This is a genomic window from Lysinibacillus sp. NPDC093190, assembly GCF_050280425.1.
Classification (GTDB): Bacteria; Bacillota; Bacilli; order Bacillales_A; family Planococcaceae; genus Lysinibacillus.
Genome location: NZ_JBNNVG010000006.1, coordinates 1 through 187,286, shown reverse-complemented (window position 1 = coordinate 187,286; position 187,286 = coordinate 1). Strand labels below are relative to the sequence as shown.

Below are 187,286 nucleotides of genomic sequence, written 5' to 3'. Positions count from 1 at the left end.
TTGAAGGATATGTAGTTTTAACTCGAGCGGATGTTTGCTTCGCCCCATAAAAAATACTCCCCTTAGATAAACAGATTTTATTTTTTAATCTGTCTGCCTAATAGGGAGCATATCATTTTTATACTGGTCTTCTTTGATTGTAAACGAAGAATTTATTGAAAATTGTTATTCTTTAAATAATAAAAGTTTAATGAATATATATATTATCGAATGTCAAATAATATGTGGTAAAAGTATTGGAATTGATATTTTAGTTGTAGTTGTAATATTAATAGCCGCCAAAAAAACGGCGGTTTAATTGGCGTGAATTGGCGTTATTTGCTGAAAATACATGAAATACGCCAAAAAAATGACGGTATGACCGCCAGGAAAATGGCGTTAATTCTCCTTTGAATTTGGTTATTGGTAATGGTAGGATAGTAATGACTCGAGAGTAATGGAATGTTATAACATTTTAAATTTATTTAGAATAATGGAGGATATTAATTTTGAAGAATAACATAATTAAAAATATTATAGGATTGATTTGTTTTACATTAATTTTCAGTATCATTTCCCCAAGTCTCGCTAAGGCAAGTGAGCCACAGGGTTTGCAAATAAATGATTCTTTTAGTCAAGAAGTAATTAATGAACAAGAAATAGTTAATGAAACAGATGGTATAAATCAAGATTTAGGTGGCCCAAGAATTAATTTAGAAGATGAAATTCAAATCGAACCACGTATTGCTCCTCTTATTCCATTATTAGCTGGTGTTGCGATTAGATCTGGAATTTCATTTATTGCAAGAACTTCTACGGGAGCTGTAGTTAAAGTATCAGAACATGCTGCTAAACGCGCAGTAGAGCGCAAGATTACTGGGAAAATGATTGATGATGCCTTGACTAATGGTACGAAATATGTTGATTTATTAAGCGGAGAACGTGTTGCTTGGAATGAAAATGGCAACAATGTTGCAGTCTTACTTAATAAAAATTCAGATGAGATTGATACTGTTTATGACGAAGATGGTAAGAAATTGAAATGGTGGAAAAGTTCTTGGAAATATGTAGGGAATTTTAAAAAATAAATATAATACAATAATAATTAGGGCTGAATTCAATTCTAATTCAGAAAATCTATAGAAAATTCATATAGGCCGACAACAATCCATAGTATAATGACTGTGGATTGTTGTCATGTATTTAGTTATACTTTATTGCTAAAAGTAAAAAGGAGTTTTTTATGGCCATATTAAAAGATTATTCTAGTGTACCTAGTAATTGTGAAGTTGAAATAAATTTAAAGTTAGTTAATGAAGAAAGTGTAGAATTTTTTATTGATTTCCGCTCTGGTCCTGCTTTTCCAGATGTGCATATGGAAATAGCTTGTTTAAAGAGGGACTTCTTAAAGTTATTAGATGATTTACAACAAATTAATAATGCACACTTAAGTATGCTAGAGACCCAAGACCCAGGGCTGTGTGTTTATCATATTCCTCAATTTGGAGAATATTATTACCCTGATTATGGTATTCTTCAAATACCTGAAAATGAGAGGGACGAATGGGAGCCTAGTTATAAATTAATTTTTGTATTAGATGCAGGCTTTAAAAATCACCTTCGCGCAACAGGGTGTGGTCCTTCATTATGTCTAATAGTTAAAATGGAACAAATTAATGAATTCGTAACCAGTTTAAAATCTGAGGTAAATAGTTTTTTGAGTTTATAAAGAATTCACTGGTGTTCATAATTTAACTATAGTAAAGCCCAGGTACTCAATTATGAACTGCACCCCGTCAAGTAGACAGTAGAAATAATAAAAAATGCATTAAGCGGCTTGAGCCCTGAATTCTAAAGGGCTCAAGCCGTTTAATCGTTTCTGATAGCGATAGTGATTATAAAAATGAATATAGTCATCAATCGCTAGTTTTAACGCTTCATATGAATCGTACTTATGTAAATAATATTTCTCACACTTCAATGTGCCCCAGAATGCTTCAATCGGTCCATTATCAATACATCGACCTACACGTGACATACTTTGTGTCAGTTTTGCTTTATCGATGATTCGCTTAAATCCGTGTGATGTATATTGAAAGCCTCGATCGCTATGAATTAATGGCTGCTCACCTTCTTTTAATGAACGAATTGCTAATTTTATCGTGTTAAATACCAATGGATTATTATTTGAATATCCTAACACGTAGCTCACAATTGAACCATCATATAAATCGATAATTGCGCTTAAATAAGCTTTCTTCCCATTTCCATACTTGAACTCGGTGACATCTGTACACCATTTCTCATTTGGCTTTTCCGCTTTAAATGCCCGATTTAACACATTTTCCGCCACATGATGCGCTGGGGATTTACGATAAGGCTTTCGCTTTCGCCGAATAACAGACTTCAACCCACTCACTTGCATCAAACGATAAATTCGCTTCTCATTAACTACCGCTTGATTATTTTCTTTTCGCTGACGATTGATTGTCAGCGCCATACGACGATAGCCGTAAATGCCATCTACTTGTTGGTAAAGAAGATGAATATCCTTTAATGCAAAAAGAAAGGAATCACTTACTCCAGCTACCAACTGAACCAGTAAGAGATTCCTATCGAATCAACCATACGCTTGTGAAAGTCAATGCATCGAGCATGATTTCCTACAAGTCCAATCAATACTCCGTACCATCGGGGTATCAAGGCAAAAAAGTAGGGCTACAAGTGTACGATAATCAATTATGGATTTATTATAACATGGAACTAATCGCGCAACACAAAATAAGTGCAGTAAAACTAAATTATCAAGAGGCACATTATCGTGAACTGATGACAAAGGCAATGCCCGAATACCCTGATATTAACGATTTAGCGAAACGGAATTTAGCAGCGATTGGAGAAATGTATAAATGAATTCAATAATGAGTACAAACTATCAGCAACTACAACAAAACTTAGCGTATTTAAAATTAAAGCAAATGGGCATCCATTTGAATGAAGTCATCGATTTTAGCATTAAAAATGAGCTTTCTTTTATCGATACACTTATTAAATTGACAAGCTATGAAATCGATGTCCGTGAGCAAAATATGATTCATGCGATGGTGAAAGTCGCTGCATTTCCACATTTAAAGGAAATAAAGGATTTTAATTTTGATTTCCAACCAAGCATTAACCAGCAACAAATACTCGATTTTAATCATCGATGAGATTGGTTACTTACCTATTGATCCAGAGGATGCGAAACTGTTTTTCCAACTCATTGATGCCCGTTATGAGAAACGTAGTACGATTTTCACAACGAATGTGAACTTCAAATCATGGGATGAAATTTTCCCTGAACCGAAGTTAGCTAATGCGATATTAGATCGTATTTTACATCACGCAAGCGTTGTCACAATCGTCGGTGATTCATACCGATTAAAGCATCATTTAACCTCGGAAAACGAGTAATTTTGTACATCCTTAAACGAGCGAAAATGTACATATTGGTGTTGACATTTATACTAATTTTAACTCTTTTGAATAGAATTTACATGAAGTCGCTTCTTGTAATCCATCACGTCCTCCTGCTTCATATTTCATTCTCCATCTATATAAAGTTTGATCATTTACTGAAAACTTTTCACACAATTCGCTTATAGAATATTGACCTTCTTCAAACAATTGAAGGATATGTAGTTTTAACTCGAGCGGATGTTTGCTTCGCCCCATAAAAAATACTCCCCTTAGATAAACAGATTTTATTTTTTAATCTGTCTGCCTAATAGGGAGCATATCAAAATGAGTTCCTGGTCATTTTGTGTTTAATATTCTCTTACTTCAAATGAAGAAATTTTATCGTGTACGATATATTTAGTTAGCATTTTCATCTCCTGAACAAAAACAGAGGCAAATTAATTACTATTCTAAATATGGTTTTCAAATTGATGAAAAATTTAACTTGAAATTAATACTTTAATAATTTAAACCTTCCACGGATTGTGGATGTTTCCTAAGCAATGCACTGTGCCGAGCAGTGCTATTTTTTATGTAAGTAATAGCTTTCTTATTATTGAGCAACAAAAAAGATTGAAGCAATTAGCCTCAATCTTTTTTTGCTCACACATTCCTGTACACACGCCTGCCTAGTATTATTAATAGCCCCAAAAACATGCTGTAATATACATTAACATGCTTGTTCGCAAGAGAGACTATTATCATAAAACGTTGATATACCAACGTTTTGTCAGCTTAGTGTGTTTTCACCTTGCACTTAGGTCACTTTACATTTGGATAAATCATCGTCGCAGGGTCCACGTATTCATCGAACTGTTCCTCTGTTAGTAAACCTGTTGCAATCGCTGCTTCTTTCAATGTTGTGCCTTCTTTATGGGCTTTCTTCGCGATTTTTGCCGCATTTTCATAACCGATGTAAGGGTTTAATGCTGTTACAAGCATTAATGAATTTTGTAAATTGTGGTCAAGCACTTCTTTATTCGGCTCGATACCGACAGCACAATGATCATTAAAGGATTTCATTGTGTCTGCTAATAGGCGAGTTGATTGTAAGAAGTTATAGATAATGACTGGCTTGAAGACATTGAGCTCAAAATTACCTTGGGAAGCAGCAAAGGCAATTGTTGCGTCGTTCCCAACGACTTGTGTGACAACCATTGTCATCGCTTCACTTTGTGTTGGGTTCACTTTACCTGGCATAATGGATGAGCCTGGCTCGTTTTCTGGGATCGTAATTTCACCAATACCAGAACGAGGGCCACTTGCTAACCAGCGAACATCATTGGCAATTTTCATTAAGTCGGCTGCAAGAGCTTTTAATGCGCCATGTGCGACAACGGCTTCATCATGACTTGTTAGTGCATGGAATTTATTTGCTGCAGAAGTAAAATGTTTGTCTGTAATTTCACTAATTTCCGCTGCTACACGCTCTCCAAATTCAGGATGTGCGTTAATACCCGTACCTACCGCTGTTCCACCAATTGCTAGTTCCTTCATATATTCAATGTTTTGATTAATCATATGCTCAGATTTAGCAAGCATTGCTGCCCAACCGCTAATTTCTTGACCTAAAGTCAGTGGTGTTGCGTCTTGTAAATGTGTACGACCAACTTTAATTATATCTTTAAATTTCTCTGCTTTGTCATCAAGTGTTGCTTTTAGTAAGCGTAGACGAGGGAGTAAATAATCTTCAACTTTTAGCACTGCCGCAATATGCAAAGCTGTAGGGAAAGTATCGTTTGAGCTTTGAGATTTGTTGACATCATCGTTAGGATGAATGCGATCAGCTTCACCAGCATTTTGTAAAATTTGGTTTGCTCGGTGCGCAATTACTTCGTTGACGTTCATATTTGACTGTGTACCACTACCAGTCTGCCAAACTACAAGAGGGAATTGATCGTCCCATTGACCATTTAAAATTTCATCCGCTGCTTGCACAATCGCATTTGCTTTTATATCTGAAAGCTTACCTAGCTTGTTATTGGCGATAGCAGCACTTTTCTTTAAAATGGCCATAGCTTGAATCAGCTCTATCGGCATTTGTTCTGTACCGATTTGGAAATTCTCTTTACTGCGTTGCGTTTGAGCACCCCAAATTTTATCTGCAGGTACTTGAATTTCACCCATAGTGTCTTTTTCAATACGATAATCCATGTAAAACAGCTCCTTTATTTATGTAAATCTCTCCAACTAATTAAAGTGAAACTTTAATCAATGGGGTATTCTTCATCCTCGACTGATTATTAGTTTTACTGCCCGTTAAATGCGGGATAAAGTTAAAAAACGGATATTCTTAGTCTGATGTAAGAATATCCGTTTGATACATGCTTATTTCAAAAAAGAGGGGGATTCTGAATTAAGCAATTTGGAGTAAAGAAATAATCTACTGATAATGATAATTGTTATCAATTAAAAAGTCAAATGCTTTTCTTGAAGACATTTTTATCATTGAGAATAATTCGCAATGGATTTTTCTCTTAGAGTTCGATTCCCGCTTTTTTTAAAGTTAAAACGCTATCATTAATTGATAGCGTCGGAAGGTAAATAGGGAAGAGCTATCTCTTTTTCTTGCCAATTTCTTTTAATGGTTGTTTTTTGGGTATTTTTTCAAAAATGATACTTACCTGATAGTTGTTGTCGTCTATTTGAACAATCTGAACAACTTTTGCTTTACGTCCTTTAATTTTAATGTTCTCTTCGACAGTAGGTAAATTTACAAGCAGTTGACTTAAAATGGACGTCTTGTTTTCATAAAAATGAGTTACAAACATAATTCTTCTCCTTATAACTTTTTTATTGAACCTAGAAAAAAAGCCCTTCATTAGTTGCTCTACGAGGATAATTAGCAGGGGGAAGGTTTTACTCAATGTATGTGAAGAGCTTAAAATCTAGAACATTTTACATAATGTTAATTGGGGTAGATCGTAGAGAAAAGATTTTAATCCTGAAGATTGAAATGGATAATAGACCACTAAATTGTTGCATTGCTATTTTTAGTTCTCCTAAGATAGAGGTAAGTCTCTTGGCATTAAATTTATAGGACGGAAGTGTTAAGTCCAAACTACCAAAAATTAAAGCTATCAAAAGTATTTTAAGTATTTTGAGTATATTCAGAATTATTTATATTTTACCAATTTTTAATATTTTATCTTTATTTTTCCTTTGGATACTATTAAACTATAAATAGACTTAAACCAAAAGGAGGAGTAAAATGAAAAAAATTACTATTAGGTTATTCTTTATGCTTATTTTTTTATTAGTACCAATGAATGTTTTTGCAGAAGAGTCTTTAGGTGAATTTTCATTTGATTCAAGTAAAATGTCACATCCTTATGACATGGTAAACTCGAAAGGTGAAATCATTAAATATGAGGAGTTTAATGTCAGCAATTCGCAATTAATTAATGAAATACCAAGTGTTCAAGGTTCGGGAGAAATTTCGCCCGTCCAGATTGATTCAATAATGGAAGGTCACTCGTTTATCGATATCACACCACCACCAGTTGTTATTAATGATTCTACTGCTAGAGGACCATTACAAATATCACCACGGATTGTCATCGGTGACGATAGTAGAAAAAAAGTAGAGAACACTAAAGAATTTCCCTATAGTGCAATTACGTATATTGAAATAAATTGGCCTGATGGGAAAGGTGGTTCTTGTACAGGTTCTTTAATAGGCAAAAATAAAGTACTAACAAATGGACATTGTGTAATAAATCCAGAAACAAAAGAAACTATAACTAGTGCAAAGGTTTACCCTGGCGTAAGTAATAGTGTTGGATTATTTGGTTCTTATAATGTTAATGATTATTATGTAGCTGCTAATTGGGCTTCAACTGGTTCGAGTTCTGAAGACTTCGCTATTCTTGTTTTAGATGTATCAAAGGACAATAAACAGGCGGGAGACGTTGCAGGTACTTTTGGAATCAAACAGGTGAATAATGTTCTTAATCAAAATATCGGTATTTATGGTTATCCGGGAGATTTAATGCAGGCAAGTGGTGAAATTTCTCAATTTGGTACGAGAGGAAATATTACTAGAGAGGATGCATCTGTAGCCTTTTATACAATTGATACTGCACCAGGACAATCAGGTTCAGCATTAATAAATACTGATAATCAAATTGTAGGTGTTCATAGAGGTTCATTCGTTATTAATGGGAACCCTATGAATGGAGGACCTAAGATGAACTCTTATATGTTTAATTTTATTTCCAAAGCTTTAGAGTAAAATTACTAATAATGTAGACAAACTGAGAATTTCGGTTTGTCTATTTTTTTGACATAAGAGTTGACTGAATTGGGCATCCCAAACCATAAGGTGGTATATTTATTTGGGAAATTGATGTAGACAATTTTCAACGGTCATTATCTCAGCTTTTTCAAGGAATAACTCTTATATCACCTGTTTTACACCAGGGGGTAAAAAAATGGGGAGTTGTAATAAAGATTCAAAAACAATATATACGGAATCTAAGGGAAGCTATTTTCGAGATTAACAGATTATGTTATAGGCACATTTATTGCAAGTACTAAATTAATATTAGCTATAGCGGGAAAAATAGCAGTTTAAAATGGGCTGTTTTTATGTTTAAAGATTGAGTGAGTCTGATTATGCTATTTCATTGTTTTTTGTAAATCGCTATATTATGGCATAATTTTATTATTTTTCATTGCAACTTTCGACATGTTTTTTATTTATTTCTCGGGAAATATTTCATAGATATTTGTAGTTACAGCAGTGTTTTTAATGCTCGTAATATAGTTTTGTAGCTAGGGATTAGGTATTGTTATTGATCAAGTTCAATGATGAGTTTATGATTTGTTCTCATGTTTTGATTTTTCGACCTTTGATTTTTTATTATCATTGATTTCCTTTAAAGCCATGCGTGGCTTATGTTTGGAAAAAAGCGTAGGCACGTTATAATAGTAGTAAGGGAGGAAACGAAATGTATTTAAAATCATGTAAGGTAATACAGGGAGATATTGTTGATAAAGACCAGTATCCCTTTAATATACCAAGTTTACAGGATTTACAGGAGCTAGAGTTTCCTACGAACGTGACCTTCTTCGTAGGGGAAAATGGCTCTGGGAAATCAACGCTATTGGAGGCTATAGCTGATCGCTGTGATTTTAATACAGCGGGTGGCGGCCGTCAAAATTTATTTGAGGTACATAAAGCGGAATCTGCACTCGGGGAATTCATCCGTTTATCCTGGTGGCCAAAGGTTTCAAATGGTTTTTTTCTACGTTCGGAAACGTTTTATCAATTTGCGAGTCATATTGATTTGTTGGATAATCATCCTAATAAGTATGCCGCTTTTGGTGGTAAGTCGTTACATCATCAATCACATGGTGAGTCCTTTTTATCGCTATTTATGCATCGCTTTAAAGGGAAGGCGATTTATATTTTGGATGAGCCTGAAGCGGCGTTGTCGCCAACGAGGCAGCTAAGCCTACTCAAAATTATCAAAGATTTAGAGCATGAGGCACAATTTATTATCGCCACGCATTCACCTATTTTGCTGGGCTATCCAAATGCTACAATCTATAGTTTTGATAATGGGGAGATTGAGTCTATCCGTTATGAGGATACTATACATTACATTGTTACGAAGCGCTTTTTAAATGCACCGGAAACCATTTTTTCAGAGTTATTTGATGAGGAGAGGGAATCATGAATCAACGTAAAGGCTTAGTTATGCGAGAAATCCGATTAGATGAAATGGCACAATCAATAGATTTGCTTAATTATGTTTTCCAAATGTCCATGTCCATTCATAAGGATCGTCGCTTTGTGAATGCTAAAAGTAAGCAATTTAATGAGGGGCATGCAATTGGTTGGTTCGATGGTTCACATCTTGTATCTCAAATTTTAAGCTTACCTTTTGAGGTAAATGTTCATGGTAGGATTTATGAAATGGGAGGCATTACTGCGGTTGGAACGTACCCTGAATATTCTGGGCATGGTTTGATGGAGAGCCTTATTATTGAGAGCCTAGAGCGAATGCGCAATGAAGGACAATGTATATCCTATTTATTCCCATATTCTATCCCTTATTACCGAAAAAGGGGCTGGGAAATTATGAGTGATATTGTGGAATTTCAGGTCAAGGATACGCAGCTTCCTCACTATAAAGGCTTAAACGGTAAAATCCGCCGTGTCGATCCGAAACATGAAGATGTTGTGACCATTTATGCGCGCTATGCCAAGAAGACGCACGGTGTCATGGTACGTAATAGCATTGCTTGGAATGAAAAGTTTCAGGAAGATTTTTGGGAAGAAAAATTTATTGATAGTGATGTGAACCTCCAGGCAGCCGTGTATTATGATGAGGATGATATGCCACAGGGTTATATGTTTTACCGTATTATGGAAGAAAATTATTACATTGATGAGATTGTCTATTTGCAGGAAGAGGCGCGTAAAGGATTATGGAATTTTGTCTCAGCACATAGCTCGATGATTTACAATGTCTATGGTAAAACAACTGGCAATGAAGCCGTTGCCTTTTTGTTAGAGGATAGTGAAATTATTCAAAAGGTATCCCCTTATTTTATGGCACGAATTGTAGACGTAAAAGAATTTCTGTTACAATACCCATTCGCGGGAAATGATTTTCAACTTCGACTCGCTGTTAGTGATCGCATTGTAGCATGGAATAATGGCACATTTGTCATAACGAAGCAGAATGAAAAAGTTGCCGTTGAAAAGGTGAGTGAGACACAGTCTGAAAATGCTATTCAGCTAACGGTTCAAACACTTGCCACGATGTTACTAGGCTATAAACGACCGAGCTATTTAGAAAAAATCGAACGTTTACACGGCAACGCCATTGAAATTGCACTACTAGAGACAGTACTACCAGTAGGCATTCCAACGTTTATTGATTATTTTTAACAAAATTATGGGAATTTGTACAGAGGCAGGCTGTGCAGATTCTTTTTTATGGGGTCAAAAGAAAACTGATCGGGTTAAAAGAGTAGCCATAACCATTGTAGTTATGGCTTATTATTCTGTGATCCAGGCTTTTTTAAGCAGTTGTACACCGAGGATGATTTCCTCCATTTTTAATTTACTAAAGCCTAATTGTATAATGGGTACAGAGCTTGGCTGTTGTAGAAAATATTGGCTCGTAGGGTAGACCTTGACTCCGTATTGTTGTGCATTTTGAATGAGCTGCTCTTCTGAAAATGGGGTATGCACCTTGACCAATATATAAAGCCCCGATTGCTCTCCAAGTATCGTAATTTTTTCTCCGAATTGCTTGTTAAGTGCCTCTACAAGAGCATTTATTTTATGTTTATAAGTAATACGCATTCTTTTAATATGTCGTGTCCATTCACCTTGTTCCATGAATTTCGCCATTGTTAATTGATGTAAGGATGAAGCATTATGTTCAAAATGAGCAAAGCGTTCTTTATATGGCTGAACAAGTGCTTTCGGTAGCACCAAATAGCTTAAACGAATAGCTGGTAAAAATGATTTTGAAAATGTTCCTATATAAATAACACGTGACTTGTCGATTGAGGCGAGAGCTGGAAATGGTTGTTGCGTATAACGGAATTCCCCATCATAATCATCCTCAAGTATATAGCCATCAACATTTTTGGCCCACTGAATTAAAGTATGCCGTTGCTGTATACTCATGGAAACACCATATGGGAAATGATGAGAAGGTGTGACATAGAGTAGGCGCGAATGTAAATGCGCTAAATGGTCAAGTTGCGCACCGTTTTCCAATACAGGTAATGTCTCTATCTGAAAGTCATGCAGCTTGAACGCTTCTCGTGCACCGTTGTAGCCAGGGTCTTCTAAAATAACACTTGGGAAATCTTGCTTTAATAGAAAGCCTAGATAAATTAACATTTGTTGCGTACTGCTACCGATAATAATGCCCTCTTTATTTACATGAACGCCACGAGCTTGAAGCAAATAATGCACAAGCTGTTCCTTTAAAAGTGGCTCACCGAAAGGATCGCCATATTCATAGCACTTTTTTAAAGGTAACACTTGATTTGCCATTTGACGCCATACTTTTAGAGGGAAATGCTGTTGATCGACAGTACCAGCCCGAAAGTCAATGATGATATCTCTACTGTTATTATTCGTTTTCGGAGTAAGGCTTGGTCGTTCTTCCTCATGTAGAAAAACTTGTTCAAATTCATTGACGAAATAACCCTTTCGTCCCTCACCACGTATGTATCCTTCTGCTACGAGCTGCTCATAGGCAGTCAAAGTTGTATTCCGACTGACATGTAAAGTTTCAGCTAGCCTTCGAATAGAGGGAAGAGAATCATTCGTTTTCAATTTCCTTTGTTTGATTAACCATTTGATTTGCTGATAAATTTGTTTATATTTTGCCTCTTCATCTGTGAATAAGAAAATAAAATCCTTCATAAAGTCCCTCCTTGACATGTTGAAATGTCTAGAACTGTTTCTTTTTAAATGTCAGTTTGTTTTTTATCATAATACAAGAATTATATATTAAAAGAAATGGGGAGAAACGATAATGGAGATTTGTACAGTAACCTTAGCAACAGTTGGAGACGTAGTGCCATTATTTAATGCCTATCGAGAATTTTATGGTCAACCATCAGACTTAGAGCAGGTTGAGCAGTTTCTCATGGAGCGTTTAAATAAGGAGGAGTCGGTAATTTTTCTAGCATATTTGGATACGCAGCCAGTTGGTTTTGTCCAGCTCTATCCTATTTTTTCATCTGTTGCAATGAAAAAGGCCTTTATTTTAAACGATTTATTTGTGGCTGAGCATGCCAGAAAACAAGGTGTAGCGCAGGATCTAATTGAACAGTGTTATTCATACTGTTTACAGAATGATGCACGTTATATAGGTTTAGAAACAGCGACAGACAACGTTCGTGCTCAAAAACTTTATGAGAAGCTTGGGATGAAAATAGACGATGGAGTATTTCATTATATTAAATATTGGTAAAAGGAGGTTCGAAAAATGACAGTAACAATTAAACAATTAACAACGCAGCAGGAATGGATGGAAGCATATGCTGTTATGGCGCAGCTTCGTACGGAATTGACATTAGAAAAGTACCTTCTATTATTAAAGGAAATGATCCAAGACGGCTATATGTTATTTGCTTTATACGAAAATATGAAACTGGTGGCAGTCGCTGGTTTAAGTTGGAGAGTCAACTTCTACAGTGAACGCCACATTTTTGTCTATGATTTAGTAACGGATGAGTCCTATCGTTCAAGAGGCTATGGTGAAAAATTATTGCATTATCTTCACCAATGGGGAAAAGAAAATGGCGCGCACTATATTGCTTTAGAGTCTGGTATTCAAAGGACTAGTGCGCATCGTTTTTATGAAGATCGATTAGGATATGAAAAATGGTGCTATTCTTTTCGAAAAGCATTGTGATGAAATATTGAACGAAATCCGAATAAAGAATGAAAGCGACAGTGTTTTTCTAGTCGCATTTTTTTGTGTGTCTATTGATTAACATTTAATATTTAGTTATAAGAGATAATTATTTAACGATTATCGTTAAAAATATCTTGATTTTAAATCTGCTGTTTAATATGCTTAACACGAAGAAGGACGCAATCTAGAGTACCGGCTAGTTCACATCAAGCGGCGGAAAAGTAGAAGTTACCGGCGAACTTCAAACATCAACCAGCGATTTCCGAAAACACCCCACCATCGCTCGTCATTCTTCATGTAAAACATTTTGAACAGGGGGAAAAATTATGGTTTTGGAAAGTGCAATAAGTGCAATTATTCAAGTCATTTTAGTATCAGTTATACCGTTTATTTGGTGGTTTTTCTCAGCAAGAAAGGAACAATCATTTTTAAGATGGCTCGGCCTTCAAAAGCCTGTTATTGAAAATAAAGGGAATTATTTTGTATGGTTTTTATTCATTAGTTTTTTATTATTCGTACCGCTTACTACAATCACTTATTTCTACCTAGACAGTTCAATCTTAGCGTCTAATCGTTTTACAGGACTTGGTTTTTCAGCGCTCATACCAGCCTTTTTCTATGCTATGGTACAAACAGGATTGTCAGAGGAGCTGTTGTTCCGAGGCTTTTTAATGAAAAGATTCAAGCATAAGTTTGGTTTTCAAATAGGAAATATTATGCAAAGTCTACTTTTTGGAATTTTACATGGATGGATGTTTTATTCTTTTGTTCCTTTTGGAGTTGTAGTATTAGTTGTTATGGCAACCGCGTTTGCAGGTTATTTAATGGGGTGGATAAATGAACGAAAATCCAATGGTTCCATCATAACAAGCTGGGGCATACATGGTATTGGCAATCTGATTGCCTCCTACGTGGTAATGTTTAATGTGCTCTAAAGACCTAGCTCATTTGCATTTCATCATGTTCGATTGCATAATAAAGCAGAGAGGTGATAGAAATGCAATTCATCGAGCAGGTAGTAAAAGGATGCTTGATTGTCGGTTTTATATTATTGGGAGGGCGTATGATCACTACAATATGCCATTATTATAATATAGCTTTTACGACTTTTTTCGTTGATTATCATGTTACCTCACTAGTTATACTATTAATAGGTATTTTAGGAACTGAGATACTTAATAGACGAAAAAGGAAGGGACGAGCATAAATGACGGAATGGCCAAAGGGAGTAGCGAAGCCTGCTATACGGGCATTGAATGCGGCAGGCTATACACAATTAGAGCAATTGGAAAAGGTCGATTTATCAACGTTGAAAAATTTACACGGGATGGGACCGAAAGCGCTGGCGGCCATTGAAGTAGCACTGAATGAAGGTAGGAAGCACAGTGAATAAACTGACATTATTTTTACTGGCTATGGTGGTCTATTATATTTTTGTTGTTTTCGTGATTAGCAAGTTATTTATTATTCCTCTCATGAAGTTTATGGCGCTCGTATTCTTCCTTGGAGCAGGCTTTATTTTTTCTCGGAAAATGCGGAAGAAACTACAGTAGGAGGAATTATGAAAATTACAAAACTAGCCATATTTTATTTGTTCATTTTTATTTTAACAATAGTACTATCACTAGCAGGAGTTCGCCTATCCATTACAATCGGCATCATTGCCCTTATTGTGATCGCAATGATTTATAGACATATACATATTTTATTTAGGACAAATAATATGAAGATGGTAGATAAACTAGTAAAAGATCGTAAAAATGATCCGTTTTTTGCCTATCTTTACGCTGTTACTTATGGTACAAGGGAAGACCAACTTCACTCATTAGAAACAGCCATCGTAAAATATAAGCAGCCAGCAATGAAGTATAACTGTAAATTTATAAAGGCAATCATGGAAGAGAATTTAGAGGAAGCAAAGGATGCGGCTAATAAAATAAATAAAGAGCCTTTAACTAGCTATGCAAAATGTTATATCGCTGCATTTGAAGGACGAACAACTGACATGCGAAGCGATCAGCTTACACAGCCGTGGATGCAGCCAGCAATTGAAGCGGTTTATGCATACAAAATGAAGAATGAAACAGCCCTTCATCATTATGCCCAGGAAAGCATTGAAATGGCTCGTGGTGTACAAAAATATGTGTTAATACATACATTTGAAAAAATGAAAACGGATCTGTAAAAAATAGGCTACTTGATACTTTTGGGTGTCAGGTAGCCTATTTTTTACTGTTATTTATCATACATTAGTACAGCGTTAAGGGTATGCTTTATTCCTTCTTACTCAATAAAATCCCACGAACGACTCCCATTATAAATATAGTACACAGTACAAATAAAAATAAATAAGCATGCCACTGCTGTAAAATACGATTATGGCCTAAAGCCACCGTTAAGTCATTGAAAAGTGAATATGTAAAGTACAGTAGTATACTATTTTTGATGAAACAAAAAGTAATGATCCCATTTTGTCTCTGTACATGTGAGAGAGTAGGCTTATTTTTACGTAAGATAGGATAAGCTGCTCTAATCTCTAAGTATTGTAAAAGTAAAAATAGCATGAAAGCAATAAAGGGTAAATAAAAAATAGCGATTTTCGGGCCAAATTGTGCATGCTCACTTGAAAAGCTTTGCAAAACGGGTATAGATGCGGGGAGCTTATTGTATTGAATAAGCGTTGCCGTAATGCCAGCTAAAAAAATGGTCGTGACAATAAGCGTTAATGACTTACAAAAACGCGGTGTAGGTGTTTTTTGTTGTTCAAGCATTCGTTCACCTCATAGTTTATCTTATCATCAATTATGCCTCGGCATAATTCCGTGACATCCGCCGGAGGCTTTAACTTCTGTAGCTGACGCTTCGCTTTCGCTACAAAAGACATTTGCTGAAAGAAGTTAAATAGCAGTCTGTTATACTGTATCATATGAATACCATCATGTGTGTCATAGAAAGAAGGATTAGATGGAATACTTGTTGTTTTTACTAATAGGCATCACTGGCAACGTCATTGGAACATTAGTTGGAGGTGGGGGGTTAATTACATTACCGACCATGATGTTAATGGGGGTACCGGTCCATTCAGCGATAGGTGCGAATAAAGTTTCTAATATGGTCAGTGCCTTTTCAAGTTTCTACACGATTTATAAAAGAAAAGAATTGTCATGGTCGGAAATGCGTTCAGTATTACTTGTTTCCCTAGTAGGTGGTACCCTTGGAGGGCTGTTTGCATCGTTTATGAGCAGTCAAACATTGACGTTTATCGCTATAATTTTATTAGGCTTTGCACTTGTTATGTCCTTTATAGGTGGGGCTGAATTTGGAGAAAAAGACACTTTTACAATGAATCGCAAAAACGGTCCAATACTTCTTGGTGTTGGTTTTTATGATGGGATGTTCGGTCCTGGGAGCAGTACGCTGGCACTTTATACATATGCTCATGAGAAAATCTCTTATATGAAAGCTGTAGGTCTGTCACGTGTAGGTGTTTTTGCGATGTGCTCAGGAGCCGCAATTACGTATATTGCCACGGGTAAAATTGATTGGTCATTGACCATCGTTTTAATGGTTGGTTCTGTCATTGGTGCGCAAATAGGAATTATCCTTGCAAGAAAGGTTAAGGCAAATCAAGTAAAGCTATTGCTACGTATTGTAACCATTGTGCTAATAGTACAGCTCGTATACGATTTTATCAAACAAATTTAGGGAGGCGATATCCATATTTGAAATCACACCTTATCCATCTTTTTCGTGGTCACTGTCACGTCATAAAACGTTAACAAGTTGTGCACGAAAATATGGCTATGAATATTATTTTTCTCATAATGGCTGGCTAAGTTACAATGTGGAGCCATATCATCAACATGTCTATCGCTTAAAAAAGATCCAATCCATGCCGATTTTATTTGGTCAAATTGTCCATCATTTAATAGAGCAATCGCTCAATGATTATTTGCAAACCGGCAAGGCGCCGACTGTTGCTGAACTAGTAAATCGTGCACGTGGCCAGCTTAATGCCGCTTTTATCGATTCTACACGCCATGTAGATTTATGGAGACATAAGCCTAATAAATTTTATATGATGCAGGAAATTTATTACGAAGGGCAGTTAAATCCTGAACTTGTACAGGACTATAAGGAGCGAATGACGGCTGTCTTTGACAACTTTCTTAACAGTGAAACGTTCCAGCAAATTACTGGACACAAAGGATCCCTAAGAATCGGTGAGCCTGAACAATTTCGTTCCATGAAAATCGAGGGGATACAAGTTTTCGTCGTAATGGATTTTCATTATTATGACGAGATGGCAGACAAATGGATTATTATCGACTGGAAAACAGGCAGAGAGTCCGATGATGATCGCCAGCAATTAGCGCTCTATGCATACTATATTCAGCAGAAATATAGCGTATCTCTTGACCGAATTGATGTCTATAACGAATATTTATTGACTGGCAAACGAAAAAAATATGCCTTTACAACATTTGATATGGACAATATTTTACATACGTTTCAGCGAAGTGTGCTGGAAATGAAAAAGTATCAGGCTGATATTTTCTCCAATGAACCCGTGGATTTCGAGGAATTTGAGCAAACCCTTGAAAAATGGCACTGTAAAGGGTGTAATTTTAAAGAATTATGTGTGCAGAATTGAGTAGAAGATGGAGCGAGTGATCAAAAAAGTGACCAACTAAATTAATTCATCGAAATAGTCACTAGCTTTATTTATATCTTTACTAGTTAAATGTCTTTAAATGTAAACCGTCATTTTCATATCAGAGTGCCTAGAGATGAGAAGTTATTTTGAGGAAAAACACTCTAATTTTGTTAAATTACTTACATTATCACATTTTTATTGGTAGGATATGGATTGTTAGTATATTATACTAAGAAATTGTGTTTTCTAAAATAAAGCTGAGTAGGGGAGAATAATGAAAAAATTATTTATTGTGTTACTAGCAGCATTTGTTTTTGCAGTAGTACATCCAACAAAATCAGAAGCGAAAGTGATGTATGATGGAGCAGAGGTTGTAAAAGACCAAACTGGAAAAATGACCTTTAAAAAAGACATCAAGGTGTACAAGAAAAATCCAGATGGTACGTTTGATTCGTTAGTGGTTAAGCGAAATAATTTCTTTAGAACGTATGATATTGAAAAATATGATGGCAAAACATTCTACCAGATGGGGCAATATCGAGTACAAGCAACGGATTTGGTAGTTTTCAAAGAAGTACCAATAAAAATTCGTTCATCTTTCTATAACAATCCAACTTATATCTTTATTAATCGTAATAGTAATATCGCAACTTACGGAATGTGGTTCAATGAAAGTACCAACCCAGGCTTTTCTTTTACAAATAATGGACAAATACTTTCTTACTGCGGTCCCAATGATGTTAGTTCTAAAGAGTGTATACAGTATCCTGGTACAGATCTTAAAATCGGTGAGTCGAAAAGAAGCGAAATAGGCGTGCGTTTTGAGCTAACAAAAGCTGCAGATTTTAAACTCGATCCAATAAAAGCATCTGCAACTATAAGTACATTGAAAAAGGGAAGCATTTTAGTTTCAGAAGGTCTTGAAATTAATGGTTATCTAAATGTAACTTGGAAAAGAGATGACAACAACGAGTCCACACATTGGATTCCAGTGAATTTATTAAAATCAGTTGGAGATAAGTGACGGATTAGGAACTAAATAGCTCTCTTAATAAATATTTGTTAAGGGGGCTATTTTATATGGTTGATTGACATGCGGATAGGATGTTTGTCGATGTCTTGGGCTGTTTTGAGGAATTTGAGCAAAACCCTGATAAATGGCACTGTAGAGGGTGTAATTTTAAAGAATTATGTGTGCAGAGTTAAGTAGAAGATGGAGCATATAGAATGTCATACCTAACTAGGTGTGGCATTTTATTATGTTTCATATTTTTTGTAATTACAACCCATTATATAAGTAGATGGGAGGTGTTGATTTATGGAGTATGAATATAAAGTAAAGTTTTACTTTGACGAAGGCCGTGAAGAGGAATATAAAATCAAGAATAATATTGAACAAGAAACATTTACAGAAGAACTTTCTAATGGGTTAAATGAGAAGTCTTGGTATTCATTTACTGAAACAGAACATTATAAAACGATTTTAATTAGTACTAAAGAGGTTTATCAAGTAGTAGTAGAAAAAAATATTTTAGAATTTGATTAATCAAATGTATTAAGTCACATCTAACTCGGTGTGGCTTTTTAGCTTTAAAAAAGGTTGTTTTCTAAAAGTATGTTGCTGTTAAAAAATTAAGACAGGATAAATCTACAAATTCTTGTAGAATCAATTCTGTCTTTATTTTGATTTTTCGTAAATTGAAGCGCACGCTGTAAAGGATAGTATTATTAAAGATTCACACTTGGAGGTTTTACAAAGTGGAGTAATGACAACAGATCGTTTAGTTGGGGTGTATATTACGATTCAACAACGAGAAAAAATAAACAAAATGAAGTCCAGTTACTCAATTAATATTGAGCCCGGACTTTAGTTTATGGTATGTAAGATCCCGTACAGAATTACTACCTTCTTGCTTGAATCAAGGTGAACCATATATTCCCATTGAATTCCCCGGAAACTCTGTATATAGGCTGATAAAAGCCCTTCGTGTCATACATATACGAAAGTTCAATTGTTTCTATTTCAAGACGGTCCCTTTTTTTTATAACAAGCTGTTCTTCTGTTATCAGAGCATTAATTTTTATTTGGGGAAATTCCCCTTTCTTTATTCGCTCATACACTTCTGCAGGAGATAGTATATTAACTTCACGTATGAATTGATATTTATTAAGATTATTTGTTAACGAATAAACACTGCCATCTTGTTTAAGACCAAGCGTTAAATTTCCAGCCCAATAATCTATGTTAAGGTCATGATTATCCGGAAGATTCCATTCAAATTCGCCATTTTCCAATACAGTAAATTCAGCTTCTTGGGGTAGTATAGAAAGTTCGCTCATTATTTCCTTCGCCTTTTCGATCATTGGCTTGTGCCCTGCAGATGAAGTTTGCTCCGGCGTATAATTGTTCGCTGTTAACGACCAATTTCCCTCTGAACTTATAAACAATGTGTATTGGACTCCTGCTTTGTCTTCCAATAGAAGCTCACGATCGTCATTAAAAACCTGTGTATTCAACTCTGATAATCCTAATTTTTGTTGCAACAGAGCTTCCACTCCATCATTATTAACGATTTTCTTATAGACTGGGGCAGCTGTGGGTAATGAGCTTAATTCCAATGAAGTTGATAAATGAACATCTGACATATTCGATTTTGTATAGAAGTTTATTGCTAAATTACCAAACTCCTGCTGGGCGTAGACAATATTTATACCAACAAAAATCAAACCCATCGATAGAGGTATTGCAAGGTTTCCAACTAGACTTTTTATTTTTACTTTTTTGTTATGAGCAATGGAAGCCACTAGTCTATATAACTGATATCCAATAATACCGCCGAGTGAGTTGTTAATTATATCATCAAGCTCAAAAATCCCTGCTCCTGAAAGTGTCTGATACGTTTCAATAGATACCGTAGCACTTACAACTACAAGAAGAAGCCACTTAAACACTTTGAATTTTTGGCTAATTAAAGGCAACATAAATCCTAGTGGAATGAACATTAATATATTAAAAATACAATTTTGAAGATCACGTAAAGAGTATTTATTCCACGCTTCAATATAACTACTGAACGGCTGAAGGTTCATCTGCAAGTAATGTGAAGTGCCACGGCCAAAAATAGTTAGCTCAAACACAAAAACAATATACCCGATGAAGACTGCACAAATAAGAAGCTTATTTATGTGAATCTGTTTTTTTCGATCTGAATGTTGTTTTCTATAATAAAAGAAATAATATAGTGCAATAAGCATGAACTCTATTCCAATAATAATTATTACTGGCAACATTAATTGTCGAATATAACTAGAAATTTCTGTAATATCCAAGGTATATTCTCCCTACTTATTTTATTTTGGATGATTTTCACACATTTCTAGCGGTCTACACATGATTAGAAAATCACCCAGATTTTCTATTGGTTTATATTTCATTGATTCCTTTGCTTTATTCTTATTGTAAATGGAAATTATTAATAATTAATGAGGTTATTTATGAAGATTTCTTAAGAACTTGCACTATTTAAATAGTGTTTTATTTGTTGTAGGGCAATGCAACGGACTGTTTATTTATAAACAAACGTAATTATTTTAAGAAGTGTGAATGATGAATGGGGAACTAATTAAGGTTATGAGGCGAAATCAATTGGTGAGAATGATGTATGTATCTAAGTCGGGAGAAGTAAAAAAAGATATATATAAATCAACATTGAAGATTCATTTCAATCGTTCTGTTTTGCAAAACATGAATCATACAAGCAGGATAGTTCAATAAGGACATAAACACTAATAGATGAGAGATTTATTAATGTAAAATAGAAAGGAGTGTTTAATTTTGGAACTTTTCCCTTGATTTTACGTATATCTATAAATAGTATTTAATGGAGGGAGGGGATTACATGGCTAAAAAACAACATCATATTCCATTTTTGAAAAGACCTTGGGTATCTTCTATTGGTGTATTCGTATTGTCACAAATCATCTTTATTACATTTGAAGTAACAGGGTGGATACCTAATTATCGAGATATTAGTGGAACGTTATTTGGCAGAATTACTGAAGCCTCAATTTTCAGAGAGTGGTTTACTTTTTATGAAACACAACATTTTAATTTACTTACTATCTTTTTTGGTGTCGTATTTCTCGTGCCTGGAATAATTGGTGCGATAAAAAACGTTTTTTCACCAAGACCTACATAAGTAAAGGCTAGTGACAATATAAATAGAGCATTCACCCATTAAAGGGGCTGTCGGTAGACAGCCCCTTCTATAAACTATGTTGAAAGCCTCCAATTCTCAGCAGCTTGTCGAATATTAATAAAATGACGATAAACACCTTCTTCTTTAATAAGTGAATGATGCGTCCCTTTTTGGATAACTTTACCGTCTTCAATGACAATAATTTGATTGGCATTTTGTATCGTGGATAGACGGTGAGCGATGATGATTGTTGTTTTTCCTTGAATTAATTCATCTAGTGCAGCTTGAAGGAGCGTTTCGTTTTCAGGATCAAGACTTGCAGTCGCTTCATCTAATATAATAATGGGTGCATTTTTCAAAATAGCACGTGCAATAGAGATTCGTTGTTTCTCACCCCCTGATAGAGAAGAGCCACCGTCAGTGAGAACTGTATCATAACCGTTTTCAAGTGACATAATAAAGTCGTGGCATTGTGCTTTTGTCGCTGCATCAATGATTTCGTCTTTCGAAGCATTTGGATTTCCGAAAAGAATATTATTATAAATGGTATCGTTGAACAAATATACCTTTTGGAATACCATGCTGATGGATGATAATAGGTTATTTAGCTTTATCGTTTGAATGTTGATACCATCAATAGATATAGAACCTTTATTCACATCATAAAAACGAGCAATCAAATTGCACAAAGTCGTTTTACCTGAGCCTGATGGGCCGACAATCGCAGTGGTTGTCCCTTCTTTAATAGTAAAAGTTACATCTTGAATGATGGGTCTTTCATCGTATGCGAAGGAAACTTTATCAAACTGAATATTATAGTGTTTAAGATTGATATTTTCTCCTTTCTCGTCAATGAATGTCGTGTTTTCAATTGTTTCAAGTTTATCAAGTGTATTGTCTATTGTTTCTAGAACATGTATAGCATCGCTTATTGGTTCAATGCTATCAAACATCACAAATGAAAACAGTGTAATTAAAAACATATCAGCTAGAACCATTTCCCCATTTGTAACCAAGTAGGCTCCAACAAATACGAGAAGTACGGAAGAAAACTTCAGAGCCATTCGATGTCCAACGTTGAAAGTGCCAAAGCCTTTCTGAATCGTCAAATTGATTTGTTTGCTATTGCGAAAGGCGTCCTGTACATTACGAGATGCAATTCCTTCTTGATTAAAGTTTTTAATGACTGCCATCCCACGTAAATATTCTAATGTAGCGCTCACAAGTTGATGTTGACTTTTTTGATGATAAACAGCATTTTTTCTACTATGATTTTGAATTAGTCTTAAGAAGAGAGAAGAGACGGCAACACCGCTAATAGCAACTAAAGCCATAATTGGTTGATAAAGTAGTAAGAAAAGAATCATCGTGAATGTCATAATATATCCATTCACTACAACATCGATCATTTTGATGCCCATCATTTCAAAAAATGATAGGTCCGTTGTAACCGCACTATTAATGTCACCTGTCCGATGTTTATGAAAAAATCCTAGAGAAACTCTCTTCAATGTATTTCCCATTTTAATACGATGGTCGGCTGTTATCTCATATCCGATACTTTCCTGGTAAATAGCTTTTATATAGGCGAAGATAAATCGACCTATAATTGCTATAATTAAAAAAGATAAAAGGAACCAAATAGTGTTTATTTCTAACGGCTTTATTCCGTAATAATCATTAAGCATAAATTGCAAACCAGTAGCGGTGATGACGATAGGAAGGGCAATACAAATAGAATGGAAAAATGAGAAAACAAAACCTAAATATAAACGTTTTTTATATGGACCAACCCAATGAATGATTCGCTTTATAATTTTAATCATTTGGTGATACCTCCTGCGAGTGAACCGATTCAGATAGGAGCCCATTCTCTTTAGAACCGATATGTGCCTTCCATAATTTTTGATAAAGTTCATTATTTGAGAGCAGTTCCTCATGAGTACCAATACTTTGGATACTACCATCTTGTAAGACAACAATTTGATCAGCATGCTTTATAGTTGATAATCTGTGAGCAATAACGATAAGCGTTTTATCTTTCGCAAGCTCATTAAAAGCTTTTTGAATTTCTGATTCGTTTTCAGGATCTGTAAAAGCTGTTGCTTCATCAAGTATAATAATAGGTGCGTCTTTTAAGATAGCTCGGGCAATAGCAATACGCTGTTTTTCACCGCCAGACAGTTTATTGCCAGCTTCACCGGAATCAGTATGATAGCCATTTTCTAAACGAGAAATAAATGTATCACATTTTGCTAGGCGTGCTGCTCTGTAAACTTCTTCATCACTAGCATGCGGATTGCCCATTCGAATATTCTCTAAAAGGCTTGTTTTAAATAAAAAGTTATCCTGAGCAACATAGCTAATCAGTGTTGAAAGGTTATTTGGATGAATATCTTTAATGTTTTTATTTCCAATGGTAATACCGCCATCTTTCACATCCCAGAAGCGTGCAAGCAGTTTGGCGATGGTTGATTTACCACTTCCTGACGGGCCGACAAGTGCGGTGTAACTTCTTTCAGGTATAGTTAATGACAGGTTTTCAATCACTTTCCGCTTATTATCGTACGCAAATGATACATGGTTAATCGCAATATCATAATTTGTTGGAGTTGCAGCAAGTTCCTTATCAACAATAGGAAGCGATTCTAGATTTAAATATGCTTTTGTGTCATCGATCGCATATTCAATTGCTTTGAAATCATTGACGAAAACGGTAAACTTCATAAGCGGGTAAATAAGTCCCATTGATAAAATAAGACAAATAATTAACTGTGCTGGGTCAATGGCATTGCTATGATAAAGCCATAAACCGATTGGTAGAGTTCCGACAAGGGTAGAAGGTAAAATAGCATTACCTAATGTCATCCATGGCCATGTACTGTGGAACCATTTCATCGTATAATTTTTAAAGTCTATAATGGTATTGGAAAACTTTTCATAAGAAGCATTTGTCTGATTAAATGTTTTGATAACCTCGATTCCTTCAACGTATTCTACAATGATACTATTCATATGATTGCTAGCATCCATATAATGTTGATATTGCGTGTTGAAGTTCCTCATCATGAAGGCGTAAACGATAAAAGCAATTGGAACTGTTACTAGTGACGCTAGTGCTAGCCGATAATCGATTGTTAGCATATAGATGAAGACACCAATTGGCAATAATAAGTTTGAGATGCCTTCTGGAATAATATGAGCAAGTGGCAATTCCAGTGTTTCAACCCGGTCGATGATGACATTTTTGGTCTTTCCGACGGATTGGTTAAGGATATCGCCAAGGGGTGCTCGTAATAATTTTTCAGCAAGCTGTAGACGTATTTCTTCAAGGATATTATAAGCGGCTCGATGTGAGAAATAACTTGATATTGCATGAAATAATGTTTGAGCAAAGTAACCTATTGTTGCAATCGCAATCCAGAAGAAAATGACTTGCATCGTTTGTGTCCCATCAATTAAATGTGTAAGTATTTGATAAACAGCTACATATGGAACAAGCCCGCCAATTACACTAATAATAGCTAATATCACAGATTGGGTCAGGGGCGTTTTGGAACTACCTGCAAATTGAATGATTGACTTTATCCAATGTTCTTTTTTTTCATTATGTTCCAAGGTTTCACATCCTTTGTTCGTTGAATATTGTTATTTTCTTGATAGTGCCATGAGCCAATTCAATTGTTCCATCACAACAGAGCGAAATCATCTCAGGGTCATGGGTTATAAGGAATACTTGCTTGTTTTGATTTCGTAAAACGTTCATGCAATCAGCAAATTGTTTCATATGATGATAATCGAGTCCACTTGTCGGTTCATCCATAATAATCAGTTGTTTATCTGCTGCAATTGCTGAAAGTATGGCTACACGCTGTTTTTCACCACCGGATAGCGACATAGGATGAGCATCTTTAAATTGAATGACATCCAGTAGAGACAACAGCTCAAGCGCCTGGCTTTCATTAGGTTCAGGCATGGAAAGAAGGATTTCTGATAAAACACTTTCTGTAAATAATTGATGATGTACATCCTGCATCACAATACTACTTGCTTTAAAGCACTGTTTTTTCTTATATATCATTTTGTTTATTTGAAATCTAGGAGAGGATTTCTTGTAGAGGCCTGTTAAAGATTTAGCAAACGTTGATTTACCTGCTCCATTGTGACCAGTAACAGCAAATATTGTTGGAAACGGAAGATCGAACTCTTTTATATTAAGTTGAAAATCATGATTGAAGTGAGTGAGTGCATCAGCTTTAAAATGTGAGCTCTGATTGAAAGGGGAAGTCTGTTGAGATACCAATTCTTCTAGATGAATAGCTCGAAGACCAAGCTGATAAAGCACCTCATTAGACATATTGAGCAACTCGTTTTGTAGAAAGATATGTTTAATTTTACCTTCTTCCATTAGAACAAATCGGTCAGCGAGTGTCTTTAAGTAATGAAGTCGATGTTCAGATATAATAATGGTCTTACCTTGACGTTTCCAAAAAACAATCATCTCTCTTAGTTTTGTTGTTGCTTCATCATCCAAATTCGCTGAGGGTTCATCAAGGATGATAACTGGGGGATCATGAATAGCAACAGATGCACATGCTATAAGCTGTTTTTCACCACCTGATAGATGAAACAAATTCCGTTTTAAAAGAGGATGTAGGCCAAGCTGTTCAACGATTGCAGCTTTTCTATCGAGTATTTTCTCTGACGGCAATCCAAAGTTTTCTACCGTAAAGACAAGCTCACTATCGGTATCGATGTTATAAAATTGTGTTTTAGGATTTTGAAAGACTGAACCGGTGCGTTTAGCAATTTCATGAATCTCCAAATCTTGAATGATTTCATTATCCAAAAGTATTGAACCTTCCAAATGTCCACCTATGTAATGGGGGATAAGACCGTTCAATAATCTTGTAATTGTTGTTTTTCCGCAACCGGATTTACCACATAGTACAATTACTTCGCCTTGTGAGATATTTAAATTAATATCTCGTAATGTCATTTTTGTTTGATTGCTATATTGAAATGAAACATTCTTGAGTCGAATCATAAAAGGACCTCCCAAAAGAATACTAACCATATTAAAATACTTATGAAGATCAACAAAAAATCTTGCGCGTAAAAATGAAGCTGGCATACATTTGTTCTCATTACTGGCGCGGATAATCCACGTGTTAATGATGTCATCGTTAATTCATTCCCAATCTTTGAGGCGGACACCATGAGCGGAATTAGACGATATTCCATTGCTTTTATGGGACGAAATAAAACGGAGGGTCCTGTCAGCCCACGGAATGCCATTGCCTGCTGAATATATAGATACTCATAACTGAGTGTGGGGAAAAAGCGAAACATAACAGATAGTGCAATAATTAAACCTTTAGGGAAATGTAATGTCTCCATCGCTGCAATAAGCTCACTTATAGACGTAGTAGACAATAAAAAATAGCCCATCATGATACCGGGAAGTAATCGTAAGGAAATGGAGATTATCCCTAGTGACAGATAAAAAATAAAACCATGTAAATAAGGAGCTATAGTAAACTGAAAGATTGATACAGACAACAGTAAAATCAGATAATAAGATGCTGCCTTATATTTTTGATAAATGAACAATAAAATAACTGGAATAAACCATAAGATTGGAAGTATGTATTGGAACCAACCGCTTTGGGGAGCACTCACTGTGACAATGTTGATAGTAAGTGTCAACAATAATTTGGTCCTTGGATCTATCTGAAAGTTGCTTCGTTCCATTTACACAATCCCCGATTTCATAAAATGCTTTGATAAAAGTCTCGTACCAATTGCGCCTCCTATAAGACTTGCAATAAATGTCACAAAAATGAAAAGAAATAATGTCCAATCGGGAATGTAACTGTTTAATGTATTTGCATACTCAACACCATATTGAGCGGTAATATTAGAAAAATAAGTTGTTCTATGAATGTAAATAGGAAGGTACATGCCAATTGTCCATAAACTAAACACAGCATATGAGAGAGATATAGTGAAAGAATTTGATCTAAGCTTTATAAAAAGTACGTCAGCAATAAGGCCACAGATCAGCCCAGCTAGAAGAGGATAGAAACCATTTCCACCCATCAACATCATAATTAATCCACATATAACCCCACTTAAGGTAATCATGCCGAACTTTTCAGATTTTGCTAAAAACAAAATAAATGGAACTCCACCAAAAATGCCAATTAGAACAGGTAAGATAGCATTAAAAATGGGCATGTAACCTAGTAACGAGATTACAAATAGAATAACGAAATAAATACTCGTATAAATTCCAACTGTCATAAAGTCTTCTGTCCGTAATGCAATTTTTTTTTGCATAGTAGTTACTCCTTTCAAAATAAGAAATAAAAATTGATTTGTCATTTGGAATATTTAGGGTATATCCAAATCGAGTATATTTGATAATGATTATCAATGTCAACTAATAATTAAAAATGGAAAATAGTTAATAAAAATAACTAATATATACTATTGTAATTATTTTTAGAATATTTTAGTATTTAATATAAACGAGTGAAAATGATATTCATTATCAATTAGTTCGTTAAGTTTACCATATTCTAAAATATATTAGAAAGTGTGGAATTTATTTGTTAAAAATCAGTCATATCCAATGCAGAGTGAACAATATTAAAAAGGCTGTTAGTAATTTCGAAAAGGCTGGATTTCAAGTTGAGTGGGGGAGGAACCCCAAAAATTCACTTAATGCTTTTATATGGTTTGAACAAGGTCCTTTTATTGAATTGTTTGAAATGAAATGGTTTATGTCACCTATTAGTGTTCCTCTAGGTATCATTTATGGAAATTCGATGCACGAGCGTTGGATGAAATGGATGGATCAACGGGAAGGCTTAATAGATTTTGCTTTAGAAGGATATAAAGAAGATATAGCTAAGCAAGATAATTTACAGGTAGTTAGGAAAGAAATAAATAATTTAGGAATTAGAACTTCTAAAGTGCTGAACGGTAGGAGGAAGAAGCCGACAGGAGAAATTGTAACTTACGGATTTTTCTCAATGTCTCCTAGGGAATTACCTTTTGTTGTTTCAGCGTATAGTACACCTCAAAGGCCTAAACATATCCATCATTCAAATGGGTCTAAATATATCCACTCGATGTCGATTAGTTGCACAAAAGATTCATCGGAAGTGTTAAATGCAATTTTGAAAGACAATGTAAAGTTGAATGTCAATGTGGATACTGTATTCAAAATAGACAGCATTACAATCGAAGGATTATTAGAAAAGATTGACCCCCAGTTACTACATGGGGCAAATTTGATGAACAAAGAATACATATTACTTGAGAAAAAAGGTGAGGTTTTAAGTGAGCAAAACGTTGAAAAACTTAAAAAATGAAATATACAAATTAAACGCACAAGGGATAGAACTATGGACTAGCGATGGTAAGTTAAATTTCAAGGCAGGAAAAGATCAATTAACAGAAGAAATCATGACGTTTCTTAAAACTTATAAAGAAAAGTTAATCGATGTGTTAGAACACGAGGGAAAAGACAATACGTTTCCATTAACGCCTATTCAATCAGCTTATTTAGTAGGGAGTATGGATAGTTTCGAATATGGAGGAGTATCTAGTCATATTTATATGGAGCTCGATTATCCACATCTAGATAAGGAAAAAGTCGAGCATGTGTGGATGTCATTGATAAGTCGTCATGAGATGTTAAGAACTACAATGAATCAAAGCGGATACCAAAGTGTATTGGAAGAAATACCGAGATTAGAAATATATCATGAAGACTTGACTACTAATGGTATTGATGACTGTAATCGTCTAAATACAATCAGACAAGAGTTGGGCAATAAAAGATATTCTCCAGAATGTTGGCCGCTATTTGATATTGCATTGAGTAAAAGATTGCAGGGGACAACTATGCATGTGTCTTTTGATTTTTTAATTGTTGATTGGGCAAGTATTTGGATATTGATTCAAGAGTTTGAAGTACTTTATTTTAATGAAAACGTAACATTACCTGAAAATGATTTTACTTTTAAAGAGTATGTGAAGTTAGAAGAAGCTAGGAGATATCAAAATAAATATAAAGAAGATAGTGATTATTGGCTTAACAGAGTAATGGATTTCCCGACTTCACCAACATTACCTAAATTACCATTAGTACAAGACGAGAAATCCTTTGAACGTTATTTTATCCAATTAAAAAAAGGCGATTGGGATAAATTAAAAGTCTCTATTTCTAATAAGGGTAAAACGGCTACGAGTGTGTTGTTCACCTTATATAGTCAATGTTTAGCTAAATGGAGTGTAAACAAGCATTTTATCATCAATCTTATTCTTTTAAATAGATTACCTGTCCATCCAGATGTTAACCGTATTGTTGGTGATTTTACATCCATTAATTTAACAGAGGTTGACTTTAGCAATACACGCACGTCGTTTATGAGTGATGTGAATGACGTACAACAACAATTGTTTCGTGATTTAGATCATAGTAGCTTTTCGGGAGTAGAGGTGTTGAGGGAACTTACAAGAAAGAAAGGTCAAGCTCACGCTTTTATGCCATTTGTTTTTACGAGTGCCATTAACCTAGTTGATTCACAAGGTCAAATAGGGAAAATGAATGAATACGGTATTAGTCAAACACCACAAGTATTTATTGATTGCCAAGTTATGAATGATGACAATGGCTTACGGGTGAACTGGGATGTGAGAAAAGGCGTTTTTCCTCCTAATTTAATTCATGATATGTTTTCATCATTTGAAACAGCCTTATTAAGATTAGTGCATGATGATAAAGCGTGGGAATCGACGTCATTAATTACATTGCCAAATGAACAAATTAAAGTCAGGGAAAGAGTAAATAAAACTACAAATAGTAACGTACCAAAGCGGCTGTTACACCAAGGATTTTTTGAACAAACATCGCTACAGCCAAATAAAATAGCGATTATCGATGGTGATCATCATTATACATATCAAGAACTGCGCGACATGGTGTATAAATTGGGAGCCTTACTTAAACAGTATCAGGTGAAAGAAGGCACTAAAGTAGCGATCATCTCCGATAAATCTGTATATCAAGTTACTAGTGTGTTAGCACTATTATCTTTAGGCGCAGTCTATGTTCCAATTGACAAGGCACAGCCGATTAGGCGAATAAAAAAAATAATCGATCAAAGTCAAGTAACGGCCATTTTAGTTGATGGACTTGATCCAATATATGACAGCTTAAAGGAACAACTAATACTCTACAATCAATTAGAAGAAGTTGAAACATCATTATATGACGTTTATGAAGGGGATTCAGACGCTCTCGCTTACATTATTTTCACTTCTGGTTCAACCGGAGAACCAAAAGGTGTAGCCATGTCCCATGCCTCAGCAATGAATACAATTGAAGATATTAATAGACGATTTTGTATTACGAGTAATGATAGTGTTCTGGCATTATCAAAACTCAATTTTGACCTCTCAGTCTATGACATTTTTGGTTTATTATCCGTTGGTGGTACGATTGTTTATCCTGAACAAGGACACCTATATGATGCTGATCACTGGCTAGAGTGTATCAAAACAAAGAAGATAACACTGTGGAATACAGTACCAGCACTTATGAAAATGCTTCTAAATGTTGATGAAATAGAGCAGATAAATATCAATACAATGAAAACCATTTTGTTATCTGGTGATTGGGTACCACCTAAAATGATTAAACAGTGTTCATCTGTTTTTCCGAAAAGTGGCATCATTGCCTTGGGCGGCGCAACAGAAGCGGGCATCTGGTCAAACTATCACGTATGTTGTGAAGAAGACTTTGATAAAGAATCAATACCTTATGGATACCCATTAGCTAATCAACGGTTTTATATTTTGGATGAAAATGATGATGATTGTCCGAATTGGGTCCGTGGAGAATTATATATTGGCGGCGAAAGCCTTGCACAAGGATACTACAATAATCCTGAAATAACGAAGGAGCGTTTTATTACAAATGTTAAACAAGAAAGATTATATAAAACAGGTGACTTTGGAAGATATATTGATAATGGGGAAATAGAATTTATAGGGCGTCTTGATAATCAAGTGAAGCTACAAGGAAATCTCGTTAATTTGGGGGAAATAGAATCATTATTAAATAAAAATGAGCTAATTGATACCTCATGTGTTGTCGTACTTGATGATAAACATCTTTATGCGGTTGTTAAATTGGATTCCGATAGCTATAAAAACGTTCATAGTAATGATGTAATAAACTATCTTGCAAATTTATTACCACAATATATGGTGCCAGTAAAAATATTTATTGTTTCCGATCTTCAATTAAATGCTAACGCTAAATTAGACCGCCAGTACATTAAAAATCAAGTACAACTACTAGTTGCGGAAAGTACAAAAGATGATGAAATAGAAGTTGAACAAACTGGAATGCGAAATCAATTCGAAGAAATACTCATTCATTTAGCAAGTGAAGTGTTAGATGTAGATCACATTCAAGTGAGTAAAAATTTATACGATTATGGTGCAGATTCTTTAACATTATCTCAATTAGCAGGAAAAATAAAAAAAAACATTGAGAATGATAATCAATTTAGAGATGTAACATTTGATTTTATTCTCAGACAACTTCTAAATGAGCCGATAATGGAATCACTTGCTCAGAAATTACTTCAATATTCTGTTAGAGAAACGGATGATTCAGACCTATTTGTAGAAATAAACAATTCTAAATCGATAGGCTTATTAAAAGAAGAATCGTCTTCACATGGAGATCCTTTACGTATTGTCGTACATGCAGGGTTAGGGACGATGAATGCTTTCAAATATTTGAACAAACATTTAGCAAAACAAACTATTGGTACAGTTGTAAGTATCTCCGTTCAAGACATAAATCAATATTTAGCTATTGATTCTTCAATACTAATTGAGAGTTTAGCAGACGATTATGTCTTACAAATAGTAAATAGAGAACCAAGTCAAGTTCAATTGATAGGCTATTGTATGGGTGGACTTATAGCACTTGAAATCGCAAGAAGATTAATGGAAAGAGGTATTGAAATTCTTGACTTTACATTAATTGATAGTGCTCCTGTTTTGTATGATATTGAAGATTCAATACCTTTAGAATTAATTTTTATTACAAACTTCTACATTACTGTTGAAGACGTATACGAAGGAGCAACAAATAAAGAATTAATGGATGCTATTATATATGTTTTTTATAAAAACAATGAAAGTCTAAGTGCATCAAGTCTTGAAGAGCTAAAAAATGATACAAAATATAAAACGGTCTACCAATTTATAAAGAAATTATCGCAATTAAGTAGAAAACAACGATTTAAAGATTATAGGGCAGCAATTGAACAGAGGACTGGTGAAATAGTTCCGGATGAAATGTTGGAAGGATACTACAACATTTATTTACAAAGTTTTAAAGGATCAAATGTACGACCAATGGCTTATTTTGGTGATATTCGTTATTTAGCTGCAAAAGAAGAAATGGACTTCATCTTCACGAATCAACAAGATACATTGAATTTTTGGAAAGAACTATGCATTGGGGAATTTGAAGAAATACCAATTGAAGGGAACCATATTACATGTATTGAAGAGGAAGATAATGCATGTAAAGTTGCTGAAAGACTACTAGATCCAATCAATAAACGAATTGGGAGTATAAATCATCATGAATAAAAAATCGATAGGAATTGTTGGTGCAACAGGTCAAGTAGGTGTAGGAGTTGTCGAAACGTTATTAAAAAGCAGTCAATATCAATTATTACTTGGAAGTAGAAAGATAGACAAGCTAATAGAGAAGTATGGTCAAGAGTCAGAAGCTATTGTATATAAAGTTGTCGATGTTTTTGATGAAGAAAATATAGTTTCATTTTGCAATCGCTGTGATTTAGTCATTAATGCAGTTGGACCTTCTTCCATTGTCCTTGATCGTGTAGCAAATGCTTGTATGCAAACGAACACGAACTATATCGATGTATCTGGGGATAAGACGATGAAAAAGGCGATAGAGGAAGCTTTTATTAAGCATGACAGCGCCACAACACTTGCTCTTTCAGCTGGTGTGTATCCAGGTTTGACTGAAATGTTTGTAGCATTTTTGCTACAACAAAGCAAGGAAACCGTTGATCATATTAGTTGTTATTTTGCTGGTAAAGGTACCTTTTCTGAAACAGGGGCTTATGACATTGTATCAAGCCTAGAAAAAGATGAAGGCTATGGAATGTCCTATTACAGTAACGATGAAATAAAGAAATTAACTTCGGAGATAGGTAGCCAAAAACAATTACCAACACCGTTTAATCAAGTATATACCTTACCGATTATGAGTGAAGAATTTATTGCCTGTTTAAAAGAGTACAAGATTGCCGATGCCTATTTTTATAATACCTTCCCAACAACGAAAATACTTAGTGATTTCATTATGATAAAGGCCATGCAGCAATTTAAGACCGAAGATGAAAAGCGAGCTTCTGCTAATCGATTGATTAATTCCTTCAATTTACAAGATGAAAATGAAGGATTCATTATTTATGTTGTATTGGAGGAAAAAGGGAAGAGGCTAACAACTTGGTTAATGAGTAATACCAATTGGAACTATTGCTCTGGTGTTGTGGCTGCTTGTGTAGCTATGCAAATGCTAGAAATAGGCCTAGCAAATAAAAAAGGGTGCCACTTCGCACAATCAATTGTAAATATTGAAGAGCTCTTTAATCAACTATTAAGAACGGAATATATCTCAATTACAGGGGAGAATTAATGTGGATGTAGAGGAAATGAAAATCATTAACATGATACAAGGCTATTCACAATCGTATGTCGTATATAGCGCGGTGGAATTAGGCATATTTAATGCATTGTATAAAAAAAGCATGACGAGTCATCAACTGGCTACAAAACTACAACTTTCTCATTCGTTATTAGAGCGATTTATGAAGGTACTTGTAGCAATGGAATTTGTTAAACAGGTGGATGCTCAATATTCTTCAACGTCTTTAGGGGATAAATTATCTCAAGATAGCGAAGAATCAATGGCAGCAATGATTCTATTTAATGGACGCATTTGTATGAAAGCATGGGGTTATTTTTATGATGCATTAAAAAGAAATAGCTCTCCCATTGAGCTCATGGAGGGAGAAGCATTTTTTGAAGTAAATGCGATGAGTCATGATCGATTAAGTACGTTTAATCAAATGATGCGTCAAGCAAGTATGCAGTTAAATTTAAATCTATTATGCGAAACAAGAAATATCGATGAAATTAAGAAAATTATTGATATAGGAGGTGGTGCTGGAGATGTAATGGTGCAACTTTTAGAGGGGTTTCCTTATGCTGAGGGCATCATTCTTGACAAGGACTATATAAGGGAAGAAGCCGAACAAACAATTCACACTCATCGTTTAAAAGAACGTTGTCGATTTGTTGAAGGAGACTTCTTTTTACCAATTGAACATCAATCGGATGTTTATGTATTATCTAGGATTCTACATGATTGGGATGATCATAAAGTAAGTTTAATACTACGAAATATTGCGGACGTTATGACAGATGAAAATGTCTTGTTTATTATAGAAAAATTACTTCCTGAAAAAGTGACTAAACAAACACTACCCGCATTTTTAGGTGATATGCATATCTGGGCATTATGTAATGGCAAGGAGAGAACTGAAAAAGAATATGAAGAACTACTCCATCAAGAACATTTATATATTGCCAAGAAGCATTTACTAAATTCAGATATTGTCGTACTGGAGGTTAAAAAAAATGTACAAAATACAAACAGAAGATATGATTACGAAGTTTGTGGAGCACTATGAAAATGCTGGCTACCTTGAACAATTATCTTTAGCAGATGCATTAAAAAATTGGGCCGATGAATACAAAGGTAAAGTTGCTCTAGTAGACCAAACTGGATCTTTAACTTATGAGGAATTGTATCAATCAGCGAATTTACTAGGACAAGGGTTAATAGCTAAAGGCATTAAAAAAGGAGACAATGTACTCGTACAATTACCGAACAATATGTATTTTGTAAAGGTATGTTTTTCCTTATTTATTATTGGTGCAAGGCCAATCCTGTTATTGCCGACACATAGAGAAAAAGACATTACGAATATCTCTAAATTAACGGAACCAGTAGCGATGATTATTCCATCATCTTTTCTTGGTCATGATTATAAATCCATGGCTATGAAAGTAGCAAAAGAACAGTCGAGTATTTCCCTAATTATTACGGATGAATCTAATGAAACATTTATTTCTTTACAAGATATAGAGTCTGAGATGCGCGAACAAAATAATGATTTGATGGAACATCAATCCTCTTATAAAGAAATCGCTCTATTTTTACTTTCAGGTGGCACTACAGGTACACCAAAAGTCATCCCAAAATTGCATACTGCCTACTTATATAATGCTAAAGCTGCAGCAGACCATTGTCGTGTGACTCAAAAAAGTACTTATCTCGCTGTATTATCCATTGCACATGATTATCCTCTTTGTTCACCCGGAGTAATGGGGACTTTATGTAAAGGAGGTAAAGTTGTTCTAAGTTCAACGAGTACATTTGACGAAGTACTCGACTGGATAGAAAAAGAGCGAGTCACTTTTACGTCAATCGTACCTGTCATTGCAAATTTATGGGTGGAATCTTTAGCTTTGGAAGAACATGCTGATTTATCGTCCATTGACTATATTTTATTAGGAGCGGCTAAGTTAGAAAAACAATTAGCACTACAATTGATTAAACAGTTTGAATGTAAGTTAATACAAGGTTATGGACTTGGTGAGGGAATTACCTGCTTTACTTCCCCAAATGATGATATTGAGACGATTATTTCATGTCAAGGGAGACCGATTTCTAAGGGAGATCAATTCAAAATAGTTGACGAGAATAATAATGAAGTTTCTCCAGGTGAGCCAGGTGAACTTATTCAAAAAGGGCCGTATACATTCTTAGGCTATTTTAAATCTCCTGAAATTAATAGGATGAGCTTTACAGAAGATGGTTTTTTAAAAACAGGAGATAAGGCGCGCGTAACGAGTAAAGGAAATATTCAAATTCTTGGAAGGGTAAAGGAGCAGATTAATAGGGCTGGAGAAAACGTAATACCTAGTGAAGTGGAAAGCTATCTTCTAGAACATGATGAAATTATAGATGCTTCCGTAGTAGGCGTTGCCGATATGGAGTTAAGTGAACGAATATGTGCATTTGTTGTTAAAAAAGACAGGGAACTGTCCTTGATTGAACTGTGTAAATTTTTGATAGATATTGGTGTTACACATTATAAACTCCCGGATCAATTAGTATATGTAGACGCTATACCCTATATAAATGTAGGAAAGTCTGACAAGAAAAAATTAGTCGCACAATATTTAGAGTAGGAGGAACTTCAATGAATCAAGCAGAGGCCTTATTAAAATGGCAAACATTTAAAGACGCAGTATGTAGTATGTTGAATCATGGGTCGGAAATAGAAGAGGATGAAAATTTGCTTCATATGGGATTATCGTCCATTCAATTGATGAAACTGATTAATGTAAGTAAAAAATTAGGATATCGATTAACTTTTGAACAATTGATAAAAAATCCTTATTTAAAAGATTGGAAACAATTATTTATAGAGCATTCACTAACTGGAGAACACCTACAACGTAAAGTTGAAATAGAAAATGTAGATATGTATCAACCTTTCTCATTAACAGAAGTTCAACATGCTTATTTTGTAGGACGCTACGACGGCCAGTACCTTGGTAATGTAGGTTGTCATGGATACTTAGAGATTAATGTTCGAGATATAGATACAGAAAAACTAGCTACCTCTTGGATGAGACTACAAGAGCATCATCCTATGCTAAGATCCGTATTTACGCCAGATGGTAAACAGTATATTTCGCCAAAAACACAAGTAAGGTCTTTAATTATTCATGACTACCGAATAGCAGATGAATATCAAATTAAACAACATTTAGAGGAGATGCGGAATGAAACATCTCATAGATTGTTAAAAATTGAAGAAGGGCAAGTAGCAGAATTACAAATCACTTTATTACCTGAAAATAAAGGACGATTGTTTTTCGATATCGATCTTTTAATAGCAGATGTTCAAAGTTATCAAATTATATTAAGAGATTTAGTAGCCTTATACAATAGAAATATTCAACCACAAGCACCTCTTGAATGGAACTTTGCAACATATTTGGTTGAAAAAAATGAAGAAAATAAAAAAGAGATATCAGAGGCAAAGGCTTATTGGTCAAAAAGATTAGCAACATTACCAACTAAACCACTATTACCTGTTTCAAATAAGTCAGAAATAAATTCTAAATTTAATCGACGATCTTACTTTTTAAATGCGGAGTTATGGAAAAAGTTACAATATGTTTCTTCAAAAGCTGGTGTAACACCGGCTATGGCATTGTTAACTATTTATAGTCATATTCTAAATAGATGGAGTGAAAATGATCATTTTTTAATAAATGTTCCGTTATTCAATCGAAAACCATCTGAAACATTAAATATCGAAGAAGTAGTAGCCGACTTTACTACTCTACTGTTATTAGAAGTCGATTTAAAGAAACAAAGATCATTTTTACATGACGTGCAAACTATTCAAACACAATTTCATACAGATATGCAATATACGTCTTACTCAGGTGTTGATGTTCAAAGAGATTTTGTTCGTCTGCATTCCAGTGAACAACAAATTGCACCGGTTGTTTTTTCATGCAATATCGGTTCACCTTTATTGAATGAAGAATTTGTCGAAATATTTGGTGATATCCATTATATGATTTCACAAACACCACAAGTTTGGTTAGATTTTCAAGTTTTTGAGCAAGACAATGGCCTATTATTAATTTGGGATAGTTTAGATGACGTTTTTAGACCCCACATATTAAATGAGATGTTTGAAAGTTTTAAACAGAGTGTTGAACACGTATCAAATACTGAGGATTGGTCAATTCCTTTACATATTCCTATAGCAAAACAACAAAACATAAGGAAAAATGTGATAACAGAAATGGAGATTGAACCAACTTGTTTGCATGCTCCATTTTTTGAGCATGCTCAACGATCTCCAGATGATATTGCATTGATTTCTCCTCCTACTAATATGTCGTTATCTTATGGTGCTTTGAAAGAAAAAGCACTTAGATTCGCACAATACTTAAAAAATAACGGTATAGAAAAAGGCGATGTAGTAGGTGTACTGATGGAACGAGGCATGGATCAAATAGCTGCAATCTTTGGAATTTTAGCCGCTGGTGCAGTATATGTTCCAATTGGTCTGAAGCAACCATTGTCTCGAAGAAATAAGATTTATCAAGCAGCAAATATACGTGTTGTTTTGACAGATCATCTTCAATTGGACGATAACTGCGGCATTACCTTTTTATCTTTTGCTGATGCTGAAAAGTGTCCACAGAGTACTGAAGTAATATACGATCCAACTTCAACCGCCTATATCATTTTTACTTCAGGTTCTACAGGAGTGCCAAAAGGTGTAGAAATGACTCATGAAGCTGCATGGAATACGATTCATGCGGTTAATCAATTAAATCGAATTGATTCTTCAGATAGCGTGTTAGCAGTTTCTGCAAATGAATTTGACTTATCCGTTTACGATATGTTTGGATTACTTGCTGTTGGTGGTCAACTCATTTTACTTAGTGAACATGAAGTTCGTAGTGCAGATAAGTGGGTATCATATATTGAAGAATTTAATGTAACGCTGTGGAATTCTGTGCCTATTCTATTTGAAATATTGTGTGCAGAACTAGAAGAAAAAGAGAAAAACCTACCATCAATTAAATTTGTTTACCTTTCAGGGGATTGGATTAAACCGGATTTAGTAAAGCAAATGAAAGCTAAAACTCCTAATGGCACACTAATAGCTATGGGGGGAGCTACTGAGGGAGGAATTTGGTCCAATTATTATCAAGTAAAAAAAGATGAAACATGTGAGTTATCTAGTATTCCATACGGATATCCATTACCAAATCAAAAATATCGTGTTGTCAACGAAAGAGGAGAAGATTGTCCAAATCAAGTAGTCGGTGAATTATGGATAGGTGGCAAAAGTATTGCAGCAGGTTATAAAGGAAATGAGGAACAAACCAAAAATCAGTTTGTATACGTCAACGGGGAAAGGTGGTATCGGACTGGAGATTATGGCAGGTATTCAGAAGACGGTATTTTAGAATTTTTAGGTCGTAAGGATGAACAAATCAAAGTAAGTGGACATCGCATTGAACTAGGTGAGATTGAGAGAAACTTGAAAAGTAATAAAAGTATTAAAGATGCTGTTGTATTGGCAACTAAAAAGAAGAACGGAAATAGTCTTCATGCTTTTATCACTGCTAAAGGTTATGATGATCTTTTTGATATCCATTCAACTTCTTCAGACATACCTAAGCTTGTACGAAAGATGATGGAATCTGTTTCAAAAAGGTTTAGTGCCCATGATATAAATCAGTCAGAAGCAATGCGATCATTTATAACAGAAATGGATCAGTTAACATGTTATGGTATTACATTCATCCTAAAACAAGTAGGTTTTCCTATTAAAAAAGGAGATGTTTATCATTTAAAACAGACATTAGATGAACGAAATATAGATGCTAAGAATTATGAACTTATTAATCAGTGGTTTAGGTTTTTACATAAGTTAAATTTAGTATCTACAACAGATAAAAAAACATATGAAAACGTATGTGATTTATTTGATTGCGAGATGCCATCAATATTAAATTACCCTAGCATTAAAAAATTCAGCATTCCTTTTATAGAGGGTGGCCAAGCCATTATTAAGGGAGAATTGTCACCAACAGAATTATTATTTTCAGAAGATACGTTAACACCGATGGAAGTTATTTGTGAAGAACCAGGTGCTATGGAAAGTAATCAAGTGATTACAACAATGATTCATATGATTGGTACTGCTAATAAAGAATTGAAACGACCGTTGCAAATTTTAGAATTAGGTGCAAGGAGTAGTTCATTTACAGAAGCAATAGTGAATCAATTGACAGGACTAAATTATCACTACACCATTACTGATTCTTCCATGTATTTTAAAAACAAGTTCGAAAAAATTCTATCAGAAAATGTTGAATTTACTATTTTAGATCCTGAAATGGATCCTGTATTGCAAGGGTATCAATGCAATAAATATGACATCATTATTGCTAACAATGCATTACACAGAATGAAAAATTTGCAAGAAGGACTACGGTTTATTGAACAGTTATTAGATGTGGATGGTTTAATTATTTCTACAGAAAATACGTTGAATAATAGTCTGCAACTTATTACAACGGGATTTGAAGCACGCGGTTTTACACAATTTGAAGATGTAAGAAAAGATGTCTGTCAACCATTATTATCTGATACTCAATGGGTAGACGTTCTTATCGAATCAGGCTATTCGAATGTTAAAGTTATCAATGATCCACAGCTTTATTCTCATCATATTTTTATAGCTCAATCATCACCAGTGAAGGTTCAACTAAATCAAAAAAAAGTAGAGAACTACTTAAGAGAGCAATTGCCAGATTATATGATACCTAAAAATGTAACGATGTTACTTAAAATGCCTGTCACGAAGAATGGAAAATTAAATCGAAAGCTTTTAAAAGCAAGCACCCATATAGGCGTAAATGAACAGAGCGAGCCTACTCGTCCAATGAATTTTTTAGAGCAGGAAATCGCGAACCTTTGGAAAGTAGTTTTAGATAAGCACCATATTTCTCTAGAAGATAATTTCTATCATCTTGGTGGTGATTCTTTAATTGCGACCCAACTTAATAGCCAATTACAGAAAAAATTTAATATGCCGACTTCATTGGAAGCTATTTTTAAACATCCTAAGTTTAGTGATTTTACAAATTATATATCTAGAGAACTAAAAATTGTAGAAACAAATAAAGAGCAAATTGATGCAGCGCCATTTGCTAGTATCCAAAGCGATTCAATCCATCTCTATGATCCATTCCCGTTAACGGATATTCAGCAATCGTATTGGTTGGGAAGAAGTGGTGTATATGACTTAAGTGATGTTTCTGCGCATTGCTATTTTGAACTTGAGTGTGACGAACTGGATATGGAGGCAGTTACTGTTGCATGGAATCAACTAATTCGTCGTCATGACATCATGCGGGCTGTTGTTCTAAAAAATGGACTTTCTCAGCAAATATTAAAAGAAGTGCCAGAATATCGAATTATGATAAATGATTACAGATATCAAGACAAAGTAGCATTTGAAAAAGGTGTGCTATTGACAAGAAATAAGATGTCTCAGCGTCAGTTCAATGTATGTAAATGGCCTTTATTTGAAATTGAAGCAAGCTTGAATCCAGACCAAAAGACACGATTACATGTTAGCTTCGATAATACAGTATTTGATGGCTATAGCATTTTTCTATTATTTGATGAGTGGTACAAACTATACAATACACCAACCCATAACTTACCAAACATCAATATTAGCTTTAGAGACTATGCCATTGCACTCGCAGATTTGAAAAAATCGACTCAGTACGAAAAGGACATGAACTACTGGGAAAAACGCATTAAAAAGTTGCCCCCTGCACCTGAATTACCATTAGAAAAACAACCAAATGAAATAGTAGAACAAAAATTCACTCGATATCAAGCGGTTTTAACGGTGGAAAAATGGAAGGTTATAAAGCAAATTGCCCATCAGCTTAAATTGACGCCGTCAACTGTTATTATGACAGCCTATGCGGAAGTATTAGGGAGGTATAGTAGACATCAACATTTTACGCTAAACTTAACTCATTTTAATCGTCTGCCTTTACACGAAGATGTGGATAAATTAGTTGGAGACTTTACATCGTTAGTATTAATTAAAATGGATCATCGTCATGAAAGCAATTTTATTATGCGTTGTCAGGATAATCAAAAACAATTACTACAAGATCTTGAACATACACTCGTTAGCGGTGTAGAAGTAGAAAGGATATTGAGAAAAGAAAGAAATCGTTTTAATGATATTATGATGCCAATTGTTTTTACAAGTGGCATCGGTGTAAACAAAGATCATTTAGAAGATATCTCCTATTTAGGGAAAATTGTTTATGGTGCATCTCAAACACCTCAAGTTTGGTTAGATCATCAAGTGTTCGAGCAAGATGGTGAACTCATCCTATCTTGGGATGGTGTTGAAGAACTATTCCCTAAAGGTTTACTTAACGAAATGTTTAATGCTTATAATCAAATATTAGATAAACTGAGCAAAGGTATTGGTGCGTGGCAACAATCATCTTCCTTAATAGTGTTACCAGACGCAAAACAGAGAGAGACGATTCATCAAGCAGCCATCATACCGACCTCAGAAGAAACATTAGTTAGTCTAATAGAAAAACAGTGTATTGAAAATGGGAAAAATACGGCTATTATTGATACTTCTGTTACGCTCTCATATGAAGAATTGGATATTATGTCAAAAAATATAGCTTATTCAGTTAGTCTAATACAATCACAGGTAGTCCTCGTAATAATGGAGAAAGGTTGGAAGCAAATCGTTGCAGCCCTCGGCATTATGAGAGCAGGCGCAGCATACTTACCTGTAGATGTAGATACTCCAATTGATCGATTACATCAAATTATGAAACAAGCACATATCGACGGTATAGTAACTACTCAGACATTGTATAGTCGATATAGTAACTTAGGTAGTAACGTTTATATTGTTGAAGATCTTATTGTTGCTAGTAAGGAAAAAACATTACCGTTTAGAAATGTAAAACCAGATGATTTAGCTTATATTATTTTCACTTCAGGTTCTACAGGTAAACCTAAAGGTGTTGAAATAACGCATCGAAGTGTCGTCAATACGATTCAAGATATAAATAAACGTCTTAATGTGACAACCTCTGACCGAAGTATTGCATTATCGAATTTTACATTTGACTTATCTGTTTACGATGCCTTTGGTTTACTGAGTGCTGGAGGGGCAGTGGTCATTCCAGAAGTTCAGAGACTGAAAGACCCAGAGCATTGGTTAGATTTATTGCATAAACACCGCATTACGATATGGAATACTGTACCAACCTTTATGGAAATGCTAGTCGATTACCATAAAACAGCTGCTGCAATTGCTGGTCAGGATCATTATTTAAAAACAGTTCTTTTAAGCGGAGATTGGATTCCATTAACCCTACCAGAAAAAGTAACGGACATTTTTGAAGGGGTAAATGTTATAAGTTTAGGTGGAGCCACAGAATGTTCCATTTGGTCTAACTATTTTATGGTGGATTCACTAGATGCCAACTGGAAGAGCATACCATATGGTAAATCGCTGTCACATCAACAATTATATGTGTTAAATAAGAAGTATGAGGATAGTCCTGTCTGGGTGAAGGGGGACTTATATATTGGCGGTATAGGTTTATCAACAGGGTATTGTAATGATTCTGAAAGAACGAAAGAGCATTATTTTAACCATCCGATAACGGGGGAACGAATTTACAAAACAGGTGACCTTGCTAAGTATCTTCCTGATGGCAATATTGAATTTTTAGGTCGTGAAGATCAACAAATTAAAATAAGTGGTCATAGAGTAGAGCTAGGAGATATAGAAGCTAACTTATGTAAGTTCCCTATCGTACAACAAGCTGTCGTAACAATCCAAGATAATAAGCTAATTGGCCATCTTAAGCTCCATGAGCACATACAAAATGAACTTATTCAAACGAAAACAACAGATATTAATATAACGGAAAGTATCGAGACAATCAAAAGTGAAATAGAGCAATCTGTGTCAACGTTTAATATCAACGAGCTCTCAGACTATACAGAATCTATTGAATGGATTAGTGTCGGGATGATGTTTTTAGACTTATATGCTTTAAATATCTTTAAAGCAGAAGGGCATATATTTACGAAAGAGGATTTAATGAAATCAGTTGTTAGTGTGTACGATTCTTTAATGGGGCATTGGCTAGACTATCTTGTAATTTATGGTTTTGTTGAGGAGAAACATTCTAGTTACAGTGTCAAATTCAGTAAAGATGGCGCTATGAACTATATGAATCATAAGCTGAATGAATTTAATCTTGGTGAAACAGAACCAATCTTCCATCAGTTGAAGGAGCAACTTATCGCGTCGCAATTTGTGCGTCTTGCAATTTTAAAAGGTGAGCAATTAGCGAAAGGTTATTTACTAGATTCTCATGGATTCTTAACGCCTGAACAATTAGGGCAGTTTAATTTATGGAGTCAGTATACAGAAGGATTAGTTGAGAAGATACTAGAAACGTTCACAAAATCCTATCCAAATCGAAATTTGAATGTGTTAGAGCTTGGAACAAGAACTGGACAAGGTACAGACAATTTTGCCACGGTAATGAAGGATTCTGGGCAGTATACCTATAGCGATGAATCAAGAGACTTTATTAATAGAAAAAAGGCAACGACAACTCAAAAACATTTGAAATTCACGCAATTTGATTTCAATGCGCCACCAGATAATCAGGATATTGTACTTCATGATTATGATGTTATCATTGCTGAAAACACATTGCATAGAAGTCATCATTTGAATGATACAATGACTTATTTAAAACGTCTTTTAAAGCCTGGCGGTCATATTTTTCTAACAGAAAATGTAAAGAATAATGCCCTTCTATTAATCACTGTGGTATTTTTTGAAGAAGGTTATAACCACTTCGAGGACTTTAGACGTTCTGAAAAATTGCCATTACTTAATCGTGAAGCGTGGCAAAATTTATTGAAAGAAGAAGGTTTTAATTGCCTATTGGCATGGCCTGGAAATGACGTAAAATGGCTAGGGGAACACATAATGATGGTGGAAGGACCAACGCAGATCAAATCAGTTGCGCTTGAACCGTTTTCAGAAAAAGTTAAGAATACTATTCCTAAGTACATGTGTCCAGATCATTATTTTGTTCATGAAGCGTTCCCAATAACAGCTAACGGCAAGGTTGACCGTAAGAAACTAACCAAATATAAAGCTTATAGTCTCCCTAAAGTTGTTGAGCCAGGAAGACAAGCGGTCACAATAGAAGAACAGGCTGTTGTAAAGGTCTGGAATGAAATATTAGAAACTGAATATAGTAGCGTGAAAGATAATTTCTTTGAACAAGGTGGAGACTCGCTAAAAGCAATCAGATTAATTAATTTACTCGATGAACAGGGCTATGCTTTAACATTAGAAAAATTATTCATGCAACCTACCATTGAAGGTTTGGCTGCGAATCTTGAAGAAAAGAATAATCATCAAAATGAAGAAACTCAAGTTATAGGTTCACTATAATTCAGGGGAATAGCGGGCATGAAAACACCTAACCATGTACAGATTAAGCTGTAATTTCATGCTCGCAAGTCTCCATTGGGAGCTAGAAATTAATGGTTTGATATAAATTTTTAGAAACAGGTGAAGGGATGAGAAGAGAATTGACCCGAAAGTTACGTGTACTTGTATGTGGCACAAGATTTGGCCAATTTTATCTAGAAGCCATAAAAAACTCCCATCAATATGAACTTGTTGGTATTTTAGCGCAAGGAAGCCAAAGATCTCATACTTGTACAGGCGTTTATGAAACCGACTTATATGGTGATATAAAGGACATTCCCAAAGATATTGATATTGCTTGCATAGTTGTACCTACAAGTATAATGGGAGGTTCTGGAACAGAGCTCGCTATTGCATTAATGGAAAAGGGAATTCATGTTTTAATAGAACAGCCCGTACATTATCAGAATTTAATAGAATGTTACCGTGTGGCAAGACAATATAATGTAAAGTTTGTTGTAGGTGACTTATATGTAAATTTACCTTATGTAAAAAAATTTATTGGAATTGCTCAAAAAATTATGGAAAAAGAAGATTTGTTATACCTTAATGTTGATATGGCAACTCAAGTTTCATTTCCATTAGCTCATATATTAACAAAGCTGTTCGGAAATCTACAACCTTGGAGCGTTAAAAATACAATTTTAGACAATATACCGTTTCAAATGCTTTCATTAATGATAAAAGGTGTTCCGACAACAATTAGAGCACAAAATCAAGTTGAGGTAGTTGTCTCGGATAGTTATATGCATTTAATGCATCAAATAACATTAGGGTTTGATAGCGGTAAATTAACTCTTTTTGATACCAATGGACCAGTCGTTTGGACACCTAGAATGCAAATACCAAACACTACTCTTGTTCCAAGAGACTTAGAACAAGAAACTTCACATTCATTAACAACACCAGTTATTGAGGTTTTTGAACCAAATAACAACGCTACTTATAAAGAGATTCTGACAATGATTTGGCCATCTGCTATTTTAAAAGATATCGAAAGATTAAGTCATCTTATTACGAATGATAGTAATGCGATAGAGATGAGGAGAGAAGGTCAACATATTATTCAAGCAGCACAACTGTGGAGTGATATAACTAGTGCATTGGGCTATCCCAATGACTATAAGAGAAAGGATCATCAGTTTTTAACAATCGAAGAAGTAAAAGTACAGCTGAGTAAAGAAACGCCTATCGACGTTCGATATGAACAATTAACAGTGGATAGTGTTCAACATGCAGTAATGAAGTTTAACGAAGTTTGTTTAAAATCTATTTTATTTGAACTACAAAAGAATAGTACGTTAAACACGAAAGGAAAAGTGTATCGATTTGACGAAATATTGCGCTCAATCAAAATAGCTGAAAACTTTCAATTTGTCCTTCAAAGATGGTTAACAGCACTAGTAAATCATGGCTATATTATCTGTCTTAATACTGGTTATGTTTTAAATTATCCAGTCCGGACTTCTGAAGAATTGAAACGTGATTGGGGAGAGATAAAATCACTTTGGTCATATCGATTAATACCAGAAAAAGTAATGGACTATTTTTATAGTCACGCTCAATTATTAGGTGATTTATTAAGTGGGAAGCAGTCTGCAGTCCAACTGTTATTCCAGAACGGTGAGCAGGATATAGCAACGCAATTATATAAGGATACAATAATCGCCCATTATCTTAATAATGAAGTATCTGACATTGTTGTAGATAAGGTAGCAATGAATAATGAGGTGCAATTATTAGAAATTGGTGCTGGAACTGGCGCCACCTCTACAGTAGTCATAGATAGCATTATAAAGAATCACCTACAGAAAAAAATAAAACGCTATTTATTTAGTGATATTTCAAATTATTTTATCAATGAAGCGAAAAAAACGTTCAAAAACATTAACTGGATGGATTATATGAAATTAGATATTGAAAATGATAAGGATATGTCATGTATTGAGAATGGTTCTCAAGATATTATTCTAGCAGCAGGAGTTTTGAATAATGTGCAAAATACGCGAGAGGTTTTATTAAGGCTGAAATTATTATTAAAAAATGATGGTATTGTCCTAATAACAGAAGCAGATGGTGAATCGTTACAAATGTTAATTTCACAAGTATTTATGATGAAGCCTGCTAATGATTTAAGAGAAAAGACATCATCTACCTTTTTAACTACATCACAGTGGTTAGAAATATTTAGTGAAGTAGGATTCAAATGTAATTCTATTCAACCTGATAAAGCACATAAATTATATCCGCTAGGACAACGTTTATTTGTGTTAGAAAAAATATAAGGAGGATGCTGTAATGGATATGAAAATTTGGTTTCCATTTTCTCGTGACAATCTTACTAACGTTAACTTATTTTGCTTTCATCATGCTGGTGGATCAGCTGCTAATTATAAAGAATGGGTGTCGGAAAGTAAGGAAGCAAATATATATAGTGTAGAACTACCAGGGAAAGGAACACGGAGAAACGAAGAACCTATTTTAAACGTGGACGATTTAGGTGTAGAAATAGCAAAAGCCATTGAAAGTATTTCGAAAGACAGAAAGGTAGTATTATTTGGACATAGTATGGGTGCAGCAATTGCATTTAAGGTCGCTTACTATCTTGAAAAAAATACAGACATACAAATGCAGCTATTAATAGTTGCAAGCCGCCAAGCACCCCATTATAAAGGTAAGGATAAATATCACTCAACGATGGCTGATAATTCTTTAATACAGGAATTATATCGTCTAGGTGGTACACCAAAACATTTATTAGAAAATCAAGAGTTTCTTAATTTTGTTATACCTTCTATAAAAAATGATTATATTTTACATGAGTCGTTTTCCTATAATGGTGAGGAATTGAACACGCCGATTATTGCTCATTATAGTGAAGATGATGTTGACCTTACCGAGTTAGATTTATTACGTTGGCAAGAAGTTACGAGTAATGAATATGCTATTAAAAAATTTCAAGGTGGACACTTTTTCTTTTACGAATTAGGTAACACTTATTTGAAAATAATAGAAGACACTATCATCCATTACAATGCCAACATGTGATGACAAACCTTTTGCAACTTATAAATGTCTATTTATATAGAACAAATAATACTAGTAACACTTATTCTGATTTTTTTAAACGCTATATTCTATTTAAGGAAACAGGATTAACAGGAATTCAATTTGAATATAGTCCATATGGAAAGCCATATGTTAATATTCCTGGCTACAAAAATCTTCATTTTAATGTATCCCACACGGGACATTATATTGTAGGTACTGTCTCATTAGGATGTTTTATTGGAATTGATATTGAATGCATAAAGCCAATTGAGTTTGATTGTATTGAATATTTTATGAGTGAAACCGAAACAGCACAGTTTAATAGGCTCAATTTAAAGGAAGATAAACTAGATTATTTTTACTCTATTTGGACTCTAAAAGAAGCTTATTCCAAAATGATAGGTATGGGATTAAATATGAATCTAACAGAAGTAAGTTTTTCTCTCGAGAATCAGCAATTTAGATCAGCATTAGGCGATGTATTTTGTCATTCAATGATCGTTGATGAGCATTACCGTCTATCCCTGATTAGTAGTAAAAAGGTGAACATAAATGTTGTGGATATTGAATCGAATCTAGTAATAGAAGAATTTAACATTTAATAATGACTAATTAGTGAGGTGAAGACAATGAAGAAAATACTACTATCTAACATCCTAAAAAATTTTAGTAATAATGATACCTTATTTAAAACACCTGAGAAACTGTTGTTATGTAAGGGGAGTCATAAAAGATTTAAGATAGAATTTAGCAATTCTTCAAAGTTGAAAGAAGAAATTACAGCACTACAAGAGCAATATAAGGGACAAATGATTATTGGAGCAATTCCATTTGACCAACATACAAAAGCAACTATTATTGTTCCAGATAAGCATGAGTATTATCAGGAGTCTGATTTGATAGATGACTTGCATATTGATCCTCAGTCATTGACCATAGAACATAGTATAGATAAACCTAATAGGCAACAATTTAACGAAATGGTTCAAAATGCCATTGATTATATTAATGATAAGCAATTCAAAAAAGTAGTTCTAGCAAGAACATTAAACTTTCGATTAGAAGCTGATCCACAGATCTCTTCGTGGCTAACAAACTTGATGCACAAAAATAAACAGGGTTATATTTTTTCAATTGAAACGGGCCACTTACAAAATTTAATTGGAGCAAGTCCAGAGTTACTAGTGAAGAAGGAAGGGAATATTGTTACAATCAATCCATTAGCTGGTTCACGTAAACAAACTTTTAATGAGGTGAAAGATGCTGATTTAGAAAAAGAATTGCTTAACTCAGAAAAAGATTTGCATGAGCATAAAATAGTAGTGGACTATATGTGTGAGAAATTACAACCCTATTTAAGTGATATCGAGTTCAATAAAAAGCCAATGATTCTTTATACAGATACAATGATTCATTTATCTACAGTCATCACAGGAAAACTTAAAAATGATACTATGAACGCATTGGATTTAGCTGAGTTGTTACACCCTACACCAGCAATATGTGGAGAGCCACAAAAACAAGCATTAGCCTTTATACAGGAAACAGAGCCATTTAAAAGGGGATTATATACAGGTTTGGTAGGGTATATGGACAGTAATGGTGATGGGGAATGGGTTATCACCATTCGTTGTGCAGAGATAAATAATAAAGATATTACATTATTTGCGGGAGCGGGAATTGTTAATAGTTCATTACAGGATAGTGAATTCAATGAGATCTCTGCTAAATTCACAACAATGTTAGATGCAATGGGGCTAAAAGAGAATTAAAATGATGCAAATAAAGTATTCTAAAAAAGCACAACAAGATTTTGTTTATAGTAAGAGCTTATGAAAAAAATAGATAAAATTTGTAAGAATCCAAGCATAGAAATTGTAAAAGACCTGAATTGGTGAATTTAATAATGAGCACTCTATAATCACATAAATAGTAAAAGATGCTGCTCCATAGTCCAAAAACTACAGCGACAGCACCAAGTCATTTATTAGTGGAAATATTTATCGACACGTTGAAGTACTTCGTCAGCAGAAAGACCATCAGCGTCAATAACAGGTCCTGCCATGATAGGATCGCTAATTCCCATAATATCTCTGTCTTGCCCAGTGATTACACAGGCATCACATTTTTTTGCATCTTCTTCAGTACGAAGTTGAATAACTTCATAACCTTTTGCCTTTAAAGTGTCTTCAACGTTTGTTAATGATTGTTCCACACCAATTATTTTAGACATTACTCTTCCACCTCCTATATGTAATGTGTCATATAGGCTTGCTAATTATTCACTTAATTCATTTTTTTGTTATACACAATTTAAAGGACGGTTAGTAAAATTTAATTTCCACTGCAATGAAATGATATTAGCAGTCATATATGCTGGATAGGAGAGATTTTAAATGAGAAGTCTAAAGATAATTAGCATGTTATTTATTATCGCATTTATCTGGATGATTATATTACTTAATGCTGGACCACCAAAGCCTGTTGTAATGTCGGAAGGCAAAGAGGTACCGTTTGTACAAGGTACATATTGTTGGCAAAATATTATTAATAATGAATGTGTTGATAAAATTTCACCGCCTGAAATTATTGCTAATAAAAAAATTGTTCCGTTTTCTGTTTCACCACAAAGTGAAATTAAAATTAGTTTTAAGAAACCACCGATTGATGGGATAGAAGTAGATAAATGGTTGAGCAGCGATGAGATTAAGCTAGTAAAGGTAAAAGATAATGTTTTCTCTGTACCGAAAAAGAAGGGGACTTATATATATAGTATTTCTGGAAGATGGGACAAAGGAGGTTCTTCTTATATTTTTGCTATAGAGGTAAAATGAATAGGTTGATTTTAAATAATAAAAGACACATTGAAGGTTAATTTCCAATGTGTCTTTGAATAATAAATTACTTAACTATACGATTGATTGCATAAATTGGATAACTTGATCCTCTTGAATGGAATCAACAGCTATTTTATTTCGACTAATCTTTTGACATTTTGTACATTGATGGATAAGTAGAAAGCCTTTTTTTCCTGTATAATCGACTCCAATTGGTCTCATCAAACCTTTACAAGTACTCGCTCTGTCTCCAGGAACATGATCCATATGTTTAGAAAATAAACAGTTTGGACAATGATTTCTGAAACTTCCGTTGGTTAATGGTTCAACCATCGTACTGCAATTTTCACATTTAAATGCTGTATTCTCATTTTTTCTACTCAATTGCTCTTCCTCCAATATATTATTTCAACATTGGAGAAAGGGTTCCGTTTTCTTTTTCTACAATAGTAGTATCAGGCTTTTATAGGGAATGAACCAATTCACCGTCTTGTTCTTCAAAACGATTACTTCTAGTTCCTGCTTCACAAAGACTTATTTCATCCTTTGATCCGGACCACGATTGATTTTGTATATTTGTGCCAACCACTGTAAGAAGGACAGCTCCATCTTCCACTAGTAGGTGTTCTCCTATAATCACTGACTTCGGCATTCGTCCCCTAACGAGCAATTGTTTTGGCTAGATAAAATGTCAATTCATCACTCCTTATCATATAAGCATTCGTATTAATCATTTAAAGGTCATCAAATTTATTGAATTATTTAAATAGTTTATTTTTGCGACAAAGTTTTCTTTGAGTCTAAAGAAAGGGGAATCCACCAATCATTTTCAATGATTGGTGAGACACCCTCGAAGATGGGCAAAAGGAGGTACTTTTTATATTTTTTCTATAGAATTAAACTTATTGCACGATGGAATAGACTTTTGAAAAAATCTCGAAAAATTATTGTGGAATTAACAAAAAGAGGAATCCCAACAATCGTTGAGACACCTCGATTTTTTTACTTATTGTGGAGTATATTCTTGGCCGTTAATTATTACTTTAGAAGCAGAGATTAGAATTTCCTTATTTGCTTTAAAATAGGGCTCTAAAATATTGTTAAATGCTCCCCATTTCTCTTCAATTTTTGCTTTGTCTTCTTTTTTATCTAGCTTTAAGATTTCTTCATAAAGCTGTTTTAATTGCTTGTTATCCTCTTCGCTAACTTTGAATTCATAGTCAGCCATGAATTCTTCAAATGTTTGAGGCGTTATGAATTGATCAATGATGTAATAGAAATCCTCCCATAGTTTTTCAGACAAATCAGCATTGTCATCTTTTTCTGCTTTTTGAGCATTATCATAAATATTTTTTAGTTTTGCTAAAGTTTCAGCAGGGATATTTAACTCATATCTTTCCATGATTTCTTCAAATGTTGGAGTTGGATAAAGTTTATCTAAATATGGTTGAAGGGTTTTGTAAAATTCATCCATTTTTTCGATAGCCTTTTCCTCTTGACCATCTTTTTCAAGTTTTACCCATTCTTCGTAAATACCTTTAAGCTGTTTATTATCATTTTCTTCAATAACTATATTTTTTTCACTAAATCCGAAATCTGCTATATACTCTTCAAATGTTTGAGGTTGCCATATAGCTAATATATATGGTTTTGTGATTTTATCCATTTCTTTATAAATTTTATCAATTTCTTCAAATTTCTTTTCAAGTTCTTCTTCTGTCATTTCATTTGACAATTCTTTTTGCAGCTTTTTCATTTCATTAAACAATTTTTCTAATTTTGCTAGCTCTTCTTTCGTTACCTCTTTAGGCAATTCTTTTTTATAAGCTTCGAATGTGTATAAATCTGAATAATCCTCTGCTACGCTACCTTCAACTGTGATTTCCTGTCCTTCTACGAAGTTCATTTTTTCTAGTTGTTCATCAGAAAATTTATAGAAGCTGATATAGTAGTTTTTACCATCTCTACTTTTTAGATCAATCCCATCTCCGTAGATGTTTTTAATCGTTCCTGTAACTTGTTGTTCGATTTGAACAGTAACACCATTTGTTGGGTCTACTGCAGTAGCTCCTGCCTGAAGTGGTGTCAGAACAGCCATTCCTATTGTTAATGCTGAAGCAATCATCCAAGTTTTTTTAATCGGTTTTTTCATGATCATTTCTCCTTTTTATTTACTCTGGAACTCAAAGTTTCCAATATTTAGACGAATTACCAAGTGGAAAGGTTCATCATTTCTTTGAAAAAGTTAAAAAGTTTCAAACATTCCATGTTAAGTGTTTAAATAGTTGTATAACTATAAAGTTTGAGAAAAGACTCCAGTAAAACAAGCCACAATTGTCTTTGTAGGATTAAAGCTAACGGATGTTATCACATGGTCTTGAAGTTGATAGCTGTGGTGGCAGAGAATAAACGCAAAAGGTTGTAAGATGAAGGGGATGCAAACTAATGATTCAAGCGGTGATTTTTGATTTAGATGGAACATTGTTAGATCGTGATAGTTCGGTTCTTTCATTTATAGAACAGCAATACGAGCGATTAAAGCCAAATCTATCACACATTTTAAAGGAGAACTATGTTCAACGCTTTATTGAGCTAGATAATCATGGCTATGTATGGAAAGATAAAGTCTATCAACAATTAATCGAAGAATTATCGATTGAGTTATCTCCAAAAGCCATGTTAGAGGATTACCTGCAGGAATTTAAGCATTCTTGTATTCCATTTATTAACTTACATAGCATGTTGCACAATTTGAAGAAGCAAGGCTTAAAACTTGGCATGATTACAAATGGATATGGGCAATTTCAATTAGATAATATACGAGCGTTAGGAATTGAAGATGAATTTGACGTGATTCTTATCTCAGAATGGGAAGGCATCAAAAAGCCGAATGCAGAAATATTTGATCGAGCGTTATCTAAGCTAGAAGTGTCAGCTAATGAAAGTATTTACGTTGGAGATCATCCTTTTAATGATGTGGAAGCTGCTAAAAAAGTAGGGATGATGGCTATTTGGAAAAGAAATGATGCATGGCAAAGTGTTGAAGCGGATTACATCATTGAAAATTTAATAGAAATTCAAGATATCTTAAAGGTTTTGCAAAAGACATGAAAAGTCTAAAATTCATACACCTTCTGATTTTAGGAGATATTAAAAGGAAAATAAAATCAGGAGGATAAAATAACATTTGAAGAAAATGAGTGTATGTCTTTTACTACTTCTATATTTTCAAATCAATCATGTGGAAGCAATTACTACTGATTTAGAAAAAATCTATTTAGAAGGTGGAGAGTATACAGAAGTTAATGAAGCAATTCAAGAAAGTGAAGCGTTTTTTAAACGTAATATACCTTTACCCACACGACTTCCACCTATTATTTTCACTCATGTTTTTGGATCATTTAATCATAAACATCCTCAACTATCCATCGAATATTTAGTAGAGGACGCAGGTCGTACACATTATACGATAGTAATAACTGACAGTGAGTATGGACGCTCATATACTAAGCGTGCGAAGAAAGTGAAATTACCTGATGGAAATGAAATGGTTTATTTTAAAAGCTCAGATTTTGTCATTTTTAATATCGTGAAAAATGATTTTCACTACATTTTTATTGTTGATGAAGTTAGTGCCGACACAATTACGGTAGATGGAATGGTGAAAATAATTAATTCTATGAAATAATGGGGAAGGCCAGTGATTTAAAAATGTTGAATACTGGCCTTTTCGTTATTAACTTATTTACTTAACTGATATCTTTTAACTGCAAGGAATTTAGTGGAGGAAAAAACAACTTATTAAAGTTAACTTACATTTTTCATTACATCTCTATTATACTTATATTTAAAAATTATCGCGAAAGCTATTGCAAGAACGAGTGTATACGCTCCAAAAACCAACCAAATATTTTGCCAATTTCTCACACTATCTACAGTGGAAAAATCTACTACCTTTCCACTAATAATAGCTCCTGCATAGGCACCAACACCATTTACCATAGTGCTGAATAAGCCTTGAGCGCTTGCACGTATTCGATGATCTACTTCGTTTTCTACAAAAATGGCACCCGAAATGTTAAAGAAATCAAACGCACAACCATAAACAATCATAGATAGTATTAACAAGAGGAATCCTACACCGGATGGATTTCCGAATCCGAAAAATACAAATCGTAACGTCCATGCGAGCATACTAATTAGAATTACTTTCTTTATTCCAAATCTACGTAAGAAAAATGGAATGGTAAGAATAAAGAATACTTCTGACATCTGTGACACTGATAATAAAATAGCTGGATATTTAACGGCAAAGCTCTTTATAGTCAGGATTCAGCGCAAAGTCATGTAAAAATGGATCGCCAAATGTATTCGTAATTTGTAATGCAGCACCTAATAGCATTGCAAAAACGAAAAACATTGCCATTTTCTTTTGTTTAAAAAGGACAAAGGCATCTAATCCTAACTGACTTACCAGCGACTTGTCCTTTTTTATCTTTGATGTTGGGCAGTCGGGAAGTGTAACTGAATACAGTGCAAGCAACAATGAGGCACCTCCAGCTATATATAGCTGCATGTTGCTCAATTCAATTTTTGCTAGACTAATAATCCACATCGCAAGAATAACCAATTGTCCCGAAAACACGAATAGGCGGGAAGTTCTTCATTATATCAAGCCCTTTGTTTTCTAAGGAAACATTAGAAATCGTATTAGATAAAGCAAGCGTTGGCATATAAACTAGTGAATTAAAAAACATTACCCAAAACATAATAGAAGGATCTGAAATTTGAGCAGCTGTAAATAATGCAATTGCTCCGAGGAAATGTAATATTCCATATAAAATATTTGCTTTTACCCAACGATCAGCCACAATACCTATAAGACTTGGCATTAAGATTGCAGCAAGACCTTTTGAACTATAAACGACTCCAACTTGTGTGCCAGTAAAATTCAACGTGTTGATCATGTAAGCGCCAAGTGTAACAAGCCAAGAACCCCCAAATAAAAAACTGAAGAAAAATCATTAATCTAAGACGTGATTTGATTCCCATTTTTTTACCCCTCCTGATTAAGGTGATGAAGCCCATTTTAAGTTTTGACTTTAATTAACTTCTTATCATTTAGATAAAAAGGGTAGCATAAAAAGGCTCATCACCATAATGTGGGGTGATTTCCGTTCCAGCAGGGATTTTAGGAGACCTAAACTTCGAGTAGTCGCCCAATTTCCACTCCAATCAACTTCTTTTCATGACAAACGTTTTAAACTTTGGTGATGAATCAAAAAAGTATAAGAACTACATTCTTGAAATAGTTTCTTTTACTAATTTGATAAATTTGTCTCTTACTAAAGCTGCCACTTCAATGACTTCATCATGACTTAATGGTTGATCTAAAATTCCACACGCCATATTTGTTAAACAGGAAATGCCAAGTACTTTCATGTTTCCGTGAATTGCTACGATTGCTTCCGGTACTGTTGACATCCCTACAGCATCTGCGCCTAATGTACGTATCATACGAATTTCTGCTGGAGTTTCATATGCTGGCCCACTCCACCAAGCATAAACACCTTCTTGTAGGTTAATGTTTTGTTCCTTAGCTACCGTAGAAGCAATATTACGTAAATCAAGATTATATACTTGAGAAACATCAGGGAAACGAGTTCCCAATTCATCATTATTTGGCCCAATTAATGGATTTGTACCGACTAAATTAATATGATCAGTAATTAACATTAAATCACCTGGGGAAAAGCTTGTATTAATGGCGCCACAGGCATTCGTAATAATCAGATTTTCTACCCCAAGCGCTTTCATTACACGTACTGGGAAAGTGACTTCATCTAAAGTAAAACCTTCATAATAATGGAAGCGGCCTTTCATTGCCACTACTGTCTGTCCCATTAATTCTCCGATTATTAATTCGTTCGCATGACCGATTGCGTTAGATTTTGCAAAGTGAGGAATTTCACTATAAGGAATTTTGTAAGGGTTTACAATTTCATCTGCAAGAGCTCCTAACCCTGAACCTAAAATCAAACCGATTGTTGGACGATAGTCAGTTTGACTCATGATAAAATCTCTAGTTTCTGAAATATTCTGTGAATTGTGCATTTAATATTCCTCCTTAGATAAACTTCTTTATAAACTGTTACTAATCTTCCATTTAGAATAACAATCTATTAAACACAGTGTAATCGATAAAATAGCTAATGTAAATAACTTAAAATCATTTTGAAAAAAAGTATTAAGTAATTCAGTTGGAATATAAGGTAAATAAACGACGTGTCCAGCTCTTTTTATATATAATGAAAAAAGACCGGATAATCTAACTTCTTCTTTAGTAAGAAATCATATAAAATATAGGTAATTGATAAATTCATTTTTGGAGGACTATATGTTAAAGCAATTTGTAGGTTTATCATCACCGAAAACAAAAAGTCTAAAACTTTTATATAGCTTAGTTCGCAAGTTAGGGCCAGTTAGAATAAACACACTAACTGAATTAACTGGATACAAACACGTAACGTGTGCACGATTATTAGATGAGCTTGTACAGGAAGGCCTTATATATGACAGTGGAATTGGTGAGTCGAGTGGTGGACGTAAACCATTAATGTACGTCATTAATCCTGATAAATACTGTTTGATTGGAGTAGAAATAACTAGTTTATACACCACGGTGTTGCTCCTAGATTTAAAAATAAATATCATAGATGTCGAAAAATTAAAGATGGAATCACACTGTACGGGAGAGTACACGTTGAATTTTGTAACTCGATGCGTTAATGAGTTATTAGATAAACACAACATTCCAAAAGATAAACTTCTAGGAATTGGAGTAGGGGTTATTGATTCAATTGACAAAGAGAGCGGAGCTATTATAAATTCTCATTTGTTTCCCGCTGGAGGGTGGGATCATCTAAACATTGTCGACTATTTACAACAACAAAATGCTACTCATGTATTTTTAGATAATGGGACAAATTTGGCAGCATTAGCTGAATACCGTAATAACTATTGGAATAAAACAGATAATTTGATTTTTGTCTCAAGTGATATGGGGATTCGCTGCGGTACAATATTACAGGGGAGGTTGGTTAGTAATAAAAACGAAATGGCTGACGCTTTTGGACATGTTATCGTTGATGTACATGGGAGACTTTGTTCGTGTGGGTCATATGGCTGTTTACAAGCATATAGCAGTTTGCCAGCCATTCGTAATGAAGTAGTACATCGTTTGAAGCGTGGTAATTTTTCATCTCTTCAAGAAAAGGTTAATGATGTAGAAGATATCGATTTTCACCATATATTAAATGCCTTAGAGCAAGAAGATCCACTTTGTTTAGAGGTAGTGAAGGATGCAGCTTATTATTTTGGCATCGGACTTAGCAATTTAATTTTCTTAATGCGTCCAGATATAGTCATCTGTGGAGGAACCTTAGTACCAAAACCGCTTTTTTACGAAGTGGCTTATGAAACAGCACTAAATCGATTAATGCACTATCCTAACAGTAATGTCCAGATTATTAAATCAACAACAGCCTACAATATCGTTGCTCAAGGTGCAGGATGTATGGTATTGGATTATTTCACTGAAGAGCTACTGACTTAAATAGTGGAAGTGCTAGTTGGAGTTCTAAAAATCACCTCTTTAGTTTTTCTTAGAGGTCAAGATAAAGATTAGTAAGAAATGTACGAACGGGGGATTTTAAATTGAAATATTTCACTCAAAATTGGTATCGTGAAATGCAAGTCGATGGTTTTTTAACTTTTCCTGACTCTAAAGAAGATTGGGAAGAAAGTTTAAATTGGAAAAACGAAGATGGGACGAGCTATATTGAAATGTTACAAGCAGAGTTGGAATGGCGAAAAGATGATTTATTAACATTTCTTCCAGCGCCATTTCATCCATATATTTTAGATGGCTCTCTAAAAACTGAATATCCATCTAAAGAATTACGAAAAATGACTGAAGAGTGGAATGAAAATTATCAAAGTCGTAGTCACGATTTAAGTAAACAGTATATGGAACAATTTGAAGAAATAAAAGAGCAGCTCCCATCTCAAGTTCTTGAAATACATACAAAATCATTGCACGATGGAGAAGTATTATCTTTCTCTTCAACTGAATCTACAATTACGCTTATTATAGCTGGAACAGGAGTAGGTTGGTATGGCACAAATGTAAAACTAACTTTTAGTGATGTCGAGAAATGTTTGATTCCAGAACAATTAGAAGGTTCTTGGTGGCTATATGATGAAATCTATAAAACTGAAACAGGGTTTGAATTACACATATTATTTGACTGTCCACTCTGTGAATTAATGATACAGGCTAGGGAATTAAAGATTGAGACAGTATAAGAAAATTTTTTATTAGGCTGTTTTCTTAAAGATTGTTGCTATTCAACTAAACCAGCTAATAGATTGTCAATACGCACAACTCAAATAACCCTCCGAATTTAATTTTGGGGGGTATATGAAAAACAGCTGAATTCATATGTTCAGCTGTTTTTGAATATGTAAGATAATAGATAAATCCAATCCAATATCCTAAATTTATTCATTTACTCGTTTGATATGTTTTAACTGCAGGTGGAACATAGGCTGCACATTTATCTAATAGCGCTGCAACATCTTCATCTACAAGTAGGGCATTTCGAGATTGGGCTTGTAAAAATTGTTCGTTTTGCATATGGTCAAATAACCCAATGAGTAAATTGTAATAATGATTGATATTTAAAATCCCACAAGGCTTTTGCAGAAGGCCGATTTGATTCCAAGTGAATACTTCAAAAAATTCTTCTAACGTACCAGGGCCTCCAGGTAAAGCGATAAAGCCATCAGCTAGTTCCATCATTTTGCTTTTGCGTTCATGCATAGAATTGACGACGATTAGCTCTGTTAAATGCTTATGAGAAATTTCACGTTCCTCTAACAACGTCGGAATAACCCCAATCACCTTGCCACCTTCACGAAGAACCGTGTCTGCAACTGTTCCCATCACACCTACACTCGCTCCGCCATAAATTAAGGTAATATTACGTTTTGCTAATTCTTTTCCTAGAAGAATAGCTCCTTCTTTATATGCCTCAGAAGCACCGATGCTTGATCCGCAAAATACTGCAATACTATCCATCATTGTTCCTCCATATCTGATAAGTATCTTTCCGCATTAACGGGCAGTGAACTTAAAGCAGGGGATGAAAAAACCCCACTGATTCACGTTTCACTTTTATAGTATAATTTAATTTCGAGAGGAAAGAAATGGAGGAAATAGAAATGGAATTAAATGAATTTCAAAAATGGTTGAAGGATTACTATGATACACGTGGTTGGTCTGATTTAAGTATTTTTACGCGTATTGGCTTCCTAGCTGAAGAAACTGGAGAAGTAGCAAGAGCTATACGAGCGTTAGAAATTGGTAGGGATAGACCGGATGAAAAGGTTCAAACATATGAAGAAAATAAGCAAGAATTAGTAGAGGAGCTTGGAGATGTTTTAGGGAATATTATTGTTATCGCTAATAAATATGATATTTCACTGGAAGAAATTTTTTCAGCTCATCAGGAAAAGCTAATGGAGCGTTATAAAGCATAGAATTACATATGGAAAGGGGATTCATATGGATTATCAAGTTGAGATTTTATTAGAAAATCACGAAGACTTTACTACGTTTTTAAATGCAAAGATTAAAGAGTACAACGATGAACATTCACCGTATCATAAAGAAAGTAGACAAAAGGGTTCTATTCGTCCGTTAAACTTAATCGTAACCGATCATCAACAGCAATGGATTGGCGGAATCACTGCTGAGGTGTATTGGGGTTGGGTAGAAATCAATAAGTTTTGGTTTAGTAAAGAATTCCGTGGAAAAGGCATAGGTGGACAGCTACTAGCGAAAACTGAAGAAACAGCCAAGCAAATGGGAGCAACGAAGGCATTGCTAACTACATATGACTTTCAAGCACGTACGTATTATGAAGCGAGGGGCTATGAGGTTGTAGGTGAAATAAAAGATTATCCGCCTGGAAGTAGCTATTATACAATGGTAAAACATCTACTTTAAGTTTAGAAAGGCTGTCTGATTAACTCTTTGTGACAGCCTTCTATTATATCCTTATTTATCCTCAAATCACAACTAATCAAATTCAATAAGTTTCTCCAAGTTCCTGTAACCACATCAGAATTGCCAACCTCAATTATTTAAATGTTATTGCCATTTTCTATAGGTACGTAATCAGATTATTGTTTTAAAAATATATGGCTGAAAGATGACTAAAAAAACGCCCTAATGCCAAACTTATAATAAAGGGGAGATTAGTGTGTATTCGATATCAAATTTTAAATTACTTGTTGATAAGCAGACAGAAATTGATACCATTCATCAAAATTGTGATCAATTAATACAGACAACTGTAACACCTAAATTGGATGCGGAAGTCAATACTTTGTTAGATGCCATAAATAAAAAACTAACCGAACAAGGCTTTACGATTACAGTGACATCTACTGGACTAATCGCAAAATATAGTGAAGCAGTTATTAATATTGACAAGCATTCGAAAGATTTGGAGGAGTGCTTTTTCATTAATTTAAATAATTATGCGGAGGATCAAGTTGCCATTGTTTTAGACGTTTCTGATACAATGATGCCGAAAATCTCCAATAATCTCGATGGCTACGCTGAGATTATCGAGCAAATGACCGATACATTAAAGTACGCAAAAAGTCTTGAAAAAGCTTGTACTTCACCAAAGTTTATTTATAAAACTCAAAGCAATATCATTTTTCATTCTGCAGATGAAGTAGTCAATCATTATTTTCAGTAAAGAACAGCCACCCTAATAGATATATAGGGTGGCCGATAAAGGAAGTGCTATTGATTATATATTCCCGCTACAATATTTTAAACAATAAACCTTCTTCCGAATAATAACAGTATCATCGATAGGATGAAGAAATATAGTGGCATGATCATCAATGAACCATTATGCAGGAAACTCATACCTGACGTTATGAAGCTTACGAGTAAGTAATAGCCTAAGCTGAAAATCGCGCCAGCTGTCCCGATAACGTCCTGAAAGTTAACAAGCGCAAGGCTTAAGCAATTAGGTAGAGCAATCCCTGATCCTAATAACGTAATAAAAATGGTTACTAAAATGCCTATTAGTAAGACGATATTAGGCAATGGTAATATACTAACGATTAGTAGTAATAAAGCACCGACAGTCATCACAAAACAACCGAGATGAATTACTTTTTCTGGCTGATATTTGTTGACGAGTCTTTTGGAAATCATGGCACCAATAATAGAGGCAAGAGCCACAATTATGCCAAGAAAACCATAAAGTCCTGGTGATAAATTGAAATGGTCAATAAAGATAAAGGGAGCTTCAGCATAGTAACTGAATAACACGCCATTTATCCCACCAATCAGCAATCCAAATACAAGAACCCTTGGTGATGAAATAATACGTTTTACAACTGGGAAAATAGCAATTCTTTTTCTCGCTGATTTATCTGTTGTTTCAGGAAGTCTGAAATAAGCGTAGATAAACAACAAAATACTCATCGCAACGAGCACCAAGAAAACAGCTCTAAAACCAAGTGCTTGATCGACCCAGCCACCAATCAGTGGCCCTACAGCAGGGGTAAAGGCAATCACCGCAGAAATTTGGGCAAACAGCGCATGTCTTTTACTGCCAGATACGCTTTCTCGCAAAATGGTTTGCGTAATAATCGAGCCTGTCGCCGACCCAAAAGCTTGTATAATTCTACTTACTAATAGAAAAGTAATTGTTTCTGCATAAAAACACAAGAAACTCCCAATACCATAAAAAATTAAACCGCCAAGCATGGCCGGTCTTCGTCCAATAAAATCAGAAATCCATCCCCAACAAAAGACACCAAAAGCAAACCCTATAAAATAAATACTTAAGGTTAACTGAACAGAGCTATTGGAAGCATTGAATGCGTCTGAAATATCAGGTAGAGATGGTGTATAGATTGTCTCGCTAATCTGTGGAAAAGCTACAAGAACAATCATTAATAATAAAGATGGTGCTACATGTTTTTTCAACTTATTGCCCTCCTACAAGCAAAATCTACTTCTTTAGAAAAGAGTAGACGTAGCTAGGGAAACGGCGGGACCATTATAAGTATTCGTTCATAAGATGTCATTTTTAATCACCTAAATATGCTTAAAGTAGGAGTGCATAGTCTAGCTTCTATTATATAGATATTTGCTATTTTTAATAGACTTAAATAGAAATTATTTCAACATTTATTGAAATTTAGGGGGATGATTATGGTATAAGGTTTGAGTGACATGTGTTTAAAACCGTTGTTATGTGTAAAAGTTGATTGGAGTGGAGACTGAGCGACTCCTTGGGGATCAGCGATAGAGGAACGAAGGCGAAAATCATCACATCCTGTGCTAACGCCTTCGTGACCAACATCGTGTTGGCCCGAGACCCAGGAGCGAGCAACGCGAGTGAAGCGGCTCATCGGACGCCCCCAGGAAGCTCTGCTCTGCGCGAAAGCGAAGCGTCAGCGGCAAAGCGCTCAGTCGGAACGGAAATCAACCACACGTTATGATGATAAATCTAAATTTTTTAAAAATTCCACTTGTACATAATAGAGTATGCATATAAAATAGAAACAAATGTTCTTGAATGAGGGGAAAAGAATGACTACATTTAATCAATTACAGTTAGTATTATTCGATGCAAATGATATTCCAGGATTAATTGCGCTCTCTGATTCTGTCGGTTGGGATTACGATGAATTCGAAATTAGAACGGTGATGATGTCAGGCAAAATATTTGGGCACAAAAATGCTGAGGGGAAGATTGTTTCAAGTGCTGCCATTATCACATATGATTCAAATCTAGCTTCGATAGGTATGGTCATTGTTCATGAAAATTACAGAGGGCTCGGTTTAGGGAAATTAGCTACTCAAAAATGTATTGAAAGTGTTTCAGAACATACAGCAATTATGCTCGTCGCAACGAAAAACGGTGAACCGTTGTATAAGAAAATGGGCTTTACCACAGTAGATTATGTACATAAATATCTGACTGACAATTATGTCGGTGCCCATAACTTAACTTCTAATGAGTATACGATTGAAGATTTTACTGAGCAAGATTTTGCTGATATTGTCAGCTTAGATGCTGCTGCCTTTGGAGATAAAAGAAGTAATTTTCTACGGAATAGGATAAAGCAATCTAAGCATTGTATTGTTGTGAAAGATCATCATGCAAATATTATAGGCTTTGGATTGTCTATTTTAGGTCCAATCAATCTAATTTTAGGTCCGATTATAGCACCTGATTCTAAAACAGCTAGTCTTATAATTAATATTTTAGCGAAAGACCATAATGGGAAATTTAGAATTGATATACCATCTGGTCATGTTGAATTTATAAAATGGGTAGAACAAAGTGGTTTTACAGAGGCAAATACACCTCCTGTTATGATTCTTCATGCCGAGAAAATGCCGATAAGAAATAATACGTTATATGCTATAGCAGCGCAAATTTTTGGATAAAATCTCTTAAACAAAGTGAGCACACTTTGTTTTTAAAGGATTTAAATGGAAGTATGGAGAATATATGATATCAAAGGGGGGAGATCCAATGTTTCCTAATTTAGAGACAGAAAGACTTTTGTTAAGAGAGCTGACGCAGGATGATGCGGAAAGTGTTTTTAATTGTTTTTCAAATGAAGAAGTCACACGCTATTATGGACAAGAGCCATTTATAGAGATACAGCAAGCTGAAAACTTAGTGAAATTATTTTCAAAGAATTTTTCTGGAAAAAGAGGGATAAGATGGGGAATTGAAAGAAAGGGAACAAAGGGGATAATCGGGACAATTGGTTTTAACGGTTGGTCGCCTGCTCATAGACGAGCAGAAATCGGTTATGAAATTCATCCTGATTATTGGAGAAAAGGATATACTCAAGAAGCGGTTACCGAAATTGTGTCGTATGGCTTTGAGCATATGGGGCTGACTCGTATTGGCGCTGTTGTTTTTTTAGAAAACGAAGCCTCAAATAAGCTGCTTACCAAAATAGGTTTTCAAAAAGAAGGAATTCTTCGAGATTATATGTATCAAAACGGTCAGGAACACGATACATTTGTCTATTCCATATTAAAAAATAGATAAGGAATGCTTTCTCTCGAGAATAAATTCTATTAACCTACGAAAATATAATTACGGCATCTTTACATACCTTTTATTGGTTAATAAATGATAACTAAGACATGGTTTTGTGCTTACTTTTTTCGGTTATAGTGCTAGTAAAGGTTAGAATTTTTATTAGTAGTGAAAAAGTAACGGTAAGGGGCTTAGGGAGAATGGAAATACAATATAGCACAACTTATTTTGAAAAGTTAGATTTACTTGAAATTCTATATGCAGGGCAGGAAGCGTTAAAAGAAGCGCTACCTACGCACAATGTCAGTAAAAGTAATTTGGAGCGCTTTGAACTAATAGAAGCAGCCATTGCTAAGCTAAATAAGGAAATTCGAATTCTTGAGTTAAACATTATCCAGTCCGTAGATTCAAAATAAATTAAATAAAAAGAGGCTGGGACAAAAGTGTTTCAGCCAACAAAAATACCGAACTATCCAATGAAACGCTCATGAAGTGTTTCGAAATAGTTCGGTTTTTCTATTTATCGTGTTTTGTTAATTTAGAGGTTATTCGGCTTTATGAAGGAACCATTTAGTTATGTCCCACCTCTTTTTGTTGGGCTTCAATCGATTTTAAACTTCTCCCTCTTTCATATCAGAGCTTATTCCTTCTGGCGAATAATCGTCTACTTTATAGGAACTACGTTTTACCACAGATAGAAGTAGTACTAAAATACTTACAACAGCAATCCAGCATAATGTAACTGCTGAAGTGCCCCAAAGTTCTCCACTGAAGAAAAGAATCTCCTTTAATCCTTCAAACATAAAGCGGAATGGTAACCATGGATAGATCCAATCAGCGTAAAAACTAGGCAACATTTCTGGTGCGATTTGTAGAAGCGGTAAACCAAAGAACATTAAAAGAACGAAAATTGGTAAACTCGCAAATTGAATCCATGTAGTGATAGCTAGTATTAATAAAATAAATGTCGCGCAAGTCAGTGATAAAAATAGAGCTACATGGTTAAAATCTGCAAACTCAAAATCCAGCATCCAAGTAGTGTACCAAGTTAATATATACCCTCCAAATAAACCAATGATCATAGCAATCAGAGCTTGGAATCCTCGGAATTTTAGTTGCTCCAATACAGAATTAAACTTGCGATTTCTTCCAGTAAACCATAAAAGAATAGCACTGATTAAACTACTCATCCAAATAGGCTGGAAGAATGAAAGTGGTGCATTGCTTAATTTACCGGTTTCATGCACATTGACTATTTCACTTTGGATAGGCGTTGAATAAGTGTGGGCTTGATTAGCATTTAACGGGATATTATTTTTTTCAGTAACAGCCAATAATTGGGCACTGACATTGTCATTCATTTTTTCGACTATTGTAGATAAAGCTTGTGTAACTATATTTGCAACGTTTGCATTTTTACCTTGGTTTATATAAATTTTAAGCATTGCTGATGTAGGTGTTGGTGTTTGGAATGAAGCATACTTATCAGAAAAATCTTTAGGGATATAAATAGCTCCATACAATTCTTGGTTCGCTAATTTTTCTCTCATTTCTTGTTCATTTTTTAATACTACCCATTTAAACGGTGATTCCTTTGTTGCTTGTGAATTTTTTTGAATCAACTCAACAAAAGTTTGCCCCATGTTACCTTCATCCTCAAGAACAAGACCGATTGGAAGATCTTTAGGTGATGAATGGGCGCCAGGGATTTGTGTTGCTACAAAAATGAAGGATAATAAGAGTACAGCAACAAACGCTATACCGAAAAACTTATTTTCTTTCATAGGTATTCTCCTTTCAGATAATGTACATTGTGTTGATTATTTCTTAGTTTGATTATATACTCTAAAAAAATCACTTCCTATAATCAAAAGCAGCAAAAGTGTTCAATACTAAACATATAAAAAAATGTGTTCATTAAAAGGGAGGAATGATTCCATGACAAAAACGGATCGACGAATTGTACGAACGAAAAATGAAATTAAACAAGCATTTTTCTCTTTACTTTCTGAAAAGAACTTTGAAGCTATCACGGTTCGAGATATTACGGAGCGTGCCAATATTAATCGCGGGACTTTTTATTTACACTACGTAGATAAATACAATTTATTAGAACAGTACGAGAACGAAATTTTTGAAAAATTCAACGCTATTTTAGATGAAACTACCAATTTAGAGTTGGATATCAATCAGTTTAAAGATGAACGATTGCCTGTGATGATCCTAATTTTACAAGTGTTTTATGAAGAAGCTGATTTCTTAAAATTAATATTAGGTCCAAATGGTGATCCATTTTTCCATGAAAAAATGAGACAGTTTTTTGTGAGATACTTCAATGCTTATCTAGGTAATCGGATTGATAAAAGTAATTGGAGGTTTCCGATTGAATTAATATTAGCGTATAACTCAAATGCTATTTTAGGAGTTATTACGTACTGGCTACAACACGATACGCAACAATCCCCAGAGGAAATTGCTACTATGTTGATAGAAACCATGTTAAAAGGAACTTTTGAAGCTAGTGGATTACGTTCAATTATTGAAAAAGATAGTGAGTAGAGGAGATAACGAAGTCTCTTGAATTTAGCTAAGATTTAAATCATTTGAAAACTCAACGATATTTTCTGTATCACTGCTAATTATCGATAATAAAAACTTATTGATATTAATAATTAACATTGATTTTACTTATGTATCGAATGATTGTAAAATAATGTTAGGCAAGAATATCCATAAAGACTGGTATAAAAGAACAGAAAAGAGTGATGAAGATGGGCATTGATTTTCACAATAAGGACAATCGAACTACTTATACAACTCGACAGGCTGACCACTCGTGGATGGAAGCAATGAAAGAACTTGTCCCTATCATGAATACTTCGAAGGCTGCAGATATTGGCTGTGGTGGAGGAATTTATTCGAAAGCATTAGCAGATATGGGCGTACCTTCTGTGGTAGGTGTAGATTTTTCACAGGCTATGCTCGTTGGAGCAAAAGAAAATTGTAAAGACTATCATAATATTACTTTCAAGCAAGGAAATGCATTGGCTACAGGTTTAGACAATAACAGCTTTCAGTTAGTACTGGAAAGAGCTTTAATTCATCATATCCAAGATTTAAAGGCTTGTTTTCAAGAGGCATATAGAATTTTGGAGGATAAAGGGGTTTACATTATCCAAGACCGTACACCTGAAGATTGTTTATTAAAAGGTGATGACTACCATATTAGAGGCTATTTCTTTGAGTGTTTTCCAAAATTAAAGGAACAAGAAATTAAACGCAGACATAGTAGTGAGCTAGTAGGTGAGACACTTAAGGCAATTGGGTTTAGCGAGATTGAAGAAGTGAAATTATGGGAAGTAAGGAATGTGTATGAACAGAAAGAGCAATTGCTAAAAGATTTACGGGAAAGAACAGGGAGAAGTATTTTACACGATTTAGACGATGAAGAATTAAATGAATTAGTGAATTATATTGACAAGTCGATTTCAACTGAGGGCTCTATAGTTGACAAGGACAGATGGGCCATTTGGAAAGCAGTGAAATAATCAATTCTTTATCAAGTGTTGAGGGGAGTTATCCGTCGACTGAGTGGTTCAATCCGTCAGTAGGGCTCTGCTATCTGTCGGTTGAGTGATTCAATCCGTCAGTTCGACCTTTCTATCCGTCGATTCAATAAAATGAAGCTCTCGTTCATTTCAAACGAGAGCTTTTAACTATTTATTCTCTCCTACTAATGCGAGAATGTATTTGTCTCGATCTGCTTCCTCCTGCATTTTATTATCGACCAGCATTGCACCGTTTCTCACATTTGTCATATCACGGTCAACTAAAAATTGAACATTTACTTTTGCGGTTTTATTATTGACAGGACAGTCTCCTTTATATTCTACAACATCCTGTCCTTTTTGAGTTTCAAAATACACCCAATATGGATTTTGACAAGCGTTTGCAAAGCTGGATTCTAAAGTTTTACTACTATTTTCGAATGAATAGTTTTTAACATATGTAATATATTCATTATCTGTAATGTCCTTTTGCGGACCGTAAAAGTACCAGAATACCCCTAAAATTCCGATTGGCACTATCCACAGTATGTTCCTTTTGCTTAATTTCCCCATATTTGAAGCCCCCCTTTATAAAATTATTTTATCATCTTTATACTGATTTTTGCTAGCTTACTATAATATTTTCTAGTTTATGATTTAATCTTATAGAAAACGTTTTAGGGAGAGATATGGATTTTTCTCAGCTCGTCTGAAGTTTGTTGATGAATTTTGTAAATAAAAGAAACTCTGAGGCTTATAATGACGTCATTTATGAAAGTAAGCAGGTATTCAACTGGAATTATTTGAATTAAGTCTCTACTTTTGGACGACTATAACACTAAGCTCACGTTTATCTTCTATTAAATAGAGGACATTACTTGCTACATTTTTAACTTCTTTCAGCGGGTGTCCAAACATCAGCTGAAAGAAGTTAAAGCCTCCGGACGCAATTATGCCGAGGCATAATTGATAAATGAATAGGAGGCACTTTATTTTTTTACTGAGAAATCAAAATTACAAGCAAGGAGATTTACAAAATGAATTATGGGATTTTTCACTGGATTAATGATTTAGCTAGTCGTTATCCTTTTCTAGATAAAGGGATGATTTTCATCACTGATAGCGTTCCTTATGTCGTAATCGTATTTATGTTATTTTTATGGTTTACTGCAAACAAGGAAAAAAGGGCAGAAAAACAATATACTGCAATATACATTGTCTTTACATGTTTACTTGGATTGGGTCTAAACGCACTCATTCACTTTGTTTACTATCATCCACGACCATTCATTACATATGATGTTCATCAGTTAGTACCACATGCTGATGATTCTTCGTTTGTAAGTGATCATTCAGTATTAGTATTCGCTCTAGCGTGGACGTTACTTTTACGAAAAGATTCGTGGAAGTATCCTGTATTAGTATGGGCCATCTTAGTAGGTATTTCGCGTATCTTCGTAGGAGTACATTATCCAGCCGACGTGATTGGTGGAGCCCTTTTGTCATTTGGGTCAAGTTTAGTCATTATCAAGTTCTCCAAAATATTGGAGCCGGTCGTACAAGTTCTATTCATTATCTATAACAAACTAACGAAACATATCCCTTTTTTAGCAAAGTTCGGCCATAAAGATCTAAGTCAGGGGAATTAATAAAGTATAGATGAAGAGTCGCATATTAATGCGGCTCTTTATTTTGTCAACAAAAGAATAAATATAAAATAATGTGTATACAAAAACAAAGGTTAATTCACTCCGAGATAGCGTTTTCTCTTTGTAATATTTTGTCGTCACAATAGATCACAAATCAATAAAATCGGACAAGTGATATAAGAAACGATCTCTGCTGCTACAGTTTTACTTATTTCGATGGCTAGTATCGCTATATAGGTCTTTAGACATTTGACCATTTATGTATTTCCTGTATTATGTAGATATGGTTGAAAATGATAATCATTATCAATTGTGTCGCGTAGTTATGAATTTACTATCATCCTATAAATTTTTAGTGTTTTTTTAATTACTAGTAAATGTGTATCATTTGTCAGCAACACATTTGTTTCCATTTACTTCTTATTATCAGTCTTTCTAATTAGGAAGACAAATTTTTTTAACAATTGATGAGAACCATTATCATTTACTAGGTAGAAGATTTTGTGAAAGGATGGCTAATTACATGCAACAGATTGCTAAACAGATTGCAGAAAATGCAACGTTTCAGGCGTTTATGAATTGTTATATACGAGAAGTGAGAAGCGGACATTGGATCAAAAAGGAGGAGTGGATAACAGAACAGCAACTAACTATCCTTATTACAGAGGGACACATGTTAGAGCTTGAGTTGCCGATACAAAACACCCGTATTGCATTTGGTGTGGAATACAAATCTCTTGTTGGAAGACATATATTTGGTGTTTCGTTGAAGTATTGTACGAAAAAAAAACAATGGCTTGTCGAAGATAAATTAACGATACTCATCACGCTCATTCAAGAGCTACATTTAATGGCTAAGGCGGATGGATGTCCTGGATTTTCTTCCCATTTTGATGAACTCATTCTGCGCATAATTGAGAGCTATCAAACGATGGCAAATTATATTGAAAACAGTTTGGAAGATAAGAAACAAAATGGAGCAAACGATACATTTATTGAAGCTGAGCAGTCTCTCTTATTTGGACATTGGCTTCATCCGACACCTAAAAGCAGACAAGGTATGGCAAATTGGCAACAAATGAGTTTTGCTCCAGAGCTACAAGGTTCTTTCCAACTTCACTATTTTCGTGTCGACCGCAAAATTGTGAAAGAGTCCTCTGTATTAGAAAAAAGTGCGAGTGAACTCATTTATCAGTCTTTAACAAAATCACAACCTGATTTTGTTATGTCAGAGAAGGATTGCCTCATTCCGATGCATCCGCTTCAAGCACAGTGGCTTTTACAGCAACAGTATGTAAAAAAAGCGCTTGCTGAAGGATTGATAAAATACGAAGGTGCGCTAGGAGCATTGTATACAGCAACCTCTTCGATAAGAACAGTATATAGCTCAAATGAAGAGATGATGTATAAGTTTTCAATTCCTGTAAAAATAACGAATTCATTGAGGGTAAATAGAACGCATGAACTAAAAGCTGGAATTGTTATGGCTCGGTTAATGAATAAGATTGATTTCTTACAGAACCATCCATCTTTTCGGATGATTGATGACCCAGCCTATATGACTGTAGAGTTTCCAAATCAGGCGGAATCAGGGTTTGAGGTTATTTTTCGCTCAAACGTATTCCCAAAAGGACACGATGAAGGAATCTGCATGATTGCCGCTCTTGTGCAAGAACCTCTGCCAAAAGAAAAATCGAGACTGTATCAGCTCATTATGGAAATCTCTCAATCAGAATTCCGCTCATTAGAAAGCATAAGTTTAGATTGGTTTAAAGTTTATTGGAAATGTGCTATTGAATCATTATTAAGGTTATACGATGAGTATGGGATAGCTCTAGAAGCACATCAGCAAAATAGCGTGTTAAACATTTCTTCAGGTTATCCAACTACTTATTATTATCGTGATAACCAAGGATATTACTTATCAAAAACATATAAGGAAGAACTTCTTTCAATAGAGCCTTCTTTACATGAAACAGCTGAGCTATTTTACGAAGATGCACTTATTCATGATAGATTTACATATTATTTGTTTATGAATCAATTGTTTCCGGTAATTTCCCGATTTGGAGCAGATCAGCTAATCGATGAAAAAATTCTTTTGAAGTGGTCTATCGATCAACTCCACTTATTAGAAAAAGAATTTACAGGTCTCGGGAAGGCATTTGTTCGTAACATTCTAAAACAAGAAGAGCTTGCGTTCAAAGCAAATTTATTAACAAGATTTCATGATGTAGATGAACTAGAAGCCGAACTTGAACAAGCGGTATACACAAAAATTCCAAATCCGTTTGTTTTACAGTATGAGGAGGCAGAATATGCAGCAGCTACAGCCCTTAGCTTCTAAACAAGGAGAGCTACGTGTAAGGAGGCAGCTTGTAGAAGCAATGATTTTTGAAGGACTAATCAAATATGAAGAAACTCGTCTAGATAAATGGACTTCAATTCTTACTCTTGTTGGACAGAAGTGCACCTATCGTTGTGAAGGGAGAAGAATGGCATTTGACCGCATCCGAATAAAGAGAAATAGTATTTTTCTAGTAGAAAAAGATGAAACGATACTAGAGGCAACGCTTGAGGATCTAGTTGATGAATTACTTTTGACTCATAGAGACAAAGTTCGATTACTGAAAGAACTTCATTTAACGGGTAAGCTTTGTGAATGGAATGATCGTCATCTCCAAATGCCGATGTCGAGAAGAAATTCTAGCTACGAAGAATTAGAATCAGAAATCATTGAAGGACATCCATATCATCCTTGTTTTAAATCCAGAACCGGTTTTACGATCGACGACCATAAAGACTATGGCCCTGAGGCAAAGCAATCATTTACCCTTCAATGGGTTGCAGTGAGAAGAAGCTACGTACGAATCACTGTTCTTGAAGAAGAAGAGAACTTTTGGAAAGAAGAGCTAGGGCATTTGCTGTGGGGAGACTTTCTTGCAAAGCTTGCTGTATTCGATGGAACACTTGAAGAATATACGTTCTTACCTGTTCATCCTTGGCAATGGCATAACATGAAACATGAACTAGCTGGATTAATTGAGCAAAGAGATCTAATACCTCTAGATGTGCAAGGAGATTACTATAGGGCAACCCAATCAGTGCGAACATTATGGAATTTTTCAAATCCAAAAAAGGCGCAATTAAAATGCTCGATGAATATGGTGAATACCTCTTCATTACGAAAGTTACATTCTCATGCTGTTTGTGCCGCTCCTCATATTTCAGCATGGCTTAAACAGGTGATTCAATTAGACGCCTATTTACAAGGGGAAGCGTCTCTTATTGTACTGGAAGAATATGCAGGGATTATTTTTGAACCGAATGCAAAAAAGCATAGCAGAAAACTAGAAGGTCAGCTTGGCTCAATATGGCGAGAAAGTGTGCGCTCGTATATGAAGGATGAAGAGGAAGCGGTACCGTTTACGGTACTAATGATGATGGAGATAGATGGGCGTCCATTTATTGATGATTGGCTTTGCCGATATGGAACGGAGGAATGGGTAAAACGCTTGATCGAAGTGAGTGTTATTCCTGTGTGGCACTTGCTTGTAGCTCACGGGATTGCTGTTGAGGCCCATGCGCAAAATATGATTTTATTACATCAAAATGGGTGGCCGACTCGGGTTGTACTGAGGGATTTCCATGACAGTATCGAATATATGGAAGAATTCATTGCAGACAGAAGCCTTATTCCAGACTTTGAAACGATACACGAACGTTTTAAAGATGCACCTGTCGATCATTATTATTGGATGTCTTCTGTAGAGGCTTTACGAGAGTTAGCTATGGATACACTATTCGTGTTTCATTTAAGTGAACTATCTTATTTGCTAGAAGAGCAGTATGGATTTGCAGAAACACATTTTTGGAGTCAAGTTAAGGACGGAATACAGAAGCACTTTGAACGCTTTCCATCATTATGCTCAAGAAATGAACAGCTTCAGCATACTAGCACACAAATCTATGTTGAATCTTTGCTAACAAAGAAACTTCAAAATCAAGAAGAAGGTAATTTTCGACATATTGTCAACAATGCGTTGGCGCAAGCGGATAAAAAGGGGAAATGATGATGTTTTATGTCAATGATCAATTTTATACAGTAGAAGATATCGAGAAGCAATTTGAAATATATGAAAGCTTACCTTATCTAAGGGAGTGTAACAATCGCAGACTAGCTATTTGTACGGATGATACTTTCCAATATATGGCCCTTTGTTTATACATTCGCGAAAAAGGTGGATCAGTTGTCCCAATCCATCCAGCGACGCCAAAAGAGGGATCTGTGCGGATTGCTTCTTCAGCAGGTAGTCATCTTTTGATGTTCCAATCGATTGATACTTTCATCGAACTATCAAATCATTCCAATAACCAAGAAGGAGTATTAGTTCAAATGAGCTCAGGTACAACAGGAACTCCGAAATGTATTGAACGAACGTGGAGTTCAGTGGAAGAAGAAATTGAAAGTTATGTGAAGACTTTACCTGTCGATTCCTTGACAAATTCTGTTGTCGCTTGTCCGGTTACTCATTCTTATGGATTCATTTGTGGTGTCTTGGCTTGCATAAGAAGGGGAGCAAAGCCAGTTATTATTACGAACAGTAATCCTAAATATATTTTGAAAAAGCTAAAAGAATATCCTAAGCACATACTCTATGCGGCTCCAGCGTTACTATATACATTAAGTCGATTAATACCTATTGATCAACAATTTGATCGTGTGATGACTTCAGGAACTATGATGCCGCATAGCTGGTTGACATCATTAAGAGAGAAATCTCGGCAAGTTCTACAGCAGTATGGATGCTCTGAATCCGGGTGTGTTGCGATTCACCCGAATGTGGAAGATCCGAAAGAAATGGGTTACCCCCTTCCTCATGTGAAGGTGACAGCTGGTGACAAACAAACACCGAGCGAAATTATCATTGAATTGTCTACACAAACGATTTATACGAAAGATCTTGGCTATATAGAAGATAATGTTCTTTCTTTTCTTGCAAGAATAGATGACACGATTAATGTTGCAGGCTTAAATGTGTATCCGCAAGAAGTTGAAAGCGTGTTAATTGATGACCCAAGAATAGTCGAAGCAGTCGTATATAAGAAACAAGACAACCTATCAGGAGAGCGAGTATGCGCACTATATGTATCTACTGAACCAATCGATAATATGGAACTTAGAGAATGGTGCCGGAAATTTCTCGCTCCACATCAAATTCCGATGGAGTTTGTGTTTGTTCATGAAATTGAAAAGCTACCTAATGGAAAAGTAAGTAGAAAAAAACTTGGAGGCATACCAGTATGACGCGACAACAATTGATCAAGAGCATCTATGATATTATGGAAAATTCATTAGAGTTGCAGACACTGTCTTCTTTTAATGAAGATGCCCGATTAAATGAGGATTTGTATATGGACTCAATTATGGTCCTTCAACTGATTCTTCATATAGAGTTGGATCTTGGCATTTCCATTCCTGATGAGGTTCTTGTTCCTAAAGATTTCAAAACAGTAGGAACACTGGCAAGCTTTTTAGAAAAACTGCAAAAGGTAGAATAATCGGAGGCTAAAAATGATAAAAGTTCATTGTTTTGTAAGCTGTGTTTGTGAGGTTATTAAGAGAACGGAAGGCGTCGATCATAGGCCTTACTATTTTGGGGTATGGGACGCAGATTTTGATGTGCTCGATAATGGAGTGCTAACATACCACTCTGATCAAATTGATCATCATTTCTTTCAAACATGGTATGAAATGCTCTATGGAATCAAGCTATACAAATGGTATGACGAAAAGCAATCCAAACAAGAAAATATAAACAAACTGCTAAGGTTATTAGAGAATAAATCTCCACATCAACATGTGATGGTGATGCTGGATTTATCGATGCTTCCTGAGCGAGAGAATAAATTTCATCAACGTCCATTCCCTCATTATGTGATGCTAGAATCGACAGAAAATGAAGAAGATTGGTTTATGTATGACCCTGATTTTCGCTGGGAAGGGATTTTACCGAAAGAGAGAATTTTAGCTGCAATCCAAGAGCCAACTGTCGGAGGTGGTTATTACTTTAATTCTGAGACGATTATTGCTCCAACTACAGAGACGGTTGAAGCCTATTTTAATACATGTATAAAGCTTCATTGTAATCCGTTGACAGATGCAATTACCGAAATTATTAAAGAGTATATTGCAGGAAAAGAAAAAGAAAGTATGTCAAAACTTCCGACTGCAATAAAACAATTACCAGTTATTGCGATTAGAAAGTATGCATATGAACATGCGTTTGCATTTTTGGGGGAAGCACTTGGCCGCGATGAGGAAAGCTTTGACACATGGTGTGATGATATTGAGCGTTTAGTGAATGGCTATACAACGATTCAGTATCGAGTGATGAAACTTGTGATGACGCAAGATTTATTATTAGCTGAAGATATTTTTGTGAAGTTAGAAGAACAAAATCTCCTTGAGTTCAAGATTAAGCAAGGGTTACAAGAATGTTTTCAAGCATGGTTAACATTACAGCACAAGAAAGAGGTTATGTTATGAAACTATCTATCTGTACAATCTCGTTTCGACACCATCTCCACTCGATGGATCAATTAGCTCACTTTGCAAAAACTCAAGGCTTTCAAGGAATCGAACTCTGGGGTGTTCATGCAAAGAACTTGGCAGATGAACTTCATTATGGGGCAGATTGGCTAAGCTCTTACGGTTTGGAAACGAGCATGATTAGTGATTATTTGCCATTAGAAGCACCAGTTTCTGAGATGATGGCTGAAACAGAGATGTTATCATCACTTGCAAAGCGCTGGGGAACCAATAAGATACGTACATTTGTAGGTAAACAGGGCAGTTCAGATACGAGTAAGAAAGAAAGGGAAGAACTTATTTTCAGACTTAGAATGCTCTGTGATTATCTTGAGTCAAAAGGACAATATTTGCTTGTTGAAACACATCCGAATACATTGACAGATAATCTACCTTCAACAATGGAGTTACTCGAAGAAACGAATCACTCAAACCTACGAGTGAACTTTGACGTTTTACATATATGGGAATCAGGGATAAACCCTATTGTCGCCATGAAGCAACTTCGTCCTTATATCTTACATTTTCACTTTAAAAATATTGCCTCACGTGCACAACTTGGTGTTTTTTCTCCAAACAATGTTTATGCTGCATCAGGGTCTAGAGAAGGGATGGTTCCGTTGTTTGAAGGTGCAATTGATTATAATGAATTCCTAGCAGAAGTAGTTTCAATCGTGGAGGTAGATGCGTCATTGGAATGGTTCGGATCGAATGTGAAGAGCGTATTAGCAAAAGATGTACAGGAAGTTAAGAAGGCGTTACAGTTGGTGCAAGTATAATATGTAAAACTAAATATCCGTTTTCGTAAATAGAGAGAGGCAGAGAAATAAGTAAATTTTTAAAGAAAAATCCAAAAAAATCAGAAAAGTGCGAGAAATCAGGAATTGATTTCTCGCACTTTTTAAAGTTTTGACTAGTTTTGTCCCTTCCCCTATTTGATGCTAACCCATTCCCCCTCATCAGCAATAGAAGCTCTTACTGAAACGCCTTCAGCTTAGTGGAATTAAAGTTAATTATAACCAATGTAGCAAATCGTACTCATCAAATGACGAATAATTGAAGAACTAAAAATGATTATATAAAAATTAGCATAAAAAAATTTTTTCTGAAAAGCGGGTCAAACTATTGATATATCAACATTTAACGAGGGAGGTTTATAGTTCATTTCCAATATTCATAAATTGGTTATTATTTATAATTTGTCTATTATATGCCAATATTGTAATCTTGAAGTATGTTAATTTTGTCTATTTTGTGTCTTTCGTTGACTCACATCACTCGAAAAAATAAAATGAGATCATTGGGAAATTTTCCTAATTAAGGGCGTTTCTGCTGAAGGATTTTCAGTGCTTGAAATAGAAAATGCCCTCTTGTATGATGCATAATTGTCAACTGGAAAATGCCTCATCATCAAATAGGAGACTCCATTTAGGAATTCTAATACGAAAGATTAATCAAGTCTCAGAAAAAACGCTCGCCATTGGTTCAATTGGGTATACATTGTGCACCTATAAACAATGATAAGCTCGGTTATATTTTGTTTATCACTACCTACATAGGCTATAAAAAAGATATTGGAGGATTAAAATGAAAATATTATTTATAACATCCGCACATAACAGCTTGAGCCAACGCTTTTACGTTGAATTGACAGATAGAAAATATGAAGTGGATATTCATATCACCACAACAATAGATACAATGATTCAAGCAATAGAAGTTTCAAAACCAGATTTGATTATCTGTCCGTTCCTGAAGACGGCCATCCCAGAGGAAATTTGGAAGAGGTATGTATGTATTATTGTACACCCTGGTATTAAAGGGGATAGAGGACCTTCTTCTATTGATTGGGCGATCATGGGTCAGGAGAGAGAATGGGGAGTTACACTACTTCAAGCAGAGGAGGAAATGGATGCAGGAGATATTTGGTCTACAAACAATTATTCGATGCGTGAAGTTAGTAAAAGTACGCTATACAGACATGAAGCAACACATGTAGCTGTAGAAGGATTACTTGATTTATTGGTGAAGTTTAAGGAGTATCAAAAAGAAGAGTATTTTCCTGAACCATTAGATTATAATAATTCAAATGTGAAAGGTACACTTTTACCAACAATGAAACAATTTGACCGTAGAATTCATTGGTTTAGTGATAATTCTGAAACTATCGCAAGAAAAATTCGTTCTGCTGATAGTAACCCTGGAGTTCTTGATACCATATTCGGTGAAGAATACTATTTATTCGGTTGTCATGTAGATGACAGAGTTGTTGGGAATATTGGGGAAATTCTTGGCTATCGTGATGATGCAGTTTGTATAGGAACGATTGATGGAAGTGTTTGGATTAGTCACGTAAAGAAAAAAGGTGGGATAAAGTTACCAGCATCCCTTGCTCTTTCACATTTATTATGGAATGTTCCTGAATTACTTATTAACCCTTTTGACGATATTGAAGGTAGAACATATAGAGAAATCTACTATAAAGAAAAAAATCAAGTAGGGTACTTGCATTTTGATTTTTATAATGGGGCTATGCACACCTCACACTGTAAGAAACTTCAACAAGCCATTATAGAAGCTAAAACAAAAAATATTAAAGTATTAGTTTTAATGGGTGGACATGATTTTTGGTCTAATGGAATTCACTTAAATACTATTGAATATGCTGAAAATCAAGGGGATGAATCGTGGGAAAATATTAATGCGATTGATGATATGATTCTTGAAATTCTAAATACACCAGACAAAATTGTTATGACTGCTATGCAAGGAAATGCTGGTGCAGGAGGGGTCATACTAGGTCTCACAGGTGATTTTATTTTTGCAAGAGAAGGTGTTGTTTTAAATCCTCATTATAAAAAAATGGGAAACCTATATGGTTCAGAATATTGGACGTATTTATTACCAAAACGTTTGGGAAAAGAGTTAGCTTTTGAAATTACTGAAACATGTCCTGCCTTAAGTACATTAAAAGCAAAAGAAATCGGATTAATTGATGATTATTTTAAAGGTAATGTCCAAGAATTTTATGAAAAAATACAAAAAGTTGCTGAATATTGGGCATCTTCGACTCTTTATGATGAAATTATTGCAAATAAACAAGTAGAAAGAGAAAGAGATGAAAAAGAAAAGCCATTAGCAGAATATCGCAATGAAGAATTAGAACAAATGAAGATTAATTTTTATGGAGAAGATAAAAGTTATCATCTTGCACGAAAAAAATTTGTCTATAAAATAGCTTGTGATCAGCCAGGAGTTCTTCTAAATGATAAAATAACCAAATGAAATAATAAGTGCTTATTCCCTTTCCTATTTAAAAATTCCGAAAGAGGGAAAGCTAAACTTATGTTTGTTTTAAAGGGTTACATCCGTCAATATAGGAATGGGGATTTTAACTGAGACTATATTATGATTAACAAATAAACGATGAGGTGTGATGTAATGGAATATTATGGGAATGACGTAGAATTATTTGCTACATCTAATCACTCAAAACAATATGACTACCTTAAAGATCAAACTCTAGAATTAGTTAAAAAATTTAATTTAAATAATCAACAACTATCCAAATTATTAAATTTATCTGTAAGTGAGATAGAACACTTAATGAAAGATTCAGATATCATCACAAATGAAAAGTCCGAAGAAATTGATAATAAATTAACAATGTTAAATTTCGGATTTGAAAATTTCAATGTAAAAGAAAGAGTTAAATTAATATTGAATGATTTGCTAACGGATTATATGTTAACAACAGAAAGTTTATCTAAAATCATTTATGTAGAAGAAAAAGATCTTATAGATTTCCGAAAAAAAACACTACTTGATAGAGATATAGAATTAAAAATATGTGTAAATATTACCTTTCTTCATTTTATTTTACATAAATAATTATAATATATAAAAATTAATCCCAAATTGATGTGCGCCTGGCATGCGTATGAACTATAGGGTGCAAGTCTCGAACCCCGATGACAGAAGTAGAGGTTAGTTATCGAATGACACATATTACATGTTTAAATGCATTAGCGATTGTTGGTAATACAGTGATAAATGATAATTACTTAGTTAAATCACAGCAGCCTGATTCTGTCAAAATTGCACAAATTTTAATGAAGCTAGATGAAATCGATTGGCTTGCGACTGGAGATTTAAAATATTTGAAGGGTGCTACTGGTACAAAGATTTTAGTAAGTGATATTTTAAATTGTTTAAAGTAAAATAGTAGTAAGGTATTTCACATAAAACTCAACTAATCTGATTAGTTGAGTTTTATGTTTTTATATAAACTACTAAAATATTTTAAAGAAGATGTGATGATTAATGGGGAAAATCGCTATTTTAGCAGAGAAACCATCTCAAGCAAGAGCTTATGCTGATGCATTTAAAATTAAACTAAAAGAAAAAAACTTTATTGAATTAGAGCCTTGTCCAACATTTCCTGATGGTGCTGTAATAAGTTGGGGAATTGGTCATCTTGTGACGTTAAAAGAACCCAAGGAATATAAAAAAGAATGGGAAAATTGGTCACTTGATTCATTACCTATTATCTTAGATAGGTATGAAGATAAAGTAGTAAGTAATATGTATACGCAGTTTAATGCTGTAAAAAAGATTTTTCAAGATCCTCAAGTGACAATGATTTATAATGCTTGCGATGCCGAACGTGAGGGATCAAATATTTTTTATTCAATTTATAAAATGACGAATGTAAAGAAGCCTGTGAAACGCTTATGGATAAACTCATTAGAAGTTGATGAAATTCGTAAAGGCTTTAATAATATGCAAAGCAATGAACGCGATTTACTAATGTATCAAGAAGCAAAAACACGTCAAATTAGTGACTGGCTTGTCGGAATGAACTGTAGTCGGTTGTATACGTTGCTGCTACAACAAAAAGGATTTAAAGGCAGTATATCAATTGGTCGAGTACAATCGCCAACAGTTTATTTAATTTATAAAAGACTACAAGAAATCGAAAATTTTAAACCTGAAAACTTTTATGAGGTTGAAGGCGTATTCAAGGCGCAAAATGGTGTTTATAAAGGAAAAGCGAAAATAAAGACAAAGGTAAAAGAAGAAGCAGAGCAGCTATTATACCAGCACGATATTCAACCAATCGATACAGGACAAATTGTGAACGTTACAAATAAAACAAAGCGCGTTCAGCCACCAAAGTTGCATGCATTATCAACTCTTCAGGCCACAGCCAATAAACGTTGGAAATATAGTCCGGCGCATGTGTTAAAGTTGACGCAATCGCTGTACGAAAAAAAATTAGTATCGTATCCACGTACTGATTCGCAGCTCATTACACAAAATGAATTCGAATACTTAAATAATGCTTTACCAAGATACCAACAGCTTATTGGACAGGAGTTTGCACCAGTTCTGAGAGGCCAAAATAAACGCTATGTTGACAGCTCAAATGTCGGAGAACACTATGCAATTATTCCGACGAAAAAAATTCCTAGTGAAAAAGCATTGCAATCAATGCCTACTGATGAAAGAAATATATATTTTGAAATAGTCAATACAACATTAGCGATGTTCCATCAAGATTATGAATATGATGAAAAAACGATACTAACAAACGTGAAAAATTTAGAGTTTAAATCGATTGGGAAAACAGAGCTTGTGAGAGGCTGGAAAGCGCTTTTTTTCAATGAAAAAGAGTCTCAAAATAAGGACGAGGTATTGCCTATAGTATCCCAAGGTGAAATCGTGCAAAGTAAGGTCGATATCATTGAAGGCACAACAACACCTCCAAAACCCTATACCGAAGGGCAGTTAATTACGATGATGAAAACATGTGGTAAATCAGTTGAGGATGAAGAGGAAATCGAGGTGCTGAAATCGATTGAAGGTATTGGTACAGAAGCAACTCGGAGTGGCATTATAGAGACGATTAAAAAGCATGGATTTATTGAAGTACGAAAAAACATAGTGAGCATTATGCCTAAAGGGGAGCTTTTATGTCGGGCAATTGAAGGGACATTACTTTCAAGTCCATCTATGACTGCAAAATGGGAAATTTACTTAAATAAAATTGGTCGTGGGGAAGGCTCTGCTAAACATTTTATTGAAAGCATAGGCAAGTTTATTAATCAATTAATAGCGGAGGTGCCTAAACAATTAGAGTCGCTCACCATTGAAGCTGAGCAGTTTAAACCAGCTGCTGTGAAAGATATTGTGACATGTCCGACATGTAAAGTAGGAAAAATAGGTTTGCGTAAAAGCTTTTACGGTTGTTCGAATTATAAAAATGGTTGTAAGCAAACGTTCCCAGAAAGACTATTAGGAAAAAAACTAACTGAAAAGAACATTAATGATTTATGTAAGATTGGTAAAACAGCTGTGGTTAAAGGGTTTAAATCAAAGAATGGTAAACAATTTAATGCGTCACTCCGTTTGGTAGAAGGGAAAATTGAATTTGAGTTTAATGAAAAGTGGTAACGGAAGAGATTTTTTTACCGTCAATGCTGTTCAGACGATTAAAAAAAGTGAAGATGTGACACTTAGCAAAGTAACGCGAGCGAAGAAGAAATTTGAAGTAGTAGGGAATGTCAGAGCGTGATCGAAGGACAAAAAGGCTTTGGCTGGAGTAACTGGAAAAAGGGCTGTAAGTTTGTCATTTGAAAAAACGATAAATTTTTACCCACTATGAAGAAAAAGCCTACTAAAACAATGGTTAAGAAATTGCTAACCGATGGAACGGTATTGGTAAAAGGCTTAACGAGTAAGAATGGCAATAAATTTGATGCTATTCTGAGATATGAAAAAAACACAGATAACGAATACTTTAGCTGGAAGATGGAGTTTGTAGGAAATAAGGATTAAAATTAAAATTAAGTAAAGTAATTTTGAATCTTTTATGAATTAATTCTCCTTTACCTTAAACATTTTTTTATTAAATGAAGTTTTTCTCAACCTAATGAACTTCCAAGTAGAAAAGAAAATCCTTTGTATTTTTATAATTTCCATTTATGTAGGGGTTTTAGCAAATCTCCTTGCTGATAAGTTAAAAAACTATGATGGTTCACTGTTAATATTGAGGGTTGCCTGTCGTACAGGTGTCTTTCCTAGTATTTTTGAACAAGACTTATATAAATTATGGGGAAAAGAATAGGATTTTGTTTAGTTAAACGAATCTATGTTTGCAAGATCATCGGGAAGTAGGGAAGCTTATTTTGCTTAATGACATTATACAAAATTAAATAGCAACTACTAAATAAAGCAGTGGTTGCTATTTGAGATAAGCTATTTGTTCCTACTTCCTATTTTGGTGGTAATTCTTCAAAAATAGATTCTTCTGTGACCAATATTTTCAATCTATTTAATGCTGTTCGTAAATTGTTAAGTGCATCAACTGAGTTTTTCCCAATTGTATATATATCCAATTGCATCTCCGTTATTTGTAGGTTTTTTAATTCTATTACCAACCTTTGCATTTATTGTTAATACTTCAACACCTAGAGAACTAAGTACTTTTTCTGTACCTAAAATATTTTTTAAAATTCCTGTTTTAGGTGAAGTAATAGCACACCATGCTGAACCAGTACTAGGTTTTCGAGATAACTCTAATTGCTCACCCATAGCTAATTTTATAACCTCTTTTATAGGGTTAATACCTATAGAATCCTCAATCATTTTCGAGATGAATCTACCACCTAACCGTGGATTGATTTCCACAATTTTAGGACCTTCTTTAGTTAAGCGAACCTCTGTATGGCAAGGACCATGTGAAAATTCAATAGCATTAATCGCATTTTTCACAATGGAGGTAACAGATTCCTCAATTGGCTTTGATAAAATGTAAGGAAAGGAGCATTCACATTCTACAAAATTCGGCCATCCAGTTAACCCTTTTGAGATGCAGAAATCCCCTCAGATATTTTACAAGTAATTTTTAAAGAAGCAATTAACAAATCATTTAACATGGTAAGTATTGATACTGATACTAGTACAAGTGACACAGTAGCAATTATAGCAAATGGATTAGCGGGGAAAGTTGACATAATTCAATTTAAAGAAGCTCTAATTAAAATGAGCATTGATTTGGCAAAGGAAATTGCACGTGATGGTGAAGGAGCTACAAAGTTGGTTGAGGTTACTGTAAATGAGTCATCAAGCTTTTCACAAGCTAAAAAAATTGCCAAAAGTATTGTAAATTCTCCACTTGTAAAAACAGCGATTTTTGGGAGAGACCCAAACTGGGGACGCATAGCAATGGCAATTGGAAAATGCGAAGATGAATTAGATCTTAATCCTGAAAACATCTCTATTTATTTTGGTGAAACACTAATTTATAAGGGGAAACCAATAGATTCTGACAACTTAACTTTGATCCAAAATTACCTTGAGAATTCTGACATAAAAATAAAGGTATCACTTGGATTAGGAAATCAAGAAGCTACTGTTTGGGGTTGCGATTTGTCATATGATTATGTAAAAATTAATGGTTCTTATACAACGTAAATAATTTACATAACCATATTTATTAAATAGATATTATTATTATAAAATCAATTATTGAGTCATATTGCCATCTCGGGTGTTTATCGCAAAAAAGTGCAGACATTGTGCGATGTATTTGTACAGAGGCTAGCACTTTTTTTTATGCCGTAAAAAACTTGCCTGTCCCCCCAAAGTCACTCTACCGTAAAGGTGCCGCGTCTCATCAGTGAAGGAATGTGAAAGGATGCTAGCAATATCTGAAGCTAATTGTATCAAAAACTTTTAAGCAACGAAAAAGGAATGTTCATTAGCCAAATAGGAATCCATTAGCGATAAATTGGCGAACAGCAAATATGGAGATGAAGATCAACTCCCTTAAAGAAAAATTTTATAAAAGCAGTAAATCCGTATAAGGAAAGATGACAGTAAATCAAATTTGGGGAATCTTTCTGACACTTTTGTAGATTTAGAACATTAAAGATCCCGTGTTTGGAGTAATAAATATTATATTAGCTTATTACTTTTGCAATGTGCAATTGGACTTTTCTTGCAGTAAAAAAATATTAAAATTCTAACCCCTATATGCTTTTAAAAAAACAGCATCGAAAATATAGAGGCTATTTAAATTTTAATAGCTAATTTTTTAGGCAATTCAAAGGAGGGGGAATTTGGAACCGATTTTACCGGGTTAGAAGGAGTACCAGTTTAATGTAGGTCGGAATTTTGTCTTCAAAAGTATGTCGGTTTTAAAAACGTACTCGGGCTTAGAAAAGCAAAAATGTACATTGTTATTTTGACATTTTTAAGCATACTTTATTTCAAAGCAACATGAATCGAGTGCAGTTTTTTATGTTGAAAGCAAAACCACTTTTTTTATTACTTGTAAGTGGTTTTGCTTTTTTGTTGAATTTTTTGCAGACACTATGGCAAAATGAATACGAAGATAAATCTGAACACGATCCATCTTTCACCTAAGGGCATAACCATCTTTACGAATAAAATTATGTATTGAGTTAAATACGACATGCTCCACTAGGAACACTATAATCTAGTTTATAAATACTAAAGTAGTTAGCACGCTAACAGATTGGGGTAGAAAATTGAGCAAAAAGAGATCAGTTGGATTAGAGTTGCGTACATTATCGCTTTTAATGAGAAGACAATTGGATCATTCACTAATGGAAAAAGATAACCTTACTGCCATGCATGGTTGGACGATTAGTTATCTTTGCAAAAACCAAGATAAAGATGTGTTTCAAAAGGATTTTGAAAGAGACTTTTCTATTCGTAAATCAACAGCATCTAGAATACTAAAGGCTATGGAAAGTAATGGTTTGATTACAAGACAATCTGTTCCCTACGATTCAAGACTTAAAAAAATTGTCTTAACAGAAGATGCGCTGAAAATACATGACGGTATTATGACTCGTAGAACAATCCTTGAACAAAAATTACTATCAGGTATCCCGGAAGAGAAACTTGACGTTTTTTTTGAAGTAATGGATGCTATGAAAGAAAATATAGTATCTTGAAGAAGATGCTATTTTGAAGTTTTATAACTATATAGTTAGCATGCTAACTATATTGAGGAGGACTGCAAAGATGTTGAAAATATTTAAATACTTAAAACCAAAAGAATGGACGCTAATCGTAGCCAGTATTGTGTTCATTGTAGGGCAAGTTTGGCTAGATTTGAAGTTGCCGGATTATATGGCTAAAATTACGACCCTTGTACAAACTGAGGGCAGTAAAACGAGTGAGATATGGACAGCTGGAGGGAAGATGCTTTTATGTGCCCTTGGCAGTATGATTTTGGCAATCATTGTGGGTTATTTTGCAGCAAGGGTAGCAACATCTCTTTCAAAGGAATTGCGAAAAGGAGTATTTAAAAAAACTCTATCTTTCTCTATGGAGGAGATTAATGGTTTTTCAATCGCAAGCCTAATTACTCGTTCTACTAATGATATAACGCAAATACAGCAAACTGTTGCAATGGGTCTTCAAGTTATGATCAAGGCTCCTATCCTTGCAACATGGGCTATTTTGAAGATCATGGGGAAAAGTTGGGAGTGGTCAGCGGCAACAGGAGTAGCTGTCATTGTTTTACTTATTTTGATAGGTAACCTAATCATCTTTGTGCTACCGAAATTTAAAGTCGTTCAAAAATTGACAGATAATCTTAACCGAGTAACAAGAGAAGGGTTAACTGGTATTCGTGTTGTTCATGCATATAACGCACAAGGGTATCAGGAAGAAAAGTTTGAAAAAGTAAATAACAATTTAACTGATACAAATCTTTTTGTGAACCGCCTTATGGCCCTTATGCAGCCGGGGATGGGTCTAATTATGTCGGGTTTAACTCTTTCAATCTATTGGATTGGAGCGCATTTAATTAATAATGCAGCGGGTATGGATAGAATTGGTAAGTTTAGTGATATGGTCGTATTTTCATCTTATGCAATGCAGGTAGTTATGGCATTTATGTTATTATCAATGACATTCATTTTGCTACCGAGGGCAGCAGTATCTGCAGCACGTATTAATGAAGTACTAAATACACCTCAGACAATTATTGATGGAGAAATAAAATCGTCGCCTAAGGGAATCGAAGGTGAAATCGAACTGCGTAATGTTAGTTTTAAATATCCTGATGCAGAAGACTATGTTTTAAAGGATATTAGCTTTACAGCACATAAAGGCGAAACTGTTGCATTTATCGGTTCTACGGGTAGTGGTAAGAGTACGCTAATTAATTTAATCCCAAGATTTTACGATGCTACTGAGGGAGAGGTATTAGTCGACGGCATTAATGTGAAAGAATATGCACAAGAAGCTCTTTATAATAAGCTTGGCTACGTTTCTCAAAAAGCCGTATTATTTTCAGGTACGGTAAAATCTAATGTTGCCTACGGTGATAACGGCCAGACTTCATCCACAGATGAGGAGATCAAAAAAGCTGTGGAAATTGCCCAAGGGCAAGAGTTTGTGGAGAAAATGGATGGCGAATATGATGCGACTATTGCCCAAGGTGGTACAAATCTTTCAGGGGGACAAAAACAACGTCTTTCTATTGCAAGAGCTGTGAATAGAAATCCAGAAATCTTTATTTTTGATGACTCGTTCTCTGCCCTAGATTATAAAACAGACCGTCAACTTCGTTCTACATTGAAAAAAGAGACGAAAGGTGCAACCTCTTTGATTGTGGCGCAGCGAATTGGAACGATTAAAGATGCTGATAAAATTATTGTTCTTGATGAAGGTAAAATCGTTGGTATGGGGAAACATAGTGAATTATTGAAAACTTGTAACACTTATCAGGAAATCGCCTATTCGCAGCTATCGAAGGAGGAGTTGGAAAATGAGTAAAACACAAACAAATAAGCCCCGAAGAGGTCCTGGTGGTCCAGGTCATATGATTGCTCCTGGAGAAAAGCCAAAGAATTTTAAAAAGCCTATGGGCAAGTTGATTGCCTATTGTAAACCTTATTTACCAGCGATCATCTTTGCCATTGTATTGGCAGTTGCAGGAACAATTTTCACGATCATTGGACCCAATAAGCTGAGTGAGATCACCGATTTGATAATGGATGGCATGACTGGTGAGATTGATATTACGGCAATAGGTAAAATTGGTCTGTTACTTGCTATTTTGTATGGATTGAGCTTTGTATTCAATTATATTCAGGCGTTTATTATGGCTACTATTACGCAGCGAGTTTCCAAAAGGTTACGTTCAGATATTTCGAACAAAATTGATAGATTACCATTAAAATACTTTGACTCTACAACCTACGGAGATGTGTTAAGTCGTGTCACGAATGATGTGGATATGATTGGACAGTCTCTAAACCAAAGTATTGGTTCGTTAGTGACAGCGGGAGTTATGTTCTTTGGATCTTTGATTATGATGTTCTATATTAATGTTACGATGGCACTTTCTGCCATTGCTGCAACTTTCATTGGATTTGTATTCATGACCTTTATTATATCCAAATCTCGAAAGTACTTCGTTCGTCAGCAGCAGGACCTTGGTAGAATAAATGGCCATATTGAAGAAATCTATTCAGGGCATAATGTCATGAAGGTTTATAATGGTGAAAAAGCGGCCACGCAAGAATTTAACGAAATCAATGAAAGTCTTTTTAATAGCGCTTGGCGAGCACAGTTTATGTCAGGGATGATGATGCCACTCATGATCTTTATTGGAAATTTAGGTTATGTTGTTGTGTGTGTAGTAGGTGCTGCATTAGTAGTGAAAGGTTCTATAACATTTGGTGTTATTGTTTCATTTATGGTGTATATCCGCTTATTTACGCAGCCGTTGTCTCAATTAGCACAGGCCGCTACAAGTTTGCAGTCAACTGCCGCAGCAAGCGAACGTGTATTTGAGTTCTTACAAGAAGAGGAGCTTAAAGATGAAAGTGATAAGAAAGTCACTTTAGATGCTAAAGATGTAAAAGGTAATGTAGAATTTAAAAACGTTAAGTTCGGATATACGAAAGAGAAACTTATTATTAAAGATTTTTCTGCTCATATAGAAGCCGGTCAAAAGGTGGCCATCGTCGGACCTACTGGGGCTGGTAAAACAACGCTTGTTAATCTTCTTATGCGTTTCTATGAAGTAGACAGTGGGGAAATCATGATTGAGGATGTATCGACTAATTCAATTACTCGGAAAAATGTTCACGACTTATTTTGCATGGTGCTGCAAGATACTTGGCTTTTCGAAGGTACCATTAAGGAAAATATCATTTATAACAAAGAACATGTAACCGATGAAGAAGTAGTTGCCGCTTGTAAGGCGGTAGGTTTACACCACTTTATTCGAACGTTGCCAAAAGGTTATGATACAGTTTTAAATGATAATACAAGTTTATCTGTAGGACAGAAACAGCTTATTACAATTGCAAGGGCAATGGTTAAAAAAGCACCATTGCTTATCTTAGATGAAGCTACTAGTTCCATTGATACGCGTACTGAAGCACTTATTCAAAAAGCAATGGATAAATTGATGGTGGGCAGAACATCATTTGTCATTGCGCATAGACTTTCAACAATCAAAAACGCCGATTTGATTTTAGTTATGAAAGACGGAGATATTATTGAAAGTGGAAATCATGAAGAGCTAATTGCAGAAAAAGGATTCTATGCGGATCTTTATAATAGTCAGTTTGAGGATGCTTCTTAAAATTGAAATTATTAATGGTTGTAGGGAATTTGCAACATATTGCTTTCGACTAGGGCTGAATGAAACTTAGTAAAAAAGATTGAAAAAAATCACCTCGTGTTGGAGGTGATTTTTTTGTTGGATATTTATGTTAAAATGGATTTAAATTTTGTGAAGAAATGTAGTTAAACTAAAACTGCGCAGGATAGTTCAGCAAAAGTTTGGGAATCAAAACAAATCAAAACAATAGAAAGAGACCAAAGGGGGTATTTCTAAATGAATAATAACTTTATTGAAAACATTCAATCCTGTTATTCTGACCTTTCCATTGAAGACTTTTATCTTAATGAAATTGGACAGAACAATGATGTGTTAATTGTAAAAAAATCTTTGGCTCCTATTCTGAATCCAATTCTTATTTAAGCTTTACACTCATATCTCATGCAGGACTAAGACAAAGCCGATTCCGGACGAGGCATAATTGATCGCGGAAACCTAATGGTTGTGAAGTTATGTTCTTCATGCTAATGAGCATATATTTTAATAACGAAGGTCGTTTTTTCTTGTTCAACTTATTGGCAGGTTAGTTTTGCAAAGAAGGTGCACTACAGTGTCTCTGGTGCTCCATTTTTATTAGATTAAAAGATGGAGGCGAAAAATTGAATGTCCAATGATAATGAAGTTTTATTAGATAAAGAAAAACGAAATGATTTAAATGTGAAGGAAGAAAGGAAAGTAGATAGGAAAGAAGGAGAACCGACTTCAGCCTTCAAAGGGGCTTCGTGGGCAGCGCTATTAGTAGGTGTTGCGTCTTATCTTATAGGTTTGTTTAACGCAACTATGCAATTGAACGAAAAGGGATTTTACTTTGCGGTTTTAGTATTCGGACTTTATTCGGCGATATCTTTACAAAAAGCAGTTAGAGATAAAGATGAGGGAATACCAGTTACTAATATTTATTATGGTATTAGTTGGTTCGCACTTATTGTATCTATTGCATTAATGGCCATCGGTTTATACAATGCAGGTAGTATTGTTTTAAGCGAAAAAGGATTTTTTAGTATGGCATTTGTTCTTAGTTTATTTGCAGCTATAACAGTTCAAAAGAATATAAGAGATACACAGAGGGCAAGAGAAAGAGGTTGAGTTATGTACCACAATGGAGCAGAATCCTACTATGCTGCAAGGAGTTTCCTTGGCTCGTTAAGGGTATAATAGCGACTAAAAGATACACATTTTAGATCAAGTGGAAGTACAAAAAATCAATTAACCAAAAAAGCCAATCATTGTTATTTAATGATAAAAGGTTGATATACGGATTTAACGAAGCAAAACCATCTATTAACAAGGCGGAGTGAATGTATGATTCGCCCTAAATGCTCTGAATCTGTATGAAAAAGTAACTGAAAAAAACCTTATTGAATAAGGTCTCTCCAGATATTTTTGGTTTTATATTCTTTTGAGTGTGTAACTTCTTCTCCGAACCACGATGGAGGTGTGAATTCTTTTGCTTGTTGCTCGCTTTCGAATTCTATTTCGGCTACAACTAACTCTGGGTTTACGAAGATATCGATCATTAAATCGTGTCCTTTGTAATCGAAGAATCTTCGGTGCTTTTCTACACCAGGCTTTAATGCTAGTTTGTCTAAATCACCGAAAGCTTCTTTGCTGATATTGAATTTGATTTCATTTCGAATCATACCGCTTCCGCTTTTGTAGGACATATCAAATTTCTCGATACCCCCTTCGACCTGTTTTCGAATTCTTACTTCTTCCATCCCGTGCACTGTTAGGTAATTTTGATAAACTGTCTTTGTTTCAAACGGAATCATTCCCTTTGGAAGTTCATCGATTAAAAACTTGCGTTCAATTTCTTGCAAAATGATTACCTCTCAATATTAATTTATAGTTACTACAACGGAACCTTTATGTACTTTTAATTAAGAAATTATATCTATGTATTGTAATTCATTATAAACCAAAAATATTTTTAATTAATAGGCTCTGATAAAAGTTCCCTTAAAAAATGTGGGTTTTCTTGATTAAAGTAGGCTTTGTTTGCTCGGAATCATAGAAAAAGCCAAGAAACGTTAATTTAACAGTGTTTCTTGGCTTTTTGTATTCCTAAATGATCAATTGGATTAAATTATTTAATAAATCTGGTAACCCCCTCAAATCGAACAAACTGCGTACGAAGTTGAGTGCAATAAGATGCAAGTCGAAATAAAACTGCTTATAAAAGCTCGATAGGTAAAGACTAATAATCACTTTATCACTGTAGAATAGAAAGACTGCCATCTGGTATCGATATTTAATCTGGGCTAGGTGGCTGTTTCATTTAATGAATGAATATAAAATAAAAACATAGTTGACTTATCGGTTTTATATGTTTAAAATCGTATTAATTGTTCGAATATATTGAATGATTAACTAATAGGAGGAGGGTTAAGGAATGACAATTGAAACACTGACAAAAGAGTTGAGCGGCTTATTTGAAGAGATTGTAGAAAATCGTCGCTATTTACATCAAAACCCAGAGCTTTCTTTTCAAGAAGAAAAAACATCTCGCTTTATAGCGGATACATTAAACAGTTATGGAATCTCTGTTCAGGAAAACGTTGGTGATAAAGGTGTAGTCGGATTTATTCAAGGTAGAGAACCGGGAAAAACGATTGCATTTCGAGCAGATTTTGATGCCTTACCGATCGAGGATCAAAAAGAAGTTACATATAAATCTACAGTGCCTGGCGTTATGCATGCCTGTGGACATGATGGACATACAGCTGCCTTACTAGCAGTCGCAAAGGTTCTTCAAAAACATAAGGACCGTATTCATGGAACAGCTAAATTTATTTTCCAACCAGCAGAAGAAAAACCACCAGGTGGGGCGAAATTTATGATTGAAGATGGGGTTTTAGATGAAGTGGATTATGTTTTCGGTGCACATGTAGCGACAGACATTCCCATTGGCAAGCAGTCAACTGCTTCAGGGGCAATAATGGCCTCAGTTGATGCTTTTACGATTAAGATTTTCGGTAAAGGCGGGCACGGAGCTCGACCACATGAAACGAAGGATTCAATTATTGCGGCAACTCATCTTGTTCAACACCCAACACCTACAACAAATTGTTAGTCGTCGTATTAATCCAACAGAAGCGGCAGTTGTAACGGTTGGAAGTATACATGCTGGAAATGCCTTTAATGTAATTGCAGACTCTGCTGTTTTAGAAGGAACTGTTCGTGCATTAAATAAAGACGTTCGTGCGCAAATTGAAAAGGAAATTCTAGCAATTTTAGAAGGGCTAAAGATTACTAATTATATAGAGTTTGAATTAGATTACCTACATGGTTATCCAGTACTTGTTAATCCAGTAGAAGAAGCTGCACTTGTGGAACAATTCATTAAAGAGCAATTTGGAGAGAGTGCTTTTATTCAGAAAGAGGCGGTGTTAGGAGCGGAAGATTTTGCTTACTATTTACAAGAAAAACCCGGTAATTTCTTTTATGTAGGCGCTCGTAATGAAGATCCAAATACACAATATCCGCACCATCATCCAAAATTTGATTTTGATGAAAGAGCACTACTAAATACAGGGGAAATATTCTTAAAAATCGCCAATCATTTCTTGATCGATTAATTTCTGAGAACTATGTGATTAACTTAGTGGCAAATTTATCTGGAGGAATGACACCTTGATTGTCTTTAAACATATCGTAAAAGAATTTTATCAAAAGAAAAAGAAAATAGTCGCTTTAAATGAAGTTTCTCTAGAAGTTCAGAAAGGCGATATATTCGGGATTATTGGCTATAGTGGAGCGGGTAAAAGTACATTAATTCGGATGGTAAATGGTTTAGAAAATCCGACCTCTGGACAAATCATCGTAGACGGCAAGGATATTCAAAAATTAAGTCCGAATGAGAAAATACTAAATAAGAAGAAAATTAGTATGATTTTCCAACATTTTAATTTACTAGAGTCAAAAAATGTTTTTGATAATGTCGCTTTGCCATTAAAACTACGGAATGAAAGTAAAGAAGACATCGATAGAAAAGTGAAGGAGATGCTTTCATTTGTAGGGTTAGAAGATAAAGAAAAAAATTATCCGAGCCAACTTTCTGGAGGTCAGAAACAACGCGTTGGAATTGCGCGTGCACTTGTCACAAATCCTGAAATTTTATTATGCGATGAAGCAACCTCTGCACTTGATCCTAAAACGACGAAATCGATTTTAGCATTGTTAAAACGAGTCAATGAACAGTTTAATATAACTATTCTATTAATTACACACGAGATGGAAGTTATTCGTGACCTTTGTAATAAAGTAGCTGTGATGGAAAATGGTCAATTAGTTGAGACAGGAAATGTAATTCAAGTGTTCGGTCAGCCGAACCAACAGACTACTAAAGATTTTGTAGAAACGGTTATTCCGAACAAAATTCCAAAAGACCTATTGGATTTTTATCAAAAAAATCAACAAACGTATACGTTATTACGGCTAAAGTTTTTAGGAGAAAATACGGCTAGTTCGTTATTATATCAACTAAATAAACGTTTCAATCTTGTAGAAAGCAATATTGTCTTAGCCAATGTTACAGAACTAGAGGGAACTACTTTAGGCATCTTTACTATCGCTTTTTCTGCAAATGAGCCAATCATTCAAGAAATTAAAGCATTTATTAAAGAGTTTAATGTCATCGTAGAGGATGTGAAAATATGAATCGGATTTCCCCGGATATTATTTGGCAGGCCGTGATCGAAACCGTTTATATGGTTTCTGTATCATTATTAATTGGAACGTTATTAGGGCTACCACTTGCACTATTTCTAGTACTTACAAGGCCGAATGGTATTAAAGAAAATAAAATTGTTTATTTCATCTTAAATTCAATTATTAATATTATTCGTTCATTACCGTTTATTATTTTGCTCGTAGCGATCGTTCCGTTCACACGCTTAATTGTTGGAAAAACATATGGTACAGAGGCAGCGATTGTTCCGCTAATTATTTATATTGCGCCATTTATTGCACGATTAGTGGAAACATCTCTATTAGAAGTTAATCCTGGAATTATCGAATTAGCAAAATCATTAGGTGCAAAGCCTTTACAAATTGTACGACATTTTTTAATCCCTGAAGCACTTGCTTCTATTATATTAACGCTAACAACCGCAACAATTGGATTGATTGGCGCAACCGCGATGGCTGGTACAGTTGGGGGCGGTGGTATAGGGAATTTAGCCATATCATACGGTTATCAACGTTTTAATACATTTGTCATTATTTTAACTGTCGTTATTTTAATTATTATTGTGCAACTTATCCAATCACTCGGCAGTTATTTAGCAAAAAAAATTAGACATCAATAAAAAAGGGGTCTTACGTTTATGAAAAAGTATATTTCAGCATTTTTTCTATTATCGCTTGCCATTTTTTTAGTAGCTTGCGGAAATTCAGATTCAAGCTCATCAGATAATAAGAAAACAATTAAAGTCGGCACATCACCTGGGCCTTATAGTGAATTATTTTTAAAAGCTGTAAAGCCAATTTTAGAAGATAAAGGATATAAAGTAGAAGACACAGAATTTACAGATTTGCGACAAGCGGATGTTGCATTAGCAGATGGTGGCATAGATTTAAACGTGGACCAACATACAGCTTATATGAACAATTTCAATAAGGAAAGTGGCTCATCCCTTGTTTCTTTAACAGCTGTTCCAACAGTACCAGCAGCTTTGTTCCCTGGTAAAAAGAAATCATTAGATGACGTTAAAAAAGGCAACGTAATTGGTATTCCACAAGATCCATCAAATGCAGCTCGTGCATATGCAATTTTACAAAAAGCAGGTTGGATAAAAATTAAAGAGGGTATAGATCCAATTCAAGCAACAGCACAAGATATCGTTGAAAATAAATATGAGTTGGAAATTAAAGAAATGGAATCGGCTCAAATCCCACGTACATTAGAAGACTTGGATTATGGTGTAATCCCAGGAAGTATCGTATATTCTTCAGGGATTGATGCGAAAAATGCAATATTGCAAGAAGATGTTGTGAAAAATTACGAATTAGTAGCAGTAATAACTGAAAAAAATAAAGATACCGATTGGGCAAAAGCAGTAAAAGACGCCTATAATTCTCAAGAGTTTAAAAAGTACATGGATGACAATAACAAAGATAACTATTGGTTTATCCCTAAAAATGATTAATTCTAGTGTAATCAGTATTTATTGCTAGAAATTCTCTAGTGCTAAAAGATTTTGTATAAAAAATTGATATGTCCTTCGTTTCTTTTAAGATGCTTTACCTAGAGGAATCTATTTTGATTGATTATTGTCAAAATGGATTCTTCTTTTTGTTTTCGAATAAACAAATGGCATCTATGTTTACGAATAAATAAACTTATTGTATATTGTTTATTGAATGATAAACACAGAGAGGTTTTGTTTATGAATATAAGTGATTTGACAATAGAGGAAATATCGAAGGGATATGTAAACACAGGTGATGGCTATGAATGTATCTTTTGTAAAGAAATATTTGATGCCGAAGAAGTGTTCAAAATAGATAATCGATTTTTTACGGCTAAAAAAGCTATGCAACTCCATATCGAGAATGAACATATCTCTGTGTTTGAAGCGTTACTTCAATTAGATAAGAAGTATACAGGGCTATCAGATATCCAAACCGAATTGCTGATGCTATTCGCAACAGGGGCGCCGGATAAGGAAATTGTTAATAGCACTTCTGCAAATAGCATTTCAACAATTCGACAGCATCGATTTAAATTAAAAGAAAAAGAAAAACAAGCAAAAATTTTTCTGGCAATTATGCAGGCTTTAGAAACAACAAAAGTATACGAGCCAATTCATAAGGGGGCGACACAGATGGATGAGCGTTATGCGATTACAGTAGATGAGAAAGAAAAAGTATTAGCGACGTATTTTAAAAATGGCTTAGAGGGTCCTATTGAAAGTTTTCCAAGTAAGGAAAAACGAAAAATAATTTTACTGCAACACATTGTAACGAAGTTTGAGGTAGGGCATAAATATAACGAAAAAGAAGTAAATGAGATATTAAAGCCAATTTATAACGATTATGTATCAATAAGAAGATACTTAATTGAATATGGTTTCCTAGATCGAAGTGACGATTGTACAACGTATTGGGTGAAATAACTTTAAAATGAACGAGCATAGGTAATTTCTAGTACTCGAATATTTCCATAAATCACATTAGTTGTTGCTATTTTTTATATTAACTATACTTACGTTGTAGTTATATAGAAAGGGTGATTGGATGAGTAAGAACTTTATTATATTTGGGGCAAGCCAAGGATTAGGTGATGCATTTGTAAAGGGTTTACCAACAAAAGGGGATACAGTATGGGTGGTGTCACGCACACGACCAAGTAGTTTAGATATAAATGATGGCGTAAACCGTAAATGGCTGGCTATTGATTTATCTAGTCAACAACATATTCCTGCTTTAAAAGAAGCTTTAAAAGGCGTTGCTATGGATGTATTAATTTACAATGTTGGAGTATGGGAAAAGCGTGGTTTTGAAGATGACTATACGTTTGATAACGATGAAGTTGGGGATATTGCAAACTTAATTAATATTAATTTAACTTCCACAATTACATATATTCAGGCGCTATTACCTAATTTAAGACAGGCGGAAAATGGAAAAATAATTTTAATTGGATCGACAGCAGGTTTAGATCATACGAATAATGCGCAAGTTTCGTTTGTGACATCTAAATTTGGCTTACGAGGCATTACAAATGCTTTACGAGAGCATGTGAGAAAAGATAAGATCGCTGTAACGTGTATTAATCCAGGAGAACTTGCTGCTGAAGTACCTTTTGAAGAAGGGGCTGAAAAAGCAATTAAGTTGTATGAAGGTACACGTATTCCTGTACAAGATATTGTAGCCATTGTCCAATGTGTGATTAATTTATCACCAGTTTCATGTGTGAAGGAAATAAATATTCCTGCTATTACAGATATGAATGTATAATTCAGTATAAAAAACAGCTCGCATGTTGAACGATTCTGTTCAATATGTGAGCTTTTTAAAATGGTATTTATTTCACAATTATTTTCTTTGAGTTTTACATATCAATATATTTATAATCCCATTTCGATTCATTGAATAAAAGTTGCAGCACGGAGTTCTTCTGTTCTGATTGAGTCTTGAATGATAGGAGCTCGTAATGTAGTTTAGTACGAAGATTACTACTTACGACGTGCAAACGCAACACATTTGATTGTAAATGAGCTCGAGCAAAATTCTTTGCCTACTGCAATTTTTGTAATAAAACATTCTCTATGCATGTGGTTTATATTCTAATAAATTTAACTTCATTCAGCAATAAATGATACCGATTAGCCTTAATTTTTATCACTTTTTTCGGGAATTAGAATTTCTAACTCTAGAATATTACTATTAGTAAAAATGCCGCTTGAGAGCTCCATTACATAGATAGGGGTATTTTTCTTGTCGATAATGGATAATATTTGTTCCTCAAATTCATCATCAGATTCACCTAAAATAAATATAGAACTATATTTACCTTCATTCATGATGAAATCAGCTTTATGTTCTGTTTTTATACACATATGATATTCATCTTCTTCAAAAACATAAATAATATCATTATAAAAAAATTGCTTTGATAATTGTAATGTTAAAAAATCTTTGGCCGATAAAGTTTCATTTGTTTTTAAAGTGACTATTTTTTCTAAATGACTTTTTTTTAAGTATTTTGTTGAATTTACTTTTTTGTTTGTAATATTTACATAATGATTATCAATTGCCTTTTTAATCTTTTGTAGTTTGTTTATTTCGTCTGAAAGTTCTTTTGATTTCGCTCTTAATAAACTCAAATAATCATTTTTTTCATACGTAGTTAAAACCTCTTTAATTTGTGCGATTGAAAGATTTAAGTTTCTCAACATTAATATTTGAGCAAGTTGATAAATTTCCTTTAGAGAATATTTTCGATATCTATTATTATCTGTGTAGGATGGAAATAAGAGCCCTTTTTCTTCGTAATATCGTATTTGATGATGACTGATATCAAATATTTTAGCCAATTGATTTATTGTAATTGTTTCATCCATAATATCCCTCTTCTCTAGATAAATATAAACTCTAGGGCTAGCCTAATGTCAAACAATAAACCTAAGATAAAACTTTAAACAGTTATCACTGATAATGAAAGGAATGGATATAAGAATTTGTAAGTATAAATTCCATGTGATAAAGCTAACGGATTTGCGGCGTGTGGGTTTTAGCATCTACCAGTGAATAATGGGCAAATGAATTGAGAGGTGGGCACAAACAAAAGTTGGTTTGACATTAGGTCAACCCTATAGTTTATAGTGATGATGTATTAAGAAGCGCGCAATAATCAAAAGTGTATAGATTTCTGATAAATAATGGTTTCATCAATATTTTAGTAGATATAAAAAGTCTGCAATATCTACAAAAGGATGTCCTAATATATTGAAAGAAGCCATTAATCGTGTACTTAAGGAGGAACATTTATGATCAAACAGTTACAATCTAGACGTATTGAAGGGCTAGATTTCGCTCGAGCCATAGCTATGTTTGGGATGCTTATAGTTAACTTTAAAATTATTATGGGAGCAGCAGGAAATGGGCCGGATTGGCTTATATGGTTTACTGGACTTTTCGAAGGCAGAGCGTCTGCTACTTTTGTTACGCTGGCCGGTATCGGAGTTGCTTTGATGACAAGAAAAGCTAGAAATGGAGGTGACCTTTCTTCTATTAAAGAAAGTAGGATGAAATTATGGAAACGTTCCGCATTTCTTTTTATTCTAGGTTTACTTTTATATGTTGCAGATTGGACTGGAGATATCCTCCATTATTATGGTGTTTATATGCTGATTGGATCATTTCTTATCGTAGCTTCTACAAAGCTCATGATCATCCTATCTAGTCTTTTTTTAATCACCTCACAAGTCTTACAAGTGTCAATGAATTATTTGAAAGGATGGCATCCAGAACAACCATTTATGGAATATTTTGATTTTTGGACAATAGAAGGTTTTATCAGAAATCTTTTGTTTAATGGGTATCATCCAGTATTCCCTTGGATATGTTTCTTTTTGCTTGGAATGATCCTTGGCAGATTTGATTTATCGAAGAAAGGTGTAAGAAAAAAATTGTTACTTATTTCTTTATTTTTACTCATCACAATAGAGGTACTTTCAAAAGTATTGATGCGACTATCTTTGTCGATATTAGATGTAAACAGTGCAGAATTCTTGTTTCAAACAGGGCCAATTCCACCAAACATTTTATATATCTTATCAAATTCCGCTTCTACGATAATTGTCATCGTCGCTTCTATTTATATCGCAGAAAAGTTTGCAGGACAATGGTTGATAAAATCACTTATTCAAACAGGACAATCAACTTTAACGCATTATGTAAGCCATGTATTCATCGGCGTTGGCATATTGGCTTTATTAAATAGGTTAGAAAACCAAACGTTAGCATTTTCATTATTATTTACAATATTATTTTTCGTAGCGAGTATTTTCTTTTCTGTTTTATGGAGCAAAAAATTTAAAAGAGGACCGATTGAATGGGTGATGAGAAAAATTACAAATTAGTAGCGGAAGTGATTTTTTGTTACATAAGGTAAGATTAGAAAGCGTTCCTGTAATAAGCAGGAACGCTTTCTACAAAAGAAGCAGGTTCTAGCGGAAAATATTCAATCTAATAACCAGCTATGGGATTCATCGGCATAACTCTGAAGGTAATTCATGAATAAGCCTGCATGATAACCATCACAAACAGCGTGGTGCATTTGTAAAGAAACAGGAAGATAAATAGCATTTTCCTTCTGCACAAATTTACCTGCAGTGATAATCGGTAAAAGGTAATTACCTCCATTACTAATGTTAAGGTTAAAACCAGTAAATGAACTCCATGGAATCATGGATATGTGAAAAATATTTTCTGGAATAGGGGATTTCGGAAATAAACTTATCCTACCGTTATATTTCTTTATATCACTTTCGTAATTCTGATGGAACTGTTTAAACTTATCCGATGTTGCTGTCCAAATGCTCGAAAATGTCTCGGATTCCTCATTAAAAATCGTGTAACTTGGATTTAGTTTTTCCCAATAACCTAATTCTCCTTGGCTATTAAAACACATTCTAAATGCAATATTGGTGTTGATAGCTTTTGTTACCATATATATGAATGTTGGATAAAACTTAAAATTATTATCTTTTATGTTTTTATGCAGAATACTAATATCTATTTCTGACGTCATACTAAATGTTGTTTGTTGGGTAATATAATGCTCAAAATACTCGTGTCGATGCCAGTTCTTTCGATCAATTTTATTGAAAATCATTATTATTTGCCTCCTAAATATTATTACTTTCTCAGTTGTGTTGATTCACCATTTTAATCCATTCGAATTAATTCGAAGATGCTGATTTCCGTTACGGGCTACTCGCTTTCCCGCGGGAGTCGAGTAGCCCTACGCTACAATCAGTTAAAAATGGGCATACATTTACAAAATATCAATAAAAAATTTTTTTATCGGTCAATAATAAACCTATATTTTTCCTAATCAACACGCCTGTTAATTTTTATTTAGGAGGCTATTTTCACTGCTTTTTTCATTCATTACACCCTTTTTATGAAATTGTCTGATAAGAAATTATATCCAATTTTTTGTTACTCAATATTCTATATCCTATATCCTTATAATAGTAAAGAGGGCTTTCGAGGACAGCCATTAAATGAACATTAATATTAACGGACAGTCCAATGCCATTTAATAGCATCTTTTTCAACGTTTTTAACAAAATCGTCTTTCCCGTCGCAATAGCCATCAATATCATTTGGATACTGCTTGGCAAGTTGGCTCTTTATTTCTCCATACTGCCTACAAACTTCGGGATGTTCTCGCAGGTAATCTCTAAATGCTAAATGTCTTCCAATTTCCTCAATGTTGCTATATTGAAAAGCGTGAATTTGATGTGTGCGATGATCGCCACCTTTACGGAAATATCTTCTTCCAGTTATCCCGAATTCGCCCTTAACTTCGTATCCAATCTCTTGAAATCGTTCGGAAAATGAATCCAATTTATGAATATCATTGACTACTAGTAAAATATCAATAATGGGTTTTGCTTTTAGACCTGGAACTGATGTACTTCCAATATGAAAACTATTCACCAATTCATCTTTAAGGATCGCCCTAATAGAACGTTCCTCTTTCTGATAGTCGCTGCTCCAATTGTGGTTATAATCTACAACTTTTATAATTCGCATTCAATACACCCCATTCTTTGATTTAACAAATTTTGTGCATTGTTACAGATTATAAAAAATTTAACGAAATGTCAATGATGCTTTTTGAAATCAAAGTGAGGATTTTTTCGTACGTGAAAATAAAAGGTGAAGAGCTATGTTGCAGCTCTTCACCACTATAAAGTCACCTTTACTCCTTATTTTTTTGTGTTGCTTTAATTAATTCTAAATATTGAGAATCCCCTAAACTATATTGAGGGAAGAGGTGCAGTAAGTTTCGAACGATTTCATGGTGAGATAGATGTTGATGTGTTTGAATATATTTTGTAATTTCGTTGTCGTTTTGCAAAAGTTCTAAATACAATTTGATTCCTTGATACATAACCGGCATCAACTCTAAATCTGGCATACGGTGGTCTACTAACACTGCTTTATATATTTCATAATAGCTGCCTAATGTTATTTCAGTTTCTTTCACATCATATGTTTGCTCTCTCACCGCATGATAGTAAATAGTGCCTTTGAATGATGTTTGTTCTAAATAAGCTAAGACCGTTATTAAATTCATTTGACAGAACATATCTTCACCAAACCAGAGAACGATACATTGATATTCTTTTGAAAATAAGGTCTTTTCAAGTGGTGTAACTGTAATAGCTTCGTAATCCGCAAGTGAGACTTGATGGCCAGTTGCTCGAATTTGTTTAAATGAGTCGCTAAAAATAGTTTTAAAGGTGTCGTGTACACACATCGCTTCATTAAAAGGTGCGTAATCACTCTTTCCCATTAATTGTTGAGAACTGAATTCTTCATACATCACTTGTCCATTTAGAACATTTAATACTTCGTGATCAAAATACGCATCCACACGGTTTTGTAACTCTTCAATTTTTAATTTTTTTGAAATGTCCATATAATAACCCCTCTCTTCATTCATAGTGAGTTTTACATATGATTGTAATGGTTCAGGACTTAAGCGAAAGGCATTGGGACTAACTCCAAATATCTCCTTGAAAGCTCGAGAAAATGCTTCTTGGGACGAGTAGCCATGTTTGATCGCTATTTCAATGATCCTTTCATCTGTTTCAGAAAGACTGATTGAAGAAAGATAGGTTTTTCTCAGGGTCATATAGCGTTTAATGCTAATGCCCGTTATTTGATGAAATTTAAAGGAACAATAGTAAGAAGAATAACCCATTGCTTCACTTAATTTCATCAGAGAAAAACCCTCAAACAGATGCTCTTCAATCCAATCAATCATATCTTGAATCATGTTGTTCATCATGTTTCACCCCTATTTTTAATTATAGTGAAGAATAAAAAGGTGTTTTGATGTTCGTTGTGCTTTTGAATGAATCGAACTGGATTCAACGATAAAGTATGTATGGTTCATCACCATAACGTAGGGTTGATTTCCGTTCCCAATACATGTATTAGTGTTTTCTTTTATTATCTCAAAATGTTAGTTAGGATTTTGAAATTTATGGGAAAATATGGTGAAGAAATTTATTGTTTGCCAACCTTCAACTAATTTGAAAGGCTTCTTTTGTTTATCTTTTTAGTATACTCTCTAGGTGATTTCTTCCCAACCCTTGTTTCAATGGAGATGTTTTTTAGTTTCCTTTTTGTAAATTGAATTATTTCTTGTCCATAAGAGATTTAGAATGAAATTGGATGATTGGAAAATAAATTAAAAATAAAACATATGATATGTCTAGGTGCCATGAAATTCGGTATTAAGTAAAAAGAATAAGGAGAGTAATAGGTGAAAAAAAGAAAACTGCTTATTTTTGCGATATTACTAGGATTGTTAACGCTATTTATAAGTTTTAGTCAATTTTTAAGTCCTTCTACAGAAGAAATGGGGGAAACTGAAAAGGATTTTTCATCAGAACGAGCTCTTGATTATTTAAAAGAAGTTGCAAAGGAACCGCATCCAATGGGCTCTCCTGCGAATAAAAAGGTCAGAGATTATATTGTCAAATACTTTCAAAATTTAGATGTGCCTGTTGAAATTCAATCAAAGCCCGTTAAGGATGTTAAAGATGAGAAGTATGCCGAAGAAACAGGTACAGCGACAGTTGAAAATATTATTGCGAAAATCCCGGGGACATCAGGAAATGACAATGCGATTTTATTAACAGCTCATTATGATTCTGTAACTGAGGCTCCTGGAGCGTCAGATGATGGCTACGGCGTTGCCACAATTATGGAGACAGCAAGAGCGTTAAAACAAATGCCGGCACCTAAAAACACAATCTATTTTGTGCTAACAGACGGTGAGGAGCCAGGTTTATTTGGAGCGAGGGCTTTTAAAGATCGAACAGATGTTATGAATAAAGTAAGCGTAATGTTAAATTTCGAAGCAAGAGGAAATACAGGGGTACCAATTTTGTTTGAAACGAGTTCAAATGATTTAAAGTTAGTGCAATTGTATAAAGAGACCGTTCCATACCCCGTAGCTTACTCATTTGCTTCTGAAATGTATAAAAGGATGCCGAACGATACAGATTTTACTGAATTAAAAGTGACAAAAAAATTAGGCTATAATTTTGCAAATATGAATGGATTAGAGGCATATCATGCGGAGATAGATCGTGTGGAAAATAGTGACGAGGGAACAATTCGTCACTTCGGGAGCTATGCTTTTCCTTTAGTGAAAAAGTATATGATGATGGATGCGAAAGAGTTTCAAGCCGTAGAAGAAAGTAAAAGTAATGCGATTTATTTCCCATTAATGAAAAAAACATTAATCGTGTATTCCGAAAAGGTTGTCATCCCATTGATGATTGTTTTACTTGGCTTAACAGCTGTAATATTCTTCTTCAGCTTTAAAAAGCAAGTGATACAAATTAAAGGTTTTGCTTTAAGTTTCTTTGCGATGATAGGTAGTCTTGTTGCTATTTTTATTTTCTATTTCCTGCTAATTCGTCTTTTAACTATCGTATTTTACAGTGAAATAAATGAATATAGTATGGTTATGTTTGGTACTTATGATTCGACAATTCTTACGTTGATGGTCTTACTCGCAGTTGTGTTCAGTTTCTTTTTTACGAAGTGGATTTCGAAAAAATACGGTACTATGAATTTCGCGATGAGTACGCAAGTTTTATGGATTGTATTGGCTGTGATAACTAGTCTTACGTTCAAAGGTGTTAGTTACGCATTTACGATTCCAGCGATCATTAGTTTGCTGTTGGTTTTACCAATCGTATTAAAATTAAATTGGGCGAAGGCTGTGTATCATTATGTAGTGGTTGCCGGATGGGTAGTCCCAAGTATTTTATTACTTGCACCAATTATGTATCAGATGTATGTTGCATTAACAATTAGTATAGCACCTATATTAGCCATTCTAACGGCAATTATTACATTCCCAATAGTAGCAATTGTGAATTGGTTAAAGGCGGAAGATGAGGCATAGCCGAATTTTATATAAAAGAGGAGAAAAGCGACTTCGTTTTTCTCCTTTTCTTTGTCAGAAAAAATTGATGGCTTATGCACAGTAGTTACTCAGCTGGATAACCCCACAAATTACATTGATGAACTACATGTTCAATTATAATTTTTGATAGTAATTGAATAGGTTCTCTACTTTATCCTGAATAATTTGTTTTAATGATTCAGGTTTCACTGAGATAACACTATGACCGAACCTCATAAAATAGTTAGCGATAAATTCCTCTTCTCCAGTATTATAAAATCCATTAATGACTGTTTTATTACCAATTTCTAATGTCATTGAGGGATATTGCTCTTTATAAAATAAATCCTTTGCTTGTGCTAAAATCTCAACTTCAAAGTTAATCCTCTTCTCGGATTGGTAAATTTCTAATGAACGACTAATAAGTTCATCTATAGAGAAGTGGGGAGTAAGTTCTTCCTCTTCCATAAAGATTATTCTATCACATCTAAAAACTCTATATTTATGTGTATTGAACTCTATTCCAGTGGCATACCATTGACCAAACCTAGCAGAAATTTTGAAAAATTGAACATGGTAGCTTTTTTGCTTGTCATTCTTTAAATATTGAATCTTACAGGTGTTTTCATTAAGAATGCTTTTTTCAATAAAGTTGAAGATACAGTACCAAAAAAAAGCCACCAATAATGGTAGCTTTTAAATACCGTATTGACTTTTAAATTTAAAAATCTCATCAACAGCTTTGTGATACCCACCTGATTTTTGGAAGGATTCTTTCATATTTGCAACAGCTTTATGGATGGAAGGGTTGTTTAACACATGATCGGCAGCTTCATTTAATTGACTTGCCGTCAAGGTTTGCATTTGTAATTGAATACCTGCTCCGATGTTGGTAACTTGCTCAGCAATTACTGGCTGATCCGCACTTAGTGGAATTACGATTAGCGGAACCCCGTTATAGAGAGCTTCATTGGTGCTGTTCATTCCACCATGTGTGATAAATAATTTTGTATATTTTAGCAACTCGGTTTGTGGAACATAAGTTTTTACAATGAAGTTTTCAGGAATCTCTCCCAATTCACTAAGTTGAGTTTGTCCCCCAATAGACATGACAACAGTATGCTCAGTATTCCCAAAGGCCTTAAAACACAGCTTATAGAAATCGATGGCTTGATTTAAGACAGTACCGAGTGAAATGTAAATGGGTTTTTTCCCTTTGATGGCAGTAAGGTCGAAGTCTTCCTGCGTTAAGCGTGAAGAGATGGAAGGACCTACAAATTTATAGGTTTGGTCAAATGCTTCTCCGAAAGGTTGAAATTCCCTAGTTGTATAAACGACTGTAAGCGGTGCGGGATTACAAAAAACTTCATATGGAGAATTGATTTCAACATCATATTTTTCTTTAATTTTTGTTGTCAGCTGTTGAAAATCATCATTGATCTTTTTTAAAACTTCAGCTGGGACATTTTGTGAAAGATGTTCTAATGTTCTATCAAAGGATTGTTTAGTCTCAGCAAAAGATGTACATGAATTGATTGCCGGAAGCTTTAGGATTTTGGCAAGTAAATGGCCACAACCAAACATAGAATCATGGATGATGTAATCAAAATGCTCTCCTTTAATCTGTTCAAGAACGCTAGGTATGACGATATCTGCAGTAAGTAAAAGTCCGTTGACTCTCTCAAGTAAATGATTTCTTCCACCTGAAATAAAGGCTTTTATAAATTTTTGACCGTCAAACGTGCGCACAGTCGCTCCCGTCTTCTCAATACGCTCTCGAAAAGCTTCTATCGTAAAGAACACGACCTCTTCTCCTCGCGAAATTAACTCCTGCACAACGCCGAAAGTTGGATTGATATGTCCTTCTGATCCACCATTAATAAATAAAACACGTGTCAATTTTACCACTCCTTAAGTAAAGATATTTTCAAGATTGTGTAAGAGTAATGGATACTGTCACATATCATTGCTTAACTATGGTAAAGCACCGTGAGATCTTTTAGCAAGTTTAAGGATGTAACTTTTTTTAGGTGAATATAAAGTACGATTATGAGTTTAAAAAGAAAGTTGTTGAAGCTTATTTTCAAGTTGAGGGGTAGGTGATGAAGAAAACCCCCACTGATTAAAGTTTTACTTTATTATGGTAAGTAAATAACCGTACTGCTAGCAGGAGTGCCAGCAAGACCATTATGAGTCCCGACCAGCCGAGATTCCCTATGGAGAAGCTACTGATCACCAGTCCCCAGATTGCTGAGCCGAGAGCGAAACCGAACTGGATAAACGAAGTATTGACGCTAAGAGCAATATCTGGCGAGTGTGGTATCAAGGAACTACAACTGTTGTGCTGGGGAGGTCGCCCATGTGGCCACCATCCATATCATGATCAACGGGATGAAGCATAAATCAAGCCGTCTGCCCAAGTCACTAACAGTAGCATTCCGGCTTGGACGGAAAGACCAGTATAGATCATGAACTTCGGCCCTTTTGTATCAGCAATTACTCCTCCAAATTTGGAGCCGAAGAAACTGCAAAGAAGACGATTCTCTCTTTCTTCAATAGGAATTTGGATTTCGACAAGGCAAGTACCCGGGTCCCCTGAAAGTGGCACATAGATTTCCCTTCCAGGTCGGTCGCTTCGAATGCGGTAGCCGTTGTGCTCAATCCATGTAGCAAGGTCTATGCATGCTGATTCCGAAAACGCTGAATCTGAACGGAACAATAGCGTGGCTACTGTTTCCACGGACAGGAAACGTAGATTAAGATGCTCGGGAAGCTTAGTGGTGACTGGTTTCACGGTATAGCCGACCTCTAGCTCAAAGGCATGCAGGTACGTCCCACAGCACCATTTGAGGACCAGATAAAGAAGATCTAGAGTTCCTATCGAGAAGTCCATCGAAGACTTCGAAGAGAAATGGGATATCGTCAACTGTACCAGTAGAAACATAAGTAACCATGTGCATGTCTTCAACGCGCTTCATAACAACTTCCTGTTCTTTATCCATCCTACCTTCGCGTTCCACAAGCTGTATTCGTTCTTTAACCTGGGAAAGCTTAGACCTTTCGATATCAAGCAGTCGCTCGATTTCACTTTCTTTAAGTCTTAGCATGCCATGAATCTGTTCAGCGGATATATCTTCTTGAAGAAGATGCGCGATTTGCTGTAGTGTAAACCCCAATTCTTTAAAAATAACAATCCGAGTAATCTCTAGCAGCTGTTCGGCGGAGTAGTACCGATATCCGGTCGATTCATCGGTTTTGGTAGGTTTTAAGATTCCGAGCTGATCGTAATAGTGCAGAGTTTGCAGCGGAATTCTGCTTAGCCTGGAAAATTCGCTGATTTTAAACAATTCTTCACCTTCTCTTTTTATATTTCGGAATGAGTATACACCCTCTAGTCGGCTATAAAGTCAAGCACTCAATCAAATTTTCGCGAACTTTCCGATTTACAATCAGCTCTATTCGGTAAAACGAAGTCTCAAAACGTGCTACTTTGGAGAAGATCTATAATCTAGTTCTCCGCTCTAGTTGACTTCAAAAATTGTTTTAGATGGTTGTCTATCACGAGAGAATCCTGTTCGTTTTGTCCAATTCCAAAGCAATGTCCCCACTTAGATTTGATTGGCTGATAAATAGCATTAGGCATATATTTCACTTCATTTGCATTATCCTCAGGAGGAAAGAACAGATCAGTCGATCCTGGCATAACAAGAGCATGAGCAGTGATCTTGTTTAATGCCTGTTCAAAATTTCTGTTGTCTTGAGGATTGGCACTAATATCCCCGTTGATTCCTGTACGGAGCATAGCAATCAAATCGTTTGCATCAAAAGAAAGAAACACTTGATCCCAATAGTCTTCCAGATATACCTTTAACGTCGAATATCCCTCCGACTGATAGAGTTGCTCTAAATAATAAGCCTGAGAAAACCCCCAAGGAGCATAGGCGCGTCCCATCGCGGCGAGTCCTGCTACAGGCTGACTGTCATAGAAGCCTTCCTTCCAATTAGAGTCCGCTTGCAATGCTGCGATAAGCCCCTCAAAAACCACTTGCGCATGTGGCCTAGTCTTTGCTGTTCCGCCAAACGGTGCAATCCGCTCGACCATCTCAGGATAACTTGTTCCCCATTGAAAGGTTTGCAGCGCTCCGAGCGACCAGCCAACGACTAGAGCAATTTTCTTAATACCAAATTTCTCAGTTATTAGCCGATGTTGTAGCTGAACATTATCATAAATCGTAATGAGCGGGAAATTTGCTCTGTCAAAAGGGGCTGGTGTGTTGCTTGGGGAGGAAGAAAGACCATTCCCCAACATATTAGGCACAATAATAAAATATTTGTCCGGGTCGAGAGCTTTACCAGGTCCAATCAACCACTCATTATCAGTGTGCTGACCAGCAAACCAGGTAGGGTAGACAATTACATTTGACTTGGTCGAATTTAAAGTTCCATAGGTTTTATAGGCAAGAAAGGCTTGAGGCAACTTTTCGCCCGATTGCAGCACGACATCTCCCAGTGAATAAATTTCGTAATCTTTCATTATGTGATTCTCCTTCGTTATACAAGATTTGGTGTTGAAGCTTGATTTTTACTCTACGATACTGCTACCATCAAATCAACGAAACGTTTTTGACCATAACGTTCATTTTTTTTGAATAAAGAGGTGCTGTCTCATTGGAAATCCGCCAACTTAAAACATTTTGGACGCTTGCTTCCACACGCAGTTTTAGCCGTACTGCCGAAGTATTGAACTATGTTCCGTCTACTGTAACCATGCAAATTAAGGCTTTAGAGGAAGAATTGGGGGTCAAGCTGCTGGATCGCTTAGGCAAGAGTGTCGTATTAACAGATGCAGGCCAGCAATTGTTACCCTATGCCAACAAAATTTTAAATGATATAGAGGAGGCTCGGTATGTCTCAAGTCAAAGCGGAGAATTAACTGGTACGGTTATAATCGGTGCAGACGAAGTGCTCTGTACATACCGGCTACCTGCATTGCTCCGGCTTTTTCGCGAACGATATCCGCACGTTCGTCTTTTGTTTAGGCCCTTGTCTAGTCACCATTTGAAACAAAGTCTGAGAGAAGGAAATGTTGATGTGGTCTTTATGCTGGATGAACCTGTCGTATCTACGGATCTTCATACAGAGATTTTATTGGACGAACCTTTTCTAATGGTAGTTTCACCCGACCATCCATTAGCGACACGCTCTACATTAAGCATAGAGGATTTTAATAGAGAGCAAATTCTATTAAGTGAAAAAGGTTGCTCTTATCGGACTTTCTTCTATCGAACGTTACTGAGGAAGGGGGCCGACAGCTTAACGGAACTAGAGTTTAATAGTGTAGAGGCCATAAAGCAATGCACAATGGCTGGGCTCGGCATTGCCTTACTACCTGAAATGGCCATAAAGGGAGAGATGGAGCGGGGAGAACTGATTGCTTTACCTTGGGATTTATCGGAAATACGATTTGCTACTCAAATGCTGTGGCATCAAGAGAAATGGATTTCACCATCAATGAAGGTCTTTATCGATTTGGCAAGAAGTGTACTAAAATAGAGTCTAGTTAATAGCATATTTAATATCCCCGAATGTACAGGCGCAAACAATTCATGCCACCGCACCATAGTCAAATCGGATAGAAGAGGGAAAGGTCGAATCGGGGTTCATTTAAAACCTTGAATCGACCTTTTTTCGGAAGTGTGTAGGCTCGATGTTGAAATTAGTTCATGATAGAATTTGAGATGATTGCTACCTCAAAAACGTCAATGGATTATAGGAAAATTCAGAAAACTTACCTGAAATTCTCTTGGCATTAAATTTGGCTTATATGCTGTGGGCGTAATTAATATCAATTTAATATATTATTAAAGATTTACTTGGTAGCAATAAGAGCTTTAATAATTTCGTTCCAGTAGTCTTTATAAGTTTTTTTCTTTTTATTTTCTATCTGTTCTGACTGAATAATCTTTTCCTTTTTAGCGTTTTTTGTTAGGCTCTTCACTGAAAATTCTCCTTTTAAATGTGCTTTGTATGCAATGGCTAACGGTCAAAAAGCTGAATTCGATATCAATGGGGGGAGGGAACCCCCACTGATTGATGTTTCACTTTATTTCTTATACATATTTTCAATATTTATATTAAAATATAAACATTTAAATTTTCATCGAAATATGGATTTCATTTCTTGCTTCTCTAAACTAGAAACAGATAAGGAAAAGGTCACTAAAGTCTTCTGCCTTACATTAGTACTCATGTCTGTCTCGAGCTGAAAGGGGCTGATTTCTGCAACGACAGCAACACACGACCGAATGACCAACATCATGTTGCTGCCGCTACGTTAGCACTGCGCTTTCGCACAAAAAACATCTGTTGCTGTTGCCGCTGCCGCTACGCTTTCGCGCAGATAAAACCCTTTTGCTGTCGCTTCGCTTTCGCACAGACAAAACACGTTGCTGCCGCTACGCTTTCGCGCAAAAACATCTGTTGGCCGAAAGCCTTTCGGACGCAATTATGCCTCGGCATAATTGATATGTGCTTTGTGTATGCAACGTTTAACGGTCAAAAAACTGAATTCCGCACAATTTAAACGCATCTGAATTCGGAGTATATCCTACTAATCTTTTTGTTTCTTCAATATTTAAACGTTTAAAACGATTATCAGATAGACCATGTAAGATTGAAAAGGGAGGCAGGTTTTTAGCTGAAATCGTTTTTAGAAGAAGGTCACTAAAATCTTCTGGGCTTATATACGCACTCATGTCTCGAGCTGAAAGTGGCTGACCCTCAGGCTTGTAATCGTCATAAGCACCAATACGGATAGCGATACTTTGCAACTGTTTCTCATAAGCAAAATAAGATGCAAGTGCTTCCACGAAACATTTGCTAACCCCATACATATTCTTTGGTCTAATAGGTGAAGAATCGGTCACTTGAAAGTCTAGTGGATATCCTTCAACTGTTTGAGCACTTGAAGCAGCTATGACTCTTGTTACACCGTTATCCGATGCGGCTTTAAATATATTGTATGAACCTTTGATATGACTCTCTAATAAAGAAGTATAAAAATCTGCATCTGGAGAAGGATCTCCTGCTAAATGAATAACAATATCTATGTTTTTACATGCTTCCTGACAATCTTCTAAGCTAGAAACATCTAGATATGTAACCTCATGATCTGGCGACTTTTTAAATTTTTCTAATGGAGATAAATTAATGTCTGCCAATCTTAATTGATAGCTTGTTTGCTTCATTAAAGTATTGGTTATCTGTTGACCAATCTTTCCAGCAGCTCCTGTAATTAAAATTTTCTGTACCATGATAAACCCTCCTTTACGTTTTTATTAAATAAAAACAGTGTTTTACCTAAGCTTGTTCTGATTATAAGTATATGTTTGTCATTAATACAGCGAATAATTATAATGAAGTACATGAAAAAATTTCTTGGGGTGTTGACGATGAGTTTAGTAAAGTATGAAATTTTTAGTAAAGCAGCAGAGGTAAATAGCTTTACGAAAACCGCGGAGGAATTAGGATTAACGCAATCTGCTGTAAGTCATGCCATTACAAGTTTAGAAAAAGAGTTTAACTTTCCTTTATTTATTCGTAACAACTCTGCAATTAAGCTAACTCAAAATGGGAAGGATCTATTAGTCACGATTCGAGAGATTCTATATTATAACGATATGCTAAAGCAGGAAGTAAACGCTATTAACGGATTGAATAAAGGGACGGTAAAGGTAGGGGTATTTAGTAGTATATCTACAAACTGGAGTCCTTATATTATCAAAGAAATGGAGAAGCAATATCCTGATATAGAAATACAACTAATAGAAGGAAATTATGCCGAGATAGAGAAATGGTTACTAGATAGTGAAGTGGATTGTGGTTTTGTTAATAACAAAACTACCTCTTTACATTCATTCGATATTGTAAAGTTAAAGACTGAGCCACTTTTATGTGTAGTATCAGAGCAATCACCTTTACATAGCAACAAACATCTATCGGTGGAAGATATAGAAAATGCTCCTTTCATCATGCCAACTTATCAGTGCTTTGACGATATACAACTATTTTTTAAAGAGAACAATATCCAGCCAAATATTCGATTCGAGAATATGAACGAAAATTCTATTTTTTCTATGGTTGAAAATAATTTAGGTATTAGCATTTTACCAGAAATGATCATCCCTAAAGGATTGGATACCATAAAGGTCATACCACTTGAATTAGAGCAAACTCGAACGATTGGATTAGCCATCAGAATGCCTATTTCACCAGCAGTTAAAAAATTCGCTGAGATAACGGAGAAATGGGTAAAAAATGCGGGGCTTAATTAAATATCTTTATTAAAAATGAATCAACTTTATTTCAAAAACTATTCTTTGAAGATTTTTTCAAAATCTTTTTTGGGCATTTTTTTACACTTTTAAAAATACTTGAGCTTCGCACGGTGTGAAGCTTTATAATACTAGTAATTCGTCCTAAGTGTCTTTTTAAGGTGAAATTCGTTAAAAAATGCTTAGCCGAAAAAATAAAGAATGCTAGAGAATGATTAAATAATTACAATTTTGAAGTAAATGGTTAATAGAATTAGGTGAAGGAACTATGGAAAAAAGTTAGAAAAACAAAAAGGTTAGAAAATAATAGGGTAAATGTGGTGTTTTTAAATAGAATTTCAATTATAGGGGGAATGAGTATGTTCTCACAAACGATAACTGACTATTGGAAGTCGCAATTTTTAAAAGGAGACGTTATCTACAACGCTGAAAACTTTACGGTCACCATCAACCCTGACCTGAGCAAAGACAGTCGGGTCATGGTGCTGGAAACTGCTGACGGTCGGATTTTGGCAGTCTTGACGCCTGAGATGGCCAAAAAGTTAGACCTTTCTAAAGAACAAGAACTGTCAGAGCGGATTTTCCGTCAGAAATTAAATGAAGCAGGAGTCACATTGCATGGCGCAGATTATCTTTTTTATTTTTCAGAAGCAGAAAAGAACGTTTTGCTGCAAGAAGATCTTGAAGGTACATTGCGCCAATTAACAGAACGAGATGATTCAATTTTCTCAGAGTTCGAGTCTTCCGCTTCTGAACAAGACTTGGATGACGCTTATGTGGAGTTGGATCACTGGGCAATGTTCGGCTCTTTTGAGCAAGATCGCTTGGTCTGCGCTGCTAGCATGTATCCTTGGGAAGAAGATATGCAAATTGCGGATCTTGGCGTACTGACTCTTTCATCTTTTAGGGGAAAAGGTCATGCTCGCAAAGTGGTACGTTCAATCTGCAAGTACGCCTATGAGCAGGGATACGAACCGCAGTATAGATGCCAGCTCGCTAACGAAGCTTCAACATTCTTAGCTAAAGCAGCTGGCTTGACGCTACTTGGAAAGTGGGATGTAATTTCCCCTGACTGCACTGTTGGAGAGTCCGAGTAAGATAGGAGCGGGTTTATAATTGTTACGCCCATTCTTTCATTAAAAAAATTGGTATTTAATTTTGAGAAACCTTTCACTTAATCGAAATCCTGATCCATATAAATAGTCGTCATCTCATCTTGCCTCCGTGCCTCAAAATCAAACCTAATACGAAAAATTATCATTCTATACTCATTTACAAGAGAAGAGTATCATCTGGCATTATCTATTTTACTAAATGGAAATAATATGGGTAAGTGGTTAAAATAAGATAATGTGAAACATCATAAAAAATTTGCAGCAAGATAGGAGACTAAAATGTACACAATTGGGCAAGTAGCTAATTTTTTAGGTGTATCTAGAGATACCTTGAAATTTTACGAGGAAAAGGAATTAGTAAAGCCAAAGCAAAATATGGAGAATGGATATAGAAAATATAATCATTTAGATATTTATGATATAACAACAGTAAATTTCTATAGAGAAATTGATATTGAAATTAAAAAAATCCAGGAATTACGAAAAAGTAAGAGTATTGAGGGAATACAATCATTATTAGAAGAGAAAGAACAAGAGGTTTTACGGGAAATAGAGTATAAAAAGCTTCTTTTAAAAAAGCTTCGGATAGTAAAAGAAGATTGCGAAAAAATTAAACAATTTTTTGGAAAATACATAGTTAAGGAAATGAAGCCTTTAGAAATAAAGGGGGAAATTGAACATTTTACGGCATATGATGAATACGACAGTCTAAAAAAGAATGCAGACAGCTTAAAAAAAGCAGTTACTCTCACATCGTTAAGAAGAGTCATCTGTTTCAATGAAGAAGGTATGATAGATGATAAGTTTATAATTGTAAGAAAAGTGGAAGACCCTGATGAAGAAATAGAAGGTGAAATCCTATCCCATCCAAAATGTATTTATACAATTATTGAAGATGGAAGATGGTCAACTGGTGGAAAAAGTATTGATCATAACATGGAAGCGAATTTAAGAAATGTAGCAATAGAAAAAGGGTTTGAACTTTTGGGGCAAGTTTATATAAATCTCTTACTGACAACTTATGAAGATGGACTTGAACGTGTATTTTTAGAGATTTTTGCACCAATCAAGTGAAAATTATTATGTAAAAGGGGGTGTTAGAACTTATATCTTCAGCAATACTAGAAATATTTGAAGGATTAAGAAGGAGATAAAGATGAAAAGATTTACTTTATATCTATTAATGGCGTTCACAATTGTATTGATGTATGCTTGTTCACACGATACAACGCCTAACGAAGAAAGCAACAAAGAAAGCAACAAAGAAAGCAATGAAAAATCTGTTAGCAATGTACCTGTTAACATTCCTGACGATATATTTGTTTCTAATAAAGACAATGAAAATATTAGTGAAGCTGAAATGAAAGTAAGTTTAAAAAAGTATATGGATTATAGTCATGTGATAGATAAAGAAATGGAAAAGATTGTTTATCTTTATGAGGATGCTACTGAATCTGATCAGGAAAAATTACTTAAATTAATAGCTGAAGGGGAAAAGAATGATGCGAATTTCAATGATTTTATTAGTAATAATAAAATCCCTGATGATTATAAAGAACCTTCAAAGACAATCTATGAATTTGTTTCATCAATCAGAGAAACTTTAACACAATTTGAAGATGAAGTTGCTGGAATGGTCGAAAATGGTAACTTGACAGATATATCAAATTTTGCTTCAGAGCATTTTACTAAAGCGAACGGAAGGCAGCAACTAAAAATCGAAAATTTTTTGGACATGAAAAATATTAAAACTACATATTTCGATGAATAGAAAAAATATATTTATTTACCCTTTAAGTCTTTGAAGGGTATTTTTTATTTTTTCTTTCGCCGAATTTTGAGGTGGTAAATGTATTGACCTGTGAGTTACCCCTAGGTTTAAGCTAAAGATATTCTTAATTAATATTATTTTTACGAAAACTTAGTGTGAAGTGGGGAATATGCATGTATAGAGAAAAGAAACTAAAAAAACCAGTGGCAAGTTTTATTCTACTAACCAATATCATTTTTTTGCCACTTTTTTGTCTTGTAGGAGCCATACATATGTTAGGATTTCCTACATGGGCCTTTGATGTAATGTTCTGTATAGCAGCTTGGTCCTCAACTTTTGCTTTTGCAGTGCTGTTTAAAAAAATCTATCCTGGGCAGAGTTTAATCCAATTTGTTAAAGATAAATTCAACAATAAACTTAAGTTTTCTGTGATTCTTTCTGCGATGTTGATTCAAACATTCATATTTTTGATGATTGTATTTCTCGTATCGAAAAACAGTGAAGTAGACTCTATTTTTACTGTTTCTTCATGGGAAATGCTGATCTATTTCTTTTTTAAAAACCTTCTTGCAGGGCCATTAGGAGAAGAAATAGGGTGGCGAGGCTTCGCTCAAATTGAGCTCCAAAAAAAGCATACACCATTAATGGCTTCAATCATCATAGGATTTTGGTGGGGGATGTGGCATCTGCCTATATGGTTTACTACAGGGCTAGTGGGCATTGATTTAATCAAATATATTGTATTCTTTATGATTGCACTTATGTCTACGAAGATCGTCATGACAGCATTCTATAACTTAAATCAAAATTTAATCATCCCAATCATCATCCACCAATTATTTAATTTCTTTATTGGCTTAATTAATGGTAACTTACTGGAATTAATCATGTATAGCGCAATTCTTTATTCAGTAGTAGCGGTTTTACTCATCGTGATAAATCCAAAAAACGTATTGTATGGAAAGGGAGATACAAATATTGTTAATGGAAAGCATTACATGGTTTAGTGATAGTTAAGCGCGAGTTGACCAGCGAACGGCTAAGTTCAGAGGGGATTATTATGCAAACGGGCAAATTTTGAGGAATACGGAGGAGAAATAAATGAAGAGAAAAAATTTGATTGTCGTCCCCTTATCAGATTTTGAAACAGAGATTGGTCGATGGCTATGGTGTTTGGAAGATGTTCGGCGAACGCTTTTAGAAAAAATATCAGATATAAGTCAGGAACAGCTCGATGCCAAACTAAACGGTCACTCAATAGGATCATTATTATATCATATCGCTCTAATTGAGGCAGACTGGCTCTATGAAGAAGTTCTTGGCGGTAAATGGAATCCAAAGATCCGTTCTTTATTTTCTCAAGAAGACCGTAATGAGGATGACACATTGAGCCATATAGAGGGACAAACCTTAGATGAACATTTACATCGTCTACAATGTGTGCGTGATGAACTGCTTTTCCATTTTCGTTCAATGGACTTAGAGGATTGGCGTACATCCAGAAATCTCCCACATTACGATGTCACACCTGAGTGGGTTATTTACCATCTCCTTGAACACGAGTCACATCATAGAGGACAGATTTTTCAGATGCTTACCATTTTAAAGAGACAAAGTTAGCCGCTATCTTTAGAAGATGGTTGATTTTCACTTCAAAATCACAATGAAGACACAAATATTGAAATAACTAATATTCGATGCTATTATAGATATGTAAAGTCTCTAATTGAGGTGAATAACGATTATGAAATATTCTAAAGCTACAAATTATGCACTACACACAATGCTTTTTCTTGCAAAGGAAACACCAAATAAACCTTTAGGTGTCCAACAATTAGCTGAGATGCAAGATGTTTCTCCTACGTATTTGTCTAAAATCCTAACTAAGTTAGTAAAAGAGGGAATGATCAACTCTATATCGGGTGCCAATGGTGGCTATACACTTAGTCAGAATTGGGAAGATATTTCATTTTTAGATATAATACATGCAATTGAAGGCAAATCGTCTTTGTTTGATTGTTGTTTATACAACGATCCTAAGTGTGTAATAAAAGAAGTAATGCTATCTGCAGAAGAAAAACTAGAGAATGAGTTAAGAAACAGCAAAATATCGGATCTTGTGAAAAAATAGTAGTGGATTTATAGTCCACCATTATTTTTTGAACAATTAGAGATATAAAGAATCTTTTAAGTCTGCGATTAAAACGACCCGAACTTAATTTCTTACTTCAAATAGCTAAGAATCATTTTATTTTTAAACTTTAATTTGAACTAGACGGCATGTTGTAATGCGAAACAACATGTACTTTAAACAACCTATGAAGGAGAGTTACATGATGGAATTATTTGATTGTGCAATTATTGGTGCAGGTGGCGCTGGGCTAAATGCAAGTTTGATTTTAGGAAGATCTCGGAAAAAAGTCGCATTATTTGATAATGCAACAAATCGGAATCGTGTAACACAGGAATCACATGGATTTCTTACGCGTGATGGAATTAAACCAGCTAAGTTTAAAGAAGTAGCTTTGAATGATGTGGGTAAATACCCGTCAATTCATTATTATCAAAACACGGTTATAAATATTAAAGAACAACCAAATGGCTTGTTTAAAATTGAGACTTTAGAAGAAGTTGAGTATGTTGCAGAGAGAATTATATTGGCAACGGGTGTTCAAGAAGAATTTCCGTCGATTCCGGATATTCGAAAGTATTATGGGAAAAGTTTATTCAGCTGCCCAACTTGTGATGGATGGGAATTAAGAGATCAACCCCTAATTATTATTTCAGAAAATGAAGAACAGACCCTTTTTAAAGGAAAGCTTGTTTATAACTGGTCAGAGGATTTAGTGATAGCCACAAATGGGCATGAACTTTCTGCTCCGACATTGAATGAACTACAAAGAAAAGATATAACTGTCATTACTGAACCTATTCAGAATCTTCATGGTGAGGATGGTTATTTAAACAAAATAGTGTTTAGTTCAAGACTTGAAATAGAAAGAGTTGGAGGTTTTATAGTGCCAAACTTTGTTCGTCCAAATCGATTTGCAGAGCAACTTGGTTGTCATTTAAATGAAAATGGTAGCATTGTTGTGGATTCGGCAGGGCGTACGTCACAGGAAAATGTTTATGCAGCGGGAGAGACAACAAATTTAGGCCAGTCTTCATTAATTGTTGCAGCGGCTGAGGGATATAAATCCGCGATGGCAGTTGTTTTCGATAGTACAATTTAAAAAATTTTTAACTTAATTACGGATATTAGAGGTCTTTAATGTGTGATAAAAGGGAGAGAGAGTAGGGTCTAATAATAATTATAAGCATATTATAACTTCAAGATTTTTATTTCCACAAAGGAGGAAAAGAATTATGTCGATTGTTCATGTAACAACAAAGAAAGAATTAAGAGAACACTTAAATACTAAAAAAGTTGTGTTATTAAATTTTTGGGCTGAGTGGTGTGGCCCGTGTAAAATGCTTGCAGGGGTTCTTAATCAACTCAGTGAAGAATTTAGTGGCAAGATAAAAATTATAAAAGTGAATGTTGAAAAAAGCCCAGATATTGCAGCTGAATATAAGGTAATGGGCATTCCTAATTCTCGTTTGATTATTCACAATAAATCATATGAACCCATTATTGGATATGTGCCTTTTGAAAAACTGAAGCAAATGATTAGAGTATGATTCGTCAAACAGGAGGAAACCTAGTGATTGTGCAATTATTGGTGAGGACCTAGAGTGTACGTAAGTTTTTCCGAATTCTTAGCACTTGTAACATTTGAAATGCCGCCATAAATAATTGGGGGAATCTTTTTTCTTCCTCATGAAGTGTTAAGAAACCGTTGATATAACAATAGTTGTAGTGAGATGTTAGATAACGCTATCTTGAATTTGTTTAATTATGTACCAGTTCATGTTATAATAAGTAGCTTAAGGTAATTAAGATGTTCCTTATAACTGAACGGATGCCAAGAAAGCCTCCGCATAGAGATAAAATATAGAGGTGTAAGAGATTGAATAAAAAATGGACAATTGATAAAATTAAAGAATTTGTTGAGAATAATTCGGAAAGTAAGTTGCTAACGACTGAATATCACGGTTTCTCTCAAAAGTTATTATTTAAATGTGCGTGTGGTAGCAACTTTGAAAAAACATTTACAAAATTTAAAAATAAACATCAACGTAAATGTGACGTCTGCCAACCACCAAAAGAGTCACGCTAAACGACGTATTAGCTATAAGCATTACAACAGATAAAAAAAGAGCTAAATGTTACAGCTAGAAAGAATATTTTAAAAGTGAGTAGGAGAATACAAACATGATTGAGATAAAAAAATCCCCATTAAGTGATGGAGAATTCAATAGAGGGGTATTTGCAACATGTGATATCAAAAAAGGAGAGCTTTTACACGAAGCACCTGTCATTTCTTATCCAAACGAACAGCATCAATACGTTGAGCAAACCTTACTCGCTGATTATGCTTTTGAGTATGGGATAGGTCAATCTGCTATCCTTCTTGGTTATGGAATGTTGTTTAACCATTCTTATGAACCTAATGCAACGTATGAGATTAATTTTAAAAATCGCACATTTGACTTCTTTGCTTTCAGAGACATTAAAGCAGGAGATGAAATTCTAATCAATTATAATGGCGACGTTGATGACAAAGATCCACTATGGTTTGATCAGGAATAAAAAAGGATTTAAAATAAATCAGGGCGTTGATCCAAGAAGGGTAAAGTCACTTAATCAAACTAGTTTAACTTAGTAAATGCAGTTCGATTAAGTCTGATTTATCAAGGTTTTAAGCAATCCTCAAATAAACTGTGTTAAATAAAATTAACTCAAAAAAATAATTATGTGAGCAAATGTGTGAGCATTTTGGTTAACAAGTGATCTGGTTTAAATTGCTAAAGTAAATTTAACTAGCTGTTTTCAGAAAGATCGTTGTTCAATAAGGTGAAAAATAAAAACAGGGTTGAATTCTACAATTTGTAGAACTCAATCCTGTTTTTTAAAAAGGCTGTCTTCTAAAAGATTGTTGCTATTAAAACATAAAGACATATTAAATCTACAAAATGTGTAGAGAATGAACTCTGTCTTTTTGTTTTGATATTTCGCAAACCGAATTTTTAACTAAAGCACTCAGTTAGTTTAAATATGATTTCTCATAAATTCTTGGATATTTGTAATAAGTAGTGGATTACCTTATTTATTATTTTCTTCATATTGTTCATTAGTTTGCTGTAGCGTATAAAGAAGCTGCGGCTTTTTCTTTTTCAATCGCCATGGATTATTTGAAACCTTTTCCATTTTCATCCGTAAATTAATTACAACAGTTTTCCTTTATTATTATTTGGAGGTAATTAAATGAACTCTTTTGCACTTATGGCCTCTTCTTTTGCAAGTCTATCATTTGCCTTTGCGGTCTCAGCTGATTCTAAAATCAAAAAGTTAGAAAAACGTATTGAAGAACTTGAAAGAAATAAGTAATTTTTAATAAATAATAATTTAATAAATAACCAATTCAAAGGGGGTGCCTAAATGAAAGATATTTTCAAAGGGATTCTAGCAGTAATCTTAGCCTTAGCTATATGGGATGGAATTAAATACATATGGAATTTTTTTGTTTAAACACTGAGAAAACAGCCAATCTTTGGTTGTTTTTCTGTTTGAATAAATGTTTTCAATCTTCTGCTGCATAATATCTTTCAGATATTCATTCAACATAACGATGAAACCACTGAATCTACTTAAAAAGCATCTGAATAAAGGTGCTTTTTGTTTTTTCTTAATGCTTCAACTATGAAATAGTTAGATTTTTGACAAGCTGAAATAAGCATTTGCTCTACCCGATTTTCAAATGCCAAGTTTTTATGTATCACAAGCCAACGATACCAGTAGAGGTACTATCCAAATAATACGTACTAGATTACCACAAAAAGACCGTATTACTGTATTAGAATATTTAGAACATAGAGAGTGGGGAGTGGCATTAGAACACCTATGTGCAACCATTTGTGAAGAAAATATTCTTATTTCAGAGAATGTTGTTCACCTGATTAAAGACATTTCACAACAAATGGATATTTGGGATGAGATTAAGGAACAAATTAAAGATTTTATTTAATCATTATTCAAGTAACAAGTGCTTTACTTCAATATGGTCCACTACTTTTCACCAATCCCTAAATCTATTATAGAAACGAAGCAAGATGTAAAATCAAAAAGAGGCTGGAACATAACTAAATGGTTCCTTCATAAAGCCGAATAATCTCTAAATTAACAAAACACGATAAATAGAAAAACCGAACTATTTCGAAACACTTCATGAGCGTTGCATTGGATAGTTCGGTATTTTTATTGGCTGAAACACTTTTGTCCCAGCCTTCTTATTTTTTTCTAAACAGTGTATCTCCAAGAGGGATTCCAACCACAACAACCAAAACCGTTAGAATTACCAGGGCTTTAAAAATAAAATACGCAACTTGATCGAACATCGTATCTCTCCTTCTTTTCTTAATAATTCCTACCTTATATTCTGTAATTATCCAACTCCTATTGAAGAGTCAAACTAAACTAATAAAGCACGAAATCATTTGTGCTTTTAATAATATAGTTTACTTCATTACAACGTATGTATGCAGTCGTCACTTTTTATATTTTGTGATCTTCAACAATATGGCGCGATTGTTTAATAAACTTTGTTGTTCATTCATCTGGAAAGTTCACAGCGACGATGAATCGGATAACCAAACGAGGTTCCAGCAGACTAAGACACAGTTTGTATCTAGCTGTTTTATGTGGAATAAGAAGTTCCAGAAATAAAAAGCTCAAAGAGTTCTACGACAAGAAACGCTTAGAAGGAAAGCCTTCAAAAGTGGCGATTGTCGCCTGTATTAATAAGCTTCTTCACTGGATTTATGCTTTACTAAAGAGGAAAAAATATTTCCTAGATATATCTTGGAGGGATCTTTTAACTACTTAAAGAAAAAACTTCCATAGTTTAACTGGAGGATTTTTTATGTTTGAGAGAAAGATATTGACAACTTATTTGCTGGTTTAGTTGGAGAAGATAGCAAAACCATAAGCAACAATCTTTTGGTTAAATTGTATATATTAGATGTAAAGAAATCTTTATTTTTGGAAGTGCAGGAAGGATGATTTTAATTTTAGAGGCTTGGAATCATTTTGCTTTAGGAGTTAATAAATATGGTTAAAAATAATATCAAATTTTTTAGAAATGAAGCTGGATTAACAAAAGAACAATTTGCTAAAATGAAAATATTCTCTACATTATTGTTTAAAAATTCAGAAATTTTAAGAGCCAACTCTAAACTAGGATTGTAATGGTGATTTTCTATAGCAATAACTGTTTGTCTTGTTATTCTAGTTTCTTGGAGGAGAAGGAGTCTAGTGCAGTCTAACAGAAAAAAAACGGTAAGTATTTGGTTGTGCGTTGCGACTTTAGTTGTAATTAATTTGTTTGTTGCTCTATTTGAACACCCATACTCATACGGGACTATACCTATGAGTTTAATTTTGCTTTTGGGAGTTATCCGATATAACAATGGAAAAAGAGAACGAGATAATTGAAGACGAACGCACAATTCAAAATAGGAATAGGTACAATCAAATTTTACTTTTCTGGTCTATCATCATTGTATTAGCTGTTCTAGCTATACTACTTCTAAATGGCATTCTACACATTTGTAGTTGAAGTTAACTAATAAACATTATATTGCCCCTTGTTCAACTAACGAGTGCGTTAATTAAAGATCATTAAGTTGCATAGGCAGCTCTTTTTTAACGAAGCATTTAGCTAAACAAGTTATAAAATGAAAAGAATAAAATAATTAGGCTGTTTTCTCAAAGATTGTTGCTATTGTAATAAAGGACAATCAAAATGAATAAGGGATAACACGTACTTATTTTGGAGGACGAACGGATTGATAACCAAAGCTGAAATAATAGAACAACCATATTCGGGACAATTCAAAGAGAGAATTTACGACATTTCAAATCCGTGGAATTCACAAGACTGGACTTGGATTAAATTTGAAGATGAGAATTATAATGAATGGTGCGGTCAATTTAGAGGGGCACAACAAGCAGTTGCATTATCTAGTAAGCATAATAAGATTCTAGTTGCTACTTTTGATTATCTATTTCAAATTGATTGTGCAAGTGGCAAAGTAACTGAATATGAGTCAATAAACACATATCAAGATTTAACAATAACACCCTTTGGAGATTTCATCATTGCTGATTATTACAATATTGAAATAATAAGGGGAACAATTAGCGATAGATAACTCTTAGATCTTCCGATACAAATGGATACGATTAAATTTAATGGATGGTCAGAAAATAAGTATCTATTAGTTGTGAGGAACTGGGAATCGTGGACAGTAAAGTAGAGTTAGAACTTGACGTAACGACATTTGAAATAAATATTCTTTCTAGGATTTACAAATAATAAAAGCCATAGTGTAATCTACAAGTTGCCTATCCTCTGGTTTTCTGCTGTGTTGAACCCTATTCTTTATAGAAGCAACAATCTTTGAGAAAACAGCCAATAATTAAAAAAGCATTCAGGGAACAGTTCACCCTTGAATGCTTTTTCACTTCTTTTATTTAGAGTGGATTTCCTGTACACGTCCAATCTGTCCATCTGTGTAAGCCTGACTTTAATTCCGTGGGGAAGGGTGCTCGATTTGGTAAAAATATCTTTCTCTGGTAATTTTCCCTTTTTTGATCCTTTTTTAACAATATCAACAGCTTTGCCTGGTAATATGTCTTCCCGATATTGTCCGTAAATTAGACACCCATTTTTCTATGGGTATTGCTTGTTTTTTTCGTTTGCTGGCTTTTCATTTTTTTTGTTGAAAGGTCGGCTTTCTTTTTTCCTTTATTAGAAGAGGAATGGTTCTTTTTGTTTTCAAGCTGCTGTTTCACTGCCTCTTGCAGGCTGATTTTTTTTGGGGGTACTTCAGAATGATTTTTCTCGGTCATAGGGAATGCTCCTTTTTGAATATGATAGTTAGTCTAGTATAATCTATTTTTTATCATTTGTGAAACTTTCCACTTTAACTTACAACAAGTGAAGACGCTTTTTTACTAAGAAGCAGGATTGTTGAAGAAGGATATTTTCTGTCTTAAGCGAATTAGAATTTTAACCAAACTTTACACGAATATAGGTATTGAAAATAACGGGAACATGGGAGGTACGAGATATGAAGATCAATAGAATAGATCATGTGAGTATAAACGTAAATGATCTTTCAGAGGCTAAAGCGTTTTTTCTTGATTTAGGACTTGAAGTGCAAGCGGAATGGGAATTGGATGGAGAACAGTTAGACAGAATAGTTGGGCTTAATGATGTTAAAACGGCATGTGTAGGATTGGGGATGCCAGATGGTCAGGCATGGATAGAGCTAGTCAAATTTTATACTCCGTCAGATGAAAAAGATATTCAGCAACCTTTTGCAAATACGCTGGGGATCCGACATATTTGCTTTGCTGTAGAAGATATTGAAGCTATTGTTGCGAAGTTGAAAAAGAAGGGCACGGAAATCTTTAGTGAGATACAGCAGTATGAAGAAAGTTATAAGTTATGTTATGTTCGCGGTCCAGAGGGAATTATTTTGGAGTTGGCGGAGAAAATCAGATAAATATTGGGACTTTAAATGATTTAAATTTCCAACTTTAAAGATTTCTTCTTAAACTATCGGGGGCTTTAGTTGAAAAGGATTACAAAAATAATCAAACTTTTTTATAAAAATCTCATACTAAGTTAAAAAGATAAACCCCATTTTGATCAATCATTTTTCAAAATGTAGTTTGTTTAAATTAGCGATTAAATAAAATGCATTTTTTAATCAATAATGATTCTAAAGCTACATCGATAGATTAAATAAGGCTTGATAACTACTTTATCATCTGATTTCAAATACTGTTTTAATGACAGAATTATGGGATCAAGTGGCTGCTGTATTAGGAGAAAAATACCGCTTTTTAACTTTAGATCAACGCGGTCACGGTGGGAGTGCGAGAACTATTACTTACAATTTTGAACTGGTGTGCGAAGATTTGCTTCATTTTGCAGATGCGATGAATTTAGGACGGTTTACGCTAGTTGGTCATTCCATGGGAGGAACAGTATCCTATCTTTTCTCGGAATCATTTCCTTCAAGGATAGAACGGTTGATTGTTGAAGACACACCACCACCTTTTCAGAATAAGCCGATTGAAATTCCTTCTAAACCTTCTGATTCCCTACCGTTTGATTGGCAGGTTGTACCTTCGATTCTACAGCAACTCAATGAACCTAATCCTGAATGGTGGGCGCGTCTTACTGACATTATCATGCCGACTCTTATTATAGGGGGTGGGTCCAGTCATATTCCACAAAACAAACTGCAGGAAGTTGCTGAGCTTATTCCGAATTGCGAATTGGTGACGATAGAGGATGCGGGACACTTTGTGCATGATACTAATTTGCCGGACTACTTAGCTGCCGTAAAAAATTTTCTTGATTCATGAACTGTCGAGCGATTCATTTTTTTATAAAAATCAAACTTAAATCAGCTGAAGAAGCATCCATTTTGAACAATCTTTTTTCAAAGTGGATTCTTTTTATTTTATTGAAAAATGCGGCTTGCGAGGGTGTTTTTGATCAAACTTTATTTCAAAGCAACACTAAGGGGTTTCAGATGGAGAATTTCTATTAGTGTCGCGATGTGTTACCAGTAAGACGATGGTTTTTGATTTCTTCTGATATAAACTACAACCGTATGGAATGTACAATGTATTAACTCCAGAAATAATGAATATTATTATTATCTTTACTATGGTGAAATTTTCCGTAATGGTGAGACAGTGTCTTTTAACCTTTTAGAATGAATGAAATTGAAAGAGGAGGGTTCATGATATGTCGCAAAACATCATTCCTAGAGCTGCTGTGCGCGGGAATTGGAATTAGAGGACTGCAGGGCTGGGGATTTCTCTGGCTGTTGATCTTATCCCTATTGATTGGTGTAATATTGCTTATTGGAGGAATCGTATTGATAATGAATTCAAAAAGGTTATCAAACGAGATGGTGGAAGGGGATTCCAAGCGTTGGAAACGAAAGAATATGTGGTTCGGTATTATTTTCGGTTTAGAAGGCGTATTGATAGCCATCGCTGCCGCAATTTGTGAATCTACCAATCATTTGGATTTGTTTGTCCCTGTTATGGCTCTTATTGTCGGTGCTCATTTCTTTCCCCTAGCGCAGCTTTTCCAGGTGAAAATCTATTATATTTCAGGTTCACTTCTTTGTCTGTTTTCGGCAATCGCGCTATTTACTTTCCCTATAAGAGTTACCTGGGGTAATTATCAAATTATGGTATGGTGGACGACTGTTGGTTTTAGCTCAGCTCTGATAATGTGGGGGACCGGGGTGGCAGTTTGGATTACAGGACATAGACTGCTGAACAAAGCTGTGAATGGATCCAAAGAGGCTTAGGTATTTTTAATAAAACTAACAAAAAGAGACCTAAATAGTAGTCCAGGTCTCTGTTTTATGTAGCTGATTTTTTTAGAATTGATATTCAGCTAATGGCTGCTACGTACTCCCAAAACTATCGGACATAAGGATAGTTTTGGGAGTACGTGTTATTATTCACATAATAGAATTTGACGTAAAAACATTTGCTTTTTAGCGACGCATCGATCTGATATAACAAAACCTGCATCTTCTATCATGTCATCAATTGTTTCAATTGTAACGACAACAACCTTATCGGCAATCCGGCGAGCATGTTTTATAATATCAAATTGGTCTTCTGGTGATGAATGCGTAAATAAGTTATAAGGTAAATCAATTATGGCGACATCATAGTGTTCTTTTACTTCTGAGATTGGACCTAATGTAATTTTGCCTGTTAATCCAAAATAAGCGATATTTTCTCGAGAACCTTTGCAAACATTGTAATTAATATCTCGTCCTTCAATATTAATTCCCATGGAAAGGGCTTCAATTATTACTGTGCCTATACCACAACAAGGGTCGATTGCACGAATAGTTTGAGGCTGGGGAACTGCGATATTCGCAACAGCACGAGCTACTCTAGTACTTAGTGCCGTTGAATAACTGTTTGGTTTGTGTAAATGTTTACACCAAATGGATTCACTCTTCATATACTTTCCAAAATACCATATTCCATCTATTAACATAAGACCAAATACAATGTCAGGAAGATGTAGGTCAGGTTCTCCCTCAATGCACAATCCTATCTCACGTTCTAACAATCGACGCTCTGACTGAGGGATTTTCTTCGTTTCACCTATATCCATATTATTTAAACAAACCACTTTATAAGTTGCTTCATTTACTTTTAAATTCTTGACCAATGTCTTGATGTTCTCTATGCTGTTTTCTTCATATAGCACTTCAAGTCTCTCTTGTATAAAAGGGCTACGGCTTGGATCAATTTTAATATTGCTGATTATATAGTTTGATTGGGAATCAAGACTAAAAAATGAACGCATCTCCATTCTACATAGATCGTATTCGTCAACATGATGTACATATGTGTATATAAATTTACTTTTATTTTGTTCGTTACTCAATTGATTACCATCCTTTAATATTGTTGTTCGCTTTTTCCACTAAAGAGTTAATAATAGGGATCATCACCATAACGTGGGGTTGATTTCCGTTCCGACTAGGCGCTTTGCCGCTGACGCTTCGCTTTCGCGCAGAGAAGAGCTTCCTGGGGCGTCCGATGAGCCGCTTCGCTGCAGGGTCTCATCTGTGACGCTAATCCCCAAGGAGTCGCCTAGTCTCCACTCCGATCAACGTTTTAACAAATATCCACAACTTTTGGTGATGAGCAAATAAAAAGATATATGAGAGAAAAACTAACGTTTATTTTCAACGTAAAGTATGAACTACCCGCCACCTACAGACTCCACGACTTATTGTTGCTTTTATTAGCCAGCGAAAACTGACTGAGCTATCCATCTCTTTTAATAATAGAATAACACATAAAGAATGCAGTCGGAGTGATCTCTATAATGGAAATTGCCCGACTGAGTGACCAACATCATGCTGCTGTCGCTACGTTAGCACTACGCTTTCGCGCAAAAAACATCTGTTGGCCCAAAGCCTCCGGCGGATTAAAGAGCAATTAAGCTTGAGATAAAAACTAGGTTTCACTCAGAATGTGAGCCTAGTTTTTTGTGATTTATAAGACTATCCTCGTGAGGCAGAGGGCAAAGAATCGCTCAGGTCCAAGAGAAATCTGATCGGGTCACCCGAAAAACTGCTCAGATTCCAACGAATACAGCCCTCCACAACATAAAAGTGGAAACCTACGCAACTCAAAGCAATCCCCGCCTAAAACAGATAAAAAATCAAAAAAGAATAGCTTGACATCATTCTAAATAGCACAAACATCACATCTTTTTCAGCATATCATAATGGGGAAAGCGTTTTCTTCAATTAATATAGAAGAAAGGCACTACAATTTAATCAAATATGCTGAAAACCACTTGCTAATTTAAGTAAGCACAAAAGGGTTCTTGTATGATGTACACTTCATTACTTGTTTTATTACGACACTTAAAAGAGAAGGGTATAAAACCTTGATTGGCTAATCAGTTTGGGATAGTCATTCCGAAGAATTTCGACTTGTTGTAATAATGGATTCACATCCTGCTGTTAAGTGCTACATCTTATCTTTATACAAGCAAAATTGTTCATATTGATAGCCACATTTATATTCGTAAAGACGTGATTCGGTTTGTCATGTCAGATCTAGCATTAAAAAATTCTGTAAATTTGATGATTTCAGCTAGTTCAGACAAATATTTGTACGAATATAGGAATTCTGCGAAAAAATTTTGCAAAAACCTTAACTATTTCATACGAAATCCGTATAATAAATCAAACAGTGTGAAAATTGTCCATTTTCTATCGATTAATTGCGTGAATTTTTTAAATTGTATTGACGTGGGGGACGATAATTTGTACACTGTGTACATTCAATTGTTTTTTGGAGGAATACATTTAATTAAAAAAGTTAGGATTTGATGGTTATGATCGTATGTAAATTTGGTGGAACATCTGTAGCAAGCGCAGAACAAATTCAAAAAGTAGCAAACATTGTAAAATCTAATCCGGCACGTAAAATCGTAGCCGTTTCTGCACCTGGGAAGCGTTCTGGTGACGATATAAAGGTAACTGATTTATTAATTAATTTAGCAATGGCAGCATTAAAAAATGAAGATATTGAAGAAGAATTGCAAATCGTTGTGAATCGCTTTATGGCGATTGCGGATGGTTTGGAGTTAGATTATACAATTTGTAATGTAATCGCTGAAGATTTACGTGAACGTGTACAAGGTGATCAATCGAATAAGGAATTATTTATCGATAGCATCAAAGCGGCAGGGGAAGACAATAACGCGAAGCTAATCGCTACTTATTTTAATTCAATCGGTATGCCGGCGCGCTATGTAAGCCCAAAAGATGGTTTGGTCGTCAATGATTTACCTGAACGCACGTATGCTTTACCAGAGGCTTATGCAAATTTAGCGCCTCTAAAATATACCAAGGAAATTATTGTATTCCCAGGTTTCTTTGGTTACACTAAAGCGGGCATACTGCGTACATTTGACCGTGGAGGCTCTGATATTACAGGCTCTATTTTAGCAGCTGCTGTTGAAGCAGAGCTTTATGAAAACTTTACGGATGTGGATTGTGTGTTTTCCGCGAATCCGAAAGTTGTGAATGATCCAGTGGAAATTAAAGAAATTACGTATCGCGAAATGCGCGAATTATCCTATGCAGGTTTTTCCGTTTTCCATGATGAAGCGTTAATGCCTGTTTACAAGATTGGGGTGCCCGTTAACATAAAAAATACAAATAATCCATCAGCCCCTGGTACTCGTATCGTACCAAGACGCTCTGTAACAGGACGCCCGGTTACAGGTATCTCAGCAGACAGTGGCTTTTCAACTTTATATGTGTCAAAATATTTGATGAATAGGGAAGTAGGCTTTGGACGTAAACTTCTACAAATTTTAGAAGATGAAAATATTTCATATGAACATACACCGTCTGGTTTAGACGATATTTCAGTCATTATGCGTTCAAATCAAATAACACTAGAAAATGAAGAACGAATTCTTTCTCGTGTGAAAAATGAGTTAAATGCGGATGATGTGCAAATGCGTCATGGTTTTTCTATGATTGTTATTGTAGGCGAAGGCATGCGTAATAACACAGGTCTAGCAGCACGTGCTGCAACTGCGATTTCAAAAACAGGTGCAAATATAGAGATGATTAATCAAGGTTCATCTGAAGTTAGTCTAGTATTCGGTGTGCTACAAGAATTTGAAAATCAAATTTTACAAGCACTTTATGGGGAATTTTTTGCACATGTGAGAGTGTAAGGAAATAAAGCTTAATCGGTGGGGATTCTTCATCCCCACTGAACGGGCAGTTAATGTCCTACCTAATTTCTTTGCCTTTCGCTAAATGTTGGGTAGAAATCTTGGTACCTGACTCTTAGCTTTTGGTACAGATAAATGACTGCCCGTTTACGACGCTAATCCTTGAACTGGATTAGTGTTTTCTTTTTGATGGGAATACGGTAAAATCAAGGGCGTACATTGATTGGAGGTCTTTCTGTTGAAAAAATTATCGATTGGTATGTTTCTATCAATGATTGGCATACTATTTGTTTGTTTAACGATCATGGATATATTACCGTCCTCGACAAAAACGATGAAAATTGTCTATATCGGTATCGGCTGGGTGTTTATCATTGTGGGATCCATTATTCGTTTTAAAACCTTAAAACAAAAGCAATAACGGAATATTTCTCGAAATTGGATTGTGATAAAATACGGATTTGTGATACAATTTCAAAAAAATAAATAATTTGAGTATTATGAAGTTGTGATGCTGTACAAAATTCAAAATGTTTATATTTGGGATAGACTTAATTTAACTTCCCTCTAAAAGAAGTTTCGCACTTCTAAGCGTGAATGTGTGACTGCACCAGTTAAAGCGGGAGATGAACTTCGGTTAGATGTAGCCTAAAGTTGTCTCTTTTTTTGCCATGATATAATCAGATTGGATAGATGAAAGATTGTTATATCCCCGAAATATCAAAATTCATTAATGCTTATAATAGAAGATAAGGCATGAAGTGAGGTGATTTGATATGGCAAACAAAGCCTATAAGTTTCGTCTGTATCCAACGCAAGAACAAGAGAAACTTCTTGCGAAAACTTTCGGTTGTGTTCGTTTTGTCTACAACAAAATGCTTTCGGAGCGAGAAGAAATGTATGAGCAGTTCAAGGACGACAAAGAAGCTTTAAAGAGTCAAAAATTCCCGACTCCTGCTAAATATAAAAAAGAGTTTGAATGGCTTAAAGAAGTAGACAGCCTTGCCTTGGCAAACGCTCAACTGAATTTGCAGCATGCATACAACAATTTCTTTTCTGGTCGTGCCAAATTTCCGAAGTTCAAAAATCGTAAGGCAAAACAATCCTTCACAACCAATATGGTAAACGGAAACATTATGCTTTTGGATGGCTCTATCAAATTACCGAAACTAAAACTTGTAAAAATAAAGCAACATCGGGAGATTCCGACCCATCATATCATCAAGTCTTGTACGGTATCTCGAACTAAAACGGGAAAATATTATGTTTCTATTCTTACCGAATATGAACATCAATATATACAAAAAGAAGTACAAGATGTTGTTGGGTTAGATTTTTCCATGAATGGCTTATTTGTAGATAGCGAAGAAGGTAAGACAGCCAATTACCCTCGTTTCTATCGGCAAGCCTTGGAAAAATTAGCGAAGGAACAACGTATTCTATCACGCAAAAAGAATGATTCTAATCGTTGGCACAAACAGCGTCTTAAAGTAGCGAAGTTACATGAAAAAATCGCCAACCAACGGAAAGACTTTCTGCATAAGGAATCGCATAAAGTAGCAAAAAGCTATGATTGCGTGGTGATCGAAGATCTCAACATGAAGGGGATGTCACAAGCCCTCCATTTTGGTAAAAGCGTTGCAGATAATGCATGGGGCATGTTCACAACTTTTCTTAGGTATAAGTTAGAGGAGCAAGGGAAAAAGTTGATCAAAATAGACAGATGGTTTCCTTCTTCTAAAACTTGTTCCAATTGTGGTCAAGTAAAGGAGTCCCTATCACTTTCTGAGCGTACGTTCCACTGTGATTGTGGGTTTGTAGCAGACAGGGACTGGAATGCCGCTATCAACATTAAGCATGATGGATTGCGCTTATTATCCTTAGCGTAGCAAAAGAACTCTTGAACAAGAGGGATAGCTCGGTCAGTTTTCGTTGGCTACTAAAAGAAGCGATTAGTCGAGAAGCCCCCACTTCAAAAACTGTTAGGTTTTAAGTGGTGGGTAGTTCACGAATGAACAGTACAAATTCTTCTTTGTAAGAATTTGTTTTTTTATTTTCTGAATAGGAGGCGAGATCATGCCAGTACTACGTAAGGATGATATTCATATTTCCGACCATTATGTTGCCGTCCAAACAGATTCGCCGATGAAGGTCGTATCCTCAGCAGTACATAATCCGGGCTTTGGCTTTTATACACATTTGATGAATCGTTCAGTGCCCTATACGTATGATGAACGAAAACCACAGCTAGAATTACAACGATTTTTACAGTCTGAGGGCTTTCCTATTGATAATACGGTGGCGATGATGACGGCTGTCTATGCCCGGTATGCAACAATTCGTGAGTTTGCATATGAAGGAATTCATCTTGTCATAATGATTACGGCTGGGCTTGGCAATGCTGTCGATATTACGCGTGCCTTCCATCGTCAGGAACAGTATCATGCTGGGACTATTAATACGTGGGTACTAATAAATGGGAGATTGTCGGATGAGGCTTTATTTCAGGCAATGATTTCTACGACAGAGGCAAAGGTCAAGGCACTTATGGATGAGGGCATAACAGATCCAACAACGGGTACACAAGCTACAGGTACTTCAACAGATAGCTTGTTGATTGCCTCAACAGAGGAAGGTGACTACCATCAATATGCAGGACCGATTACGATGCTAGGAAAAGTTATTGGCCACGGTGTTTATGAAACGATGCGTGAGGCCATTCAAAAATATAAAAAAGATAAAGAGGAGAATCCTATATGATGGCACTGATGATTGCCTGTATCATCGGGCTTGTTTTTGATTTAATAGTAGGGGACCCTCCTAAAATGCCTCATCCAGTACGCTGGATTGGAAAGCTCATTCAATCTCAAACAGAATTATGGAATAAAGGAAGAATGAGAAAATTCCGTGGCATGGTGATGGCGCTCGCTGTAGTTGGTACAACGATGTTTGTTGTGACAGCCATTATGCTACTAAGCTATCAGGTTAGCCTACTATTTGGCATCTTGGTTGAGGGCTTATTAATTGGGATTGGACTAGCACAACGTAGCTTGAAGGAAGCGGCGATGGCTGTCTACGAACCGCTCGTCAAAGGCGACTTTGCTGAAGCTCGCGTGAAGCTTTCTTGGATTGTCGGACGTGATACGAAGAAGCTTGACGAGGATGAGATAGTTCGTGGTGTTGTGGAAACGGTCTCAGAAAACACGAGTGATGGGGTAACAGCTCCTTTATTTTATGCCTTCTTATTTGGCGCGATAGGGTTGTGGGGCTATAAGGCTGTCAATACGTTAGACTCTATGATTGGCTATAAAAACGAGAAATATAAAGATTTTGGTATGTTTGCTGCCAAGCTAGACGATGTACTCAATTTTATACCAAGTCGATTAACTGGCCTATTGATGGTACTAGGTACGAAAAATGAAACAAACGTATCTCTCGGTAAGCGCTTAAAACGTTGGGCACAGGATGCGAAAAAACATCCAAGTCCTAATAGTGGTTATTTAGAAGCAGCGACAGCTGTTCAATTGGGGGTACAGCTTGGTGGAAAAAATACATATCAGGGTGTCGTATCATATCGAGCAATAATGGGCGAGAAATTAGTTCCATTAACAAAAGAGCATATTGCAACGTCTGTGATTCATATGCGTATTGCGACCTTGCTCTTTACGCTTGTTATGTTAGCAGTGGAGGTGTTAATTTTTGCAATTACCTAATCACGGAGCAAATCCGCAAAATGTTTATCATCAGCTAGGACTTAATATGCCCGAAGAGGTGTATGATTTTAGCGAAAATGTTAATTCGGCAGGGCCACCCCCGTTTGTTGAGGCGCGTTGGCGGACATTTTATCCGCTTATTCAACGTTATCCAGATCCGGACGGTGAGCCGTTTTTATCAAAGGTGTCAGTTTTTCATGATGTTCAGAAAGATTCTATATTATTAGGCAATGGTGCATCGGAGCTTTTTAGTGTTCTTGTGAGACGCTACGCCAATAAGCGTGTTATTATCGTACATCCAACTTTTTCAGAATATGAACGAACATTAACAGCAGTAGGCGCTGAAATTGTGCCGATTATTGTCGAGGATATTGTCCACTACACATTGCCGATGGAGCATCTAAAGCGTGAAATGGTGAACGCAGATGCTTTATATATTTGTACACCGAACAATCCGACAGGGGTGCTTCCAAAGAAAGAGGAGCTTCTCGAATTAATCTCTCACGGTGCAAAGGTCAGTTGTGAGCTTGTCATTGATGAGGCATTTATTGACTGGGTAGATGAAGCCTGTTCATTGATCCAATATGTGGCAGAAAATCCTCGTTTGATTATCGTTCGTTCGATGACAAAAATGTATGCGATTCCAGGATTACGCTTAGGCTATTTAGTGGCGAGCCCAATAGTTGTTGCTGATCTAAAGTCTATCCTACCGCATTGGAACTTGAATGCCTTTGCCCTTATTATAGGTACAGGCTGTTTAGATGAACATGTATATTGTGAGCAAGCTATTGCCTATGCTAAAAATCAACGGGAAGCGCTGCAGAGCTATTTACAAGAAAATGGTTGTCAGGTGACGAATAGTGTAACGAATTATGTATGTTTTGCATTACCGAAAAATCAGCAAGCAGATACATTTTTTACATACTGTTTATCAAAGGGCGTCGTGCTGCGCCATACAAAAAACTTTATGGGCTTAAATGGTGAATGGTTCCGTATTGGAATTAAGGATATTGCAGCCATGACATATTTACAGAATTGTTTGCAAGAGTGGTTTAACGCAAATTAGGGGTGAGAAAGTTGACAACTTTTTATTTAGTGAGACATGGTGAAACGATGTGGAATAAAGAGCATCGACTACAGGGATGGTTAAATTCGCCATTATCTGAAAATGGTATTTTACATGCAGAAAAACTTCGAGATCATTTGGAGAATGTCTCGTTTACAGCGGCATTTAGCAGTTCAAGTGGCCGTGCTAAGGAAACGATGCATATTCTTCTAGGTAATCGACAGCTTCCAATCTATTATGAGGATAATTTACGGGAGATTTTTTTAGGAGATTGGCAAGGGAAAACCGTTGAAGACATTATGACTACGCATCGCCTTGACTATGAATTATATACCGATTATCCTGGACAATTCGTCGCAACCCACACGGAAAGCTTTGGTACGGTAACAGAACGAGCCATGTTTACGTTAAAGAAAATTGCAGAAAAATATCCCGAGAATAATGTTTTAATTGTGTCCCATGCTGTAACGATTAAATGCATCATTAACGCCATTTTAGAGCGCAGCATCAATCAGCTGTGGGCAAAACCATTTATTAATGGTACAAGTGTCACGATTATTGAACAAGTCGAGCAACGATGGCTCGTGAAAGATATTGGGAACATTCAACATTTACAATAGGAGGCGTAACTAATGCCACTGATTTTCATTACAGGGGGAGTACGCAGTGGTAAATCCCACTTTGCTGAAAAAGCGGCTGTTACTCACTATCAAACAGAGTTTAACCAAGCGCGACGACTTATTTATATTGCTTCTGGAGTAGCGTTGGACCATGAGATGGAGAAGCGAATAGTGCGTCATCAGGCAGACAGACGTGCACAAAATATTGAATGGCTGACGATAGAAGCACCTTATGACATAGCAAATACATTACATAAACTGACCGATGGAGATATTGTGTTATGGGACTGTGTTACGACTTGGCTGACAAATGCTTTTTACGAAAGTTTTGACACGGGAACTCCCTGTGTGGAACAACCAGGCTGTTTAGAGCAAAAGCTTGATGTTTTAAAAAAGGCGGTAGGGACGTTACTTGAGAAAAGGGTGACGTTTTTTATCGTCTCAAACGAATTATTCGATGAACCTCCATATTCTAGCGAGGAAGTGGAATTATACCGACAAACGCTTGGGAAATTACATCAATGGTTCGTTTCTATAGCGGATGAGGCGTATGAAATAAATTATGGTGTCGTAAAGAAATGGAAATAATGAATGACGCTTTGAAAATAAAAAGAAGGAGGCAAGACGATGAAAAATTTCTGGCATAGCATACAACTTGCGTTTCAATTTTTTACAGTTTTGCCGGTACATAAAGAAATTCCTTTAACTAAATCAACTATTACAGGGATGTTCGCCTTTTTGCCGTGGATAGGGGCTCTCATGGGCACCGCAGTGGCAACGGTGATTTATAGTTTAACAGAATGGACGGCAAGCAGTGAGATCTTGCTTTCTTTTGTGATTGTTGGACTATTTGCCTTTTTTACTGGTGGTTTACATTTAGACGGTTTTATTGATATGGGGGATGCTTATTTTTCATATCGGGACCGTGAAAAGCGGCTTGAAATTTTAGATGATCCACGTGTTGGTGCATTTGGTGTGCTTTCTGTGCTATTTTTAGTGTTTGGTAAATTTGTCATACTGCATGAGCTATTCGTACAGCATAAGTTAGCGCTGTGGATGCTTGTGTTTATTCCGTTACTAACACGAGTAGGCATGAGCTTTTATTTTATGTCGCTCAAGTGTTCAAAAGAAAAAGGGCTAGCCTACTTTTTTAAAACACATATTAAGCCAGGATTACTTATTTGCTTTATGCTTTTAACACTAGTTGTAGCTTATAGCAGTTTGTTGTTTGTCATAGGCTTCACCATTGTTCCATTCGTGTTGATGGCTGTATTAGCGATTGCCTTTTTAGTCTTTCGTCAATTTACAGTGCGCAACTTTGGTGGCGTTTCTGGAGATTTACTTGGTGCATCAATTGAAGGAATGGAGGTTGTACTGTGGGTGACGTTGTTATTGTGCACTTAATGAGACATGCACCAACTAAGGAAAATTTGGAGAAGCGTTATATCGGCTGGACAGATTCTTCATTAGCGGATGCATCTTTGCTGGCTATTGTAGATCAAGATGTCACGAAGGTGTATGGTAGTGATTTGCTGCGTTGTAGGGAAACAGCTGCCCATTATTTTCCGAATGCAATATACGTGTCTGATAGGAGATTTCGAGAGTCGAACTTCGGTGAATTTGAAGGGCGCACATATGAGGACTTAAAATCAGATAGTCGTTATTGTGCATGGTTAGATGATCCCGTTCAGTCACCACCTCCAAAGGGGGAAGGCTTTGATGCTTTTTGTGCACGTGTCATTGCTGGGTTCACTGCACTACCAAAAGGCGAAGATGTTTATCATCTCGTTGTCCATGGTGGAGTGATTCGAGCACTTCTTGTAGAATTTGCACCGACTGAGCAATCTTTTTGGTCGTATCAATCACCGCATGATAAAATGTTTTCTTTAACGTTTACAAGAAAGGCTTGGGAGGAGGGAGCGAGATGCATGTCTTTATCGGAGGCGCCTATAGTGGAAAAACCGACTATGTCATGAAATTGCTTGTGGGGCAAAAAGTTGAAATTGTAGATGGCTATCTACCTGTCGGCACCCCAGCCGGTGATGTACTAGTTATTAAAAACTTAGAGAAGTGGCTCGTGACACAAGATCTTGAGGATGATGAACCCCTTGTCAAAACCATTTTGACAAGACTAAAGACTCTTGAAGAAAATTGTGCGCTATATATAATAGTGACCGATATGGGGCGTGGAGTTGTGCCGATGGAAAAACAGGCACGATTGTTACGTGATACATGTGGGCGTTTGTACCAGGCATTATTTGCTGAAGCCGAACAAGTCGTACGCATTTGGTACGGTATCGGGGAACAAATCAAATGATATAGATTTGAAAAATTTAGAATGCTTTTCATAAAAAATGTTGGGGATGACGATTGTTAAAACGTATGCTATATATATTAAGTTGATTGGAGTGAAGGCTGGGAGACTCCTTGGGGATCAGCATCTCATCGGACGCCCCCAGGAAGCTTTGCTCTGCGCGAAAGCGAAGCGTCAGCGACAATGTTTTATCTGTGCGAAAGCGAAGCGACAGCAACAATGTTTTATCTGTGCGAAAGCGAAGCGACAGCAACAATGTTTTATCTGTGCGAAAGCGAAGCGACAGCAACAAAGCACCCAGTCGGAACGGCAATCAACCACACGTTATAATGAGCTAATCACTAAATATAAAAGGAAAGAGGAAATGGAATGGATCGACAAAAATTGATGAAGTTGACGCTTACAGCTATGGTAGCGGCAATTTGTGCAGTGGGTGCAGTCATTAAAATTCCAACATTTATTTCAACTGCAGCGCTTGACTCTGCACCTGCATTGTTGAGCGTTGTATTTTTATCTCCAGTATTAGCTGGGGTTGCGGGAGTCATTGGGCATTTTATCTCAGCCTTAACTACTGGCTTCCCTCTAGGACCACTACATATTATTATCGCAGTGGAAATGTTTATTGTTGTATGGGTCTTTGGGGTTATGCATAAAAAAGGAATGCATTTCTGGAAATGGCCTGTGGCATTTATATTAAATGGCGTAGTGGCACCCTTACCATTTTACTTTATCATTAGTCCGGCATTTTACTGGGCGTCACTGACTAGCCTTCCATTGGCAACACTCATAAATCTGGTGATCGTTGCAATTGCAATGCCAATTCTCTCTAAGGTGTTTGAGCGTAAGGAAGGTCGAGTACATTGAGAAATGCAATAAAAATAGGTGAGCTGATTGCTACAACAGATAATGCCGCAGCAATTGGTGAAAAACCACAAGATGTTGTGTCTGCTCCAGATCAACTAACGGCATACTTCACTGCACGTGTTACTTTTTTAGAGCAGCTTGCTGCAAATGCTTTACCAAGCCATATTTTACTCGCTAATTTTTCAGGGGATACTGCATGGTCTCGTTATGTTGCAGGCATTCAGCAGGTTTTTGATGAAGCTGATCTTAGTTGTCCACAAATAGGCGGTAGTACAGAGTCCAATATGCCGACTCTACAATCAGGTTTGTCTATAACGATGCTAGGTGAGCAGCAAAAACGCACAGCAACTATGCATGAGCAGCTTAGTTGGTACACCTATGGACTACCGCTTGTAGGCAATGAAATCCTTGCACAACCTGAAGATGTCGCACAGCTGCAACCAATTTTTCAGGCGTGGAAAGAGGAAATAGTGCAGCAAGTATGGCCAGTTGGGTCAAAAGGTTTACAGGCAGAATTTACCCGGCTTTTTGGCGAGCAACAAGTTAAAAGTTCGTTAGATGTTGAGAAATCGGCTGGTCCATGTGCAGTAGTTATGCTAGGAATACAGCCAGAAAAAGAGCAGCTAGCACAAAAAAAATTTCCTAGAAATTTTGAAAAACTACGTAAAACTGCATTGTAATTGGGCTTGCTTCGAGAAAATGAAGCACTTTAAAAATTTTAAAGTGCAAAACGCCTATTGCAACAATAAACACAATATGTTAGATTTGTTTAGGAGTTAAAACACAATATATAGTGTTTTGGACGAGCGGTACCAATATGGTTTAAAAGGGAATTCGGAAAAAGAGTCATCTTAGGCCGAAGCTGTCCCCGCAACTGTAAGTGCTGACAAATGATGAATAGGCCACTGTAAAGAACGGGAAGGTCGTCATTTGGAGGAAGCATGAGCCAGGAGACCTGCCGAGATGTTCAAGACAGCAACACATTCTTCGGGGATTGAGAAGTGGAGGCGAGAGATTTGTTCACTTCTTTGTGTGCATGTCCTTCATTTCCATTTCCGATTTTACAGCGATCACGTAACCGATAAATGTTGCGTGATCGCTTTTTGTGTTGCTGAAGGAAAGGGAGAGAATGTATACATGACAATTCATATCGAACAGCAAATGACTAAGCTCAAGAAAAGTTACACGGAGGATGAACTCGAAAGTTTTGTAAGGTTATCGGATCGATGGCTACGAAAAAACGACAATGCCACATTTGAAGCATGGGCAGATGCGATGATTTTACAAACGCTTAGCCTCATTGATGAGGAGGAGCCATACTGGACATTTGTCGCAGCTCAAATTTATTTAGAAAAACTATATGATCAATTTGCAATGCGCCGTGGAGTTTCAGTGAAGGATGTTTATAAAGTTTTCCCAGAACAATTAGCACACTATACAGAAGCTGGTTTGTATCATGAAAGTTTAACAACAAAGTATAGTGAGCAGGAGCTTCAGGAACTCGCTTCTTTTTTAGAATCAAGTCGAGATGAGTTGTTTACGTATATTGGTTTAAAAACATTAATGGACCGCTATGTAGTCCGTGATTACACGAAAACACCAGTGGAGCTACCGCAGGAACGATGGATGGTCATTGCGATGACCCTGATGCAGGATGAAACAGAAAATCGTTTAGAAAAAGTACGTGAATCTTATTGGGCGATGAGTAATTTATATATGACTGTTGCCACACCAACATTATCGAATGCAGGTAAAACACATGGACAGCTATCTAGCTGCTTTATCGATACAGTAGATGATAGTTTACAAAGTATTTATGACACGAATACAGATGTCGCAACATTATCGAAGTACGGCGGTGGCATTGGAGTTTATATGGGCAAAATTCGTAGCCGAGGCTCATCTATTAAAGGCTTTAAAGGTGCATCAAGTGGCGTTTTACCATGGATTAAACAACTTAATAATACGGCGGTTTCAGTCGATCAACTAGGTCAACGACAAGGTGCTATTGCTGTTTATTTAGATATTTGGCATAAAGACGTCTTTACGTTTTTAGATCTACGCTTAAACAATGGGGATGAGCGTCTGCGTGCCCATGATATTTTCACAGGGCTGTGCTTACCGGATTTATTTATGGAAACTGTTGAGGAACGTGGGGAGTGGCATTTATTTGACCCACACGAAGTGCGAGAAATCATGGGCTACTCACTAGAGGATTTCTACGATGAGAAAAAGGGTGAAGGCTCTTTCCGTACTAAATATGAGGAATGTATCGCGAATCCTTTGTTAAGTCGTGAAGTCGTACCAGCCATTGATATTATGAAGCGTATTATGCGTTCACAACTTGAAACGGGCGTACCGTTTATGTTCTATCGAGATGAAGTTAATCGCATGAATCCGAATAAGCATGAAGGGATGATTTACAGTTCGAACCTGTGCACAGAAATATTCCAAAATATGTCGGCTACTGAGTTTGAGTCTATTACCCTTGAAGATGATGTAATCGTAACACGTCGCAAGCCTGGAGATTTCGTTGTATGTAACTTATCATCTATCAATTTAGGCCGAGCAGTTCCGGCTGGCGTTCTAGAACGATTGATCCCAGTTCAAGTACGTATGTTAGATAACGTTATTGCTCTAAATACAATTCCAGTAAAACAAGCAGAGCGTACGAACTTACGTTACCGTGGTATTGGGCTTGGCACATTTGGCTGGCACCATTTATTAGCTTTGAAAGAAATTCAATGGGAGTCTGAGGAAGCTGTAGAATTTGCGGACAAGCTATATGAGGAAATTGCCTATTTAACGATTCGTGCTTCTAACGATTTGGCATGTGAAAAAGGAGCCTACCCATTATTTGAAGGCTCAGATTGGCATACTGGTGCGTATTTTGACAAACGTGGCTATGACAGTCATAAGTGGAATGCATTACGCGCCGCTGTTGCTGAAAAAGGTATGCGTAACGGCTATGTAATGGCAGTTGCACCTAACTCATCAACATCCATTTTAGCGGGCAGTACAGCTACGATTGATCCGATCTTCCAGAAGAGTTATTCAGAGGAGAAGAAGGATTACAAAATTCCAGTAACAGTACCAGATCTATCACCTGTGACGACTTGGTATTATAAATCTGCTTATTTCATCGATCAAAATTGGACAATCAAGCAAAATGCTGCACGAGCACGTCATATCGACCAAGGCATTTCACTGAATTTATATGTTCAAAATACGATTAAGGCGAAAGATTTACTAGAATTGCATATGAATGCTTGGGCGAGCGGTGTGAAAACGACTTATTATGTGCGCTCAACGTCTGTAGAATTGCTAGAATGTGAGTCTTGCGCGAGCTAGGAGGAAGTAACAATGACAACTATTACAAAACGACAAATTATGGATAAGGATGCACCGAACCGTTCAACAGGAATCGTGAACGGACGCTCTTCTAACATTTTAAACTGGGATGATGTCCGTTTTAGCTGGGCTTATCCAAAGTATAAAAAAATGCTAGGTAACTTCTGGACACCGTTTGAAATTAATATGAGCAATGATGTGAAGCAGTTTCCAGGTCTATCATTAGATGAACAGGAATCCTTTTTAAAAATCATTGGCTTACTGGCACTATTAGACAGTGTACAAACAGATTTTGCGGGGAAAGTAGCCGATTATTTAACAGATTCAAGTTTGAATGCACTCATGATTATTTTAGCGCAACAAGAGGTAATCCATAATCACTCTTATTCCTATGTGCTATCAAGTATTGTGAACAAAGACGAACAGGATCGTACGTTTGACTTTTGGCGTACAGAGCCAGTGCTAGAGCGACGTAATGATTTCGTTATTAAGGGCTACCAAGCATTTTCAGAGGAGCCAACTGTTGAAAATATGCTAGAAGCGATTGTTTATGATGTGATTTTAGAAGGTTTATTCTTCTATTCTGGCTTCGCGTTCTTCTATCATTTAGCACGTAATCAAAAAATGGTGGCCACGTCAACGATGATTAATTATATTAATCGCGATGAGCAGCTACATGTGGATTTATTTGTGAAAATTTATCAGGAGCTATTAGAGGAATATCCTGAATATGATACACCTGAACGAGCAGCTCGTGTACAAGAAATCTTCCGTGAAGCCGTTCAGCTAGAAATCGATTGGGCCAATGAAGTAATTGGCGATAAAGTTGCTGGCCTCGATGTGGAAGATGTGCATGATTATGTACATTTCTATGCCAATGTACGCTGTAATCAGCTTGGCGTAGAGCGTCCATTTGAAGGCTATCGCAAAAATCCATTGAAGTGGATTAAAGCGTATGAGGATGTTGACTTAGGAAAAACAGATTTCTTCGAGCAGCGTTCTCGCCAGTATGTAAAGGTTAATGTAGAAGATAACGGCTTTGATGATTTGTAAGAAGGAACCACGTGAGCGAAAAGCTTGCGTGGTTTTTTTAGTTAAGGCAAAACTAAGTTGATATTGACGAATCGTATACTTTTGTATACACTTGTATGCGAAGAAGGTGAATTACAAAACAAGAAAGAAGTTTTCGATATGCTGAAGGTTGGAATAAAAAGCATGATGGTAGTAAAGGCGTTAAAGGTTGATTACCATGCTACAAACAATATCAAGATATTACGTGTCTCGAAAAACTTCATCGCAATTGGGAATGATTTTCAGTTATAATAAAGAGCGAATCTGATTTAAATGGAACGGAGACGAAAGAATGCAGGCAATTAAACAACTAGGAGGGTATTTAGGGCCCTATAAATTTTTCACCTTGATAGCGCCATTATTAATGGTACTAGAGGTAACGATGGATTTACTGCAGCCGACTATTATGCAGCATATGATCGATACGGGTATTGCCAATGGCGACAATCCATATGTGCTGAAAATGTTCGTATGGATGCTAATGAGTGCGATATTCGGACTTGTTGGTGGGATTGGTTGCTCCTATTATAGTTCAAAGGCAGCTATCCATTTTGCATCGGATGTTCGTCAGTCACTTTATGAAAAAATGATGACGTATTCGGCAAAGGAACGTGATGCTTTTACTACAGGGAAGCTTATTACGATTTTAACGAGCGATGTGGAAAGTGTTCAGCGCGCGTTTATGATGACATTGCGTATTTTTGTGCGTGGTCCATTACTATTTATTGGAGCCGTTATTATTGTTTTTGTGACGGCACGTGAGCTATTTTCTATACTTCTTATGATCGTACCGATATTGATTATTGCGATGTTTCTTTTCACAAAGTATTCGGGTGTTCTGTATCGTAGAGTGCAGGAGGCAATTGATGGTGTCAATACGAAGCTTCAGGAGAATTTAGCGGGGATTCGTGTCGTTAAGGCGTTCCGTCGTGAAACGCAACAGATTGAGCAATTTAGTGGGCTTAATGATACGTTAACGAAACGCTTTATTACTGCCGAGCAAATTGTTGGCGTGCTCGTGCCATTTACGATGTTCGTTGTCAATCTAGGAATTGTAGCAGCGCTTTGGCTTGGGGCTATTAAAGTAGAAGCCGGCACATTACAGGTTGGTGTAATCCTCGCGTTTATTAACTATTTAACGATTATACTAAATGGATTGATGACTTCTAGCATGGTGCTGATGCAAATTGCACGTGCTATTCCTTCAGGGGAGCGTATCGTAGACGTCTTAAATAAAGAAGTAGCGATCAAGGAAGCAGAAAATCCGCTTACATCGCCAATTCAAGGGGCGATTGACTTCCAAAATGTGAGCTATCGTTATTATGAATCGGCTGAGGATGTGCTAAAAAATATTACATTTTCGGTAAAGCCGGGACAAACGGTAGGTCTAATCGGAAAAACGGGCAGTGGAAAATCAACGTTAGTGAAGCTATTACCACGTTTATTTGACCCAACGAGTGGAGAAATACGCTTGGATGGAAAGCCTCTCAAAGATTATGTATTATCAACTTTACGTAAACATATCGGCTTTACCTCCCAAAAAGCATTACTGTTCTCAGGTGCAATTGACAACAATATCCGCCTTGGTAAAGAGGATGCAACGTCAGAGGAATTACAGCAAGCTCTAGATGCAGCATGTGCTACTGAATTTGTGGACCGACTGGATAAAGGCTTAGCACATGAACTTTCACAGGGGGCAACAAATCTGTCTGGCGGTCAAAAGCAACGATTAGCGTTAACGCGTGCACTCGTAAGACAGCCTGCCATTTTAGTGCTAGATGATACAACATCTGCTCTTGATAGCGCCTCTGAAAAACATGTCCAGCAAGCTATTAGCAATCAATATAATGATACAACGACGTTTATCGTAGCTTCTAAAATTACTTCTATTCAACAGGCGGACCTGATTCTAGTATTAGAGGATGGCGAAATTGTTGGTCAAGGTACACATCAACAGTTATTGCGAAATAATAATCACTACCAAGCAATTTACGCTTCACAGCAAAAGGCTGGTGTACAACAATGAGTAAAAGTCAACCAAAGCAAATGAATTTTGGACGTGGGCCACGTATGGCTGGGCCAGCTGAGAAAGCAAAAAATCAAAAAGCAACGATCAATCGTGTGTGGCAATATGTGAAGCAGCAAAAAATAGGACTTTATTTCTCTATCTTTTTTGTAGTAGCTTCTACATTTTTAAGTTTAGCAGGTCCGTATTTAATCGGACATATCGTTGATGAATACATTATGAAAAAGGACATTGCTGGTACGGTTCGTCTAGGTATTGTTCTAGCAGTTATTTATACAGTAGCGTCTATTTTTACGTGGCTACAAACATATGTCATGATTCATGTGGCGATGAAAACAATTCGAACATTACGACTGGAACTATTTAAAAAGCTACAAACGTTAACGCTGAGACTTTTCGATCAGCGAGCACTCGGTGATTTAATGAGCCGTGTAACGAATGATATTGATAATTTAAATACGGCACTTGCACAAAGTGTGACACAAATCGTATCGTCGGTCTTAACGGTAATCGGTGTTAGTATTGCCATGTTCTCGCTTAGCTGGCAGCTAGCAATCGTGACATTGATTATTATTCCACTCATTGTTTTTACAACGAAGCAAATTGTCAAACGTAGTAGTAAAAACTATGCGGCACGTCAACGAGATTTAGGGAAGCTGAACGGTTATATTGAAGAGATGATTACGGGTGCGGAGGTTGTAACGCTTTTTGGGACAGAACAACAAACGATTGAGACGTTCCATAAACAGAACGAAAATCTCCGTAACTCGGCACAGCGAGCAGAAATTACTTCAGGTCTACTAGGCCCAATTAATAACTTTATGAATAACTTAGGTTTAGCTGTTGTTATTGGCACAGGAGCATTGTTATCGGTAAAAGGAATCGTTTCAATTGGGGTTATCGCCGCATTTGTCACGTATACGCGTCAATTTTTCCGACCATTGAATCAGCTATCTAATCTTTTAAATACCTTGCAGTCGGCGATTGCTGGGGCAGAACGAGTCTTCGAAATTTTAGATGAACCTTCGGAAGTAGCTGATAAAAAGCATGCCATTGATTGTCAAAGTTTAAAAGGGGATGTGTCATTTCAACATGTATCCTTCAGCTATGTACCAGAGAAGCCGGTACTGAAAAATATTAGCTTCCATGCCAAGGCGGGTGAAACTATCGCACTTGTCGGTCCAACCGGATCAGGGAAAACAACGATTATCAATTTGTTAACTCGTTTTTATGATGTCGATGCAGGTGAAATTTTGATTGATGGTCATAATATCGAGGATTACAAAATGGCAACGATCCGTCAAAGAGTAGGTGTCGTACTACAGGATACGTATTTATTCTCTGGAACGATTCGTGAAAATATTCGTTTCGGTAAACTTGATGCTACAGATGAAGAGGTAGAAGAAGCGGCGAAAATCGCGAATGCCCATAACTTTATTAAATATTTACCAGCACAATACGACACACCTGTACAGGCAGGTGGAGCGAACTTGAGTCAAGGTCAACGACAATTATTGGCTATTGCCCGGGAAATTTTAGAAAATTCGGATATTTTGATTTTGGATGAGGCTACATCCAGTGTGGACACGCAAACAGAGGTCGATATTCAAAAAGGTCTTCAGCATTTAATGCAGGGCCGCACAAGCTTTGTTATTGCGCACCGCTTAAAAACAATCGAAAATGCTGACCAAATTCTTGTTATCCAACAAGGTGAGATTGTTGAACAAGGCAATCACCAGCAGCTCATGCAAAAACAAGGTATTTATAGTAATCTCCAGCAAAAACTTTTGCTAGAGCAAGTGGAATAACAGATAGAAAGCTCTCTATTAAGTATGTAAAAACTTATTAGACAGCTTTTTTATTTTCTGCAAAAAATTTATTTTTATTGTTTATCCTTTTCATTATCAACTGAGAGGGGAAATTTATGAAAAAAATGTTTAAGAAAATAGTCATCTACTTTATAGCGTTCATGCTTATTGGACTAGTGGCGATATTCAGCTATCATCGATATCAGCTTAGTAGGGAATCTGAACTTTTAGATACTAAAGGAACACTTGTAGAGGTCGATCATCAAAAAATCAATGTTTACACTGAGGGGGATGGTCAGGACACGTATGTGTTTATGGCAGGCTCAGGGATTGCGGCACCCATTTATGAAATGAAAGGGCTGTACAGTAAATTTTCTCAAGGACAGAAGATTGCAGTTATTGAAAGAGCGGGATATGGGTATAGCGATGTCTCGAAGGACGAACGAGATATTGATACAATTTTAGTACAAACGAGAGAAGCTCTTCTGAAAAGTGGAAATAAACCTCCTTATATATTAGTACCACATTCCATTTCTGGTGTTGAAGCGATTTATTGGGCACAAAAATACCCTGAAGAAATTAAGGGGATTATTGCGCTTGATATAGGTTTGCCAAGTCAATATGTGGAGCATAAAATGGGAGTAGTCGATTTATGGACTGTTAAAGGAATGAATTTGCTAACGAAAATAGGCTTACAACGCATAGTCCCTTCGAAAGTGTATAATCCTGAAGTAATGAAGCAATCGTTTTTAACTGCGGAAGAAAAAGAAATTTATAAGGCACTATCCTTTAAACAAACTTTTAATGATGATATGAAAAATGAGCTATTACAAGTGTACGAAAATAGTTTAAAATCAGAAGAGCTTCCGAAACCAAAAGACACACCGATATTATTAATAGATGCCATTGCTGAACAAAATAAAAATTCGGAATTCACGAAGTACCATCGCCAGAAATATGCAGAATTCGCCGAGCAAATTAACATAGCAGAAGTGAAAGAGTTAAGTGGTACTCATAGTATTTATTTATATAAACCTGATGAAATTTATAATCTTGCTATAGAATTTATGAAGACAAAAGTTGGTAGCAAAGAAAGGTCGAGGTAATGAAAGGATTTACGATTTTAATAGTAGAAGACGACCAAATGATTGGCGATTTGATGCAAAAAATACTACAACGTGAAGGTTACGACGTTGTATGGAAAACGGATGGACGAGAAATTATGAATCTTATCCATCAAATCGATTTAGTCATCATGGACATTATGCTTTCAGGGGAAGATGGCTATCAGCTGACAAAGAACATTAAAAGCTTAGGCTTAAATATCCCCATTATTTTTCTTTCAGCTCTTAATGATATAGAGAGTAAGCTTCAAGGGTTAACAGTTGGTGAAGACTATATGACAAAACCATTTGATCCGAGAGAGCTTCTTTTAAGAATGCAGAAAATGCTAGAACAGCAATATGGGACATTTAAGCAAATCCAGCATCTATTGATTGATATAGAGCATCGTAAATTATTTAAAAATAATATACATCATGAAATTTCATTAACAGCAATCGAACGTAAAATCTTCTTTTATTTATTTGACAACAAGGATAGGGTGTTAACGAAGGATCATTTTTTTGACTATTTATGGCCGCTTGAAGATCGAAATCAAAATATCATCAATGTTCACATCAAAAAGATCAGAACGAAAATAAATGATTCATCAGGTACCATCCTACAAAATATTTACGGAGAAGGGTATCGATTAAATACCTACATAAAGAAATGACATTAAAAACAAAATATCGATTATTATTATTTACTGCTATAGTCAGTGTTCCAATCGTATTGTTAGGAATCAGTGTGTCGATGTCTATTATTTATGAATTCGCCTTTAAAACTAGAAATAAAGGCACTCCATTCCATGAATCTTTCGCCTATCCAACGATGCTGATTGTGTTCTTCCTATCTTTATGTTTTCTAGCATTTTTATTTTCGAAATCAATCAATTCATTACTGACGAAAATTAATATGCTAAACAAAACGATTCGAGACTTAGCAAGTAATGAAAGAATACCGAGTACATTAGTTGTTAGCGGTGAGGATGAAATTGGACAGTTAATTCAGTCAGTTAATATCCTAATTGAGCGAACTACCTATCGGGAATTAGAGCTAAAACAACAGCAGGAGCAACAAAAAGAGCTACTACAAAAGCTAAGACACGACATTAATACACCGTTAACAGCGATCCGTTTACAACTATTTTATCTAGAAGATTACTATAAGGAACAACCAAAATTGGTGGAATCTTTGAATGAGCAAATTCAATATATCGCTAGCTTAACGAATGAATTTAATTTGCAGTCCTTAGATACAATGAAGAATTCTTATATCGTGTCGGAAGAAGTGCAACTCACGATACTGTTAGAAATGATGATAAAAAAGTGGAGCTATTTATATAGAATGCATAGCATTGAACTAATCTATCGTCCAGAGGTAACACATTTAACATGGACGAGTAATGAACTATGGCTACAACGAATGTTCGATAATGTGTTCCAAAACACATTGAAACATTCCAATGCTACAAAGCTCGAGATAACAATGAAAGATAATAAGATTTTTATGATTGATAACGGTATTGGCTTTGAACAAAATCGTGTAAGCGGGGGTCTTGGTTTGAAGATCATTGATGACATCGCTAGAATTCTTCAAGTGAGCTATTCACTCTATTCAAACGAGGAAGGGACATCATTTTGTTTTTCTATTTCAATCTAAAAACAACGGCTTTTTCATTTTGCCGTTGTTTTTTTATTACATCGAAAAAAGCTAGGTGTTGCTGCACATCCTTCAGCCATAGGTGCTAAAACAACTATTGGACAACTGTTTCGGCAGTGTTATTAATTAAAGATAGGTTAGTGAGATAAGTGAATAATAATACTTGTCACATTAATTTTGGGAATCGAATTCGTAAAAGAACCATATAAAACAATAAAAGGAGGAAAGTTTAAATGAACAAAAATTCCCCTGCAAGTGTAAGTATGGTTTACATGATGACGAATAATGAAGTCATGAATCAAGTCATTGCCTTTTACAGGGACACAAATGGAATGCTCGCCTTTGTGGGTGCCTATTCAACTAATGGTAGAGGTACTGGCATAAGGAAAGTCTCTGCGGCAACCCCAAACAATGGGGTCGATCCCCTTACATCACAAGGAGCATTAACCTTATCCCGTGATGGTCGTTTCCTTCTCGCGGTGAACGCAGGCAGCCATAGTATTAGCAGTTTTCTCATTAGTGACAGCGGTGCACCCGTTCTCGTGGACGTGAAGCCATCGGGAGGTGCTCAGCCTAATAGTATAGATGTGTATGGTAATCTTGTCTATGTTGCCAATGTTGGGTATGCCGCGAACAATTATGCATCGAACATCATGGGTTTTCGTATAGATGAACACGGGCGCCTTACGCCTATTGCTGGCTCCTCACGTTCTCTCAGCACTTTCAATGCCGAGCCCGCACAGGTTCTTTTCACACGTGATGGCAGTAAGCTCCTTGTAACCGAGTATACTTCAAACCGTCTTAGCGTTTTCAACGTAAATCAAAACGGTACGGTTACAGAACCAATCGTAAATGATTCTTATGGTGACGGTCCATTGGGTGCCTATTTTCTATCCTCTGGAATCCTCTTAGTTACTGAAGCAAGTTCAAATGCGTTGTCATCTTATTCAATGAGCAACGACGGGATTCTTCATGTAATCAGTGGCTCTATACCAAATGGATATAAAACCGCATGCTGGGTAATCACAACAAGAGATGAACGTTTTGCATTCATTACTAATACTCTAAGTGGCACTATTTCCACCTATCGAATCGATCCCGATGGTGCACTGTCAGTAATGGGGCATATTACCAGTACACCAATAGGTACAGTTCCAGGACTGCCTATGGATGTTGGTGTGAGCAAAGATGGACGGCATTTTTACACCCTGAACGGAAATCAGGGAACAGTCTCCGTTTTTGCGATCCAAGCGGATGGAAGTCTAGTTAGATTGCAGGTTGCTGCATGGACTCAACTCCCTTATTTTGGCTCGCAGGGGTTAGCAGTTCTTTGATTTTAAGTTGGGTGATAAATTCTAAAAGTTAGGTGATAAATAAAAGTTAGGTGATAAATAAAAAAAGTTAGGCGATAAATATTAAAAGTTGGGTGATAAATTAAAAAAGTTGGGTGATAAATATTAAAAGTTGGGTGATAAATTAAAAAAGTTGGGCGATAAATATTAAAAGTTGGGTGATAAATCTAAAAATTAGGGCGATAAACCTTGAAATTGTTCCGATAAATTGATTTGAACCCTATCGTACTAGCTTTGTTCGATAGGGTCTTCCAACAATGATTCAATAACTTGTTTTAATTGAAAGATAGAACATTGTTGACTCTCGCTCTTCTTGTAAATAAAGACAGTCTCTATTACTTTATTTAACTGTGGCAACTCGTAATAGTGAATGTTGGAGTAGTTATAAAGGTTAATTAGTTTTGTATTTAACACAGCAATTGTATTGTCTATTTGTAGGAAATCAAGGATACTACTTACCGATTTTATTTCCTTCATCGTAAATGGAACTTGATTCTTTTTTAACCACTCTGCCATCGCCCGAGTATACATACAGCCTCGGCTTAACACTAGTAGTGTGACAGGTGAACGTTTCTCAAAATCAATAGTATAAGAATTGTTCGAAATGACTTCAAATGTTTCTGTTGCAATTATGTCATAGTTTAATTCAGGGTAGTGTTTAATAGGATTACTCGTCAATGCACAATCCATTTCGGTATGATGTATTTTTTCATTTAAGGAAGTGCTAGATTCCACAGTGAAATCAACGTCTAACGGAATATCATTTGTTTGTAAGGCATTCATAATGGATGCGCCATAAATTTTAATCGTTGTATGGGAAGTGCCAAAGTTAATTTTTGTATTCGTTTGCGCCGAACCAATCTCTTGTAAAAATTCATCGTACTCCTGTGTAATAAGCTTTAAAAATTTTAAATATTGTGTCCCTACATTCGTAATCTTCAAGCCCTGCGGTGTACGTTTAAACATCTCCTGACCAATTTCAGCCTCCATCTTTTTCACTTTAGAGGTTAAGGCAGATTGAGTATAATTCGTAATTTCAGCGGATTTACTAAGATTTTGCCTCTCCAAAATTTCGATTTTTAATGCTATTTCTTCTATGTTCATGTTGTATTTCACACACCTATTAAATTTTTTGATAGCTACTATCATTATCCTCTATTTTACGCATTCATTGGGCAGGCGTAAACTTTAGATGTATAAAGTTATCCTACACAAATGAATCAGTGTAACAGCATTGGAGGAATTTTTATGAATACATATTATAAATGGATCATCGTTTTAGTGGCTACGTTGTCCCAAACTGCGGCAACTTTTGTGACGTACGGCATGGGACCAATTGCCACGTTTTATCAAATTGAATGGAATTTATCATCGCTCCAAACAGGTTTTATCGTTTCTGCCGTTAATATTGGCCCAATTTTTTCGATGATGATGTTCGGCTACTTGATGGATAAAAAAGGGGAGAAACAAATCATCGGATGGGGCTCCATTTTATTAGGATTCTCTGCTTTACTACTCATGTTGGTCAATAATTATGCAGTGTTATTATTTTTATTATTAATCGTGGGCGTATGGTACGGAAGTGCACAAACAGGGGGGAGCACCGCAATTGTGAGATGGTTCCCAGACAAACATCGTGGGTTAGCAATTGGCATTCGACAAACAGGCATCCCAATCGGTGGGGCCTTAGCATCAGTTATTCTCACATATATGTACCATCATTATAGCCTGACATCGGTACATCTTGTGCAAGGCTTAGTAGCTATTGCCGGCGGATTGCTCTTTTTACTGATCTATCAGGAGCCTAAAAAACGTGTAGAAGTAGCTGCTACCTCTATCACTTTTAAAGAGAAGCTCGAAGCTATAAAAAATAATAAGGATTTGTATCCAATCTACATTGTAGGAATTGTGATGATGACCCTACAAATGATACTTGTTGCCCATTTCATGAGTTATTTACATGAAGAAGGAGGTTATTCCTTAACAGCGGCGGGGCAATATTTAAGCCTTGTATTAATCGGTGGGATGATTGGAAGGGTAGCCATTGCTTGGATTAGCGATCAATTTTTTGCGCAGAAGCGGGAATATTTATTAATGATAGTGATGGCTAGTGCAGTTATTCTAACAGTAATATTGCCGTTCATGCTATATGCGAAAATGTTGATGCTATTATGTTGTTTCTTATTAGGCTTCGTTGCACTTGGCTGGTATTCATTGTTTATCGCTTGTGTGACAGAGCAATCGCATCCGCATTATGTTGGTCTAACTGTGAGTGCAGCCTTGACGTTGAATCAGTTTTTTATTGTTATTGCCCCTTCGTTATATGGATTTATGGTAACGACATTTTCAAGCTATCAAGTAGCGTTGGATATTGTTGCATTAGTTGTCGCTCTCGGTGCAATGAATTTATATAGGACGACCAAAAATATGAAGAGTTCAAAAACGGCCGATCAAATTCAATGAATGACTTAAATTATTCGGTTCACATTCAGTTCATAAACTTGTTGTACTATCTGTTTATAGACAATTAATAACATCTATAAAAGTGATTTTCATCTGTTTCAAGAAAAATGAAACGATGGTAATAAACGAAGGAGGAATTACAATGAGTAATGTGAATAGAATGAAAAGCTCGTTAGCGAATAGTGAGTGGGCCATTGAAGCACACGGTCTCATGAAACATTTTGGAGAAAATCGTGCTGTTGATGGTGTCGATCTAAACGTACGTGCTGGCACTATCTATGGTGTACTTGGTCCTAACGGAGCAGGAAAGACTACTACTATCAGAATGCTAGCAACCCTACTACGAGCAGATGCTGGATCGGCACGAATATTCGGTTATGACATAGTGAAAGAGCCTCACATTGTACGTCAATTAATTGGAGTCACTGGTCAGTATGCTTCTGTTGACGAGTCACTTAGTGCAACGGAAAATTTGATAATTTTCTCTCGTTTGCTAGGATTGGGACGTACAGAGGCCAGAAATAAGGCAGCTGAATTACTGGAAGAGTTCGGTTTATCAGAAGCGGCTAAACGCCCTTTGAAAAATTTCTCTGGTGGTATGCGTCGTCGCTTAGATTTGGCAGCCAGTCTTATCGCACAGCCACCATTGATTTTCTTAGATGAACCGACTACAGGGTTAGACCCTCGAACACGTAATCAAATGTGGGACACGATCCGTCGATTAGTAGATACAGGATCAACCGTCCTGTTAACGACACAGTATCTGCAAGAGGTTGATGAGCTGGCAGATCGACTTGCTGTTATTGATCATGGCCGAGTTGTTGCGGAGGGAACAGTCGATGAGCTAAAGGCATCTGTAGGTACATCATCTTTACATTTGAACATTCAAAATCCTCAGGAGATCCTAGTTGCTCGTGAAACCGTAGAACAAATACTCAAAGTAAAAACTACAGTTACACAGGACATCGGGAAGATTACGGCCCCGATGTCAAATGTTGACGCAGTTATTGATTTACTTATCGCACTTCGCCAAAAAGGAATTCAGCTTGACGAGTTAAGCGTACAAAAACCGACCTTAGATGAAGTGTTTTTGACAATTACCGGTGAGAATGTTCCCCAAGAACTCAAAGGCTCTGAGCAAGTAGAGGGGGAAAGAGTATGAAAAGTCAATTACTAAAGAAGCCGAGCTTCAATCAATCTTTAAGAAATTCGTTAACGATGGCCTATCGAGGTGTATTAAAAATTCGACGTACACCAGAGCAATTATTTGATGTAACGCTTCAACCGATTATTTTCACCCTCATGTTCACCTACATTTTTGGGGGAGCCATTTCGGGAAATGTGCAAAATTATTTGCCAGTCATCATTCCAGGGATTCTCGTGCAAACTGTCATCACTACCTCAATCGTCACAGGAGTCCAATTGCGGGAAGATATGGATAAAGGGGTGTTTGATCGATTTAAATCACTACCTATCGCACGCATTGCTCCACTGGCAGGGGCCCTATTGGCGGATACGATTCGTTATACAATTGCAACTGTACTTACTTTTACTATGGGATATATCATGGGGTATCGACCAGAAGGTGGATTAGGTTACGTTGTACTTGCGGGGCTTTTAGTTATTGTCTGTGCTTGGGCTATTAGCTGGATCTTTGCCTTCTTCGGTGTCATTGCACGTACAGCTTCGAGTGTACAGGGAATTTCCATGCTAGTACTGTTTCCACTGACATTTCTTTCTAATGCTTTTGTTCCAGCCGAGACCCTACCAAATTTCCTGCAGTGGTTTGTGAAAATTAATCCGATTTCACATCTCGTCACGGCCGTTAGAGAACTTTCAAATTCGGGATCAATAGGTTGGGATTTGTCAGCTTCACTTATTGGAGCTGCAATTGTTGTAATCATTTTTGCGCCACTAACAGTTCGTGCTTATATGCGTAGAACATAAAAAAGTCTAAAAGCGTGTTTTGATCAAGCAATTGGCAAAAACACGCTTTTTATTTTGGATTGTTGCGTAAAAGCATAGCAAAACCTAAAAACAAAGAATTAAAGCTGTAACAGTTATTGATTCCTGTAATAGGATAAAATGATAGAAAAAGACATGAATTTAGCAAACGGAGGAATGCGATGATGGATAAAGTAAAAAGTTCGATTTGGATTGATGTAAGTATTGCTACAGTTTGGCGTACTGTTACAGAGGAGCAGCTGCTGACGCAATGGTACGCCCCAGATTCAACTTGGGAAATTCCTAAATTAGAGGCTGGAGAAGAGATAATTTTCTCGATAATGCCGAATGAACATAATCAGCTTTCAGAAAAATTACCGATGGTGTTAACGATAAAAAATGTAACGCCAAATCGAGAGTTTTCGTTTTACTTAGGTATAGAAGAAACACTGATCGCTATCAGATTAGAGGAAGAACAAAATGGCACCACGGTCACTTTTAATACGAGCGGCTACGAGGCTTCTCTCGCTAACTTAAAAGCTTTAGTTGAGGGAAATAAAACTCTTTAACATATAAGTTTCATGAAAAATTTGATTTTTTCATGAAACTTTTTCGTTGTTCATCAGTCTAACTGTAAATGCTTTTGAGGGGGCGAGCAAAATGTTAAAAGAACAGAAGGACGCTCACTTAACTAGAGCTATGACAATGTACGGAGATTATTTATTACGAGTTTGCTATACATATGTACAAGATTGGACAGTGGCCGAGGATTTGGTACAAGACACATTTGTTAAATACTATGAGAAAATGGAGCAATTTCGTGAAGAAGCTTCCATCAAAACATATTTATATCGAATTGCGATTAACAATTGTCATAGTTATCTTTCAAGCTGGCGTTATAAAAAAATACAAGTCATTGATTATTGGAGCAAATTAAAGAGCCTTTCCAATAATCCTGAAAAAGAAGTATTGATGGGAGAGACGGATGCATTACTAGTGGCATCGATTGAAAAACTCCCGACGAAATACAAAGATGTACTACTACTATTTCACTTTGCAGAGTTTTCCATAAAGGACGTTGCAGAACTGCTAAAGCTACCAGAAAATACGGTCAAAACACGATTAAGGCGAGCGCGTCAAATGGTTGGCATCACGCTATTGGAGGAGGGATTCGAATATGGATCAGATTCGTAATGCCATCAATAATATGTATAAGGAAGGTAAATTCTCTCATGAAAGTCATGTAAAAACGTTTCAAAAAATCAATCAAAAAACGAAGAGGCGAACACCGTCGTTAACGCCAATTATCCTAACAGTAGTCGTATCAGGATGTCTGTTAATCGGTTTAAAGCTAATGCTATTCCAAACTGATTTCCAATCAACGACGTCGGCAATTATCGATTCAAATCTTTATCCAGAAACGTCTGGGATGGTTAAAGACTATGGCGTATTAAAGCGACCTTGGATGGTAGTAGGATTAGTTAGTACGGTCTTCTTATTTATTTTTGCATTACTTGCTTTCATGAAAAAATGGTTTTGGCGAGTGCTACTATGTATCGTCATTATTATTGCCATTTTAGGAAATATGTCTGAACGAATTGGCTATCGCGTTTACGTACAAAATGAAGCGGAAATTCAAAATGCTATAAAATGGGGACCATTCCATCCTAATACTGTTAAAATGAATGATACAATAACGATACATCAGTATAGAATTGGCTATTTTTCGGAGAATGGCTTTCAAGGTATTTCAATTTTCAAGCATGATGGAAAAGGCTACGCACTGGATCAAAATATCCAGAGTGGAGTAGATACTATGGATGCCATTTATTTGAAAGACATCCACCACATTATTATTCCATTAATTGGAAATCGTAACGTTGAAAAATTAATAATAAACACTGGGGCAGAGCGTATTGAGAAAGCAGTTGATTCGAATGATGCGCAATTAATATCAGTGTCTCTAAAATCAGAAATAGCTACTTCTCAATTGGTAATACATGCATTGGATCATGAAGGAAATACTTCTATTCTCTATAATGCTTCACGTATTTTCACCTATTAACAGCTACCCCGTATGAATATGATGTTTTCATACGGGGTTCATTTTTGACATATCAATGGATGAGTGCTCACTACGTCTTAGGTCTTAGAAGATTATAAAGCGGAGGGTCGTTTTTATAAATGAAAATTCCTATATAATGAATTTATTGGAATATTATATAGCGGGAGGAAATTACATTGAAAAAATTTATGGGACTTGGTTTGGTTATAGGCGCCACTTTAATTGCGATATCGGGGTGCAACTCAGTCATGCCAGGTAAAACCAAAGATGAAACGATCCTAGTCGAAAAGGATAAAGCAGAAAAGTTGGATGTTGAATTACAACTTGGTATTGGAGAGATAACAGTTAAAAAGGGTGCTAAGGATTGGGTTGAAGGTACGGCTCAATACAATATTGATAAACTAGCACCAAAAGTAAAATATGACTTGCGCGGCAAAACAGGAAAAGTATCGATTGAACATAAAGGTTCTGCTAGCGTACGTATTGGGAAAATAAAAAATATATGGGATATTAAACTGAATGAAGATATTCCAATGGATCTCTCCATCGAAACGGGCGCATCGGATGCAGAGTTAGACTTACAAGGGTTGCAGCTAGAAAAATTAAATATTGACACGGGTGTTGGCGATCTCAAAGTGAATTTAGGTGGTGATTGGAAAAAAAGCTTCGAAACGAATATTGAAACAGGTGTTGGGCAAACTACTGTCATTTTACCATCAGAAGTTGGGGTAAAGCTTACGACGGAAGAAGGCATCGGCACTTCAAATATAGAAGGCCTCATTTCTAAAGGCAAAGGGGTTTATGTAAACGAAGCGTACGATAAAGCAGATGTAAAAATAGAGGTCAACTCAGAAATCGGAGTTGGCGACGTTACTTTTAAATTGGATAAATAAAGAAAAATTTAGTAGGCTACTTTAAGTGAAGTAGTCTACTTTTTTGATTCCATAATATTAGTTGCGCTATACATACATCGAAATAGAGTGGTGGATAGGAACGCCGAAGTGGGATTCTTCCAACAATTGAAAAGAACGATTTTTAAAGGAATTTTATCAAAGTGAAACCTTTTGATAGGGTTATTTACTCTAAGTATTGAAAGGAGGAAACAGCATGGAACATGACTTATCGATCGTCAAACAGGCTATTGCAGGGAATAAGGAAGCATTTGAGCAGTTACTCATTCTAGAGGAAGAAAAATTGTTTTATACTGCGCTTTCTTATGTTGGCCAAAAAGAGGATGCGTTGGATGCTATTCAAGAAGCAGCATGTAAAGCCTATCTAACCGTTCATCAGCTAAAGCATCCGGAATTTTTCTCCACATGGCTGTTTCGCATTTTAATACATGAATGTTATCGGGTGCTAAAAAAAGGGCAGAAAATCATTCCTTTTGAAGAAAGTGAATTATTAAATCGTTTACAGGAGCAAGAAAATGTTATGGCGAATCCAATCGATTTATCGGATGCTATACAGCTTTTGAATCATTCTCAGCAAATGGCCATCATTTTATTTTATTATCACGATTTACCGATTAAAGAAATTTCAGAAGTAATGGAAAAGCCAATTAGCACGATTAAAACGTATTTGCATCGTGGGAAAAAACAGTTAAAGCGAGAATTAGAAAGGAGTGCAACGTTCAATGAAAAAGTCATTTAATGAAAACGGACCCCTTCCAGAATTCCCTAGAGATGAGGTGCGAGCAGCAATTACCAAAGGAATACAGCAAGCAGAGGAGCAAATAAATATGACTCAAACACCTGTACAAATGAAAAGAAAAAGCAAACGTAAACCATTATTATATGTAGCAAGTACGGCAGCCGCATTTAGTATTATGATAGGTTCTGCCGCATATGTATCGCCAACTTTCGCAAGCACATTATCACAGCTACCAATTGTCGGTTCGGTATTCGGTAACTCTGGTTTACCTGGGTTAAAACAGGCAAGTGAACAAGGGTTAACGAGCACTATTGGAGAAAAACATACAATTAATGGTATTTCAGTAACGGTAGATGAAGTCCTTTATGACGAATCTAATATTACGGTAGGATTTACAATTGATTCTGAAAAGGAATTAAGTAATGAATACTTTGGTGCAGGGCTTGATTTCACTATAAATGGTAAAAATCCTGAGGCGAGTTCTGGTTCCTATGGTGAAAAAGTTTTAAGTCCTACAGTTCGTACAGGTATCGCGACATTTGATGTGAAGGACAACATGCCAGATTCCTTTGAAATGGGCTTAGTGCTGGAAGGCAAAGGAGGGGAAAAATGGGATTTCAAAGTGCCAGTTAAAAAAATTACGGATATTGTTTATGTTCCTGTCAACCATCAGCAACAAGCAGAGGGCATTCAACTGGATGTGTCCAAAATTTCATTCAGCCCATCAGGTATCGCACTTGACTATAAAGCTACTGAAAAGGGCTCAATTGATAATTCACAAGTAGGTGCATCGTTTATAGAATTCCATATTACCGATCAGAATGGCAAGGAAATTACATCGCATTCAGGTGGCGGAGAAGGTCATTTCGATAATGATGTATGGAACTTTAGTAGTACCAAGTCCTTTGATCCGATTTCAGACGATGTTCAAAAATTAACGATTACCCCATATTTAATGCTTCCTTCAGGCGGAGGTGGCGTACAAATTGATAAAGATGGTGTTGAAACAAAAATACCTTTCGATAAGTCATCCCTAAAAGAAGTGAAGTTCCAAGCATTTACAGTCGAAGTACCTAAGCAAACTAAATAAACATTTCAGCGCCAAATACAACCTTTGTATTTGGCGCTTATTTTATGTTAGTTTATAGGAAGCAACTGAATGAAGGAGCGAACGGATTGAAGATTTATACATATAAACAACCAGCTGCCATTGAGTCAACAGAGTCAGTCGCAATTTTAAATGAAGCAGGCGAAGTATCGTCTACTGTTCAACGTGTTTATTCGAATGGATTGAAAAAGGCGTTTGACCGCACAATGGATTATCGCTATTTTGTACGTTTCGATGTCAGTGATGTCACTGGTCAGCCACTTTTCACATGTAAAAAGGTGTCGCGTCGTGGCCGAGTGCATTTTAAAGGGAAGGATTTCGTCACTGGCAAAGAGTATATGATTGCCTATGATGGCTGGCAAATTATGATTCCTGATTTAATCATTACGGATGACGTCCAAAAAATAAATCTGAACAAGGAAATGGAGGACTGGTCCGTATTTTCTCTTGACGATCAACCGATTGCACGCTGGCAGGCTGTCTTTTGTGAGACGCATTTTGAGATTACCCTGCAAATTGAAGACAACAGCCCAATACAGCATGAAGCTTTTTTTATTTCGATTGGACAGGCTGTGTTGTTTGTAGGAGCGTAAGATGTCGATAAATTTGAAAAAGTGTCCGATAAACTGAAAAAGTTGGGCGATAAATCAATAAAGTTGAGCGATAAAACTAAAATATAGCGCGATAAATTAAAACAGACCCTCTGCTACTTAACTTAAGAGGGTCTGTTTTCATACATGGATTCGTAAAAAAGACAAAAAACAACTTATCTATAGTCGATACATAAAACACTTTGTTGACATCAGGAGAGGGAGCTGCACAGTTTATCTGAGATGGAATGGAATTACATTTCACACTTTGACAGTAAAACAATAGGAGATTCTTTAACCATGGGATTAATATTAAAATAGAAGGAACAGCCTGGTTTTATGACTGTTCCTTTTTTATGTGTGTCAAAAGTATCGTTTTTGGTTTTTAGGTAGTCCATCTGATTTATTTTCTGGATTGTATAATCTGCTATAAATTACATAAAAATTAGCTAGTTATTTCATTTAATGTAGAAAAAATTCCCGATACATCCAAGTTCTTCATTAAAATGGTAGATTACTAATGGTATTCAAATTATGACAAAGCACATTTAGGTTTGCATTGAAAAATAAGGAGAATTTGAAATGAATTTTAAGTCAATTAGTAAAAGAATCGTTTTTTCCTTCAGCATTGTAGTAGCAGTAGTGGTTTTATACATTGGTTACAATTTTTATGCAGTCCAGCAAAGCAACAACACAACGGAACAAATTATTGATGAAGAAATGCAATTACTAATTACAGATTATGAGGAAGCCCAGACCATTGGGCTAAGAATTGCGGCAGCTAGAGGATATGTACTTTCTGGTGATGAAAAGTATAAGAAAATTTTTGAAGATAATGTCAAGCGTGCTGATGAGAATGAGAAACAACGTTTAGCAATATCAGAGACAGGTGATTTCAACAAATTTGCGGAAATGGCTAAAGAATGGAGCAGTTATGTTGAAAAAGAAGTATTTACTGTTTATGATCAAGGGCAGATCGACCAAGCAATAAAAAATTTAGCAACTATGAGTGATGAGGCTACGGAAATACGTGAAGGCTTTGAGGGGTTAGCAGAGCATCGTAAGCAATCGATTAATGCGACTGGTGCAGACATTGTCAGCGCAGGCGAGACTAAGCAGCTTACAGGTATAATCGTCGGTGTTGTAATTGTTATTGTTTCCATCATGATTGCATTGTTAAGTGCTCGTATCATTTCAAGACCAATCATCGCTGTGACAAATCGTATGCAACGAATTACTGAAGGTGATTTAAGTGAGCCTGCACTTGTTGTGAAATCAAAAGATGAAGTAGGGCAGCTTACAGAAGCGACAAATACGATGTCCGATATTTTGAACCGTTTATTAAAGCAAATTCAAACAGTCTCCAATGACGTAGCTGCGCATAGTGAAGAGCTCATGCAATCAGCGACAGAGGTAAAAACTGGTACGGAACAAATTGTCGACACAGTCACTGAAATCGCAAGTGGCACAGAAGTGCAGGCAAGTAATGCATCAGATGTAGCGACAACAATGACAGATTTCACCTTAAAGATGACAGATGTCAATAATAGCAGTACGGATGTTCAGCAATATTCCCAAAATGTCATGGCTTTAACGAAAGAGGGCCAAGGTTTAATGGACGCATCTACGGAGCAAATGGCATCCATTCATCATATTGTGAAGGATGCTGTATATAAGGTAGACGAACTAAGTAAACAAACACAGGAAATTTCTAAAATCGTGGCAGTGATTCAGGAAATTGCCGCACAAACGAATTTACTGGCGCTTAATGCAGCTATCGAGGCGGCCCGAGCAGGGGAGCATGGTAAAGGATTTGCGGTCGTTGCAGATGAGGTTCGTAAACTTGCTGAACAAGTAGCCGTCTCAGTGGACGATATCACGGGTATTGTACAAAAAATCCAACAAGAATCTAACATGGTGACATCTTCACTGGAAAACGGCTATCAAGAGGTTGAAAAAGGCTCAACTCAAATTGCCTCTACAAATGAAACATTCGGCCACATTGCAGAGGCAGTTTACTCGATGTCAACAAACATTGATAGCATGAAGGCAAAGCTAGATGACGTAGTCCAAAACACTGTCAATATTCATAAATCAGTGGACGAAATTGCTGCTGTATCAGAACAATCCGCTGCAGGCATACAAGAAACTTCTGCAACGATCGAACAAGCAGCCAGCTCTATGGATGAAATCAAAAACAGTTCAGCCAATTTAGCGGACATGGCAGAGAAACTCAACGACCTCGTTGGGAAATTTAAATTGTAATGAAGTCAGTTGGAATTCTGAACTATGCGGAATATAGTAAGTGCAATTAGTAAATGCTACACTGAAAATTGAAAATCTGTTAAACCAGCAATTGACGAGAGAATCGTTTAATTGCTGGTTTTTTATTATGTGGTTTAGATGGGAGGATGAAATAAAGGCTATAAATATACCTTTCTCAAAATAATATTGTCTTTGCACTAAATAAAAACCGGTTGTAAATTATTTGTACAAAATTGAATAATAGGAAGTTCAATTGGGATATAAATAAAATAAAACCGACAATAGGAGTGTGGAGATGGCGACACTTGTTGTAAAGAGAGGAATTATGCACCGATACCAAAGCATTGGGCAGGCGATTCAAGAGGCAAAGCCGGGAGATTTTATTGAAATCCGGGATGGGATATATGAAGAGAGCTTCGAAATTTCCAAAAGGCTTACACTTTATGGAGTGGGGAATGTGACCATTAAAGGTGGCGTGTTTATCCGCTATCAGACACTTGTAAATATGCGAAATCTGCGTTTTACTCAAGGGCAGGGTATTTATGTAAAGGGAGATTTACAGCTAGAAAACTGTGTCATTGAGCAGCAAATGGTGCAGACACAAGTGACCGTAAGCTTCGGTAGTTTAATGATGAAAAATGTTGATATTTTAGCGAGCCCTGTCAATCATTTTGGCTTACGTATTGATAATGGTTCGAGCGTTATTCTTGTGGATACGACTATCCAGCATCATGTAAAGGCTCAAATCTCTGTGCAAAAAAGTGATATCGCATTGACAAATTGTATGCTGTTGGAAGGGCGAGAGAATGGCATTTTTACAATACAGGATGTAAAAATGGAGATAACGGATTGCGAAATTCATGGACATCAAAAGGCGCAAATTGTGGCAGCCTCCAGTTCAATTTCAATGACCAATACACTTATTCACCAAGGGCAAGATGTAGGGATGCAAGTTTTCGATAGCTCGAAACTAACGATGGATGGCTGTGAAATCAAGCAACATCAAGACACGCACCTAGTTGTTCATCAAAGTGAGTTGGTGGTGACGGATTCTATCTTTTCTGATGGAGTAGGGAATGGCCTTTATCTTGGCGAGAAATCTAAGGCGATATTGTATGATTGTAAGATCCATCGACATGTGAAGTCACAGTTGTTAATTGAAAATAGTAAAGCAGAGTTTCGTACATGTAGAATAGAAAAGGGAGAGGCAACAGGAGTTACGATTGTTAATGAAGCCGATGTATCAATGACAGAGTGTGATCTCCAAGAACACCCGCAATTTCATTTTATTATTGACTCAAGCGGTCTAAAGCTTAATCAGTGCATGATTCAATTTGGGCAGGCAGGTGGTATTTATGGCAATGATCACGCCAAGATTACACTTCAGAACACAACAATTCGAGAGCTCAAAAGTCATCACCTTTATATAAATAATGCTCGACTATTTGCTGATCATTGTACTTTTGAAGACATTAGCGGAAATGCGATTACTTGTATTGATGCTATTTTTGAAGTTGCGAATAGTGATTTTAAAAACTGTCATGAAGGCCCATATGCAATAGTTTGGTCTGATAAGTCAATGGGGCGTATTGAGCATTGTGCGATTGATAAAGCAGATCGTCCATTTTTAGCGATGTCCAATCAATCTTTACTGGAGATGGTTTACACAGATCTAATGTCTGTAAAAATACCGGCTATTGTACAGGGGAAGAGTCAGTTATTTATCGAAGGGTATACAAACGAAACAATATGGAAGACGGATGCATCGTCGAGAATAGTTTATTTACCAGTCAATACTAGCGACAAGACAAAGCACGTTGTATTAAATCAAGCAGAAACAGACAATATTCAAAAACTGGATGGTAAATTACAAATACCACTTGAAAATTTACAAAAATTTAACAAAACTCTTCTGAAGAATAATATTAATAAAACAGTGTAATAGCCGAATAATAAAGTAGGATAAGTAGTTTCAATTATTTTGAAATTACTTTTTTTATGAGATAAAAGCACTGTAATAACGAGGGGAAATGTATAATTAAGATGAATACATATTAAAAAAGTGAGTGTTCTATCTGCTGCCATTGTTCATGACAATCTTAAGTATATTTTTATGGAAACGGTTTCTTTTTGTGATTTATAAGCTGTGACGAAGAATGCTATAATTCGACAAAAGGGCTTATTATTTTTATAATAGAATTAATAGATGACAAGAATTGTTATAGTAACTTCATTAGAAAATTATTGAATTGATAACAATGCTTTTTTTAAGGGGTTAAATTATTATTAAATTAATGTAGATTTTGGATTGATTAATTTCCATGTTATATCCTATAATCAGTAAAAATGGTTCGTAAAATGGTTGTATTAGTTCGTTGTTTGAGAAATATGAATAATGATTGTAAAATAATAAATGGATGGATTAGAGGTGAAAAAAGTATGTTTGGACTTTCGAAAGAAGAAATTATGTTAATGCTTGAGAAGGTGGGATTAGAAGAGAAGCAAAAAAATGCAATTGCCGACATCCTGCATCTTAACAATATGCGAATTGAGCAACAACTTGCATTTATTATCCACCTAGTAATTGATGAACGCGAAAGAAATATTTCAAACAATACATATTTAAATTAGTTAGACTTTTTGATTCATTACATATCGTTTTTTATAAAAATATATTGAATTGACAAATTGTCATGTTCAAAACGATTGTTATTATTATTTTCTCCTACTTATATATGAATAAAATCACAAGTGCTATGTATTTACTAAATACGAAGCGCTTGTGATTTTTTTATCATATCGAGCCTCCTTGTTAAATGGAAAAAATTGAAACTTTTTTAATGTTCAGAACGTAAAGAGATTAGATAGACAAATATAGGAAGGAGAGTACTTTGAAGCAAGCTTTAATGGTACTTGATATTCAAAATGATTACTTGAGTGATCAAGCTCGAATGACTGTAGCAAAGCATCAAATTGAGCTAACTATAAATGGCATTAATGACCTTATTAAAAGGGCCTGGGAAGAGGGTGTGTATTTTTCAAAAAAGAAAGCGGATGCATTTAGTAATCCCAGCTTAATAACGTATTTAAGTAATGAATTGTGCGAGCACAATTCAAAATCTGGACGCAGTTACGCCAAGGCGAGATTGATAGAATGCTGTGTCACTGCAACCATGGAAGGGGCTCTAGCTAGAAAATTTGCTATAACTGTTGTGGAGGATGCAGTCGCAGGTGCTACAGATTAAAGTAAGGAAGCAGCCTTAACAAAGTTAGCTACACAAGACATCTTAATCCTTAATTCACAGCAGATTTTGAAAAGTGAAAATGACAAAGGGGAAATTTGAAATGACGCTTTTACAACGATTAATTGAGCAAGCTAAGAAACCAAGAGGATTCGTAGGCTCACTGATGCTACGAATTATGAATAAGGCACATAGTGGTATGAATACTTGGCTAATGAAACAGGAAGCCATAAATGATGGCGATATTGTATTAGATATTGGATGTGGAGGTGGAAAAACACTTCAATCCTTATCGAAAATTAATCCAAGTGGTAAAATCTATGGTATAGACTTTTCTGGGCAGGCCGTCAAAGACTCTATAAAAACAAATCAAATGGATGTAGCAAATGGCAAAGTGATCGTGACGCAAGCTAGTGTGTCGAGCATTCCGTACACGGATCAGTTTTTCGATACAATTACAGCATTCCAAACGCATTATTTTTGGCCAGACTTGGCAAATGATGTGAAGGAAGTATTTAGAGTGTTGAAGGACGATGGAAAGTTTATTATAATTTCGGAGCTCTACAAAATTAATTATCATATGAAAGCCTATAAAACAAAATCTGAAATCAATCAGTTGTTTGAAAGTGTTGGGTTTCAAACCATTACGATAAGGGAAAACGCACAAAAAGGATGGCTTTGTATAACAGGGGTTAAATGATACATAAAAAATGGAGGGTATATAAATGAAAAGATGTGAATGGGTAACTAAACTGTAACAACAAATTTAGACAAAACTATACAAACCCGTATAGAAGCATAGATTTATAACAGAATACCCTTCGTATCAAGAGATTGGTGCGAACTCCACGTTAATTGCTTTTAACTCCTAAAGCCTTGTGACCAACGCGGAGCTGGAAACGGCAGACGTAACGGTGCGAAAGCAGAAAAAACAACAAGGATGGCATAAGCTGAAAAAAATTACTCAGTGTCCGTAAAGGATTATCGTGACAACGGAAAACGGTGGCGCTAAGTGCTTTGGCAATGGATGTTTAGCAGCGAACTCCTAAATCTCTAATGAGACAAGGAAAACGTTCAACGACTATCTCCTTGAGGGAGAGTAAAACCGCAAGCGAATGGCGGAAGAAAAATGTGGCTCTTATTTAGAAGATAAGATGAAGATATAGTCTGCGCTTATGTGAAAGCATAAGAGGTCTACTCATGAGAGAAAGACTGCATGAAGGGTTGCGCCTTCGTGTGAACAAGAAAAATATATACAAATATAAAAATGTTAACAACCTCTCTAAATAGGGTAATGTGATTTTACCATAGTGAAAGAGAGGTGGTACGCATGGAATTAATGTCCATTGGGAAATTTGCTAAATGTGTTGGTGTAAATGTTGTAACGCTAACTAGAATGGAAACAAAGGGCGAGTTTGTACCTGCCCATGTATCTTCTAGTGGCACGAGATATTACTCGAAAACAAAACGCTGAAATCCGTAATTTATATAAGCGACTTAACGACATCCGAACAAATCATTTACATCAGTGTTCTAATGAGATTGTGAAAACCAAGCCATCTCGTATTGTAATGGAACATTTAAATGTAAAAGGTATGATGAAAAATAAACATCTGTCGAAGGCGGTAGCCGGGCAAAAGCTATATGAATTCAAACGGCAAATTCAATACAAATGTGAAAATACGGAATTGAATTTGTTGAAGCCGACAGATGGTTTCCATCATCAAAAACTTGTTCTTGTTGTGGACAAATCAAATCCGATATGAAACTGAAAGACAGATTATATATCTGCTCTTGTGGATTAAAGTTGGATAGAGATTTGAACGCAAGCATTAACTTAGCAAATTACTCAATCTAAGGAATTTAACTGACACTAAACCTTAGATGTGTACGCAACGATACTGCGGAATTTAAGCCTTTGGAGAGTCATACTAAATGGTAGTAGCTTCGGCGAAACCAGACTCGGAAATAAGGAAGACACAAATACGAAAGGCGAAAGATATAAGTTGTGTCACAGTAGAGATGTCTACATTTTTTTAGAAATGTATATGTTTTTCGTATCGGTTAAGCTAAATGAACCTTTATATGTTGAATATCATGATAAGGAATGGGGTATTCCCGTCTATGATGATCAGCATTTATTTGAGATGCTCTGTCTAGAAGGAGCACAAGCTGGACTTAGCTGGTGGACAATCCTACAAAAAAGAGAGGGCTACCGGGCTGCTTTCGACCAATTCGATGCTTCGAAAATCATTCTCTATACAGAAGAAAAGCTACAGGAGCTTCGTCTGGATACTCGCATCGTTCGTAATAAACTTAAAATTGCTAGTGTTGTGACGAATGCCCAAGCTTTTTTACGTATACAGGAGAAATACGGCTCCTTCTCTGAATATATTTGGGGCTTTGTGGGTCATAAGCCAATCATCAATGAATGGTCGTCCATAGCAGATGTACCTGCTACAACAGAAATTAGTGAACGCATGAGTAAGCAATTAAAAAAAGACGGCTTTAAATTTGTTGGTAGTACGATTTGCTACTCATTTATGCAGGCAACAGGGATGGTGAATGATCATGTCGTAGATTGTGTTTGTCGCAGTGAGGAATCAGCGAATGAAAATCGATGATATTAAGGCACAATTAGTGAGGCAGGCACCAATTCCGACTCTTGCCCAATTCGTTTTGAATCTTACGCTGTTAAGGCATGATGTTCACATATATTGAGAAACGAAGGAGTAAATGAGGGCGTACATTTCTTATTAATTGATGACATGATGAGGAGGAATTAGATGAGGAGGCATACTTCCGAAATTAGAAAAGTAAAGAAGGTGAAGAAAATGGAAAACAAAACAGTTATTAAGAGCGGTATTAGCTTTGGCTCGGTATTGGCCATTACTATTTCTTGGAGTGTAAATCATTCAATTATATGGGCAATCATACATGGTTGTTTAAGTTGGTTGTATGTAATTTATTATGCGCTAATAAGATAAATAGTGATTAGCATGTGAAATCCAATCAAGAAGCGGGATGAATGTGGAACCTGACGCTGTGCAATTGTTTAGCGATACATTGCAGCGTATACATACAATAGTGAATGTGTGCTTCGTTCATAATTTTTGAGCATTTAGCATAAATAACAAAGTGCTCTTTTTTCGATGAAAAGCTCATATTAAGAAAGATTGCTGATATCTTTCCATGTATCGTAGAAGAAAGGTTGATAGGATGACACATCAAGTGACCGCCACAAGCAATATTGATTTTAATGCTACAGGCGTTGATGAAATATTACAAAATGTAGCTTTTATATTATCTACTTTCGTGATATCTTGCCCTTTTTACAGAGATTTTGGTTTAAGACTAGACACTCTTCCACCTTTCCAGCTTGTCAAAAGACGTAATACCGCACGTCTTTTGGAAAGCCTTCAACGTTTCGTGCCACGAGCTATAGTAATAGATGTTGAATATGTTGGAGATGCATATTTAGGAAAATTAGAACCTGTTGTGAAAGTCATCGTAAACGAATAAAATTTTAAGGTGAATTATTTCCGTTACCTTACACAGATTTGCCAGGCTATTTAAATGTTAGCCCGGCAAATTTTATAAGGAGTTTATTATAAATAGACAAAGACCTTTTTGAAGTGCATACCGGGAAAGTGGGATTCATTCATTATTTAATAAGTGTATTCTATTAAAAAGATGAAATGGAGAGAATTTATGAGAGGGTTATTAAAAGGCATTGTTATTTTATTTTCCTTGATAGTAATAACTGCGGCCTTGATTAAGTATAATCAGCCTTCAATTGAAAGACCCATTCAAAAAAATCCCGATACAAATTATAGTGAAGAAATTGGTGAAAAATTACAAAACACGAATTTTACACAAAAAATTATAGTAGCGTTACGAGCAGCAGGCTATTTTCCAGATAGTACAATAGGCTATTTAATTGAATCTCCAAACAATCAAGTAATCACTATACAATTACATAATTTAGATAAACTTGAAAAGAGTACAGAAAGCGAAATCCAAAATATCGTCAACAGTATTGCGGAAACTAATGATCTTCAATTGTTTATCGTTAATCTCAGACTTATTGATGTTCATTAACCGCGCTTAAGGATAGTTAGATACCTCTAAATAGTTAAGGAAAATTTTTGTGCTATAATCAAGAAAAGAGGTGATCATTCTGAGAATTTTAGTTTTAGGTGCAACTGGGCGCGTTGGTAGCCACATTGTTTCACTAGCGCTCCGAGATGAACATAGCGTTACAGCTTTAGTTCGTAACCCCAAAAATAAGCTACAAATAAATGATAAAAATTTACATATTGTACAAGGGAATGTATTAGAAAAACAAGATATAGAAAATGTTATGGCGAATGTTGATATTGTGATTAGTGCATTAAACACAGATGGCACAAATACATTAACTGAAAGTATGCCGCTAATCCTTGATGCAATGGAAAAAGAGCATGTGAAAAGAATAATCACTGTTGGAACGGCTGGTATTCTACAAAGTCGACAGACACCAAGTATTTTACGTTATCAATCGAGCGAATCAAAAAGAAAATCAACCTTTGCGGCAGAGGAGCATCATAAAGTCTATCATTTAATAAAGAAATCTGACACTGATTGGACAATCGTCTGTCCTACATACTTACCTGATGGTGAATACACAGGTACTTATCGTATCGAACGAGACTTTTTACCGGATAGTGGGGTAGAAATATCTGTAGCAGATACCGCAGAGTTTGCATATCAACAAATTCAGAGCAAGGAATATGTGAAATCGCGTGTAGGTATTGCCTATTGAATTTCCAAACTATTGTCTAAATAAATATAAGAAGCGGAAAATATTGTTCGCCTAAAGAGTGCGTTAATCGAAGAAGGATTAACGCATTTTTTGTTGAAGTTATTAAGCTAACGGAGCAGGTTCGTTGAATAAGAATTAACAACAATCAGGGAGAAAATTTAGTTGTTTTATAAAAGAGGAAGCTGATAAATTATATGAATAAGGTCAAGATTGAAAATTCCCTTACAGTATTGTTGGTATCAGATTTTGGAAAATCTAAGAAATATTACGAAAGTGCATTGGGATGTGAAGTGAATGAACATTGGGCAGTTAGAGATGATTTTGGCTTGGGATTTAAATTAGTTCAGGCCAAAGATTTGGAAGATGTTAGACCTAATAAAGGTACTTGGAATACTTACGCTTATGTAAAGACCCACAATGAACTAGACGCGTTATATGATGAATTGAAGACCAATGGTACAATAATCGTTTCAGAACCTAAAGTATCAGAATTTGATTGGGGGAGTTGGAAGGACTTTTCGGTTAGGGATTTGGATGGATATATAATTGGCTTTGGTTCTGGAAGTAAAAATTAAGCAATAAAAAGATAATTTATAAAATGGTGCAAGTTTATGTAGCTGCTAATTTAGGCGGTGTTTTGGATTACTTTTTTGATAATTGGATAAGTATTGAAAAAGTTATCAAAACCGTTAATTTTCATGATCACAAAAAGCTGTTTGGATAATACTTGAGTAGGGGAAAGGCGTCTAATGACGTCTTTTCTTTTCTTCTCATTTCGCCCATAGGCTAAAAAAATTAAAGTCACCTTCAAAAATGAAAGGTGACCTCCGAAAATTTTAAAGGCTAGATTCTCTTAAAAAACTCTATAGCGAAATCATTGGCAAATAGTCGAATCATCTATTTTTCTTTGTCATTTCGGTTAATTGTTGATAAATAATATTTTTATAGTTTACATTTCGCCATAATGTAATAACGTCCAATTCTGCTAGTTCTTGAAGGCAGTTTTGTATTAATTCGAATGCGATAAAATAAGCTAAGCGATTAATACCAAATCGTTTACCTCCATTAATAGAGAAGCATTCAAGAAACACTGCTCTTACATTAAGTGAAGTTAAATCGCTTAAAACTCTTCTGTAATTATTTGTTTTTAAGTCTTCTTGAAACACAAAATATTCATCTGTCCTCGCACTTACCACCTTTGTTGAAAAATACGTTGCAATGCCTTCCTGTAAAAGCCAAGTGAATGGGCTCTCCCAATCTACCATTGTCCAATCAATTCCTCTTTTTTCGGATAATAAATGGTGTAAAGCGTGCCCAAACTCATGAGCAATAATAATTTGTAAATGGCAGTCTTGAGGGGAAAGCTTTTCTAAGCAAAATGCAGGCTAATTGACAAAGTGCATACATTTGTATACAATTAAATCGTAGTCAGACGTATACGAATGTATACATTGAAAGGAGAATGAAAATGAGAAGTGAAAAATTTAAGGAATTTAGAGAAGATGGACATCATCGTGGGGGACGTCATAGAGGAAGAGACGGTTCTCAACAGCGTGGAGCTAAAACCTTCCGACGTGGAAGAGCCATTGCTTTTTTAGAGATGATGAATTTAAAGCGTTCAACGATTAAGCAACAATTAGAGCAACCAGAGTTTCAATCTATTCAGCCAATATTAGTGGGTGAATTAAAAGCCATTGATATGGTTATCAATGAGTTCATTCAATTATTTGAAATACATGAAAGTGAAACGATGGATACGTTCGACAGTCAAGAAAATCATGAAAAATCTTTAAATCATGAAGAAGAAGGGAAAAATCTGAATGAAAATAATTAATAATTACATTGATGCTGTGTTTCATAACGAAGACTCAATTTTAGAGGAGGTCATTACATCCATTGAAGAAAACGGGATGCCCGCCATTTCTGTTTCTGTTTCCTCTGGAAAACTTTTAACAATGCTTGTCTCGATGACAGGAGCTAAAAACATTCTTGAAGTAGGAGCTCTCGGTGGATATAGTGGAATTTGTCTAGCTAGAGGGTTCGGCAGTGATGGAAAATTAACTTCTCTAGAATTAGAGGAAAATTACGCACAATTAGCTTACGGTAATTTATCGAAGGCAGGTTTTGGTGAACAAGTGACATATATAACAGGCCCTGCATTGCAAAGCCTTGAAGAGCTAGTACAAAGTAATGAACGTTTCGATTTTTTCTTTATCGATGCTGATAAGGATAATTATGAAAACTATTTAAATTACTGTGTACAGCTAGCAAATCCCGATGCGTTCATAGTTACTGACAATGTGCTTGCTGCAGGAAGTGTGGCAGATCCAAATGCCAAACCAAAACGATATACGGAAATAATGAAGAAATTCAATGTAGCAGTCGCAAATCACCCTCAACTAGAGTCGATTATTATTCCAATTGGTGATGGTATGACACTGTCAAAAGTGAAGAAATAAGCACCATATTGATACGAGGAGGCACTGACGGACGAATGCATGTTAGTGCTTTTTTGCTTATTACTTTTCATAGCCTACAAATATAAATAATTGAGTACCCATCCGGCAATCCCAACTATAATTCCTACAATAATTAAGACAAGTCCCTGCTTTTTCGCATGATAATCACTTCTTAAAACGAGCCTATACAAACGGCAATAATACCACAAAACAATTGAAAAAAAACAAGTGCAAACAAAGCATTTAACCAACCAATTGTTATGAGTAGGATTTACAGCTTTTTTCATTTTTCATTTGCATTCTTCCTTTCATCGTTATGTATGTATACCATTTTATTGAAAAATCGGATTAGAGTACATGATATAATTTGAATATTAGCGGTAGTATAAAATAGGGGAGCCACGATATATTAGGAATTCATTTACTAAAAAGACTGAAGTCAAACTTGTTATTATAAGCTTGATTTCAGTCTAATTTCTCATTTAACTATTTCATTTTAACTAATCTGTTATTATGCATAAAACAGAGGGGAGACCTCGCCTATTTACTTCAATCTTAGATGTAATATTGGATAAGGGCGACCTGAACTATCTGTCGGCTCTTCACTGACAATCGTGAAACCATTTTTCAAATAAAACATCTTTGCGTTTTCATTGTCTTTGTTAACATCAACAGACTTTACATTAAAATCTCTAATGAGTTGTTGAATTATTTGTTTTCCATAACCTTTTCCAATTTCAGCCGGTTCTAAAAATAGCATTTCTAAGTGCTGATTATTGGTACCTGAAAACCCTATCAATCTATTTTCCACAAACCAAAGTCTCACATCAAGATGTGGGAAATACATAGGAATTTCCTGTTTAATGTCTTCCTTATCTTTTAAACTTAAAAAATCATGGGTTTTGGTAACGGATCTATCCCAAAGATTTATAATAGCTTCATAGTCATTAGTTGTAGCTTGTCTGTTTTTCATAATGTTTTCTCCTTTATCTCTTCATTTATCACGCTCCTTTCTATTTTTTATTTGAAGATTTTAACGATGTAGCACCAATCTAAATAAAATTTCATTTTCTATGATCCTCTCGATTTAGGGGATTTGTTCTGCTAATAATTTTTATGTAACAAAAATTGTAACATATGGTACTAATAAAGGGCCACATTTGTGACCCTTAGTATCAAGTCAGGAGGTGTAAGGCTAAATTAGCATTACATTTATTATATGATGTAGAAAAAATTTAAGTTAGTTTTGTGCCTGCGAAATAGATTCATTAAAAAATAAAAATTTTAAAGTATAAATCAACAATCACAAAATAACTAACTTTAACTAATTTTAGTTCCGTTTGGTACAGACTGATCAGGAGTTAGTAAAATCACATCTCCTTCTACAGGAACTCCGCCAATCACTAAAACTTCAGATTTAAAACCCGCTACACGACGCGGTGGGAAATTAACGATAGCTACTACTTGCTTATTAACAATTCCTTCTGGCGTATAGCGTTTAGTAATTTGAGCAGAAGATTGCTTGATTCCAATATCTTCGCCAAAATCAATTTTCATTTTAACAGCAGGAACCCTTGCTTTCGTAAGTTCTTCCGCATGGATAACAGTGCCAATTCTAATATCAAGATTCATAAAGTCTTCTATAGTTGCCATAAAAAATACTCCTTCATTTAATTTTCAATTTGTATAAACTCTTGTAAATTCTTTTTGATCGCAGTATTTATTTTTGCTATAGTAACTGGATTAATATTTTCGAATATTGCATAAAGCGATTCAAATGATGCATGGAGCTCTTTGTTTTGATCTAATTCTTCTCGAGTGATTGCAAAATTCTCTAATGTAGTAGGGTGATTATGCCGTTTTAGTTGCTTTTCAATTTTCTCAAGGAGTAAAAGAAAAGATTCATCATTAAAATACTTAAAACATGTTTTGATAGCTGCCCAATTTTTAGGCTGAGCCATGAAATAAGCACTCCACCAATAAAATTCGTTAAGAGATTTACTAATATGGTTATAATAAACATAAAACATAAATAATGCTCTTTGGCCTTCCGTAAGTTCCTCATAAAAACGTTCTTTTACACCGATATTAGTTTCTTCAGACATTCTTACCTTATAAATCTTAATGAGTGGTTCGAAACACTTTTGACTTAGACTGGAACAATTAAAATCAAAATCTTCTTCTCTTACCTTTATTATCAAAACAATCACACTCCTTCCCATTAATATAACATTTTGGAATTGGAATGTGCAGCGTTATTTCATTCATTTTGGATTGTTAATGGTTTTATATACAATTAAAAGTTGAAAAATTAAAGCATTTTTTAGTTTAAACCTCAAATAATAATGATTAGAAATAATTATTATTTGCAGGAGGTGAAAACTTGAGGAAATATTATCTGCTAATCGCTTTATGCTTTTTCGGGGTATTTTTATTTTTTATCAATGAAAAATCCTTTGCAGACAAGGGAAGGAAATATTACGAAGAAGCAGGGCAAATTTTGTGGGATATTAATACGGATGAAAAAGTTATCGCCTTAACCTTTGATGATGGTCCTCATAAAAAGTACACACCTGACATTTTAGATATATTAGACAAGTACAATGCAAAGGCCACATTCTTTATTGTGGGTGAAAATGCAGAAAAAAATCCAGATCTTGCTTTACGTATACACGAAGAAGGTCACGAACTGGCCATTCACACATATACGCATCCTTTAAGGACGAATGTTTCTAATTTAATGAAAGAAATAAAACAAACACATGCAACAATTTATGGTATTACTGGTTATGTCCCTGTTTTATTTAGACCAGTAGAGGGTCAATACACGGATTCCATGATTGATGCAATAGCAAAAGAAGGGTATAAAGTTGTCATGTGGTCATGGCATTTAGATACATTTGATTGGAAAAGCCCTGGAGAAAAGAAAATTGTCAATACTGTTTTAAAAGGTGCTAAGCCTGGTAGTGTCGTGTTATTTCATGACGGCGGTGGAAATCGTGAGCAAACTGTGAGGGCATTGGAAAAGATTTTACCAGAGCTTGAAGACCAGGGATATAAATTTGTCACGATTTCTGAGCTTCTGGAGATTCAAAAGTTAAATAATAACGATGGAAAATAAATATAGGCAGGGCTCAGTTCTTAATGTAAACTGGCCTTGCTTTTTGGTATTATTGAACCCTTTGTATTTATATTGGAGTAAATAATGTAAAATAAGGATGTTTGTGGTGATTTCAATTTTTAGTGGACTGTACTAATTTCTAGACCTTTAAATAATTTATGAAAAAGAACATTTAAGGAATCTACAACAAGGAATGAGGGTATCAATTATGAATGATTACATTAAAACGATGAGACAGTTGATTGGGCATGAAACTCTATTGACTATTGGCTGTGGAGCAATAATTGAAGATGATAGGGGACGTATTCTTTTACAAAAAAGGATTGACGGTGATATTTGGGGAATCCCAGGAGGCATCTTGGAAATCGGAGAAACTTTTGAAGAGACAGTTAAAAGGGAAGTCTTTGAAGAAACTAATCTTATTCTGAACAATATGACATTGTTTGGATTATATTCAGGTAAAAATGGTTTTGCAGAGTACTCAAACGGAGATAAAGTATTTAGTGTTCAGATAATTTTTTACTCAAGCGATTATAAAGGTACTTTACAAATCAATGATGAAAGTAGCGAATTGCACTTTTTATCGAGAAATGAAATACCTTTAAATCTTAATCCTCACCAATCCTCATTTATTAAGGATTGGAGCAATGGTATACCTACACCAGTAATAAAATGAAAAAGTTCTTAAACTAATAGGTGCGTTTCCTCTAGAAGTTTTATATAATTGGAAAATACAGTATTTTCAAAAAAAGTAGTGAGAAAGATGAAACAAATTATTACATTAGGAGGAGGGGGCTTTTCTATGGAGCCTCATAATCCATTATTAGATACATATATTTTACAGCAGTCTAACAAAGCCAATCCTAAGATCTGCTTTGTTCCTACTGCAAGCGGAGACTCAGAAAATTATATTGCAAAATTTTATTCTTTCTTTAACTCACAACAATGTATTCCATCCCACTTATCTCTCTTTTCTCCTCCAACTCGAGATTTAGAAAGTTTTATTTTAGAAAAGGATATTATTTATGTTGGCGGAGGAAATACTAAAAACCTTTTAGCTTTGTGGAAAGAATGGTCGTTAGATAGCATTTTTAAGACTGCTTGGCATGAGGGAATCCTTTTAACAGGCATTAGTGCTGGTTCAATCTGTTGGTTCGAGGAAGGAATAACAGATTCATTTGGAGGAGATATAGAGCCGATAACTGTTTAGGGTTTCTTCCAGGAAGTAATTGTCCTCATTATGATGGAGAAATCAATCGAAGACCTAATTACCAAAATTTGGTTAAATCTAATAAACTCTCATCCGGAATTGCCGTTGATGATGGAGTAGCAGTTCATTTTATCAATCAAGAAATCCATAAAATCGTTAGTTCAAAACCTAATGGTAAAGCATATAAGGTCTCCTTGGATCAAGATATCGATGAGCAAGAGTTAGCTGTAGAATTTTTAGGAAGTAAAGAGTAATAACAATATAGTCCATTTAAACATTGTCGAGTTCTCTTATCACTTATTATAGCTAAATTTTTAAATTTATATCATGTTGGGTTATCTTCAGCGTTTTCCTGATGAACCCAGTGATTGATTTTAAATTGAATATGAACGATTAGGGGAACTCTTTGTAAAATTAGTGCCCCTTTTTGGATTTCAATCTGTGCTAATTCTTCGATCAATAGGATCAAAAGATTTTGAGTTTTTTATGAAGAAACAAACTAAGCACTTTTGATAAAAAGCGAAACAAAATATGGTAATAAAACGTAATATAAGGATAGGGGGGATAGGAGTTGAGATATTTTTTAATTGGTGTTTTCTTATCACTATGCGGTGTTTTAATATCGATGATTTTGTGGGGAATGGAAAAGATTTATTTAGTTTCAGGAACGGTTGGCTGTATTTTTATTGTCATTTCAATGATTTTTTCGGGGTCCATGGTTAGTGGGGATAGGATGAGGGCAAACATTGCTACCGAAACTACAGAACATCGGGACGAACGTAATAAACTAACTGTAAATTCCTTATACATTGCATTACCAAATATTATTGTTGCGGCTTTGTTTTATTATTTAAGTAAATGATATTGAATGGAAAGAAAAGTTGAACAATCTAAAATAAAAGGTCACTCGGACAAAAGTGACCTTTTTTGTTTTAACTGTAGTATGTTAGGCTGGTTAGTTATCCTACTATTACTAGGTAATTTAGCAACAGAGGTTATGGAAGTGATTAATCGTGACAATGATAAATAGCATTAACTTTTTTCATTATAGATCTGAATAGAAACTAAATTATTGGAAAATTTAATACATGAATGTTGTACCAACAATAATTAAAAGAATGAAAAGAACTACAATTAAGGCGAATGCTGAACCATGGCCATGGCCATAGTAACCGCCACCGCCGTATCCGCCGCCACCGCCATAGCTTCCGTAACAACAGTTACCATAATTTCCACCGTAATATCCCATGAAATATCCCTCCCTTCTACAGTCTATAATATGTTTAGGTGTAGAAAGGAGGGGAGGTATTCATCTTGGTTTTACTCAGTTTGGTTTAAAAACTCGAAAAATTAAATTATGAGGAATTACTCAGTTAATGGGGTCACTTATGAAAAATGTGAGCAGCTACTAAACATATGACATTAATTAAAGAAATTTCATTATTATAGAAAAATAAAATTGAAACTATTATAAATTTCAATCGTATAAAATAAGGAAGGTTCTAGGAGGTGTGTTTGTACTATGTCGTTTATTGGATGGGCTATTCTAACTTTTTCAATTGTTTGTTACTTGCCTTTCTTTATCTGGCTTTCTGCTAGTTATCTAAGTAGCGGAGATCAATCAAAAAGAAAAAATTACTTTTGGTTATTATTGATGTCAGTTGGATTATTAAATTCTTTGAACACTTTCTTGTTTAAGATTCAAGATACATATTTTTTAGCAATAACAGTTATCATCATTTTATTATTTAGCCTTTACATGTTTTTCGTTGTTCGGAAAGATAAAAGAAAAGTAACGTTTAGATAAATTAAAAGTGGTGGAACGACTAACGAAACGTTTGAGATTGAGACAATGTTCTTAAAAAAGATCCCCTTGAAGTAGACGATGTAATCCAGGTCTAAATTCAAGGGGATCTTTTAAAATTTCTATAAAGTTCTTCGCTGATTTTTTTGATTCAACCTCTGTTTTAAAATTTTATCTGTTTCAATACCCGCATTGAAAACAGACAATATCATAATAAAGAAAAATAGTATTTGAACGAACCTATCTGCAGTCCAATATCCCAAATAATTCATAAATACAAGGATGACAAATAAAATAGCAGAAATAATGCGAGAATAAGGGCGTAATTTACGAGACATTTTATATCCTCCTTTTTACGTTAATAAAATCACAATTTAAGGTTAACATAAAAATGGATTAAAAAGTAAAAATGAGTCTAAGCAAGACTCTTATTAAAATGGTTTATTAATTAATTGTCTCCAGACCATACCACTAATGATACCCCAAAATTCTAGTCCAAAAGGTAACAGAAAAGTAGCGATACCTACTATGTATGAGAAAACACCAAATAGCTTAGCTAGTTTATCTTTATTGCAAATAAAACTATCTTCTTGATAACCTGCAATAAGCCACAGTTTCCTTTTTGCATGGATAAGATAACCCATAAAAATAATAATTAAAGCAAGAACAATACAAGTAATATATCCACCAATAATTTTTCGCCACCTCACTTATGTTAGTTCTAATAAATATACGAATATAATAAAAAAGGTTTTCTAAATTATTACTGAAGGTGATTATTAGATAGCTACAGTCAAATTAAACGATGGAACTACTAAAATAATATAAGAGTGACATTAATCTAAAAAAGACTTTAGGGGGAAGGTATGGATATAAAAGCCACAGAGTTATTGTTCGTGGAACTTTTGAAGAAGAAAATCCCATCATACAAAATCTGAGATAACTCATCAGAAAATGCTTATATATTTATCAGTATAGGTATAAAAATTGAGGGGAATTTGGATAATAATGAAAGAGAAGTAAATAAGGGTCACTCGAACCAAAGTGACCCTAAACCACAATCTAGGAGGGCAAAGCTAGGTTAGCTTTACACTACTATTAATATGCTTTGATAGTTATGTTTGTATAGTGAAATGCCTGTGAATTAGATTAAAAAATTAAAGCTATAGGTGAACTTTTAAAATTATGTATAAGTCACGTCTACTACATGTTCTCCCTATTTTTTTAACGCAATATAAGTAATAAACATAGCAAGTATAATAAAGTGCTATGAGACTAAAAAAAGAAACCTTGTTCATATAACCAAACATTGCTAATGCTAGAAGACCGAAGCCAAATAAATGAATCATCAAATCAAATGCTTTTGATTTGGCGTTTTGACTTATTACAATATTTCGGTCATCTTTTTCCTCAATAAGCTGTTCTTTAGTTTTATTTTTTCATCTACCAATTTAGTGATGCCCGTACCTACTAGCATCACTCCACAAAATCCAACTCCTATTGGAACTATAGTCCTTACTAAAAAGGTTTCACTAGTGATACTCATCAGCAAACCTCCAAATAGGCCTATATAGATCTCATGAAATCCTGCCTTCTAATTAATAAAAAATGTATGAAGCTATAGCCTAAAAGAAGGTTTGTTACTTAAAAAGCTGCTTGTAATACTAAGTGTGCAAACTCATGGTCATTAATTACATAAGGTACTTCTTCCGGCTCAACCCAAATGCGCGAAATCGTTTCATGCTCTCGAAAAAATGGGAGACACTCTTGGATTTCCATGTTATAAAACATTTGATAGCCGATTAAAGGGTACTTACCATCAGCATTGAATAAAGGGTTCTCTTCGTGACTGACTTCAATTGCACCAATATAGTTGATATGTCCCTTTACATAGCCTTCTTCAAATGCCTCTCTATGGAATGCTTCTTCAGGTGTTTCTCCTTTTTTTATATGACCTCCAGGAAAGTTAAATCCTCTCCCATCTACATGAACTAACAAAACATTCCCTTGATAAAAACAAACTCCATGTACACTTGTTACTTTGCTGTAATCTTCAATACTTTTATTTTGTAGCCAAGTCAGTTTAAGATGGTGTCCGCTCCAGTTCACATAAGTTTGGTTGTTCATCTGCATCCGTCCTTTCAACAAAATCATTATATTTCCATTTTAGTTAATTAAAAGATGTATGTATATTATAATTTATAACTTAATAAATAAAAAAATCCTTCTAAATAGATTTTGTGTCAAATTCAGAAGGTCAAAAAATAGATAATATTTCGAGCTGATTTATTTTAGGGAGTCAAAGTAATTTGTTTACACTTTTAGTGAACATCTACATCAATTGGTTCATCAAAGTGGAAGCTAAGGATTAATGAATTACAGCCTTTATGAAGTGGATTATTGGGATGCACAAACAGAACAAAAATACAAAAAGAGTCACATTTAACTAGATGTGGCTTTTTCTTATGCATCTAATAGCTATGAATAAGTGTGATGGAGGCAAGCTTAATGCAAGTTGATTAAGGTGCAGCCATGTTTGACATCAACTTTACGCAAAGAAAGAGGTGGTACTATGCAATTAACAGATGGTACAAGGACATTTGAATCAGAAACAATCGATGAAGCTGCAAAAAAATTACAACGAGATGAGCAGGAGAGAGAGATGCTAAATGCTTTTGCTCGCTATGCTTACCTTCGATACAAGCAGATTCGAGATTGTGTAAACCCTCGTAAATGCAAATACATGAGGATTGATCAAGTGCGTGAACAATTAAAATCGCCAGCCAAACTACGAAAGGTTAGCAGTCTATTCAATATTTCAGAAGAAGAAGTGCATTACATTATAGATTTTGTGAAAAAGTATTTGAAGTATGTCAAATAAAACAAAAATCTCTCGGTCAAAAAAATTTTAACCGGGAGATTTTCATTTTTACATAAATATTCTAGGCTTTTCATTAGCCACGTAATCACTTTGCACAGGCTCTTGGATTTGTTAAAAGAGGAATGATATTGAAAATGGCCTTGTTCGCAAGGTTATCATTTCTCATCTTTCCACACTATATAGTATTATAATGTGTAGAATTAAGGAGTGTGAGAGTATGAGATTCATTAAATTCCTTCTGATCATTGTAATTTTCCTCGGTGTTATTGGTTATGGGGTTTATCATTATGGTATGAAGTATGCATCCGATAAGGTCGTTGATACTATTTCAACAGAATTAGAGCAAAGTGGGCAAATGGATGAAATTAAAAATACGATTGAAAGTGACCCTCAACTAAAATCATTTATGGAAGAGGCTAAAACTGCAGACAGCAGCAAGTTACCGTTTACAACAAAAGAAGAGGCTACAAAAGTAATAATTCAAAAAGTTGGGATCTCGGAGCTTAATAATATAAGAGTAAAAGTACAAAATGGTTCAATGACGAAAGAACAAGTTATTCAAGAAATGGAAGGTAAATTAACAGACGAAGAAATGACGGCCCTAAAAGTAGTTGTTTATAAAGAGTTATATAAATAAAACGTTGACGGGCCATATAAAAGAAAAAGCGAGGCTAGGACATAACTAAATGGTTCCTTCATAAAGCCGAATAATCTCTAAATTAACAAAACACGATAAATAGAAAAACCGAACTATTTCGAAACACTTCAT

General features: G+C 35.4%; 180 protein-coding genes, 9 pseudogenes and 1 riboswitch. Of the genes and pseudogenes, 139 read left to right on the top strand and 50 right to left on the bottom strand.

Annotation, left to right across the window (positions count from 1 at the left end; genetic code table 11):
* Positions 1–488: 488 nt before the first annotated feature.
* Positions 489–1,067: a hypothetical protein gene (locus ACQKOF_RS07570; RefSeq protein ID WP_427555103.1), complete on the top strand. Its 579-nt coding sequence runs from the start codon at positions 489–491 to the stop codon at positions 1,065–1,067.
* Positions 1,068–1,222: 155 nt separating this feature from the next.
* A complete protein-coding gene (locus tag ACQKOF_RS07565; RefSeq protein ID WP_427555101.1) occupies positions 1,223–1,708 on the top strand; it encodes a hypothetical protein in 486 nt (161 codons plus the stop codon).
* Between the two features lie 99 nt (positions 1,709–1,807).
* Here ACQKOF_RS07565 and ACQKOF_RS07560 read toward each other — a convergent pair.
* Positions 1,808–2,536, bottom strand: a pseudogene (locus tag ACQKOF_RS07560) (IS3 family transposase); the annotation flags it as partial.
* On the opposite strand from ACQKOF_RS07560, the pseudogene ACQKOF_RS07555 reads away from it, so the two are divergent.
* Positions 2,500–2,892: pseudogene (locus tag ACQKOF_RS07555) on the top strand (Mu transposase domain-containing protein); the annotation flags it as partial. The pseudogenes ACQKOF_RS07560 and ACQKOF_RS07555 sit on opposite strands and share 37 nt — an antisense overlap.
* An 8-nt stretch (positions 2,893–2,900) precedes the next feature.
* Positions 2,901–3,432, top strand: a pseudogene (locus ACQKOF_RS07550) (ATP-binding protein).
* A gap of 48 nt (positions 3,433–3,480) precedes the next feature.
* Here the strand turns inward: ACQKOF_RS07550 and ACQKOF_RS07545 are convergent.
* The 3 genes from ACQKOF_RS07545 to ACQKOF_RS07535 all read right to left on the bottom strand — a co-directional run bounded on the left by ACQKOF_RS07545 (position 3,481) and on the right by ACQKOF_RS07535 (position 6,248).
* Positions 3,481–3,693: a transposase gene (locus tag ACQKOF_RS07545; RefSeq protein ID WP_427555099.1), complete on the bottom strand. Its 213-nt coding sequence runs from the start codon at positions 3,691–3,693 to the stop codon at positions 3,481–3,483.
* Positions 3,694–4,239: 546 nt separating this feature from the next.
* On the bottom strand, positions 4,240–5,631 hold the full coding sequence (gene fumC / locus ACQKOF_RS07540) for a class II fumarate hydratase (RefSeq protein WP_427555097.1): 1,392 nt from the start codon (positions 5,629–5,631) through the stop codon (positions 4,240–4,242).
* A gap of 401 nt (positions 5,632–6,032) precedes the next feature.
* Entirely contained in the window at positions 6,033–6,248 is a 216-nt protein-coding gene (locus ACQKOF_RS07535) for a hypothetical protein (RefSeq protein ID WP_427555095.1), read from the bottom strand.
* Between the two features lie 440 nt (positions 6,249–6,688).
* On the opposite strand from ACQKOF_RS07535, the gene ACQKOF_RS07530 reads away from it, so the two are divergent.
* The 3 genes from ACQKOF_RS07530 to ACQKOF_RS07520 all read left to right on the top strand — a co-directional run bounded on the left by ACQKOF_RS07530 (position 6,689) and on the right by ACQKOF_RS07520 (position 10,381).
* Complete coding sequence (locus ACQKOF_RS07530) at positions 6,689–7,711, top strand: trypsin-like serine peptidase (protein ID WP_427555093.1); 1,023 nt, start codon at positions 6,689–6,691, stop codon at positions 7,709–7,711.
* Between the two features lie 718 nt (positions 7,712–8,429).
* Positions 8,430–9,161, top strand: a complete 732-nt coding sequence (locus ACQKOF_RS07525) for an AAA family ATPase (RefSeq protein ID WP_427555091.1) — start codon at positions 8,430–8,432, stop codon at positions 9,159–9,161.
* Positions 9,158–10,381 (top strand): GNAT family N-acetyltransferase, encoded by a 1,224-nt coding sequence (locus ACQKOF_RS07520; RefSeq protein ID WP_427555089.1) that lies wholly within the window; start codon positions 9,158–9,160, stop codon positions 10,379–10,381. Before ACQKOF_RS07525 ends, ACQKOF_RS07520 begins: the two co-directional genes overlap by 4 nt.
* Before the next feature lie 111 nt (positions 10,382–10,492).
* On the opposite strand, the gene ACQKOF_RS07515 is transcribed toward ACQKOF_RS07520, so the two are convergent.
* Entirely contained in the window at positions 10,493–11,881 is a 1,389-nt protein-coding gene (locus ACQKOF_RS07515; RefSeq protein ID WP_427555087.1) for a PLP-dependent aminotransferase family protein, read from the bottom strand.
* A 112-nt stretch (positions 11,882–11,993) separates the two neighbouring features.
* Between ACQKOF_RS07515 and ACQKOF_RS07510 the strand changes: the two genes are divergently transcribed.
* From ACQKOF_RS07510 to ACQKOF_RS07490, 5 genes are all read left to right on the top strand, one after another.
* Complete coding sequence (locus tag ACQKOF_RS07510; RefSeq protein WP_427555085.1) at positions 11,994–12,434, top strand: GNAT family N-acetyltransferase; 441 nt, start codon at positions 11,994–11,996, stop codon at positions 12,432–12,434.
* 15 nt (positions 12,435–12,449) lie between these two features.
* Entirely contained in the window at positions 12,450–12,878 is a 429-nt protein-coding gene (locus tag ACQKOF_RS07505; RefSeq protein WP_427555083.1) for a GNAT family N-acetyltransferase, read from the top strand.
* Between the two features lie 329 nt (positions 12,879–13,207).
* Positions 13,208–13,816, top strand: coding sequence for a CPBP family intramembrane glutamic endopeptidase (locus ACQKOF_RS07500; protein ID WP_427555081.1), 609 nt, complete (start codon positions 13,208–13,210; stop codon positions 13,814–13,816).
* Positions 13,817–14,088: 272 nt separating this feature from the next.
* Positions 14,089–14,274 (top strand): hypothetical protein, encoded by a 186-nt coding sequence (locus ACQKOF_RS07495; protein WP_427555079.1) that lies wholly within the window; start codon positions 14,089–14,091, stop codon positions 14,272–14,274.
* Positions 14,275–14,442: 168 nt separating this feature from the next.
* Positions 14,443–15,066 (top strand): hypothetical protein, encoded by a 624-nt coding sequence (locus ACQKOF_RS07490; RefSeq protein ID WP_427555077.1) that lies wholly within the window; start codon positions 14,443–14,445, stop codon positions 15,064–15,066.
* A gap of 88 nt (positions 15,067–15,154) precedes the next feature.
* On the opposite strand, the gene ACQKOF_RS07485 is transcribed toward ACQKOF_RS07490, so the two are convergent.
* Positions 15,155–15,652 carry a DUF1648 domain-containing protein gene (locus ACQKOF_RS07485; RefSeq protein ID WP_427555075.1) on the bottom strand — a complete coding sequence of 166 codons (498 nt, stop codon included), beginning with the start codon at positions 15,650–15,652 and terminating at the stop codon, positions 15,155–15,157.
* A gap of 193 nt (positions 15,653–15,845) precedes the next feature.
* On the opposite strand from ACQKOF_RS07485, the gene ACQKOF_RS07480 reads away from it, so the two are divergent.
* The 4 genes from ACQKOF_RS07480 to ACQKOF_RS07465 all read left to right on the top strand — a co-directional run bounded on the left by ACQKOF_RS07480 (position 15,846) and on the right by ACQKOF_RS07465 (position 19,084).
* On the top strand, positions 15,846–16,586 hold the full coding sequence (locus ACQKOF_RS07480; RefSeq protein ID WP_427555073.1) for a sulfite exporter TauE/SafE family protein: 741 nt from the start codon (positions 15,846–15,848) through the stop codon (positions 16,584–16,586).
* Entirely contained in the window at positions 16,567–17,535 is a 969-nt protein-coding gene (locus ACQKOF_RS07475) for a PD-(D/E)XK nuclease family protein (RefSeq protein ID WP_427555120.1), read from the top strand. Before ACQKOF_RS07480 ends, ACQKOF_RS07475 begins: the two co-directional genes overlap by 20 nt.
* Positions 17,536–17,812: 277 nt before the next feature.
* Positions 17,813–18,562: a hypothetical protein gene (locus ACQKOF_RS07470; protein WP_427555071.1), complete on the top strand. Its 750-nt coding sequence runs from the start codon at positions 17,813–17,815 to the stop codon at positions 18,560–18,562.
* Between the two features lie 294 nt (positions 18,563–18,856).
* Positions 18,857–19,084 carry a hypothetical protein gene (locus ACQKOF_RS07465; protein ID WP_142507768.1) on the top strand — a complete coding sequence of 76 codons (228 nt, stop codon included), beginning with the start codon at positions 18,857–18,859 and terminating at the stop codon, positions 19,082–19,084.
* 356 nt (positions 19,085–19,440) lie between these two features.
* Here the strand turns inward: ACQKOF_RS07465 and ACQKOF_RS07460 are convergent, their stop codons facing one another.
* Positions 19,441–20,868 (bottom strand): VanZ family protein, encoded by a 1,428-nt coding sequence (locus tag ACQKOF_RS07460; protein WP_427555069.1) that lies wholly within the window; start codon positions 20,866–20,868, stop codon positions 19,441–19,443.
* A 569-nt stretch (positions 20,869–21,437) separates the two neighbouring features.
* On the opposite strand from ACQKOF_RS07460, the gene ACQKOF_RS07455 reads away from it, so the two are divergent.
* The gene (locus ACQKOF_RS07455; protein WP_427555067.1) at positions 21,438–21,737 is read left to right on the top strand and encodes a YfzA family protein; all 300 of its coding nucleotides are present in this window, start codon (positions 21,438–21,440) and stop codon (positions 21,735–21,737) included.
* A 74-nt stretch (positions 21,738–21,811) separates the two neighbouring features.
* Here the strand turns inward: ACQKOF_RS07455 and ACQKOF_RS07450 are convergent, their stop codons facing one another.
* From ACQKOF_RS07450 to ACQKOF_RS07430, 5 genes are read right to left on the bottom strand one after another with little or no spacing between them, the layout of a single operon-like run.
* Complete coding sequence (locus tag ACQKOF_RS07450) at positions 21,812–23,563, bottom strand: ABC transporter ATP-binding protein (RefSeq protein WP_427555065.1); 1,752 nt, start codon at positions 23,561–23,563, stop codon at positions 21,812–21,814.
* Positions 23,556–25,355, bottom strand: coding sequence for an ABC transporter ATP-binding protein (locus ACQKOF_RS07445; protein WP_427555063.1), 1,800 nt, complete (start codon positions 25,353–25,355; stop codon positions 23,556–23,558). The genes ACQKOF_RS07450 and ACQKOF_RS07445 overlap by 8 nt, the downstream gene beginning before the upstream one ends.
* Positions 25,356–25,359: 4 nt before the next feature.
* A complete protein-coding gene (locus tag ACQKOF_RS07440; RefSeq protein WP_427555061.1) occupies positions 25,360–26,784 on the bottom strand; it encodes an ABC transporter ATP-binding protein in 1,425 nt (474 codons plus the stop codon).
* Positions 26,781–27,491 (bottom strand): energy-coupling factor transporter transmembrane component T, encoded by a 711-nt coding sequence (locus tag ACQKOF_RS07435; RefSeq protein ID WP_427555059.1) that lies wholly within the window; start codon positions 27,489–27,491, stop codon positions 26,781–26,783. Before ACQKOF_RS07435 ends, ACQKOF_RS07440 begins: the two co-directional genes overlap by 4 nt.
* Positions 27,492–28,079 (bottom strand): MptD family putative ECF transporter S component, encoded by a 588-nt coding sequence (locus tag ACQKOF_RS07430; RefSeq protein WP_427555057.1) that lies wholly within the window; start codon positions 28,077–28,079, stop codon positions 27,492–27,494.
* A gap of 272 nt (positions 28,080–28,351) precedes the next feature.
* Between ACQKOF_RS07430 and ACQKOF_RS07425 the strand changes: the two genes are divergently transcribed.
* From ACQKOF_RS07425 to ACQKOF_RS07380, 10 genes are all read left to right on the top strand, one after another.
* Positions 28,352–29,119, top strand: a complete 768-nt coding sequence (locus tag ACQKOF_RS07425; RefSeq protein ID WP_427555055.1) for a VOC family protein — start codon at positions 28,352–28,354, stop codon at positions 29,117–29,119.
* Positions 29,088–33,431: an amino acid adenylation domain-containing protein gene (locus tag ACQKOF_RS07420; protein WP_427555053.1), complete on the top strand. Its 4,344-nt coding sequence runs from the start codon at positions 29,088–29,090 to the stop codon at positions 33,429–33,431. The genes ACQKOF_RS07425 and ACQKOF_RS07420 overlap by 32 nt, the downstream gene beginning before the upstream one ends.
* On the top strand, positions 33,424–34,512 hold the full coding sequence (locus tag ACQKOF_RS07415; RefSeq protein WP_427555051.1) for a saccharopine dehydrogenase NADP-binding domain-containing protein: 1,089 nt from the start codon (positions 33,424–33,426) through the stop codon (positions 34,510–34,512). The genes ACQKOF_RS07420 and ACQKOF_RS07415 overlap by 8 nt, the downstream gene beginning before the upstream one ends.
* Position 34,513: 1 nt before the next feature.
* The gene (locus ACQKOF_RS07410; RefSeq protein WP_427555049.1) at positions 34,514–35,569 is read left to right on the top strand and encodes a methyltransferase; all 1,056 of its coding nucleotides are present in this window, start codon (positions 34,514–34,516) and stop codon (positions 35,567–35,569) included.
* Positions 35,517–37,136 carry a (2,3-dihydroxybenzoyl)adenylate synthase gene (locus tag ACQKOF_RS07405; RefSeq protein WP_427555047.1) on the top strand — a complete coding sequence of 540 codons (1,620 nt, stop codon included), beginning with the start codon at positions 35,517–35,519 and terminating at the stop codon, positions 37,134–37,136. Before ACQKOF_RS07410 ends, ACQKOF_RS07405 begins: the two co-directional genes overlap by 53 nt.
* 11 nt (positions 37,137–37,147) lie before the next feature.
* On the top strand, positions 37,148–46,054 hold the full coding sequence (locus ACQKOF_RS07400; protein ID WP_427555045.1) for an amino acid adenylation domain-containing protein: 8,907 nt from the start codon (positions 37,148–37,150) through the stop codon (positions 46,052–46,054).
* 140 nt (positions 46,055–46,194) lie between these two features.
* Positions 46,195–48,378 carry a Gfo/Idh/MocA family oxidoreductase gene (locus ACQKOF_RS07395; RefSeq protein WP_427555043.1) on the top strand — a complete coding sequence of 728 codons (2,184 nt, stop codon included), beginning with the start codon at positions 46,195–46,197 and terminating at the stop codon, positions 48,376–48,378.
* 13 nt (positions 48,379–48,391) lie between these two features.
* Positions 48,392–49,141, top strand: a complete 750-nt coding sequence (locus ACQKOF_RS07390) for a thioesterase II family protein (RefSeq protein WP_427555041.1) — start codon at positions 48,392–48,394, stop codon at positions 49,139–49,141.
* 11 nt (positions 49,142–49,152) lie between these two features.
* Positions 49,153–49,746 carry a 4'-phosphopantetheinyl transferase family protein gene (locus ACQKOF_RS07385; RefSeq protein ID WP_427555039.1) on the top strand — a complete coding sequence of 198 codons (594 nt, stop codon included), beginning with the start codon at positions 49,153–49,155 and terminating at the stop codon, positions 49,744–49,746.
* Positions 49,747–49,773: 27 nt separating this feature from the next.
* Positions 49,774–50,916, top strand: a complete 1,143-nt coding sequence (locus tag ACQKOF_RS07380) for an isochorismate synthase (protein WP_427555037.1) — start codon at positions 49,774–49,776, stop codon at positions 50,914–50,916.
* 215 nt (positions 50,917–51,131) lie between these two features.
* Here ACQKOF_RS07380 and ACQKOF_RS07375 read toward each other — a convergent pair whose 3' ends face one another.
* On the bottom strand, positions 51,132–51,377 hold the full coding sequence (locus tag ACQKOF_RS07375; RefSeq protein WP_427555035.1) for a YkuS family protein: 246 nt from the start codon (positions 51,375–51,377) through the stop codon (positions 51,132–51,134).
* A 163-nt stretch (positions 51,378–51,540) separates the two neighbouring features.
* Between ACQKOF_RS07375 and ACQKOF_RS07370 the strand changes: the two genes are divergently transcribed.
* Positions 51,541–51,978 carry a hypothetical protein gene (locus ACQKOF_RS07370; protein ID WP_427555033.1) on the top strand — a complete coding sequence of 146 codons (438 nt, stop codon included), beginning with the start codon at positions 51,541–51,543 and terminating at the stop codon, positions 51,976–51,978.
* A 75-nt stretch (positions 51,979–52,053) separates the two neighbouring features.
* Here ACQKOF_RS07370 and ACQKOF_RS07365 read toward each other — a convergent pair whose 3' ends face one another.
* The 3 genes from ACQKOF_RS07365 to ACQKOF_RS07355 form a co-directional block, all read right to left on the bottom strand.
* Positions 52,054–52,365 (bottom strand): RNHCP domain-containing protein, encoded by a 312-nt coding sequence (locus ACQKOF_RS07365; protein WP_427555032.1) that lies wholly within the window; start codon positions 52,363–52,365, stop codon positions 52,054–52,056.
* Between the two features lie 79 nt (positions 52,366–52,444).
* Positions 52,445–52,633, bottom strand: a complete 189-nt coding sequence (locus ACQKOF_RS07360) for a hypothetical protein (protein ID WP_427555030.1) — start codon at positions 52,631–52,633, stop codon at positions 52,445–52,447.
* A gap of 354 nt (positions 52,634–52,987) precedes the next feature.
* Entirely contained in the window at positions 52,988–54,133 is a 1,146-nt protein-coding gene (locus ACQKOF_RS07355) for a hypothetical protein (RefSeq protein ID WP_427555028.1), read from the bottom strand.
* A gap of 293 nt (positions 54,134–54,426) precedes the next feature.
* On the opposite strand from ACQKOF_RS07355, the gene ACQKOF_RS07350 reads away from it, so the two are divergent.
* Positions 54,427–55,092, top strand: a complete 666-nt coding sequence (locus ACQKOF_RS07350; protein ID WP_427555026.1) for an HAD family hydrolase — start codon at positions 54,427–54,429, stop codon at positions 55,090–55,092.
* Positions 55,093–55,168: 76 nt separating this feature from the next.
* On the top strand, positions 55,169–55,669 hold the full coding sequence (locus ACQKOF_RS07345; RefSeq protein ID WP_427555024.1) for a hypothetical protein: 501 nt from the start codon (positions 55,169–55,171) through the stop codon (positions 55,667–55,669).
* Positions 55,670–55,788: 119 nt separating this feature from the next.
* Here ACQKOF_RS07345 and ACQKOF_RS07340 read toward each other — a convergent pair whose 3' ends face one another.
* From ACQKOF_RS07340 to ACQKOF_RS07325, 4 genes are all read right to left on the bottom strand, one after another.
* A complete protein-coding gene (locus ACQKOF_RS07340; RefSeq protein ID WP_427555022.1) occupies positions 55,789–56,262 on the bottom strand; it encodes an MFS transporter in 474 nt (157 codons plus the stop codon).
* A 22-nt stretch (positions 56,263–56,284) separates the two neighbouring features.
* On the bottom strand, positions 56,285–56,557 hold the full coding sequence (locus tag ACQKOF_RS07335; protein ID WP_427555118.1) for a hypothetical protein: 273 nt from the start codon (positions 56,555–56,557) through the stop codon (positions 56,285–56,287).
* A gap of 25 nt (positions 56,558–56,582) precedes the next feature.
* A complete protein-coding gene (locus ACQKOF_RS07330; protein ID WP_427555020.1) occupies positions 56,583–56,948 on the bottom strand; it encodes an MFS transporter in 366 nt (121 codons plus the stop codon).
* 328 nt (positions 56,949–57,276) lie between these two features.
* Positions 57,277–58,095 carry a purine-nucleoside phosphorylase gene (locus ACQKOF_RS07325; RefSeq protein ID WP_427555018.1) on the bottom strand — a complete coding sequence of 273 codons (819 nt, stop codon included), beginning with the start codon at positions 58,093–58,095 and terminating at the stop codon, positions 57,277–57,279.
* Positions 58,096–58,378: 283 nt separating this feature from the next.
* Here ACQKOF_RS07325 and ACQKOF_RS07320 point away from each other — a divergent pair, with 283 nt between their 5' ends.
* Together ACQKOF_RS07320 and ACQKOF_RS07315 are read left to right on the top strand one after the other, a co-directional pair.
* Positions 58,379–59,596: an ROK family protein gene (locus ACQKOF_RS07320; RefSeq protein ID WP_427555016.1), complete on the top strand. Its 1,218-nt coding sequence runs from the start codon at positions 58,379–58,381 to the stop codon at positions 59,594–59,596.
* Between the two features lie 101 nt (positions 59,597–59,697).
* Positions 59,698–60,348: a DUF4085 family protein gene (locus ACQKOF_RS07315; protein WP_427555014.1), complete on the top strand. Its 651-nt coding sequence runs from the start codon at positions 59,698–59,700 to the stop codon at positions 60,346–60,348.
* A gap of 199 nt (positions 60,349–60,547) precedes the next feature.
* Here ACQKOF_RS07315 and ACQKOF_RS07310 read toward each other — a convergent pair whose 3' ends face one another.
* Positions 60,548–61,123: a TIGR00730 family Rossman fold protein gene (locus ACQKOF_RS07310; protein ID WP_427555012.1), complete on the bottom strand. Its 576-nt coding sequence runs from the start codon at positions 61,121–61,123 to the stop codon at positions 60,548–60,550.
* Between the two features lie 143 nt (positions 61,124–61,266).
* Here ACQKOF_RS07310 and ACQKOF_RS07305 point away from each other — a divergent pair, with 143 nt between their 5' ends.
* The 3 genes from ACQKOF_RS07305 to ACQKOF_RS07295 all read left to right on the top strand — a co-directional run bounded on the left by ACQKOF_RS07305 (position 61,267) and on the right by ACQKOF_RS07295 (position 62,816).
* The gene (locus ACQKOF_RS07305) at positions 61,267–61,584 is read left to right on the top strand and encodes a MazG nucleotide pyrophosphohydrolase domain-containing protein (protein ID WP_427555010.1); all 318 of its coding nucleotides are present in this window, start codon (positions 61,267–61,269) and stop codon (positions 61,582–61,584) included.
* A 25-nt stretch (positions 61,585–61,609) separates the two neighbouring features.
* Positions 61,610–62,053, top strand: a complete 444-nt coding sequence (locus ACQKOF_RS07300; protein ID WP_427555008.1) for a GNAT family N-acetyltransferase — start codon at positions 61,610–61,612, stop codon at positions 62,051–62,053.
* Between the two features lie 256 nt (positions 62,054–62,309).
* Positions 62,310–62,816, top strand: coding sequence for a hypothetical protein (locus ACQKOF_RS07295; protein ID WP_427555006.1), 507 nt, complete (start codon positions 62,310–62,312; stop codon positions 62,814–62,816).
* Between the two features lie 77 nt (positions 62,817–62,893).
* Here ACQKOF_RS07295 and ACQKOF_RS07290 read toward each other — a convergent pair whose 3' ends face one another.
* Complete coding sequence (locus ACQKOF_RS07290; protein ID WP_427555004.1) at positions 62,894–64,066, bottom strand: multidrug effflux MFS transporter; 1,173 nt, start codon at positions 64,064–64,066, stop codon at positions 62,894–62,896.
* Between the two features lie 609 nt (positions 64,067–64,675).
* On the opposite strand from ACQKOF_RS07290, the gene ACQKOF_RS07285 reads away from it, so the two are divergent.
* The 3 genes from ACQKOF_RS07285 to ACQKOF_RS07275 all read left to right on the top strand — a co-directional run bounded on the left by ACQKOF_RS07285 (position 64,676) and on the right by ACQKOF_RS07275 (position 66,565).
* Positions 64,676–65,539 carry a GNAT family N-acetyltransferase gene (locus ACQKOF_RS07285; RefSeq protein WP_427555002.1) on the top strand — a complete coding sequence of 288 codons (864 nt, stop codon included), beginning with the start codon at positions 64,676–64,678 and terminating at the stop codon, positions 65,537–65,539.
* An 88-nt stretch (positions 65,540–65,627) separates the two neighbouring features.
* Entirely contained in the window at positions 65,628–66,158 is a 531-nt protein-coding gene (locus tag ACQKOF_RS07280; protein WP_427555000.1) for a GNAT family N-acetyltransferase, read from the top strand.
* A gap of 191 nt (positions 66,159–66,349) precedes the next feature.
* Entirely contained in the window at positions 66,350–66,565 is a 216-nt protein-coding gene (locus tag ACQKOF_RS07275) for a hypothetical protein (protein ID WP_427554998.1), read from the top strand.
* 195 nt (positions 66,566–66,760) lie between these two features.
* On the opposite strand, the gene ACQKOF_RS07270 is transcribed toward ACQKOF_RS07275, so the two are convergent.
* On the bottom strand, positions 66,761–67,933 hold the full coding sequence (locus ACQKOF_RS07270) for a DUF3533 domain-containing protein (RefSeq protein WP_427554996.1): 1,173 nt from the start codon (positions 67,931–67,933) through the stop codon (positions 66,761–66,763).
* 154 nt (positions 67,934–68,087) lie between these two features.
* Here ACQKOF_RS07270 and ACQKOF_RS07265 point away from each other — a divergent pair, with 154 nt between their 5' ends.
* Positions 68,088–68,708: a TetR/AcrR family transcriptional regulator gene (locus ACQKOF_RS07265; RefSeq protein WP_427554994.1), complete on the top strand. Its 621-nt coding sequence runs from the start codon at positions 68,088–68,090 to the stop codon at positions 68,706–68,708.
* Between the two features lie 212 nt (positions 68,709–68,920).
* Positions 68,921–69,697 (top strand): class I SAM-dependent methyltransferase, encoded by a 777-nt coding sequence (locus ACQKOF_RS07260; RefSeq protein ID WP_427554992.1) that lies wholly within the window; start codon positions 68,921–68,923, stop codon positions 69,695–69,697.
* Between the two features lie 168 nt (positions 69,698–69,865).
* On the opposite strand, the gene ACQKOF_RS07255 is transcribed toward ACQKOF_RS07260, so the two are convergent.
* Positions 69,866–70,270: a glucosamine 6-phosphate synthetase gene (locus ACQKOF_RS07255; RefSeq protein WP_427554989.1), complete on the bottom strand. Its 405-nt coding sequence runs from the start codon at positions 70,268–70,270 to the stop codon at positions 69,866–69,868.
* 464 nt (positions 70,271–70,734) lie between these two features.
* On the opposite strand from ACQKOF_RS07255, the gene ACQKOF_RS07250 reads away from it, so the two are divergent.
* The 12 genes and pseudogenes from ACQKOF_RS07250 to ACQKOF_RS07195 all read left to right on the top strand — a co-directional run.
* Positions 70,735–71,346, top strand: coding sequence for an undecaprenyl-diphosphatase (locus ACQKOF_RS07250; protein WP_427554987.1), 612 nt, complete (start codon positions 70,735–70,737; stop codon positions 71,344–71,346).
* A 523-nt stretch (positions 71,347–71,869) separates the two neighbouring features.
* Positions 71,870–73,693: an IucA/IucC family protein gene (locus tag ACQKOF_RS07245; RefSeq protein WP_427554985.1), complete on the top strand. Its 1,824-nt coding sequence runs from the start codon at positions 71,870–71,872 to the stop codon at positions 73,691–73,693.
* Positions 73,665–75,419 carry an IucA/IucC family protein gene (locus ACQKOF_RS07240; protein WP_427554983.1) on the top strand — a complete coding sequence of 585 codons (1,755 nt, stop codon included), beginning with the start codon at positions 73,665–73,667 and terminating at the stop codon, positions 75,417–75,419. The genes ACQKOF_RS07245 and ACQKOF_RS07240 overlap by 29 nt, the downstream gene beginning before the upstream one ends.
* 2 nt (positions 75,420–75,421) lie before the next feature.
* Entirely contained in the window at positions 75,422–76,654 is a 1,233-nt protein-coding gene (locus tag ACQKOF_RS07235; protein WP_427554981.1) for an AMP-binding protein, read from the top strand.
* Entirely contained in the window at positions 76,651–76,908 is a 258-nt protein-coding gene (gene asbD / locus ACQKOF_RS07230) for a petrobactin biosynthesis protein AsbD (protein WP_427554979.1), read from the top strand. Before ACQKOF_RS07235 ends, asbD begins: the two co-directional genes overlap by 4 nt.
* Positions 76,909–76,921: 13 nt before the next feature.
* Positions 76,922–77,896, top strand: a complete 975-nt coding sequence (locus tag ACQKOF_RS07225; protein ID WP_427554978.1) for a DUF6005 family protein — start codon at positions 76,922–76,924, stop codon at positions 77,894–77,896.
* The gene (locus tag ACQKOF_RS07220) at positions 77,893–78,717 is read left to right on the top strand and encodes a sugar phosphate isomerase/epimerase family protein (RefSeq protein ID WP_427554976.1); all 825 of its coding nucleotides are present in this window, start codon (positions 77,893–77,895) and stop codon (positions 78,715–78,717) included. Before ACQKOF_RS07225 ends, ACQKOF_RS07220 begins: the two co-directional genes overlap by 4 nt.
* 808 nt (positions 78,718–79,525) lie before the next feature.
* A complete protein-coding gene (locus tag ACQKOF_RS07215; protein ID WP_427554974.1) occupies positions 79,526–81,223 on the top strand; it encodes a hydrogenase maturation protein in 1,698 nt (565 codons plus the stop codon).
* Between the two features lie 156 nt (positions 81,224–81,379).
* Positions 81,380–81,829, top strand: a complete 450-nt coding sequence (locus tag ACQKOF_RS07210; protein WP_427554972.1) for an HTH domain-containing protein — start codon at positions 81,380–81,382, stop codon at positions 81,827–81,829.
* A 107-nt stretch (positions 81,830–81,936) separates the two neighbouring features.
* Positions 81,937–82,158 carry a hypothetical protein gene (locus tag ACQKOF_RS07205; RefSeq protein WP_427554970.1) on the top strand — a complete coding sequence of 74 codons (222 nt, stop codon included), beginning with the start codon at positions 81,937–81,939 and terminating at the stop codon, positions 82,156–82,158.
* Positions 82,159–82,261: 103 nt separating this feature from the next.
* On the top strand, positions 82,262–84,394 hold the full coding sequence (gene topB, locus ACQKOF_RS07200) for a DNA topoisomerase III (RefSeq protein ID WP_427554968.1): 2,133 nt from the start codon (positions 82,262–82,264) through the stop codon (positions 84,392–84,394).
* A 13-nt stretch (positions 84,395–84,407) separates the two neighbouring features.
* Positions 84,408–84,778, top strand: a pseudogene (locus ACQKOF_RS07195) (topoisomerase C-terminal repeat-containing protein); the annotation flags it as partial.
* Positions 84,779–85,303: 525 nt separating this feature from the next.
* Here the strand turns inward: ACQKOF_RS07195 and ACQKOF_RS07190 are convergent.
* The gene (locus ACQKOF_RS07190) at positions 85,304–85,714 is read right to left on the bottom strand and encodes a hypothetical protein (protein ID WP_427554966.1); all 411 of its coding nucleotides are present in this window, start codon (positions 85,712–85,714) and stop codon (positions 85,304–85,306) included.
* Positions 85,715–85,819: 105 nt separating this feature from the next.
* Between ACQKOF_RS07190 and ACQKOF_RS07185 the strand changes: the two genes are divergently transcribed.
* The 7 genes from ACQKOF_RS07185 (at position 85,820) to ACQKOF_RS07155 (ending at position 92,777) form a co-directional block, all read left to right on the top strand.
* Positions 85,820–86,416 carry a bifunctional ornithine acetyltransferase/N-acetylglutamate synthase gene (locus tag ACQKOF_RS07185; protein ID WP_427555116.1) on the top strand — a complete coding sequence of 199 codons (597 nt, stop codon included), beginning with the start codon at positions 85,820–85,822 and terminating at the stop codon, positions 86,414–86,416.
* Between the two features lie 1,079 nt (positions 86,417–87,495).
* On the top strand, positions 87,496–87,927 hold the full coding sequence (locus ACQKOF_RS07180; protein WP_427554964.1) for a MarR family winged helix-turn-helix transcriptional regulator: 432 nt from the start codon (positions 87,496–87,498) through the stop codon (positions 87,925–87,927).
* Between the two features lie 70 nt (positions 87,928–87,997).
* The gene (locus tag ACQKOF_RS07175) at positions 87,998–89,761 is read left to right on the top strand and encodes an ABC transporter ATP-binding protein (protein ID WP_427554962.1); all 1,764 of its coding nucleotides are present in this window, start codon (positions 87,998–88,000) and stop codon (positions 89,759–89,761) included.
* The gene (locus ACQKOF_RS07170; protein ID WP_427554960.1) at positions 89,754–91,583 is read left to right on the top strand and encodes an ABC transporter ATP-binding protein; all 1,830 of its coding nucleotides are present in this window, start codon (positions 89,754–89,756) and stop codon (positions 91,581–91,583) included. Before ACQKOF_RS07175 ends, ACQKOF_RS07170 begins: the two co-directional genes overlap by 8 nt.
* Before the next feature lie 255 nt (positions 91,584–91,838).
* A complete protein-coding gene (locus ACQKOF_RS07165) occupies positions 91,839–91,985 on the top strand; it encodes a hypothetical protein (protein ID WP_427554958.1) in 147 nt (48 codons plus the stop codon).
* A 240-nt stretch (positions 91,986–92,225) separates the two neighbouring features.
* Positions 92,226–92,708, top strand: coding sequence for an inner membrane protein YiaA (gene yiaA / locus ACQKOF_RS07160; RefSeq protein WP_427554956.1), 483 nt, complete (start codon positions 92,226–92,228; stop codon positions 92,706–92,708).
* Positions 92,709–92,711: 3 nt separating this feature from the next.
* On the top strand, positions 92,712–92,777 hold the full coding sequence (locus ACQKOF_RS07155) for a DUF4256 domain-containing protein (RefSeq protein WP_427470346.1): 66 nt from the start codon (positions 92,712–92,714) through the stop codon (positions 92,775–92,777).
* A 200-nt stretch (positions 92,778–92,977) separates the two neighbouring features.
* Here the strand turns inward: ACQKOF_RS07155 and ACQKOF_RS07150 are convergent, their stop codons facing one another.
* Positions 92,978–93,442, bottom strand: coding sequence for a hypothetical protein (locus tag ACQKOF_RS07150; protein ID WP_427554954.1), 465 nt, complete (start codon positions 93,440–93,442; stop codon positions 92,978–92,980).
* A gap of 572 nt (positions 93,443–94,014) precedes the next feature.
* On the opposite strand from ACQKOF_RS07150, the pseudogene ACQKOF_RS07145 reads away from it, so the two are divergent.
* From ACQKOF_RS07145 to ACQKOF_RS07120, 6 genes and pseudogenes are all read left to right on the top strand, one after another.
* Positions 94,015–95,200: pseudogene (locus tag ACQKOF_RS07145) on the top strand (M20 metallopeptidase family protein).
* Positions 95,201–95,255: 55 nt separating this feature from the next.
* A complete protein-coding gene (locus tag ACQKOF_RS07140; protein ID WP_427554952.1) occupies positions 95,256–96,281 on the top strand; it encodes a methionine ABC transporter ATP-binding protein in 1,026 nt (341 codons plus the stop codon).
* A complete protein-coding gene (locus ACQKOF_RS07135; RefSeq protein ID WP_427554950.1) occupies positions 96,278–96,931 on the top strand; it encodes a methionine ABC transporter permease in 654 nt (217 codons plus the stop codon). Before ACQKOF_RS07140 ends, ACQKOF_RS07135 begins: the two co-directional genes overlap by 4 nt.
* An 18-nt stretch (positions 96,932–96,949) precedes the next feature.
* A complete protein-coding gene (locus ACQKOF_RS07130; RefSeq protein WP_427554948.1) occupies positions 96,950–97,771 on the top strand; it encodes a MetQ/NlpA family ABC transporter substrate-binding protein in 822 nt (273 codons plus the stop codon).
* Between the two features lie 240 nt (positions 97,772–98,011).
* The gene (locus tag ACQKOF_RS07125) at positions 98,012–98,740 is read left to right on the top strand and encodes a DUF2087 domain-containing protein (RefSeq protein WP_427554946.1); all 729 of its coding nucleotides are present in this window, start codon (positions 98,012–98,014) and stop codon (positions 98,738–98,740) included.
* 121 nt (positions 98,741–98,861) lie between these two features.
* Positions 98,862–99,584 (top strand): SDR family NAD(P)-dependent oxidoreductase, encoded by a 723-nt coding sequence (locus ACQKOF_RS07120; protein WP_427554944.1) that lies wholly within the window; start codon positions 98,862–98,864, stop codon positions 99,582–99,584.
* Between the two features lie 374 nt (positions 99,585–99,958).
* On the opposite strand, the gene ACQKOF_RS07115 is transcribed toward ACQKOF_RS07120, so the two are convergent.
* Entirely contained in the window at positions 99,959–100,690 is a 732-nt protein-coding gene (locus ACQKOF_RS07115; protein WP_427554942.1) for a MerR family transcriptional regulator, read from the bottom strand.
* A 426-nt stretch (positions 100,691–101,116) separates the two neighbouring features.
* Between ACQKOF_RS07115 and ACQKOF_RS07110 the strand changes: the two genes are divergently transcribed.
* Entirely contained in the window at positions 101,117–102,211 is a 1,095-nt protein-coding gene (locus tag ACQKOF_RS07110) for a DUF418 domain-containing protein (protein ID WP_427554940.1), read from the top strand.
* A gap of 101 nt (positions 102,212–102,312) precedes the next feature.
* Here ACQKOF_RS07110 and catA read toward each other — a convergent pair whose 3' ends face one another.
* The 3 genes from catA to ACQKOF_RS07095 all read right to left on the bottom strand — a co-directional run bounded on the left by catA (position 102,313) and on the right by ACQKOF_RS07095 (position 105,156).
* Positions 102,313–102,966, bottom strand: a complete 654-nt coding sequence (gene catA / locus ACQKOF_RS07105) for a type A chloramphenicol O-acetyltransferase (protein ID WP_427554938.1) — start codon at positions 102,964–102,966, stop codon at positions 102,313–102,315.
* Positions 102,967–103,373: 407 nt separating this feature from the next.
* The gene (locus ACQKOF_RS07100; protein WP_427554936.1) at positions 103,374–103,895 is read right to left on the bottom strand and encodes a GrpB family protein; all 522 of its coding nucleotides are present in this window, start codon (positions 103,893–103,895) and stop codon (positions 103,374–103,376) included.
* Between the two features lie 169 nt (positions 103,896–104,064).
* Complete coding sequence (locus tag ACQKOF_RS07095) at positions 104,065–105,156, bottom strand: helix-turn-helix transcriptional regulator (protein ID WP_427554934.1); 1,092 nt, start codon at positions 105,154–105,156, stop codon at positions 104,065–104,067.
* A 483-nt stretch (positions 105,157–105,639) separates the two neighbouring features.
* On the opposite strand from ACQKOF_RS07095, the gene ACQKOF_RS07090 reads away from it, so the two are divergent.
* Positions 105,640–107,298, top strand: coding sequence for a M28 family peptidase (locus tag ACQKOF_RS07090; RefSeq protein ID WP_427554932.1), 1,659 nt, complete (start codon positions 105,640–105,642; stop codon positions 107,296–107,298).
* Positions 107,299–107,433: 135 nt separating this feature from the next.
* Here ACQKOF_RS07090 and ACQKOF_RS07085 read toward each other — a convergent pair whose 3' ends face one another.
* From ACQKOF_RS07085 to ACQKOF_RS07070, 4 genes are all read right to left on the bottom strand, one after another.
* Positions 107,434–107,979: a WYL domain-containing protein gene (locus ACQKOF_RS07085; RefSeq protein ID WP_427555114.1), complete on the bottom strand. Its 546-nt coding sequence runs from the start codon at positions 107,977–107,979 to the stop codon at positions 107,434–107,436.
* Positions 107,980–107,994: 15 nt separating this feature from the next.
* Complete coding sequence (locus tag ACQKOF_RS07080) at positions 107,995–109,197, bottom strand: macrolide family glycosyltransferase (RefSeq protein WP_427554930.1); 1,203 nt, start codon at positions 109,195–109,197, stop codon at positions 107,995–107,997.
* Positions 109,198–110,111: 914 nt separating this feature from the next.
* On the bottom strand, positions 110,112–110,645 hold the full coding sequence (locus tag ACQKOF_RS07075; protein ID WP_427554928.1) for a MerR family transcriptional regulator: 534 nt from the start codon (positions 110,643–110,645) through the stop codon (positions 110,112–110,114).
* Between the two features lie 161 nt (positions 110,646–110,806).
* Positions 110,807–111,832, bottom strand: coding sequence for an alpha/beta fold hydrolase (locus tag ACQKOF_RS07070; protein WP_427554926.1), 1,026 nt, complete (start codon positions 111,830–111,832; stop codon positions 110,807–110,809).
* A 134-nt stretch (positions 111,833–111,966) separates the two neighbouring features.
* Here ACQKOF_RS07070 and ACQKOF_RS07065 point away from each other — a divergent pair, with 134 nt between their 5' ends.
* Positions 111,967–112,851 (top strand): LysR family transcriptional regulator, encoded by an 885-nt coding sequence (locus tag ACQKOF_RS07065; RefSeq protein WP_427554924.1) that lies wholly within the window; start codon positions 111,967–111,969, stop codon positions 112,849–112,851.
* A gap of 316 nt (positions 112,852–113,167) precedes the next feature.
* Here ACQKOF_RS07065 and ACQKOF_RS07060 read toward each other — a convergent pair whose 3' ends face one another.
* Positions 113,168–113,296, bottom strand: coding sequence for a hypothetical protein (locus ACQKOF_RS07060; protein WP_376074235.1), 129 nt, complete (start codon positions 113,294–113,296; stop codon positions 113,168–113,170).
* A gap of 550 nt (positions 113,297–113,846) precedes the next feature.
* Positions 113,847–114,611: an NAD-dependent epimerase/dehydratase family protein gene (locus tag ACQKOF_RS07055; RefSeq protein WP_427554922.1), complete on the bottom strand. Its 765-nt coding sequence runs from the start codon at positions 114,609–114,611 to the stop codon at positions 113,847–113,849.
* Positions 114,612–114,749: 138 nt separating this feature from the next.
* On the opposite strand from ACQKOF_RS07055, the gene ACQKOF_RS07050 reads away from it, so the two are divergent.
* The 14 genes and pseudogenes from ACQKOF_RS07050 to ACQKOF_RS06985 form a co-directional block, all read left to right on the top strand.
* The gene (locus ACQKOF_RS07050; protein ID WP_427554920.1) at positions 114,750–115,631 is read left to right on the top strand and encodes a LysR family transcriptional regulator; all 882 of its coding nucleotides are present in this window, start codon (positions 114,750–114,752) and stop codon (positions 115,629–115,631) included.
* A 359-nt stretch (positions 115,632–115,990) separates the two neighbouring features.
* Positions 115,991–116,728: a GNAT family N-acetyltransferase gene (locus ACQKOF_RS07045; protein WP_427554919.1), complete on the top strand. Its 738-nt coding sequence runs from the start codon at positions 115,991–115,993 to the stop codon at positions 116,726–116,728.
* Between the two features lie 297 nt (positions 116,729–117,025).
* Positions 117,026–117,820 (top strand): MerR family transcriptional regulator, encoded by a 795-nt coding sequence (locus ACQKOF_RS07040; protein ID WP_427554918.1) that lies wholly within the window; start codon positions 117,026–117,028, stop codon positions 117,818–117,820.
* Between the two features lie 82 nt (positions 117,821–117,902).
* Complete coding sequence (locus ACQKOF_RS07035; RefSeq protein ID WP_427554916.1) at positions 117,903–118,517, top strand: NDxxF motif lipoprotein; 615 nt, start codon at positions 117,903–117,905, stop codon at positions 118,515–118,517.
* A 173-nt stretch (positions 118,518–118,690) separates the two neighbouring features.
* On the top strand, positions 118,691–119,524 hold the full coding sequence (locus tag ACQKOF_RS07030; RefSeq protein WP_427554914.1) for a CPBP family intramembrane glutamic endopeptidase: 834 nt from the start codon (positions 118,691–118,693) through the stop codon (positions 119,522–119,524).
* A gap of 94 nt (positions 119,525–119,618) precedes the next feature.
* Positions 119,619–120,137 (top strand): DinB family protein, encoded by a 519-nt coding sequence (locus ACQKOF_RS07025; RefSeq protein ID WP_427554912.1) that lies wholly within the window; start codon positions 119,619–119,621, stop codon positions 120,135–120,137.
* 124 nt (positions 120,138–120,261) lie between these two features.
* A complete protein-coding gene (locus ACQKOF_RS07020) occupies positions 120,262–120,648 on the top strand; it encodes an Rrf2 family transcriptional regulator (protein WP_427554910.1) in 387 nt (128 codons plus the stop codon).
* Between the two features lie 205 nt (positions 120,649–120,853).
* Positions 120,854–121,750, top strand: a complete 897-nt coding sequence (locus ACQKOF_RS07015; protein WP_427554908.1) for an NAD(P)/FAD-dependent oxidoreductase — start codon at positions 120,854–120,856, stop codon at positions 121,748–121,750.
* Between the two features lie 133 nt (positions 121,751–121,883).
* Positions 121,884–122,198 carry a thioredoxin family protein gene (locus ACQKOF_RS07010; RefSeq protein ID WP_427554906.1) on the top strand — a complete coding sequence of 105 codons (315 nt, stop codon included), beginning with the start codon at positions 121,884–121,886 and terminating at the stop codon, positions 122,196–122,198.
* A gap of 329 nt (positions 122,199–122,527) precedes the next feature.
* Positions 122,528–122,737 (top strand): hypothetical protein, encoded by a 210-nt coding sequence (locus tag ACQKOF_RS07005; RefSeq protein ID WP_370047299.1) that lies wholly within the window; start codon positions 122,528–122,530, stop codon positions 122,735–122,737.
* A gap of 95 nt (positions 122,738–122,832) precedes the next feature.
* Entirely contained in the window at positions 122,833–123,210 is a 378-nt protein-coding gene (locus tag ACQKOF_RS07000) for an SET domain-containing protein (RefSeq protein ID WP_427554904.1), read from the top strand.
* Between the two features lie 675 nt (positions 123,211–123,885).
* Positions 123,886–124,008, top strand: a complete 123-nt coding sequence (locus ACQKOF_RS06995) for a hypothetical protein (RefSeq protein WP_427554902.1) — start codon at positions 123,886–123,888, stop codon at positions 124,006–124,008.
* Positions 124,009–124,378: 370 nt separating this feature from the next.
* Positions 124,379–124,645 carry a MafI family immunity protein gene (locus ACQKOF_RS06990; RefSeq protein ID WP_427554901.1) on the top strand — a complete coding sequence of 89 codons (267 nt, stop codon included), beginning with the start codon at positions 124,379–124,381 and terminating at the stop codon, positions 124,643–124,645.
* A gap of 579 nt (positions 124,646–125,224) precedes the next feature.
* Positions 125,225–125,503 (top strand): annotated as a pseudogene (locus ACQKOF_RS06985) (transposase); the annotation flags it as partial.
* Positions 125,504–125,711: 208 nt separating this feature from the next.
* On the opposite strand, the gene ACQKOF_RS06980 reads toward ACQKOF_RS06985, so the two are convergent.
* Positions 125,712–125,945 (bottom strand): helix-turn-helix transcriptional regulator, encoded by a 234-nt coding sequence (locus ACQKOF_RS06980; protein ID WP_427555112.1) that lies wholly within the window; start codon positions 125,943–125,945, stop codon positions 125,712–125,714.
* Between the two features lie 519 nt (positions 125,946–126,464).
* Between ACQKOF_RS06980 and ACQKOF_RS06975 the strand changes: the two genes are divergently transcribed.
* The gene (locus ACQKOF_RS06975; RefSeq protein WP_427554899.1) at positions 126,465–126,830 is read left to right on the top strand and encodes a hypothetical protein; all 366 of its coding nucleotides are present in this window, start codon (positions 126,465–126,467) and stop codon (positions 126,828–126,830) included.
* Positions 126,831–127,060: 230 nt separating this feature from the next.
* On the opposite strand, the gene ACQKOF_RS06970 is transcribed toward ACQKOF_RS06975, so the two are convergent.
* On the bottom strand, positions 127,061–127,288 hold the full coding sequence (locus tag ACQKOF_RS06970; protein ID WP_427555110.1) for a hypothetical protein: 228 nt from the start codon (positions 127,286–127,288) through the stop codon (positions 127,061–127,063).
* Positions 127,289–127,335: 47 nt separating this feature from the next.
* The gene (locus tag ACQKOF_RS06965) at positions 127,336–127,530 is read right to left on the bottom strand and encodes a hypothetical protein (protein WP_427554897.1); all 195 of its coding nucleotides are present in this window, start codon (positions 127,528–127,530) and stop codon (positions 127,336–127,338) included.
* A gap of 221 nt (positions 127,531–127,751) precedes the next feature.
* Here ACQKOF_RS06965 and ACQKOF_RS06960 point away from each other — a divergent pair, with 221 nt between their 5' ends.
* The 3 genes from ACQKOF_RS06960 to ACQKOF_RS06950 all read left to right on the top strand — a co-directional run bounded on the left by ACQKOF_RS06960 (position 127,752) and on the right by ACQKOF_RS06950 (position 130,025).
* Complete coding sequence (locus ACQKOF_RS06960; RefSeq protein WP_093274033.1) at positions 127,752–128,189, top strand: VOC family protein; 438 nt, start codon at positions 127,752–127,754, stop codon at positions 128,187–128,189.
* Between the two features lie 289 nt (positions 128,190–128,478).
* Positions 128,479–129,060 carry an alpha/beta fold hydrolase gene (locus ACQKOF_RS06955; protein WP_427554895.1) on the top strand — a complete coding sequence of 194 codons (582 nt, stop codon included), beginning with the start codon at positions 128,479–128,481 and terminating at the stop codon, positions 129,058–129,060.
* 383 nt (positions 129,061–129,443) lie between these two features.
* A complete protein-coding gene (locus ACQKOF_RS06950; protein WP_427554893.1) occupies positions 129,444–130,025 on the top strand; it encodes a DUF7010 family protein in 582 nt (193 codons plus the stop codon).
* 152 nt (positions 130,026–130,177) lie between these two features.
* Here the strand turns inward: ACQKOF_RS06950 and ACQKOF_RS06945 are convergent, their stop codons facing one another.
* A complete protein-coding gene (locus tag ACQKOF_RS06945; RefSeq protein ID WP_427554891.1) occupies positions 130,178–131,131 on the bottom strand; it encodes a TRM11 family SAM-dependent methyltransferase in 954 nt (317 codons plus the stop codon).
* Positions 131,132–132,601: 1,470 nt separating this feature from the next.
* Between ACQKOF_RS06945 and ACQKOF_RS06940 the strand changes: the two genes are divergently transcribed.
* From ACQKOF_RS06940 to ACQKOF_RS06835, 22 genes are all read left to right on the top strand, one after another.
* Positions 132,602–133,960, top strand: a complete 1,359-nt coding sequence (locus ACQKOF_RS06940; protein ID WP_427554889.1) for an aspartate kinase — start codon at positions 132,602–132,604, stop codon at positions 133,958–133,960.
* Between the two features lie 238 nt (positions 133,961–134,198).
* On the top strand, positions 134,199–134,381 hold the full coding sequence (locus tag ACQKOF_RS06935) for a hypothetical protein (protein ID WP_427554887.1): 183 nt from the start codon (positions 134,199–134,201) through the stop codon (positions 134,379–134,381).
* Between the two features lie 355 nt (positions 134,382–134,736).
* Positions 134,737–135,849 carry an RNA-guided endonuclease InsQ/TnpB family protein gene (locus tag ACQKOF_RS06930; RefSeq protein ID WP_427554885.1) on the top strand — a complete coding sequence of 371 codons (1,113 nt, stop codon included), beginning with the start codon at positions 134,737–134,739 and terminating at the stop codon, positions 135,847–135,849.
* A gap of 187 nt (positions 135,850–136,036) precedes the next feature.
* Entirely contained in the window at positions 136,037–136,720 is a 684-nt protein-coding gene (locus ACQKOF_RS06925; RefSeq protein WP_427554883.1) for an adenosylcobinamide amidohydrolase, read from the top strand.
* Complete coding sequence (cbiB, locus tag ACQKOF_RS06920; RefSeq protein WP_427554881.1) at positions 136,717–137,673, top strand: adenosylcobinamide-phosphate synthase CbiB; 957 nt, start codon at positions 136,717–136,719, stop codon at positions 137,671–137,673. Before ACQKOF_RS06925 ends, cbiB begins: the two co-directional genes overlap by 4 nt.
* Positions 137,660–138,739 carry a pyridoxal phosphate-dependent aminotransferase gene (locus tag ACQKOF_RS06915; RefSeq protein WP_427554879.1) on the top strand — a complete coding sequence of 360 codons (1,080 nt, stop codon included), beginning with the start codon at positions 137,660–137,662 and terminating at the stop codon, positions 138,737–138,739. The genes cbiB and ACQKOF_RS06915 overlap by 14 nt, the downstream gene beginning before the upstream one ends.
* An 11-nt stretch (positions 138,740–138,750) precedes the next feature.
* Positions 138,751–139,359 carry a histidine phosphatase family protein gene (locus ACQKOF_RS06910; protein ID WP_427554877.1) on the top strand — a complete coding sequence of 203 codons (609 nt, stop codon included), beginning with the start codon at positions 138,751–138,753 and terminating at the stop codon, positions 139,357–139,359.
* Positions 139,360–139,371: 12 nt separating this feature from the next.
* Positions 139,372–139,947 carry a bifunctional adenosylcobinamide kinase/adenosylcobinamide-phosphate guanylyltransferase gene (locus tag ACQKOF_RS06905; RefSeq protein ID WP_427554875.1) on the top strand — a complete coding sequence of 192 codons (576 nt, stop codon included), beginning with the start codon at positions 139,372–139,374 and terminating at the stop codon, positions 139,945–139,947.
* Positions 139,948–139,986: 39 nt separating this feature from the next.
* Positions 139,987–140,763 (top strand): adenosylcobinamide-GDP ribazoletransferase, encoded by a 777-nt coding sequence (gene cobS / locus ACQKOF_RS06900; protein ID WP_427554873.1) that lies wholly within the window; start codon positions 139,987–139,989, stop codon positions 140,761–140,763.
* Positions 140,736–141,335, top strand: coding sequence for a histidine phosphatase family protein (locus tag ACQKOF_RS06895; protein WP_427554871.1), 600 nt, complete (start codon positions 140,736–140,738; stop codon positions 141,333–141,335). The genes cobS and ACQKOF_RS06895 overlap by 28 nt, the downstream gene beginning before the upstream one ends.
* Positions 141,332–141,676 carry a bifunctional adenosylcobinamide kinase/adenosylcobinamide-phosphate guanylyltransferase gene (locus tag ACQKOF_RS06890; RefSeq protein WP_427554869.1) on the top strand — a complete coding sequence of 115 codons (345 nt, stop codon included), beginning with the start codon at positions 141,332–141,334 and terminating at the stop codon, positions 141,674–141,676. Before ACQKOF_RS06895 ends, ACQKOF_RS06890 begins: the two co-directional genes overlap by 4 nt.
* A 366-nt stretch (positions 141,677–142,042) precedes the next feature.
* On the top strand, positions 142,043–142,537 hold the full coding sequence (locus ACQKOF_RS06885) for an ECF transporter S component (protein ID WP_427554867.1): 495 nt from the start codon (positions 142,043–142,045) through the stop codon (positions 142,535–142,537).
* Complete coding sequence (locus ACQKOF_RS06880; protein ID WP_427554865.1) at positions 142,534–143,217, top strand: hypothetical protein; 684 nt, start codon at positions 142,534–142,536, stop codon at positions 143,215–143,217. Before ACQKOF_RS06885 ends, ACQKOF_RS06880 begins: the two co-directional genes overlap by 4 nt.
* A gap of 110 nt (positions 143,218–143,327) precedes the next feature.
* A riboswitch (cobalamin riboswitch) is annotated at positions 143,328–143,515 on the top strand.
* A 159-nt stretch (positions 143,516–143,674) separates the two neighbouring features.
* A complete protein-coding gene (locus ACQKOF_RS06875) occupies positions 143,675–145,888 on the top strand; it encodes a ribonucleoside-diphosphate reductase subunit alpha (protein ID WP_427554863.1) in 2,214 nt (737 codons plus the stop codon).
* 12 nt (positions 145,889–145,900) lie between these two features.
* Complete coding sequence (locus tag ACQKOF_RS06870) at positions 145,901–146,941, top strand: ribonucleotide-diphosphate reductase subunit beta (RefSeq protein WP_427554861.1); 1,041 nt, start codon at positions 145,901–145,903, stop codon at positions 146,939–146,941.
* Between the two features lie 138 nt (positions 146,942–147,079).
* Positions 147,080–147,211 (top strand): hypothetical protein, encoded by a 132-nt coding sequence (locus tag ACQKOF_RS06865; protein WP_427554859.1) that lies wholly within the window; start codon positions 147,080–147,082, stop codon positions 147,209–147,211.
* A gap of 40 nt (positions 147,212–147,251) precedes the next feature.
* Positions 147,252–148,985, top strand: coding sequence for an ABC transporter ATP-binding protein (locus ACQKOF_RS06860; protein WP_427554857.1), 1,734 nt, complete (start codon positions 147,252–147,254; stop codon positions 148,983–148,985).
* Entirely contained in the window at positions 148,982–150,793 is a 1,812-nt protein-coding gene (locus ACQKOF_RS06855) for an ABC transporter ATP-binding protein (protein ID WP_427554855.1), read from the top strand. The genes ACQKOF_RS06860 and ACQKOF_RS06855 overlap by 4 nt, the downstream gene beginning before the upstream one ends.
* Before the next feature lie 116 nt (positions 150,794–150,909).
* On the top strand, positions 150,910–151,899 hold the full coding sequence (locus tag ACQKOF_RS06850; RefSeq protein WP_427554853.1) for an alpha/beta fold hydrolase: 990 nt from the start codon (positions 150,910–150,912) through the stop codon (positions 151,897–151,899).
* A complete protein-coding gene (locus ACQKOF_RS06845; protein WP_427554851.1) occupies positions 151,899–152,570 on the top strand; it encodes a response regulator transcription factor in 672 nt (223 codons plus the stop codon). The genes ACQKOF_RS06850 and ACQKOF_RS06845 overlap by 1 nt, the downstream gene beginning before the upstream one ends.
* A complete protein-coding gene (locus ACQKOF_RS06840) occupies positions 152,567–153,559 on the top strand; it encodes a histidine kinase dimerization/phospho-acceptor domain-containing protein (RefSeq protein ID WP_427554849.1) in 993 nt (330 codons plus the stop codon). Before ACQKOF_RS06845 ends, ACQKOF_RS06840 begins: the two co-directional genes overlap by 4 nt.
* 233 nt (positions 153,560–153,792) lie before the next feature.
* Positions 153,793–154,893, top strand: coding sequence for a lactonase family protein (locus ACQKOF_RS06835; RefSeq protein WP_427554847.1), 1,101 nt, complete (start codon positions 153,793–153,795; stop codon positions 154,891–154,893).
* A 246-nt stretch (positions 154,894–155,139) separates the two neighbouring features.
* Here the strand turns inward: ACQKOF_RS06835 and ACQKOF_RS06830 are convergent, their stop codons facing one another.
* On the bottom strand, positions 155,140–156,015 hold the full coding sequence (locus ACQKOF_RS06830; RefSeq protein WP_427554845.1) for a LysR family transcriptional regulator: 876 nt from the start codon (positions 156,013–156,015) through the stop codon (positions 155,140–155,142).
* Between the two features lie 111 nt (positions 156,016–156,126).
* Between ACQKOF_RS06830 and ACQKOF_RS06825 the strand changes: the two genes are divergently transcribed.
* The 23 genes and pseudogenes from ACQKOF_RS06825 to ACQKOF_RS06715 all read left to right on the top strand — a co-directional run bounded on the left by ACQKOF_RS06825 (position 156,127) and on the right by ACQKOF_RS06715 (position 175,617).
* Entirely contained in the window at positions 156,127–157,374 is a 1,248-nt protein-coding gene (locus tag ACQKOF_RS06825; protein WP_427554843.1) for an MFS transporter, read from the top strand.
* A 142-nt stretch (positions 157,375–157,516) separates the two neighbouring features.
* Positions 157,517–158,536 (top strand): ATP-binding cassette domain-containing protein, encoded by a 1,020-nt coding sequence (locus ACQKOF_RS06820; RefSeq protein ID WP_427554841.1) that lies wholly within the window; start codon positions 157,517–157,519, stop codon positions 158,534–158,536.
* Positions 158,533–159,321 (top strand): ABC transporter permease, encoded by a 789-nt coding sequence (locus ACQKOF_RS06815; RefSeq protein ID WP_427554839.1) that lies wholly within the window; start codon positions 158,533–158,535, stop codon positions 159,319–159,321. Before ACQKOF_RS06820 ends, ACQKOF_RS06815 begins: the two co-directional genes overlap by 4 nt.
* 179 nt (positions 159,322–159,500) lie before the next feature.
* A complete protein-coding gene (locus ACQKOF_RS06810; RefSeq protein ID WP_427554837.1) occupies positions 159,501–159,887 on the top strand; it encodes an SRPBCC family protein in 387 nt (128 codons plus the stop codon).
* 91 nt (positions 159,888–159,978) lie between these two features.
* Positions 159,979–160,512, top strand: coding sequence for a sigma-70 family RNA polymerase sigma factor (locus tag ACQKOF_RS06805; protein ID WP_427554835.1), 534 nt, complete (start codon positions 159,979–159,981; stop codon positions 160,510–160,512).
* Positions 160,496–161,383, top strand: a complete 888-nt coding sequence (locus ACQKOF_RS06800) for a hypothetical protein (RefSeq protein WP_427554833.1) — start codon at positions 160,496–160,498, stop codon at positions 161,381–161,383. Before ACQKOF_RS06805 ends, ACQKOF_RS06800 begins: the two co-directional genes overlap by 17 nt.
* A gap of 176 nt (positions 161,384–161,559) precedes the next feature.
* Complete coding sequence (locus ACQKOF_RS06795) at positions 161,560–162,276, top strand: toast rack family protein (RefSeq protein WP_427554831.1); 717 nt, start codon at positions 161,560–161,562, stop codon at positions 162,274–162,276.
* Positions 162,277–162,490: 214 nt separating this feature from the next.
* Positions 162,491–163,033 carry a sigma-70 family RNA polymerase sigma factor gene (locus tag ACQKOF_RS06790; RefSeq protein ID WP_427554829.1) on the top strand — a complete coding sequence of 181 codons (543 nt, stop codon included), beginning with the start codon at positions 162,491–162,493 and terminating at the stop codon, positions 163,031–163,033.
* Entirely contained in the window at positions 163,017–164,123 is a 1,107-nt protein-coding gene (locus ACQKOF_RS06785) for a DUF5643 domain-containing protein (RefSeq protein ID WP_427554827.1), read from the top strand. Before ACQKOF_RS06790 ends, ACQKOF_RS06785 begins: the two co-directional genes overlap by 17 nt.
* A gap of 86 nt (positions 164,124–164,209) precedes the next feature.
* Positions 164,210–164,734, top strand: a complete 525-nt coding sequence (locus ACQKOF_RS06780; protein ID WP_427554825.1) for a tubby C-terminal domain-like protein — start codon at positions 164,210–164,212, stop codon at positions 164,732–164,734.
* Between the two features lie 579 nt (positions 164,735–165,313).
* On the top strand, positions 165,314–166,996 hold the full coding sequence (locus ACQKOF_RS06775) for a methyl-accepting chemotaxis protein (RefSeq protein ID WP_427554823.1): 1,683 nt from the start codon (positions 165,314–165,316) through the stop codon (positions 166,994–166,996).
* 295 nt (positions 166,997–167,291) lie between these two features.
* Positions 167,292–168,938 carry a right-handed parallel beta-helix repeat-containing protein gene (locus ACQKOF_RS06770; RefSeq protein WP_427554821.1) on the top strand — a complete coding sequence of 549 codons (1,647 nt, stop codon included), beginning with the start codon at positions 167,292–167,294 and terminating at the stop codon, positions 168,936–168,938.
* Positions 168,939–169,435: 497 nt separating this feature from the next.
* Positions 169,436–169,627 carry a hypothetical protein gene (locus ACQKOF_RS06765; protein ID WP_370046870.1) on the top strand — a complete coding sequence of 64 codons (192 nt, stop codon included), beginning with the start codon at positions 169,436–169,438 and terminating at the stop codon, positions 169,625–169,627.
* 260 nt (positions 169,628–169,887) lie between these two features.
* Entirely contained in the window at positions 169,888–170,241 is a 354-nt protein-coding gene (locus ACQKOF_RS06760) for a hypothetical protein (RefSeq protein WP_427554819.1), read from the top strand.
* A gap of 100 nt (positions 170,242–170,341) precedes the next feature.
* The gene (locus ACQKOF_RS06755) at positions 170,342–170,938 is read left to right on the top strand and encodes a class I SAM-dependent methyltransferase (protein WP_427554817.1); all 597 of its coding nucleotides are present in this window, start codon (positions 170,342–170,344) and stop codon (positions 170,936–170,938) included.
* Between the two features lie 630 nt (positions 170,939–171,568).
* Positions 171,569–171,697, top strand: a pseudogene (locus ACQKOF_RS06750) (MerR family DNA-binding transcriptional regulator); the annotation flags it as partial.
* A 1-nt stretch (position 171,698) separates the two neighbouring features.
* Positions 171,699–172,096: pseudogene (locus tag ACQKOF_RS06745) on the top strand (RNA-guided endonuclease InsQ/TnpB family protein); the annotation flags it as partial.
* Between the two features lie 190 nt (positions 172,097–172,286).
* Positions 172,287–172,862: a DNA-3-methyladenine glycosylase I gene (locus tag ACQKOF_RS06740; RefSeq protein WP_427555109.1), complete on the top strand. Its 576-nt coding sequence runs from the start codon at positions 172,287–172,289 to the stop codon at positions 172,860–172,862.
* A 162-nt stretch (positions 172,863–173,024) separates the two neighbouring features.
* Entirely contained in the window at positions 173,025–173,225 is a 201-nt protein-coding gene (locus ACQKOF_RS06735; protein WP_427554815.1) for a hypothetical protein, read from the top strand.
* A gap of 232 nt (positions 173,226–173,457) precedes the next feature.
* Complete coding sequence (locus tag ACQKOF_RS06730) at positions 173,458–173,760, top strand: hypothetical protein (RefSeq protein ID WP_427554813.1); 303 nt, start codon at positions 173,458–173,460, stop codon at positions 173,758–173,760.
* A 189-nt stretch (positions 173,761–173,949) separates the two neighbouring features.
* Positions 173,950–174,339 carry a hypothetical protein gene (locus ACQKOF_RS06725; protein ID WP_370046860.1) on the top strand — a complete coding sequence of 130 codons (390 nt, stop codon included), beginning with the start codon at positions 173,950–173,952 and terminating at the stop codon, positions 174,337–174,339.
* Positions 174,340–174,418: 79 nt separating this feature from the next.
* Positions 174,419–175,042 carry an NAD(P)-dependent oxidoreductase gene (locus tag ACQKOF_RS06720; protein ID WP_427555107.1) on the top strand — a complete coding sequence of 208 codons (624 nt, stop codon included), beginning with the start codon at positions 174,419–174,421 and terminating at the stop codon, positions 175,040–175,042.
* A gap of 194 nt (positions 175,043–175,236) precedes the next feature.
* Positions 175,237–175,617 carry a VOC family protein gene (locus ACQKOF_RS06715; RefSeq protein WP_427554811.1) on the top strand — a complete coding sequence of 127 codons (381 nt, stop codon included), beginning with the start codon at positions 175,237–175,239 and terminating at the stop codon, positions 175,615–175,617.
* 318 nt (positions 175,618–175,935) lie between these two features.
* Here ACQKOF_RS06715 and ACQKOF_RS06710 read toward each other — a convergent pair whose 3' ends face one another.
* The gene (locus ACQKOF_RS06710; protein ID WP_427554809.1) at positions 175,936–176,307 is read right to left on the bottom strand and encodes a hypothetical protein; all 372 of its coding nucleotides are present in this window, start codon (positions 176,305–176,307) and stop codon (positions 175,936–175,938) included.
* Positions 176,308–176,510: 203 nt separating this feature from the next.
* Here ACQKOF_RS06710 and ACQKOF_RS06705 point away from each other — a divergent pair, with 203 nt between their 5' ends.
* Both ACQKOF_RS06705 and ACQKOF_RS06700 read left to right on the top strand, forming a co-directional pair.
* Positions 176,511–176,876 (top strand): hypothetical protein, encoded by a 366-nt coding sequence (locus ACQKOF_RS06705; protein WP_427554807.1) that lies wholly within the window; start codon positions 176,511–176,513, stop codon positions 176,874–176,876.
* Complete coding sequence (locus tag ACQKOF_RS06700; RefSeq protein ID WP_427554805.1) at positions 176,863–177,501, top strand: O-methyltransferase; 639 nt, start codon at positions 176,863–176,865, stop codon at positions 177,499–177,501. The genes ACQKOF_RS06705 and ACQKOF_RS06700 overlap by 14 nt, the downstream gene beginning before the upstream one ends.
* Positions 177,502–178,045: 544 nt before the next feature.
* Here ACQKOF_RS06700 and ACQKOF_RS06695 read toward each other — a convergent pair.
* The 3 genes from ACQKOF_RS06695 to ACQKOF_RS06685 all read right to left on the bottom strand — a co-directional run bounded on the left by ACQKOF_RS06695 (position 178,046) and on the right by ACQKOF_RS06685 (position 179,702).
* Positions 178,046–178,474, bottom strand: a complete 429-nt coding sequence (locus ACQKOF_RS06695) for a GNAT family N-acetyltransferase (RefSeq protein WP_427554803.1) — start codon at positions 178,472–178,474, stop codon at positions 178,046–178,048.
* Positions 178,475–178,821: 347 nt separating this feature from the next.
* Positions 178,822–179,154, bottom strand: a complete 333-nt coding sequence (csaA, locus tag ACQKOF_RS06690; protein ID WP_427554801.1) for a chaperone CsaA — start codon at positions 179,152–179,154, stop codon at positions 178,822–178,824.
* Between the two features lie 17 nt (positions 179,155–179,171).
* Complete coding sequence (locus tag ACQKOF_RS06685) at positions 179,172–179,702, bottom strand: hypothetical protein (RefSeq protein ID WP_427554800.1); 531 nt, start codon at positions 179,700–179,702, stop codon at positions 179,172–179,174.
* A gap of 182 nt (positions 179,703–179,884) precedes the next feature.
* Between ACQKOF_RS06685 and ACQKOF_RS06680 the strand changes: the two genes are divergently transcribed.
* The 4 genes and pseudogenes from ACQKOF_RS06680 (at position 179,885) to ACQKOF_RS06665 (ending at position 182,694) form a co-directional block, all read left to right on the top strand.
* Positions 179,885–180,622: a polysaccharide deacetylase family protein gene (locus ACQKOF_RS06680; RefSeq protein ID WP_427554798.1), complete on the top strand. Its 738-nt coding sequence runs from the start codon at positions 179,885–179,887 to the stop codon at positions 180,620–180,622.
* Positions 180,623–180,830: 208 nt separating this feature from the next.
* Positions 180,831–181,298 (top strand): NUDIX hydrolase, encoded by a 468-nt coding sequence (locus ACQKOF_RS06675; protein WP_427554796.1) that lies wholly within the window; start codon positions 180,831–180,833, stop codon positions 181,296–181,298.
* Positions 181,299–181,385: 87 nt separating this feature from the next.
* A pseudogene (locus ACQKOF_RS06670) lies at positions 181,386–182,086 on the top strand (Type 1 glutamine amidotransferase-like domain-containing protein).
* Between the two features lie 317 nt (positions 182,087–182,403).
* Entirely contained in the window at positions 182,404–182,694 is a 291-nt protein-coding gene (locus ACQKOF_RS06665) for a DUF5316 domain-containing protein (RefSeq protein ID WP_427554794.1), read from the top strand.
* 219 nt (positions 182,695–182,913) lie between these two features.
* Here the strand turns inward: ACQKOF_RS06665 and ACQKOF_RS06660 are convergent, their stop codons facing one another.
* From ACQKOF_RS06660 to ACQKOF_RS06640, 5 genes are all read right to left on the bottom strand, one after another.
* Positions 182,914–183,081, bottom strand: coding sequence for a YjcZ family sporulation protein (locus tag ACQKOF_RS06660; protein ID WP_427554792.1), 168 nt, complete (start codon positions 183,079–183,081; stop codon positions 182,914–182,916).
* Positions 183,082–183,758: 677 nt separating this feature from the next.
* Positions 183,759–183,974 carry a hypothetical protein gene (locus ACQKOF_RS06655; protein WP_427554790.1) on the bottom strand — a complete coding sequence of 72 codons (216 nt, stop codon included), beginning with the start codon at positions 183,972–183,974 and terminating at the stop codon, positions 183,759–183,761.
* Between the two features lie 93 nt (positions 183,975–184,067).
* Complete coding sequence (locus ACQKOF_RS06650; RefSeq protein WP_427555105.1) at positions 184,068–184,328, bottom strand: DUF3784 domain-containing protein; 261 nt, start codon at positions 184,326–184,328, stop codon at positions 184,068–184,070.
* Between the two features lie 692 nt (positions 184,329–185,020).
* The gene (locus tag ACQKOF_RS06645) at positions 185,021–185,182 is read right to left on the bottom strand and encodes a hypothetical protein (RefSeq protein WP_427554788.1); all 162 of its coding nucleotides are present in this window, start codon (positions 185,180–185,182) and stop codon (positions 185,021–185,023) included.
* 98 nt (positions 185,183–185,280) lie between these two features.
* A complete protein-coding gene (locus tag ACQKOF_RS06640) occupies positions 185,281–185,763 on the bottom strand; it encodes an NUDIX hydrolase (protein WP_427554786.1) in 483 nt (160 codons plus the stop codon).
* A gap of 409 nt (positions 185,764–186,172) precedes the next feature.
* On the opposite strand from ACQKOF_RS06640, the gene ACQKOF_RS06635 reads away from it, so the two are divergent.
* Together ACQKOF_RS06635 and ACQKOF_RS06630 are read left to right on the top strand one after the other, a co-directional pair.
* Positions 186,173–186,517 (top strand): hypothetical protein, encoded by a 345-nt coding sequence (locus ACQKOF_RS06635; protein ID WP_427554784.1) that lies wholly within the window; start codon positions 186,173–186,175, stop codon positions 186,515–186,517.
* A gap of 217 nt (positions 186,518–186,734) precedes the next feature.
* A complete protein-coding gene (locus tag ACQKOF_RS06630) occupies positions 186,735–187,154 on the top strand; it encodes a hypothetical protein (RefSeq protein WP_427554782.1) in 420 nt (139 codons plus the stop codon).
* Positions 187,155–187,286 lie beyond the last annotated feature (132 nt).

Coding starts and splice junctions, on each gene's coding strand:
- ACQKOF_RS07565 (WP_427555101.1), top strand. CDS start 1,223: ATGGCCATATTAAAAGATTATTCTAGTGTACCTAGTAATTGTGAAGTT.
- ACQKOF_RS07545 (WP_427555099.1), bottom strand. CDS start 3,693: ATGGGGCGAAGCAAACATCCGCTCGAGTTAAAACTACATATCCTTCAA.
- fumC (WP_427555097.1), bottom strand. CDS start 5,631: ATGGATTATCGTATTGAAAAAGACACTATGGGTGAAATTCAAGTACCT.
- ACQKOF_RS07535 (WP_427555095.1), bottom strand. CDS start 6,248: ATGTTTGTAACTCATTTTTATGAAAACAAGACGTCCATTTTAAGTCAA.
- ACQKOF_RS07530 (WP_427555093.1), top strand. CDS start 6,689: ATGAAAAAAATTACTATTAGGTTATTCTTTATGCTTATTTTTTTATTA.
- ACQKOF_RS07525 (WP_427555091.1), top strand. CDS start 8,430: ATGTATTTAAAATCATGTAAGGTAATACAGGGAGATATTGTTGATAAA.
- ACQKOF_RS07520 (WP_427555089.1), top strand. CDS start 9,158: ATGAATCAACGTAAAGGCTTAGTTATGCGAGAAATCCGATTAGATGAA.
- ACQKOF_RS07515 (WP_427555087.1), bottom strand. CDS start 11,881: ATGAAGGATTTTATTTTCTTATTCACAGATGAAGAGGCAAAATATAAA.
- ACQKOF_RS07510 (WP_427555085.1), top strand. CDS start 11,994: ATGGAGATTTGTACAGTAACCTTAGCAACAGTTGGAGACGTAGTGCCA.
- ACQKOF_RS07505 (WP_427555083.1), top strand. CDS start 12,450: ATGACAGTAACAATTAAACAATTAACAACGCAGCAGGAATGGATGGAA.
- ACQKOF_RS07500 (WP_427555081.1), top strand. CDS start 13,208: ATGGTTTTGGAAAGTGCAATAAGTGCAATTATTCAAGTCATTTTAGTA.
- ACQKOF_RS07495 (WP_427555079.1), top strand. CDS start 14,089: ATGACGGAATGGCCAAAGGGAGTAGCGAAGCCTGCTATACGGGCATTG.
- ACQKOF_RS07490 (WP_427555077.1), top strand. CDS start 14,443: ATGAAAATTACAAAACTAGCCATATTTTATTTGTTCATTTTTATTTTA.
- ACQKOF_RS07485 (WP_427555075.1), bottom strand. CDS start 15,652: ATGCTTGAACAACAAAAAACACCTACACCGCGTTTTTGTAAGTCATTA.
- ACQKOF_RS07480 (WP_427555073.1), top strand. CDS start 15,846: ATGGAATACTTGTTGTTTTTACTAATAGGCATCACTGGCAACGTCATT.
- ACQKOF_RS07470 (WP_427555071.1), top strand. CDS start 17,813: ATGAAAAAATTATTTATTGTGTTACTAGCAGCATTTGTTTTTGCAGTA.
- ACQKOF_RS07465 (WP_142507768.1), top strand. CDS start 18,857: ATGGAGTATGAATATAAAGTAAAGTTTTACTTTGACGAAGGCCGTGAA.
- ACQKOF_RS07455 (WP_427555067.1), top strand. CDS start 21,438: ATGGCTAAAAAACAACATCATATTCCATTTTTGAAAAGACCTTGGGTA.
- ACQKOF_RS07450 (WP_427555065.1), bottom strand. CDS start 23,563: ATGATTAAAATTATAAAGCGAATCATTCATTGGGTTGGTCCATATAAA.
- ACQKOF_RS07440 (WP_427555061.1), bottom strand. CDS start 26,784: ATGATTCGACTCAAGAATGTTTCATTTCAATATAGCAATCAAACAAAA.
- ACQKOF_RS07435 (WP_427555059.1), bottom strand. CDS start 27,491: ATGGAACGAAGCAACTTTCAGATAGATCCAAGGACCAAATTATTGTTG.
- ACQKOF_RS07430 (WP_427555057.1), bottom strand. CDS start 28,079: ATGCAAAAAAAAATTGCATTACGGACAGAAGACTTTATGACAGTTGGA.
- ACQKOF_RS07415 (WP_427555051.1), top strand. CDS start 33,424: ATGAATAAAAAATCGATAGGAATTGTTGGTGCAACAGGTCAAGTAGGT.
- ACQKOF_RS07405 (WP_427555047.1), top strand. CDS start 35,517: ATGTACAAAATACAAACAGAAGATATGATTACGAAGTTTGTGGAGCAC.
- ACQKOF_RS07400 (WP_427555045.1), top strand. CDS start 37,148: ATGAATCAAGCAGAGGCCTTATTAAAATGGCAAACATTTAAAGACGCA.
- ACQKOF_RS07390 (WP_427555041.1), top strand. CDS start 48,392: ATGGATATGAAAATTTGGTTTCCATTTTCTCGTGACAATCTTACTAAC.
- ACQKOF_RS07380 (WP_427555037.1), top strand. CDS start 49,774: ATGAAGAAAATACTACTATCTAACATCCTAAAAAATTTTAGTAATAAT.
- ACQKOF_RS07375 (WP_427555035.1), bottom strand. CDS start 51,377: ATGTCTAAAATAATTGGTGTGGAACAATCATTAACAAACGTTGAAGAC.
- ACQKOF_RS07370 (WP_427555033.1), top strand. CDS start 51,541: ATGAGAAGTCTAAAGATAATTAGCATGTTATTTATTATCGCATTTATC.
- ACQKOF_RS07360 (WP_427555030.1), bottom strand. CDS start 52,633: ATGCCGAAGTCAGTGATTATAGGAGAACACCTACTAGTGGAAGATGGA.
- ACQKOF_RS07355 (WP_427555028.1), bottom strand. CDS start 54,133: ATGAAAAAACCGATTAAAAAAACTTGGATGATTGCTTCAGCATTAACA.
- ACQKOF_RS07350 (WP_427555026.1), top strand. CDS start 54,427: ATGATTCAAGCGGTGATTTTTGATTTAGATGGAACATTGTTAGATCGT.
- ACQKOF_RS07335 (WP_427555118.1), bottom strand. CDS start 56,557: ATGCAGCTATATATAGCTGGAGGTGCCTCATTGTTGCTTGCACTGTAT.
- ACQKOF_RS07330 (WP_427555020.1), bottom strand. CDS start 56,948: ATGATCAACACGTTGAATTTTACTGGCACACAAGTTGGAGTCGTTTAT.
- ACQKOF_RS07325 (WP_427555018.1), bottom strand. CDS start 58,095: ATGCACAATTCACAGAATATTTCAGAAACTAGAGATTTTATCATGAGT.
- ACQKOF_RS07320 (WP_427555016.1), top strand. CDS start 58,379: ATGTTAAAGCAATTTGTAGGTTTATCATCACCGAAAACAAAAAGTCTA.
- ACQKOF_RS07310 (WP_427555012.1), bottom strand. CDS start 61,123: ATGGATAGTATTGCAGTATTTTGCGGATCAAGCATCGGTGCTTCTGAG.
- ACQKOF_RS07305 (WP_427555010.1), top strand. CDS start 61,267: ATGGAATTAAATGAATTTCAAAAATGGTTGAAGGATTACTATGATACA.
- ACQKOF_RS07300 (WP_427555008.1), top strand. CDS start 61,610: ATGGATTATCAAGTTGAGATTTTATTAGAAAATCACGAAGACTTTACT.
- ACQKOF_RS07285 (WP_427555002.1), top strand. CDS start 64,676: ATGACTACATTTAATCAATTACAGTTAGTATTATTCGATGCAAATGAT.
- ACQKOF_RS07280 (WP_427555000.1), top strand. CDS start 65,628: ATGTTTCCTAATTTAGAGACAGAAAGACTTTTGTTAAGAGAGCTGACG.
- ACQKOF_RS07275 (WP_427554998.1), top strand. CDS start 66,350: ATGGAAATACAATATAGCACAACTTATTTTGAAAAGTTAGATTTACTT.
- ACQKOF_RS07270 (WP_427554996.1), bottom strand. CDS start 67,933: ATGAAAGAAAATAAGTTTTTCGGTATAGCGTTTGTTGCTGTACTCTTA.
- ACQKOF_RS07265 (WP_427554994.1), top strand. CDS start 68,088: ATGACAAAAACGGATCGACGAATTGTACGAACGAAAAATGAAATTAAA.
- ACQKOF_RS07260 (WP_427554992.1), top strand. CDS start 68,921: ATGGGCATTGATTTTCACAATAAGGACAATCGAACTACTTATACAACT.
- ACQKOF_RS07255 (WP_427554989.1), bottom strand. CDS start 70,270: ATGGGGAAATTAAGCAAAAGGAACATACTGTGGATAGTGCCAATCGGA.
- ACQKOF_RS07250 (WP_427554987.1), top strand. CDS start 70,735: ATGAATTATGGGATTTTTCACTGGATTAATGATTTAGCTAGTCGTTAT.
- ACQKOF_RS07245 (WP_427554985.1), top strand. CDS start 71,870: ATGCAACAGATTGCTAAACAGATTGCAGAAAATGCAACGTTTCAGGCG.
- ACQKOF_RS07240 (WP_427554983.1), top strand. CDS start 73,665: ATGCAGCAGCTACAGCCCTTAGCTTCTAAACAAGGAGAGCTACGTGTA.
- ACQKOF_RS07235 (WP_427554981.1), top strand. CDS start 75,422: ATGTTTTATGTCAATGATCAATTTTATACAGTAGAAGATATCGAGAAG.
- asbD (WP_427554979.1), top strand. CDS start 76,651: ATGACGCGACAACAATTGATCAAGAGCATCTATGATATTATGGAAAAT.
- ACQKOF_RS07225 (WP_427554978.1), top strand. CDS start 76,922: ATGATAAAAGTTCATTGTTTTGTAAGCTGTGTTTGTGAGGTTATTAAG.
- ACQKOF_RS07220 (WP_427554976.1), top strand. CDS start 77,893: ATGAAACTATCTATCTGTACAATCTCGTTTCGACACCATCTCCACTCG.
- ACQKOF_RS07215 (WP_427554974.1), top strand. CDS start 79,526: ATGAAAATATTATTTATAACATCCGCACATAACAGCTTGAGCCAACGC.
- ACQKOF_RS07210 (WP_427554972.1), top strand. CDS start 81,380: ATGGAATATTATGGGAATGACGTAGAATTATTTGCTACATCTAATCAC.
- ACQKOF_RS07205 (WP_427554970.1), top strand. CDS start 81,937: ATGACACATATTACATGTTTAAATGCATTAGCGATTGTTGGTAATACA.
- topB (WP_427554968.1), top strand. CDS start 82,262: ATGGGGAAAATCGCTATTTTAGCAGAGAAACCATCTCAAGCAAGAGCT.
- ACQKOF_RS07175 (WP_427554962.1), top strand. CDS start 87,998: ATGTTGAAAATATTTAAATACTTAAAACCAAAAGAATGGACGCTAATC.
- ACQKOF_RS07170 (WP_427554960.1), top strand. CDS start 89,754: ATGAGTAAAACACAAACAAATAAGCCCCGAAGAGGTCCTGGTGGTCCA.
- ACQKOF_RS07165 (WP_427554958.1), top strand. CDS start 91,839: ATGAATAATAACTTTATTGAAAACATTCAATCCTGTTATTCTGACCTT.
- yiaA (WP_427554956.1), top strand. CDS start 92,226: ATGTCCAATGATAATGAAGTTTTATTAGATAAAGAAAAACGAAATGAT.
- ACQKOF_RS07135 (WP_427554950.1), top strand. CDS start 96,278: ATGAATCGGATTTCCCCGGATATTATTTGGCAGGCCGTGATCGAAACC.
- ACQKOF_RS07130 (WP_427554948.1), top strand. CDS start 96,950: ATGAAAAAGTATATTTCAGCATTTTTTCTATTATCGCTTGCCATTTTT.
- ACQKOF_RS07125 (WP_427554946.1), top strand. CDS start 98,012: ATGAATATAAGTGATTTGACAATAGAGGAAATATCGAAGGGATATGTA.
- ACQKOF_RS07120 (WP_427554944.1), top strand. CDS start 98,862: ATGAGTAAGAACTTTATTATATTTGGGGCAAGCCAAGGATTAGGTGAT.
- ACQKOF_RS07115 (WP_427554942.1), bottom strand. CDS start 100,690: ATGGATGAAACAATTACAATAAATCAATTGGCTAAAATATTTGATATC.
- ACQKOF_RS07110 (WP_427554940.1), top strand. CDS start 101,117: ATGATCAAACAGTTACAATCTAGACGTATTGAAGGGCTAGATTTCGCT.
- catA (WP_427554938.1), bottom strand. CDS start 102,966: ATGATTTTCAATAAAATTGATCGAAAGAACTGGCATCGACACGAGTAT.
- ACQKOF_RS07100 (WP_427554936.1), bottom strand. CDS start 103,895: ATGCGAATTATAAAAGTTGTAGATTATAACCACAATTGGAGCAGCGAC.
- ACQKOF_RS07095 (WP_427554934.1), bottom strand. CDS start 105,156: ATGAACAACATGATTCAAGATATGATTGATTGGATTGAAGAGCATCTG.
- ACQKOF_RS07070 (WP_427554926.1), bottom strand. CDS start 111,832: ATGAAAGATTACGAAATTTATTCACTGGGAGATGTCGTGCTGCAATCG.
- ACQKOF_RS07055 (WP_427554922.1), bottom strand. CDS start 114,611: ATGGTACAGAAAATTTTAATTACAGGAGCTGCTGGAAAGATTGGTCAA.
- ACQKOF_RS07050 (WP_427554920.1), top strand. CDS start 114,750: ATGAGTTTAGTAAAGTATGAAATTTTTAGTAAAGCAGCAGAGGTAAAT.
- ACQKOF_RS07045 (WP_427554919.1), top strand. CDS start 115,991: ATGTTCTCACAAACGATAACTGACTATTGGAAGTCGCAATTTTTAAAA.
- ACQKOF_RS07040 (WP_427554918.1), top strand. CDS start 117,026: ATGTACACAATTGGGCAAGTAGCTAATTTTTTAGGTGTATCTAGAGAT.
- ACQKOF_RS07035 (WP_427554916.1), top strand. CDS start 117,903: ATGAAAAGATTTACTTTATATCTATTAATGGCGTTCACAATTGTATTG.
- ACQKOF_RS07030 (WP_427554914.1), top strand. CDS start 118,691: ATGTATAGAGAAAAGAAACTAAAAAAACCAGTGGCAAGTTTTATTCTA.
- ACQKOF_RS07025 (WP_427554912.1), top strand. CDS start 119,619: ATGAAGAGAAAAAATTTGATTGTCGTCCCCTTATCAGATTTTGAAACA.
- ACQKOF_RS07020 (WP_427554910.1), top strand. CDS start 120,262: ATGAAATATTCTAAAGCTACAAATTATGCACTACACACAATGCTTTTT.
- ACQKOF_RS07015 (WP_427554908.1), top strand. CDS start 120,854: ATGGAATTATTTGATTGTGCAATTATTGGTGCAGGTGGCGCTGGGCTA.
- ACQKOF_RS07010 (WP_427554906.1), top strand. CDS start 121,884: ATGTCGATTGTTCATGTAACAACAAAGAAAGAATTAAGAGAACACTTA.
- ACQKOF_RS07000 (WP_427554904.1), top strand. CDS start 122,833: ATGATTGAGATAAAAAAATCCCCATTAAGTGATGGAGAATTCAATAGA.
- ACQKOF_RS06995 (WP_427554902.1), top strand. CDS start 123,886: ATGAACTCTTTTGCACTTATGGCCTCTTCTTTTGCAAGTCTATCATTT.
- ACQKOF_RS06990 (WP_427554901.1), top strand. CDS start 124,379: ATGCCAAGTTTTTATGTATCACAAGCCAACGATACCAGTAGAGGTACT.
- ACQKOF_RS06965 (WP_427554897.1), bottom strand. CDS start 127,530: ATGACCGAGAAAAATCATTCTGAAGTACCCCCAAAAAAAATCAGCCTG.
- ACQKOF_RS06960 (WP_093274033.1), top strand. CDS start 127,752: ATGAAGATCAATAGAATAGATCATGTGAGTATAAACGTAAATGATCTT.
- ACQKOF_RS06955 (WP_427554895.1), top strand. CDS start 128,479: ATGACAGAATTATGGGATCAAGTGGCTGCTGTATTAGGAGAAAAATAC.
- ACQKOF_RS06950 (WP_427554893.1), top strand. CDS start 129,444: ATGATATGTCGCAAAACATCATTCCTAGAGCTGCTGTGCGCGGGAATT.
- ACQKOF_RS06940 (WP_427554889.1), top strand. CDS start 132,602: ATGATCGTATGTAAATTTGGTGGAACATCTGTAGCAAGCGCAGAACAA.
- ACQKOF_RS06930 (WP_427554885.1), top strand. CDS start 134,737: ATGGCAAACAAAGCCTATAAGTTTCGTCTGTATCCAACGCAAGAACAA.
- ACQKOF_RS06925 (WP_427554883.1), top strand. CDS start 136,037: ATGCCAGTACTACGTAAGGATGATATTCATATTTCCGACCATTATGTT.
- cbiB (WP_427554881.1), top strand. CDS start 136,717: ATGATGGCACTGATGATTGCCTGTATCATCGGGCTTGTTTTTGATTTA.
- ACQKOF_RS06905 (WP_427554875.1), top strand. CDS start 139,372: ATGCCACTGATTTTCATTACAGGGGGAGTACGCAGTGGTAAATCCCAC.
- cobS (WP_427554873.1), top strand. CDS start 139,987: ATGAAAAATTTCTGGCATAGCATACAACTTGCGTTTCAATTTTTTACA.
- ACQKOF_RS06890 (WP_427554869.1), top strand. CDS start 141,332: ATGAAATTGCTTGTGGGGCAAAAAGTTGAAATTGTAGATGGCTATCTA.
- ACQKOF_RS06885 (WP_427554867.1), top strand. CDS start 142,043: ATGGATCGACAAAAATTGATGAAGTTGACGCTTACAGCTATGGTAGCG.
- ACQKOF_RS06875 (WP_427554863.1), top strand. CDS start 143,675: ATGACAATTCATATCGAACAGCAAATGACTAAGCTCAAGAAAAGTTAC.
- ACQKOF_RS06870 (WP_427554861.1), top strand. CDS start 145,901: ATGACAACTATTACAAAACGACAAATTATGGATAAGGATGCACCGAAC.
- ACQKOF_RS06865 (WP_427554859.1), top strand. CDS start 147,080: ATGCTGAAGGTTGGAATAAAAAGCATGATGGTAGTAAAGGCGTTAAAG.
- ACQKOF_RS06860 (WP_427554857.1), top strand. CDS start 147,252: ATGCAGGCAATTAAACAACTAGGAGGGTATTTAGGGCCCTATAAATTT.
- ACQKOF_RS06855 (WP_427554855.1), top strand. CDS start 148,982: ATGAGTAAAAGTCAACCAAAGCAAATGAATTTTGGACGTGGGCCACGT.
- ACQKOF_RS06850 (WP_427554853.1), top strand. CDS start 150,910: ATGAAAAAAATGTTTAAGAAAATAGTCATCTACTTTATAGCGTTCATG.
- ACQKOF_RS06845 (WP_427554851.1), top strand. CDS start 151,899: ATGAAAGGATTTACGATTTTAATAGTAGAAGACGACCAAATGATTGGC.
- ACQKOF_RS06840 (WP_427554849.1), top strand. CDS start 152,567: ATGACATTAAAAACAAAATATCGATTATTATTATTTACTGCTATAGTC.
- ACQKOF_RS06835 (WP_427554847.1), top strand. CDS start 153,793: ATGAACAAAAATTCCCCTGCAAGTGTAAGTATGGTTTACATGATGACG.
- ACQKOF_RS06830 (WP_427554845.1), bottom strand. CDS start 156,015: ATGAACATAGAAGAAATAGCATTAAAAATCGAAATTTTGGAGAGGCAA.
- ACQKOF_RS06825 (WP_427554843.1), top strand. CDS start 156,127: ATGAATCAGTGTAACAGCATTGGAGGAATTTTTATGAATACATATTAT.
- ACQKOF_RS06820 (WP_427554841.1), top strand. CDS start 157,517: ATGAGTAATGTGAATAGAATGAAAAGCTCGTTAGCGAATAGTGAGTGG.
- ACQKOF_RS06815 (WP_427554839.1), top strand. CDS start 158,533: ATGAAAAGTCAATTACTAAAGAAGCCGAGCTTCAATCAATCTTTAAGA.
- ACQKOF_RS06810 (WP_427554837.1), top strand. CDS start 159,501: ATGATGGATAAAGTAAAAAGTTCGATTTGGATTGATGTAAGTATTGCT.
- ACQKOF_RS06805 (WP_427554835.1), top strand. CDS start 159,979: ATGTTAAAAGAACAGAAGGACGCTCACTTAACTAGAGCTATGACAATG.
- ACQKOF_RS06800 (WP_427554833.1), top strand. CDS start 160,496: ATGGATCAGATTCGTAATGCCATCAATAATATGTATAAGGAAGGTAAA.
- ACQKOF_RS06790 (WP_427554829.1), top strand. CDS start 162,491: ATGGAACATGACTTATCGATCGTCAAACAGGCTATTGCAGGGAATAAG.
- ACQKOF_RS06785 (WP_427554827.1), top strand. CDS start 163,017: ATGAAAAAGTCATTTAATGAAAACGGACCCCTTCCAGAATTCCCTAGA.
- ACQKOF_RS06775 (WP_427554823.1), top strand. CDS start 165,314: ATGAATTTTAAGTCAATTAGTAAAAGAATCGTTTTTTCCTTCAGCATT.
- ACQKOF_RS06770 (WP_427554821.1), top strand. CDS start 167,292: ATGGCGACACTTGTTGTAAAGAGAGGAATTATGCACCGATACCAAAGC.
- ACQKOF_RS06765 (WP_370046870.1), top strand. CDS start 169,436: ATGTTTGGACTTTCGAAAGAAGAAATTATGTTAATGCTTGAGAAGGTG.
- ACQKOF_RS06755 (WP_427554817.1), top strand. CDS start 170,342: ATGACGCTTTTACAACGATTAATTGAGCAAGCTAAGAAACCAAGAGGA.
- ACQKOF_RS06740 (WP_427555109.1), top strand. CDS start 172,287: ATGTTTTTCGTATCGGTTAAGCTAAATGAACCTTTATATGTTGAATAT.
- ACQKOF_RS06735 (WP_427554815.1), top strand. CDS start 173,025: ATGAGGAGGCATACTTCCGAAATTAGAAAAGTAAAGAAGGTGAAGAAA.
- ACQKOF_RS06730 (WP_427554813.1), top strand. CDS start 173,458: ATGACACATCAAGTGACCGCCACAAGCAATATTGATTTTAATGCTACA.
- ACQKOF_RS06725 (WP_370046860.1), top strand. CDS start 173,950: ATGAGAGGGTTATTAAAAGGCATTGTTATTTTATTTTCCTTGATAGTA.
- ACQKOF_RS06715 (WP_427554811.1), top strand. CDS start 175,237: ATGAATAAGGTCAAGATTGAAAATTCCCTTACAGTATTGTTGGTATCA.
- ACQKOF_RS06710 (WP_427554809.1), bottom strand. CDS start 176,307: ATGGTAGATTGGGAGAGCCCATTCACTTGGCTTTTACAGGAAGGCATT.
- ACQKOF_RS06705 (WP_427554807.1), top strand. CDS start 176,511: ATGAGAAGTGAAAAATTTAAGGAATTTAGAGAAGATGGACATCATCGT.
- ACQKOF_RS06700 (WP_427554805.1), top strand. CDS start 176,863: ATGAAAATAATTAATAATTACATTGATGCTGTGTTTCATAACGAAGAC.
- ACQKOF_RS06695 (WP_427554803.1), bottom strand. CDS start 178,474: ATGAAAAACAGACAAGCTACAACTAATGACTATGAAGCTATTATAAAT.
- csaA (WP_427554801.1), bottom strand. CDS start 179,154: ATGGCAACTATAGAAGACTTTATGAATCTTGATATTAGAATTGGCACT.
- ACQKOF_RS06675 (WP_427554796.1), top strand. CDS start 180,831: ATGAATGATTACATTAAAACGATGAGACAGTTGATTGGGCATGAAACT.
- ACQKOF_RS06660 (WP_427554792.1), bottom strand. CDS start 183,081: ATGGGATATTACGGTGGAAATTATGGTAACTGTTGTTACGGAAGCTAT.
- ACQKOF_RS06655 (WP_427554790.1), bottom strand. CDS start 183,974: ATGTCTCGTAAATTACGCCCTTATTCTCGCATTATTTCTGCTATTTTA.
- ACQKOF_RS06645 (WP_427554788.1), bottom strand. CDS start 185,182: ATGAGTATCACTAGTGAAACCTTTTTAGTAAGGACTATAGTTCCAATA.
- ACQKOF_RS06640 (WP_427554786.1), bottom strand. CDS start 185,763: ATGAACAACCAAACTTATGTGAACTGGAGCGGACACCATCTTAAACTG.
- ACQKOF_RS06630 (WP_427554782.1), top strand. CDS start 186,735: ATGAGATTCATTAAATTCCTTCTGATCATTGTAATTTTCCTCGGTGTT.